Source organism: Desertimonas flava (assembly GCF_003426815.1).
Taxonomy (GTDB): domain Bacteria; phylum Actinomycetota; class Acidimicrobiia; order Acidimicrobiales; family Ilumatobacteraceae; genus Desertimonas; species Desertimonas flava.
Genome location: NZ_QKYK01000005.1, coordinates 57672 through 251816, shown reverse-complemented (window position 1 = coordinate 251816; position 194145 = coordinate 57672). Strand labels below are relative to the sequence as shown.

At 70.1% G+C, this 194145-nt stretch carries 171 protein-coding genes (1 of these 171 cut by a window edge); 94 read left to right on the top strand and 77 right to left on the bottom strand.

What is annotated here, in order from left to right:
• Window positions 1-247 precede the first annotated feature (247 nt).
• The 3 genes from DN771_RS09040 (at window position 248) to DN771_RS09030 (ending at window position 4852) form a co-directional block, all read left to right on the top strand.
• Entirely contained in the window at window positions 248-1951 is a 1704-nt protein-coding gene (locus DN771_RS09040; protein ID WP_116997034.1) for a class I adenylate-forming enzyme family protein, read from the top strand.
• A gap of 185 nt (window positions 1952-2136) precedes the next feature.
• A complete protein-coding gene (locus DN771_RS09035; protein ID WP_116997033.1) occupies window positions 2137-3489 on the top strand; it encodes a hypothetical protein in 1353 nt (450 codons plus the stop codon).
• A gap of 145 nt (window positions 3490-3634) precedes the next feature.
• Window positions 3635-4852 carry an NAD(P)/FAD-dependent oxidoreductase gene (locus tag DN771_RS09030; RefSeq protein ID WP_116997032.1) on the top strand — a complete coding sequence of 406 codons (1218 nt, stop codon included), beginning with the start codon at window positions 3635-3637 and terminating at the stop codon, window positions 4850-4852.
• A gap of 173 nt (window positions 4853-5025) precedes the next feature.
• Here DN771_RS09030 and DN771_RS09025 read toward each other — a convergent pair whose 3' ends face one another.
• The 3 genes from DN771_RS09025 to DN771_RS09015 form a co-directional block, all read right to left on the bottom strand.
• On the bottom strand, window positions 5026-5748 hold the full coding sequence (locus DN771_RS09025) for a hypothetical protein (protein WP_116997031.1): 723 nt from the start codon (window positions 5746-5748) through the stop codon (window positions 5026-5028).
• Between the two features lie 250 nt (window positions 5749-5998).
• The gene (locus DN771_RS09020) at window positions 5999-7429 is read right to left on the bottom strand and encodes a DUF4389 domain-containing protein (protein ID WP_116997030.1); all 1431 of its coding nucleotides are present in this window, start codon (window positions 7427-7429) and stop codon (window positions 5999-6001) included.
• A gap of 36 nt (window positions 7430-7465) precedes the next feature.
• Entirely contained in the window at window positions 7466-8311 is an 846-nt protein-coding gene (locus tag DN771_RS09015; protein ID WP_162941730.1) for a universal stress protein, read from the bottom strand.
• Window positions 8312-8452: 141 nt separating this feature from the next.
• Here DN771_RS09015 and DN771_RS09010 point away from each other — a divergent pair, with 141 nt between their 5' ends.
• Entirely contained in the window at window positions 8453-8845 is a 393-nt protein-coding gene (locus DN771_RS09010; protein WP_116997028.1) for a VOC family protein, read from the top strand.
• Window positions 8846-8920: 75 nt separating this feature from the next.
• On the opposite strand, the gene DN771_RS09005 is transcribed toward DN771_RS09010, so the two are convergent.
• Complete coding sequence (locus tag DN771_RS09005) at window positions 8921-9991, bottom strand: ATP-binding protein (RefSeq protein WP_116997027.1); 1071 nt, start codon at window positions 9989-9991, stop codon at window positions 8921-8923.
• Between the two features lie 240 nt (window positions 9992-10231).
• Here DN771_RS09005 and DN771_RS09000 point away from each other — a divergent pair, with 240 nt between their 5' ends.
• Complete coding sequence (locus DN771_RS09000) at window positions 10232-12370, top strand: copper-translocating P-type ATPase (RefSeq protein WP_116997026.1); 2139 nt, start codon at window positions 10232-10234, stop codon at window positions 12368-12370.
• Window positions 12371-12388: 18 nt separating this feature from the next.
• Here the strand turns inward: DN771_RS09000 and DN771_RS08995 are convergent, their stop codons facing one another.
• Both DN771_RS08995 and DN771_RS08990 read right to left on the bottom strand, forming a co-directional pair.
• A complete protein-coding gene (locus tag DN771_RS08995) occupies window positions 12389-13012 on the bottom strand; it encodes a maltokinase N-terminal cap-like domain-containing protein (protein WP_162941729.1) in 624 nt (207 codons plus the stop codon).
• Window positions 13013-13110: 98 nt separating this feature from the next.
• Complete coding sequence (locus DN771_RS08990) at window positions 13111-13515, bottom strand: hypothetical protein (RefSeq protein WP_116997024.1); 405 nt, start codon at window positions 13513-13515, stop codon at window positions 13111-13113.
• Between the two features lie 236 nt (window positions 13516-13751).
• On the opposite strand from DN771_RS08990, the gene DN771_RS08985 reads away from it, so the two are divergent.
• From DN771_RS08985 to DN771_RS08970, 4 genes are read left to right on the top strand one after another with little or no spacing between them, the layout of a single operon-like run.
• Window positions 13752-17876: an SbcC/MukB-like Walker B domain-containing protein gene (locus tag DN771_RS08985; RefSeq protein WP_116997023.1), complete on the top strand. Its 4125-nt coding sequence runs from the start codon at window positions 13752-13754 to the stop codon at window positions 17874-17876.
• The gene (locus DN771_RS08980; protein ID WP_116997022.1) at window positions 17873-19438 is read left to right on the top strand and encodes a TIGR02677 family protein; all 1566 of its coding nucleotides are present in this window, start codon (window positions 17873-17875) and stop codon (window positions 19436-19438) included. Before DN771_RS08985 ends, DN771_RS08980 begins: the two co-directional genes overlap by 4 nt.
• Window positions 19435-20643 (top strand): DUF2398 family protein, encoded by a 1209-nt coding sequence (locus DN771_RS08975; RefSeq protein ID WP_116997021.1) that lies wholly within the window; start codon window positions 19435-19437, stop codon window positions 20641-20643. The genes DN771_RS08980 and DN771_RS08975 overlap by 4 nt, the downstream gene beginning before the upstream one ends.
• A gap of 4 nt (window positions 20644-20647) precedes the next feature.
• On the top strand, window positions 20648-21850 hold the full coding sequence (locus tag DN771_RS08970; protein ID WP_162941728.1) for a TIGR02679 family protein: 1203 nt from the start codon (window positions 20648-20650) through the stop codon (window positions 21848-21850).
• Between the two features lie 674 nt (window positions 21851-22524).
• On the opposite strand, the gene DN771_RS08965 is transcribed toward DN771_RS08970, so the two are convergent.
• Together DN771_RS08965 and DN771_RS08960 are read right to left on the bottom strand one after the other, a co-directional pair.
• Complete coding sequence (locus DN771_RS08965) at window positions 22525-23775, bottom strand: RNA polymerase sigma factor (protein ID WP_205528493.1); 1251 nt, start codon at window positions 23773-23775, stop codon at window positions 22525-22527.
• Between the two features lie 124 nt (window positions 23776-23899).
• Window positions 23900-24292, bottom strand: a complete 393-nt coding sequence (locus DN771_RS08960) for a YciI family protein (protein ID WP_116997018.1) — start codon at window positions 24290-24292, stop codon at window positions 23900-23902.
• Between the two features lie 294 nt (window positions 24293-24586).
• On the opposite strand from DN771_RS08960, the gene DN771_RS08955 reads away from it, so the two are divergent.
• The 9 genes from DN771_RS08955 (at window position 24587) to DN771_RS08915 (ending at window position 35388) form a co-directional block, all read left to right on the top strand.
• Window positions 24587-26305, top strand: coding sequence for a helix-turn-helix domain-containing protein (locus tag DN771_RS08955; RefSeq protein WP_116997017.1), 1719 nt, complete (start codon window positions 24587-24589; stop codon window positions 26303-26305).
• Between the two features lie 99 nt (window positions 26306-26404).
• Entirely contained in the window at window positions 26405-27208 is an 804-nt protein-coding gene (locus DN771_RS08950) for an alpha/beta fold hydrolase (RefSeq protein WP_116997016.1), read from the top strand.
• Window positions 27205-27714 (top strand): nuclear transport factor 2 family protein, encoded by a 510-nt coding sequence (locus DN771_RS08945; protein ID WP_205528492.1) that lies wholly within the window; start codon window positions 27205-27207, stop codon window positions 27712-27714. The genes DN771_RS08950 and DN771_RS08945 overlap by 4 nt, the downstream gene beginning before the upstream one ends.
• Before the next feature lie 5 nt (window positions 27715-27719).
• Entirely contained in the window at window positions 27720-28796 is a 1077-nt protein-coding gene (locus DN771_RS08940; RefSeq protein ID WP_116997046.1) for an LLM class flavin-dependent oxidoreductase, read from the top strand.
• On the top strand, window positions 28793-29884 hold the full coding sequence (locus DN771_RS08935) for an LLM class flavin-dependent oxidoreductase (RefSeq protein ID WP_116997015.1): 1092 nt from the start codon (window positions 28793-28795) through the stop codon (window positions 29882-29884). The genes DN771_RS08940 and DN771_RS08935 overlap by 4 nt, the downstream gene beginning before the upstream one ends.
• A 92-nt stretch (window positions 29885-29976) precedes the next feature.
• A complete protein-coding gene (locus DN771_RS08930) occupies window positions 29977-31227 on the top strand; it encodes an ABC transporter substrate-binding protein (RefSeq protein ID WP_116997014.1) in 1251 nt (416 codons plus the stop codon).
• A gap of 58 nt (window positions 31228-31285) precedes the next feature.
• Window positions 31286-34114, top strand: a complete 2829-nt coding sequence (locus DN771_RS08925) for a branched-chain amino acid ABC transporter permease/ATP-binding protein (RefSeq protein ID WP_116997013.1) — start codon at window positions 31286-31288, stop codon at window positions 34112-34114.
• A 31-nt stretch (window positions 34115-34145) separates the two neighbouring features.
• Complete coding sequence (locus DN771_RS08920) at window positions 34146-34886, top strand: ABC transporter ATP-binding protein (protein ID WP_116997045.1); 741 nt, start codon at window positions 34146-34148, stop codon at window positions 34884-34886.
• Window positions 34887-34917: 31 nt separating this feature from the next.
• Entirely contained in the window at window positions 34918-35388 is a 471-nt protein-coding gene (locus tag DN771_RS08915; protein WP_116997012.1) for a nuclear transport factor 2 family protein, read from the top strand.
• Window positions 35389-35419: 31 nt separating this feature from the next.
• Here DN771_RS08915 and DN771_RS08910 read toward each other — a convergent pair whose 3' ends face one another.
• From DN771_RS08910 to DN771_RS08850, 13 genes are all read right to left on the bottom strand, one after another.
• Window positions 35420-35887, bottom strand: coding sequence for a nuclear transport factor 2 family protein (locus DN771_RS08910; RefSeq protein WP_116997011.1), 468 nt, complete (start codon window positions 35885-35887; stop codon window positions 35420-35422).
• 3 nt (window positions 35888-35890) lie between these two features.
• Complete coding sequence (locus DN771_RS08905; protein ID WP_116997010.1) at window positions 35891-36646, bottom strand: SDR family NAD(P)-dependent oxidoreductase; 756 nt, start codon at window positions 36644-36646, stop codon at window positions 35891-35893.
• 228 nt (window positions 36647-36874) lie between these two features.
• Window positions 36875-37957: a TetR/AcrR family transcriptional regulator gene (locus DN771_RS08900; protein WP_162941727.1), complete on the bottom strand. Its 1083-nt coding sequence runs from the start codon at window positions 37955-37957 to the stop codon at window positions 36875-36877.
• Window positions 37958-38036: 79 nt separating this feature from the next.
• Window positions 38037-38897 (bottom strand): enoyl-CoA hydratase-related protein, encoded by an 861-nt coding sequence (locus DN771_RS08895; RefSeq protein ID WP_116997008.1) that lies wholly within the window; start codon window positions 38895-38897, stop codon window positions 38037-38039.
• Window positions 38898-38940: 43 nt separating this feature from the next.
• Entirely contained in the window at window positions 38941-40050 is a 1110-nt protein-coding gene (locus DN771_RS08890; protein ID WP_116997007.1) for an acyl-CoA dehydrogenase family protein, read from the bottom strand.
• Window positions 40047-41288, bottom strand: coding sequence for an acyl-CoA dehydrogenase family protein (locus tag DN771_RS08885; RefSeq protein ID WP_116997006.1), 1242 nt, complete (start codon window positions 41286-41288; stop codon window positions 40047-40049). Before DN771_RS08885 ends, DN771_RS08890 begins: the two co-directional genes overlap by 4 nt.
• Window positions 41285-43696, bottom strand: a complete 2412-nt coding sequence (locus DN771_RS08880) for a CaiB/BaiF CoA-transferase family protein (RefSeq protein ID WP_116997005.1) — start codon at window positions 43694-43696, stop codon at window positions 41285-41287. Before DN771_RS08880 ends, DN771_RS08885 begins: the two co-directional genes overlap by 4 nt.
• The gene (locus DN771_RS08875; RefSeq protein WP_116997004.1) at window positions 43693-44559 is read right to left on the bottom strand and encodes an ABC transporter permease; all 867 of its coding nucleotides are present in this window, start codon (window positions 44557-44559) and stop codon (window positions 43693-43695) included. Before DN771_RS08875 ends, DN771_RS08880 begins: the two co-directional genes overlap by 4 nt.
• Before the next feature lies 1 nt (window position 44560).
• Window positions 44561-45613, bottom strand: coding sequence for an ABC transporter permease (locus DN771_RS08870; RefSeq protein WP_116997003.1), 1053 nt, complete (start codon window positions 45611-45613; stop codon window positions 44561-44563).
• The gene (locus DN771_RS08865) at window positions 45613-47223 is read right to left on the bottom strand and encodes an ABC transporter substrate-binding protein (protein ID WP_116997002.1); all 1611 of its coding nucleotides are present in this window, start codon (window positions 47221-47223) and stop codon (window positions 45613-45615) included. The genes DN771_RS08870 and DN771_RS08865 overlap by 1 nt, the downstream gene beginning before the upstream one ends.
• Window positions 47220-48227: an ABC transporter ATP-binding protein gene (locus DN771_RS08860; protein WP_116997001.1), complete on the bottom strand. Its 1008-nt coding sequence runs from the start codon at window positions 48225-48227 to the stop codon at window positions 47220-47222. Before DN771_RS08860 ends, DN771_RS08865 begins: the two co-directional genes overlap by 4 nt.
• Window positions 48224-49240 carry an ABC transporter ATP-binding protein gene (locus DN771_RS08855; protein ID WP_227462295.1) on the bottom strand — a complete coding sequence of 339 codons (1017 nt, stop codon included), beginning with the start codon at window positions 49238-49240 and terminating at the stop codon, window positions 48224-48226. Before DN771_RS08855 ends, DN771_RS08860 begins: the two co-directional genes overlap by 4 nt.
• Before the next feature lie 287 nt (window positions 49241-49527).
• Window positions 49528-50448 carry a DUF389 domain-containing protein gene (locus DN771_RS08850; protein WP_116996999.1) on the bottom strand — a complete coding sequence of 307 codons (921 nt, stop codon included), beginning with the start codon at window positions 50446-50448 and terminating at the stop codon, window positions 49528-49530.
• A gap of 82 nt (window positions 50449-50530) precedes the next feature.
• On the opposite strand from DN771_RS08850, the gene DN771_RS08845 reads away from it, so the two are divergent.
• Complete coding sequence (locus DN771_RS08845) at window positions 50531-53383, top strand: ATP-binding protein (RefSeq protein WP_116996998.1); 2853 nt, start codon at window positions 50531-50533, stop codon at window positions 53381-53383.
• Window positions 53384-53427: 44 nt separating this feature from the next.
• On the opposite strand, the gene DN771_RS08840 is transcribed toward DN771_RS08845, so the two are convergent.
• Window positions 53428-54615: an acyl-CoA dehydrogenase family protein gene (locus DN771_RS08840; RefSeq protein ID WP_205528491.1), complete on the bottom strand. Its 1188-nt coding sequence runs from the start codon at window positions 54613-54615 to the stop codon at window positions 53428-53430.
• On the opposite strand from DN771_RS08840, the gene DN771_RS08835 reads away from it, so the two are divergent.
• Window positions 54614-55495: a PIG-L deacetylase family protein gene (locus DN771_RS08835; RefSeq protein ID WP_205528490.1), complete on the top strand. Its 882-nt coding sequence runs from the start codon at window positions 54614-54616 to the stop codon at window positions 55493-55495. The genes DN771_RS08840 and DN771_RS08835 overlap by 2 nt on opposite strands.
• A gap of 16 nt (window positions 55496-55511) precedes the next feature.
• On the opposite strand, the gene DN771_RS08830 is transcribed toward DN771_RS08835, so the two are convergent.
• The 3 genes from DN771_RS08830 to DN771_RS08820 all read right to left on the bottom strand — a co-directional run bounded on the left by DN771_RS08830 (window position 55512) and on the right by DN771_RS08820 (window position 59455).
• Window positions 55512-55898, bottom strand: coding sequence for a nuclear transport factor 2 family protein (locus tag DN771_RS08830; protein WP_116996996.1), 387 nt, complete (start codon window positions 55896-55898; stop codon window positions 55512-55514).
• A gap of 130 nt (window positions 55899-56028) precedes the next feature.
• A complete protein-coding gene (locus tag DN771_RS08825) occupies window positions 56029-56505 on the bottom strand; it encodes a hypothetical protein (protein ID WP_116996995.1) in 477 nt (158 codons plus the stop codon).
• 118 nt (window positions 56506-56623) lie between these two features.
• Complete coding sequence (locus DN771_RS08820) at window positions 56624-59455, bottom strand: prolyl oligopeptidase family serine peptidase (protein ID WP_116996994.1); 2832 nt, start codon at window positions 59453-59455, stop codon at window positions 56624-56626.
• A 168-nt stretch (window positions 59456-59623) separates the two neighbouring features.
• Here DN771_RS08820 and DN771_RS08815 point away from each other — a divergent pair, with 168 nt between their 5' ends.
• From DN771_RS08815 to DN771_RS08795, 5 genes are read left to right on the top strand one after another with little or no spacing between them, the layout of a single operon-like run.
• Window positions 59624-61180 (top strand): ABC transporter substrate-binding protein, encoded by a 1557-nt coding sequence (locus tag DN771_RS08815; RefSeq protein ID WP_116996993.1) that lies wholly within the window; start codon window positions 59624-59626, stop codon window positions 61178-61180.
• 53 nt (window positions 61181-61233) lie between these two features.
• The gene (locus tag DN771_RS08810) at window positions 61234-62178 is read left to right on the top strand and encodes an ABC transporter permease (protein ID WP_205528489.1); all 945 of its coding nucleotides are present in this window, start codon (window positions 61234-61236) and stop codon (window positions 62176-62178) included.
• Window positions 62175-63110: an ABC transporter permease gene (locus DN771_RS08805; protein WP_116996992.1), complete on the top strand. Its 936-nt coding sequence runs from the start codon at window positions 62175-62177 to the stop codon at window positions 63108-63110. The genes DN771_RS08810 and DN771_RS08805 overlap by 4 nt, the downstream gene beginning before the upstream one ends.
• The gene (locus tag DN771_RS08800; RefSeq protein WP_116996991.1) at window positions 63107-64114 is read left to right on the top strand and encodes an ABC transporter ATP-binding protein; all 1008 of its coding nucleotides are present in this window, start codon (window positions 63107-63109) and stop codon (window positions 64112-64114) included. Before DN771_RS08805 ends, DN771_RS08800 begins: the two co-directional genes overlap by 4 nt.
• Entirely contained in the window at window positions 64111-65109 is a 999-nt protein-coding gene (locus DN771_RS08795) for an ABC transporter ATP-binding protein (RefSeq protein WP_116996990.1), read from the top strand. Before DN771_RS08800 ends, DN771_RS08795 begins: the two co-directional genes overlap by 4 nt.
• Before the next feature lie 23 nt (window positions 65110-65132).
• On the opposite strand, the gene DN771_RS08790 is transcribed toward DN771_RS08795, so the two are convergent.
• The 6 genes from DN771_RS08790 to DN771_RS08765 all read right to left on the bottom strand — a co-directional run bounded on the left by DN771_RS08790 (window position 65133) and on the right by DN771_RS08765 (window position 72078).
• Entirely contained in the window at window positions 65133-66125 is a 993-nt protein-coding gene (locus DN771_RS08790; protein ID WP_116996989.1) for an ABC transporter substrate-binding protein, read from the bottom strand.
• Window positions 66126-66318: 193 nt separating this feature from the next.
• Entirely contained in the window at window positions 66319-67788 is a 1470-nt protein-coding gene (gene gtfA, locus DN771_RS08785; protein ID WP_116996988.1) for a sucrose phosphorylase, read from the bottom strand.
• Window positions 67789-67839: 51 nt separating this feature from the next.
• A complete protein-coding gene (locus tag DN771_RS08780; protein ID WP_116996987.1) occupies window positions 67840-68664 on the bottom strand; it encodes a carbohydrate ABC transporter permease in 825 nt (274 codons plus the stop codon).
• Window positions 68661-69593 (bottom strand): carbohydrate ABC transporter permease, encoded by a 933-nt coding sequence (locus DN771_RS08775; RefSeq protein WP_116996986.1) that lies wholly within the window; start codon window positions 69591-69593, stop codon window positions 68661-68663. Before DN771_RS08775 ends, DN771_RS08780 begins: the two co-directional genes overlap by 4 nt.
• 33 nt (window positions 69594-69626) lie before the next feature.
• Entirely contained in the window at window positions 69627-71009 is a 1383-nt protein-coding gene (locus DN771_RS08770) for an ABC transporter substrate-binding protein (RefSeq protein ID WP_116996985.1), read from the bottom strand.
• A 37-nt stretch (window positions 71010-71046) separates the two neighbouring features.
• Window positions 71047-72078: a LacI family DNA-binding transcriptional regulator gene (locus tag DN771_RS08765; RefSeq protein WP_116996984.1), complete on the bottom strand. Its 1032-nt coding sequence runs from the start codon at window positions 72076-72078 to the stop codon at window positions 71047-71049.
• A gap of 202 nt (window positions 72079-72280) precedes the next feature.
• Between DN771_RS08765 and DN771_RS08760 the strand changes: the two genes are divergently transcribed.
• The 3 genes from DN771_RS08760 (at window position 72281) to DN771_RS08750 (ending at window position 75591) form a co-directional block, all read left to right on the top strand.
• Window positions 72281-73330, top strand: a complete 1050-nt coding sequence (locus tag DN771_RS08760) for a L,D-transpeptidase family protein (protein WP_116996983.1) — start codon at window positions 72281-72283, stop codon at window positions 73328-73330.
• Window positions 73331-73403: 73 nt separating this feature from the next.
• The gene (locus tag DN771_RS08755; RefSeq protein ID WP_193615360.1) at window positions 73404-74804 is read left to right on the top strand and encodes an FAD-binding oxidoreductase; all 1401 of its coding nucleotides are present in this window, start codon (window positions 73404-73406) and stop codon (window positions 74802-74804) included.
• Window positions 74805-75063: 259 nt separating this feature from the next.
• Entirely contained in the window at window positions 75064-75591 is a 528-nt protein-coding gene (locus DN771_RS08750; RefSeq protein ID WP_116996981.1) for a pyridoxamine 5'-phosphate oxidase family protein, read from the top strand.
• Between the two features lie 97 nt (window positions 75592-75688).
• On the opposite strand, the gene DN771_RS08745 is transcribed toward DN771_RS08750, so the two are convergent.
• Complete coding sequence (locus tag DN771_RS08745) at window positions 75689-76318, bottom strand: GNAT family N-acetyltransferase (protein ID WP_205528488.1); 630 nt, start codon at window positions 76316-76318, stop codon at window positions 75689-75691.
• Window positions 76319-76533: 215 nt separating this feature from the next.
• Between DN771_RS08745 and DN771_RS08740 the strand changes: the two genes are divergently transcribed.
• Window positions 76534-77781: an acetyl-CoA C-acetyltransferase gene (locus tag DN771_RS08740; protein WP_116996980.1), complete on the top strand. Its 1248-nt coding sequence runs from the start codon at window positions 76534-76536 to the stop codon at window positions 77779-77781.
• 73 nt (window positions 77782-77854) lie between these two features.
• Complete coding sequence (locus DN771_RS08735; protein ID WP_116996979.1) at window positions 77855-78241, top strand: cupin domain-containing protein; 387 nt, start codon at window positions 77855-77857, stop codon at window positions 78239-78241.
• 25 nt (window positions 78242-78266) lie between these two features.
• Here the strand turns inward: DN771_RS08735 and DN771_RS08730 are convergent, their stop codons facing one another.
• Window positions 78267-79982: a WS/DGAT/MGAT family O-acyltransferase gene (locus DN771_RS08730; protein WP_116997041.1), complete on the bottom strand. Its 1716-nt coding sequence runs from the start codon at window positions 79980-79982 to the stop codon at window positions 78267-78269.
• A gap of 312 nt (window positions 79983-80294) precedes the next feature.
• Between DN771_RS08730 and DN771_RS08725 the strand changes: the two genes are divergently transcribed.
• The 3 genes from DN771_RS08725 to DN771_RS08715 all read left to right on the top strand — a co-directional run bounded on the left by DN771_RS08725 (window position 80295) and on the right by DN771_RS08715 (window position 82706).
• The gene (locus DN771_RS08725) at window positions 80295-81002 is read left to right on the top strand and encodes a hypothetical protein (RefSeq protein ID WP_162941726.1); all 708 of its coding nucleotides are present in this window, start codon (window positions 80295-80297) and stop codon (window positions 81000-81002) included.
• A 143-nt stretch (window positions 81003-81145) separates the two neighbouring features.
• The gene (locus DN771_RS08720; protein WP_162941725.1) at window positions 81146-81892 is read left to right on the top strand and encodes a hypothetical protein; all 747 of its coding nucleotides are present in this window, start codon (window positions 81146-81148) and stop codon (window positions 81890-81892) included.
• Window positions 81879-82706, top strand: a complete 828-nt coding sequence (locus DN771_RS08715) for an SAF domain-containing protein (RefSeq protein ID WP_116996976.1) — start codon at window positions 81879-81881, stop codon at window positions 82704-82706. The genes DN771_RS08720 and DN771_RS08715 overlap by 14 nt, the downstream gene beginning before the upstream one ends.
• Window positions 82707-82800: 94 nt before the next feature.
• On the opposite strand, the gene DN771_RS08710 is transcribed toward DN771_RS08715, so the two are convergent.
• The 10 genes from DN771_RS08710 to DN771_RS08660 all read right to left on the bottom strand — a co-directional run bounded on the left by DN771_RS08710 (window position 82801) and on the right by DN771_RS08660 (window position 92519).
• Window positions 82801-83703, bottom strand: coding sequence for a riboflavin kinase (locus tag DN771_RS08710; RefSeq protein WP_116996975.1), 903 nt, complete (start codon window positions 83701-83703; stop codon window positions 82801-82803).
• A gap of 519 nt (window positions 83704-84222) precedes the next feature.
• Window positions 84223-84411 carry a hypothetical protein gene (locus DN771_RS08700; RefSeq protein WP_116996973.1) on the bottom strand — a complete coding sequence of 63 codons (189 nt, stop codon included), beginning with the start codon at window positions 84409-84411 and terminating at the stop codon, window positions 84223-84225.
• Window positions 84411-85406, bottom strand: coding sequence for an inorganic phosphate transporter (locus tag DN771_RS08695; RefSeq protein ID WP_116996972.1), 996 nt, complete (start codon window positions 85404-85406; stop codon window positions 84411-84413). The genes DN771_RS08700 and DN771_RS08695 overlap by 1 nt, the downstream gene beginning before the upstream one ends.
• Before the next feature lie 10 nt (window positions 85407-85416).
• Complete coding sequence (locus DN771_RS08690; RefSeq protein ID WP_116996971.1) at window positions 85417-86040, bottom strand: DUF47 domain-containing protein; 624 nt, start codon at window positions 86038-86040, stop codon at window positions 85417-85419.
• Between the two features lie 96 nt (window positions 86041-86136).
• Window positions 86137-86880: an enoyl-CoA hydratase/isomerase family protein gene (locus tag DN771_RS08685; RefSeq protein ID WP_116996970.1), complete on the bottom strand. Its 744-nt coding sequence runs from the start codon at window positions 86878-86880 to the stop codon at window positions 86137-86139.
• Window positions 86881-86988: 108 nt separating this feature from the next.
• Window positions 86989-88035, bottom strand: coding sequence for an ABC transporter ATP-binding protein (locus DN771_RS08680; protein ID WP_116996969.1), 1047 nt, complete (start codon window positions 88033-88035; stop codon window positions 86989-86991).
• A complete protein-coding gene (locus tag DN771_RS08675; RefSeq protein ID WP_116996968.1) occupies window positions 88035-89060 on the bottom strand; it encodes an ABC transporter ATP-binding protein in 1026 nt (341 codons plus the stop codon). Before DN771_RS08675 ends, DN771_RS08680 begins: the two co-directional genes overlap by 1 nt.
• Entirely contained in the window at window positions 89057-89965 is a 909-nt protein-coding gene (locus DN771_RS08670; RefSeq protein WP_116996967.1) for an ABC transporter permease, read from the bottom strand. Before DN771_RS08670 ends, DN771_RS08675 begins: the two co-directional genes overlap by 4 nt.
• Window positions 89962-90909, bottom strand: coding sequence for an ABC transporter permease (locus DN771_RS08665; RefSeq protein WP_116996966.1), 948 nt, complete (start codon window positions 90907-90909; stop codon window positions 89962-89964). Before DN771_RS08665 ends, DN771_RS08670 begins: the two co-directional genes overlap by 4 nt.
• 86 nt (window positions 90910-90995) lie before the next feature.
• A complete protein-coding gene (locus tag DN771_RS08660) occupies window positions 90996-92519 on the bottom strand; it encodes an ABC transporter substrate-binding protein (protein ID WP_116996965.1) in 1524 nt (507 codons plus the stop codon).
• A 479-nt stretch (window positions 92520-92998) separates the two neighbouring features.
• Here DN771_RS08660 and DN771_RS08655 point away from each other — a divergent pair, with 479 nt between their 5' ends.
• Window positions 92999-94243 (top strand): CaiB/BaiF CoA transferase family protein, encoded by a 1245-nt coding sequence (locus DN771_RS08655; RefSeq protein ID WP_162941724.1) that lies wholly within the window; start codon window positions 92999-93001, stop codon window positions 94241-94243.
• Window positions 94244-94386: 143 nt separating this feature from the next.
• Complete coding sequence (locus tag DN771_RS08650) at window positions 94387-95136, top strand: FadR/GntR family transcriptional regulator (protein WP_205528487.1); 750 nt, start codon at window positions 94387-94389, stop codon at window positions 95134-95136.
• Between the two features lie 40 nt (window positions 95137-95176).
• Here DN771_RS08650 and DN771_RS08645 read toward each other — a convergent pair whose 3' ends face one another.
• From DN771_RS08645 to DN771_RS08635, 3 genes are all read right to left on the bottom strand, one after another.
• Window positions 95177-96181, bottom strand: coding sequence for an LLM class flavin-dependent oxidoreductase (locus DN771_RS08645; protein ID WP_116996962.1), 1005 nt, complete (start codon window positions 96179-96181; stop codon window positions 95177-95179).
• 1 nt (window position 96182) lies between these two features.
• The gene (locus tag DN771_RS08640; RefSeq protein WP_116996961.1) at window positions 96183-97331 is read right to left on the bottom strand and encodes an amidohydrolase family protein; all 1149 of its coding nucleotides are present in this window, start codon (window positions 97329-97331) and stop codon (window positions 96183-96185) included.
• Between the two features lie 98 nt (window positions 97332-97429).
• Window positions 97430-99856: a CaiB/BaiF CoA transferase family protein gene (locus DN771_RS08635; RefSeq protein ID WP_162941723.1), complete on the bottom strand. Its 2427-nt coding sequence runs from the start codon at window positions 99854-99856 to the stop codon at window positions 97430-97432.
• A 179-nt stretch (window positions 99857-100035) separates the two neighbouring features.
• On the opposite strand from DN771_RS08635, the gene DN771_RS08630 reads away from it, so the two are divergent.
• Window positions 100036-100347, top strand: a complete 312-nt coding sequence (locus tag DN771_RS08630; protein WP_116997040.1) for a hypothetical protein — start codon at window positions 100036-100038, stop codon at window positions 100345-100347.
• 50 nt (window positions 100348-100397) lie between these two features.
• On the opposite strand, the gene DN771_RS08625 is transcribed toward DN771_RS08630, so the two are convergent.
• Complete coding sequence (locus tag DN771_RS08625) at window positions 100398-101924, bottom strand: class I adenylate-forming enzyme family protein (RefSeq protein ID WP_116996959.1); 1527 nt, start codon at window positions 101922-101924, stop codon at window positions 100398-100400.
• 5 nt (window positions 101925-101929) lie between these two features.
• The gene (locus tag DN771_RS29410) at window positions 101930-102136 is read right to left on the bottom strand and encodes a hypothetical protein (protein ID WP_162941722.1); all 207 of its coding nucleotides are present in this window, start codon (window positions 102134-102136) and stop codon (window positions 101930-101932) included.
• Between DN771_RS29410 and DN771_RS08620 the strand changes: the two genes are divergently transcribed.
• From DN771_RS08620 to DN771_RS08495, 27 genes are all read left to right on the top strand, one after another.
• Window positions 102120-103160, top strand: coding sequence for a substrate-binding domain-containing protein (locus DN771_RS08620; protein ID WP_162941721.1), 1041 nt, complete (start codon window positions 102120-102122; stop codon window positions 103158-103160). The genes DN771_RS29410 and DN771_RS08620 overlap by 17 nt on opposite strands.
• Window positions 103157-104869, top strand: a complete 1713-nt coding sequence (locus DN771_RS08615) for an ABC transporter permease (protein WP_116996957.1) — start codon at window positions 103157-103159, stop codon at window positions 104867-104869. Before DN771_RS08620 ends, DN771_RS08615 begins: the two co-directional genes overlap by 4 nt.
• A complete protein-coding gene (locus DN771_RS08610; protein ID WP_116996956.1) occupies window positions 104869-105738 on the top strand; it encodes an LLM class F420-dependent oxidoreductase in 870 nt (289 codons plus the stop codon). Before DN771_RS08615 ends, DN771_RS08610 begins: the two co-directional genes overlap by 1 nt.
• A 24-nt stretch (window positions 105739-105762) precedes the next feature.
• Entirely contained in the window at window positions 105763-108213 is a 2451-nt protein-coding gene (locus DN771_RS08605) for a CaiB/BaiF CoA transferase family protein (RefSeq protein ID WP_116996955.1), read from the top strand.
• Window positions 108214-108259: 46 nt separating this feature from the next.
• Entirely contained in the window at window positions 108260-110623 is a 2364-nt protein-coding gene (locus DN771_RS08600; RefSeq protein ID WP_116996954.1) for a CaiB/BaiF CoA-transferase family protein, read from the top strand.
• Entirely contained in the window at window positions 110616-110771 is a 156-nt protein-coding gene (locus DN771_RS29405) for a hypothetical protein (RefSeq protein WP_162941720.1), read from the top strand. The genes DN771_RS08600 and DN771_RS29405 overlap by 8 nt, the downstream gene beginning before the upstream one ends.
• A gap of 140 nt (window positions 110772-110911) precedes the next feature.
• Window positions 110912-111472: a nuclear transport factor 2 family protein gene (locus tag DN771_RS08595; RefSeq protein WP_191912120.1), complete on the top strand. Its 561-nt coding sequence runs from the start codon at window positions 110912-110914 to the stop codon at window positions 111470-111472.
• Between the two features lie 73 nt (window positions 111473-111545).
• Entirely contained in the window at window positions 111546-112691 is a 1146-nt protein-coding gene (locus DN771_RS08590; RefSeq protein WP_116996952.1) for an ABC transporter substrate-binding protein, read from the top strand.
• Between the two features lie 2 nt (window positions 112692-112693).
• Window positions 112694-113791 carry an ABC transporter substrate-binding protein gene (locus DN771_RS08585; protein ID WP_162941718.1) on the top strand — a complete coding sequence of 366 codons (1098 nt, stop codon included), beginning with the start codon at window positions 112694-112696 and terminating at the stop codon, window positions 113789-113791.
• Between the two features lie 13 nt (window positions 113792-113804).
• A complete protein-coding gene (locus DN771_RS08580) occupies window positions 113805-115562 on the top strand; it encodes an ABC transporter permease (protein WP_116996950.1) in 1758 nt (585 codons plus the stop codon).
• Between the two features lie 25 nt (window positions 115563-115587).
• The gene (locus tag DN771_RS08575) at window positions 115588-116619 is read left to right on the top strand and encodes a TIGR03619 family F420-dependent LLM class oxidoreductase (protein ID WP_116996949.1); all 1032 of its coding nucleotides are present in this window, start codon (window positions 115588-115590) and stop codon (window positions 116617-116619) included.
• Entirely contained in the window at window positions 116616-117764 is a 1149-nt protein-coding gene (locus DN771_RS08570) for a thiolase family protein (protein ID WP_116996948.1), read from the top strand. The genes DN771_RS08575 and DN771_RS08570 overlap by 4 nt, the downstream gene beginning before the upstream one ends.
• A 1-nt stretch (window position 117765) precedes the next feature.
• Entirely contained in the window at window positions 117766-118167 is a 402-nt protein-coding gene (locus tag DN771_RS08565; protein ID WP_116996947.1) for a Zn-ribbon domain-containing OB-fold protein, read from the top strand.
• The gene (locus DN771_RS08560; protein WP_116996946.1) at window positions 118164-118946 is read left to right on the top strand and encodes a FadR/GntR family transcriptional regulator; all 783 of its coding nucleotides are present in this window, start codon (window positions 118164-118166) and stop codon (window positions 118944-118946) included. Before DN771_RS08565 ends, DN771_RS08560 begins: the two co-directional genes overlap by 4 nt.
• Window positions 118947-118988: 42 nt before the next feature.
• On the top strand, window positions 118989-119771 hold the full coding sequence (locus tag DN771_RS08555; protein ID WP_162941717.1) for a FadR/GntR family transcriptional regulator: 783 nt from the start codon (window positions 118989-118991) through the stop codon (window positions 119769-119771).
• 165 nt (window positions 119772-119936) lie between these two features.
• Window positions 119937-120929 carry a DUF222 domain-containing protein gene (locus DN771_RS08550; protein ID WP_116996944.1) on the top strand — a complete coding sequence of 331 codons (993 nt, stop codon included), beginning with the start codon at window positions 119937-119939 and terminating at the stop codon, window positions 120927-120929.
• On the top strand, window positions 120884-121297 hold the full coding sequence (locus DN771_RS08545; protein WP_205528486.1) for a hypothetical protein: 414 nt from the start codon (window positions 120884-120886) through the stop codon (window positions 121295-121297). Before DN771_RS08550 ends, DN771_RS08545 begins: the two co-directional genes overlap by 46 nt.
• A gap of 311 nt (window positions 121298-121608) precedes the next feature.
• Window positions 121609-122670 carry an amidohydrolase family protein gene (locus tag DN771_RS08540; protein ID WP_162941716.1) on the top strand — a complete coding sequence of 354 codons (1062 nt, stop codon included), beginning with the start codon at window positions 121609-121611 and terminating at the stop codon, window positions 122668-122670.
• Window positions 122667-123743 carry an amidohydrolase family protein gene (locus DN771_RS08535; protein ID WP_162941715.1) on the top strand — a complete coding sequence of 359 codons (1077 nt, stop codon included), beginning with the start codon at window positions 122667-122669 and terminating at the stop codon, window positions 123741-123743. Before DN771_RS08540 ends, DN771_RS08535 begins: the two co-directional genes overlap by 4 nt.
• A complete protein-coding gene (locus DN771_RS08530; protein WP_162941714.1) occupies window positions 123727-124086 on the top strand; it encodes a Rieske 2Fe-2S domain-containing protein in 360 nt (119 codons plus the stop codon). Before DN771_RS08535 ends, DN771_RS08530 begins: the two co-directional genes overlap by 17 nt.
• Window positions 124083-124529, top strand: coding sequence for a Zn-ribbon domain-containing OB-fold protein (locus DN771_RS08525; protein WP_116996939.1), 447 nt, complete (start codon window positions 124083-124085; stop codon window positions 124527-124529). The genes DN771_RS08530 and DN771_RS08525 overlap by 4 nt, the downstream gene beginning before the upstream one ends.
• Window positions 124526-125707, top strand: coding sequence for a thiolase family protein (locus tag DN771_RS08520; protein WP_116996938.1), 1182 nt, complete (start codon window positions 124526-124528; stop codon window positions 125705-125707). Before DN771_RS08525 ends, DN771_RS08520 begins: the two co-directional genes overlap by 4 nt.
• Entirely contained in the window at window positions 125704-126666 is a 963-nt protein-coding gene (locus tag DN771_RS08515; protein ID WP_116996937.1) for an LLM class flavin-dependent oxidoreductase, read from the top strand. Before DN771_RS08520 ends, DN771_RS08515 begins: the two co-directional genes overlap by 4 nt.
• Window positions 126663-127940, top strand: a complete 1278-nt coding sequence (locus tag DN771_RS08510; RefSeq protein WP_116996936.1) for a cytochrome P450 — start codon at window positions 126663-126665, stop codon at window positions 127938-127940. The genes DN771_RS08515 and DN771_RS08510 overlap by 4 nt, the downstream gene beginning before the upstream one ends.
• On the top strand, window positions 127940-130267 hold the full coding sequence (locus DN771_RS08505; RefSeq protein ID WP_116996935.1) for a CaiB/BaiF CoA transferase family protein: 2328 nt from the start codon (window positions 127940-127942) through the stop codon (window positions 130265-130267). The genes DN771_RS08510 and DN771_RS08505 overlap by 1 nt, the downstream gene beginning before the upstream one ends.
• A complete protein-coding gene (locus DN771_RS08500) occupies window positions 130264-131217 on the top strand; it encodes an LLM class flavin-dependent oxidoreductase (RefSeq protein WP_162941713.1) in 954 nt (317 codons plus the stop codon). Before DN771_RS08505 ends, DN771_RS08500 begins: the two co-directional genes overlap by 4 nt.
• Window positions 131214-132116: an alpha/beta fold hydrolase gene (locus DN771_RS08495; protein ID WP_116996933.1), complete on the top strand. Its 903-nt coding sequence runs from the start codon at window positions 131214-131216 to the stop codon at window positions 132114-132116. Before DN771_RS08500 ends, DN771_RS08495 begins: the two co-directional genes overlap by 4 nt.
• 5 nt (window positions 132117-132121) lie before the next feature.
• Here the strand turns inward: DN771_RS08495 and DN771_RS08490 are convergent, their stop codons facing one another.
• Window positions 132122-132904, bottom strand: coding sequence for a FadR/GntR family transcriptional regulator (locus DN771_RS08490; protein ID WP_116996932.1), 783 nt, complete (start codon window positions 132902-132904; stop codon window positions 132122-132124).
• Between the two features lie 35 nt (window positions 132905-132939).
• Between DN771_RS08490 and DN771_RS08485 the strand changes: the two genes are divergently transcribed.
• From DN771_RS08485 to DN771_RS08450, 8 genes are all read left to right on the top strand, one after another.
• A complete protein-coding gene (locus DN771_RS08485) occupies window positions 132940-134148 on the top strand; it encodes a thiolase C-terminal domain-containing protein (protein ID WP_116996931.1) in 1209 nt (402 codons plus the stop codon).
• Between the two features lie 4 nt (window positions 134149-134152).
• Window positions 134153-134581 (top strand): Zn-ribbon domain-containing OB-fold protein, encoded by a 429-nt coding sequence (locus tag DN771_RS08480; RefSeq protein WP_116996930.1) that lies wholly within the window; start codon window positions 134153-134155, stop codon window positions 134579-134581.
• 110 nt (window positions 134582-134691) lie between these two features.
• Window positions 134692-135468 (top strand): SDR family NAD(P)-dependent oxidoreductase, encoded by a 777-nt coding sequence (locus DN771_RS08475; RefSeq protein ID WP_116996929.1) that lies wholly within the window; start codon window positions 134692-134694, stop codon window positions 135466-135468.
• 62 nt (window positions 135469-135530) lie between these two features.
• Complete coding sequence (locus DN771_RS08470; RefSeq protein ID WP_116996928.1) at window positions 135531-136823, top strand: acyl-CoA dehydrogenase family protein; 1293 nt, start codon at window positions 135531-135533, stop codon at window positions 136821-136823.
• A gap of 1 nt (window position 136824) precedes the next feature.
• Window positions 136825-137718: a TIGR03619 family F420-dependent LLM class oxidoreductase gene (locus tag DN771_RS08465; RefSeq protein ID WP_116996927.1), complete on the top strand. Its 894-nt coding sequence runs from the start codon at window positions 136825-136827 to the stop codon at window positions 137716-137718.
• 64 nt (window positions 137719-137782) lie between these two features.
• Entirely contained in the window at window positions 137783-138916 is a 1134-nt protein-coding gene (locus DN771_RS08460; RefSeq protein WP_116996926.1) for an ABC transporter ATP-binding protein, read from the top strand.
• Window positions 138916-139854: an SDR family oxidoreductase gene (locus DN771_RS08455; RefSeq protein WP_116996925.1), complete on the top strand. Its 939-nt coding sequence runs from the start codon at window positions 138916-138918 to the stop codon at window positions 139852-139854. The genes DN771_RS08460 and DN771_RS08455 overlap by 1 nt, the downstream gene beginning before the upstream one ends.
• Window positions 139855-139862: 8 nt before the next feature.
• Entirely contained in the window at window positions 139863-141182 is a 1320-nt protein-coding gene (locus DN771_RS08450) for an FAD-dependent oxidoreductase (RefSeq protein WP_162941712.1), read from the top strand.
• 70 nt (window positions 141183-141252) lie between these two features.
• Here DN771_RS08450 and DN771_RS08445 read toward each other — a convergent pair whose 3' ends face one another.
• A complete protein-coding gene (locus DN771_RS08445; RefSeq protein ID WP_116996923.1) occupies window positions 141253-142431 on the bottom strand; it encodes an amidohydrolase family protein in 1179 nt (392 codons plus the stop codon).
• A gap of 100 nt (window positions 142432-142531) precedes the next feature.
• Window positions 142532-143302, bottom strand: coding sequence for a FadR/GntR family transcriptional regulator (locus DN771_RS08440; RefSeq protein WP_116996922.1), 771 nt, complete (start codon window positions 143300-143302; stop codon window positions 142532-142534).
• A 202-nt stretch (window positions 143303-143504) separates the two neighbouring features.
• Here DN771_RS08440 and DN771_RS08435 point away from each other — a divergent pair, with 202 nt between their 5' ends.
• Together DN771_RS08435 and DN771_RS08430 are read left to right on the top strand one after the other, a co-directional pair.
• Entirely contained in the window at window positions 143505-144545 is a 1041-nt protein-coding gene (locus DN771_RS08435) for an ABC transporter substrate-binding protein (RefSeq protein WP_116996921.1), read from the top strand.
• Between the two features lie 27 nt (window positions 144546-144572).
• Complete coding sequence (locus DN771_RS08430) at window positions 144573-145343, top strand: SDR family NAD(P)-dependent oxidoreductase (protein WP_116996920.1); 771 nt, start codon at window positions 144573-144575, stop codon at window positions 145341-145343.
• A 46-nt stretch (window positions 145344-145389) separates the two neighbouring features.
• On the opposite strand, the gene DN771_RS08425 is transcribed toward DN771_RS08430, so the two are convergent.
• From DN771_RS08425 to DN771_RS08410, 4 genes are read right to left on the bottom strand one after another with little or no spacing between them, the layout of a single operon-like run.
• Window positions 145390-146208 carry a nuclear transport factor 2 family protein gene (locus DN771_RS08425; protein WP_116996919.1) on the bottom strand — a complete coding sequence of 273 codons (819 nt, stop codon included), beginning with the start codon at window positions 146206-146208 and terminating at the stop codon, window positions 145390-145392.
• Window positions 146209-146254: 46 nt separating this feature from the next.
• Window positions 146255-147052: an SDR family NAD(P)-dependent oxidoreductase gene (locus DN771_RS08420; protein WP_116996918.1), complete on the bottom strand. Its 798-nt coding sequence runs from the start codon at window positions 147050-147052 to the stop codon at window positions 146255-146257.
• A complete protein-coding gene (locus tag DN771_RS08415; protein WP_116996917.1) occupies window positions 147049-147876 on the bottom strand; it encodes a sugar phosphate isomerase/epimerase family protein in 828 nt (275 codons plus the stop codon). Before DN771_RS08415 ends, DN771_RS08420 begins: the two co-directional genes overlap by 4 nt.
• The gene (locus DN771_RS08410; protein WP_116996916.1) at window positions 147873-148934 is read right to left on the bottom strand and encodes an ABC transporter substrate-binding protein; all 1062 of its coding nucleotides are present in this window, start codon (window positions 148932-148934) and stop codon (window positions 147873-147875) included. Before DN771_RS08410 ends, DN771_RS08415 begins: the two co-directional genes overlap by 4 nt.
• Window positions 148935-149106: 172 nt before the next feature.
• On the opposite strand from DN771_RS08410, the gene DN771_RS29395 reads away from it, so the two are divergent.
• The 3 genes from DN771_RS29395 to DN771_RS08395 all read left to right on the top strand — a co-directional run bounded on the left by DN771_RS29395 (window position 149107) and on the right by DN771_RS08395 (window position 151996).
• Window positions 149107-149442 (top strand): hypothetical protein, encoded by a 336-nt coding sequence (locus DN771_RS29395; protein WP_162941711.1) that lies wholly within the window; start codon window positions 149107-149109, stop codon window positions 149440-149442.
• Window positions 149443-149517: 75 nt separating this feature from the next.
• Window positions 149518-150696, top strand: a complete 1179-nt coding sequence (locus tag DN771_RS08400) for an amidohydrolase family protein (RefSeq protein ID WP_116996915.1) — start codon at window positions 149518-149520, stop codon at window positions 150694-150696.
• Between the two features lie 40 nt (window positions 150697-150736).
• Complete coding sequence (locus DN771_RS08395; protein ID WP_116996914.1) at window positions 150737-151996, top strand: acyl-CoA dehydrogenase family protein; 1260 nt, start codon at window positions 150737-150739, stop codon at window positions 151994-151996.
• A 43-nt stretch (window positions 151997-152039) separates the two neighbouring features.
• Here DN771_RS08395 and DN771_RS08390 read toward each other — a convergent pair whose 3' ends face one another.
• The 3 genes from DN771_RS08390 to DN771_RS08380 are packed head-to-tail and all read right to left on the bottom strand — an operon-like array spanning window position 152040 to window position 154466.
• Window positions 152040-152825, bottom strand: a complete 786-nt coding sequence (locus DN771_RS08390) for a FadR/GntR family transcriptional regulator (protein WP_116996913.1) — start codon at window positions 152823-152825, stop codon at window positions 152040-152042.
• A gap of 52 nt (window positions 152826-152877) precedes the next feature.
• Window positions 152878-153282, bottom strand: coding sequence for a Zn-ribbon domain-containing OB-fold protein (locus DN771_RS08385; RefSeq protein WP_116996912.1), 405 nt, complete (start codon window positions 153280-153282; stop codon window positions 152878-152880).
• Entirely contained in the window at window positions 153279-154466 is a 1188-nt protein-coding gene (locus DN771_RS08380) for a thiolase C-terminal domain-containing protein (protein ID WP_116996911.1), read from the bottom strand. Before DN771_RS08380 ends, DN771_RS08385 begins: the two co-directional genes overlap by 4 nt.
• Before the next feature lie 198 nt (window positions 154467-154664).
• Between DN771_RS08380 and DN771_RS08375 the strand changes: the two genes are divergently transcribed.
• From DN771_RS08375 to DN771_RS08350, 6 genes are all read left to right on the top strand, one after another.
• Window positions 154665-155804 carry an ABC transporter substrate-binding protein gene (locus DN771_RS08375; protein WP_162941710.1) on the top strand — a complete coding sequence of 380 codons (1140 nt, stop codon included), beginning with the start codon at window positions 154665-154667 and terminating at the stop codon, window positions 155802-155804.
• A 204-nt stretch (window positions 155805-156008) separates the two neighbouring features.
• Complete coding sequence (locus tag DN771_RS08370) at window positions 156009-157226, top strand: CaiB/BaiF CoA transferase family protein (RefSeq protein WP_116996909.1); 1218 nt, start codon at window positions 156009-156011, stop codon at window positions 157224-157226.
• A 9-nt stretch (window positions 157227-157235) separates the two neighbouring features.
• Window positions 157236-158960, top strand: coding sequence for a class I adenylate-forming enzyme family protein (locus DN771_RS08365; RefSeq protein ID WP_116996908.1), 1725 nt, complete (start codon window positions 157236-157238; stop codon window positions 158958-158960).
• A gap of 144 nt (window positions 158961-159104) precedes the next feature.
• On the top strand, window positions 159105-159569 hold the full coding sequence (locus DN771_RS08360) for a Zn-ribbon domain-containing OB-fold protein (RefSeq protein WP_116997039.1): 465 nt from the start codon (window positions 159105-159107) through the stop codon (window positions 159567-159569).
• Window positions 159566-160711, top strand: coding sequence for a thiolase family protein (locus DN771_RS08355; protein ID WP_116996907.1), 1146 nt, complete (start codon window positions 159566-159568; stop codon window positions 160709-160711). Before DN771_RS08360 ends, DN771_RS08355 begins: the two co-directional genes overlap by 4 nt.
• A gap of 5 nt (window positions 160712-160716) precedes the next feature.
• The gene (locus DN771_RS08350; RefSeq protein WP_116996906.1) at window positions 160717-161793 is read left to right on the top strand and encodes a phosphotransferase family protein; all 1077 of its coding nucleotides are present in this window, start codon (window positions 160717-160719) and stop codon (window positions 161791-161793) included.
• Between the two features lie 29 nt (window positions 161794-161822).
• Here DN771_RS08350 and DN771_RS08345 read toward each other — a convergent pair whose 3' ends face one another.
• Complete coding sequence (locus tag DN771_RS08345) at window positions 161823-162848, bottom strand: NADP-dependent oxidoreductase (RefSeq protein WP_116996905.1); 1026 nt, start codon at window positions 162846-162848, stop codon at window positions 161823-161825.
• A gap of 203 nt (window positions 162849-163051) precedes the next feature.
• Between DN771_RS08345 and DN771_RS08340 the strand changes: the two genes are divergently transcribed.
• The 4 genes from DN771_RS08340 to DN771_RS08325 are packed head-to-tail and all read left to right on the top strand — an operon-like array spanning window position 163052 to window position 168010.
• Entirely contained in the window at window positions 163052-164287 is a 1236-nt protein-coding gene (locus DN771_RS08340) for a cytochrome P450 (protein WP_162941709.1), read from the top strand.
• Window positions 164284-165162 (top strand): FAD binding domain-containing protein, encoded by an 879-nt coding sequence (locus DN771_RS08335; RefSeq protein ID WP_116996903.1) that lies wholly within the window; start codon window positions 164284-164286, stop codon window positions 165160-165162. Before DN771_RS08340 ends, DN771_RS08335 begins: the two co-directional genes overlap by 4 nt.
• On the top strand, window positions 165159-165689 hold the full coding sequence (locus DN771_RS08330) for a (2Fe-2S)-binding protein (RefSeq protein ID WP_116996902.1): 531 nt from the start codon (window positions 165159-165161) through the stop codon (window positions 165687-165689). Before DN771_RS08335 ends, DN771_RS08330 begins: the two co-directional genes overlap by 4 nt.
• Window positions 165686-168010, top strand: a complete 2325-nt coding sequence (locus DN771_RS08325; protein WP_116996901.1) for a xanthine dehydrogenase family protein molybdopterin-binding subunit — start codon at window positions 165686-165688, stop codon at window positions 168008-168010. The genes DN771_RS08330 and DN771_RS08325 overlap by 4 nt, the downstream gene beginning before the upstream one ends.
• Window positions 168011-168089: 79 nt before the next feature.
• On the opposite strand, the gene DN771_RS08320 is transcribed toward DN771_RS08325, so the two are convergent.
• The 4 genes from DN771_RS08320 to DN771_RS08305 form a co-directional block, all read right to left on the bottom strand.
• Window positions 168090-168542 carry a nuclear transport factor 2 family protein gene (locus tag DN771_RS08320; RefSeq protein ID WP_162941708.1) on the bottom strand — a complete coding sequence of 151 codons (453 nt, stop codon included), beginning with the start codon at window positions 168540-168542 and terminating at the stop codon, window positions 168090-168092.
• On the bottom strand, window positions 168539-169657 hold the full coding sequence (locus tag DN771_RS08315; RefSeq protein ID WP_116996899.1) for a sugar ABC transporter substrate-binding protein: 1119 nt from the start codon (window positions 169655-169657) through the stop codon (window positions 168539-168541). Before DN771_RS08315 ends, DN771_RS08320 begins: the two co-directional genes overlap by 4 nt.
• An 86-nt stretch (window positions 169658-169743) precedes the next feature.
• Window positions 169744-170847 carry an ABC transporter permease gene (locus DN771_RS08310; RefSeq protein ID WP_116996898.1) on the bottom strand — a complete coding sequence of 368 codons (1104 nt, stop codon included), beginning with the start codon at window positions 170845-170847 and terminating at the stop codon, window positions 169744-169746.
• Complete coding sequence (locus tag DN771_RS08305; RefSeq protein ID WP_116996897.1) at window positions 170844-172421, bottom strand: sugar ABC transporter ATP-binding protein; 1578 nt, start codon at window positions 172419-172421, stop codon at window positions 170844-170846. Before DN771_RS08305 ends, DN771_RS08310 begins: the two co-directional genes overlap by 4 nt.
• 195 nt (window positions 172422-172616) lie before the next feature.
• Between DN771_RS08305 and DN771_RS08300 the strand changes: the two genes are divergently transcribed.
• A complete protein-coding gene (locus DN771_RS08300; RefSeq protein ID WP_162941707.1) occupies window positions 172617-173414 on the top strand; it encodes a FadR/GntR family transcriptional regulator in 798 nt (265 codons plus the stop codon).
• A 28-nt stretch (window positions 173415-173442) separates the two neighbouring features.
• On the opposite strand, the gene DN771_RS08295 is transcribed toward DN771_RS08300, so the two are convergent.
• The 5 genes from DN771_RS08295 to DN771_RS08275 form a co-directional block, all read right to left on the bottom strand.
• Window positions 173443-173640, bottom strand: coding sequence for a ferredoxin (locus DN771_RS08295; protein ID WP_116996895.1), 198 nt, complete (start codon window positions 173638-173640; stop codon window positions 173443-173445).
• Entirely contained in the window at window positions 173637-174890 is a 1254-nt protein-coding gene (locus tag DN771_RS08290) for a cytochrome P450 (RefSeq protein WP_116996894.1), read from the bottom strand. Before DN771_RS08290 ends, DN771_RS08295 begins: the two co-directional genes overlap by 4 nt.
• 108 nt (window positions 174891-174998) lie before the next feature.
• On the bottom strand, window positions 174999-176519 hold the full coding sequence (locus tag DN771_RS08285; RefSeq protein WP_116996893.1) for an aldehyde dehydrogenase family protein: 1521 nt from the start codon (window positions 176517-176519) through the stop codon (window positions 174999-175001).
• Window positions 176520-176586: 67 nt separating this feature from the next.
• Window positions 176587-177420, bottom strand: coding sequence for an enoyl-CoA hydratase (locus tag DN771_RS08280; RefSeq protein WP_116996892.1), 834 nt, complete (start codon window positions 177418-177420; stop codon window positions 176587-176589).
• A gap of 81 nt (window positions 177421-177501) precedes the next feature.
• The gene (locus DN771_RS08275; RefSeq protein ID WP_162941706.1) at window positions 177502-178473 is read right to left on the bottom strand and encodes an enoyl-CoA hydratase/isomerase family protein; all 972 of its coding nucleotides are present in this window, start codon (window positions 178471-178473) and stop codon (window positions 177502-177504) included.
• Between the two features lie 40 nt (window positions 178474-178513).
• On the opposite strand from DN771_RS08275, the gene DN771_RS08270 reads away from it, so the two are divergent.
• Both DN771_RS08270 and DN771_RS08265 read left to right on the top strand, forming a co-directional pair.
• Window positions 178514-179779, top strand: coding sequence for a CoA transferase (locus DN771_RS08270; protein WP_162941705.1), 1266 nt, complete (start codon window positions 178514-178516; stop codon window positions 179777-179779).
• Window positions 179776-181182: an amidohydrolase family protein gene (locus tag DN771_RS08265; RefSeq protein WP_116996889.1), complete on the top strand. Its 1407-nt coding sequence runs from the start codon at window positions 179776-179778 to the stop codon at window positions 181180-181182. Before DN771_RS08270 ends, DN771_RS08265 begins: the two co-directional genes overlap by 4 nt.
• A gap of 87 nt (window positions 181183-181269) precedes the next feature.
• On the opposite strand, the gene DN771_RS08260 is transcribed toward DN771_RS08265, so the two are convergent.
• Window positions 181270-182175, bottom strand: a complete 906-nt coding sequence (locus DN771_RS08260; RefSeq protein ID WP_116996888.1) for a hypothetical protein — start codon at window positions 182173-182175, stop codon at window positions 181270-181272.
• A gap of 178 nt (window positions 182176-182353) precedes the next feature.
• On the opposite strand from DN771_RS08260, the gene DN771_RS08255 reads away from it, so the two are divergent.
• Window positions 182354-183691, top strand: a complete 1338-nt coding sequence (locus DN771_RS08255) for an acyl-CoA dehydrogenase family protein (protein ID WP_116996887.1) — start codon at window positions 182354-182356, stop codon at window positions 183689-183691.
• Window positions 183692-183807: 116 nt separating this feature from the next.
• Here DN771_RS08255 and DN771_RS29390 read toward each other — a convergent pair whose 3' ends face one another.
• On the bottom strand, window positions 183808-184179 hold the full coding sequence (locus tag DN771_RS29390) for a pyridoxamine 5'-phosphate oxidase family protein (RefSeq protein WP_162941704.1): 372 nt from the start codon (window positions 184177-184179) through the stop codon (window positions 183808-183810).
• 108 nt (window positions 184180-184287) lie between these two features.
• On the opposite strand from DN771_RS29390, the gene DN771_RS08245 reads away from it, so the two are divergent.
• Window positions 184288-185157: a universal stress protein gene (locus DN771_RS08245; protein ID WP_162941703.1), complete on the top strand. Its 870-nt coding sequence runs from the start codon at window positions 184288-184290 to the stop codon at window positions 185155-185157.
• A 32-nt stretch (window positions 185158-185189) separates the two neighbouring features.
• Here the strand turns inward: DN771_RS08245 and DN771_RS08240 are convergent, their stop codons facing one another.
• On the bottom strand, window positions 185190-186320 hold the full coding sequence (locus DN771_RS08240) for a GAF domain-containing sensor histidine kinase (protein ID WP_205528485.1): 1131 nt from the start codon (window positions 186318-186320) through the stop codon (window positions 185190-185192).
• Window positions 186321-186344: 24 nt separating this feature from the next.
• On the opposite strand from DN771_RS08240, the gene DN771_RS08235 reads away from it, so the two are divergent.
• From DN771_RS08235 to DN771_RS08225, 3 genes are all read left to right on the top strand, one after another.
• Window positions 186345-186995: a response regulator gene (locus DN771_RS08235; RefSeq protein WP_116996885.1), complete on the top strand. Its 651-nt coding sequence runs from the start codon at window positions 186345-186347 to the stop codon at window positions 186993-186995.
• A 129-nt stretch (window positions 186996-187124) separates the two neighbouring features.
• Window positions 187125-187808: a hypothetical protein gene (locus tag DN771_RS08230; RefSeq protein WP_205528484.1), complete on the top strand. Its 684-nt coding sequence runs from the start codon at window positions 187125-187127 to the stop codon at window positions 187806-187808.
• A 448-nt stretch (window positions 187809-188256) separates the two neighbouring features.
• Entirely contained in the window at window positions 188257-189708 is a 1452-nt protein-coding gene (locus DN771_RS08225) for a multicopper oxidase domain-containing protein (RefSeq protein WP_116996884.1), read from the top strand.
• A gap of 28 nt (window positions 189709-189736) precedes the next feature.
• Here DN771_RS08225 and DN771_RS08220 read toward each other — a convergent pair whose 3' ends face one another.
• From DN771_RS08220 to DN771_RS08195, 6 genes are all read right to left on the bottom strand, one after another.
• A complete protein-coding gene (locus tag DN771_RS08220) occupies window positions 189737-190012 on the bottom strand; it encodes a DUF4326 domain-containing protein (protein WP_116996883.1) in 276 nt (91 codons plus the stop codon).
• Window positions 190013-190047: 35 nt separating this feature from the next.
• Window positions 190048-190572 (bottom strand): hypothetical protein, encoded by a 525-nt coding sequence (locus DN771_RS08215; RefSeq protein ID WP_116996882.1) that lies wholly within the window; start codon window positions 190570-190572, stop codon window positions 190048-190050.
• Window positions 190573-190711: 139 nt separating this feature from the next.
• Window positions 190712-191527 carry a serine hydrolase gene (locus DN771_RS08210; protein ID WP_116996881.1) on the bottom strand — a complete coding sequence of 272 codons (816 nt, stop codon included), beginning with the start codon at window positions 191525-191527 and terminating at the stop codon, window positions 190712-190714.
• Entirely contained in the window at window positions 191527-192291 is a 765-nt protein-coding gene (locus tag DN771_RS08205) for a type 1 glutamine amidotransferase (RefSeq protein WP_116996880.1), read from the bottom strand. The genes DN771_RS08210 and DN771_RS08205 overlap by 1 nt, the downstream gene beginning before the upstream one ends.
• A 58-nt stretch (window positions 192292-192349) precedes the next feature.
• The gene (locus tag DN771_RS08200) at window positions 192350-193420 is read right to left on the bottom strand and encodes an ABC transporter ATP-binding protein (protein WP_116996879.1); all 1071 of its coding nucleotides are present in this window, start codon (window positions 193418-193420) and stop codon (window positions 192350-192352) included.
• Window positions 193413-194145, bottom strand: the 3' portion of a protein-coding gene (locus tag DN771_RS08195) for an ABC transporter ATP-binding protein (RefSeq protein ID WP_116996878.1). Its footprint extends 311 nt past the window's final position; the window shows 733 of its 1044 coding nt (coding positions 312-1044); its start codon lies beyond the right edge, outside the window — the gene reads right to left on this strand; the stop codon is at window positions 193413-193415. The genes DN771_RS08200 and DN771_RS08195 overlap by 8 nt, the downstream gene beginning before the upstream one ends.

Sequence of the window (194145 nt, the reverse complement as noted above, 5' to 3'; positions counted from 1 at the left end):
GCCGCCAAGCTCAACCGCCGACCCCGCAAACGCCACGGCTGGAAGACCCCTACCATGATCCTCGACAACCACGTGTTGCAGTGACCACTGGAATCCAGGCAGGCACCATCTGTTACCGCCCGGCGATCGACGGGCCGGTCGGTCGGGCGCTCGGTCCGACCGGTTCCGGCGCCGGTTGCTACGTTCGACTCGACGGGCGGTGTCGCAGCCGCCGCCACATCCGGGGGACGAGGGAGCTGATCGAACCATGCCGACGCGGGCCGAAGCCATCGCCTTGCTGACTTCACCCGGTCAGCCCTTCGCACTCACGGAGATCGACGAGCCGAACCGTCCCGGCGGAAGGTGGCGCGTCTACGAGCATGCCCCGGCGACGATGGCCGACGTGTTGCGCGGCACGGCTGCCCACGGTGACACCGACTACATCGTGTTCGAGGGCGAGCGTCTCACGTACGCCGAGCACCTGAATCTCTGTGCCGGGCTGGCCGGGTACCTGGCCTCGATCGGCGTCGAGGCCGGCGATCGGGTGGCCGTGGGGATGCGCAACTACCCCGAGTTCGCCGTCGGCTTCTGGAGCGCAATGGCCATGGGCGCGGTGTCGGTGCCGCTCAACGCCTGGTGGACCGGACCGGAGATGGTCTACGCCCTGCAGGACTCGGGCGCCAAGGTGCTCTTCCTCGACGACGAGCGTTACCAGCGGCTGGCGCCGCACCTCGACGAGCTCCCCGACGTGATCGCCACGATCGTCTGCCGGTCCCGCGCCGGCCTGCCCGACTCGGTGACCACATGGGAGACGCTGTGTGCGACGTTCCCGGCCGAGACGTCGCTGCCCGACGTGTCGATCGCGCCCGACGATCTGGCGTCGATCATGTACACGTCGGGCACCACCGGGTTCCCGAAGGGGGCGATGCAGTCGCACCGCAACCACATCACCAACATCTTCAACTCCATCCTCAGCGGCGCGGCGGGCGCCATCGCCGCCGGCGTCACCCCCGCGGCCGGCGACGCACCGCCCCGCCAGCAGGCGTTCTTCTCGATGTTCCCGTTCTTCCACATCGGTGGGATGAGCGCGCTGAACCTGGCGCCGGCGACGGGGATGAGGCTGGTGACGCTGTACAAGTGGGACCTCGACAAGGCGATCGACGCGCTGGTCGCCGAGCACGTGACGTCGATGGCCGTCGTGCCGATGCTGTACCGCCAGATCCTCGACTCGGCGCGCGTGCACGAGCTGTCACCCGACGTGCTCGGCGGCATCGCGTCGGGCGGCGCTCCGGTGCCACCCGATCTGATCACCCGCACCGAATCGCAGTTCGACGCCAAGGTCGCGCCGGCCAACGCCTACGGTCTCACCGAGACGACGTCGGGCGTGGTGACGAACGCCGGCGGCGACTACTTCGCCCACCCCGACAGCGTCGGCCGGCCGGTGCCCGGCGCCGACATCCGCATCGTGCGGCCCGACGACGGCGAGGACCAGCCGAACGGCGAGATCGGCGAGATCTGGGTGCACGGCCCCAACGTGGTGAGCGGCTACTGGAACAACGAGGCGGCGACGGCGGCGTCGTTCACCGACGGCTGGTTCCACACCGGCGACCTCGGCTACGTCGGCGACGACGGCTTCGTGTATGTCGTCGACCGCCTGAAGGACGTGGTGATCCGCGGCGGTGAGAACGTCTACTGCGCCGAGGTGGAAGCGGCGCTGTTCCTGCACCCCGACGTGGCCGACGTCGCCGTCATCGGCCTGCCCGACCAGAGCCTCGGCGAGGAGGTGGTCGCCGTCGTCGAACGTCGTGCGGGCAGCGACATCGACGCCGTCGACCTGCAACGGTTCGCCGCCGAGCGCCTGGCCCGCTTCAAGGTGCCGAGCACCGTCGTGTTCCGTGACAAGCCGCTGCCGCGCAACGCCACGGGCAAGATCTTGAAGCGCGACCTGCGCGACGAGCTCGTCGCCAAGTAGCTCCCCGTCCCGCGCAGCACCCATCCGAGTGTTGAACGTCCCACTGGGGGGCGCCCGACACTCGGGCGCGGTTCAACACTCGGATGGGTGAGGGCTGCACGGCGGTTAATCGGGGCCTCCGCCGCAGGGTCACCGGTACCGTCGGGTCGCCCCCCGTTACCGATCCTCGACTGAAGGAGGGGCCGATGCACGGATGTCCCACACGAGCTCGACGCCTCGCCGTCGTCATCGTCTTGGTGGCGGGCGGCGCGGCATTGCCCGCCGTCGGTGTCGGCGCCGGTGACCTCGCCGACCCGTCGGCGACGACGACCACCGTCGGCGTCACCACCACCACGCCTGGTGACGTGGCCGCCGTGACGACGAGCTCAACGACCATCACGACGCCGGCGACGTTGCCCGGCGACGTCGCCGCGGTCACCACGACCCAGCCACCCCCGCCCACCACAGGTGGGCCGCCGACGGTGGGGCCGCCGACGACCCCGACGACTGCGGCCACCGCCGAGGCGGACGTCGCCGTCACCGCGACCGTGCCGCCCGGCGAGCCGGGACGACTCGCCACCAGCGCCACGGTGCCGGTGGGCCCCGACGAGCCGGTGTCGGTCGGCCAGTGGTCGACCGATCCCCACGACTGGTCGCCCGCGGTGCGTGATCTCCTCGTCGCGCAGGGTGTCGACCTCGACGGCCTCGCCACCGCCGGCGCGGCCGGCGACGGTCAGATCGGCGGCTTGCTGTCGAACGAGGGCTGTGCCGTCAACTGCATCACCGCCGGGCTCGCCCACGCGGTCGGGGTCGGTGTCCATCTCGAGGTGACGACCTCGGTGCCGGCGTTCATCCAGATCGAGATCGTCGGTGTCGGTCTGAAGTTCGGGCCACCGAGCGCGCTCGTCTTCGGCGCGACGTGGGCCCACCTCGAGCCCGGCACCACGTACGACGCGATCGCCCGCGCCCACGACGCTCAGGGCAACATGGCGGTCGCGTCGGGTACGTTCACCACGCTCACCCGATCGGCCGAGATCACGTTCACCCCGACCGTGTTCTGGTTCGGCAACGACCCGGCCTTCGATCCGTTCGGCGACCACACCTGGCAGCTCGCCGCCGATGCCTTCCTCGACGGAGAGCACCGGGCGGGCGCGACCGGGGAGACTGCATCCAGCGAGAGCGTGCTGGCGACGGCATCCGCGCTCGGACTGACGCTGGAGACCGGACCGGTGGCCGACTCCGTGATCGAGGTCGCCTACGTGGGGCGCTACGTCTGCGTGGACGGCTGCGGTGACGGGGGCGGCGTCTTCGATCTCGACCAAGCGGTCCCGCTGGGGGTGGATGCCGCCAACGGGTCGGAAGCCGATCACGACTCGGCGGTGTGGTGGGGCACGATCGCCAACGACATCCAGCTCGACGGCTACCCCGACGACGTCACGTCGTGGACCGGGCACCAGTTCACGTTCCCGCTGTCGACGTTCCACGGCGAGCCGGTCGGGCCCGCGGTGTACCTCACCGCCGACGTGACGGTCGAGGTGTCGTACGTGCCGGCCGGCTGACCGACCCATCGCCCATCCGAGTGTTGAACGTCCCACCGGGGGGCGCCCAACACTCGGGCGCGCTTCAACACTCGGATGGGTGGGGGTCGGCGGTGTAACGCGGGTTCGCCGGCGGGGACAGTTCTCCCAGAGAGGGGAGGACGTGATGTCACAGGTCTATGACGCCATCGTGGTGGGGGCGCGTTGCGGGGGTTCGCCGACGGCCATGTTGCTCGCCCGCAAGGGTCACCGGGTACTGCTGGTCGATCGGGCGACGTTCCCGAGCGACACCGTGTCCACGCACGTGATCCACGCACCCGGGATGGCCGCGCTGGCCCGCTGGGGGCTCGACGGGCAGCTCGCCGCAACGGGCTGCCCGCCGATCCGCACCTATCGCTTCGACTTCGGGCCGTTCACGATCAGCGGGCAGCCGCAGGCGATCGACGGCGTGGACGTCGCCTACTGCCCGCGCCGGACGATCCTCGACACGATGCTCGTGCACGCGGCGGCCGACGCCGGCGTCGACGTGCGTGAGGGCTTCTCGGTGGACGAGATCCTCGTTGAGAGCGGCACGGTGGTCGGCGTGCGCGGACACGACGCCGGGGGACAGACGGTCACCGAGCGCGCCACGATGGTGATCGGCGCCGACGGTCGGAACTCGATGGTGGCCAAGGCGGTGACCCCGGAGGAGTACCGCACGAAACCGGCGGTCGGCCCGGCGATGTACTCCTACTGGAGTGGCGTGGGCAGCGCCGGCTTCGACGTGGTGGTCCGTGACGGGTTCGGCATGGCGGCGTTCCCCACCCACGACGACCTGACGCTCGTCATCCTCGGGCTCCAGCCCGACGCCTTCGCCGTTGCCCGGCACGACCCTGACGGCGCGTTGGAGCAGGCGCTGGGCGCGGCCCCGGACTTGGGCGAGCAGGTCCGGTCCGGCAAACGCGAGGAGCGCTTCCGCACGGCGGCCGGACTCAGTGGGTACTTCCGGCGGCCGTTCGGCCCGGGTTGGGCGCTGGTGGGAGACGCCGGCTACCACCTGCACCCGATCACCGCCCAGGGCATCACCGACGCCTTCTTGGACGCCGAACTCCTCGCCGACGCGCTCGACGCCACGTTCGGCGGGCACAGCGCCTTCGACGAGGCGATGGCGGGATACCAGCAGGCACGCGACGATCGGGTGGCGGCGATGTACGAGATGACCTTCGACTTCGCCCAGCTCGCCCCGCCCCCGCCCGAGCTGGCCCAGCTGCTCGGCGCCGTGGCCCGGAGCCAATCGGCGATGGACGACTTCGCCAGCGTGCAGGCCGGCACCCTGCCGATCCCCGAATTCTTCGACCCCGCCAACGTCGGCCGGATCATGGAGGCGGCGGGGGCGGCGCACTGAGCCGCGCCCCGGGAGCGCCGGCGGTGGCCCGCCTCGCCGCCGGCCCCCGGTGCCCCGCCTGTCCACGCGCCCAGAAGCGAGGCTGCGGGCAAGCACCACCCGATCGAGCCCCGGACGCGACGGAGCGGGTCCCTCCGAGGAGGGACCCGCTCCGGGTCTCGACGGGATCGGCGTCAGAGCTTGGCCGTTGCCGGCTTCTCGTCGATGCGCTCGGTCACGAACCCCTCGGGGATCGTGTCGGGGATCACCACGCCCTTCGAGCGGCTCACCCACACCAACCCGGCGCCTGTGGCGATCAGCACCAGACCCAGTCCGGCGAACAGGGCCGCCAGCGCCAGGCCCATCTGCAGCGTGCTGTGGGTCACCGTGCCGACTCCGAGCTCGCCGACCAGACCGTGCACCGTGCCGGTCCACGCCTGCTCCCGAGCGGCCGCCTCGATCGGGTTCGCCCGGTCGAAGTCGGTCCAGTAGCGACCGTCGACGTCGAACTCGTAGGTGCCGGCCGGGAAGACCTCGCCGCTGTCGGTGGTGACGTCTTCGTCGAGCACGACCTCCTGGGTCCCGTGCAGCACGTGATAGCTGATGGTCGCCATCTGGTACATGTACTCGGTCGCCGTGTTCACCAGCGGGTCGTTCGGGTCGAGATCACTCTCGACGACCGGGTACTTCCAGTCGTCCTCGAGCAGTGACATGATCGCCTCGGCCCCGGCGGTCTCTCCACGGTCCGTCAGCTGGCCGTCCTCGTTGTAGCTGAGCGTGACGTTCTGCTGCTCGCTGAACGCCTGCAAGGAGTCGTAGCCGTCCTGGACCTTGGCGTAGGCCACTGCGCCGGCGATGCCGAACCCGAGGCCGGCAACTCCGAGGAAGACACCTACCAGCTGCAAACGCTTGTTCATCTCACACCGATCCCTTCGATCTGGTCCGTGTCGCTCACGAACCTCTTGTTCACCATCGAAGCCAGTTCTCAGCTCATGAGATAGGGACGAAGGGCCCGGCCTCTTCGCCATCGGTCCCGACGTCGCTCGGACGTCGGTCCCAGGGTCGCCGGGACGTCGAACGGGGCGCTCGAGGGCGTGTGCGGCGCCGTCATCACGGCGTGGAGTGTCAGAGGCGCGGCGTGGAGTGTTAGAGGCGCGGCGTGGAGTGTCAGAGACGCGGCGCCGCGGGCCCGGCGGCGTCGGCGCCGCCTTGATCGAGCCGGAACGGCGGGTACTCGTCGGTCATCAAGGCGGCGTAGGCGGCCACGCGATACGTCCAACGGTTGAGACCCATCACCAGATCGAAGATCCCGCGCGGGTAGCGGCCGCGCACGAGCAGCACGACCCCGGCGATGACGACCAGCACGCCGAGCAACCCGAACCCCCCGTTGCGGGCCCACTCGCCCCGCTCGGTGTCGCCCCAGCCGAGCCACCAGCCCGTGCCGAACAACCCGATCACGACGTAATGGGGCAGGGCGAGGAGCCACCACTTCACCAGCACGAGACCGCGTGACAACTGCGCGGGATAGGTGACGGTCAGTTCGGCGGGGTAGTCGGCCGGCTGCAGGCTGAACGGCGGGTAGCGATCGGTGCCCAGCGCGCTGAACGAGTAGAACCCGACGCGCCAGCTCCAGCGCAGCACGCCGACGTTGAAGTCGAACAACGCCCGGGGGTAGCGCCCGGTGAACAGGACGGCGAAGAACACGATGATCGTGCTGACGACGAAAGCGATCCACAAGAACACGAGCACGATGTAATGCGGGATCGCCAGCAGCCACTTGACGAGCCACAGGCCGCGGCTCAGCTCGGCGTCGAGATGGCCGGTGAGCTGCAGCGGGTAGGCCGGCCGGGCGGGCTGCTCGTCGCCGGTCCGCGGCCCCACCGGCGGTGCGAAGGCAGTCACCGGCTCCTCGGTGGCGCGGCTCACACCGCGGCTGCCGGCGACGATCAGCGCGGTCCCGCCGGCCAGCAGGGCCAGGCCGCCGACGAGGAGGCCGATCGCCGCCGGGAGGAACCAGTCGAGCTGGATGCCGACGTCGGTGTCGACGTCCACGCCGCGACTGGCGTCGGCGTTCATCACCACGATCGTCCAGTCGCCGGATTCGACCTCCCACTCGAGGGCGTCGGTGGCGTCGGTCGTCACCGACGCCACCCAGAACGTCTCGTCGCCGGGAGGCGTCGGAGTGCGCTCGCCCGGTGATCGCCGATAGGTGACGCGGTCGGGCGACAAGTCGACGTCGCGGACGCGGTCGTGGCCAACGCCGTCGAGATAGGCGTCGACGTCGTCGCTCGGCCCGATCCCGACGAACACCTCGGCCGGCTCGGCCGCGGCCGCTGCGTCGACCTCGAGACGAACGGTCCCGAGGGCGCCGCGGTCGATCAGCCAGTCACCCGGCCCCGGGTCGCTGTCGAGGTCGATGTGATCCGACGTGATGGCATAGGTGGGTGAGGCGAGACGGAGGTCGCCGGTGGTGAAGAACCCGTCATCACGCTGCGTGGCGTAGCCGACGATCGCCGCCCCGCCACCGACCACCATGGCGAAGCCGGCCAGAGCCAGCACGCTGCCGACGATCATCATCACGATCCGACCGGCTCTCATGGCCGCTCCTTCTCGATGTCCGACCTCCGAGCGCGCTCACGCGTCGACGGTGTCGGTGGTCGTTGCCCCACCGTGCTCGAACAGTAGCTCCGGCGGCCGCATCAACACGACGGGGCAGCGAGCGTGGCGCACGACGTCGGCGGCAACGCTGCCGAGCCGCAGGCGAGCCAGTCCGCCTCGACCGTGGGTGGCCATGACGATCAGCCCGGCGTCGAGGCTCTCGGCGAACTGGGTGATCGCCCGCGCCGGATGGTCGTCGTGCAGCACCTCGAACTCGGTGTCACGCCCCGTCCGAGCCGACAGCTGGTGGGCCGCTCGGGCGACGTAGCCGCTCTCGGACGCATCCCCGGCCACCACCGGTCCCGGCTCGGCGACCGACACCACCCACGGCCTCAAGTGCAGCCCGATGCCCCACGCGCCGGCGAGACCGAGTGCCGTCTCCGAGAGGTCCGAGCCGTCGACGGAGACGAGCAGCTCGCCCTTGGGTTCGGCGGTCACATCGACGTTCGGTCCGACGACGATCAGCGGGCCGGCGGTCAACGAGAGCACGTCGGCCATCACGCTGCCGAGGACCACCTCCGATCGGCCTCGACCGTTGCTCGCGATCACCAACATGGCGCCGTTGACCGACGTGAAGTGGTCGGCGATCGCCTGGGCGGCGCCCTGCGGGCCGTCGAGCACCGTCAGCGTCGGCGGCGATCCGGTCCAGGTGGTGTCCTCCATCTGGCCATCGATCCAGTCCTTGACGGGATCGCCCAGCCTCGACTCGACGTACACCAGCTCGAGGTCGGCCTCGCAGGTCACGGCCAGCCGGTCGCCCACCGAGGTGGCGCGCCACGATGCGTGGCTGCCGTCGACGGGAACGATGATGCGATTGAACATGACGTCCTCCTGATGGGTCCGAATCGCCTCTTGGCTCCAGTGTCGGCCGCCTCCGGTGCTGCGACCAGGGCCGAAGGTCATCGCGCGATGGCGGGTGCGCTGAACGCGATGAGTTGCCGCCGGCAGCGGCGTCACTGACGCATGAGCGATGAGGCGGCCGCGTACCCGCGGCTGACGGCACCAACCGTCCACGCCCCGGACGCCCGCGCGCTGGCGAAGTTCTACGCCGCGCTGACCGGCGGGGTCGTCACCTTCGCCGACGACTACTGGGCCGTGGTCACCGGCCCCAATGGTCGGATCGACGTCCAGACGGTCGCCACGTACACCCCGCCCACGTGGCCCGGCGAGGAGCAGCCGGTCCGCATGCATCTCGACTTCCACGTCAGCGACCTAGAGACCGCCGTCGACCACGCCAGCCGGTGCGGTGCCACCCGGGCGGAATTCCAACCCAACGACGATCACTGCATCGTGATGCTCGATCCCGTCGGGTATCCGTTCTGTCTCAGCAGGTGGGACATGGGCGTGCCGGACTGACCCGACAGCCGTGTCTCCGAGTGTCCGCTGTGGCCGGACATCCGTGACGGGACTCGGGCGGTACCGGATGTCGGCTCAAGCGAGTAGTTCGCCGATGCCCGGGAGACCGAACTCGACGAGTCCATGGCCGGCGGGTCGGATCAGGCCCTGCTTGATCAACCGCGTGCGATACACGTTGGCGTACTGGCTGGAGACGCCGAGGGTCTCGCGGACGTCGGACATGCGGGCCGGATTGCCCGAACGGGTCATGGCGATCAAGAAGTCCCGTTCACGGGGCGCCAACTCGTCGACGACGCGACCGGTGATCGCGTCGACGATCTCGCCGGTCGCCTCGGCGACCGCCGCCACTGCGTCGGCGAGGCGGACGGACCTGCACCGGGTCCGTTCGACGGCGTGGTAGCCGACCAGCTGCAGCATGTACGGGTTGCCCGCGCACGCCGCGACGAGCTGCAGCATCGCCCGGTCGTCGATGGTGATGCCTCCGAGGGCCGCGGTGGCGGCGAGCCCGGCGCGCACGTCGTCGTCATCGATCGCGCCGATCGCCGGATGGTCGCAGCGGGCGAGGAACGTCGGACCACGATCTCCGCCGGTGGGCAATCCGGCGAGGACGATCGCGAACCGCCGGCCGTTGCGCAGCATGTGCTGGGCGGCGTTGCCCACCTCCTTGAGCTCGCTCGATGACGCGTCGTGGATCTCGTCGATGGTGAGGAGCAGACCGTTGACCTCGAGGTCGAGCAGCGAGTCGAGGGCGCCGCGCAACGTCGACGCCGCCGGACGATCGGCGTCGAGCTGGATGCTCGCGCCCGAGCCGAGCACCGAAACGCCGGCGCCGGTGAGGCGCCGTTTGGGGCGCGGTCGCACGTCGTCGCGGAGGGCCAGCACCCGGTCGGTGAGCCGACGGATGAGGCCGGTGCTCGCGGATCCGGCGTCCTCCTGGACGATCACCCAGCCGGCTTGTGCGGCGCGGTCTTGGATGGCGTCGAGCAGGACGGTCTTGCCCGTGCCGCGATGAGCCTCGAGGTGCGTGGCCCACTGCTTGCCGCTGCCGGCGGCGAAGAAGCGGTCGAATGACTCGAGCAGCGCGTCCCGGCCGATCACCAGGCTCGGATGCCGCCCGAATCCCGGTCGGAACGGGTTCTCGATCACGTCGAAATATACCTCACAACTATAACAATCACCTATAACAGCTCTCCATGACAGCTCTTCATTGACAGTCGCTCTCTGCGCGGCCCGGCGGACTACCTCGCCCGCGTCCGACGGTACAGAAGGGGTGTCATGGCCTCGGCCGACGGCCCCACCCGAGAGAAAAGGGTTGCACGCGGTGGGGTACCCCCCTAGGGTATCGAGTGAGGCAGGAGGAACGAAATGACGACTCGGACACGCCCGATGGAGCCACATGCCGGTCATGGCGCGGGCCACGTGAACCACGGTGTCGATCACGGTGTCGATCACGGTGTCGGTCACGGTGACCACGACGCTCACGAGACCCCGACCGCCCATCACGAGCTCGCCGATCCGGCACACGCGGCTCACGGCGGCCATGCCGGCCACGACAAGCACGCCGGGCACGACCCGGCGATGTTCCGCCGGTTGTTCTGGTGGTCGCTGCTGTTGACGATCCCGATCGTCGTGTCGAGCGAGATGGTCATGGACTGGTTCGACTACGAGATCGACGGTGTCGGCTGGGTCGGTCCCGTGCTCGGCACGATCCTGTTCGTCTGGGGCGGACGGCCGTTCCTCACCGGTGCGGTCGCCGAGGTGCGTGACCGGCAACCGGGAATGATGCTGCTGATCGCCATGGCGATCACCGTCGCGTGGACGGCGTCGATGGCGACGACGCTCGACTGGTTCGACATGGAGTTCTGGTGGGAGCTCGCCGCGCTGATCACGATCATGCTGCTCGGGCACTGGCAGGAGATGAAGGCGATCGGTCAGGCGAGAGGTGCCCTCGACGCCCTCGCCGCGCTGTTGCCCGACGACGCCGAACGGATCACGGAGGACGGTTCGGTCGAGAAGGTCGGACTCGACGAACTTCGGGCGGGCGACCGGGTACTGGTCCGTTCCGGCGCCCGCGTCCCGGGCGACGGGCGCATCGTCGAGGGCGAGGCCGAGCTCGACGAGTCGATGGTGACCGGTGAATCACGCCCCGTCGCTAAGGGGCCCGGCGACCGCGTGGTGGCCGGAACCGTGTCGACGGACTCGGCGATCCGCGTCGAGATCGACGCCGTCGGGGCCGACACGGCGCTCGCCGGCATCCAGCGGCTGGTCGCCGACGCCCAGGCGTCGAGCAGCCGGGCTCAGGTGCTGGCCGACCGCTTCGCCGCCGTGCTGTTCTACGTCGCTGCGGCGGCGGCGGTCATCACGTTCGTCACCTGGACCGCGCTCGGCGACGTCGAGCGGGCGATCGAGGCGACGGTGACCGTCTTGGTGATCGCCTGCCCCCACGCCCTCGGATTGGCGATCCCGTTGGTCATCGCCCTGTCGACGGCGATCGCCGCCAAGAACGGCATCCTGGTCAAGGACCGCCTCGCACTCGAGCGCATGCGGACGGTGGACGCCGTGCTGTTCGACAAGACCGGCACGCTCACGAAGGGCAATCACGCCGTCACCGGTGTCGCCGCTGTCGACGGCGACGATGCCCGAGCCGTGGCCATAGCGGCGGCGATCGAAGCCGACAGCGAACACCCGCTGGCCCGGGCGATCGTCGGCCATGCCAACGGGCAGGGCGTCGAGGTGCCGACGGCTCGCGAGTTCCAGTCGCTCACCGGTCGCGGCGTGCGGGCCGTCGTCGACGGCACCGCGTACGCCGTCGGTGGCCCGTCGCTGCTCCGTGAACAGGACCTGACGGTGCCCGACGGGCTGGCCGCCGACGTCGAGGGGTGGACGGGCCGGGGCGCCGCCGTGCTGTATCTCGTGGAGAGCGACCGCATCGTCGCCGCCTTCGCCCTCGAGGACGAGGTGCGCCCGGAGGCCGCCGCCGCCGTCGCCGAGCTGCACCGGATGGGCGTCGACCACGTGGTGATGATCACCGGCGACGCCCGTCAGGTCGCCGAGTCGGTCGCCGCCCAGATCGGCATCGACGAGGTCTTCGCCGAGGTGCTGCCCGAGGACAAGGCCGCCGCCGTCACCGAGCTCCAGCAGCGCCGGCTGCGCGTGGCGATGGTCGGCGACGGCGTCAACGACGCCCCCGCCCTCGCCGGGGCCGACGTCGGGCTCGCCATCGGCGCCGGCACCGACGTGGCAATCGAGTCGGCCGGGGTCGTGCTGGCGTCGTCGGACCCGCGGACGGTCTCGGGCGTCATCCGGCTGTCCAAGGCCGCCTATCGCAAGATGCTGCAGAACCTCACGTGGGCCGCCGGTTACAACGTGATCGCCATCCCACTCGCCGCCGGTGCCCTCGCCTTCGCCGGGATCACCCTGGCCCCGGCCGTCGGCGCGCTGTTGATGAGCGGGTCGACGATCGTGGTGGCCTTGAACGCCCAGCTGCTGCGACGCGTCCGGATCGGGGCCGACGAGGGGCGTTGACGAACCGGCTGCAGGTCCCTATCGCTCGGAGAACGCCGTCAGCACCACCGGATCGTCCTGGCCGTCCCATGAGGCCCGCAGCCCGATCGGCGGCTTGGGACCCGGCACGGGGCGGCGGAACACGTCGAGCTGGAAGCGATCGTTGCGCAGCGTCGCGCCACTCTCGTCGTCGCGCTCGAGTTCGAAGGCGTCGACCGGCACTCGCTCCCGGCCCCAGCCACCGCCGCTGATGCGCACGGTCGACGGCGCCACATACCAGCGTCCCTCGTAGACGGCGAGGCCGAGGGCCTCGCCCTGGCCGGTCATCGAGACGGCGGCGAGCATCGTGACGAACAGCGGGTCGCGCAGGCCGTCATAGATCCAGCGGGTGCCGAGGACCGAGTGCTCCATCTGCGACGCCAGCGCGTCGTCGGCACCCTCGAGCGGCGCCTCGCGGTAGGTCAGCGGCACGGCGTACACCGTGCCACCCGCCGAGACGAGGTGGGTCTCCATGCCGACCTTGCCGTCGGGATCGTCGAAGCGAAAGGCGCCGACGACCTTCACCTCCTCGCCGGCCGGCGGCCCCCACGGCTGGGTCGGCGCCCATGCGGCAATGACCTCGAGCTTGGTGGGAGTGATGGTCGCGTTGTGGAGGATCGCCATGGCCCGACTGTACGGCTCGCCCGCTGACGCCTTCACGCCGGTTCGGCCGACGTACGAGACCGACGGTCGGGGCGCTCGCACCAGCCGAACGAGGGCTCTCACGCGTTGTCGGGGTCCGCAGCGGCGCCACCCCACGCAGTGGTCGGCTCGAGGGCGAGCGCCAGGCTCTGCACGCGCTCGCCGTCGGTCAGCATGAGGTCGAGCATCGTGCGACCGAGACGCTCGTAGGCCGCCTTCAGCGTGTGATATCCCTCGACATCGTCGGCGCACGGCGCGGCCTCCGCGACGTGCGGCCGGATGATCACGTGCAGGATCGCCTCGTCGCCTCGCTCGGGCACAGGCCGACGCGGTCGCCACATGCAGGCCGAGCCGGGGATCAGGGCGTCGATCATGATCCGCACGACCCGGCCGCGTGCATCGACGAGAACGACCGCCTCATCGGTCGCCCCCAACGCGTCGCGGGCTTCGAGTGCGAACATGGCCGCCTCGCCGACGTCTGACACGGAAGGAAGGTCATCGGATCGTCTGCGCCGGGCGCGGCGAGTCGGACGGTGGTTGCGCTGGGGCACGGGAGCCTCCCGAGTAGCTGCAGCCGCGTGGACACGGCCGTTGTACGTTCGGGGGACGTCGGTGACAGGAGTGTAGACCGCTCGGAGGAGAGGTCGCACAGGTCCGTGCCGGGGGCACCGGTCGTCCGCACCCGGTCGTGGTGGACCCGTCGCGCTCTACGATGCCCGGGGTGACCGGGCGATGGCAGCTCAATCGGGCCGGGATCGTCAACGTCTACCAGTACGGCGACGAGACCTTGGAGTTCGCGGGCGGGCGGCTGCTGTTGCGCGGCGTGAATGGCTCGGGCAAGTCGACCGCCATGAACATGCTGCTGCCGTTCCTGATCGACGCCGATGCCCGCCGCATCGACGCCGCTGGGGCGCAGTCGGGAGTCATCAAGTCGTGGATGCTGTCGGGCCGCGACGACCCCCAACCGGTCGGGTATCTGTGGATCGAGTTCGCCCGGCCGAGTGACGAGCCGACACCGGGCGGCACCGACTACTTCGTGTGCGGGTGCGGTATCCGTGCCAACCAGAGCACCGAGCGGGTGACGACGTGGTGGTTCGCAACGGACCGCCGGCCCCACGTCGACCTGGCGTTGGTCGTCGGGCGGGTCCCACTCAGCTCCGACGCACTGCGCGCCGAGCTCGGGTCGCACGCCGTGTTCGCCGAGGACCAACGCGGCGCCTACCGCCAGACCGTGCGCGACCGATTGTTCGGCGGGCGCGACCTCGACCAGCACATCCGTCTCCTGCACATCGTCCGCAGCCCGCGAGTCGGTGATCGGATCGATCTCGACCTGCCCGACTACCTACGCGACGCCCTGCCGCAGCTGTCGGACATCGCACTCGACGACGCCGCCCAACCGCTGGAGGACCTCGAGGAGCACCGCCGCAACGTCAGTGGCCTCACTCGAACGGTCGACAACCTGCGCGCCCTCACCGAGGTCTACCGCTCCTACCTTGCCACCGATCTGCGCCGTCGCGGCGACGATCTCCTCCTGCGATGCGACCGCGTCGAAGCCACCCGGCTGACGGCGCAGCGGCAGCGCCGGCACGCCGACGAGGCCGCACGCGTCGTCGGCGAGATCGACCTCCGCATCGCCGAGCTGGAGTCGAGAACGCTGGTGCTCGCCAACGAGATCGCCACCCTGAAGGAATCACCCGCCTACCAGCGCGGCGCCGAGCTCAACGACCTCCGTCAGCACGTCGAGACGCTGGCCGCCGCAGTCGCCAGGGCAGAGCGCTCGGTCGGCGCCGCGGAGGGGCAGCGGGACCTGGCGGAGGAGCGGGTGCGATCCACAGCGGTTGCCGTGGGCGACGACCAGCGGCGCCTGGGCGACACGCTCGATTCACTGCGGGCCGGCCTGAGGGCCGCCACGATGAACGTGCGGCCGCCCGATCTGCCCGTCATCGCCGCCGCGATCGCCGCCGAGTCAGTCCCGCAGGCGGTCGACGAGCTCGACACCGCACCGGTACGCGCTGGGCTCGGCGGCGTTCAGACCGCTGCCCAGGTGCGCGCCGACGAGATCCGTGACGTCCGCAGCGCGCTCGCCACAGTCGATGCCCGCCGTCGCCAGCTCGAACAGGCCGAACGCGATCAGCTGCAGGCGCGCCAGCAGCTCGAGACGGCCCGCACGTTGGCGATCGGTCGTCGCGCCGAGCTCCAGGCCGCCGTCGCATCCTGGCGTGGAGCGCTCGCCGAGTGGCACGACGGTGCCGCCGCGCTCGATGACGCGCTGGCCGCACGTCTCGATCGTGACGCGGTCGGCAGTGCCGACATCCTCGATCGGCGGGCGACCATTCGCCTCGACTGGGACGACGCGATCACGACCGCCGCCACGTCGTGGTCGGCGCAGCAGGCGACCGTGGAGGCCCGCCGCCGCGACGACGACGCGACCCGTGCCCGCTGGGCGGCCGAGCTCGAGGACCTGCGCTCGCGCACACAGCCCGACCCGCCGGCGCTCGGCTGGCAGCGCGCCGAGCGGCGCCCGACACTCGCCGAGCTGATCGACTTCCACCCCGACCTCGGCGAGGCCGAGCGTGTCGGTCTGGAGGCCGCGCTGGAGGCATCTGGCCTGCTCGGCGCCGAGGTCGACGGCGGGGTCGACGGCGCACCGCTGTCGCTGCGCCTCCAGTCCGGAGAGCTCGTCGCCACGGCCGGATTGCCGGTGGACGCCCCGTTGACGCGGTTGCTGGAGGTGACCGTCGGAGACGACCGCGGCGATCTCGTGGAGCGCGGTGCCATCGAAGCCGTACTGAGCTCGATCTCGACCGACGTGGACGGCGGCGAACCGACGGCTGTCGATGTCGACGGGAGGTTCCGCATCGGGGCCCTCGCCGGCCGTCATCACAAGGAGGTCGCCGAACACATCGGGGCCACGGCCCGCGCGGCCGCCATCGCCCGGCGCATCGCCGACGCCGAAGCCGAACTCGCCGCCGCTGTGGAGCTGGTCGCGGCCCGCGACCGCGAGATCGCCCGGATCGCCGGCATCGTGGCGGCGCTCCACGTGCACCGCCGCAACCTGCCGCCGACGAGGCCTCTCGACGACGCCGAGTCGAAGGAGCTGTCGGCCCTCGACCAGCTGGCGGCCGTCCAGGACCTCGTCGAGGTCGCGGAGGCCGCCGTCGCCGCCGCGGATGATGCCCACGCCGCTGCCGTCGACGAGCTCACTCGGCTGGCCGCGACCCTCCAGCTGCCGTCCGAGGTGGCCCAGCTCGACCACACCGAAGGGGTCGTGCGCCGTGTCGCCGAGAGCTGCCGCGAAGCCCTCGACCGGCTCCGCGCCGTCGAGATCTCCCACCGCGCCTGGACACTGCGCGTCGAGGAGTGGAACGACCGGGTCGCCGCCCTCGCCGACGCCCGGCGCCAGCACGCCGAGCAGGTCGCCGCCCACGAGCCGGTGGCCATGCGGCTGGCGACGCTCGAGGACTCGATCGGCCTGGAGTACGAGCAGATCGTGAAGACCCTCGCCGTGAGTGAGGACGACCTGCGGTCGGCCGGTCAAGCGCTGACGACGGCGCGGACCGACAAGGAGACAGCGCTCGTCGCCCGCACCGCGGCCGAACGCGACGCCGATGACGCCGACGACGCGTTCGCCGCCGCCGGCACCGACTGCGTCGATGCCATCGCCCCGCTCCAGCGGGCGCTCGCGGTGAGCGGCGTGGGCGAGGCGATCTCGCCGGCGGCTACCCGCTCCGACGATCTGGTGGCGGAGGAGACCCTGCTCGGCTCTCCCGGCGACGACGGCGGTGCGCATGTCGGGACCAGCGGCTGGGCGCCTCCCGTCATCGAGCCATCGGCGCAGGGTGCCCGGCAACTCGCCGTCGCCCTCCTCGGAGCGTTGGGAGAGGTGGCCGGCGACGCGATCACCCCCGACGGCATGCGACAGTCGGTGCGCCAACGCCGGGATCAACTCGGCGCCGGGTGGGACGCCGAAGACTCGCAGCCGGACGAGACGATGCCGATCGGCATCTCCGTCAATGGGCCCCTCGGCCGGATGCCGCTCGCCGTCGCCGCGCGCCAATCGGCGCTTCAACTCGCCCAGCAGGCCAGCCTGCTCACCGCCAAGCAGGACCAGGCGCTGCGCAACCTCCTCCAGGGGCTCGTCGCCAAGGAGGTGGCCGACAAGCTGCACGCCTCCAACGAGCTGGTCGCGCTGATGAACCGGCGCCTCGAGAACGTGCGCACGGCCCACGGCATCGGCGCGTCGCTGACGTGGAAGCGACGGAGTGAGCTCGACGGTGAGACCGCCGAGATGATCACGCTGCTCAGCCGTCCGCCCGACCTGCGCACCCAAGATCACGACGCCCAGCTCACCGAGGCGCTGTCCAGACGCATCGCCCAGGCCCGCAGCGACGACCCCGAGCGCCGGTACCGGGAACTGATCGCCGAGGTCCTCGACTACCGCGACTGGTACGAGATGGGCGTCGTGGTGCATCGCAAGGGTCGCACTCCTGAACGGCTCACGCGGCGAACCCCGCTGTCGGAGGGTGAGAAGAAGATCGTGTCGTACCTGCCGCTGTTCGCCGCGGTGGCCGGGTCGTGCGACGCGATCGGCGAGTACGAACCGTCGGCGCCGCGCTTCGTGCTCCTCGACGACGCGTTCGCCAAGGTGTCCGAGGACAACCACGCCCAGCTGTTCGGACTGCTCGTCGACTTCGACCTCGACTTCATCGCGACCAGCGAGCGGCTGTGGGGTACGCACGCCACCGTCCCCGAGCTGGCGATCACCGAGGTGCTCCGCGACGCCTCGCTCGGCGTGATCCTGCTCGAACACGCCCGCTGGAACGGATCGCGGGTCGAGCGACGATGACCGCCGACTCGCTCGTCGGTGCGGTCGACCCACTGGAGGCGGCAGACCGCGGCCGGCGGCTGTTCCGATACCTGCTCGGAGACGAGTGGACCGAGTATCGGGCCATCTTGGCGGTGTTCGCGGGCACGTTCTTCGCCGAGTTCACGCCCGACGACGTGACCGCGGCGTTGGCGCGTGACGGCGTCCCCCTCGACCGGACGGTGGTCGCCGACCGGCTCGAGCGACTCCGCGACTGGGGGAACCTCACGGTCTCATCGTCGGTCGGACAGCCATCGAGCCTCGCCGACTACTACAAGCGCCGCAACCTCTACCTCATCACCCGCGAGGGCCAGGAGGTGTACTCGGTCGTCGAGGGCGTGCTGCGCCACGTCGACGAGGTGCGAGACGTCTCGGCGGGTCGCCTGCGAGCGCTGCTCGACGCGCTCAGCGAGCTCGCCTCCAGCAACATCGCGACGATGAGCGACGAGCGCCTCGGCGACCTCGTGCGCACCGTGTTCGACTCCCACGCGGCGTTCGCCGACGAGATCACCCAGTTCTCGGCGTCGATCAATCAGTGGCAGAGCCGGTACGACTTGAGCGAGGACGAGTTCCGCTTCTTCGCCGAGGTTCTCGTGGGCTACGTCGGCGAGCGGCTCGACGAGATCGAGCGCATCGCCCGTCCGATCGGTAGACAGCTCGCCGCGCTCCATCCCAACGTCGTCACGTTGGTGGGTCGTGTGCAACACGGGCTGGCCGGACGCATCGAGCGTGCCGGTCTGAGCGATGCCATCGCGGTGACGCGAACCCCCGGCAGCGATACCGGCGACTGGGAGCACCTCGCTCTGTGGTTCGTGGCCACGGCGGCCGGGCCGTCGCGGCTCGACCGCCTGAGCCACGACGCCATCGTCGCCATCCGTACGCTCACCCTCAACCTCACCCGCCTGTCACGATTCGGCATGGCCGCGGCATCTCGCCGCTCCGACTTCCTGCGCCTCGCCCATCTCTTCAACGGGGCCGGGCCGGCCGACGTCGCCCGCATCGCCGTGGCAGCGTTCGGCTTGCACCCGTCGCGCCACTTCGGCGCGCTCGCAGATGATGTCGACGATCCCGAGAGCCCGACGACGTCGTGGTGGTCGGCGCCCAAGGCCCGCGTCCCCATCTCGGTGCGGGCACGTGGCGACTCGACCAACCGCGGTCGGCCCAGCCCGCTCGCCGACCGGTCGGCGGCTCACGAGCTGCTCCGGCGGCGGCGCGAGGACGAGCAGCGGGCCCGCGACCGCGTCGACAACGAGCTGCTCACTGCGGGAACCCTCGACGGCGCCGAGCTGTCGTCGCCGGCCCTGCGGCGGCTCCAAGACCTGCTCGGCCGGAGCACCCACGGTGCCTCACTGCAGGCCGACGAGCGCGTCATGCGCGAGCCCGGACTGACCTGCCGGGTGCGCCGCCTGCCCGGCGCGCAGACGACCATCCACACGGTCGACGGCACGCTGACGCTCGTCGGCATCGACGTCGTCATCGAGCCGCCCGACCGCGTCGGTGAACCTGCGGGCGGCGAGCTCGGTCCAGCGGAGCCCGTGCGATGACCGTCGACACGTCGTCCGGCGACCACGTCATCGCGAGGGATGAGCGCAGCGCGTCGCCGCGCGGTGAACAGGATCCGCAGGGAGACATCGAGCGGCGGGCCGCGGCGCGTCACCTGCTCGGCAACCCGCTCACGTGCGAGGAGCACGATCCGGACATCTTCCGCTGGATCCGCCGGCACGAGGCGGAGCTCGGTCGCTGGTTCACGCAACGACTCGGCTACCGACTGCACCTCGACGCCGACACGGCGCGGCTCTACAAGACGGGCGTGGTCCTCGAGCGGCGCCCCCTGCGCACGGCGACGGGCCGGCCGCTCAACTCGCTCGAGCACACGCTGGTCGCCCTCACCCTGGCCGCCACGGCGGCCGGTCCCAGCATCGTCAGCCTGCGCGACCTCGTCGCCCAGGTCCGTTCGGCCGCCGTCGAGGCCGACGTCGCGCTGCCCGGCGACGCCATCGAACAGCGGGCCCACGTCGTGGCCATCAAGTGGATGATCGACCACGGCTTGGCGGCTGAGTTGCACGAGCATGTCGATGCCTACGCCACCGACGAAACGGCCGACGCGGTGCTACGCGTCCGGCCTGACCGCATCGCCCTGCTCCTCGTCCCGGGAACCGCCGGCTCCGCAGACCTCGACGAGTTGCTCAGGCGCTCGGAGCGGCGGAGCGCCACTCGGTCGTGGATGCGGGCGCGGCTCGTCGAGGAGCCCGTCTTGTATCGCACCGACGTCACCGATCAGGAGTGGGGCGAGTTGCGCCGCCGGCTGGGTGAGGAGGAGCGGTCGTTGCAGGAGATGTTCGACCTGGCCCTCGAAGCGCGCGCCGAAGGTGTGGCGATGATCGACGGCGCCAACGCCCTCTCGGACCTGCCCTTCCCCACCACCGGCACGCTCGGTCACGCGGCACTGTTGACGATCGAGCGTCTCGGTGCGATCGCCCGCGAGAGCGAGACCACCGATGACGCCGTGCCCCGCGCGTGGTTCGATGCCGTCATTGCCGACCTCGTGGCCGAGCGAGAGTCACGGTGGCGCAACGACTACGTCGAGCGCCCGGAGAAGCTCTCGCGCCACGTGCTCACGCTCCTCGTCGACCTGCGATTGGCTGAGGCCGGCGTCGACGACGTCCGGCTGCTGCCGGCGGCGGCCCGCTTCCTCGCCGTCGACAAGGACGGCGCGCCGCCCGTGCCGCAACAGGCCGAGTTGTTCTGACGTGATGGTTCCGCCGTCGCTCACGATCGACGATCTGGGCGTGGTCTGGACGACCGTGCGACACCGGCTCGAACAGTCGGGGATCGACAACCGCGGGCGCATCCGCATCGGTCCGGTCTCGCCGGAAGCCCGACGGGTGCTCGCGGCACTGCTCGGCGGACCGGTACGGGCGACGATCAACCTCGCCGTTCTGGAGGCGGCGTTGGTCGAGCTCGGCGTCGGTGCCGACCTCCCGGAGGCGCTGTCGGCGCTCGGTCACCCGGTCTCGCTCGAGCCGGCAGCCCGACGAGCCGCCCGTGCCGAGCAGCGTGACGCCCGCCGTGCGGCGCGTGAGTCGGTCGCGGCCGAGTGGCCCGAACCGTGGGCCGGCGAGTGGATCGACGGCGTGATCCGCTCCGGGGTGCTCAGCGGGCTCGATGCCGACGCCGCGGCCGGGATCGTGCGCACGGTGCGCCGGTTGGTCGATCGCATCGCCGCCGATGCCGACGCCGGCCGCACGTCGTCACGGGTCGACCTCGCCGCGGCCGTGGCCGGGTCATCGCACGCCCTCGATGCCGGTAGCCGGTTGGAGGCGGCGACGACGCGGGCGTTGGCGATGCGCTCGATGGGTGAGGGCTCGGCCGAGGCGTGGGAGCGTGCCGGCGTCCACACCGATCTCGTCTCGGCACCAGCGCTCACCTGGGCGCTGCCCGTTGTCGCGGCATCTGGGCTGCATGCACTGGTGGCGGCCGCCGCCGGCGCCGAGGTGCCGGTGCACCTCTCGCGATTGGCGCTCGCCGCACACCCGGTCGTCGTGCCGGCCGGCACCGATGTGTTGGTCGTCGAGAACCCGCGTCTCGTCGAGGCGGCCGCCCAACGGCGCACCGCGGGCGCAGTGGTGGCGCTCAACGGCAACCCGTCGGCGGCCGTGAGGCTGCTGCTCGAACAGCTCCTGGCCGCGGGCGCCGAGCTTCGATATCACGGTGACTTCGACGCGCCGGGCCTGGCGATCTGCGCCCGCATGCAGCGCATCGGGCTCACGCCGTGGCGAATGGGCGCCGACGACTATCGCTCGGCGGTCGAGGCCGCAGCCGCTGACGGCGTCGACCTGCCGGTGGAGGACCGGCCCGTGCCGCCCACGCCGTGGGATCCGCCGCTTCGCGACGAGTTGGCGTCGCGCGGCCTGATCGTCCACGAGGAGCGTCTCATCGACACCCTGCTCGCGTGAGCCGGCTGGGCCCGGCGGTGGTTGTTCTGCTGGCGCGACAACGCCGTGGCGCAGCTTTTCGGCTCCAGTAGAACGAGGTGGTCGGTGGCGAACCGATCAGGCGGCCCGGTCGTCCCAGACACCATGACTTCGACCACGACGCCCACCCGCTCCCGCCAGCTCGCCGCCAACGCCATCGGCCGCCCGCTGCTCACGATGATCCAGACGATGCTCGCCGGTCCCGGCTCGACCACGCCTTCTGCTGGCGCGAAGGGCCCGTGGCGCAGCCTTTCTGCTCCAGCACAACGATCCCCTCGCTGACGGTTTCGCCACGGACTCGGGGCGACGGTGTTCTGCTGGCGCGAAAGACCCGTGGCGCAGCCTTTCGGCTCCAGCAGAACGAGCGGACATGTTCTGGTGGCGCAGAAAAGCCCTGGCACGGCGTCTCGGCTCCGGCAGAACGGTGAGCCCGGTGGCGGTTCGTTCTGGTGGCGCGAGAAGGCCGTGGCACGGTGTTTCGGCTCCGGCAGAACGACTTGACCGTCGTGGAGACGCCGCGGGTTCGACCAGGTTCTGCTGGCGCGAGCAGACCCTGGAACAGCCTTCTGGCTCCAGCAGAACGACGACGGTGTTCTGGTGGCGCGAGAAGCCCGTTGTCGTGCCTTTCGGCTCCAGCAGAACGGTGAGCTTGGACGTCAGACTGCGGGGCCGGAATGCAGCTGGGCGAGGCGGCGGTTGAGGTAGCGCTGTTCGGGGAGGTTGGCGGTGAGGCGGGAGGCCTGCTCGTAGTGGTGGCGGGCGGCGTCGAGGTCGCCCTCCCGCTCGAGGAGGTGGGCGAGCACGGCATGGGTGCGGTGGTGGTCCGCCATCGCCGGGTGCTCGTCGAGGAGTCGGCGGACGATCGCAACACCCTGATCCGGACCGAGCGCCATGCCGACGGCGACGGCCCGGTTGAGCTCGACCGCCGGCGACGGGGCGACGCGCTGCAGCATGCCGTAGAGCACGCTGATCTGCAGCCAGTCGGTCGCCTCGGCCGACGCCGCGTCGGCGTGCACGGCGGCGATCGACGCCTGCAGCTGGTAGCGACCGACGTGGCCGCCGCCGAGCGTCCGCTCGAGGAGAGCGACGCCCTCGTCGATGGCAGCGCGGTCCCACAGGAAACGGTCCTGCTCGGCCAGCGGCACCAGATCACCGGCGGCATCGGTGCGAGCAGCAGCGCGGGCGTGCGTCAGCAGCATCAGCGCCAGCAGCCCGGCGGCCTCGGCATGGTCGGGCAGCGCCACGTGGAGCATGCGGGTGAGCCGGATCGCCTCCTGGGCGAGCCCGACGCCCACGAGCTCGGCGCCCGCCGTCCGGGTGTGGCCCTCGTTGAACACGAGGTGGCACACGTCGAGCACCGCCGCCACACGCTCGGGGAGCTCGTCGGGGGTGGGTGGGGCGAACGGTTCGCCGCGCAACGTCGAGCGCGCCCGCGAGAGGCGCTGGCCCATCGTCGCGCTGGGCACGAGGTAGGCCATGGCGATCTCGTCGGTGGTCAGGCCGGCGACGCATCGCAGCGTGAGGGCCACCTGCGACGGCCGGCTCAGCGACGGGTGGCAGCAGCGCAGCATCAGCTGGAGAGCGTTGTCGGATGTCGCGTCGGGTGGCTCGGCCAGCGGATCGTCCACTCGCCGGGCCACCGCGTCGGCCGTCTCGCGCCGGCTGCGCGCCGACTCGCTGCGCAACTGGTCGACGAGGCGGCGGCGGGCGACACGGATCAGCCATGCCCGCGGGTCGTCGGGCGAACCGTCACGAGGCCACTGGAGGGCGGCGGCGACCAGCGCCTCCTGGGCCGCGTCCTCGCAGTCGGCGAGATCGTGATGGGTGCGCAGCAGCGCGCCGATGACGTGGGCGGCCTCGCGCCGCCACACGTCGCCGAGCGCCGACACGTTCATCTGATCGGTCATCGCGATGGTCTCGCCCGAAGCGTCCGGCACCCAGGCCCGAGGTGCGGAGGCGTCCGGCCGCGGTAGGGGCACGGACAGCATCCGCCGCGGTGGGGCCTGCGCCCCTGCCGCGGCGCCAGGAACGTCACGCGGCATCGCCTCCTGGCCACATCGCCGGGCGCAGCTCGATGATGTCACCGGGGCTGGCGAACACCCTGGCGATCTCTTCGGCCCGCTCCTGCGACTCGACGTCGATGAGGAAGAATCCGGCGAGGTGCTCCTTGGTCTCCGAGTACGGACCGTCGCTGGCGAGCGGCGCGCCGTCCTCCCAGCGGTAGACGCGGCTGGAGTCGGGATGACCGAGCGCCTCGGCGGTGACCAGCTCGCCGTTGCTGCTCAGCTCGGTGAGCAACGCCTCGAACTCGGCTGCCGAGCGGTCCTTCTCCTCCTGCGGCAGGGCCTGGAACTCGGGCAGGTAGTCGCACGTGGGGTGGCCCCACGGCTGCGGATGCGAATGGATGAGGATGACGTACTTCATGGGGCGACCTCCGGTCAGGATCGAGTATTGCGGCCTGTCCAACAGGGCAGACGTCGGAACGTCGGAGCCGCCGTCTGCCGTTTCGACATCGCGGCGGCGATTTCTGCGTTCGCCAGAAGGGCTCCGGCGTCGAGGCCAGGCAGAGAGCACGAGCTGCCGGCCGAAGCGTGGGCCGTTGTGGAAGTCCACAACGACGCCGACGGTCGCCGCTCGTCGATCATTTTGTAGAGGCGTACAGTCAGGGTAGGGGTCGGCGGCAACTGGGGAGTCCGTCGCGGCCTCCGGGGAGCGGCAATGAACACGATGCCAGCAGTGATGGAGCGCCAGATGGGGGAGTCGGACGAGCTCAGCATCGCTCGCCTCTTCGACCTCGCCCTCGACCTGTTGTGCGTGGCCGGTACCGACGGATACTTCAAGCGCGTCAACGACGCCTTCGAACGGGTCCTCGGCTACAGCAAGGCGGAGCTGATGGCGATCCCCTTCGTCGATTTCGTCCACCCCGAAGACGTCGAGGCCACGCTCCACGCCATCCGCCAGCTCGAGCACGGCGAGGTGGTCACCGACTTCGAGAACCGCTTCTTGTCCAAGGCTGGGGAGTGGCGCTGGCTGGTCTGGCGGTCGATGCCGTCCGACGACGGCCGCTACATCTACGGCTGCGCCCGCGACGTCACCGACGAGCGCCACACGATCGCCGTGGCCGACGAGCGCGGGGCGATCATGGCCCGTCAGAGCAAGGACCTCGAGCGCGTCGGACTCGTCCACCGGACGCTCACCCAGGCCGTCGCCGACGGGGCGACAACCGTGGACGTGCTGCGTCTGGTGGCCGACCTCACGGGCAAACCGACGGCGCTGTTCAGTGCCTCGTTCAACGTGCTGCACTGCGTCGCCCCGAACGGTGCGACCACCACGCCCGCCGACTGGACGATCGAAGGTGCCGCGCCCCGCGTCCGCCGGGCCCTCGCCGATACCGACGGCTCGCGCCCGTCCACCGTCGTGCCGGCGCTGCCCCAGCTCGGCGTCAACGTGCGCCACCTCGTCGGGCGCGTCGTCGCCCGGGGCGAGGACATCGGTTACCTGCTCGTCGCCGAGATCGGCACGCCGCTGTCGTCGTTCGACGCCCAGGTGGTGGAGCACAGCTCGACGGTGCTCAGCCTCGAGCTCGTCTCCAGCCGCCGCCAGCTCGAGGCCGAAGGTCAGGCGCGCGAGGACTTCCTCGCCGATCTGCTCCAGGGCGATCGCGAACCGGCCCGTCTCATCCGCCGCTCCACGAGCTACGGCGTCGACCTCGAGGCGCCGCAGGTGCTGGTGCGGGTGGGATGGGACCCCACGGCCCAGCACCGCATCACCGGCTCGGCCCGGCGGGCGTACTTCGCCACCCGGCTCGGCGAGCAGCTCGGCGACAAGCACATCGTCGCCGCCGGCCTCCCGGGGGCCGACGTGTTCCTCTGCCGGCTCCCCGTCGTCGGCGGGCGCGCCGGCCTCGAGGAGGTGCGTGCCGCCGTCCGTTCGGCCCTCGACAGCTCCGGACTGCGCACCAAGTCGAGCGGGGCGCTGGTGTCGGGTGTGTGCACCGAGGTGTCCGACTACGCCGCCGCGCACCGTGACCTGCGCGTGGCGCTGGAGGCGATGAGTCGCGACGCCGGCAGCTGCACCGTGTCACTGCTCGCCGACATGGGTGTGCTGCGGGCGTTCATGTCGGGCGGCACCGCCGAATCGGCGCGGCGCATCGCCGATCAGCTCCTCGCCCCGCTCGTCGAGCGCGACCGGACCGGCGCCGGGCTGGTGGCCACGCTGCGATCGTTCCTCGACAACAACGCCCACTACCGCAAGACGGCGACGGCGCTCGGGGTGCACGAGAACACGGTGCGCTACCGCCTCAACCAGGTGAAGCAGCTGACCGGTGTCGATCCCGACAACCTCGACTCACTCCTCGACGTGCGGTTCGCCCTGCAGATGCTGGGCGAGGACCGCACCGAGGCCGAGAACGATCGCCTCGGCCTGCCCGCCGATTGACGATTCGCACAACGCGAGGCCAACTCCACCCTGGCGGGGGTGACGGTCCGATGCTCAGACTCGCCATCACTCACCGACGACAGACCTGGGGGTGTCGTGATGGCGACGTTGAACGTCGACGGGGACAAGTCGATCTACTTCGAGCACTACGAGGGCTCGGGCCGGCCGGTCGTGCTCGTGCACGGCTGGGGCATGTCGTGCCGCGTGTGGGACACCACGCTGCCGGCGCTGCTCGCCGCCGGCCACGCGGTGGTGTCGCTCGACCATCGAGCCTGCGGACTGTCGGACAAGGACGTCGGCGACACCACCGTCGCCGGCATCGCCGGCGACGTGGTCGCCCTGGTCGATCACCTCGGGCTCGATCGTCCCGTCCTCAACGGCTGGTCGCTCGGCGGCGCCGTGGTGGCCGAGGCGGCCGGCAAGCTCGGCGACCGCCTCGGTGGGCTCGTCCTCACGTGCGGGGCGACGCCGCGCTACATCCAGGACACGGACTACCCGCACGGCGGGACCGTCGACGACCTCGACGCCACGATCGCCGCCCTGCGAGCCGACCGGGCGACGTTCCTCGCCGGTCTCTCCGCCGGCGTCTGCCATGCCGACGTCGGCCAGGCCGTCGTCGACTGGATGTGGCAGATCTTCATGCAGGCCGGACCACGCGCCGACACGGCGTTGCGGGACCTGGGCAACGTCGATCACCGGGCACTGCTCCCCACGATCGCCGCCCCGGCGCTGGTGGTGGCGGGCACCCACGACGCCATCGTGCCGATCGGCATCTCCAGGGTTGCCGCCGAGTTGTTGCCGAACTCCTCGTTCGCCGAATTCGAATCGAGCGGCCACGCCCCGTTCATCGAGGAGGGCGAGCGCTACCGCACCGAGCTCGTCGGCTTCCTGGGGGCGCTGTGACCGCCCCGCCCACCACGGCGAACGCCGCCACGACCGAGGCCGGCCACTCGAGCGTCGAGGAGCGCCTCGACCGGATGGAGAGCCGCTGGGCGCTGCGGGACCTCGTGTCCAACTACTGCCACGGTGTCGACAAGCACGACATCGATCTGTTCATGTCGATCTGGCACGACGACGCCGTGTGGCGGATCGGACCGCCGTTCGGCGACTTCCACGGCGCCGCCGAGGTCCGCCGGGCCCTCGTCGACGTCATCTGGCCGGCGTGGCGGGAGACCCACCACTGGACGACCAACCTCACGCTCACGTTCGACGGGACCGACGCCGCGGACGGCGTCTGCGACGTCAACTGCAACGGCGCCACGCCCGACGACGTGATGCAGGTGGTGTCGGCCACCTACACCGACCGCTTCGAGCGGCGAGCCGGCCGCTGGGCGATCGCCCGGCGCGACGTCGTCATCCACTACTTCAGCGCGGTGCCGGGCGTCGACCTGGCCCCGCCGGCGGAGTGACGACCGTGGCTGGCGGCGTCCGCTTCGGCCTCTGGTACGACTTCCGCAATCCGGGGCCCGACGCCCCACCGTTCGAGCAGCTCTACCGTGGCGTGCTCGACCAGATCGCCACCGCCGAGCAGCTCGGCATCGACTCGGTGTGGCTCACCGAGCACCACTTCTGCGCCGACGGCTACACCCCGTCGCCGCTGGTGCTCGCCGCGGCCATCGCAGAGCGCACGAACCGGGTGCGCATCGGCACCAACCTGATGTTGCTGCCGCTGCACGACCCCATCCGCCTCGCCGAGGACAGCGCCACGCTCTCGCTGCTGTCGGGCGGGCGCTTCGACCTCGGCGTGGGCCTCGGCTATCGCCAGCTCGAGTTCGACGCCTTCGGCCGCTCGCTGGCCAACCGTCCGAGCCTGCTCGAAGAAGGCGTCGAGGTCATCCGCCGGGCCTGGTCGGGCGAGCCGATCGACTTCGTCGGTCGACGATTCTCCTACGGCGACATCGTCGTCGAGCCGACGCCGACCGACGCGCCGCGCCTCCTCGTCGGCGGCATGGCCGACGTGGCGATCGAGCGTGTCGCCCGCATCGCCGACGGGTTCCTGTCCACGCAGAACGCCCACCACGCCGTGTACCTCGATGCCATCCGCCGCCACCACGGCGACCTCGGCGAGGCGGCCATCTACGCCGGTCAGTGGATCATCATCGCCGACGACCCCGAGCGCGAATGGGCCCGCATCGGCGACCATGCGCTGTATCAGCTCAACGAGTACGTCGCCTGGGGCGCATTCGGTCCGCCCGACCAGGTGCCGCAGTTCCCCGACCGCGACGCCATCGTCGCCGGCGGTGCGTATCAGATCTGGGATCCGGAGACCGCCGTCCGCGAGCTGACCGCGTTGCTGTCGGGCACGCCGGAGATCCGCGACGTGCACTTCTGGGCCCAGCTTCCCGGCGAGCCGGTCGACAGCGGCAGCGTACGCATCGAACTGCTCGCCACCAAGGTCGTCCCGGCCGTGCGCGCCGCCCTCGACGGCGGCGCCAAGACGGCCGGACCGACCGACTCCACCACCGCCCACCAGGAGAGGACATCACCATGAGATTCGGCATGTTCTACGTGCTCGAGTGCCCCGACGGCGACTACCGCCGCGCCTACAAGGAGATGCTCGGCCAGATCGAGTACGCCGAGGAGTTGGGGTTCGATTCGGTCTGGTTGGCCGAGCACCACGGCTCGGCGTACGGCTCGATGCCCTCGCCGGCCGTCGCCGCGGCGTCGATCGCCACGATCACCGAACGCCTGCGCATCGGCATCGCCGTGAGCATCCTGCCGTTCGGCAACCCGGTGCGCATCGCCGAGGACTACGCGATGGTCGATGTCATCAGCAACGGCCGCCTCGACATGGGTGTCGGCCGTGGCTACCAGCCCCGCGAGTTCGCCATGCTCGGCCTCGCCGACACGCAGGAACACAGCCGGGCCATCTTCGCCGAGTCGCTCGACGTCCTCGTCGGGTTGTGGGAGAACGAACGGTTCTCGTACCAGGGCGAGTACTACCAACTCGACGACGTCGGCATCACGCCGCGCCCGGTGCAGACGCCGCGGCCGCCGATCTACGTCGCCGCGATCAGCCCCGAGTCGTTCGCTCTCGTCGAGAAGTACGGGCTCAACATCATGGTCACGCCGACGCTGATGTCGTTGCCCGAGCTCAAGGAGAACGTCATCGAGGCGAAGAAGCGGCTGATCAAGGCGGGCCGTGCTCCCGAGTCGCTCAACTTCCCCATGAACTGGCAGATGCACCTCGCCCCGACGCGCGAGGAGGCCGAGCAGCGCCCGTCCGAGGCGCTCGACTGGTACTTCAACCTGGTGATGGACCTCGTGCCCAAGGGGCCGAACGCGCCGAAGGGCTACGAGTTCATGCGCGACCTCGCCGCCGCGTTCGAAGAGGCCGGTGGTGTGTCCGTGCCCGCCCTCCAGGAGGCCGGGATCATCGTGCTCGACGACCCGGCCGGCACCGCCGCCAAGCTGCGCGAGGTCCGTGACGACATCGGCCAGCAGGAGGTCTTCTGCTGGATGCGCATCGGCGGCCTCGGAGACGACGCCGTTCGCGCCTCGATGAAGCTCTTCGCCGAAGAGGTCATGCCCGAGTTCCAAGGCGGCGATCCCGTCGTCCCCGCCGTCCTCACGGGCTGACGACCCGCGCCCACCGACCCGTCGCGTCGCCGAGCGGCGCGACCAGAACCGAGCACCGGACCCACCGGTGTCGACCACAAGGGGGTACTCACATGTTCACGTCCACGCGCCGCGGGCGGCCAACCGCCCGCCGGCGAGCTCCAGCCGTCGCACTCGTCGCCGCGGCCCTCGCCGCCGCCGTCCCCGGAGTCGTCGCGGCCCGAACGGCCCCGAGCAGCGCCGCGCCGTCGGGTGACCCGATCGTCATCGCCGGCCTCCAGGGCGAGGTCGCCGAGGGCGGCCCCGACTTCGTCAACGGCATGCTCGTCGCCCAGGACGAGATCAACGAGGCCGGCGGCATCGCCGGACGCCCGGTCGAGGTGCGTGTCATCGAGACCGGTGGCACGCCTGAGGGCGCGGCCACGGCGTACAAAGAGGCCGCCGACGACAGCGCCGTGCTCGGCGCCTTCCTCGGCGCCAGTGGTGCCCTCGCCATCCGTGCCCAGTCCGAGACGCTCGGGCTGCCGGTGATCACCGCCAGCGGCAACGACGCCATCGACATCCCCGTCACCAAGTACGTGTTCTCCAACTCGGCGGGTCGCGAGTACGCGACGTCGGCGATCTCGTACGCCGTCAACCAGCTCGGCGCGACGCGCATCGCCGTCATCCACTACGGCACCGACTTCTCGTCGCAGATCGCCGAGGCGACCACGACGCGGTGCGAGGAGCTCGGTTGCGAGATCGTGGCGATCGAAGAGGCCGCCGCCGACGCGCCGGTCGACGCGCTGATCCCGCAGCTGACGAACATGCGCAACGCCGAGCCCGACGTGTACTACCTCGAGGGCCTCAACCCGAGCGTCTTCGCCGCCGCCCGCCAGCTGGGCATCGAGGAGCCGATCGTCAGCGAGCAGTGGCTGGCCGTGCCGGCCCTGCTCGACGCGTGCGGTGCCGACTGCGAGGGCGTCACGTTCGCCATCCACAAGTGCAACGTGCCCGAGCTGTTGCAGGAGACCGACCCGTTGCTGGAGCTCTGCGAGCAGTACCGCGAGCGGTTCATCGCCGACACCGGGTCGTGGGCCGGGTTCAGCATCTACGGGCGGGACGCCGTCTACACGTACGCAGCGGCGATCGAAGCGCTGGTGGAAGCGGGCGAGGACCTGACGAGGGACAACATCGCCGCCCAGATGGAGATGTTCGACGGCAGCCTGCTGACGACCCACGGGGCGATCGAGACGTCGCCCGAGTCGCACCGCCTGACCGGCACCTGGACCGAGGGCTACATCGACGTGATCGTCGAGATCACCGACGGTGCACCATCGCTCGCCCTGGCTCCCGACGCCGATCCGGCCGGCTCCGCTCCGTGACCAGCGGCGGGGCCGACGCCTGACCCACCCTCTCCTCAGCGATGCGGCGAGCGAGTAGATGAACCTCACCGACCTGTCCCAGTTCTTCTTCTCGGGACTGACGATCGGGTGCATCTACGCGCTCGTCGCGCTCGGCTTCGTGGTGATCGCCAACGTCACGCAGGTCTACAACTTCGCCCAGGGCGAGTACGTGATGATCGGCGCGATGATCGTCGCCGCCGGGACCGGCCGGGGCTGGAGCCTCGGCCTGCTCGTCCCCCTCGCCGCCGTGACCGTCGGCGCCGTGGCCTTGGTGCAGGAGCGGGTGACGGTCGCTCCCGTCCGCGACAAGGTGAGCCCGCTCACCATCGTGGTCGGGACGTTGGGCGTGTCCGTCGTGCTGCGTGGCCTCGCCCTGCTGATCTGGAAGGAAGATCCGCTGCGCGCCCCGGCGTTCGTCAACGGGACGTTCGGCATCCTCGGCGCCCGGCTCACCCATCAGTCGTGGATCGTGTGGGCGACCACCGCGGCCAGCCTCGTGCTCGTCACGGTGCTGTTCCGCTCGACCGCCTCGGGCCGGGCGATGCGGGCGTGTGCGATCAACCGCACGGCCCTGCGGCTGCTGGGGGTGAGGCCAGGGCCCATCGCCACCCGGGCGTTCGTGCTCAGCGGCGTGCTCGCCGGCCTGGTGGGCGCCGTCACCGTGCCCATCACGCTGGTGCGCTGGAACAGCGGCCTGTCGATCGGGCTCGTGGCGTTCATCGCCGCGGCGATCGGCCGCTTCAACAGCCCCGGCCGCACGGTGGTCGCCGGGCTCGGCCTCGGCATCGTCGAGTCGATGGCCTCGGGCCTGATCTCGTCCCAGTACCGCTCGGCCTACGTCTACGGCGTGCTCGTCGTCTACCTCCTCGGCGAGGACGCCCTCGGCCACGACGGGCTGCTCAACCGCCTGCGCCGACGCTGGGCGCCGGCATACCGCCACTCCATCGATGTCGGCGCGCGACCCGCCCTGTCGGGCACCGGCGGCAGCACCGCCGCCTCCTCCGTTGCCGCGCCGGCGCGGCGGTCGCTTGCCGGCGCGGCGGTACCGGTCGTCCTCATCGCCGCCGCCGCCCTCGTCCCGGTGCTCGTGCAGAGCTCACGCGGTCGGGACACGGCCGTGTTCGCCGTGCTCAGTGCCATCGCCGCGACCGGCCTCGTGCTCGTCATCGGCCTGGCCAACCAGATCAGCCTCGGGCAGGCGGCGTTCATGCTCATCGGCGGGTACTCGGCGGCGATCCTCACGGCGACCCACGGCTGGAACCTCGTCCTGGCCATCGCCGCCGCCGTGGTGGTGACATCCGCCGGGGCGCTCGTCGTCGGCGCCCTCACGCTGCGACTCACCGGCTTCAACCTCGCCATCGCCACCCTCGGCGTGCATCTGATCCTGCTGGTGTTCGTGCTGCAGTGGAACTTCACCGGCAAGACGCTCGGCGTGACCGGCGTTCCTCCGTTCGAGCTGTTCGGCGTCGAGCTGCGGACCTCGTTCCGCTTCTACTACGTCGCCCTGGTCGCCCTCGCCGTGTGCCTGTGGCTGGCCCGCAACCTGTGGCACTCGCAGATCGGGCGCAACCTGCGGGCCCTCGGCGCCGACGAGGAGGGGGCGCGCAGCCTCGGGATCCGCGCCTTCCGGCTCAAGCTCACCGTGTTCGTCGTCAGCGGTGCGATGGGGGGCCTGGCCGGCGCGCTGTGGGCGATGTTCGTCCGGTTCGCCGCCCCGTCCACGTGGGACGTCGGGCTGACGATCGACCTGGTGACGTACACGATCGTCGGCGGACTGCTCTCGGTCTACGGCGGCGCGGTGGGCGCGGCGGCGGTGAGTGCACTCTTGTACGTGGTCGCCGAGAGCGGCATCGGCGGCGACCGGCAACAGGAGGTCGAGCTGATCCTGTCGGGCCTGCTGCTCGTGCTGTTCGTGCTGCTCTTCCGCGACGGCCTCGTGGTGGCGGTGCGCCGCAGCGTCCAGCGCGCGGGCGACCTGCTCACCGGGGGCAGCGGCGACGCCGAGTCGCCCGTCGGCGTGGCCCCCGTCGTCGCCGCGGCCGTCGAGGCCGTGCCCGCCGCCGGCGCGCAGCGGTCGCCGGGAACGATCGTGCCGCTCGACGAGCCGGTCGTGACGGTGCGCGGCGTCAGCCGCCGGTTCGGTGCCCTGATGGCGGTCGACGACGTCGACATCGAGCTGCTACCGGGGACCGTCACGGCGCTCGTCGGCCCCAACGGCGCCGGCAAGTCGACGATGATCAACGTCATCTCGGGGGTGCTCGCGCCGACGCGTGGCGACGTGTCGATCGCCGGGCGGACCGCGCACGGACGGACGGTCGACGAGATCGCCCGCCTCGGCCTCGGGCGCACGTTCCAGACGCCCAAGACGTTCGGCGGCCTCACCGCCGTGGAGAGCGTGATGCTCGCACGGGATTCACTCAGCCCGCGTGGCGTCGTGACCGCCTCGCTGGCGCTCCCGGCCGGCCGGCGGACCGACGAGGAGTCGAGGCGATCGGCGATGGATTGCCTGGCGATGGTCGGACTCGACCACGCGGCCCACGTCGCCGTGGATGCGCTGCCGGCCGGGCACCAACGGCTCGTCGACGTCGCTCGGGCCCTCGCTCTCGAACCGCACGCCGTGCTGCTCGACGAGCCGGCCGCCGGCCTCGACCACACCGAGACGGCCGAGCTCGGCACGATCATCCGCACCGTCGCGGCCGCCGGCATCGCCGTGCTGCTGGTGGAGCACGACATGCGCCTGGTGATGAAGGTCGCCGACCGGGTGGTGGTGCTCGACCAGGGACGCAAGCTCGCCGACGGCACACCCGCCGATGTCGCCGCCGACCAGCGGGTGCTCGACGCCTATCTCGGCGCGGTCCCGGCATGACGCTCACTCGCGTCGGATGGAGGGACCGTCGATGACCGTCGTCCTGCAGGTGGCCGGGCTCGATGCCGGCTACGGCCAGGTGCCGGTGCTGCGCGACATCTCGCTGAAGGTGGACGAGGGCGAGTTCGTGGCCCTGCTCGGAGCCAATGGTGTGGGCAAGTCGACGCTGCTCAAGTCGATCGCCGGGCTCCTGCGACCGTCGGCCGGAACGATCACGCTCGAGGGCCGTGACATCACCGCCGAGCGGACCGAGACCACCGCCCGCCTCGGCGTGGGGCTGGTGCCCGAGGGCCGGCAGCTGTTCGGTCCGATGTCCGTGCTGGACAACCTGCTCCTCGGCGCGCACACGGCGCGGCGCCGGCGCCAGGACGTCGCCGCCCGGCTCGACCACGTGCTCACGCTGTTCCCCCGTCTGGCCGAGCGGCGGCGTCAACGCGCCGACTCGATGAGCGGCGGCGAGCAGCAGATGCTCGCCATCGGGCGCTGCCTCATGGCCGAGCCGCGGGTCGTGCTCCTCGACGAACCGTCCCTCGGGCTCGCCCCGCTCGTGGTGGAGAACCTGTTCCACACCGTGGCCACGCTGCGCGCCACCAGCGGCACGACGTTCGTCGTGGTCGAGCAGAACGTGTCGATGACGTTGCGCCACGCCGACCGCGCCTACGTTCTCGACCGCGGCCGGGTCGCTCTCAGCGGCACCGCCGACGAGATCGCCGCCTCCCCGGCGATCCGCGAGGCCTACCTCGGCGTGACCGCAGGAGGCATCGCCCCATGACGCAGCATCCACCGACGAGAGGACGACGACGATGACCGTCGAATCGACAGCACTCCAGGACCAGCTCGACATCATGCGCCTCCACCACCGCTACGCCTGGTGCCTCGACCACCGGGACTGGTCGGGGCTGGCCGGTTGCTTCGTCGACGACGCCGTCGTCGACTACGGCACGCTCGGCGGCGACCTGGTGGGCGCGGCGACGGTCGCCGACTTCTGCCGCAGCGTGCTCGAAGGACTCGACGCCAGCCAGCACCTCATCGGCAACACGATGGCCGACGTCGACGGCGACGAGGCGACCGCCACCTGCTACTTCCAGGCCCAGCACGTCTTCGTGAGCGACAACGGCGCCAACACCTACCTCGTCGCCGGCACCTACACCGATCAGCTGCGGCGCGTCTCCGACGGCTGGCGCATCGTGCGGCGAACGTTGACACCGATGTGGCGCGACGGCAACGCCGGCGTGTTCGCCGAAGCCGCCGCTCGCCTCGCCGCGCGCACCTGACGGTTGGTGCCGGGCCCCAACCTTCAGGTGACTACTCGGTGATGCTGTCGGCGCGGTGACGGGACAAGTCGCCGACCAGGTCGGGACGGATGCGGCGCTCGACGAACCCCCACGCCCCGTCGCGACGCTCGAAGCGGTCGGTGTAGAAGCCGGCGAAGATCGGCTGCAGGGGAAAGTCCGGCGACACGCCCTGCAGCACGGTCACATAGCAGGTTCCGGTGGCCGTCCCCGCGTCGCTGTCGCCGTCGAGCTCGAGGTTCGTCGTGAGGTGGCGCGTGTTGGGCCGCCCGCCGTCGTAGCGGATCACGTTCTGCTCGAGCCGCTGGAGGACGGCGTCGCGGCCCCGGTCGCCGCCGGAGGGATCGCCCTCCACGGCCCACACACCGTTGGCGAACAAGCCGGCGAAGCCGTCGAAATCTCCGTCGTCGATGAGCGTGCAGTAGGAGTGGACGAGACTGGTGATGGCCCGGCGGTCGGCGTCGTCGAGATGGGCGCCCATCGGTCAGTAGTTTCCCTTCACGGACCAGCCGCCGTCGACCGGATAGGTCAGGCCGGTGAGGAAGTCGGCATCGGCGGTGCAGAAGAACGTCGCCATGGCGGCGATCTCCTCGGGCTTGCCGAGACGGTTGATGATGTGGGCGCGGGCGTTGGCGGCGCGCATCTCGTCGGTGATGTCAGCGAGGATCGGCGTGTCGATCGTGCCCGGAGCGATGGCGTTGATCAGGATGTTGTCGGGTCCGTACTCGAACGCCGCCTGCTGGGTGAGGGCGATCACGCCGCCCTTGGCCGCCGAGTACGACGCCAGGTTGGGCAGGCCACGCAGGGCGGCGAGCGACGAGATGTTGACGATGCGCCCGCCCCCGTTCGCCTGCATCGTCGGGATGACCGCCCGCATGCCGAGCCACACGCCCTTGAGATCGGTGCCGACGACGTTGTCCCACGCCTCCTCGGTCAGGCCTACCACGGTGTCCGGCGACAGCATGTTCACCACGCCGGCCACGTTGGCGAGGAGATCGACCGTGCCGAACCGCTCGACCGTCGTCTCGACGAGGCGCCTCCAGTCGTCGGCGACCCGCACGTCCATCACGACGGTGATGGCGGTGCCGCCCTTCTCCTCGATCTCCTCGTGGGTGCGGCACTCCTCCTTGATGTCGGCGCACACCACGGTGGCGCCCTCCTCGGCCCACCGGAGCGCCGTCGCTCGACCGATGCCCTGATTGGCTCCGCTGACGATGCCGACCTTGCCGTCCAGACGCATGGTTCCCCCTCGATGTCTCGGCTGCGTCGAGCATCCGGCATTCGAGGCGACACCTCAACCGCGGCGTCGCGCAGCGTTGTGGTCACCTACAACTCGTCCGGGGGCCGAGCGGTCCGAAGCCTCCCGGCGGGCAGTGACCGGACGTAGAGCTCGAGTCGGCGGACCCTGAGCGCGGCGATGTCACGCAGCGTCGGCGACGGCGAGCCAGGCTGTGCGCCTGCGGAGCCGTCAGGAGCAGGTCAGGGCGGCGGTGATGACAGGGACCCAGGACTCGGCGACCGGCTGGGATGCCGGTTGCTTCAGTTCTCGCAGCACCAGACCGTCGCAGACGATGTCGAGCAACGACGGCTCCGGCATCTCGTCGCGCAGGGCCCAGTCGCTCAGGCTCCCGTGACGCACCGCGAAGAGATAGGCCGGGCGGACACGAACGGTGAACTCGGCGAGGGCTCGGGCAAGCGCCTGGGGCTGCGCGTCCCGCGTGGACGACAGCGCAGTCGCGAGAGTTTGCCGGTAGTCGTCGACGATCTCATCGTAGAGGTGGTCGGCAATGGCCGCCTTGTCGGCGAAGTGCACGTACAGTGCCGCGGGCCTGAGGCCGCATTGGGCTGCGAGCTCGCGCATCGTCAGGCCGTCTGGCCCCGCCGATCGAACGAGGCGACGGGCGTGGTCGAGAATCTCCGCTGCCTGCGGGCTGAGCGCCGAGCGTGCTCCGTCCGCCACGACGTCGATCGCTTCCTCGTTTCGGCGGCGCACCAGGAAGTCGGCGAGGCCGGCGAGCTGAAAGCGACAGCACACGTCCTCCATCAGCTTGCGCGGCAGGCCTGACTGGTACCAGATGTTGACGCAGCTGTTGTCGATGCTCATCAGGATGCGGGCAAGCGGGCGGGCGATGTCATCGGCCACGACGAACTCCTGCCGGATGATGTCGGCGACATACGACTCCCACACTGACCAACGCTGGCGGCGCTCTTCGCGGTGCTGGGCACTGTGGATGTTGGCGCGCAGCTGAATGAGGATGTCTCGCCGCTCCTCGATGAACCCGAAGTACGCCGACACCTTCCGGCGGATGCGGTCCTCGAACGTTCCGCCTTCCGACAGGGCCGGGCCGATGCGGTCGTAGACCGCCGAGAACTCACGGGCGAACAGCTCGTTGAGCAGCCCGTCGATTCCACCGAAGTAGCTGTAGGCAAGCGTCCGGCTGACCCCGGCGGCGTTCGCTGCTGACTCGATGGTGAGCGCGTCGAAGCCGTCCTCCAGGATCACCTTGGCCGCAGCGTCGAGCAGCTGCTCCCGCCGAGCCTCGGCGGGCATGCGAACACCGCGTTTCCAACCCGGCTCCAGCGCCTCACCGCCCTTCACGTCGCTCACGGTAGCGACCGGCGAACAAGCGCTACGGCCGACGGTCGTCGAAGAGCTCGGTGGGGAAGTCGTCGTTCTTCGACAGGCTCCACCGCGGCGCTCGACGCTCCTTGAACGAGTTCACACCCTCGGGTGCGTCGGCGTGCTGGCCGGCCCAGCGGAACAGCTTCGATTCCAGTTCCTGGCAGGCCGCGCGATCGGTCTCCTCGAGGAACCTGCGGCCCACCAACTTGGTGATCGCCGCCGAAACCGGTGCGACGTTCTCGGCGATGTCACGGGCGATCTCCAAGGCCGTGTCGAGCACGTCCCCGGCCGGCACCGATCGCGAGACGAGCCCGAGTCGGAACGCCTCGGCGCCGGAGAAGATCCGCCCCGTGAGCAACAGGTCCATCGCCGGGGCGTACCCGATCTGCCGCGGCAGGCTCCACAGGAGGTCAGCGTCAGGGATGACGCCACGGCGATTGAAGACGAAGCCGAGCTTGGCGTCGTCTGCTGCCACCCGGATGTCTGCTCGCATCGCCATCGTGATGCCGGCGCCCACCGCCGCACCGTTGATCGCGGCGATGACAGGTGTGCGGATCTCCGCCGCGCCGCGGCGGGAGTCCGGGTACCGCTCGTCGATCGCCTCCCTCCTCAGCGATCCGTCGAAGGTCTGGCCGGCCGGGAGGAGCCCAGCGCCGGCGCAGAACGCCCGGCCGGCGCCCGTGAGGACGATGGCTCGGACGTCGTCGTCGCGATCCATGCGGTTGAAGGCGTCGTTCATCTCGGCCGACATCAGCCAGTCCCACGCGTTGAGCCGGTCGGGACGGTTGAGTGTGACGATTCCGATCGGGCCATCGACGATGGCGTCGATCGCCTCGTACGCCGGGAGGACGGTTGCGGTGGAGGGCATGGCTGTGCCTTTCGTGTCGGTCGACCGTGGGGTCGACGTGGGGTCAGATGGCGAGCAGGTCGGCGAGGTGGGCGAGCTGGTGCTCGCTCTCTCCGAAATACATCAGGGAGGTCTTGGCGCGCTTGAAGTAGAGGTGAGCGTCGTGCTCCCAGGTGAAGCCGATGCCGCCGTGGATCTGGATCGCGTCGGCGGCGGCTCTGAAGTACGCCTCACCGGCGGCGAACTTGGCGACGGTCGAGACGACGGGGAGTTCCGCTGGATTGTGATCGGCCGCCCATGCGCCGTAACGGGCGGCTGCTCGGGCGCCCTCGATCGCCACGAACGCCTCGGCACATCTGTGCTTGACGGCCTGGAACGACCCGATGGGGCGTCCGAACTGGCGACGTTGATGGCCGTAGGCGACGCTCATGTCGAGACACGCCTGTGCACCGCCCACCATCTCATTGGCGAGCAGCACGGCCGCGACATCGAACGCCTCCGCGATGATCGTGTCGCCGGTCCCCGTCGTGCCGATGGGAGTCGCCTGGGCATCGGTGAACGTGATGTCCGCAGCGCGACGGGTGCCGTCGAGTGTGCGCCTGGGGCGGCGCCCGACGCCCGGAGCGTCGGCATCGACCGCCACGACGCTCGGTCCGTCATCGGTGCTCACGGTGACGAGGAGCAGGTCGGCCACGTCGCCGCCGAGCACCAGGTGCTTCTCGCCGTCGATGCGCCACCCGTCCCCGTCGCCGCGACCGGTGGTCACGACAGGGCGCGGATCCCAGCCGCGTCCGGGCTCGGTCCAGGCAAGGGCGGCGATGGTCGTACCGCTGGCGATGCCCTGCAGGTAGGTTCCGACGGACTCGTCGTCGCTCGCCAGCAGAACCGGGAGAGCGAGCCCGAGCGTGGCGAACAACGGCTCGGGCACGACCGTGCGGCCGGTCTCGTCGAACACGATCGCCAGCTCCTGCCAGCCGGCTCCGGAGCCGCCGAAGCGGTCGGGGACGGCGAGGCCGATCACCCCGAGGTCGTCGGCCAGGCGCCTCCACGTGGTGCGATCGAACGCCGCCCCGTCGGTCGCGGCCCGGCTGTGGGCGAGGCCGAGGTGGTCGTCGACGAACCGCCGGAGGCTGCTGCGGAGCTCGTCGTGTTCTGTCGTCGGCGCGAGGCTCACGGCTGGGGCTCCTTCAGGTCGGCCGGCGCTGGATCGCGGGGCATGCCGAGCACCCGCTCGGCGAGGATGTTCCGCTGGATCTCGGCCGTGCCTCCCCAGATGGTGTGGCTGCGGGTGACCAGGAACGTCTCTTGCCACTCGTCGAGCCGATAGTCGTCCTCGACGTAGAAGGCCTCCGGCCCGACGATGTCGAGAGCGAACTCGGCCATGCGCCGCTGATACTCCGACCAGCGGATCTTGGCACTCGATCCGTTGCCCAGGTTCGCAGCCGGCCGACCCGCGGCGAGGGCGGCGAGCAGCTCGAGGCCTGTGTACCGGATCACCTCGATGTTGGCGAACGCCCACGCCAGCTGATTCCGTACGACCGGGTCGTCGGTGCGTCCCCGCTTGCGGGCGAGCTCCACGAGGTGGTCCCACTCACGGGCGAACGCGACGTGTTGGGTGGTTGCCGATCCGCCGCGCTCGCTGCCCAGCGTGGTCATCGCGACGCGCCAGCCGTCGTGCAGCCCGCCGATGACGTCGTCGAGCGACGCACGACAGTCGTCGAAGAAGGTCTCGGCGAACGAGGCCACACCGGTGATCCGGGTGATCGGGCTGAAGCGGATGCCGTTCGGCTGGCCATCGCGCTCGATCGGCACGAGGACGTACGAGATGCCGCGGTGCTTCGGAGCGGCGGGGTCCGTGCGGCAGAGCACGAAGATCCAGTTGGACTGGTAGTAGCCCGATGTCCAGACCTTCTGGCCGTTGATCACCAGCTCGTCGCCGTCGACCACGCCGGTTGTGCGGAGGCTGGCGAGATCGGAGCCGGCGTCGGGCTCGGAGAAACCCTGGCAGAACACGTGGTCGCCGCTGATGATCGGTGGGAGGATCCGGCGCTTCTGCTCGTCGGTGGCATGGTTGATGACTGCCGGGCCGACAAGGCTCTCGCCCATGCCCCTGGTGAGCCTGGGGACCCCGGCGCGGCCGAACTCCTCGTTCATCACGGCGACCTCGATGCCGCTCAATCCGCGGCCGCCATACTCGGTGGGCCAGGCGACGCACATGTACCCGGCGTCGGCCATCCGTGCCGCCCAGTCAGCGAGACGCCGCGTCAGCTCTGGCGAGGGATCCCGCGGCACGAGAATCCCTCGCAGGTCCTCGGGGGCGTTCTCGTCGAGCCAGTCGCGGATCTCGTGGCGGAAGGCGTCGGCCTGGGCCGTGTACTCGATGGGCGAGGTGCCCGCGGCAGCCGATGTCATCGTCGATCCTCTACGAGTTGGGGGTTGGGGGTCGGGGGCGGCGCGCCGACCGGGACGTCGGCGACCGTGCCGAGGGCGCGCAGCTCGTCGAACCGCTCAGGGGAGATGCCGAGACGGCCGACGAGGATGTCGCGGTTGTGTTCGCCGAACGTCGGCGCCGCCCGCCGGTGGTGGGCCCGCCAGCGACGTCCACGGAAATGCACGTCGCTGTACGAGCGGCGCCCCACCCGAGGATGGTCGAGTGTCACGATCATCCCGGCGATGTGCATCGCTTCGTCGTTGGCGACGTCGCCGCCGCTCAGCACCGGCGCTGCGGGGATTCCTTGCGCCTGCAGTTCGATGGCGGCGGTGGATTTGTCCCGGGTCGCCGTCCACGCCGCGAGGGCGGCGCGGATCGCTTCGGGATCGGTGAAGGCGGGGGCGGATTGGTCGAGCAGGCCGGCGAGCGCCTCGGCGTGCTCGGCGCCGACGGCGATCGCCACCCACTGGTCGTTCCCAAGACACGGGAAGGCGTCGTGCACGAGCCAACCCCGTGCGTGGTTGCCCATCGGCTCGAAGGTGGATCCGGTCGCCAACTGTTCGAGGACGAACTCGCCGATCCAGTTTGCGGCGGCCTCCACTTGGGCCACTTCGATCCGGCAGCCGCGTCCGGTGCGGTGCCGGTAGGCCAGCGCCGTCAGGACAGCGGCCACTCCGTGCAGTCCGCCGGTCGGGTCCATGAACGCCGGTCCGGTGAGCACCGGAGTCTCGGCGTCGTACCCCATCAACGCCGTGATGCCTGCCGCCGGCTCCATCGTCTTGCCCATCCCCTGATGAGCCGAGAGCGGACCCCCTGGGCCGAACGCCGGCATCTCCACCACCGACAACCTCGGGTTGATCGCGTTGAGCCGGTCGAATCCGGCGCCCAGCCGGTCGAGGACCCCGGGTGTGAAGTTCGCCAGGACGATGTCGGCCTGTGCGGCGAGATCGCCGAGCACGTCGGCGCCACCGGGTCGCTTCAGATCCAGGGCCAGCGAGCCCTTGTCGATGTTCTGCGAGCAGAACAGCAATGACCGGTCGTAGGACGGCGATCCCGTCTCGAACTCCGGATAGAAGTGCGGCGCCCCGCCCTGCAGGGGGCCGCGCCACGAGTCCAGATGACTCGGAGCCTCGACCTTGATGACCTCGGCGCCCAGCGCCGCGAGACACCGGCCGGCAAACGGCCCCGCCCACGCCGTCGTGAACTCGAGCACGGTCACGCCCTCCAACGGCAGCGAACCTGCGGCCACGGTCTCGCCCGCCCCAGCGGGCATGTCACTGCGATCGGTTGCCGAGCCGGTGATCAGGACGTCGTCGCCGTGCTCGCCGAGCCGGGGCGCGGCGCGGCGAGCGCCGGTGGCGACGCCCGTGATCTGGAACGGCCGGGCCACGGCCTGCTGTCTCGGTCGGTCGCCCGCAACGTCCACATCGACGAGCACCGACCGGTTCCGCCACTGATCGCTGCCGACAAGCGCAGCGAGCGAGGTCACCGTCTCGGCGCTGATCCTCGATGCCTGGAGGGCGGCGACGAGATCGTCGGCCCTCCACGCCGCCGCCGAACGACCGAGCTCGGCGACGATCTCGTCCCAGCGCGCCAGCCGGTCGGCCTGAGTCGCGAACCGCTCGTCGGTGGCCAGGTCGTCACGGCCGAGCACCCGGCACAGCGGCTCCCAGTTCCGGATCGCGAACAACACCATCCACGCGTCGGCGCAGCGAAGCATGGCGAGGAAGCCTGGGTATCTCGCGCGCGTCTCGCTGGTGCCGTTGAAGCTGTGCTGGCTGACGAGGTTCTGGCCCATCGCCGCCAGCGCCTCGTAGCGCGTGACGTCGATCCGGTCGCCGATGCCGTCGCGGCGTCGCAGGACCAGGGCAGCGAGCACCGAGATGTATGCCGTCGTGCCGGCGGCGTACCCCGCCCGTTCGCCGACCCCGTAGATGGGTTCCCGGCCAGCGGTGCCGGTCGCGTTCATCACCCCGCTCAACGCCTGGTGGATCATCTCGGTGCCGATCCACGATTCGTAGGGGCCGGCGGGGAAGTCGCGCGCCACACACTCGATTGCCGACGGGCGCAGCGGCGGAAGGTCGGTTCGGCCGTCGTGGATCACCACGTCGGCCGCGGCGATCAGCTCAGCGAGACGCGATCGGCCCACCGTCTGTGACTCGTCCACCACGATCGACGCCTTGTTCTGGTTGAGGTGTTCGAACAGGAACGAGTGGCCGACTCCGCGCCGCTCGTCGATCTGGCCCCGAACGCGCATCGAGCATCCACCCGGGGGCTCGACGAGCGCCACCTCCGACCCGTTCAGGGCGAGCAACCGCCCGCAGTACTGGCCGGCGACGCTGTCGCTGAGGTCGACCACGACGAGGTCGCACAGCGGGGTGACGGTCATGACGGCTCCTTGGGGGCGCTCATCCGATCCCGCAGAGCGTCGCCGCAGCGGTACACCGACAGCACGATGAGGCCGAGGAGCACGCCGGCGGGAAGGATCTGCCACGGGTTGACGAGGATCTCTCCATAGGCGTCGGCGAGATCGCTACCCCAGCTAGGGGTCGGGCGCTGCGGGCCGAGACCCAAGAACGCGAGGGCGCCCTGGATCACGAACGCCAGCCCGGTGTAGATGGTGATCTGGATGACGACCGGGCCGAGTGCCAGCGGCAGCACGTGCCGCACGAGCACCGTACCGGTGCGAACACCGGACAGACGGGCGCTCAGCACGAACTCGCGGTTGCGCAGGGCGAGCACTCCGGTGCGCGTGAGCTGCGCGGTGTTCGGCGAGAGCACGAGGCCTACCGAGATCATCGAGGTGACGAGACCGACGCCCAGCGACCCGGTGATCGCCACGGCGAGCACGAGCGTCGGAAACGCCAGTAGCACGTCGGCGACCCGCATCAGGATCGTGCCGGTGCGGCGAGGCCAGAACCCGGCGATCGTGCCCCAGGGGATGCCGAGGATCACGGCGACCGAAATGGCGATGGCCACGCCGCCGAACGCGTTGCGACCGCCCCAGATCAAGCGGCTCACCACGTCTCGCCCGAATCGGTCGGTGCCCAAGATGTGACTCCAGGAGGGACCGGCGTTACGCAGGCCGAGGTTCTGGGCGATCGGGTCGTGCGGCGCGACGAGGGGGGCGAAGATCGCCGCGAGCAGGGCGACGGCGAGGAAGGCGATCGCCACGGTCAGGCCGACGGGCCGCCGTCGGCGCGCCGGACGCGGTTCGGCGATCGTGTCGACAGGCATCGAGATCGCGGTCATGTCAGCGGCTCCTCGTCGCTGGGTCGAGGATGCCGACGACGACGTCGATGATCAGGTTCAGGACCAGCGCGATCAGCACGTAGATCAGGACGATCCCCTGGATGAGCGTGTAGTCGCGCACGGCGATGCCGTTGACCAGGGCGCTGCCCATGCCGGGCAGCACGAAGATCTTCTCGATGATCAGCGTCGAACCGAGCAGGCCGAGGGCGAGGAGGGCGAACACGTTGAGCACCGTCGGCATCGCCGAGCGGAACGCGTAGCGCCACACGATCGTCCGCTCGGGCAACCCCATCGCCCGCGCGGTACGAGTGTGGTCGCTGGCCAACGCGTCGCCCATCGCCGCGCCCACCTGGCGGATCACGATCGCCGACGCACCGAGCACCTTGGGGATCACCGGCAGGATGAGATGGCGAAGGTTCTCGAGCGGTGACTCCGTCAGCCGCGGCGCGCCGAGGCGAGGAAGCCACGCCAGGCCACCGGCGAAGAGATTGATCAGCACCAGGGCGAGGAAGAAGTCGGGCACCGCCAGGCCGAACCCCGAGGCGCTGCGGATGGCGGTCGCCGTCCGGCTGTGGCGCCGCCGGGCGACGAACACACCGACGGGCAGGGCGAACACGAGGGTGCCGATGAGCGCGAGCACCACCAGTTCGGCCGTGATCGGTAGTCCCTGGCCGATCAGCTTGTTCACCGACTGACCTGTCTGGAACGAGTCACCGAGATCGCCGCGGATGACCCGCCCGAGCCACGAGAAGTACTGCACGGCGAGCGGGCGGTCGAGTCCGAGTTGCTTCTCGACGACGGCGATCGCCTCCGGAGTCGCGTCCTCGCCGAGCCGGGCGTGGGCGGGACCACCGGGGATGATCTTCACCAGCAGGAACGTCAGGAAGGTGGCGCCGACGGCCGTCGGAACGAAGAGCAGGACGCGCCGGGCGATGAAGCGGAGCAACGGCGCCCCGGTCCGTCGGCGCGTCGCCGCCGTCTCCGTCTCGGGCGCGGCGGCCGCGGAACCCGAAGGCTCCGCGGCCACACCAGCCGTCGGCGTCGTGGCCAGCATCAGCCGGCGATGCCCAGCGAGTTGTAGTCGGCCTCACCGTTGAGGGCGAACGCCGCCTCGGCTCCGACCACGTTGTCGCTCCAGGCGAGGTTGATCGGGCTGAAGTACAACGGAACGATCGGCAGCTGCTCCTGGTACACCTCGTTCGCCGCACGGATCGCCTCGACGATGTCGGCTTGTTCATAGGCGGCGTTGAGTTGCTCGAGCACCTCATCGCCTCCCTCCACCGGCACGTTCCCTGCGTTGCCGGCCGAGCTCGTGGCCAGCAGCCGGCGGTAGATCGTCAGCCAGTCGGGCCCCGAGTTCATCCCCGTCGAGAAGATGTCGTACTCGTGGTCGTCGTAGAAGCTCTTCGTCGCGTCGGGCAGCGCCTTGGCCTCGAACGTGACCGTGATGCCGACGGCAGCAAGCTGCTCGGAGATGATCACGCCGTTGTCGACGAACGTGCCGCCGTCGAGCGACACTCCGCGCAGCTCGAGCCCATCGGCGTATCCGGCATCGGCGAGGAGTTCACGAGCCTTGTCGGGGTCGAACGGGTAGCGCTCGTCCATGTCGTCGAAGTGGAACGGGTGGCCCGGCGGGTACGGCTGGACCGAGATGGCGTCGGACAGGCCGTTGGTGACGACGTCGGCAAGCGTGGCCCGGTCGATCGCGTAGCTGATGGCCTGGCGCACCCGGACGTCGTCCATCGGGGGGCGTGTCCGGTCGATGTTGAGGTCGGTGACCGAGACGCCGGCGGTGACGAACACCTCGACGTCCGACGACGATTGCAGCGAGGCGATTGCCGTCGAGTCGAGGCGGTAGCCGAAGTCGGCCTGTCCGCCCGTCAGGGCGGCCACCTGGGCAGACGGGTCGGTGATGATCGACACCTGGATGCTGGCCACTGCGGCAGGCCGTGGCCCGGCGTCCTGGTAGCCGTCCCAACGGGCGAGTTCGATCGAGCTGCCGGGGACGAAGTTGACGAAGCGGTACGGCCCGGCGCCGACCGGCTGCGATCCGAACGCCGATCCAGCGGCCTCACGGGCACGGGGTGAGGCGATCATCCCGAGGCGTGACCCCAGCAGGTCGGGCAGGCCGCTCGTCGGCGCGTCGAGCGTGAACACGACCTGGTCGCCGTCTGCGGTGATGGCCGACAGGCCCGGCACGTTCTGGTTACCCAGCTCGATGCACTGGTTGAGGCTCTCCACGACGGTGTCGGCGTTCACCGGCGTGTCATCCTGAAACGTCAGTCCGTCGCGAAGTGTGAGGCGCAGCTCGAGCTTGTCGTCCGACCACGCCCAGTCGGTGGCGATGCCGGGGGACAGCTCACCCGTCTGCTGGTTGGATCGGATCAGTGGTGCGTAGATCGCTCCCATGTACGACAGCTCCGAACCGTTGAGCGTTCCGCACGGGTCGAACTGGTTCGGGGTCGACCCGGCGACGATGCGCAGCGTGGCGTCCGGATCCAGGTCGACGCTCGTCGAGTCCGGGGGTTCTGTCGTCGACGGAGCGTTGCCGGCGGCCGCTCCGTGCGCGGTGACGAGCGTGGCTGCGGCGACGAGCCACGACAGGCGCGCCGCCGATCTGGTCCGTCGAGCGGAGCGGGGTCGATGGTCGGACGATCGGTTCACGGTGACTCCTTGTGCGTTGCAGTGACGAGGACGGGGACGGGTGTGCCGGCGAGTTCGTCGGCGAAGTGGCAGGCGACCGAGTGGTCGGCGGCGCCGCCCGGGCGCAGTTCGGGTGTCTCCTCCGCACAGCGCTGCTGGGCGTGGACACAGCGCGTCCGGAAGCGGCAGCCCGATGGTGGATTGCGGGCGTCGGGGATCTCGCCGGCGGCGAGGAGGCGTTGCTCGCCGGCGCGAGTCCGCCCGACCCGAGGGATCGAGTCGATCAGCAACTTCGTGTATGGGTGCTGCGGTTCGGCGAGCACCGTGCGGGTGTCGCCGACCTCGACCAGGCTGCCGAGGTACATCACCCCGACCCGGTCGGCGAGTCGTGAGATCGACGACATGTCGTGCGAGATGAACACATAGGTGTGCCCGTGCTCACGCTGCAGATCGGCGAGGAGCCTGAGCACACCGGCCTGGAGCGACACGTCGAGCGCAGCGACCGGCTCGTCGCACATGATGAGCGGCGTGCCAGCGGCAACTGCTCGGGCGATGGTGACGCGCTGGCGTTGACCGCCCGACAGCTGTGCCGGACGTCGGTCGGCGAACTCGCCGCCGATCCCGACGTCGGCGAGCAGCGCGCACGCCCGCTCGCGCAGATCTGCCGTGACCCGGCGGCGGCGCCCGGCGAGTGGTTCGGCGACGATCTTCCAGATCGGCATCCGGGGGTTCATCGCCAGCATCGGATCCTGGAAGATCATCTGCACACGACCGTCCCGGCCAGCGGTAGAGGGGGCGGGCTCCGGTGCCCGCTCGCCGCCGCCGATGAGGACGCGGCCGGCAGCTGTCGGGATCAGTCCGGCGATGGCGAGCGCCAGCGTCGATTTGCCCGACCCCGACTCGCCGATGATGCCGAGCGTCGAGCCGGCCTCGACGCGGAGGTCGACGCCGTCGACTGCGGTGACCGAGTCGCGGCCGGTGCCGTACCGCACGACAAGGCCGTCGACGACGAGTGCGGGGTTCACGAGAGCACCCCCCCGAGCTCCAGCTCACCGTCGCGCCGGCAGCGCGTGCGTGAGCCGTCGATGGTGACGGTCATCGGGATGTCGTCGCCGCAGGCCGGTTCGGCGTGCGGGCACCGGGGCGAGAATCGGCACCCGGCCGGCGGTCGGGCCGGGTTGGCCGGAGAGCCACCGATCCCCTCATGCTCGTCCAGGCCACCGACGTCGATGGTCGATGCCTTGAGCAGCGCCCATGGATATGGATGGTGTGGTCGCCGCAACAGACCGTCGACCGAGTCGTCGTCGACGACCTGTCCGCAGTACATCGTGACGATGCGGGAACACACCTCACTGACAAGCCCGAGGTTGTGGCTGATCAACAGCACCGAGATGCCGAGCTCGTCGGCCATGCGCCGGAGCAGGGCGACGATCTGGGCCTGGATGGTGACGTCGAGCGCCGTCGTCGGCTCGTCGGCGATGAGGAGCTCCGGTTCACAGATCAGCGCCATGGCGATCATCACGCGCTGGCACATTCCTCCCGACAGTTCGAAGGTGTACGAGGACAGGGCCCGCCGCGGGTTGGGGAGACCGACGGCACCGAGGAGATCCTCGGCGCGCCGTCGAGCCGCCGGTTTCGAGATGTCGCGATGGGCCCGCAGCACGTCGACCAGTTGCTTGCCGATCGGTCGCGACGGGTGCAGCGAGGCCCGCGGCTCCTGGAAGATCATGCTGACGCGGCTGCCTCGCACCTGCCGGAGTTGTCGGGGGTCCGCGCCGAGCAACTCCATCCCGTTCAGGCGGATGGAGCCGACCGTGCTGGCCTTGTCCGGGAGGAGGCCGAGCACGCTCAATCCGGTCAACGTCTTGCCGGAGCCGGACTCGCCGACGAGGCCGACGATCTCGCCAGTACCGACGGAGAACGAGACACCGGCGAGCAGCTGCGTGCCCGCGATCCCGATGCACAGGTCATCAATCTCCAGCAGCGAGCTCGTCTGCGTAACGTTGTTCCGGATCTGCTCCGATGACGTGGACAGCACGTGGTTCAACCCCCAGGAACCTTGAGAACATCGTTACTCTTGCAGACGGGCTCGGGATCGTCAATACCGATTGTGCTGGAGATACCGTATCCAGAGTCAACGGCCTGGTCTGGACGTGCGTCCAGGAGAGCGATCGATGAGAAAGTGAACTGACGTCCAGCTCGCGGACGACTCGGCTCACGCGGGCCGAAAGGGATCGCGGACTCGTCGTGCGGGCACGCAGAGGTCACCCAACCCGGAGGACCGCATCGACGCCGACAGGAGAGCGCTCTCCGCGGAGCGAGGCGTCAGGAGCGGCTGCCCGTGAGGTGGGCCTGGGCGGCCAGCGTGACGGAGCCGGCGAGGGTGAGTCCGGCGACGTTGATGGCGAGCTGTGCGAGTGCGCCGCCGACCTCCGACCAGGCGCCGTACGCCAGGGCCAGGCCGGCGTTGCCGAGGGCCGGGATGGTGGTGACGGAGACCAGCACACCGATCAGCGCGCCGCTCCGGGCCTCGGTGATCGCCAGCATGCCGATGATGCCGGCGATCAGCGCCACGACGAGGGCGAGGGCGTCGGGGTGGGCGATGAACCCCGTGAGCTCGCGCTCGGTGAGGTCGTAGGAGTCGGGACCGATGCCCAGCAGACGCAGCAGTCCCATCACCGCCAGCGTGCACACCACGGCAGCGGCAAAACCGGCGACGGCGGTGACCGCAGACGAGGCGAGCAACTTCGTGCGGCGACGTACGACCCCGACGCAGATCCCGGCGAGCGGCCCGTAGTCGGGCCCGACGACCATCGCTCCGATCACGAGGATGGCCGAGTCGAGCATGATGCCGATGCCGGCGATGACGGCGGCCGCCGCCATGAACACCACGTACGAAACGCTGAGTGCCGAGTCGTTGCGCACTCGGCTCTCCACCGACTCCCAGATCATGGCGTCGGCGGCCTCCCCTGGGGACTTGGCCTCGGCCGCCGCCGCAGCGTCGGAGATCGCGGTGTCGACGCCGACGACGGTGATCGCCCCGCGTCGGTGAATGTCACGGTCCTGGAGCCACTCGATGACGTCGTTGCCTGCTTCGCGGACGACGTCGCACAGCACGACGAGGCCGTCGGGCTTGGTGGAGGTGCCGGCGTCGGTGGCGAGGTGCACGACTCCGGGATGCTCCCCCAGCCGATCGACGACCTCCTCCCAGCAGTCACGCGGCACGACGAGGCGCAGGTGCAGCACGGGCGCAGCCTGTCACGCCGCCGGGCGACGATGGTGTAATTGGGCGTGCGCGCCAGCGCCGATTCGTGGAGAATCGGCGTCGATGGCCGACGGCGGCACGCTCCACGTCTCGGTCCTCGGCCCCATCGCCGTACGCGACGGGTCGGGGCGCGACCTCACGCCTGCCGGCGCGCTCCAGCGTCGGCTGCTCGCCCTGTTGATCCTCCGCTGCGGCGACGTCGTCCCCGCCGACGTCGCCATCGACACGCTGTGGCCCTCGGCCCCGCCTCGAGATGCCGCGGCGGCCCTGCAGAACCACCTCTTCCGGCTCCGCCGCGCTCTGCCCGACGGCGTCATCCGATCGGTCGGGGCCGGCTACCTCGTCGACCCCACCCGCGTCGAGGTCGACGCCGATCGGCTCGAGGCCGCCCTCGACCAACTCGCCACGCACGCGGCGAGAAGCGAGCTGGCGGCGACGCTGGGTCGTTGGCAGGGGCGGTCGTTCCCCGAGCTCGAGGAGACCGACGCCGGAGTTGAGACCGCGACACGATTCGCCGAGCTGCACGCCCGCGCGCGAGAGGCACTTGCCGCAGCCCGACTCGCGGCCGGCGAGCTCGACGGGCTGGTCAGCGACCTCACGGCGCTGGCGAGCGACGAACCGCTGCGCGAACGCCCACGCGAGTTGCTCATGCGCACGCTCGCCGCCTCGGGTCGGGGCGCCGAGGCGCTGCGCGTCTACGACGACTTCCGCCGGCTACTCGGCGACGAGCTGGGCATCGAGCCGTCGCCGCTGCTCGCCGAGCTGCATCGCGAGCTGCTCGGGGCCCCGCGGCGACCGACCGGCGGTGCGGCCCGAGCCCGCCGACTGCCCACGCCCGTGTCTGCCCTCCTAGGACGGGACGATCTGCTCGACGATCTGCAACAGCTGGCCGACTCGACGCGGGCGATCACACTCGTCGGTCCGGGCGGCGTGGGCAAGACCCGGCTGCTGATCGCTCTCGGGCACCGCCTCGCCGCAGCTCGACCCGAGCGAGCCGTCGTGCTGTGCGAGCTCACCCAGGCCAACGTGGACACGGTCGACGACGTCGTGGCGTCGGCGATGGGCATCGATGGCCGGCCCGGCGTCTCGCCGCTCGATCGGGTCGTCGACGTGGTCCACGAGACCGAGGTCGTGATGCTGCTCGACAACTGCGAGCACGTGCTCGAGCCCTCGGCGACCCTGGTCGAGCGGCTTCTCATCTCCTGTCCCAACGTCCGCCTGGTCATGACGAGCCGCGAGCGGCTGCGGGTGCCGGGCGAGCATGTCCGTGTCGTCCCGACGCTCCTCGACGGCGGTGCCGAGGCGGCCGTGGACCTGTTCGTCGAGCGGGCTCGTGCGGTCCAGCCGGCCTTCTCCGGCTCCGACGACGAACGGGCCCGGGTTGCCCGGATCGTCCGCCGCCTCGACGGCCTGCCGCTCGCCATCGAACTCGCCGCGGCGCGGCTGCACGCTCTCGATCTGGACGAGGTGGCCGCCGGGCTCGACCGCCCGCTGGCCCTGCTGTCGGGCGGGTCTCGCACCTCGCCGCGCCACTCGTCGCTGAACGCGGTCGTCGAGTGGTCCTACGGGCAGCTCGATACCGAGCTGCAAGACGTCTTCGCCGCGCTGTCGGTGTTCGCTCGGCCGTTCTCCGTCGCCGACGCGGCCGCCGTGTTTGACCTCGACCAGGCGCGGGCGACCGACGCCTTGGCGCAGCTCGTCGAGCGCTCGCTGGTGCTGCGCACGCCATCTCGCAACTTCGCCCTGCTCGAGACCCTCCGGGCGTTCGGTGCCGAGCAACTCGTCGCGTCCGAGCGTCAACAGCGCGTCGCCGAGCGGCACGCCCGCTGGATGGTGAATTGGGCCGAGGACGCCGAGCGGCGGCTGCACGAACCGGGTCAACCGGTGATGGACGAGGTCGACGACGCCGTTCCCGAACTGCGCGCAGCCATCGGGTGGCTGCTCGACAATCACCTGACGGTGCACGCCGGGCGCCTCGTCGCCGCCCTCGTCAACTGGGCCCTGCTCCGGCTCCGGCCCGACGTCATGGGCTGGGCGACTCGCGTGATCGCCGCCGACCCCGACGATCGCAGCCCGGTCGCCTCCCAGGTGTGGACGGCGGCCGCCTACCACGCCTGGATGGCGGGTGACATGCGCGGCTCGGCGGAAAGGAGCCGGCGGGCGATCGAACTGGCCGAGCGCGAGCCGGCCGGACTGACCCAGCCGGTCGTCACGATGCGCGGCAACCTCGACCTCTTCGCCGGCCGGCTCGACGAAGCCGCCCGCTGGTACGAGCGGGCGATGGAGGTCTCCGGCGAGGACGACGCGCAGCGCCTGATCGCCGGCGGTGCGCTGCTGCTGGCCCTCGGCTACGCCGGCGATCAGAGTGCCGAACGGGTCTCCGAGTCGCTGCTCGGCGAGATCGATGGCGTCGAGACGGCACCCGCCGCCTATCTGTGGCACTGTGCCGGCGAGGCGGCGATGCCGGTCGACGCCGACCTGGCCAAGGCCCGCTTCCGCCGAGCGGTGGAGATCGCCGAGCGGACCAACGCTTCGTTCGTCCGCGGCTTCGCCGGCGCCTCGCTCGCCTCGATGGAGGCGCGTGACGGTGATGCCCGTGTCGCGGCGGCCGCCTACCGCTGGCTCATCCCGCACTGGCAGCGCTCAGGGCTGCGGTCGACGCAGTGGACCGTGCTGCGATCGGTCGTCGGTCTGCTCGACCGGCTCGGACACCCGCGGGAGGCTGCGCTGCTCGAGGGAGCCGTCCGCTCCACTGCCGACGGCCACCAGATCTTCGGCGCCGACGAAGTGGCGCTGCAGGAAGTGGGCGCCCGTCTCCGGGCGACACTCGGCGACGAGGAGTACGAGGCCGCCCGACGCGAAGGCGGCGAGCTCGACGGCCACGGCGCCGCCGAGCTCGCGCTCCGCTGCCTGTAGCTCGGCGCCGTAACGGATGGTGCCTGGCACCATCCGTTACCGACTCACCAGCGGGGCTGCTCGCGGAGGACGCCGAGGATGCCCTGGCCGATCATCTCGTGGGCGTAGGCATCGTTGCCCGGATGGAAGCCGCCACAGCGGACGTCCCGGTACAGGCGCTCCAGCTCGCTGCCGCGGAACATACCGCCGCCACCGCTGACGTCGAGGGCGATGTCGACGACGCGCTTGGCGGCCTCGACCGCCCGCCACTTCATCGAGAACACCTTCAGCGCCCACGCTTCGCCGTGATCGACGCCCGCCACCCAGTCGTCGACGAACTGCTGCAGCGTGGCGCTCGCCGCATCGAGCTCGAGGTACATCTCGGCCACCTGGTGTTGCACGAACGGGTTGTAGGCGTACGCCCCCCGCTCGATCGCCACGGACTGCTTGCGCCGGGCCCCGTCGGCCGCCAACTCGAGCGCGCGATCGGCGATCCCGAGGTAGACGGCGCCGATCAGCGACAGCGGCCACATCGTCATGGCGATGAGGAACGGGTCCTCGCCGACTCCGGCCGGCGCCACGCAGCCGATGCGATCGTCGGCCACGAACACGCCGTCGAGGATGGTGTCGTGGCTCTGCGTGGGACGCATGCCGAGCGTGTCCCACGTCTCCACGACGGAGACGCCCGGGCTCGTGCGCTCGACGAAGGCGTGGACGATCTGCGGTCCGCCCGGCGCGTCGGGGTCGATGGCGTGGGCGCCGAGCCACCGCCACGCAGGGCCGTTCGACCCGAACTGCTTGCGTCCGGTCAGCCGGTAGCCGCCCTCGACGCGCTCGGCGCGGCAGGTCGACATCAGCACCGGCACGTCGTTGCCCGTCTCGGCGTGCCCGGCGGCGAACACGTCGCCCGCAAGCGCCGACTCGAACATCCAACGCAGCGAGGAATCCCCCCACTGCTCCAGTTGGGCGGCGATGCCGATCCAGTAGGTGTGCATGGTCATCGCCAGGGCCGTGGCCGGGGCGTAGCGGGCGAGGCGACGCTGGCTGGCCGCCATCTCGGCGAGGGTCAGCCCGCCGCCGCCCAGCTCGGCGGGCACGACCGCAGCGAGGTAGCCGACCTCGCGGAGCTCGGCGAGGTCCTCGTGGAAGTACTGGTTGGCGGCATCGAGATCGGCCGCCCGGGAACGGAAGCGCTCGAGCATCTCCTCGGACAGCTCGATGCGAGGACGGTTGGATGTGGTGGTCATGGTCATGGCGGCCACGATCGACCCCACCGCTCTCATCGCACTTTCATCGGCTCTCACGCGGGGCGAGCTGATGAGAGCCGGTGAGAGCGACATGGGAGCGGGGCCGACGACCATCGCCGGCATGACGTATCTCACCCACCCACGTGAACTGGGCACCATCCTCGCCGTCTGGGCCCACCCCGACGACGAGACCTATCTCGCCGGCGGCGTGATGGCGGCCGCCCGTCAAGCCGGCCAGCGCGTCGTGTGCGTCTCGCTCACCGCCGGGGAGCTCGGCACCGACGATCCCGTCCACTGGCCGCCGGGCCGGCTCGGCGAGGTCCGGCGCTGGGAAGCCGCCGCCGCGATGGGTGCCCTCGGCGTGGCCGAGCATCAGGTGCTCGGCTTCCCCGACGGCGGCCTGAGCCGGCACGACGAGATGGCGATGCGGCGGATCGGCTCGCTGATCGACATGGTCGACCCGGACACGATCCTCACGTTCGGTCCCGACGGTGTGACGTTCCATCCCGACCACATCGCCGTCCACCATCTGGTGACGACGGCATGGCAGCGGCGGGCGTGCGCCGCCCGGCTGATGTACACGGCGACGCCGGCCGCATTCCTCGATCGCTATCGCGACCGCCTCGAGTCGTGGGGCATGTACATGACCGACGAACGGCCCGAGGCCGTCGCCGAGACCGACCTCGACGTGCACCTGCGGCTCGACGGCGCGGCGCTCGATCGGAAGATGGCCGCGCTCAGGGCGATGGCCACGCAGACGGCCGGCGTCGTCGATGCCATCGGCCTCGACGTCTACCGGGACTTCGTCTCCGAGGAGGCGTTCGTCGACGCACCGCGGCCGGCTTCGTTCGCCGAACTGGCGACGATGTGGTTCTCGGCGTCGTGAGCCGCACCGGTCGCTGTCACCGTGAGGGTGGTCGTTGCTTGCGGAACGAGTTCTTCCTCGCGATCCGGCCGTCGCGGACCGTGAGGAAGTCGCACCCGAGGACGTCGAGCCTCGAGCCGTCGTCCCGCGTGCCGGTGAGCCGCCACTCCGACACGCCGTAGTCGTCGGCGAGCACGGAGTGGCGACCGCCACCCCAGTGCGCGTCGGGCATCGAGGCGAGCACGCTTGCGAACGCCGAGCGCACGGCGTCGCGGCCCTCGAACCGCTCGCCGTGCACATCGGGTCCGCCGGATGCGTCGAACACGCAGTCGTCGGTGAAGAGCCTCATCAGGCGGTCGAGGTCGTGGGCGTTCCACGCCTCGGTGTGCTCGATGAGCAACTGCTGCAGATCGTCGCGCTCCACGTCAGACCTCCCGGCGAACGAACCCGCCGCGATCGTAGGCCCGTCCCGCCACCACCATCACCGACCGGCCCTTTTGTCCGCGCCACGGTCCGCTGCGGACCAGTGTGCGGACCGAATGAGCGAGCGTCGCCTACGCCTCGCACGCGCCGTCAGTGCCGTCGTCGTGGAGCCACGGCGAGTCGGGATCGAGGGCGAGTGAAAGGCTCTGCACGCGTTCGCCGTCGGTGAGCATGAGGTCGAGCATCCGTCGCCCGGCGTGCTCGTGGGCCGCCTTGAGCCGGCCGAAGGCGATGACGTCGTCGGAGCACGGCTCCTGCTCGAGCACGAGCGGGCGGATGACGACGTGGAGCACGGACTCGCTGCCTCGCGGCCGGGCGCGGCGCCGGGGGACCATCAACCGGCCCGCCCCTGGCACGAGGGGATCGATGACGATGCGCTGGATCCGGCCGGCGTCGTCGACGATGACGATCACCTCGTCGGATGCCCCGACGGCCTCGGGAAGATCGAAGGCGAACATCGCCGCGTCGGCGATGCTGCAGATCGTGGGCAGCTCGTCGCCTGGGCTGCGGCGATCGCGGCGAACCGGGCGGTGGTGACGATGGGACACGGGAGACCTCCCTGGTTGAGGTCGCGGCAGGGCGCGACGTCGAACGGAGGGGGAGGTCGGTGACGCGAGTGTAGGCCGGGTCGCCGGGTCCTGGTGACTGACGGTCGGGTCGACGTGGTCAGGGGGTGGGGAGGTGGCGGTCGACGAAGGCCAGGACCATCTCCATCTCGTCGACGCGTTCGCTCCGCGAGCGGGCTTCGTGGCCGCGATCGAAGGCGCGGTACTCGTGCTGCTTGCCGAGCTCGACGAGGCGGGAGACGTACAGCTCGATCTGGCGGATTGGGCAGCGCGGGTCGCGCAGGCCGGCGGTCACCAGCACGGGGACCTCGACGTCGTCGACGTACGTGAGCGGCGACGCCGCGGCGTAGGCCTCGGGCACATCGGTCGGCGAGCCACCGAAGCGCACGCGATAGCTCGCCCGCAGCTGATCGCTCATGTCCTCGTACACCGCTGCGGTGTCGGCGACCGGCACGATGGCGACACCGAGCGACCACAACCCGGGCTGCTGGCCGAGGGCGAGCAGGGCGAGGTAGCCGCCCCACGAGCGCCCGGCGATGACGATGCGGTCGGGATCGGCCGTGCCGTCGGCGACGAGGGCGTCACGCACGGCGGCGAGGTCCTCCAACTCGGCGCGCCCGGGGCGACCGATGTTGGCGCCGCGCCACTCCGACCCGTAGCCCGTCGAGCCGCGGTAGTTGACCTGCACCGTGGTGTAGCCGCGGGCCACCCATGCGTTGCGCGTCGCCGAGAAGGAGTCGGTGTCGTGGGCGGCCGGCCCGCCGTGGACGAGGAAGACGACCGGTCCCGGCCCGGCCGCTCCGTCGGCCGCGGCGCCGGGCCGGGCGACGAGCACGTGGACCGGACCGTCGGCTCCGCTCACGTTGAGATCGGCGAGGGCCGGAGCGCCATCGAGCCCTGGAAGTTGGGCGGCAGCGGGCTCGGGTCCCGTCGTCAGCACCGCCGGCGGATGGGACGCCGAGGACCACAGGTACTCGACTCGCCCGTCGGGAAGGGCCGAGGCGTCGGCGACGTACCCGGCCGGGGTCTCCAGTCGCTCGAGCGAGCCGTCGCCGAGGTCGAGGCGGTACAGCTCGCTGCGGGCGCGGTGCTGGTGGAGCACCAGCAGGGCGTCGCCCGCGGGATACCACGATGCGGTGATCTCACCCGGGAGGGGGACGTCGATCTCCCGCTGGTCGCCGGTCGTCACGTCCCAGAGCAACGGCCGTGACCGCCCACCCCGCTCGTGCCGGACGAGTAGCTCGTGGGAGCCGTCGACGGGACTGAACGCGACCGGCCACAGACCCAACGTGGGGCCGTCGGTCAGCTCAGCGACGATGCTGGGGGCGCCGTCGCGGTCAACCCGCAGCACGCGGATCGCCGGCTTCAGGGAGTTGCCGTGCTCACTGTGGGAGATGGAGAGCAGCTCCCCATCGGGCGACAGCGGGCCGGCCGTGGCGTACTCCTCGCTGCGGTACACCAGCGACGTCGCGTCGGCCGGGCGCCGCTCCGGACCGAGGTCGATGACGTACACCTCGGACGCCTCGCGATCGGTCCGGCCGATCGCCGCTCGGCGGCCGCCGAACGACAGGCCGGCGGGGGTGCCGGGCGGGATGGCGTCGGACACGGGGGTGGCCGCCCCGCCGGCGAACGGTTGGCGCATCCACACGCCGTGCTCGTCGCCGTGGTCGTCGGCGAACCACCAGACGTCCTCGCCGTCGACGGGGATGTCGGCCATCAGGACCCCGCCAGGGTGGTCGGTCACCGCGTCGTCGCCGACGACGTCACCCTCCACCATGCCCTCCACCGTGTGGACCTGCCGGGAGTCGGACGCGTCGGTGACGGCGACGCCACGATCGGCTCGCCCGGAGGCGCGCCGGGGAAGCGTGGTGGAGATCACGTCGTACCACCGGTGCCACGTCTGGTCGATCGCGCTGACCGTGCTCGGCGGGTGCGACGAGACGTGCTCGGTCCCGGCCGCCGGGGAGACCAGGCCGAGCGGTCCGACGTCGTCGACGATGCGGTCGGCCGCCGCCGACAGGGCGGCGACCACCGGCTCGATCGACGGCACCTTGAGCAGGTCGGGCCACGACTCGACGGCGACCTGGCGCACCGGCCAATCGGGCACGGCCAGGGTGGCCACGTCGTCGCGTCGCACGGCCAGCAGCTCCAATCCCGGCAGCAGAGCGATGCCGACGCCGCGGGCGGCGAGCGCCTGCATGCTGGCGCAGTCGTCGGCCACCATCATCATCTTCGGCACGAAGCCGGCGCGGGCCGCGGCCCGCTCGAGCAGGCCGCTGAACAGGTCGCTGCCGACGAGGAACCGCTCGTCGGCGAACGGGGCGAGCGAGCTGACCGTGGTGGACGCCAGACGGTGCGAACGCGGGACCACGAGGTGGACGTGATCCCACAGCAGCCCGACACTGCTCAACGGCGATCGTCGCAGCGACGACGTGCCGTCGCTGCGGACGTTGGCCGGTATCGATGCCAGTTCCTCGACGGCGTACCGGTAGGTGACGGCGAGATCGGCGTCGCCGCGGACGACCATCGCCGTGGCGTCGAGCGGATCGGCGTGGAGGAGGCGGACGTCGAGGGCCGGCTGGCTAACGGCCACGTCGGCGAGGGCGTCGGCCACCAGTGTGGCCCGCCCGCTCGAGAAGGCGGCGATGCGCAGCACCCCCGAACGCGAGCCGATCACGTGGGCGAGGTCGCGTTCGGCGACGCGGATCGCCGTGAGGATCTGGTCGGCGTGGCGCAGCAGCGACTGGCCCGCCGGGGTGAGGCGGATCGACCGCCCGGCGCGCGCCGTGAGGGGTGCGCCGACGGCCTTCTCGAGGAGCCGCATCTGGTAGCTGAGCGCCGGTTGGGTGTAGCCGAGGCGGCGGGCGGCTGCCGAGTAGGAGCCGGTCCGGGCGATCTCGCGGAACGACCGCAGGTGCTGGGGGTCGAGCACGTGGAGGACCCTAGACCCCTGATGGCGGGCTTGTGATCAGGGTCTCTTATGGGTTCGCGCCGTTCTCTCTATTTGACGTATACATCCCCGCTTCGTACCGTCGCACCAGGACATCACGCAGCGTGGCGTGCCGTGAACCTGCCCCGGCCAGTCTCGAAAGGACCGCCCATGAAGCCCGTTCCGTTCCGTGCGACGCTCGCTGCCGCGATCGGCCTCGTCGCCGTGTTGCCCATCGCCTCCGGAGCGCTCGACGCCTCGGCGCCACCGACCTCCGACGCTCCCGCATCGGGTGGCGTCCTCGTCGCCGCCCAGAGCGCCGAGCCCGAGCGGTTCGACCCCCACATGACGAGCGGCTACGCCAGCTACCAGGTCCTCGAGAACGTGTTCGACACCCTCGTGCAGCCGGGTGACGATCTGACGATGGAACCGGCGCTCGCCACCGAGTGGACCGTGAGCGACGATCAACTCACGTGGACGTTCACGCTCCGCGAGGGCGTGCAGTTCCACAACGGCCGTGAGCTCACCTCGGCCGACGTGGTCTACAGCTTCGAGCGGATCCGCGATCCCGAGGTGGCGTCCGGCGTGGCCTACCGGCTCGACGCCGTCGACACGATCACCGCGCTCGACGACTACACCGTCGAGATCGTCGTCACGGCCCCGACGCCCAACCTGCTCACGCTGCTCGGCGGCTACAAGGGCATGGCGATCGTCGCCGAGGAGAACGTGACCGACGGTTCGATCGACACCGCGCCGATCGGTACGGGACCGTTCGTGTTCGAGTCGTACACCGCCGGCGACGGTGTCGAGCTCGTTCGCAACGACAACTACTGGCGGGCCGACGAGGGCCTGCCGTACCTCGACGGCGTGCGCTTCGTCGCCATCCCCGACCCCACCGTCAAGCTGACCAGCCTGCAGACCGGTGACGTCGACTGGATCGACGGCGTGCCGCCCGCCGAGCTGGAGTCGCTCGAAGGGTCCGACGACGTGGTCGTCGGTCGCGTCGCCGGCTCCGACTACCACTACTTCGCGCTCAACCAGACCCGTCCGCCGTTCGACGACGTGCGGGTGCGCCAAGCGATCGCCACGGCGATCGACCGTGAGGAGATCACCGAGGCGGCCACATTCGGCGCCGCCACGGCCAACCAGACGGCGATCCCCGACGGCAGCTTCTGGTACTACGACTACGCGCCGTACGCGGCCGGCGACATCGAGGCGGCGCAGGCGCTGCTCGACGAGGCCGGCATCACCGACGGGTTCTCGATCGAGTTCCTCGTCACCAGCGACTATCCCGAGACGGTCACCCAGGCCCAGGTCATCGCCGCCCAGCTCGAGCCGCTCGACATCGAGGTGACCATCAACGACGTCGACTTCAGCACGTGGCTCGATCTCGAGGCCCAGGGCGAGTTCGACGCCTTCATGCTGAGCTGGATCGGCAACATCGACCCCGACGAGTTCTACTACTCGCAGCACCACACCGACGGCACGTTCAACTTCCAGGGCTACAGCAACCCGGCGCTCGACGAGCTGCTCGACGCCGCTCGTGTGGAGCCCGACTCCGACGCCCGCAAGGCGCTCTACGACGAGATCGCCACGATCATCGTCGACGACGCCAGCTACATCTACCTGTACAACCCCGACAACATCGACGCCTGGTCGCCCGACGTGTCCGGCTACGAGACACGGGGCGACAACGCCATCCGGTTCGTCGAGACGTCGCTCGGCTGATCATCGTCACCACCGACCCGGCGTGATCCGTCGTCGCGAGGGAGACTGACCCCGTGCTGCGATGGCTTGCCGTCCGGGTCGGCTCGATGCTCGTCGCCATGCTCGGGGTGACGGTGGCCGTGTTCGCGCTCGTCCACCTGATCCCCGGGGATCCGATCCGCAACTCGCTCGGCACCCGGTTCAACCAGGAGATCTACGACCGTAAGCGGGCCGAGAGCGGCCTCGACCAGCCGCTGGTCGAGCAGTTCGTGCGCTGGCTCGGGCGGGCCGTTCGAGGAGACCTCGGTGAGAGCTTCCGCAGCAACCGCACGGTCACCTCGCTGGTCGTCGAGCGCCTGCCGGCCACGCTGTCGCTCGCCTTCGCCGCGCTGGCCATCGCCCTGTTGATCGCCATCCCGGTGGGCATCATCTCGGCGGTCCGCGCCGGCTCCAAGCTCGACTACGCGGCCACCGCCGCCAGCCAGGTCGGCGTGTCGGTGCCCGAGTTCTGGGCGGCGATCATGTACATCCTCCTGTTCGCCCTTACCCTGTCGTGGCTACCGCCGGCGGGCTACGTGTCGCCGTTCGAGAGCCCCCTCGAGTGGGCCCGCCACCTCGTCCTGCCGGCGTTGACCGTGGGCCTCGTGTCGGGATCGATCCTCACGCGCTTCGTGAGATCGGCGGTGCTCGAGGCGCTCAACCAGGACTACGTGCGCACGGCCCAGGCCAAAGGGCTGAGCTCGCGCCAGATCGTCACCGGACACGTGCTGCCCAACGCGGCGATCCCGATCCTCACCGTCGTCGGCCTGCAGCTCGGGTTCATGCTCGGTGGCGTCGTGGTCGTCGAGGTGATCTTCGCCTGGCCGGGCATCGGCCGGCTCGCCCTCACGGCGGTGGAGGACCGCGACTACGCCGTGCTGCAGGGCGCCGTGCTCTATCTGGCGTTCACGTTCCTGCTCGTCAACCTGCTGGTCGACGTGCTCTACGCCATCGCCGACCCCCGCGTGAGGCTGCGATGAGCGAGACGGCCAGCGGGATCGAGGAGCTCGAGGCGTTCGAGGGCGGGGCGCCCGCCGAGCGCCTGCGCAGCCGGCCCGCCGAGGTGTGGTCGGCGGTCGTCGCCAACCGCCTCGCCGTCGTCGGCCTCGTCGTGTTGGGACTGCTCGTCGTGGCGGCGGTGATCGGCCCGACGATCGCACCATTCGGCATCAACGAGCAGAACATCACCAACCGGTTCGCCGGGCCCAGCCGGGATCACTGGTTCGGCACCGACGACCTCGGCCGCGACGTGTTCTCACGGGTGCTCGTGGCGTCGCGCGGTTCCCTCCAAGTCGGCGCCGTCGCCGTGGGGATCGCCCTCGGACTCGGTGTGCCGATCGGGCTCGTCGCGGGCTTCTACGGCGGGCTCGCCGACGGGGCCCTCATGCGGCTGATGGACATCGTCTTCTCGTTCCCGGCGATCCTCCTGGCCATCGCCATCGTGGCCGTCCGCGGGCCCGGCCTGCTCAACGCGATGATCGCCATCGGCATCGTCTACATGCCGATCTTCGCCCGCATCACGCGCGGGTCGGTCATCTCCGTGCGCAACGAGGTGTACGTGCGCGCCGCCCGCTCGCTCGGGGCATCGGGGCCGCGCATCATGCGCCGGCACGTGCTGCCCAACGTCGTCGGCCCGATCATCGTGCAGACGTCGCTGTCGCTCGCCTTCGCCATCCTCTCGGAGGCGGCGCTGTCGTTCCTCGGCCTCGGGGTGCAGCCCCCGCAACCGTCGTGGGGGCGCATGCTGGCCGACGGGCGCGGGTTCATGAAGCAGGCGCCGTGGATCGGCATCTTCCCGGGTCTCGCCATCGTCGCCACGGTGATGGCCTTCAACCTCGTCGGCGACGGGCTGCGCGACGCGCTCGACCCGCGCCAGAAGAGCATCATCGAGTCGAGGGGCCAGCAGGCATGACGGCGGCCGTCGACGCGGACACGACGCCGCTGCTGTCGGTGCGCGACCTGCGCGTCAGGTTCGGCACCAAGCGCGGCGTCGCCCGCGTGGTCAACGGGATCAGCTACGACGTCGCCGCCGGCGAGACGGTGGCCATCGTCGGCGAGTCGGGCAGCGGCAAGAGCGTCGGGGTGATGGCCCTGATGGGGCTCGTCAAGCAGCCGCCGGGACGCGTCGAGGGCTCGGCCCGGTTCGAGGGCGCCGAGCTGATCGGCGCGACGGAGGCCGAGCTACGCATGCGTCGTGGCAACCGCATGGCGATGATCTTCCAGGACCCGATGACGTCGCTGAACCCGGTGCGCAGCATCGGCTACCAGGTCGGCGAGTCGCTCCGGGTGCATCAGGGCCTCTCCAAACGGGCGGCCCTCGATCGGGCCGGCGAGCTGCTCGACCTCGTGGGCATCCCGTCGCCGCGCCAGCGGCTCCGCGAGTATCCGCACCAGTTCTCCGGCGGCATGCGGCAGCGGGTGATGATCGCCATGGGCCTGGCGACCGACCCATCGCTCCTCATCGCCGACGAACCGACCACCGCGCTCGACGTGACCACGCAGGCGCAGATCGTCGAGCTGGTCGGCGACCTCCAAGCCCGACTGGGCATGGCGGTGGTCTGGATCACTCACGACCTCGGCGTCGTCGCCCGCATCGCGCACCGGGTGCTGGTGATGTACGCCGGGCGCATCGTCGAATCGGGGACGGTCGACGACGTGCTCGCCGACCCGCGGCACCCGTACTCGATCGGCCTGCTCGAGTCGCTGCCGAAGCCCGGCGTCGAGCGGCCCGAGCGACTGTTCTCGATCCCCGGGCTGCCGCCCGACCCCGTGCACCTCCCCGCCGGCTGCGCGTTCTGGGAGCGGTGCTCGTTCCGGCTCGACGACGCCGAGCGCGACACCGTGCCCGAGCTGCGGGAGGTCTCGCCCGGCCACGCCGTCGCCTGCCTGTACGACGTGGCGAGGCCGCGATCGTGACGTCGTCGACGCCTGACGCCGGAACGCCCGTCCTCGAGGTGACCGACCTGGAAGTGCACTTCCCCGTGCGTGGGCGAGGCGTGGTGAAAGCGGTGGACGGCGTGTCGTTCTCGCTGCATCGGGGCGAGACGCTCGGCATCGTCGGCGAGAGCGGGTGCGGCAAGTCGACCACCGGACTCGCCCTGTTACGCCTCGTGGAACCCACCGGGGGCAGCGTGCGCGTCGGCGGCGTGGAGCTGACCGGGCTGGACGGCCGGCGGTTGCGGGAGATGCGCCGGCGGGTCGCGATGATCTTCCAGGATCCCTACGCCTCGCTGAACCCGCGCATGACCATCGGCGACATCGTGTCCGAGCCGCTGGAGATCCACGGGCTGCGCACCGGGCGCAGCGAGCGGCGTCGCCGGGTGGAAGAGCTGCTCGCCATGGTCGGGCTCAACCCCGCCTACCGCACCCGCTACGCCCACGAACTGTCGGGCGGCCAGCGCCAACGGGTGGGCATCGCCCGCGCCCTCGCCACCGAACCCGAGATCATCGTCGCCGACGAGCCGATCTCGGCGCTCGACGTGTCGGTCCAGGCGCAGGTCATGAACCTCCTCGAGGACCTGCAGCGCGAGCTCGGTCTCGCCTACGTGTTCATCGCCCACGACCTCGCCGCCGTCCAGCACATCAGCCACCGCGTGGCCGTGATGTACCTCGGGCGCATCGTCGAGACCGCCGATCGCGAGGCGCTGTACGCATCGCCCGCCCACCCGTACACCGAGGCGCTCCTGTCGGCCATCCCGCTCGTCGACCCGGCCGAGGAACGGGAACGGCGCCGCATCATCCTGCGCGGCGACGTGCCCAGCCCGCTGAACACGCCGACCGGGTGCAACTTCGCCAGCCGGTGCCCGAAGGCGTTCGACGACTGCGAGGCGGTGGACCCGCCGCTGTTCGACGCCGGCGAGGGCCACCGCGCCGCGTGCCTGCTGGTCGACTCGGCCCGCGTCGATCCCTGAACGCGAAGTAGGTCGCGGGAGCGTCAGTCAGCCAGCGTCACCAGCACCGTCGTCTCGACCTCGGTGAGCCAGGCTGCGGCGCTGACGTAGTCGTTGACCGACGTGGCGATCCCGAACGCCCGGTCCTCGGCGATGGCCGGGACACTCGCCACGACCGGGCTGGACAGGATGGCGTCCATCCACGGATACATCGAGCCGTCGCCGCCGATGGGGTAGAGGATCACGTCGGCACCGCCGAGGAACTCGCCGGCGCGCTCGAACGAGTACGACTCGTAACCGCTGGCGGGTTCGGTGTCGTCGACGCCGGCCGGCAGGGACACGCCGAGGCCGTCGTAGAGCAGCTCGCCCCACGTGCTCGTGGGGTAGAGCAGCGAGAACTGGCCGTCGGAGTCGCCGATCGTCACGAAGGCCCAGTGGGCGCCGGCGAGCTGGTCGGCATGGTCGGTCACCACCCGGTCCAGCGTGTCCTCGTAGGCCCGACGGCTCTCGTCGACGGCGTCGGTGGTGCCGGTGAAGACGCCGTAGCTGTCGACGATCGCGCGCCAGTCGCCGCGCGCCTCACCGCCGGCGATCGCGGTCGGTGCGATCGCGGCGAGCCGCTCGTACGTCACCTCGTCGATCTCGTAGGCGTCGCCGACGATCAGGTCGGGCTCGAGGGCGGCGATGGCCTCGTAGTTGAGGCTGTCGAAGCTGCCGACCGTTTCGATCCCGTCGACGACCGCCCACTCGTCGTCGGTGAACTGATCCCGCCACGCGGAGTAGTCCTGAACACCGACGGTGGCCACGCCGATGCCGGCGAGCTGCCACGGGGTGTCGTAGCTGACGGCGACGACCCGAGCCGGCTCGATCGGGACCTCGACCTCGCCGTAGAACGTGTCGACGATGTGCGAATCCGGCGTTGCGGCGTGCGCCATCGTTGGAGACTGGGCACCGGCCGCGACGACGTGGGCGGTGGATGACGTCACGGCGAGGGCCATGACGGCGGCGGCAGCGCCGCGGAGGGTACGGAGGTTCACGCTCAGATAGTAAGTACTCCAAACATCTACTGCAAAGTTCCCCGATCATCGCCTCGATGATCGAACGACGTCGTCGTCGTCGGAGGGCTCGGTCCCGGCGGCCAGGCGCGCAGTAACGGTTGGTAACGGTTGGTGCCAGGCACCAACCGTTACGGGGCAGCCGGTGCCCGGAGGCATCCAGCGACGGCGACGATCAGTGGGTGCCGACGTCGATCCGGCCGCTCGCCAGGTCGACGTCGAGCGTGCAGGACGAGGTCCCGTTGGTCCACACCACGTTCAGCCGGCTGCCGCTGTGGCCGAACGTGGCGTCGCCGTCGAAGGCGGGATGGGTGTTGCGCAGCCGGACCAGATCGAGCAGTCGCCGGACCACCGGCCGATCGAGTGCGGTGAGCACCTCGTCGACCGAGAAGTCGTGCCGGTTGACGGACCGGCCGTCGCCGCTGCGCCGGACGGCGTCCTCGTCGTTCGATCCGGCCAGCAAGCCGACGTAGTAGATCTGCGGAACCCCGCGCGCGAAGAGCTGGATCGCGCGAGCGGCGAGGTACCGGTCGTCGTCGTGGTCGAGCGCGGAGTAGTACGAGCAGTTGATCTGATGGACGTCGAGCTCGCCGGGGGCAGTCGTGGAGAGGAGCCGGTTGACGTTGCCACCCCGCGCGACGGATCGCTCGGTGAGGTCGACGAGGCGAGCCGGCTCGAGGACGCCGTCGAGGTCGGGGCGCACGGGGATGCCGTCGTGACAGTCGAGGGTGGTGAACTGCCGGCTCGGCGAACCGTCGAGGTGTGCCGTCAACGCCGAGGCATCGGCACGATGAAGGGCGTCGAGGACGAGCCCGGGCAGCACGAAGTCGTACGTCCAGTACCCGCGCGCCGACAGCCGGCGGTGGGTGTCGTAGCGGTCGTGGACTTCCGGGAGAAGGACCAGCCCGAGACCATCGGCGACATCGGTGATCCAGTCGAGGAAGTGCCAGATCTCGGGCTCGACCATGAAGCAGTTGGTGCCCGCCCGCTTGGTCACGTAGCCGACGGCGTCGAGGCGGACGAGACGTACCCGGTGCGCGGCGAGCATGCGGAGCCATCCGGTGATCAGGGCGCGGGTCGCCGGCGTGTTGACGTCGAGATCGATCTGCTCGGCCCACTCCGACGTCCCGAACGACGTCCACACCTGCTCGACGGCGCCCGTCGCGGTGATCGTGATCGGCGACAGCGGCGAGTCCGGCTTCCGCAGGGCGATCCGGGCGAGATCGTCCGGCGGCGCCACCCCCGCCGGCCAGACCTTGTCGACGGTGATGAACAGGTCGGCCCACTGCGAGCGCCGGCCGTTCCGTTCGAAGTCGGCGAACTGCTCGCTCCGGCGCGAGATGTGGTTGACCATCACGTCGAGCAGCACGTCGTGATGCTCGGCGATCGCCTCGATGTCCCGCCAGGTGCCGAACGCCGGCTCGATGCGCTCGTACGTCACGGGAGCGAAGCCACGATCGCCGGTGGACGGGAACGGCGGCAACACGTGCACGCCGCGGAACAGCCCCGCCAGCGGGCCGTCGAGGAGGCGATTGACCGCGGCGAGGTCGCCACCGAGCGAGTCGGGGTAGGTCAACAGCTGCGGGCGGGCCGGGACGCTCGCCCTCGTGGACCCGGCGGGACGGGTCGATGGGTCGGTGGGCACGGGGGATCTCTTCGAGTGGGAGTGAAAGTCGGAGTCGTGCTCGGAGAGCGGTCAGCCCTTGACCGAGCCTTGGAGCAGGGCGGCGATGATGTGGCGCTGGAACAGGAGGAACACGATCAGGGTGGGCAGGAGGATCAGAATGGTGCCGGCACAGAGGAGTGGGATGTCGGTCGCGTAGTGCCCCTGGAAGGCGCCGAGCGCGCCTGCCATCGTGCGTTGCTCGGGGTCCTCGACGAGCACGAGGGCGAGCAGGAACTGGTTCCACGTCCAGATCGACAGCAAGATGGCCAATGAGGCGATCGGCGGCCGCGCCAGCGGCACGTGGATGCGCCAGAACACGCTCCACGTTCCGGCGCCGTCGACCTCGGCGGCCTCGGTGATCTCGGCCGGCATGGTGGCGAAGTGGGCTCGCATCCAGAAGACCGAGAACGGCATGAAGAGGCCGATGAGCGGCAGCGAGATGGCAAGGCGAGTGTTCAAGATGCCGAGGTCGTCGGCGAGGAAGTACAACGGCGTGATGATTCCCTCGAACGGCAGCGTCAGGCCGAGCACGAACAGGAGGAGGAGCCAGCGGGCACCGGGGATCTCGAGCAGGCCGATGGCGAAGCCCGCCATCGTCGAGATGACCAGGGCGATCGGCACGACGGTGATCACGATCAGGCTGCTCGACTTCAAGAGTGTGGTCATGTTGGCGACGTCGAAGGCCTCGGCGAAGTTGCCCCACTGCGGATCGCTCGGCCACTCCAGACCCGTCGGTAGCGAGCCGGACGGCTGGAGTGCCGTCGTGAAGATGCTGATGAAGGGCAGGACGGTGAACACCATCAGGGCGGCGAGGAACGTCCGCCCGGCGATCGTCTCGCCGCGTGACGCCGTCATCGGGCACCGCGCCGCGTCAGGCGTTGGATCGGCAGGATGATGACGAGGACCAACAGCATCACGATCACGGCGAGGGCCGACGCCAGGCCGACCTGTCGCTCGAGGAAGGCGAGGATGTAGATCTGGATGCCCGGCACGGCGGTCGCATTGCCCGGCCCGCCACCCGTCGACACGTACACGATGTCGAAGGCCGCCAGCGCGGCGATCATCGTGACGGTGAGGCAGACCCCGATCTCGTACCTCAACCCCGGCAGGGTGATGGCGCGCAGTTCGGCCCACCAGCCGGCTCCGTCGATGCGGGCCGCTTCGTAGAGCGTGACGTCGATCTTGCTCATGCCGGTGAGCAGCAGCACCGTGCAGAACCCGAGCAGCACCCACACACCAATCATGCCGACGGCGGGCAGCGCCCAGTCGAAGTCGCCGAGCCAGGCACGCGTCAGCCCGTCGAGGCCGACCGCGTCGAGCAGCTGGTTGACCAGACCCGACAGCGAGAGCAGCCAGCCCCAGATGATCCCCGCCGCCACCAGCGGGATCACCTGGGGCAGGAACAAGACCGTCCGGGCGATCGTGCCCAGTCGTCCTCGGGCGACCCGGTGGATGATGTTGGCGGCGAGCACTCCGAGCGTGACCGGTACGAGGCTGAAGAACACGACCAGCCGGAGCGAGTTGGTGACCGTCCCGACGAGGTCCGGATCCCGCAGCACCGTGCGGTAGTTGCCGAGACCCACCCACGTCGCTGGTCCGACGCCGTCCCATCGGTACAGCGAGTAGCGGATCGTCTGCGTCAGCGGTGTGAGGACGAAGAGCCCGTAGACGGCGAGCGCCGGGACGACGAACAGCCAACCGATGAGTGACTTGCGGCGGCCGCCGGGGCGGCCGCGGGTCGAGCGCGACGTCGATCGCGCTCGACCGTTGGTCCGAAGTGTCATTCCTGGACGCCGTCCGCCCCGGCCCGCCGGCGCTTACAGCTCGGCGAGCTCGCGCTCGTACTCCGCCTGCACCGTCTCGAGCAGCCCGGCCGCATCCTGGCGGCCGCCGATGAGCTCCTGCAGCGCCGGTGTCCAACCCTGGGCGAAGATCGCACCGGTGGCGTTGGCGATGAAGTCCATCGCCCCGTTCGCCTCGGCCACGCGCTGACCGGCGGCGAGGGTCTCGTTGGTCACCGACGCCGCTCCCGCGGCGGGCACCTCGAGATCGGTCGGCCCACCGGGGTTGGATCCTCCGACGTCGACGTTGATCTGGCGGGCCGCCTCGTTCGTCGCCACCCAGTTGAGGAAGAAGGCCGCACAGTCCTGGTTCTCGGCGCCGGCCCCGATGCCATAGGTCAACGGTGCCGACATCGCCGCCACAGGAGCGCCCTCCTCGAGCGGTGGGAAGAGGAAGAAGCCGACGTTGCCGGCCATCTCGCCGTCGTAGCTCGCGTTCTCCCAGTCCCCGTTGAAGATGAACACGCCCTCACCGCCTCGGAACCGTGCGTTGGCGTCGGTGTACTGCAGGGCGTTGGCGTCCTCGGGGAAGTACCCGCTCTCGACCCACCCCTGCAGGTGCTCGGCCGCCTCGAGGTTGGACGGCGTGTCGATGGTGGCCGACGGCTTCTGGAAGATCCAGTCGTTGATCGGCTCGGGTGGGCCGTAGGCGGCCATCAGCTGTTGCAGCGGGAACGCCAGGCCGCCGCCGCTCGCCGTGGCGTTCCAGACCATGATCGGCAGCTCGCCGGCTTCGCTGGCCGCAGCCAGCAGCTCGTCGAACTCGGCGACGGTGGCCGGCGGCTCGGTCATGCCGATCGCGGCGGCCTTCTCCTTGTTGTAGAAGACCCCCGTCAGGCTGTAGTTGAGGCCCATCGCGTACAGCGAGCCCGAGCCCCGCGTCCCGTCCTCGGCGACACGGTTCTGGGCCAACTGGGCGGCGGGCCACTCGTCCCAGCCGAACGCCGAGGCGTAGTCGTCGAGGTTGAGCAACAGATCGTCCCGAACGAGCGAGACCATCGACGGCAGACGGATGAGGTCGGGCGGGTTGTCTCCCGCGAGCAGTCGCGGTGTCGCGTTCATCAGATTGGTGAACTGATCCTGGCTGATGTCCCAGGTGACGTTCGGATACTGCGCGGTGAACTCGTCGGCGAGTTCGAACGGCAGGTCGAAGCCGGTCTCGAAATAGGCCCGCAGCTCGACGGGCTCGGTTCCGCAGCTCGGCGCACCGGCGTCGGTCGCTGCCGAGCCCGATGCCGAGTCCGGTGGTGCCGAGGCGTTCACCCCGGACGCCGCGACCGCCGTCGCGATCGCCACGGTGCCCGCAACGATCACCCGCCCCCGGGTCCCGGAGCGGCTCCCCCAATGCCTTCTCTTCATGACGTTTCCTCCTTGTTCTGATGAGGCCCAATAGCGATCAGCGTCGACCGCCGGCCGGCGGTCCCGTCGTGGAGCGGACGACCAGCTCCGGCTGCAGGCGGACCACGGCCGGGGGGTCGGACCGCCCGGCCATCTCGGCGAGCAGGAGCTCGGCGCCCCGCCGGCCGGACTCGACGAGGTGCTGGCGAATCGTGGTCAAGCCGACGTAGTCGGCGGCCTCGACATCGTCGTAGCCGATGACGGAGAGATCTTCGGGCACGCTGAGCCCGGCGTCGCGGGCGGCGGCGAGGACACCCAGGGCCTGCGTGTCGCTCGCCGCGAAGATGGCGGTGGGCCGATCTGGTCCGCTGAGCATCTCCAGCGCCAGGTCTCGAGCCTCGTAGCGTCCGTGCTCGCCATGCCGCACCCGTGGCTCGGGCAGGGCGATTCCGGCGTCGGCGAGCGCCTGCCGCATGCCGGCGGTGCGATCACGGCTCGACGTGAAGCCGAACGGATCCTCGGTGGCGTCGGTGATGACGCCGATCTGGCGGTGGCCGAGATCGACGAGGTGACGTGCGGCGAGGGCGCCCCCGTCCCTGTCGTCTCCGACGACGCGTGGCGAGACCGCGACCGCCGCGACGTGGACATCGACGAAGACCACCGGAATCGCAGGGTGATCGAGCGCCCAGGGCACGGTGTCGGGCGGGGGCAGCGAGACGACGAGCAGGCCGTCGTGGCGCCGACGGTCGACGAGGGTTTCGAAGAAGTGGTCCCGTTTGTGGACCGACTCCACGTTGTAGACGACGAGGTCGAGCTCACCCTCGCCGATCGTGCTCTCGATGCCGCGGAGGCGTTCGACGGCCTGGGAGCGGGTGAGGTACGACATCACCACCCCGACCGTCATCGTCCGGCCGAGGCTGAGGCGCCGGGCCGCCGGGCTCGGTGTGAAGGCGAGGTCGGCGGCGACGGCGCGGATGCGTTCCGCCGTCGCCACGTTGACGATCTGTTGCCCGTTCAGGGCGCGCGAGACGGTCGTGACGCTGACGCCGGCTTGACGGGCGACGTCGCGGATGGTGACCGACTTCTTCACAGCTCCCCGTTCTGTGGCCTGAAACCGGTTTCATGCAACCGGTTTCAGGAACAGTACCACCCCTCGTCGCGGCGTCAAGGGCCGGCGAGGACGCCGCCGCGACGACCGACGAGGTCGGCATCGCCGTCGGGATCGCCCGTCAGGACCACGGCCGTGATGGGGCGACCCCACTTCGGCCGAATCCCGTACTACCTTCCCGTCGATGCTGCGACGTCGGGTGGCGATGATGCTCGGTGGAACGGCGGTGCTGCTCGGCGCCGTCACGATCGGTTCGGCCGCCTCGGCCGCGCCGCCGCCCCCGGACCCATCGGCTCCGGAGGCCACCGAGCCGCCGCCGACGCCGTTCGTGCATCCGGGAGACGTGTTCAACCCCGATTGCGTCATCGAGATCCAAGAGGGTGACTCGTTGAGCATCATCGCCGAGGCCATGCCGGACACGGCCGTGACGTACGACGACCTCGCCGAGGAGAACGGCATCGACGATCCCGACGCCATCAACTCGGGTGCCTACCTCGACATCTGTGTCGGCAACCAGGTCGACGACATCGACGGTGGCGACCGCAGCGAGGATGCGACCGTGGACATCGTGGACGAGCAGATCGCCGCCCAGCAGCGCCAGATCAACGCCCTGTTCGCCGGCCTCGGCATCGACGAGCTGCTCGTCGACGGCATCTCCGGGCGCATCACCCAGCGCAGCCTGTGCGCGTTCCGCTCGGCGTTCGGCCTGCCGGTCAGCCGCGCCGACATGGTGCCGGGGAGCGCCGAGGAGCAGCTGCTGATGTCGGTCTCCAGCCTGCCGCTGCAGACGGGGGCGCCGGAGCGGTGGGTGCTCGTCGACAAGACGTGCCAGGTGATGTTCGCCGGCCAGGGCGACCGCATCGTGCACCTGTGGGCGGTGTCCACCGGCGAAGCCGGCTACGAGACCCGCGACCAGAACGGCTCGGACGCCTTCCGCTTCGACCCGGCGGTGGACAACGACGGGTGGCACAACAGCTCGACGTACCCCGCCGCCGTCGACAACCCGCTCAACGGCAACATGTACAAGCCGGTGTACTTCGACCGTGGCCAGGCGATCCATGGGTCGTACAACGTGCCCACCGAACCGCTCAGCAAGGGCTGCGTCCGGCTCCTCGTCGAGGATCACGACGCCTTCCTCGCCTGGATCGGTCTCGGCGGTCACACCCGCACCATCTGGGACGACGACGAGATCAACCTCGTCGTCAACGTCCGCGGCGAGTACGCCGCCGGGTAACAGATGGTGCCTGGCACCATCTGTTACCGCACCCTCCTCGCTCGCCATCCGGGCTGCGGGCCATCATGGAGGCGTGCCGCACGCCTCATTGCTCGACGACCTGGCCGGCATCGTCGGCGGCGAGCACGTGCTCACCGACGCCGACCTGCGGGCCGGCTACGAGACCGACTGGACCCGCCGGTACCACGGCGAGGCCCTCGCCGTCGTCCGTCCCGGCGACGCCGAGCAGACCGCCGCCGTGCTGGCGCGCTGCGCCGCCGACGGCGTGCCGGTCGTTCCCCAGGGCGGCAACACGGGCATGGTCGGCGCATCCGTGCCCCGGGGGAACGGCATGGTGGTGTTGTCGATGCGCCGGCTCGACCACGTCGGCGAGGTGAACGCCGCCGGCGGCCAGGTGTCACTGGGCGCCGGCGTCACGATCGCCCGCTGGCGCGAGGTCGCCCGGGCGGCCGGGCTCGACTCGCCCGTCGACTTCGGCGCGCGCGACTCGGCGACCGTCGGCGGCGCCACCGCCACCAACGCCGGCGGCTCGAGGGTCGTTCGCTTCGGCACGATGCGCTCGCAGGTGATGGGTGTGGTCGCCGCGCTGTCCACCGGGGCGACGGTCGGGTCGCTCGCCGGCCTGCCCAAAGAGACCGTCGGCCTGCACTGGCCGTCGCTGCTGGCCGGGAGCGAGGGCACGCTCGGCGTGATCACCGCTGTGCGCCTGCGTCTGGTCCCGTGGTACCGCCAACACGCCGCCGCACTCGTCGCCCTTCCACTCCCCGTCGCCGTCGAGCTGCTGAGCGTCGCGCGCAGGCAGCTGCCCCACCTCGACGCCGCCGAGTTGCTGATGGCCGACGCGATGGACGTCGCCGCTGCCCACCTCGGACGCACCCCGCCGGTGCACGCCGATCAGGCCGCCGGCGTCGACACGTTCGTTCTGCTCGAGTGTGCCGATCACGACGACCCGACGGCGGAGCTCGCCGAGGCGCTCGCCGCGGTCGGGGGCATCGCCGACTCGGCGATGGCGTCGGACCCAGCCGGCATCGCCCGTCTCGTCGAGTTCCGCGACCGAATGGCCGAATCGATCTCCACGCTCGGTGTGCCCCTCAAGCTCGATGTGGCCACCCAGCCGGGTCGCCTGCCGGAGCTGATCGCCCTGGCCGAGCGCGCCGCATCGTCTCGAGGCTGCCACCTGGTCCCGTTCGGCCACCTCGCCGAGGGCAACGTCCACGTCAACCTCCTGGGCGAACCGCTCGGCCCCGGCCGCTACGCGCCGGTCGATCCCGCCCTTGCCGATGGACTCGCCGAGGAGATCCTCACCGGCGTCGCCGGCCTCGGCGGCACGATCTCGGCCGAGCACGGTGTCGGCATCGCCAAGGCGAAGTGGCTGCCCTTGGTGCGTCGCGCCGACGAGCTGGCGGCCGCCGCCGCCGTGAAGGCGGCGCTCGACCCGAGCGGCATCCTCAACCCGGGCGTCCTCACCCCGTAGCGGCAGCCGGTACCCCGCCGCGATGAGCCTGGGCCGCGGTATGTGCGGGTGTGGCTCATCGCTCGGGGCGAGATCGGCAGCCGGTGATGCCGGACGCCCTCCACCGGTCAACTCGTGAACTTGCCAGCAGGCGGCCGCGAGTCCTGCGAGCGGGGCCGGAGAGCGAGAATGGTGAGGGACGGGTGTCGATTCCGGGGGCGGGGTTCGTCGATGTGTCGAGCGGGGACGTCGCCCCGTTCATCGAACGAAAGGAACGACGATGACGAACCCCCAGCCCACCGCCACGATCAACCTCGACCAGTACGGCGACACGCCGCTGTCGTGGGACTCCGTCGCCCAGCGACTCGACACCGTCGCCGACGCCGGCCAGGACGTCTTCACCGTGCTCGGCACCGTGCGCCCCGACGGCACACCGCACGCGGCACCCGTCGGCGCGCTGTGGATCGACGGCTCCTGGTACGTGGTGACTGGCGCCGACACCCAGAAGGGCCGCAACCTGGCGGCGAACCCGGCCTGCACCCTGACCGCTCGCCTGTCGGGCATCGACGTCGTGTTCACCGGCCGAGCCGAGCGCGTCACCGACGCCGGCGAGCTGGAGCGCGTGGCCGGCGTCTACCGAGCGCAGGGTTGGCCGGCGGAGGTGTCCGGTGACGCCTTCACGGCGCCGTTCACCGCGCCGAGCGGCGGCCCGCCGCCGTGGAACCTCTACCGCGTGGCCACCAAACAGGCGGTCGGCGTCGGTTCGGCCGAGGACGTCAACGGCGCCACGAAGTGGACGTTCGCCTGACGCCGGCACCGGCCGCCACGCGAAGTGCGAGTGGACACCGCGGTTACCTGCGCCGTCCGCTCACACTTGCCGGCCGATCAGCGCCGGCGCCGGCCGATCAGCGGAAGTCGACGCGCATCACGCGACGGCGTACCGTCGGGCTGGTCACCTGGGTGAGGCCGGCGGCGGCGAACACCTGCGGGGTGCCGACGCTGGCCTCGTCCCACGTGATCTTCCCGTCTCCTTTGGCCACGATCGGATAGCCCTCGAGCGCCACGGCGCCTCTGGCCCGGGCGAACTCGACGGCGGCCGCGGCGAGCTCGTACATGAGCCCCTCGCCGCGGTAGCCGGCGCGGGTGACGAAGCAGACGACCGACCACACCGTGCCGTCGTTCTTGTCCTCGTTGCGGTCCTTCCACGCCACGGTGCTGCCGAGCAGACGCCGATACGTGGTGCGAGGGGCAACGGCGACCCAGCCGACCGGCTCGTCGCCGAGGAACGCCACGAGTCCTGCCGTGGACGACGCAGCGGGATCGTCCACGTGCGCCTGCTCGCGCAGCAGGGCGGCGCGCTCCTCGACGGGCATGTGCCACCACTCGCCGTCGCCCAGCACCTGCCGTTGGCACTGGCAGCGCGACGCGCCGCCCCGCGTGCCGAACACCGCCTGGATGTCGTCCCACGTCGCTTCGTTCGCCGGGCGGAAGGTGAGTGCGGACGCCTCGCCGTCGGTGGGCCGCTCGTTCCTCACGCCGGCCATGCTCGCGCGGATCGCCGAGGTGTGAGCCGAGGAGGCGGATCCCCGCGCCGGCAGCTCACAGTTCGCGGCGATGAGGCGTGACGAACGCCCACCATGGGCTCGGGCGGCCGACTCTGGGTGCCGGCCGGGCGATCGGTACATTCGGCGCGATCGTCCCCTCTGCTCGGGACGGCACGCCGCCCATCCTGTACGGAGGAATCCCGCCCATGTCCGAAGCCTTCATCATCGACGCCTGCCGCACGCCCCGCGGGATCGGCAAGGTGGGCAAGGGTGCCCTCGCCGACATCCATCCCCAGCAGCTCGGCGCCACCGTGCTGGCCGCCATCCGCGACCGCAACGATCTCGACACCGCCGAGGTCGACGACGTCCTCTTCGGCACGTCGATGCAGGTCGGCCCCCAGGGTGGCGACCTCGCCCGCATGGCGCTGCTCGACGCCGGCTACGACACCAAGGCGTCGGGCGTCACGCTCGACCGCTTCTGCGGCTCGGGCATCACCACCACCAACCTCGCCGCGGCATCGGTGATGTCCGGCCTCGAGGACGTCGTCATCGCCGGTGGTTGCGAGATGATGTCGCGCCACCCGGCCCTCGGGGAGATCCAGCTGCCGCTGCGCGGCCCACTGATGGACGCCGGCAACCTGCGGCTCCGTGCTCGCCATCCCCAGACCCATCAAGGCGTCGCGGCCGACGCCATCGCCACGATCGAGGGCATCCCGCGCGAGGCGCTCGACGAGCTGGCGTACGTCTCGCAGCAGCGGGCGGCGACGGCCATCGCCGAGGGGCGCTTCGACAAGAGCCTCGTGCCCGTGTACCGCGAGGACGGCACGCTGGCGCTCGACCGTGAGGAGTTCCCCCGGCCGCAGACCACGCTCGAGGGTCTCGCCCAGCTGGCGCCGTCGTTCGCCGCCATGGCCGACTTCCCGCTCGACGACCAGGGCACGACGCTGCGCTCGATGGTGCTCGCCCGCTACCCGGACGTGGAGATCAACCACGTCCACCACGCCGGCAACAGCTCGGGCGTCGTCGACGGTGCTGCGGCCGTCCTCATCGCCAGCGGCGAGGCCGCCGAGGCGCGCGGCTGGACCCCGCGGGCTCGCGTCGTCGCCGCCGTGAACATGGGCGACGACCCGACGTTGATGCTCAACGCTCCCGTGCCGGCGGCCAAGAAAGCGCTGTCGCGGGCGGGATTGACCGTCGACGACATCGACCTCTGGGAGATCAACGAGGCGTTCTCGGTCGTCGCCGAGAAGTTCATCCGCGACCTCGACCTCGACCGCTCGAAGGTGAACGTCAACGGCGGCGCGATGGCGCTCGGCCACCCGATCGCGGCGACGGGCGCGATGCTCATCGGCACCGTGCTCGACGAGCTCGAGCGGACGGGCGGCCGTTACGGCCTGGTGACGATGTGCGCGGCCGGCGGCATGGCCCCGGCGATCATCCTCGAGCGCGTCTGACGATCGATCGACCCACGGTGCACGGGTCATTCGTCCGCGTGCCGGATCGCCACGGCGCTGGCAGAGTTGGCGGATGGCCGACGTGATCAATCTCGAACAAGCCCTGGCAGCGTTCACCGAGCGCTGGAGCCCGCGGATCGTGGCCCGGGTGAACGACTACGACGTGCGCATCGCCCACGTCGAGGGCGAGCACCTCTGGCACAATCACACGGACACCGACGAGTTCTTCCTCGTGCTCGACGGGCGCTTCGACATCGCCCTGCGCGAGAGCGACGGCAGCGAGCGCAGCGTGTCGCTCGGGCGCGGTGACGTGTTCGTCGTGCCCAAGGGCCAGTACCACCGACCGTCGTCCCCGGGCGCGTCGATCCTGATGTTCGAACCGACCGGCACGTCGTCGACCGGCGACGAAACGGACATCCCCGACCACGTCGACAGCACCACCGGCCACGCCCTCGCCTGACGCTGACGCCGTCGGGCGTCGTCGGTCAGGCCCCGGCCGCCGGCTTCTTGGCAGCGGTCGGCGCCCGCTTCGTAGCTGTCTGTTTCGTAGCCGCCGGCTTCGTGGCCGGCAGCTTCTTCGCCGCGGCCGGTCGCTTGACGCCGTCCGCACGCGGGGACGGCGCCGTGCGCTGCTCGGTCGTCGGCGCCGATCGCTGATGGCGAGCTCGACCGTCGGCCTGGCGGGCGGCGATCACGTCGCGCATCGCACCGCGGCGCGGCTCGGGCTGCTCGGGCGCGGCGGCCCGCTCGGCGCCTGACGCCTCGAAGAGCCGATCGATCTCGGCGATGTGGAAGTCGGCCAGATCCCACACGTCGGGGACCAGGTCGCGATCGGCGATGAAGCCGAAGCCGAGCCGGTCCATGTAGCTCTGGACCGTGATGTTGAGGCCCTGACCGTCGGTCACGATCGACACGGGAAACTGGTGCAGCATCTGGGCGCCCTGGAAGTAGAGCGGCTCGCGCGGGCCGGGCACGTTGGAGATCACCAGGTTGACGGGCATGTTCACCCGGTCGGCGAGCTTGAGCTGGGACGCCAGGCGGACCGCTGCCGTGGAGAGCACCGGCGGCGAGAACTGCGTGATGTCGATCAAGGCCTCGGCGGGTACCAACTCCATCTGCCGTTTTGCCACCACCATCGCCTCGTGACAGCGGGCGATGCGCTCGATGGGGTCGTCGACGTTGGTCGGCAGGTCGGCGATGATGCCCGACACCCGGTTGGTCCACGGGTCGGACTCGTTGCCGGTGCGGATCGACACCGGCACCATCGCCCGCAGCGGCTTGTCGGGGAGGGCGTCGTGGGCGAGGAGGTACGAGCGCAGGCCGCCGGCGCAGATGGCCATGACGATGTCGTTGACGGTTCCGCCCGTCACCTGCTTCAGCCGCTTGATGTTGTCGAGCGACGTCGTGCGCAGGGCGAAGCGGCGGTGCGGGGTGATCGTGCGGTTCCACGGTGTCGGCGGAGCGGGGGTGACCGGGAGGCTGACGCGAGGACGATGATCGGCTCCCCGTCCGGCGGCCCGGCGCAAGAGGTCGGACGCCGTGGCCGCCACCCCCGACACGTCGGAGACCCCCAACGCCTGGGCGGCCGTGCGCACCAGCCGGAGTTGCGTGCGCGCCGCCTTGATGGGGTTGCGGGCGAGGTTCGCCGCCGTCAGCCGCAGCAGCTCGGCCGGCGTGGGGATGGCCTCGGGCTCCCAGTCCGGGCTCGGCTCGGGCGGCGGGACATGGGGATCGGCCGACAGGATCATCTCGAGCATCAGCTGGCCGGCGGCGCCGTCGATCGTGGCGTGGTGGTACTTGGTGAGCAGCCCCCACGACCCGTCGGCGAGCCCTTCGATGACGTACACCTCCCACAGTGGCCGGCTGCGGTCCATCGCCCGTCCGACGATGCGCGCCACCTGATCGGCGAGCTGGTCGACCAGCCCCGGCTTGGGGATGTTGAGCGCCCGGATGTGGAAGTCGAGATCGAAGTTGGGATCGAAGATCCAGTAGGGATGATCGAGGCCGAGCGGCACCTCGACGAGCCGCCGGCGCATCGGCTCGATCCGCCCGACCAGCGACGCGTACATGTCGTGCACGGCGGCGAAGGGGTCGAAGTCGGGCGTCGGACGATCGAAGAGCATCAGACCCGTGACGTGTCCGAACGTGTTCGGCGTCTCCATGTAGAGGAAGGTCGCGTCGAGGCCGGTGAGCTGCTTCATCGCCATCCTCCGAGCGGGCAGGCGCCTGTCGCGCGTGCTGTGGGTGTCGTGGTGTGCGCAGTGCGGATCACGAGGGCTGCCTCGGCATTCCATTTCCCCCTTGTCGTGCCGCTCACTCTGCCACGCCCGGAGCCCGCGAGCGTCCGGAGCGGCCCGCATCGGGGAACGCAGCGGCGCTCCGAGGTTTCTTTGCCGTTTCCCGATTGTCGTCGCGCTCTGGGAGGGCATGACTGACTGGTACGGTTCCGGCACCGAGCAGACGCGGCGGCAGATGAACGGAGGGTGCCGATGACGTCGCTGAGATCGATCGGGGTGGCGACGATCACGGTGAGCGCGGCTGCGCTCGCACTGACTGCGGCGACCGTCGTGCCGGTCGGTGCGACCTCGGAGCCACCGTCGTCGACCGCGACCACCACCACACCGCCGCCGACGGTCCCGCCGTTCACCGCCGGCCCGACCACGTCGACGACGACGGTGGTGACGGCGCCCGGCCAGACCACGACGACCGTCGCCCCATCGCCGGCTGCGGGACTGCTGGTTCTCCCCGACGAACCGCTCGGCCCCGAAGCGATGGAGGTCGTCAACGCCCTCTATGAGGCGCGGGAGCTTCTCGTGGTGGCCCAGATGGATCCCGATGCCCCGGGCCTTGACCAAGACCTCGATGCGGCTTATGCGCGCAGTGGTCAGGCACGGGGTCTCATGGAGGCGCTTCGCGAGGAACTCCGCGAGGGCGGACTACGTGTCTACCCGAATCCGAACTCGCAATGGAGTCTGAAGATCGAGTCCGTCGAATTCTTCCACGAGCCGTATCAGCGGAGTCAAATAGTCGCCTGTTATGTCGACACACTTGTGCTGTACGAACCTGGCGGTGGCCCGGACGGATCAGATGTGATCGTCAATGACGAGCCGGTTGCGACCCTGGCGGAGTTCACGTTGATCCCTGAGGAGGGGCGCTGGCAGCTGTGGCACAACCGCCGAATCTCTGAGGAGCTGATGGGAGCAACGCGGTGCGCCGGATGATCCCGGTCGCGCTGCTGGCCATGGCGCTTGTGAGATCGGTTCCGGCCGCCGCTGCGGGAACGTCCTCCACCGGAGATTCTGACGAGAGTCCCTCCGCGGCACCGCCAGCTCCGGCGGCGCCGGAGGTGCCGGCAGGGGCGACGGTGCAGGGGGACACGGTCAATGTGTACGCGGAGGACGTGGTGGTGCGGACGGATCACGTGGCGTCGGGGTCGGCGGGAGCGACATCGCCGCCGTGTACGTACTCGCCGGTGCCGCACAGCGAGTACGACGTCGTCGACGGGGAGGCCGTCACGTCGTATCGCGATCACGCCACGGGCGAGTACGTCGACAGCCCGGGCCCCGGCGTCGAGCAGTACATGATCGTCAACTGCGGCGGAGACGTCGCCCTGCGCTGGGTGCCACCACCGGAGGCCATCGATCCGCAGGCGTTGATCAACACGGCGGTGAGCCGTGTCCGCGCCGTGGTCCCGGCGCCGGCGGTCGACATCAGTCCACCCCCCGACGTCGGCGCGCCGGCGAACTTCGGGCTGTGGCTGGCGGTCGACGATCCCGGTCAGATCAACGTCGTCGCCCAAGCGGGCTCGGTGTGGGCCGGCGCGACCGCCCGCTTCCAGAGCATCCGCTGGGACATGGGCAACGGCGACGTGGTGGAGTGCGACGGCCTCGGCACGCCCATCGTCGATCCCGACACCGATGAGCAGGGTCCGTGCGGGTACACCTACCGCCGCAGTGCCGACATCGGTGTGCGGCAGGTGACCGTCACGGGCATCTGGTCGGTCGAGCTGGTCACGTCGTTCAGCGGTCCGGCGATGCTCGACCCGGCAACCTCGCAGCGGACGTTCGACTACGAGGTCTTCGAGATCCAGGCGGTCGGTGAGCCCGGCTGACGAGATCATCCGCGCTCCGTCGTCGCCGCGGTTGCGGATCCGGCCGCCAGTCCGGCCGTGGCGCCTCGTCGTCGGGCTGATCTTGGTGGTCGGCGGGGTGCTGTCGTGCTGGGCCCTGATGGCCCGAGCGTCCGAGCGACACGACGTGTTGATCGTGCGCGGCGAGGTCGCCGCGGGCGACGTGGTCACTGCTGAACATCTCAGCGTCGTCGCCGTCGGAAGCGGCGACGAGATCCCCACGATCGCCGCCGGTCGGCTCGACGAGGTCGTGGGCCACTATGCCCGCTATCGCCTCGCCGCCGGGGCCTTGCTCGTCGACGACAACCTCCAGTCCGGCCCACTCGTCACGCCCGGCCGGGCCTTGGTGTCGGTCGTCGCCGATGGAGGCGACGTGCCCGCCGAGGTCGCCGTCGGTGACGGCGTCGTGCTCGTCCTCGTCGACACGCAGTCGTGCGGATCGTCCTCGGCGGTGTCGATCGTCGATGCCACGGTCACATCGGCTCCCCACCGCGCGCCGGGCTCGTCGGCCGGTGGGTCGGGGGCGGTCGCGGTGTCGCTCGAGGTGGACGACGACGCCGTCGCCGCCGTCGCGCTGTCCGACCGCGTGGTCATCGCCCGGCCCAACTCGCCGGAGGCCGAGGCGGCCGCCGCGAGGGCAGCGGGAGCGAGCACCGACTGCGACGAGGCCGTCCCCGTGACGTGGCCCGGCGCCGCCGACTCCGGCGCGGCTGATGATCCGTCCGTCCAGCAACCGGTGCCCACGGGCGTCACGCCGATGGATCCCGCCGACGTCCTCGTCGAGGCCGACCCATAGACCCATCCGAGTGTGGAATGCCGGGCGTCCGGACATTCAGCACTCGGGCGCGGTTCAACACTCGGGTGGGTTGGGGTGGGGGGGAGCGGGGTGGTCAGGCGTCGGCGTCGCTCGACGGGGCGATGGCCCGGGCGTCGGCGACGTCGGCGGTGAGCTGCTCCGTCAGGGCGTCGAGGCTGCCGAAGCGCTGCTCGTCACGGAGCCGCCGGGCGAACTCGAGCGTGATCGGCTCGCCGTAGATGTCGTCGTCGAAGTCGAGGAGATGGGCCTCCACCACGCGGACGCCGTCGGACTCCACCGTCGGCCGCACGCCGACGTTGACCGCGGCGTCGAACCGGCGTCCGTCGGCGAGCGTCGCTGCGGCGGCATAGACGCCGTTGGCCGGGACGAGCCGCAGGGGATGCGGGGCGAGGTTGGCGGTCGGGAACCCGATGGTGCGCCCGAGCTGCTGGCCGTGCACGACGGTGCCGTTGAGGGTGTACCGCTCGCCGCGGAGGCGCCGGGCCGCCTCGACGTCGCCCTGCCGCAACGCGGCACGCACCCGGGAGCTGGTGATCGGCCCGTCGGCGTCCTCGACCCGTGGCACCTCGAGGGCGTCGACGCCGCGTCGACGCAGGGCGGCCACCAGGTCGGGGTAGCGCGCATCGCCCGTGGCGCCGGGGGGAGGGGCGCACGCCGTCATCACCACCGCAGGCGAGCACGTGCCCTGGATCGCCTTGGCGAGCTCGTCGGCGTCGACGTCGGTGCCCGACACCTGCAGCACGCGGCACGCCGTCACGCCGTTGCGGACCAGGAAGCGGGCACGATCCTCGGGACTCGTGAGCGCGTCGGGCCGATCGGCCACATCGAGGGCGATACCGACCACCGGCCGCTCGAGCCGGGCGGCCACCACCACGGCACTCTCGACGAGCCGCCGGTGGCCGAGATGACCACCGTCGAACTCTCCGAGCACGGCCACGGGTTGCACGCGCATCTGGAACGACGGGTGAGCGGTCATCCGCGGTGACCCAGTTCGAGCTGGCCCTGTTCGAGCTGTCGGCGCTCCACGGCTCTCCTGTCTATCGCAGGCAGGATATTCCCGACAACTCAGGTCGGGTTTCGGCTCGATGAATCGTCTCGCCTCGATTCCGGTGTCGATCTCGCTCGAGCCCGCCGCATCGAGCGCCTTCACGGCGGCGCTTCTTCGACCAGCCCGAGGACGTGACGGCCGAGATCGAGAGGTCCGGTCTCCGCACGTCCGTGGCTGGGAGCGTGTCGGGCCGAGCTGACGACCACCATCGCGTCGACGACGACCAGCGGCGCTCTCCCGACAACGTGCCTGCCGGGGTAGCCGGCCGGACCCGCCCGCCTGGGGGAAGCGGACGGGTCGACAGCCTGGTGGGTCACGTCATCTTGTTCCGCCGTCTCGATGCTGCGACCTTGCGATACTGAGACGGCCGACGCGCCCGAAAGGTTGATATGACGCTGGTCACGGGCGCATCACGGGCATCGAACGGGACCGAGGACGGGGCGCCCGTCAGGGCGTAGAGCTGTCGGCCTGATGGCGACCGTTCCGGCTGTGCCGGTCGGCCCACGACGCCGCGGCGAGGACCACGTAGAGCCCGGCGAGACCGATGGGCACCCAGCGCTCGTCGGCGTCCGTGACCGGAGCGAGCAGCCCGCTCACGACGGCGGCGAGCAGGAAGAAGGCGGCGCGGCGATCCATCAGTTGAAGAGTCCCACGATGCCGTAGGTGGCCGTGGCGATGAGCCAGGCCCCCGGGATGGTGAGGACCCACGCCCACACGACCCGTCCGGCGACGCCCCAGCGCACGGCGGACAGGCGGCGGCTGGCGCCGACCCCGACGATGGCGCCGGTGATGGTGTGCGTCGTCGACACGGGGATGCCGGCGTGCGAGGTGAAGAACAGCGTGACGGCGGCGGCTCCCTCGGCGGCCACGCCGCCGACCGGCTGGAGGCGGGTGATGCGCGATCCCATCGTCTTGACGATGCGCCAGCCGCCGCTCAGCGTGCCGAGACCGATGGCCGTGTGGGCGCTGAGCACCACCCAGAGGGGCACGTCGGACCCGACGGGGAGGTGTCCGCTGCCGATCAGGACGGCGAGGATGACGCCCATCGTCTTCTGCGCGTCGTTGCCGCCGTGGCCGAGACTGAACGCCGCGGCCGACAGCAACTGGCCGCGTCGGAACACGCGGTTGAGCCGATCGACGTTTCGGTACCGGTGGACGGCCCACATGATCACCACCATCAACGTCATGCCGAGGGCCAGGCCGATCAGCGGCGACAGGATGATGAAGACGCCGATCCGTCGAAGTCCGCTGGAGACGAGCACGTCGAAGCCGCCCTTGGCGACCGCGGCGCCGGCGATGCCGCCGACGAGGGCGTGCGACGAACTGGTCGGCAGGCCGAGGTAGAACGTGATCAGGTTCCAGCCGATCGCCCCGATGAGGCCGGCGAAGACGACGCCGATCGAGAGCACCTCGGGATCGACGACGCCGGTGGCGATCGTCGCCGCCACGACGGTGCCGAACACGAGGAAGGCGGCGAAGTTGAAGAACGCCGCCCAGATGACCGCCATCCGGGGCGACAGCACCCGCGTCGACACGACGGTGGCGATGCTGTTGGCCGCATCGTGGAAGCCGTTGACGAAGTCGAAGGCCAGCGCGATGGCGATGACGACGATGACCGAGAACAGCTCCATGGACGAGTGGTCAGGCGTGTTTGAGCGCGATCGCCTCGACGACGTCGGAGATGTCCTCCATCGTGTCCAAAGCGTGCTCCATGGCCTCGACGACGTCCTTCCAGTACATGGTGACGCGGGCCTTGAAGTCGTCGGCATAGAGCCGGCGAAGGGCGCGGCGATAGATGTCGTCGCCTTCCGACTCGAGGCGATCCACGGCGTCGAGGTGAGGTTGCAGCCCGCGCATCGACTCGAGGCCGGCAATCATCTTCACCACCTCGTCGGCCATGCTGACGAGCACATCGGCCTGCTCGCTGAGCTCGGGCATCACCACCGGGTCGTGGTGGCCGAGATCGAGTCGGTAGGCGACTTCGAGCATGTCGTCGACCACGTCGTCCAGCTCTTCGGCGAGAGCGTGGATGTCCTCGCGGTCGAACGGCGTGACGAAGGAGGTGTTCAGCCGGCGCATCAGGTCGCGGGTGAGCTCGTCGCCGCGCCGCTCGCACACCACGATCTCGTCGATCGAGCCGGTCCCGGCCGGGCCGGTCCGACCGATCACGTCACGGAGTTGTCGCCCGCAATCGGCGACGTTGGCGGCGGCGGAGTTGAACAGTTCGAAGAACCGATCGTCAGTGGGAAGGAGTCGGAACCGCACTGGCCCGGCAACCTATCTCGCCCCGGGGCCGACCGAACGCGCGGAGCGCTGGCTACACGTCACCGGGCCATGGCGAGTCGATCGCCGGTCTCGCCGCTACCGGAACGCGGCGACGCGTTCGTTGCTGTCGGGGATCGGGAACACGCTGTCGGCCTCGAGCGCCAGTCCAGACGTCAGGTCGAGGTGGTTGGCGTAGAGCTGCTTGTAGGCGGCGAGTGAGCCGGCGCTGTTGGCGGCGATCTGGGCGGCGACCTCGGCGACCCTGTCGGAGAGATGCTCGGCCGGGACGTGCTCGACGGCGAGTCCCCATTCGGCGGCTTGAGCGCCGGTGAACGTGGACGCCGTATACGACAGCATGCGGGCCCGCGTGATACCAACCGCACGGGGGAGGCGCTGGCTCATGCCCCACGTGGGACGCAGCCCGAACTTGGCGTGGGTGTCGCCGAGCTTGGCCTCGGTCGCCACGATGACGAGGTCGCAGGCGAGGGCGAGCTCCAGCGCCCCGGTGAAGCAGAACCCGTTGACCGCGGCGATCACGACGCGCGGGGACGTCGTGATGCGCTCGATCGCGGCCCGCGCCGGGATGTCGAGGACGTCGCCGACGGCACCGTCGACCAGCTGGCGATCGCCGAGCGCCTTGAGGTCGACTCCCGCGCTGAACGCCCGGCCGGCGCCGGTGAGCACGATGACCCGGACGGTCGGATGCTCGTCGAACGCCGCGACGGCGTCCCCCAGCTGCACGAGCATCTCGGCGGTGATCGCATTGAGCGCCTCCGCTCGATCGAGCGTGATCGTCGCGACGGCGCCGTCGACGGATGTACGGACAACGGCATCAGTCATGGCCGTGGACCGTATCCGCACAGGAGCGATCGGCCGCGGCTCGGATCGGTCCCGCGCCCGGGGGAGCGATCGGGACCGCTCCGTGACGTCGAGGGTGGAATCTCGACATCAGACCTCCACCGAATGGGGAGCCCTCTCGAGACCGGCAACCTCACGATCCTCGACCGCCCAGGGCAGCTGGCGGCCGGTCCCGTGCAGGTGGCACCGCACGGTCCCGCCGGCCGTCGTCGTCCGCGGCGGCTCGGTCTCGGCGCACGGTTCGAAGGCGAACGGGCACCGGGGATGGAACCGGCAACCGGTCGGGGGATCGGCGGGGTTGGGCACGTCACCCGACAACACGATGCGGCGCCGGGCGCGTTGGCGGGCCGGCGAAGGCACGGGCACGGCCGAGAGCAGCGCCAGTGTGTACGGGTGTGACGGTGTGGAGAACAGATCCCGTGACCGGCCCTCCTCGACCACCTGACCGCAGTACATCACGAGCGTCCGTTCGGCGATGCGCCGCACCACGGCCAGGTCGTGGGCGATGAACAGGATGGCGACCCCGGTCTCGTCGCGTAGCTTCTTCAACAGCTGGACGATCTGTCGCTGCGTCGACACGTCGAGGGCCGAGACCGCCTCGTCGCACACGATGAGCTGCGGCCGCGGAGCGAGTGCCCTGGCGATCGCCACGCGCTGGCGCTGACCGCCCGAGAACTCGGCCGGGTAGCGGTCGATGTGCGCCTCGTCGAGGCCGACCTGTTCGAGCAGCTCGACGGATCGGGCTCGAACCGCGGCCTTCGACCTCTTCTTGCCGTCGATGGCGATGGCCTCGGCGAGCAGGCCGCCCACGGTCATCGCAGGATCGAGCGAGGAGTAGGGATCCTGGAAGACCATCTGGGCATGGCGCCGGTGGGTCCGCAGCTCGCGGTCCTTGGTGTGCGTGATGTCCCGCCCCAACAGGACGATGCGGCCGTCTCCGGTGCTGGGGATCAGCCGCAGCACGGCCCGGGCCGTCGTCGACTTGCCCGAGCCCGACTCGCCGACCAGACCGACGATCTCGCCCGGGGCGATCTGCAGCGAGACGCGGTCGACGACAGTGACCTTGCTCGGGCGCCAGCCCGAGCCCCGGACGCTGAACGCCACGCTCAGGTCGGTGACTTCCAGGACCGCGTCCATCACGTCCGCCCCACGAGGCTGAGCTCGTCGGCACGCACGCAGCGGACGGACCGGGACGCGTGGGACGACATGACGACCGGGTTGTCGACGCACGCGCTCACGGCATCGGGGCAGCGCGGCGCGAAGCGGCATCCGAACGGGAACGCGTCGGGTGGCGGAGGAGCGCCGGGTAGTAGGTCGTGGTCGGCCTCGTCCAAGTCGTCTTCGAGCGAGGGCACGGCGTGGAGCAGTGCCGACGTGTACGGGTGGCGCGGATGCTCGAAGAGGTCGTCGACGTCGGCGTGCTCGATCACCTGACCGGCGTACATCACCGTCACCTTGTCGGCCACCTCGGCGACCACGCCGAAGTCGTGGGTGATGAACATGACCGCCGTCTCGTGATCCCGCGTGAGCCGGTGGAGGAGTTCGATGATCTGGGCCTGGATCGTCACGTCGAGCGCGGTGGTCGGCTCGTCGGCGATCAGGACGGCGGGCTCACAAGCGAGGGCCACGGCGATCATGACACGTTGGCGCATCCCACCCGAGAACTCGTGGGGGTAGGAGCCGTAACGGCGGTCGGGCTGCGGGATCCCGACCTCGGCGAGGAGCTCGATCGCTCGCTGCCGGGCGGCCTTCCGGGAACTGCCGAGGTGGTAGCGGACCGATTCGGCGATCTGGTCGCCCACCGTGAAGGCGGGGTTGAGGCTGGTCATCGGCTCCTGGAACACCATGGCGATCTCCCGGCCCTGCACCCTGCGGAGGTCGCGCTCGGACAGGGTGACGAGGTCACGGCCCTTGAGCAGGATCCGACCGGTGCTCACCCGGGCCGTGCGCCGGGGGAGCAGCCCCATGATCGCCAGCGCCGTGACGCTCTTGCCGCTGCCGGATTCACCCACGACGGCGTGCACCTCCCCGGCGCGGAGCGACAGGTCGACGTCGTCGACGACCGTGATCGTCCCGCCCCGGACGGCGAACTGGACGCTGAGATGTTCGACGGCGAGCAACGCCTCGGTTGCAGCGGTCGTGTCGGTGATCGCCTCGGTCATCGCCCGACCTTCTTCCGGGCCTCTCGGCCCACGCTGTCCTTGATGCCGTCGCCGAGGAGGTTCAGGCACACGACGGTGACGACGATGCACAGCCCGGGCCAGACGATCAGCAACGGCGAGTTGGTCGTGAAGCGGATCGAGCCCGACAGCATCGTGCCCCACGACGACTCCGGTGGGATGGCGCCGAGGCCGACGAAACTCAGGCCGGCCTCGACGATCATCGCCATCCCAGCGAGGATCGTCACGGTCACGATGAGGGGCGACAGGATGTGGGGCACGACGTGGCGGCGCAGGATCGTCGCCCGGCCGAGGCCCATGCTCCGGGCGGCCTCGACGAACGTCTCCTCGCGGACGCCGAGCGTGGCGTCGCGGGTCATGCGGGCGATCCGCGGGGCGAACACGATGCCGACGGCGATCATCGCGTTCGTCAGGCCGGGGCCGAGCCCGGCGACCACGGCGATGGCCAGGATGATCGGTGGGAACGCCATGATCGCCTCGATGATGCGCATGACGATCCAGTCGATCTTGCCGCCGAGGTAGCCGGCGAGCAGTCCCGGCAGGAAGCCGAGGGCGACCCCCACGCCGACCGCCTGGGCCGACGCGACGAGTGAGATGCGGGCGCCGTACATCAGGCGGCTGAGAACGTCACGGCCGAGGTTGTCGGTGCCGAGCAGGTGCCCCGGCGTGCCGGCGGGCTTCAGCACGAGCCGAAGGTTCTGGGCATTCGGGGAGTGCGGCGCGAGCACGCCCGCGAACGCGGCGATCAGCACGATCACGAAGAGCACGGCCGCGGCCGCCACCGCCACGCGCTGTTCGAGGAAGCGCCGGATGAACGACCGGTGCGCCGAGCGGGCCAGGCGGGCGCTGCGGGCGGCGACGACGACGTCGGCGTCGATGGTGGTCATGACATCGTGACCTTCGGGTTGAGGTACATCTGGACGAGGTCGACGGCGAGGTTGACGAGGATGGCCGAGAGCGTGGTGACGAGAACGATGCCCTGGATCAGCGGGATGTCCCGGGCGCTGACGGCCTCGATGGCCGACGTGCCGAGCCCGGCGATGCCGAACACCCGCTCCACGATGACGGTGCCGCCGAGCAACACCGTCGCCTGGAGGCCGATCGTGGTCACCACCGGTGAGGCGGCGTTCTTGAGCGCGTGCTTGCCGACGACGAGGCGGCGCGGGAGGCCCTTCATGCGGGCGGTGCGGACGTAGTCGAGCTCGAGGGTCTGGGCGAGTGACGCGCGCGTCTGGCGGCTGATCTCGGCGGCGGTCGCGCAGCCGAGGGCGACGGCGGGCAGAACGAGGTGGCGGATGAACTCGCCGAAGTTCTCGGTGGGCCCGACGTAGCCGGTGGCCGGGAACCAGCCGAGATTGACGGCGAACACCGTGACGAGCAGGAGACCGAGCCAGAAGTTCGGCATCGCGACTCCGAACGAGGCGGCGACGATGGCGGCCCGGTCGCGGACGCTCCTCACCTTGGTGCCGGCGATCACGCCGAGCGTGGTGCCGAGCACGATCCCGACGATCATGCCGGAGATCCCGAGCGACAGGCTGACGGGCGCCCGGTTCCAGATCACGTTCCAGACGGACCGGCCGGTCGTGAGGGACGTCCCGAGGTCGCCACGGAAGAGGTCGCCGAGCCAGCTGGTGAACTGCACGATGAACGAACGGTCGAGCCCGAGCTCACGACGGATTCGTGCGATGTCCTCCACCGAGGCCCCGTCGCCGGCGATCGTGGCTGCGGCGTCACCGGGCACGAGGTAGGTGATGCTGAAGATCATCAGGGCGACGAGCAAGAGCATCGGCACCATGGCGATCAACCGGCGGGCGATCGTCCTCGATTTCATGTTGGGTCCTTTCGTCGCGGGCGGACATCGGGCTCAGCGGGTGACCGTCGCCGGCCCCGAGCGTTCGGGGCCGGCGACGGCAGGGATCACTCGGCTGCCCGGCCCATCCCCCGGAGCTGGGGAACGCCGAAGACGTTGCCCTGGAAGCCGGTGATGTCGGCGTTGGCGATCACCGGGCGCTGCGGGTGGGAGATCACCACGACCAGCGACTCGTCGTCGACCGCCTGGGCCAGCTCCTGGAAGATCGGCACACGTGCCTCCTGGTCGGCCTCGGCCTCGGCGGCGTCCATCAGCTCGGCGACCGCCCCGGGGGCGTCGCCAGGGAACCAGATCGAGTCGGGCCCGAAGAAGGCGTTGAACGTGATCCACGGGTCGGCCGATCCGGGGTAGAAGTTCATGTAGAGGTCCCAGTCGCCGTCGGCGAGTGCCTCGGGCGTCTGGGCCGAGTCGACGTTGCGGATCTCGACGTTGATGCCGGCCTCGCCGAGCATGGCCTGGATCGCCTCCTGGTAGCCGACGATCGTCGGGATCGCCGAGCCGAGGAACACCAGGGTCTCGCCGGCGAGGCCCGACGACTCGGCCAGCGACCGGGCTTCTTCGATGTCGTACGCCGGCGTGATGTCGGCGTTGGCGCGGGCATCGTCCGCCGGGATCACCTGGCTCGACGCCACCCCGAAGCCGAAGTCGAGGCCTTCGACGAGCGCCTCGCGGTCGATGGCGAGCGAGATGGCCTGTCGGGCGTCGGCGGACTCGAGCGCCGGACGCGTCGTGTTGAGGTTGATCGCCCACATGTTGTCGGTGGACTTGGCGAGCACCTGCATGCCGGCGCTCTCGGCGTCCTCGATCAGGTTGGGGTCCATGTTGGCGGCGTCGGCGTCGCCCGACTTCATCTGGTTGAGTCGCTGGCCGGCGTCGGGCTGGGTGATGATGCGCAACTCCGCCGCCGACGCTTGCTCGGGCTGCCAGGCGTCTTCGAACCGCTCGTACACGATCTCGACGCCGAGGTCGGCCGACACGAGCCGGTACGGGCCGGTGCCGACCATCGTGGTGGCCAGGTCGCTCTCGAACGCGGCGGGGCTGACCATCATGCCGGGGAACGTCGTCAGCACCGGAACGATCACGCCCTGGCCGCCGGTCAGGTTGATCCGCACCGTCGAGGCATCGACGACCTCGACCGACTCGACGTTGTCGAGGAGCGACTTCTGGGTGCCGCCGTCGACCGTCAGCTGGCGATCGAGGTTGGCCTTCACCGCCTCGGCGTCGAACGGCGTCCCGTCGTGGAACACGACGCCCTCACGGAGCGTGATGACGAGGTCGTCGCCGTCGAACTCCCACTCGGTGGCCAGGCCGGGATCGATCGTGCCTGCCTCGGTACGCACCATCAAGGTGTCGTAGACGGGACGGAGGAAGGCGAGCGATGTCCAGTTGGCCTTGGCGGGATCGAACGTCCCGCCGGGGATGGCGTAGCTGAAGGTGACGGTGGCGTCGGGGTCGGAGGCTCGGTCGTCCGCTCCGGCGCTGGCTGTCGTCGCCGCGCCGCATGTCAGTGCGACGGCGGCCAGCGCCCCGACGATCTTCCGGGCGCGTGCCCGGTGCCTGTTCGTTCTCATGGATGCTCCCCCTGTGGTCTCGGGATGAATGGGATGTCAACTGATGGTGCGGCTCTAGTGGTCTGGGTGCCGCGCTCTTCGTCCGGTCCCTGGTCGGGAACGAACCGAAGTTCTGATCGACGCCGTCCGAGCCGAACCGTCCGGCAACGCGGATGCCTGCGCGGTCGATGTCGTGCTCGGGAAGTCGCGGCGCCGAGGTCCGGCCGATGGCGCCGAGGGATGCCGGCGCCGGCGGCGAGATGTGGTTGCTGATCGGTGGCGACTCGCCCACCCCCGGCTGCCGTATCGGCCATCGAACCCCCCTCGACTCGCCACTCAAGTAGCCCATTAATTTAGCGGATTGCACCGTCACGGGTCAAGGGTGCAAATTCCGTTAGCGAATATAGCTGATACGTCTGAACCCGTGCTACGGTGCCCGACTGTCCACCCGGGGCGTCGCCGTGCAGGCGGGGGGGTGGACCCGAACTGGAGGTATGGCCGTGACCGCTCTCTTGCGTGGTGTCAAGGTCGTCGAGGCCGCGGTGCTGCTCGTCGGCGACTACCTGGGAATGCTCCTCGGCGACGAGGGCGCCGACGTGATCAAGCTCGAGCAGCCGGGAACCGGCGACTATCTCCGCAAGATCCTCGGACAGTTCGCTCCGGACTGGTCGCCGCTGCACGTGATGGCGAATCGCAACAAACGGAGCCTCACGCTGGATCCCCGTGGTGAGGAGGGGCGGGAAGTGTTCCGCCGCCTCATCGAGTCCGTCGACGTCTTCGTCACGGGGCACGTCGGCGACGTGCCGGCGAAGCTCGGCATGGACTACGACACGGTACGGGCGATCAATCCGCGGATCGTGTACTGCCAGGCCACAGGATTCGGCGCCGAGGGGCCGTACTCGAGCGTGCCGACTCACGGTGCGATGATGGAAGCCCTGGGTGGCGCGCCGACGCTCGCGCCGGACGAATCCGGACGCGTCCGGGAGACCGCTCCGGGCCTTCCGGCCAGCGGCGTGATCCTCGGGCCGCTGTACGGTGCGTTCGCCGTGGCGGCGGCCCTCCATCAGCGGGAACGGACCGGTGAGGGAGCGTTCATCGACATCAGCTGCTCCGATGCCGTCGTCGCCGCGGCCTGGCCGAAGGCGACGGGCCTGCTCAACGAGGCGAAGCTCCAGCCCAGCGAGGATGTCGCGCTGTTCCCGAAGGGCGGCATCGCCCAGGCGGCGAAGTACACCTACTACCAGACCAAGGACGAGCGCTACGTCCTGTTCTGCTGCATCGAGAAGAAGTTCTGGGACAACTTCTGCGACGTCGCCGGTCGCCCGGACCTCCGCCCGTGGCACTCCGACGTGACCGTCGTCGACTACGGCGAGGACGACCTCGAGCTCATCGAGGTGCTGCAGGAGGTGTTCCACACGAAGACGCTCGCCGAGTGGATGGAGCTCTTCGCCACCCACGACATCCCGGCCGGACCGGCGTTGCCCATCTCCCAGGTGGCCGACGACCCACATCTGCGCGCCAGGGGCATCATCGTCGACGCGCCCCATCCGGTGGTCGGCGACGTCAAGATGGTCGGCAATCCGATCCGCACCCGCGGCGAGGCGTTCCGGGTGGAACGGCCGGCCCCGGCGCTCGGCGAGCACGTCGACGAGATCCTCGCTGAGTTGGGGTTCGACGGTCCGACCATCGAGCGCCTCCGAGCGAACGGCGTGCTCGAGCGGCGCGCCGCCGGCTCCGCCGCCTGACTCCAGTCGCTGACGGAAATGATCTCACCGATTACCCTCTCCGCTGTGCTCAGTGCGGAACGGCCACTCGCGCTCGGAGAGAGCCGGCGATCTCCGGCAGGTGTCATCACCTGCCCCACCGATCGACGGCGGGGCTCGACCCGGTGAGCCAGCCGGTCCGTGTCCCCAAGGCGGCGTCCCTGGTCGCCGCCAGCCTCCGCCGCCGCATCGTCCTCGGTGATCTCGCCGAAGGCGATGCGCTGCCCAACGAAACCGAGTTGATGACCTTCTACGAGGTGTCACGGCCCACGCTGCGCGAAGCCCTGCGGATTCTGGAGACGGAGTCGCTGATCTCGGTGAAGCGGGGGGCGCGCGGCGGGGCGCGCGTCGCCGTCCCCGACGCCTCGGTCACCGCCCGGCACGCCGCGCTGGTGCTGCGGATGCAGGGCACCACGCTGGAAGATCTCTTCGTCGCCCGGCTGATCATCGAACCGGCCGCGGTCCGTCTGCTCGCCGAGCGGGTGAAGGGTGATCCGGCCGTGCTCGAGCCGCTGCGCCAGCTGCACGCCGACATGGCCGTGGCAACCGACCGCGCACAGTACGCCGCGCTCGCGGCGCGGTTCCACGAGCAGGTCATCGAGCTCGCCGGCAATCGGACGCTCGCCCTTGTCGGCATGATCCTCATCGAGATCGTCGAACCGCACAACCGGGCGACGTTCAACGCGATCGACGACGGAGCAGCGGTCGTGGAGCACGCTCAGGGTGATCACGACAAGCTGCTCAAGGCGCTGTCCAAGGGTGACGGCAACGCGGCCGCGAGGATCTGGGAGAAGCACATGCGGGGGGCGGCCGAGCGAGCGCTGGACGCCCTGGGCGGCGACTCCCGCGTCGACCTGATCGAGTCGAACGGCTGACCGCTGCCTGACCGGCGATCAGCGCCGGCGTACCGTCGCGTCAGTTCGCGAGGGGAGGGCGTAGGCCCAGTCCGACGAGGCGGGGCAGCACGTCTGATTCGAAGAGCCGCAGGCTCCGCCACGTGAGTTCCGGGTCCACGGCGCCCATGAGTGGCTGGAACGTGAGCTCGGCGTCGTTGCCCAGCCGGGTGGCCAGGTCGACGCACTCGTCGGGCGTGACGACGGCGAACTTGTCGCTGGCTTTGAGTTCGTCGAGCGAGGTGACCGGCGGGTACGGCGTCGAGCCGGATCCCCGCTCCTTGGCCCACTCGGCGTTGGAGTTCGACGTGTACATCACGTGCGGTGCCAGGGCCGGCCAGTCACGGTCGGGATCATCGGTGACGAAGAGGAACAGCGGGCCGCGCCCGCCCGGCGGCGGCGGAACGGGAAGGCCGAGGCGGCGGCGCTCGGCCTGGTAGATCTCGAGCAGGCCGGGACCGGCGGGGAAGTAGTTGTCTCCCCACTTCGCCGCCCGGTAGGCCGACGCCTCGGTCGAGCCGCCGATGTACAAGGGCGGGCGGGGCTTCTGGACCGGCGTCGGGCGCACCACCACGGTCTGGCCACGGAAGTCGAACGGCTCGCCCGTCCAGGCCTTCTCGAAGACCTCGATGATCTCCTCGAGCAGTTTGACCCGCTGGCTCTGCTTGACGCCCATCATCGTGTACTCGTGAGGGCGGTACCCGATGCCGAGCGTCATCTCGATACGGCCCCCGCTCAGGAGGTCCAGCACCGCCAGGTCCTCGGCAAGGCGCAGCGGGTGGTGGAGCACGGCGATGAGCGCGGAGAAATGGATGCGCATCGACGTCGTGCGGGCGGCGATGGCCGAGGCCTGGACGATGGGGGACGGGCAGTAGCCGTCATCGGCACCGTGATGCTCGGCGAGGTAGACGGTCTCGAACCCGAGGCCGTCGGCCCATTCGCACATGTCGACGGACGTGGGGTAGAGCACGCTCGGAGGGACCCCGATCGAGGGTGCCCGCATGTCGAAGCGGAGGGCGAGCCTCATGTCAGGCCGGCACCGTCGCCAGGGCCGGATCGGCCATCTTCCACCCGAAGACCCGCTCGGCGTTGCCGTGGGTGATCGCCTCGATCTCCTCAGGTGAGCATCCGGCTTCGTCGAAGACCTCCTGGGCGGACCGCTGACTCTCGGGCCACACCGTGTCGGTGTGCGGGTAGTCGCACTCCCACATGATCTTGTCGACGCCGATGTCGTCGCGGTACTTGAGGCAGATCGGTTCCTCGATCATGCAGAGGTACATGTTCTGGCGGAAGATCTCCGAGGGCAGCACGTCGTCGAAGCCGCTGTAGGACTTGTGGCGGAGCCACATGCGGTCGGCCCGTTCGAGGGCGTTGGGCAGCCAGCCGATGCCTCCCTCGGAGAACACGAACTTGAGCTTGGGGAAGAGCCGGCACACGGGGCTCATCATCAGATTGACCGACGACTGCATCGAGCCGACCTGGAGGAGTGAATAGCTGAGCGCGGAGGGCGCATCGGGCGACGGAACGGGGATCTGACCGCTGGTGCCGATGTGTAGGCAGAGGGTGAGATCGCGCTCCTCGGTCGCCCGCCAGATCGGATTCCAGTAAGGGTCCCAGTACGAGGGCAGCCCGACGGGGACGCCGTTCTCCGGAAACGAGATCGCGACAGCGCCGTTGTCGGCGCAGCGGTGGATCTCGCGCGCCGCTGCTGCTGGATCCCACAGCGGCAGGATCACGGTCGGAACGAACAAGCCGCGCGGTCCGGAAGGACACCACTCCTCGATGACGAAGTCGTTGTACGCGCGTACACAGGCGGCGGCGAGTTCCTTGTCCTGAAACGTGAGGAAGAGCGTGCCGGCGAACTTCGGCAGGGTCGGGAAGAGCACCGACGCGAGGATGCCGTCGGCGAGCATGTCCTCGGCTCGCCGCTTGGGGTCGTAGCAGGCGGCGCGCATCTCGTCGAAGCGGATCGGGTCGGGGTTGAGCTGGTCGCGCGGCCGGCCGACGACGGCGTTGAGACCCATCGTCTCGCCGCGTGTGTTCTCGTACACCCAGAACTCGCGTCCGTCCTCCGCGATGACGTGCGGCGCCACCGCCTTGTACTTCGATGGCACGCGGTCCTGCCAGACGTCGGCGTGCTCGATGATGTGGTCGTCGGCGCTGAAGAGCCGGAGCATGTCAGTCCCCCTCCGTGTGAGTCCCCTCGGACCGGGCGGCCCGATCAGCGATCGTACGTGGCGCCGCTGGCGTGAATCAAGTGTCGTACTATAATGATCTAGCGAATTGGGCCGAGGGGGGACGGACCGTCACCCGGCGCGCCTATGCGCACCGCGCCCGTCGAGTCGAGACGGTCGATCTCCGACGCGTCGAGGCCGAGCTCGGCGAGCACATCCCGGGTGTGCTCGCCGAGCATCGGGGCGCGGCTGCGGTCCGGCCGCCCGTGCACCTCGGTGTGCACGACGTGGGCGACCACCGCGATCGGTCCATGAACCGGATGCTCGTGGTGGGCGGTGCGCATGGACTGTCGCATCTCGGGGTCGTGGAACAGTCCGTCCGCGAGCCACGACGTCTCGGCGACGAGCTCGGAGGGCACGCCCGACTCAGCGAGGACGTCGTGCCACTCGGCGGCGAGGCGCTCGGTGAAGCGATACGCCAACGCCGAACCCAATGGCCCCGCCACCGGCGCGTCGGAACGGATGGCCCCGTCCGGGAGGCGGGCGAGCTCATCGGCAGGCAGCACCGTTGCGGCGAGGGCCCGGACCTGGTCGTCCAGCACGCACGTGACGCAGATCCACTCGTCCAGGCATTGGTAGATGCGGTAACCGGCCGACCATCCGAGCAGTTCGCCGTCGAGGCGGGGGATCACACTGTGGTACTCGCCGGCTCGCTTGAAGTACTCGGACGTGGTGAGCACGGACGAGTGGAGCTGAGGGCCTTCCACCACCTGCGAGCGACCTGTGCGCTCCCGGTGGATCAGTCCGAGCAGGACCGCCGATCCACCCACCAATCCGTTGTAGTAGTCCTCGTTGCCGAATGTGCCGTGCGGGCGGTTCCCCACTCCCGCGCCGATGGCGAACGTGCCGACGAATCCCGAGAGCAGCGGAGCGAAGCTCTGCAGCATCGACTTCGGGCCGGACGACCCGTAGCCAGGGGCGTAGTGGTACACGGCCTGGGGGTTGATCGCCTGCACGCTGGCGGCATCGATGCCCAGTCGCTCCGCGGCGCCGGGCCGCAGATTGTGTTGGACGACATCCGCCCACCGGATCAGCAGCTCGACGAGTCGACCGGCGTCCGGATGCTTGAGGTCGGCCGCGATCGCTCGCTTGCCGCGATTCGCCCCCTCGAACATCTCCGGGAGCGGCCGCATCGGATCGCCGTCGACCCCCTCGACCTTGATCACCTCGGCACCGAGATCGGAGAGCAGGCGGTCGCCGTACGGGGCGGCGAAGAACGTCGCGAACTCGAGGATCCGCACGCCGTGCAACGGCGTCGGCAGGTCCACGCCGTCGATGGTCGGCTCGAGGCCAGGCGCGATCCATCCGTCCCGGCGCAACGCCGCGCCGTCGGCGTCGGTGACGGGGGCCGGTGAGGTCACGTGCCCGGGGGTTTCCGACAGCAGAATGGCCGGGCCGACCACTTCGATGGGCCCGAGGTCGGGGTCGTCGAGGGCCACGACGATTCCGGCGTGGCGGATCTGATCGTCGTCGAGTGCCTCACCGGGCTCGCCGACGGGTAGCGCGGCGACCTGGTTGGCCCACAGACGCTCGAGCCACTCCTCGCGAGGACGCGACCGCATGATGTCGGGAAGCTTCGTCGCCAGCACGTCCAGGTCGCGGTCGGTCAGCAAGCTGGACATCTGCACGCTGCCTTCCGTCTTGGAGACCTCGCCGTCGAGGCCGAAGACCTCCATCGCTCGGTCGAAGGCTCCGGCGGCACCGGTGTGCACCTGGATCAGCCGGCCGTCGGAGCACTCGAACATGCGGAGGAGCAAGCGCTTGTGGCCGAAGCGAAGGTCACCCGTCGAGCTCTTCTCGTCGATCGACTTGGCGAGGGCGGGGGCGTCCCAGTTCATCGTGTAGAGGGCCAGCGCACCGTCGAGGAGTGAGACGTCGACGTGCTCGCCGGCACCGCCGACGATGCGTGCCCGAACGGCGGCCAGTGTCCCGATCGACGCGAGGAATGCCGTGGCGTAGTCGATGCCGGGGTGTCCGAGGAAGATCGGCCCCTCGCGAGCGCCCGCCCACTCCGACATCACTCCCAGCCGGGCGGCCACTGCGGCGTCGAAGCCGAGGTCGTCGCGCCTCGACCCACTCTGGCCATAGGCAGAGATCGAGGTGTAGACGACATCGGCGTTGACGCCTGCGACGTCGGCGTACCCGAGGCCGATCAAGGCCAGTGCGCCCGGCCGCCGGTCCTCGAGCACCACGTCGGCCGTCGCGGCAAGGCCGGCGACCACGTCCCGGTCGGCGGTCGCGGCGAGGTCGGCGGCCATCGAGCGCTTTCCCCGGTTCCAGAGGCTGTGTCCGCCGGACCGGCGCAAGGGCGTGCCCCTCGGGCTCTCGACCATCACCACTTCGGCGCCGTAGTCGGCGAGCATCATCGAGACCAGGGCGCCGGGCATGCCCCGCGTGAGGTCGAGCACCCGTATCCCTTCGAGCGGGCGCCCGTTCGCGGTGCTGTCCTCGTCCGCTGTACTCGCCACCGATGTCCCCCTGGGTCATGAATCAGAACAATTCGATAGCTAATATAGCGTATCCGCCTCGAGGTGACCGGGACGGACCGACCCCGCGGGCGGGCTACCCAGTACCGTGGTGTTCGATCCGGGCGGGCGTCTCGCGCGCCCACCCATCACAATCCATCTCTCTCACGAGGAGCGTGTCGATGTCCGTTCAGCTCAAGCCGGGGGCCCGGATCTACAGCACCGTCGATGCGGGCGAGTTCATCACGGTCAAGGCCCCGGCCGATCCGGTCGACGTGACGATCGGTGGCGCTGCCGTGGGGCTGGCCCCAGCTGACGGCTCGGCCGGCGAGCCGGCCGTCGGGCACGACGGTGGAGCGGCGATCGGCAAGCGCTACACCGACGCCGACGGCACGCTGGAACTGCTGTGCACCAAGGCCGGAGTGGGTGTGCCGGCGCTCGGGGGTGTGGTGTTGGAGCTGAAGGGCGCCAAGCCTCTCCCGGCGTCCGACTGACCCGACACCGTCGGCGTCACCGTTGCCCGCAGGCGAGATGCGTCTGGGGCTCAGGCGCTCGTCGCTGTGGTGGCCTGCTCGGTGAGTTCGCTCCGCAGTACCCGCCGCAGGAGCTTGCCGGTCTCGTTGTAGGGCAGCTCGGTGCGGAACTCGACGAACTCGGGCGACTTGGTGGAGCGCAGCTGCTCGCGAACGAATGCCTGCAGTTCCGCCGCGTCCGGGCGCGGAGTGCCGGGCACGATGACCGCGGCGATCGTCTCCCCCCATTCGGTGGACGGCACGCCGAAGACCGCGACGTCGTCGACCCCCGGGTGGGTTCGCAGGACGTCCTCGATCTCTCCGGGGGAGATGTTCTCGCCGCCGCGGACGATCACGTCGTCGAGCCGTCCGTGAACGTACAGATAACCGGCCTCGTCCAGCAGGCCGCTGTCGTTGGTGGGGAACCAACCATCGGTGGCCCGCGACTCGCGGCCGAGGTACTCGCCCGACACCTGATCGCCGCGGACCCAGATCTCACCCTGCTGGCCGGCGGGCACCGGCTCGCCGGACTCGTCGCGGATCGACACTTCGATCGCTGGGCTCGGTCTCCCGACGGAACCGAGACGGGCGCGCACCGCCGGATCGCTGGATGCCAGCGCTTCGCGGTGGTCGTCGGGGGTGAGGACGGCGATCGTCGAACTGGTCTCGGTGAGCCCGTAGGCATTCACGAAATCCACATCGGGCAGTGTGGCCACGGCCCGTTCGATCACGTCGACGGGCATGCGGCCGCCGCCGTAGGACAAGTGCCGCAACGTGGGGATGCCGCCACGCCCGGCGGCGATCCTGTTGTCCAACTCGTCGAGCACGCGGCCGAGCATCGTCGGCACGACCATTGCGTGAGTGACGGATTGCTCGGCGATCGCGTCGAGCCAGCCCGCGGGCGTGAAGTTGGCGAGGTAGGCGATGCGGCGGCCCGTGAACGACGAGGACACGATGGCCGAGATCCCCGCGATGTGGTACGGCGGCACGCTGACGAGCCCGGCCTCGTCGGGGTCGGCGCCGCCGAACTCGAGTGTGGTGAACACGTACGAAGCGAGGTGGCTGTGACGGAGCACGGCGGCCTTCGGTTCGCCGGTGGTGCCCGACGTGAACAGCAACACCCCGATCGCGTCGGGGTCGGGGACGGCATCGAACTCGCCGCCGTCACCGCGCTCGGCGATCGAGAGCAGCTCGGATGTCGGCACGATCGTCAGCCCGTCGACGCCGGACAACCGGTCGACGATGTCGTCGTCGACGACGGCGATCGCCGGCGCCGCCCGCTCGGCGATACGGCGCAGCTCGGGGTCGGTGAGGCGGTAGTTGAGCGGAGTGAACGCGGCGCCAGCGAGGGCGCTGGCGAACAGCGTGTAGGGCACGGCGCGGGAGTTGAGCCCGAGGAACACCACCCGTTCGGGCGGTGTCGCCTCGCTCCATGCGCGGGCGAGCGACCTCGCGCCGTCACGGAGTTGGGCAAAGGTGGTCGCGCCCGACGAATCGGTGACCGCGACCCGGTCACCCATGGCGTCGGCCGACATGTCGAGCAGGACGGAAAGGTGCATGCGACTCAGAGTCTGGCCGACGCGTGGACCGCTTGACCAGCCCCGGCCACCGCCGTGACCGGGAGCGCCAGGACGGCGTCCAGCGGAATCCGTTGGATGATGGTCATCAGGCCTTGACCGGCGTCACACCGACTGGTAAACATCCTGATGAATTCGAGATCTGAGGGGGATTCGATCATGGTTCGTTCTGCACGCATGAAGATGTCATTCATCGCCGGCGTCCTCATGGTGGCGTCGACGGCCGTCGCCGCCGGCGGTCACGTCGGGGCTGGCACCGATGCCAGCGGCGGGGCGGGGACCGACACCACTGGCGCAGACTGGGATGCCGTCGTGGCGGCGGCCAACGAAGAGGGCTCGGTCACGCTCTACACGGCGCAGGGCCTGGATCAAGCGAACAACCTCAAGGAAGCGTTCGAGGCCGAGTATCCGGACATCACGCTGGAGATCGTTCGGGACATCTCGTCCAACCTGATCCCCAAGATCGAGGCCGAGCGTCAGACCGGCCGCGGGATCGCCGACGTGTACGTGTCCGCCGACACGGTCTGGTGGGAGACGAACGCCGCCGACGGGACCATCATCCCGATCATCGGGCCGTCTTTCGACGACCCCGACTACGACCCGGCCCTGATCCACGCCGACACCTACTTCGAGGCGTCGGCGGTCGTGTTCGGGTTCGGGTGGAACACCGACGACGTCCCGGACGGGCTCACCTCGATGACCGACGTCATCAACCCCGAGTTCGAGGGCAAGATCGGCGTCGTCGAACCGTCACTGGAGGCACTCGTCGACTTCTGGAAGTACCTCGAAGAGCAGTACGGAGAGGACTTCGTCACCGATCTCGCCGACCTGAACCCGCGCGTCTATCCAGGCGCCGGACCGCTGCGGGAGGCACTCGCCTCCGGGGAGATCTCGGTCAGCACCTACAACTCCCCGATGCCCGACCTCGAGGCCCAGGGAGCGCCGGTGGCATGGGAGATCCCCGAGACGGCCTGGGGCGCGCGCTTCTACGGTGGCATCATCGACTCCGCACCGCACCCCAACGCGGCCCAGGTCCTCTCCGACTTCATCGTCTCGAGGCCGGGGCAGGAGTCGCTGGTCTTCAACGAGTCGGTGGCCGTGCTCCCCGACGTTGCGGGCACCGGTGCCGAGATCGCCGACATCCGCATCGCGCCGGAGTACACGGCCGAGGAGATCACCGAGTACCAGGAGTACTGGCGGGATCTCTTCCAGTCATGACGGCGGCGACGGTGAGGGTGGGCGCGCCGCGTCGCGGCGCGCGCCTGTCGTGGCCATCGTGGGTGTCGCGGCTCGCCCTGCCACTCCTGTTCACGGCCGCGCTGGTCTTCCTCGTCGTCATGCCGCTGTGGCGGATCCAGGCCGTGGCGCTGGAGAACGACGCCCAGGGCTACCGCACGGCGTTCGGCGCATCGACGTTCGGCGAGACGCTCCGCCGGACGATCCTGCTCGCCCTCGGTTCGCTGGTGATCGGCATGGTGCTCGGCACGGGCCTCGCCTGGGCGGCGACGAGGGTGTCGCACCGGTGGCGCATCCTGGCCACCATCCCGATCGTCCCGATCGTGGTGCCTGCCGTGGCCAACATCACCGGCTGGGTCTTCATGCTGTCGCCAGGGCCCGGCTACCTCAACGCCGTCCTGCGCAAGCTGCCGTGGTGGAGCGATCTGCGATCGGGCCCGGTCGACATCTACACGCTGCCGTGGATCGTCATCCTCACCGGACTCGGTCTCACGGCGTTCGTCTACCTCTTCGTGAGCGCCGGGCTGCGCAACGTCAACGGCGAGCTGATCGAAGCCGCGGTGGCGAGCGGTTCGTCGAGCACGGCAGCGTTCTTCCGGATCACGCTGCCCCTGTTGCGTCCCGTGCTCGTCTACGGCGGTGGCGTGGCCCTGCTGCTCGGGCTCGGCCAGTTCACCGCGCCGCTGTTGCTCGGTCGCAATGCCGGGATCAACGTACTCACCACCGACATCTACCGATCTGTCTCACAGAGCCCCATCGACTACTCCGCGGCCGCCGCCATCGGTTCACCGTTGATCGTCATCGGACTGTGCGTCGTGGTCGTCCAGCGCATCTCGCTCGGTGATCAGCGCCGTTTCATCACGCACGGCGGCAAGTCGTTCCGCACCCAGGCGCGCCCGTCCAAGCTGGCGGCCGCCGCCCTGATCACGTACGGGGCGCTGGCCACGCTGCTGCCCGTGGGCGCCCTCGTCATCGTCGCCCTCTCCCCGTTCTGGAGCGAGACGATCCAATGGAGCGAGATGACGCTCGACAACTTCCGGAGGATCTTCGAGGAGGGGCAGGTCGTCGACGCCATCCGGACGAGCCTCGTGGTGTCCCTGGTCGCGGTGGCGATCGCCCTCCCCGTGGGATTCATCGCGTCGTCGCTGCTGCTCCGGTCGAAGATCCCGCGTTGGCACCGCACGATCCTCGATCTCATCGTCGCCCTTCCGCTCGGGATCCCCGCCGTCGTCTTCGGCGCGGCCTTCCTCCTGCACTACACGCGCGAGCCGCTCGTGCTCTACGGGAGCCGCTGGGTGGTGATCCTCGTGTACCTCACCCTGATGCTCCCGTTCACCACGCGGATGCAGATGTCGGGAATGGTGGCCCTGGGCGACGCGTACATCGAGGCGTCGCGCGTCAGCGGCGCAAGCGCGATGAGGACCAACGTGAAGATCCTGCTGCCGCTGATGCGGGGAACGCTCGGCGGGGCCGCCGCCCTGATGTTCGTGCTGCTGACCCACGAGTTCACGGCGTCGTTGCTCGTTCGGTCCTCGACCATGCAGACGATGGGGACGTCGCTCTACGACTTCTGGTCGAACGGCTTCTACCCGGAGGTCGCCGCGATCGCCCTCGTCATGACGGCTGTGACGCTCGTCGGTGTCGTCGCCGCCGTGATGATCGGCGGCAGTGACGCGCTGACCAAGCTCTGATGGAGGCGCCGTCAGGCCGGCGGGTCGAGTTCGGGCTCACCGTCTTCAGCACCGACGAATCGGCAGACCCGAGCCAGCTGGCGATCGCCGCCGAGCAAGCCGGATTCGCCCTCTTGCTGTTTCCGGATCACACGCACATCCCCGTCGAGAGGCGGTCACCGTATCCCGGCGGCGGCGAGATGCCGGCGTTCTACCGCCGCACCCACGACCCGCTCGTCGCCTGCAGCTGGGCCCTCGCCGCCACCCGGCAGTTGCGCGTCGGCATCGGGGTCTGCCTCGTGCCGGCCCGCGATCCGATCATCTTGGCCAAGCAGGTCGCCAGCGTCGATCACCTGTCGGGTGGGCGCTTCGTGCTCGGCGTCGGTGCCGGGTGGAACGCCGAGGAGATCGCCGACCACGGCGTGGAACCGGCACGCCGGTGGGATGTGATGCGCGAGCGGGTTCTCGCGATGCAGGCCATCTGGGCCGGCGACGAGGCCGAGTTCCACGGTGCCCATGTCGACTTCGGCCCGATGTGGTCGTGGCCGAAGCCGGCCCAACGGCCCCGGCCGACGATCATGGTCGGTGGTCACGGCGACGGCGTGATCGACCGTGTCGTCGAGTACGGCGACGAGTGGCTGGTGATGCCGTCGCCGGGCCGGCCGGCGTTGCGCGACCGGATCCGGCTGCTCCACGAGCGGGCGAGTGCGGCCGGGCGGCGCCGGCCGGCGGTCTCGTGCCAGCTGTACGGCGCGATCCGCTCCGAGTTGGTCGACAAGTTGGCGGACAGTGGGGTCGGGCGAATCGACCTCTCGGTCGCCCACGGCAGTGCCGAGCAGATGATCGACGAGATCGGTCGGCTCGGGGAGACGATCGCGGCGCTCGGCTGAGCGGCTGCGGGAACGGAGCGATCCATGAACGGCATCCTCGACGGCGTACGCGTCCTCGACCTCAGTCGCGGCACGTCCGGGCCGATGACGGCGATGCTGCTGTCCGATCACGGTGCCGACGTGGTGCGCGTCGAGCAGCCTGGGGGGGACGGCTTCGAGCACTGGCCCGGCTACGCGGTGTGGAACCGGGGCAAGCGCCGGGTGACCCTGGATCTGAGAACGATGTCGGGTCGCGACGACCTGCTCGCCATGGCCGCCGATGCCGACGTCCTTCTCGAGACGTACCGGCCAGGGGTGACGTCGCGTCTCGGCATCGACTTCGACACGGTTCATGCCGTCAACGACAGCCTCGTCTACGCCACGGTCACCGGCTACGGCAGCGACACTCCCGATGCGATGCGTCCCGGCATCGACTGGCTCGTCAGCGCGCGCTGCGGGCTGCAATGGGACCAGGGCGGCTGGTACGGGACCCGCGCCGACCACATCCTCGGCACCGATCTGGCCGACCCGGGCTTCGAGGTGCCGGACGGGGCTGTCCAGACCGCCGGGCGCGACGGACCGATCTTCCTCGCCATGCCGTGGACGAGCATCGGCGCGACGTTCCTCACGGTCACCGCAATCAGCGCAGGACTCTTCGTTCGTGAGCGGACTGGGCGCGGCCAGCACGTCGAGACGTCGCTCGTGCAAGCGGCGATCATGGCCAACGCGATGGGCTGGCAACGCCCGGAGCGGATGCACCCGAGCTACCGCCTGTGGTACTTCGACAAGCGAGCGCCCAAGGGCATCTTCCGGGCCGGTGACGGCAAGTGGTTGCACCAGTTCGCGCCGATCGACCACGACTTCATCCGGGCCAACGCAGCGGGGGCCGAGCCCGCCACGTCGACGTCAGGCCCCGGGGCCGTTCGTCCCCAGGTCGGCGGCGCCGGGACGTACGAGGAGAGCGTCCGGTTTCAGGCGCTCGCCCACCCCGAGACCGCCCGGGCGATCGCCACGCGCGGTCGCGACGAGTGGATCGACATCTTCTGGTCGGCCGGCCGTGCCGCGCAACCGATCCTGTCGGCGGAGGAAGGCCTGCTCGACGCGCCGCTCGAGAAGGAGGGCGTGATCGTCGAGCTCGACGACCCCGAGCTCGGACCGATCCGTCAGGTGGGTCACGTGTACGGGTTCGACGGCATCGACAGCCCGGCGATCCGTCCGCGGCGCCTCGAGACCGTGACCACCGCCGATGTGGTGTCGTCGTGGCCCGCACGCGAAAGGCACACCGAGCCAACGGCGGCGTTGCCCTCGGCGCCGTTGGAAGGCGTGGTCGTCCTCGACTTCGGATTGGCGATCGCCGGCCCGTACGGCGCTCAGGTGCTCGCCGATCTCGGCGCCACCGTGATCAAGGTGACGCCCATCGACTTCGACCTCACCGACGCGATCTACGTCGGCTCCAGCCATGGCAAGCTCGGCGTGGCGATCGATCTCAAGGATCCGCGTGGACTGGAGGTGGCTCGACGATTGATCGCCACCGCCGACGTGGTCCACCACAACATGCGCACGGGTGCCGCCGAACGCCTGAAGATCGGCTACGAACAGGCGCGGGCGATCCGGCCGGACATCGTGTACTGCCACACTCGCGGGTTCGAGCGAGATGGTCCCCGTACCTCACTGCCGGGCAACGACCAGATGGGTCAGGCGCTCAGCGGTACCGAGTACGAGGCCGGTGGGACGCACCACGGCGGGGCGCCGATCTGGGGGATGCTCGGCTTCGGCGACACGGCCAACGGGATCCTCTCGGCGAACGCCGTCATCCAAGCACTGCGTCATCGCGACCGGACCGGTGAGGGCGGGTTCGTGCACACCTCGATCCTCAACGTCTCGATGCTCTTCAACAGTTACACCTACGCCCGCCCGGACGGATCCGGCCCGGACCGACGGCGCGTCGACGCGTTGCAATACGGGTTCTCCGCCATCCAGCGCCTGTACGAGACGGCCGAGGGATGGCTGTGTGTGTTCGCCCGCGACGATCAGGAGTGGGCGGCGCTCGCCGGTGCGCTCGGGCGGGCCGAGCTCGGTGCCGACCCTCGGTTCGCGTCCGCGGCGGGCCGTGCATCGAACGACGCCGAGCTCGCCGCGGCGTTGGAGGCGGCGTTCAGGGAGCGCTCGGCCGCGGAGTGGTTCGGGCGTCTCGACGATGCCGGCGTGCCCTGCGAGGTGGCGTCCTCGACGTTCGCCCGCGAGACCTTCGACGACCCCGAGATGTACCGGCGCGGATGGGTGATCGCCAACGATCACGAGCACCTGGGCCGGGTGGAACAGGTGGGGATGCCGTTCTCGTTCTCGGCGACGTCTGCGCAGAACCGGGCCGGCTCGCCGGTCACCGGCCAGCACAGCCGAGCGGTGCTGGCCGGCATCGGCTACTCCCCGACGGAGATCGACGAACTGGTCGCGGCCGGTGTCGTGGCTGTGGCGGACACGGTGGCCGACGTCTGACCGGCGCTTGACCAGTCCGCCGCAAATCTCGTAATCTTCTAAACAAATGAACGAGATGGGTGACATGATCGGGCCGCTCGACGGGGTGACCGTCTTCGACACGACACGCGACGTCCAGGGGGCCATCACGTCGATGCTCTTCGCCGACTACGGGGCGCGCGTCGTGAAGCTCGAACCCCGTGGCCCACGCGATGAACCACAGTGGGCCGCGGTCGCCCGCCGGGCGTGGGACCGCAACAAGCTGAGCATCCACCTCGACCCGTCGACGGAGGACGGTGTCGCCACGCTGCGGCGCGTGCTCCCTCTGGCCGACGTGCTGATCACGTCGGCGCACGGTCCCGATGCGCGGCGTCCGGGGCTCGACGACGAGACGCTGGCGGCCGAGTTCCCCAAGGTGGTGCGCTGCGTGCTGAGCGGATACGGGACCGATGGGCCGCACGCCGATCGGCCGGCGATCGAGTCGCTCGTCGCCGCCCGCTGGGGGATGATGGGTGAGCAGCGCGGACATCGTCCCGGCCCGAAGTTCCTCGGCCATCCCAACGTCCTGTACGGCACGGGGCTGCTCGCCGCCATCGGCAGCCTGGCTGCGCTCCACGCTCGCCGCAGCAGCGGGCTCGGCCAGCGCGTCGATGTCTCACTGCTCGACTCGGTCCTCGCGCAGAGTCCGATGAACTGGTGGTGGAACGAGACCGGGGCGTCCTACCTCGCTCGTTCGGGAACCGACGAGGGATTCGGCCGGAGTCGCATCCTGCTCGGGCTCTTCCAGGGTTCCGACGACGAGTACCTGATGCTCCACTCTGGTGGGGAGGGCGGCTTCAAACGTGTGATGGATCTCTTCGGGCTGGGCGACGGCATCGCCACCGTGGTCGGACAGGCCGAGATGGGGGTGCCGCTCGACGATGGTGAGTTGGAACTCGTCGGCCGCGTTCCCGAGGTGTTGCGCACGCGTCCGCGCGACGAGTGGGTCGAGCTGCTCCACGCCGCCGACATCGCCGCCGTGGCCGTCCACCGCCCGGGTGAGCCGCTGTTCGACGACCAGGTGGAGTTCGCCGGCCTGTGCGTGGAGATCGACGACCCCGATCTGGGGCGGCTCCGGCAGGTCGGCCCGCCGATCCGGTTCACGGGAGTCGGCGCCGTCCCGTCCGCGCCGGCGCCCGCTCCCGGGGCCGACGATCAACGTCTCGGTGCGCTCGAGGCCGAAGCAGCTGCGGTCATGACCCCTCTCGCGGCCACGGAGCCGCCGTCGCCGGACGGTCCGCTGGCCGGGATCAAGGTCGTCGACTTCGCCAGCTTCTTCGCCACCGCCTACGGATCGAAGATCCTGTCCGACCTCGGCGCGGATGTCATCAAGATCGAGCCGCTCGCCGGCGACCCGATGCGACCCCTCCCCGATCCCTTCGAGGCGTCGCAGCGCGGCAAGCGCAGCCTCTGCATCGACCTCAAGTCACCCGTCGGGAGGCGGGTCGCCCACGAGCTCGTGCGGCGTGCCGATGTCGTCATGCACAACCTCCGTCCGGGGAAGGCGGAACGGCTCGGACTCGGCGCCGACGAGTTGCGTGCCATCAACCCCGGACTCATCTACTGCTACCTGCCCGGGTGGGGTTCGAAAGGCCCCAAGGCCCACCTCAAGAGCTTCGCCCCGCTGCTGTCCGGGTTCTGCGGGCTCCTCTACGAGGGAGCCGGTGCTGGCAACCCGCCCGTGCGAGGGGTGATGGGCAACGAGGACTACTACAACGGCTTCCTCGGTGCCCTGGGCGTGGTCCTCGCCCTCCGGCAACGGGATCGCACCGGCACGGGGATGTATCTCGAGAGCCCGCAGCTCCATTCGGCCCTGTTCGCGACCACCCATGAGTTCGTCGACGCCGATGGACAGCTCGTTCCGGGCATCCAGCTCGACAGCACCCAGACCGGATTCTCCGCGACGTACCGGATCTACGAGGTCTCCGACGGCTGGGTCGCCGTCGCCTGCGTGACCGACGCGCACCGCCGGGCACTCGCCGTGGTGGCCGGTCTCGATGCCGGCGAGCTCGACGACGAGAAGGCCGCCGTGCTCCTCCAGGAGCGGTTCGCTGCGGAGGCGAGCGATGCGCTGCTGGCGCGCCTCGAGGCCGAGGGCGTGCCGTGCGAACGCGTGGTCGAGTCGCCCTACATGCCTGACTTCCTGTGGGACGAGTGGGGTGTGGAGAGTGGCCGCATCTTCGAGCAGCACCATGCCCAGCACGGCTGGATCCGCGAGGTCGGCACGACCATCCACCTGTCGGCGCAGCCCGCTCGCAACAAGGGGCCGGGCCCACTGCTCGGTGAGCACACGAGAGAGATCCTCGGCGAGGTCGGGCTCACCGACGACGAGATCGACGAGCTGGTCGGCACGGTGGTGAAGGTGGCCGATCGAGGAGGAGACGATGTCTGAGATCGAGAACAACCAGGTCGGCAAGCGCTATCGCTGCGAGCAGTGCGGCCTCGGCGTGATGTGTGCCAAGGCCGGACCCGGCCGGTTCACCTGCCATCACCGGCCGATGGTCATGGTCAGCACCAAGCCGTTGCCGTCGACGGACTGAGAGAGAGGGGGCACGGAGATGGACGAGACGGATCCCGAGGCCACGGAGCGCAAAGGGCCGGAGAAGGTCGGAACGCGACTGCGTTGCGCCGAGTGCGGCTCGGAGTTGATCGTCGTCACCGCCGGCGAGAGTCTCCTGTCGTGCTGCGGTCGCGCCCTGGTGCCGGTCCAGCCGCCCAGCCGATGAACGCCTCACCGCAAGCGCTGGCGGATCGGTTGGAGATCACCGACATCCTCGTGCGCTACGGCGAGGGGCTCGACCGACGCGATCTCGACGCAGTGCGGGGCTGCTTCACCGCCGACGTGCGCGCGGAGTACGCCGGAGTGGTGCTGGCACCGGGCGTCGACGCGCTGATCGATCACGTGTCGGTCGTGTCGACGTTCGCCGGATCGATGCACCTCGTCGGCAACGTCGTCGCCGACGTGGATGGCGAGACACCGCGGAGCACGTGTCGGTGCGTCGCCTACGTGCTGCGCGACACCGGCGAGGGGGTCCGCATGTTCATGCGCGGCCTCACCTATCAGGACCGGTGGGCGCGGACGCCGGCCGGCCTCCGCATCGACCGCAGGCGGCACATCCCGGAGTGGTCGGTGGAGGCGCCGGTCGAGCTGTTCACGGCGTCGCACCGTGTTGCCGGTCCCGGCGCGAAATCATTGTATTCATCTGAAGAAATCATTGACTCGTCGATTCGACGGTCGTAACGTCCATCGCGGTAACAGGCGCTCGACGGCCGATTGGGTCGCATCAGCGAAGCACCTCGTCCCAGGGGGAAACATGACATCACGCACAGTTCGTACGCCGCTCGTCGCGGGTATCGCCGGGGCGTTCGCGCTCGCGGCGTTCACCGGGGCCAGCGGCTCATCCGCGGCGACGGAGCCCGACGAATCCGCCGGAACCGAGGCCGTCGAATCGTCCGACGGTCCGGTCGGGAGCGACGCCGGGACGCCGACCTCCGAAGGTGGCGCCGCCGGTGCCGGCGTGTCGCAAGAGGAGTGGCAGGGCATCGTCGATGCCGCCAACGAGGAGGGATCGGTCACCGTGTACTCGGTGATGCTTCCGAACCAGAACGAGGCCCTGGAGGCCGGCTTCGAGGAGACGTACCCCGACATCGACATGGAGGTCGTGCGGATCACCGGCGGCGACATGGAGGCTCGTCTCGACGCCGAGCGGGAGACGAACGCCGAGGGTGCCGACGTCGGCGCCCACATCAACTACCAGTGGGTCGTGGACGCGGCCGCAGCGGGCGACCTCGTCGAGATGGTCGGCCCTGAGGCGCGCGGTCCGGACTGGGAGGGCACACCATGGAACGTCGACGGGCTCTACCAGTACTCGGCCTTCCAGATCCTCGGCATCGGATGCAACACCGATCTCGTCGAGACGTGCCCGACCTCGTACGCCGACGTCCTCGACCCCGAGTACGACGGTCTGATCGGAGCGGTCGAACCCGGCCACCAGGTCCTGATGGACTTCTGGGTGTTCCTCGCCGACCAGCTCGGTGAGGACGGCATGGAGGCGCTCCGCGATCTGAACCCCGTGTTTTACGCCTCGGCCGTGCCGGCTCAGCAAGGCCTGGCTGCCGGCGAGACCGCCATCACGACCTACGCCACCGCTCAGCTGCAGGACGATGCCGACGCGGGGGCGCCGGTCGAGTTCGTCGTCCCGACGCCCGCCTGGTCGCCGCCGATCCTGTCGTACATCGTCGGATGGGCCAAGCATCCCAACGCGGCCCAGCTCGTTCTCGACTACATGGCCAGCCGTGAGGGCCAGACAGCGATCGCCATCAACGGCGCCAGTGCCCTGCCGGACATCGAGGGAACCCTCGCCGACATCGACGACATCCAGCCGCTCGACGTCGAGCAGAACACCGCCGAGTGGGCGGCACCACTGCAGGACGAGTGGCGAGACTTCTTCGGTCGCTGATGATGAACCGCACCCTTCGCACCCGCCGACGGCGGCCACAGATCCTCGCGGTGGCGACGTCCACCCTTGCCGCCGCCCTCGCCGCGGGCGCCTCAGCATCGGCCGGCTCCGAGCCGCCGGCCGACACGGCGTCGGAGAGCTCGCCCTCCGGCAGCGCCGGCGCCTCGGAGGAGGAGTGGCAGGGCATCGTCGATGCCGCCAACGAGGAGGGATCGGTCACCGTGTACTCGGTGATGCTCCCGAACCAGAACGAGGCCCTCGAGGCCGGCTTCGAGGAGACCTACCCCGACATCGACATGGAAGTGATCCGGGTTCTCGGTGAGATGGACTCGAAGCTCGACGCCGAGCGGGAGACGAACGCCGAGGGCGCGGACGTCGGCGCTCACGTCAACTACCAGTGGGTGATCGACGCGGCCGAGAGCGGCGATCTGACCGAGATGGTGGGCCCAGAAGCTCGCGGTCCGAACTGGGAGGGGACACCGTGGAACGTCGACGGGCTGTACCAGTACTCGGCGTTCCAACTCCTCGGGATCGGATGCAACACCGATCTCGCCGAGACCTGCCCCACCTCGTACGAGGAGACGCTGTCACCGGAGTTCGAAGACCTGATCGGTGTCGTCGATCCCGGTTCGCCGGTGGTGACGAACTTCGCGGTCTTCCTCCAGGAGCAGCTCGGGGAAGCGGGAATGGAGGAGCTCCGGGACCTGTCGCCGGTGTTCTACGACACGGCCGTGCCGGCCCAGCAGGGGTTGGCCGCGGGGGAGGTGGCGATCACGCTCTACGCGACGGCGCAGCTCCGCGCCGACGCCGACGCCGGCGCTCCGGTCGAGTTCATCGTGCCGACGCCAGCATGGTCGCCCCCGGTCCTGTCGTACATCCTCGGATGGGCGCAACATCCCAACGCCGCCCAGCTCGTGCTCGACTACATGGCGACGCCGGAGGGCCAGGCGGCGATCGCCATCAACGGTGCCAGCGCGCTTCCCGGTATCGAGGGCACGCTCGCGGACATCGAAGACGTGCAGCCGGTCGACATCTCGCTGGTGACGGCGGAGTGGGCGGCTCCCCATCAGGCCGAGTGGCAGGACTTCTTCGGTCGTTGACCGGACGGCTGCGATGAGCACCGACGCCCTGAGCCCGAACCGCCCGGTCCCGACGCCGGGCATCCCGGGCCGCCTGTTCGGCCGACGCGGTCTGCTGACCAGCAGCACGCGCTCCGGCCGGCGGGCGGGCAACGTGCTCATCCTGCTGTTCCTCGTCCCGGTCGGCTACCTGGTGCTGACACCTCTGATCCGGCTGCAGCAACTGGCACTCGAGGACGGTGCACGGGGCTACGACGCGGCGGCCGACGTCCGCAACCTGGGCAAGGTCCTCCTGACGACGGTGGGCCTCGCCGTCGGCTCGCTCGTCATCGCGCTCGTGCTCGGCACGGCGCTCGCGTGGTTCAGCTCGCGGCTGCCGCGACGCTGGCAGTGGATGGGCGTGCTCCCGATCCTGCCGATCGTGATGCCCGCCGTCGCCTTCGTCACGGGATGGGCATTCCTCCTCTCGCCACGGGCCGGCTACATCAACCACGTCCTGCGGCGGCTGCCCTGGTGGAGCGACCTGCGATCAGGCCCCGTCGACGTCTACACGCCTACATGGATCATCATCCTCACCGGGTTCGGGCTCACCTCGTTCATCTACGTCTTCATGCGCGCCGGGATGAGGCGGCTCAGCTACGAGCTGACGGAGGCAGCCTTCGTCAGCGGAGCGACGTCGCGCCGGGCGTTCTTCACCGTGGTCCTGCCGCTGTTGCGGCCCTCGTTCGTGTACGGCGGCTCGATCGCCTTGCTGCTGGGCCTCGGGCAGTTCACCGGGCCGTTGCTGCTCGGTCAGGCCCATAACGTCCGGGTGCTGACGACCGAGATCTATCGGTTCACGTCGGAATCGCCCATCGACCACGGCGTCGCCGCCGCGCTGGCGTCGCCGCTGCTCGTCGTCGGCCTCGTCGTGGTGCTCGTGCAGCGGATGCTGCTGTCGAACCAGGACCGCTTCGTGACCGATGTCGGCAAGGGGTCCGGCACCGAGGTGCGCACGTCGAGAACCGCACCCGTGTGGCTCGGTCTGTACGGCCTCCTCGCCGTGGTCCTGCCGTTCCTGGCCATCGTGTTCGTGTCGCTCTCCAAGTACTGGCGCGGCTCGCTCGACTTCTCGGGGATGTCCTTGGACAACTTCCGGGTCATCCGCGACACGCCCGTCGCCATGCAGTCGATCCGCACCAGCCTGGTGGCCGCCACCGGTGGCGTGCTCATCAGCCTGCCCGTCGGTTACCTCGCCGCCGAGATCATCTACCGCAAGCGCGGTGGCCGGGTCACTCGGACCGTCACCGACTTCCTCGTCAACCTGCCCCTCGGCATTCCGGGGGTCGTCTTCGGTGCCGGGTTCCTGTTCACCTACACGAGGGAGCCATTCGTCCTGTACGGCAAGACGATCGTCATCATCCTCGTCTACGTGACGTTGATGCTGCCGTTCACCACCCGGATGCAGCTCGCCGCCCGCTACGGGCTCGGGGACTCGTTCGAGGCCGCGGCCCGTGTCTCCGGCGCCGGTGCGATCCGGACCCACCTGACCATCGTCATCCCGATGATCCGGGGGTCGCTGTCGGGCGCAGCCGCCTTGATGTTCGTGCTGCTGTCGCACGAGTTCGCCGCGTCGTTGCTCGTCAAGTCGACGCGCACGCACCTGATGGGAACCGCGCTCTACGACTTCTGGGTCAGCAGCTCGTACACGGTCACGGCGGCGATGGCCGTGGTGATGTGCATCGTCACGACGATCGGCGTCGGCGTGGCCGTGAGATTCGGTGGCGGCACCCAGACGCTGGACAAGCTGTGACTCGGGGTGCGCCGCCACCGTGGTGATGGACATCGGGGTACGTGTGCCCTGCTATCGGGGGTGGTGCCGGCGCAGCGAGGCCGAGTCGATCGCCGTGCAGGCCGAGGAGACCGGGTTCGCGTCGTTGTGGGTCCAGGACCACCTCGTCGCCCCCGTCGGCACGCCGGACGCGACCTCGGTGCGCGGGCTCAGCACGTGGATGAGTGACGGACCGGCGTCTGCGCCGCCGCCGGCCAAGACGATCGCCGAGTACTACGCGGGTGACGACTGGTGGATCGACCCGTACGCGATGTGGGGGTTCCTCGCCGGCATCACCCGCCGCGTGAGGCTCGCCAGCGACATCCTGGTGATCCCCTACCGCCACCCGGTGGTACAGGCCAAGCTCATCGGGTCGCTCGACGTGCTGTCGGGCGGGCGGATGATCATCGGTACCGGCTCGGGGCACGTACCGGCCGAGGCCGAGGCGCTCGACGTCGACTTCGCGGCGCGGGCCCGTCTGCACGACGAATACCTGCGGATCATCGTGGCGATGCTGTCGAACGAGGAGGTCGCCTTCGACGGCGAGTTCCACCGCTTCGGGCCCTTGCGGACGATGATCCGCCCGGTGCAGCAACCGCACCCACCGATCTGGGTGGGCGGCAACGGGCGCCGGGCGATCCGCCGTGCGGTCGAGCTCGGCCAGGGCTGGCTGCCCTCCGTCGTGGAACCCGACGCCCTGGCGCGCGGGATCGACGAGCTGCACCGACTGGCCGAGGAGCACGGTCGATCCGACGTCCCGACGATCGCCGTGTCGATGCCGAGCCTGATCCGGCTCGCCGACCCCGCCGCGCCGCCGAGCCGACGCCCACCCCTCACAGCCGAACAGACCGTCGGCGTGCTCCAGCGCTACGCCGACCTCGGGGTGGCCCACGTGTCGCTCGCCTTTCCCACGCCCAGCGCCGCCGTGTACCTGCGCCAGATGGAGCTGTTCGCCGAACAGGTCCTGCCGGCGTTCACGCGGCCTTCCGTCGTGCCGGTCGACCCGGCCGCACACGAATCCACGAGGAGCTCCCCATGACCATCGCCATCGTCGGCGTCGGCGAGACCGACTACACGTTCCGCGACGAGCGGCCGGTCGGCACGATGGTGCTCGACGCCGTGCACCGGGCACTCGCCGATGCCGGGCTCCGACCCGAGGACGTCGACGGCTTCGTGAGCGAGTCGTACTCCACGGTCCGCAGCGCTCCGGTGGACGAGATCTCCCAACGCCTCGGGGTGAAGGACCGCACGTTCAGCGCCCAGATGTCGCTCGCCGGTTCGGGCATCGTGGGCGCTCCCCAGCTCGCCCGGCTGGCGATCGAGGCCGGACTCGCGTCGACGGTGGTGGCGTACTACGGCATCAACCTCAGCCAGGGCGTCGGCGGCCCGTACGCGTTTCACGCCCATGACGCCTCGAAGGTCGCCTTCGAGATGCCGTTCGGGTACTACGGCCAACCCGTCTACTTCGCCGCCATCGCCGAGCGTTATCGCCACGAGTACGGTCTCCGGCCCGAGGAGTTGGGGGCGATCGCCACGTCGACCCGCCAGCACGCGATGCGCACGCCGAACGCGCTGAAGCGCGATCCGCTGACGATCGACGACTACCTCGGCGACACGATGATCGCCGACCCGTTGCGGAAGCTGGACTGCTGCCTCGTCAACGACGGCGCGATCGCTTACGTCATGACGAGCCTCGAGCGGGCGCGGGATCTCGCCAAGCCCCCGGTCGTCGTGTCGGGGGTGGGCTTCGGCGCGAAGAACGTCACGCAGGCGCAGTACTTCACCCAGAGCGCCGATCTGCTCACTTCGGCGGCGTCGATCTCAGCACCCCGCGCCTACGCCGACGCCGGGCTCGGGCCGTCCGACGTGGACTTCGCCGAGATCTACGACTGCTTCACGATCTCGATGCTGATCCAGATGGAGGACGCCGGGCTGGCGCCGAAGGGCCAGGGTGCCGCGTTCGCGGCGACCGGCGCGATCGCTCCGGGAGGCTCGATGCCGGTGAACACTCACGGCGGGTTGCTGTCGCAGTCGTACCTCGTCGGGGGCAACCACGTGGTCGAGGCCGTACGACAGCTCCGTCACGAGCGGGGCGAGGCCCAGGTCCCCGGGGCGGAGGTCGGGCTCGTCGCCGGACTCGGTTCGATGGACCACTCAACGCTCGTGCTCACGAAGGACCGCTGACATGCCCCTGCCCGTCTTCCACAACCCACCCGAGAACCACGTCGGCACCAGCTTCTGGGAGGGAGTCGACGCCGGCGAGCTCCGTCTCGCGAGGTGCTCGTCGTGCCAGCGGTGGCAGTGGTACCCCGACGATGTCGGCCCGTGCTGCCCCGGTGCGACCTACGAGTGGACCGCCGTCGCCGGCACGGGCACCGTCCACACGTTCACGACCGTGCGCCGATCGTTCCTTCCCGGAGCGAGCACTGCTCCCTACACGGTCGGGCTCGTCGAGCTCGACGGCGTCGACGGGGTGAGGCTGGTCTCGAACCTCGATGCCGACGTCGAGTGGTCGATCGGCGATCGAGTGACGGTGCGCTTCGATGAGGTCGATGGTCGAGCCCATCCGGTATTCGTACCGGCGTGAGCGAGGAACGAGCGATCGCCGAGTCCGAGTTGCCCTCGCGGCCCCTTCGCGTTCCCAAGACGGCCGACCTGGTGGCCGCCAATCTGCGCCGTCAGATCATTCGCGGCGACCTCGTCGCCGATGAGCCGCTCCCCGCCGAGTCGGCCTTGATGCAGCACTACAACGTGTCGCGGCCCACGCTCCGGGAGGCCTTGCGCATCCTCGAACACGAGGAGCTGATCGTCGTCAAGCGGGGCGCGCACGGCGGCGCGCGCGTCACCCCGCCCGACGCGGTCGCCGCGACGCGGTCGGCCGCGCACCTCCTGCAGTACCGGGGCACGACGTTGTCGGATGTGTTCGAGGCTCGCGCCATCATCGAACCGGCCGCGGTCCGCCTGCTCGCCGACCGCCCCAGCCCCGACGCCATCGCGATGCTCGAGGACGCGCACGCGCTCGAGTGTTCGCTTCGGGATGACTGGGACCGCTACAACGTCGCTTCGGCGGCGTTCCACGCCCGGGTGGTCGAGGCGTGCGGCAACCAGACGCTCGTGCTGGTCAACGAGTTCCTCCTGGCGATCGTCCGTCATCACCACCGGGCGATGTTCCGCCGGAGTGAAGACCAGTTCGAGGGTCTCGTCTCGTCGGCCATCGACGAGCACCGTCGCCTGCTCGACCTGCTGCGCGACGGGGACGCCGAGGGCGCGGAGGCGATGTGGCGCGGTCACATCGACGGTGCCGCCGTCGCGGCGATGCGATGGTTGGGGGAGCGCAAGGTGATCGAGCTGTTCGAGGAGGAATGACCGATCCCCATGCGGGACGGTCGGTCGTATCATGATGGGACGGTGAACCTGTCGAGCACCCCACGACGGCAGAGCGGATCGGGCGAGGTTCGCCTTCCGAAGGTCGCCGAGCTCGTGGCTGCCGAGATACGCCATCGCATCCTCAGCGGCGACGTCACTGCCGGCGATCCGCTCCCGAACGAGAGTGAGCTGATCACCCAGTTCAGCGTCTCACGCCCGACGTTGCGCGAGGCGCTCCGCTTGCTCGAGGCCGACGGCCTCATCGAGGTGAAGCGTGGCGTGGGGGGTGGACCCCGGGTCCGCGTGCCCGATGTCAGCGTCACGGCGCGTCACGCCGGTCTCCTGCTGCAGATGCACGGAGCGACGCTGGAGGACCTCATCGGCGCCCGCATGGTGCTCGAGCCGGCCGCGGTGCGCGAGCTCGCCAGGAGGGCCTCGAAGTCGGACGTCAAGGCGTTGCGGGCCGCGCACCAGATGGAGTTGGACGCCGGCGACGACTTCGATGCCAACGCCCATCACGCCACCCACTTCCACGGGCTGATCGTGAGCCTGCTCGGAAACCAGACGCTGTCGCTGCTCAACGACCTCCTGAGTGGCATCCAGGACATGCAGAATCGCACGGTGGTCGACCGCCTCCCCGAGGACGAGGCGCGCAGTGTGGTGACCCGAGCTCGGAGCGACCACGCCCGTCTGATCGACCTCATCGAACAAGGCGACGCCGCGGGTGCGGAGGAGGCGTGGACGCAGCATCTGCGCAACACTGCCCGGCTCACCAGGCGCACGTTCGGCCGGGCGCGCCTGATCGATGTGCGAGGCATCGGCTGACGACCTGACGGTCGCCGCCCGGCTGGCCGGCGAACCAGAACCCGCACCAGTACTGGCAGCAGATTCGCTTCGTATCGTTCTAACTTGCGCTGTCAGTCGTAAGATCGTTCGATAAATATCAGAACACCTGTTGCATATCTGAGTTATCTCCGCTATGGTCTGGAGATGGCACCTGGCGACCGCCCCGATCTCGACCGGCTCACTGACGCCGTCGACGCGCTCGGCGCCGCCTTCGCCAACCTCGCCGTCGAGACGTTCTCCACCGAGGTTCTGAAGAACTGCAGCCTGCAGGTATCGCGAGCCGCCAACATGGTCGACGGCATCCGGGCCGACCTGGCCCGCAAAGAGCGCGCCCTGCGCCCACCCGCCGGCGCCGTCGCTCCCCCCGCCGGGCGATCACTCGACCCCAAAGGCCATCGTCCAGGTAGACAACAAGAACGAGATTCCGAGCGATCGGATCTCTTCGACGAACTCCCCGACCTCGGCGACGCCACCCGCCGCGGCGACCTGTCCGGCGCGTACGCCGACGCCGTCAACCTGGCACTCGCCCGACTCTCCGCGATCGAGCGCGCGGCGTTCTACACGCGCTCTCGCGAGGCGCTGACCCAGAAAGCGTTGACCACCGACCTGCACGGATTCCGCGTTCACGTCCGCGAGCTCGTCGACGACTTCGACCGAGCCCGCCAGCTCGAAAGATTCCAACAACAACGCGCCAGCCGCCGCGGCAGCACCTGGACGGACCACGCCACCGGCATGACGAACCTGTTCGCCACGTTCGACCCGGAGACCGGCGCACGCGTCAAGCGCGCCATCGACCACGAGATCGACCGGCTCTACCGCGCCAAACGCGACGACCCCAACGACACCCGGTCCCATCAGCAAGTTGTCGCCGATGCCATCGGCAACCTCATCACCGGCGCACGAGCCACCAACGAGCGCAGCACCGACCTCGTCGTCCTCATCGACCTCTACACCCTGGTCACCGACGACAGCCCGACGGGCGACAGCTCCACCTGCACCAGCCCGGCCGACGCCGGCGCTGACATGCCACCGCCGTCAAGGCCCGGGCGCTGCTGCGAACCTCTGACGGCACACCCCTTCCCGTCGAAACCGTGCGTCGTCTCGCCTGCGACGCCGGCATCATCCCGGCCGTGCTGAACTCACGAGGCGTCGTGCTCGACCTCGGACGCTCCCGGCGTCTCGCCTCCAGCGAACAACGACAAGCGCTCCGCACGATGTACTCCACTTGTGCCTTCAACGACTGCGGCACAGCGTTCGACCGGTGCGAGATCCACCACGCCGACCCGTTCGGGCCACCCACCAACGGCGCCACGGACATCGCCAAGCTCATCCTCGCCTGCCAGCACCACCACCACCGCATCCACGACCAGCATCTACGTCTCTCGGTCGATCCCGTCACCCGCACTCTCACCGTCACCCACCCCGACGGCCACACCGAGATCCACCCCTTCCTCGACCGGCGACGAACCAGCGCCGACCCCGGCACCCTCCGCCCCACGGCATAGCCCGCCGGTCCCACGGGCACCCCGACAACGCCCGGCCGCGCCCTTGCGCACCCCTACAGTCCGATTCTCGCGAGCGCCCTGCCGACGAACTCGATCATGATCGCCAAGTCCAAGAAGGCCGCCGCCCGGCTTGCCGGGAAATAGCTAAAGGGTTAGCATGGATTTCACTGGCGGGAGGGGCCCGGCAGCACGAAGGGGATGCCATGACGCTCTCTGCGGTCTCAGCCGACTCACATGTCAACGAACCACCGGACCTGTTCGTCAAGCGCCTGCCGAGCAGTCTCCGTGACCGCGGCCCCAGGTGCATCGACATGCCCAATGGAGGCCAGGCCTGGGTGTTCGAGGACGTCGCCGATCCGATGCCCCTCGGGATGACTGCGGTCAACTTCCGGGCGCAGAAGCGGTTCGATCGGGCGGCGTACAAGGAGAAGTTCCTCGAGTACCGCGACGGGGTCCAGCGGGGCGTGCGCTACGACGACATCCTGCCCGGGTCGTTCGATCCGGTCGCCCGGCTCGCCGAGCAGGACGAGGACCACGTCGACGCCGAAATCCTCTATGCCAGTCCGAACGTGTGGGCGGGGGTCAAGGCCGGACGGGATCCGGCATTGCGGTTGGCGTGCTTCCAGGCCTACAACGACTGGATCGCCGAGTTCACCGCCGTCGCCCCCGAACGCAACGTCGGCGTCGGCCTGATCCCCAACACGGGGATCGACGATGCGATCGCCGAGCTCAGGCGATGCATCAGCGAACTCGGCCTGCGATCGGTCGCCATCGAGAGCTACCCCAACGGCTCTGCGTCGTCGTCGGCGCCCGACGACGACCGGTTCTGGGCAACCGCTGTCGAGCTCGATACACCCGTGGCGTTGCACGCCACGTTCACGTTCCCCCCGGACTCGACGATGCTGTTCGCCAAGGGCGACGCCAGGCTCGGGATCGAGGCGGCGAAGGGCAGCTACGAGCGGGTGTTGGAGACGTTGATCCTCGACGGCGTGTTCGATCGCTTCCCGACGCTCCGGTTCGTCGGTGCCGAGGTCAACTGCGGCTGGCTCCCGTACTGGTTGGAGCAGTTCGACCACAGCTTCCGGCGCCACGGCAAGGGGCTCGGCATCGAGCTCGAACTGCTGCCGAGCGAGTACTTCCGGCGCAACTCGGTGATCACGTTCATCGTGGACCAGTTCGGGGTGGACAGCCGGCACCTGATCGGCGTCGACAACATGATGTGGTGCAGCGACTTCCCGCACTCGGTGAGCAACTGGCCGATCGACGTCGAGATCGCCCATGCCCAACTCGTCGACGCCGGGACGGCCGAGCGCGAGCGGATCATGTGGCGCACGTGCGCCGAGCTGTACCGCCTCGATGGGGGTCGGGAGTGAGGCAGCAACGCGTCGATCTCTGGTCCGCGGCGTCGTTCGCGACCGCACCGGCCGCGCTGGTCGCCGACCACCTCACACCCGGCGCGCCACGCCACCTCGCTCCGCGGCTGGTCGTGCGGCTCACCGGCGGCACCGGCGGCGAGGGTGAGGCCGCCGAACTGCTCTCCACGGTCGACGGGCGACACCGCGCCCAGGACCTCGACGGACTGTCCGGGGAGGTGCTGCTCCCGGATCCGGCGCTGCTCGATGCCCTGCTGGCGACCGAGGACGAGGGCCGCCACCGAGCCGGCGTGGCCGAGTACAACAGCTGGGTCGCCGGCTTCCAGGCGGCGAGCCCCGATCGTGTGGTCGCGGTTGCCCAGATCCCCACCACTGGCCTCGGCGATGCACTCGACGCGCTCGCGGCTGCCCAGGAGGCCGGTCTGCGGGCGGTCTCGCTGTCACAGCCGCCTGCGGGCGCCGGCTCGTCGCCCCTCGACGGCGAGGACTTCTGGCGGCTCGCCGGAGAGCGTACGGTCGTCGTGCTCGGCCCGACGTACGGCGGCACCTCCTTCGCGGCCCGGGCGACACCGACGGTGGCGGCCGGGCGGCCCTCGCCGCACGTCGGGATGCTCACCAGGCTCGCCCTCACCGGCATCTGGGACGAGATCCCCGACCTCCGGTTGGTGATCGCGGGTGTCGACGCCGGCTGGATCCCTTACGTGCTGGAGTCGGCCGACACGAACTACATGCGCACGAGCGCCAGTCGCCCGGTCAACCTACGACGACCGGACGCGCTGCCCAGCGACTACGTCCGCCGCCACGTGTTCGCCACGTTCGGCACCGACCGCGTCGCCGCACTGAGCACCCGCTATCTCGGGCCCCACCATCTGCTCTGGTCGGCCGCCGTCCCGACGGTGTTCTCGCAGTGGCCCAACGACGAGGAGCAGGCGGCGGGTGTGACCGCCGGGCTCCCGACGGAGCAGCGGCGGCAACTCCTCGGCGCCAACTGCCGTCGCGTGTTCCGCCTCGACGGGGCCGAGGCGTTCGCCGAGGAGGAGCTCGCGGATTTCGATCGTGCCGAACTCGTCTGAGCCGGCGTCGTGTGGCGCGGCCGGCCGCACCGACGAGTGGACCGTCGTCGCCCGCAGCGACGACGTGGATCCGGGACCCATCGCCCGTTCCGTCGGCGGACGGCCGATCGTCGTCTGGCGAACCGCCGCGGGTCGGCTGTCTGCGCTCGCCGACTCCTGCCCCCACCAGGGGAATCCGCTCTCCGACGGCACGGTGGCCGGCCACGAGCTCCTGTGCCGGTACCACGGCTGGTCGGTGGCGTCCGACGGCTGGTGCGAGCGTGCCGCGGGTGGGACCCGGGCCTACGCGGTCCGCGAGGTCGGAGGCGACGTCTGTGTGCGCGACCCCATGGGCGATCGATGAGCGACGACGAACTCGAAGCACTCGTGTCACGTTCGGACGGGTGGGTGATCGACCATGACAACAAGGAGTTCTACGCCGGCCTCGCCGCGGAGAGGCTCCTGGTGGATCGCTGCCGATCCTGCGGCCGCTGGCAGCATCCCCCGAAGCCGATCTGCCCGGCGTGCTGGTCGACCGACATCGGGGCCGAGGAGGTTGCGGGGCGCGGCACGGTGCGACTGTGGACCGTGTACCGAGTGTTCGACCCCGTGCTCGGCGGCGTCGATCCCGCCGGGGCGCGAATCGTGACCGTCGACCTCGACGAGCAGGTGGGGCTGCGGCTGACCTCGAAGTTCATCGGCTCGCGCGACCCGGCCGTCGGCGACCGGGTGACGACCAGGTTCGTCGATCGGGCCGGGAGCCCGTTCCCGGTGTTCGTCCTCGACGACGGGGCCGAGGCGACGTGAGCCGGTACCCGATCCAGGACCAGATCGCCATCGTCGGGGTGGGGTCCACCGGATACCGGCGAAGCCGGCCCGACCGATCGCTCTTGTCGTTCGTTGCCGAAGCCGCCACGCAGGCGATCATCGACTCGGGTCTCAGCCGGGAGGACATCGGCGGTGTCTGTGGCGTGGCGCCCTACGTGCCTGGCTGGTTCGGGGTGAACCCGCAGACGCTGACGGGCACCCTCGGCCTCCCCGAAGTCCACTACCAGAGTTTCGAGCTCCCGCCGATCGGACACGTCCTGTCCAACGCGATGCACGCGGTCTTCGCCGGCGCCTGCGACGCCGCGCTCGTGTACAACGGCATCTACCGGTCGGCCGCGCTCTCGCGTTCTGCCGCGGCCGACCCCGTCCGGCGCCAGATCGGGCCGCCCGACGATGCCGGGTTCGGCCTGATGGCGCGGGTCGACTTCGCAGCGTACGGGCAGCACTACTTCGAGACGTCTGGCGCAACCCGCGAACACCTCGGCCTGATCGCGATCAACGGCCGCACCGGCGCTCTCCACAACGACCTCGCGGTGATGGACGCCCCGCTGACGATGGAGCAGTACCTCGCCGGTCGGATGATCCGCGATCCGTTGTGTATCTACGACTGCGACGTCCCGGTCGACGGAGCGGATGCGTTCGTGCTGACCACCGCGGAGCGGGCCCGGGACCTTCCCGGTCCGGCCGTGTTGATCCACGCCGCGACCGTCGCCAACGCAGGCACCCGCGCCGTACCCGGCCAACCCGCGCTCGTCTCGTCCGGACAGCATGTCGCGGCCGCATCGCTTCGCGAGCGCAGCGACCTGTGGATCGACGACATGGACGTGTACTTCCCGTACGACGGGTTCAGCGTGATCACGCTGGCGGCGATCGAGGCGATGGGCTTCGCCCCGGCCGGCGCCGCACCGGAGCTCCTCGAGGACTGGTGGTCCGACGCCGAGCAGCGGCTCCTCGTCGGTGGCCGCGTGCCGGTCAATCCGCACGGCGGTGCACTCTCGGAGGGCGGGACGCAGGGTTCGGGGCACGTGCGCGAAGCGGTGCTCCAGCTCCGCGGCCACGCCGGCGCCCGCCAGGTGCCAGGTGCACGGACGGCGATCCTCAATCCCGGCGGGATGTTCCACAACCCGCAGGGATTCGTGTTCCGGAGCGACGCGTGAACGGTGTCGAGATCGGGGCCATGTACATGGGAGGGGCGGACTCCGGTGTCAAGGAGTTCGGGATCGCCGCAGAGGCCGCCGGATTCGACTCGGTGTGGACCGGCGACCATCTCGCTCACTACATCGACGGCATCGCCGGCCTGGGCATCCTCGCCGGCTGCACGGAACGGGTCACGATCGGCAGCAACGTGCTCGTGGTGCCCTTTCGCCGCCCGGCGGTGATCGCCAAAGCACTTCTCACCGTCGCTCAGTCCGCCGGGCGGCGCGTGGTGATGGGAGTCGGCCCCGGCGGCGACGTCCCGATCGAGTTCGCCATGGCGGGCGCCGACCACTCGACCCGCGGTCGCTACACCGACGAAGCCCTCGACGTGATCGCCGGCCTCTGGAGCGGCCGGCCGTTCTCCTACGCGGGGGAGTGGAACAACTTCGGCGACGTGGTCATGGAGCCGGTTGCAGGGGCGCGGCCCGACGTCTGGATCGGCGGTCGTTCCGCCGCGGCGCTGCGGCGAGCCGTGCTCCGTGGCCGCGGCTACAACCCGTACCTCGTCTCGCCCGACCAGGTCGCCGCCCGCTATCGCGAGCTGCGTACCGTCGCGACCGAGGTCGGCGTGGACCTCGGACGCGGCTTCGACTTCGCCGCCACCACCTTCTACGTGCCGGGCGCCGACGCCGAGGACGCGCTGCAGCGTGGTTACGGTCGCGTCGGATTCAGCGGCGTGTCCGAGCAGCACTTCCGCCGGGCCTACATCCTGGGTGACGTCGAGGACCTGCGCCGCGGCATCGACGCCTATCTCGCCGCCGGGGTCCGCCACCTCGTCGTGGGCTGCGCCCCCGGGGCGCCAAGGCAGCTCGACGCCTTCGTCGGCGCGTTCACAGAGATCCTCGACGAGGTCCGCGGGACGCTGGGGACTCCGACCGTCACGAACGCACCGACCGAGGGAACGAGGAGCCGCCCATGAACGATGCCATCGACGAGGTGCGCCCGCCCGAGGTGCCCGACAACGTCGCCGGTCTGCGCACGATCGACAGCTACCACCTCGTCTCGGAGGTGCTGCGGTCCCCGCGGTTCGGCAACGGGCGTCCCGACCTGCCCCGGATGCGCGGCACGCTGCCCGTCATCGACGGCGACGAGCACCGTGAGCGCCGGCGTCGCCAAGCCGTCCTGTTCACGCCGGCCGCGATCGAGGCCTACGAGCGCGACATCCTGCGACGCCAGCTCGACCGCTTCTCGGCCGAGTGCCGCGGCTCGGTCGCCCGAGGCGACATCGTCGCCGCCGACCTCGTCGAGCTCGGCCTGTCGTGGCTCACTCAGGTGGCCGCCCGGATCGCCGGGATCGACGGGGTCCACGACGACGCGTCGGCGGCTCGGCTGCGGGACCTGACCGAGGGGCGTGTCGCCGAGTACGCCAAGGTCGACGACGACGAGCGGCGACGGATCGACGAGGACGACATCGCCCGCCGAGCGGTCTTCGCGACGGAGTTCTTCGCACCGTCACTCGCCCGCCGCCGACAGATGGTCGCCGACGTCGCGTCCGGACGCGCCAGCCCCGACTCGCTGCCGCGTGACGTGTTGACGCTCCTCGTCGACGGTGCCGGTCCGGCCTGGGACGAGGAGCTCGCCCTGCGCGAGGTGCTCGTCTACCTGGCTGGTTCGATCCGCACGACCGCACGCAGCCTGGTCCACCTGACCGCTCATCTCGCAGCATGGTTCGCCGACCATCCCGCCGATCTCGAGCGACGGACGGACCCGGCGTTCGTCCGGGCTGCGGCCGAAGAGACCCTGCGGCTGCATCCGGTGCTTCCGGTACTGCTGCGCAAGGCATCCGAGCGCGTCGAGCTGAGCGACGGGTCGGTCGTCGCCGAGGGCGAGCGGTTGGCGCTGCTGTTCGGCGCCGCCAACCGCGATCCCGCGGTCTTCGGGCCGACGCGCAACGTCTTCGACCCCTACCGAGACGTGAGCCACGCATCGGTGCCCGGCTACGGACTCGCGTTCGCGGCCGGTCCGCACACGTGCATCGGGCGCAGGTTGGCGATGGGATCAGCGGACCCCGACGGTGGCGCCATGGGATCGCTGGTCGCCATGGGACTCCGGTTGCAGGCGATGGGTGCCCGCCCTGATCCCGACGCCGCCCCGGTGTACGACGAGAGCACCTTCTACGACGAGTACGCGCGCTTCCCGGTGCTGGTGGATCCCTGGCAGGACGCGGCCGTCGCGATGGAGGGTGCCGGCTGATGCCCGGTCCCCTCGAGGGCACGGTGGTCGTCGACGCCTCGTGGGGCATGCCGGGTCAGGTCGGCACGGCGCTGCTCGCCGACTACGGCGCGCGGGTGATCAAGGTGGAGCGCCCCGGCGCGACCGGTCTGCCCCAGCACCGGGCCGTGTTCGATCGCAGCAAGTGGAGCATCGTCCTCGACGCCGGCGACCCCGGCGACCGGCGACAGATTCGTGAGCTGATCGCCCGGGCCGATGTGTTCGTCGAGTCCTTCGGCGCGGGGCGGGCGGAGCGATACGGCCTCGGTCACGAGGAGTTGCGAGCGGCCGATCCCGACCTCATCGTGTGCTCGATCACCGGGTACGGGCGGCACGGGCCCTGGCGGGACCGACCCGGCTACGACGCACTCGTAGCCGCTCGTCTCGGGCTCCATCACGAAGTCGATGGGCCGGAGCCGGGACCGCACTTCCACGGGCATCCGGCCATCGCCTACGCGACTGGCTTCCTCGCCGCGATCGGAACCCTCGCCGCCATCCGGGCGAGACGGATCACGGGCGCAGGACAGCTGGTCGACGTGTCGCTGCTCGACGGCGCGCTCGTTCAGACCCCCATGACGTGGTGGTGGAGTGAGCGGGGGCTGTCGTTCATCCGGCGCGACGCGTCGGGCGCCGCCGGCTTCGGGAACAGCAGGATCATCACCGACAGCTTCTTGTGCTCGGACGGCGAGTACGTGATGATGCACTCAGGCGGTGAGGGCGGCTTCAAGCGGAGCATGGAGATCCTCGGACTCGGCGATCGCGTCCGCACGATCGAGGGACAGCCGGAGATGTCGGTCCCGCTGGACGACGACGAGACCGAGGTGGCCCGGGTGCTCGCGCCGCGAGTCTTCGCGACGAGGACCCGGGCGGAGTGGATCGAGCGATTCGCTGCCGCCGATCTGGCAGTGAAACCCGTGCTGCGGCCGGCGGAAGTACTCGACGACGACCAGGTGCGCCACGCCGGTATGACCGTGGAGGTGGAGGATCCGGTGCTGGGGCGGATGCGCCAGACCAGCCCGGTCATCGTGTTCGCCGAGTCCCCGGCTCCGCGACCGGTGCCGGCGCCGCTTCCCGACGCCAACCGGTCCGACGTCGAGTCCGTGCGCTCGGCCTGGCGTGATCGGTCGGCGGCGCAACGGCCCTCCGGGGAGCTCTCGGGTGCGCTCGACGGGGTCCGGGTGCTCGATCTGAGCTCGTTTTTCGCCACCGGCTACGGCGCCAAGCTGCTGTCGGACCTCGGCGCCGACGTGATCAAGATCGAACAGCCCGCCGGTGATCAGTTGCGACCGTTCCCGGATCCGTTCGAGGCCTGCAATCGCGGCAAGCGCAGCCTGGCCATCGATCTGCGCACACCCGCCGGGCTCGGGGTGCTGCGCCGCCTCGTCGCCACGTCCGACGTCGTGATGCACAACCTCCGGCCGGGCAAGGCCGAGAAGCTGGGCGTCGGGTACGAGCAGCTCGCTGCGGTGAACCCCGACCTGGTGTACGCCTATCTCCCCGGGTTCGGGTCGAGCGGGCCGCGCCGGGACGAGAAGAGCTTCGAGCCCCTGCTCTCTGGCTTCACCGGCGTCCTCTACCAAGCTGCGGGTGAGGGCCGGCCGCCGATCCGCAAGGCGTTCGGCAACGCCGACTACTACAACGGTCTGCTCGGCGCGACGGCGGTGCTGCTGGCCCTCGAGCACCGCGCCCGAACCGGTGTCGCCCAGTACGTCGAGAGCCCGCATCTGCACTCCAGCCTGTTCGTGATGAGCGAGAACGTGACCACCGCCGACGGCACTCCGCTCCGTCCGGACCTGGTGCTCGACGAGCACCAGCGGGGCTGGGCCCCCACCTACCGGCTCTACCGGACGGCCGACGGTTGGATCTGCCTCGCCGCCGTCGGGTCCGGCTCGATCGGCCGGCTGCGTGCCACGTTCGGCTGCGACGCCTCGATCGGCGCGGCCGACCTCGGCGCGGTGCTCGAGCGCGAGATCGCCGGCATGAGCACGGCCGAGGCGACCGCGCGACTGGAAGCGGCCGGGGTCGCGTGTGAGGCGGTCGCGCCGACCAGCTACCTCCCCGAGCTCTTCTTCGAACCGTGGGCGCTCGAGTCGGAGCGAGTGTTCGCTCAGGAACATCCCGCCCACGGTCCCATACGCGAGGTCGGACTGGTGACCCACCTCGGTGGCACCCCTGGCCGCAACCGCGGTCCCAACGCGCTCCTCGGAGCGCACACGCGACAGATCCTCGGTGAGCTCGGGTGTTCGGCGACCGAGATCGACGACCTCGTCGCGACCGGAGTGTGCCTGGACGCCGGGGGGTTGGAGTGAGCCGCCCGTTCGCGTCCGGCTCGGTCTCGCTGGGACTGCACCCCGACACGGCGAGACCCGCGGACGATCAGCTGCGGGTGCTCGTCGGCCAGGCGCGCGCGGCCGAAGCGGCCGGGTTCGACGGCGTCACGCTGAGCGAGCACCACGCCAACTTCACCAGCTACCTTCCCCAACCATTGCTCGTGGCGGGATGGTTGCTGGACGCCACGACCACGATCTGGGCGGCCCCGACGCCGCTGCTGCTCGGCCTGCGCAGCGCCGTCCTCGTGGCCGAGGAGCTCTGCTGGACCGCCGCGCGCCACCCGGGCCGGGTGGCCCTCGCCGTGGCGTCGGGCTATGCGGCCTCCGATCTCGAGCTCGTTGGTGTCGACCCGGGGCAGCGGACCGAACGGTTCCGTGAGCAGCAGGCGCTGCTGATGGAGGTCCTCGGAGGCCGCCACGCGGCGAGCGCCGACGCGGCGATCCGGGCGTGGCGCGCCGATCCCGGCCCGGTGCTCAGCGCGACGAACAGCCGGTCCGCCGTCCGCCTGGCCGCCACGCTCGGGATGGGGATCGTGTACCCGGGCGGGGAGGACCCCGACCGGCTCGGTGGTCTCACGGCGGCCTACCGGGAGGCGGGCGGCACAGGACCCGTCGTGTGGATTCGAGGCTTCTGGATCGGTCAGCCGCCGCAGACCGAGGAGGCGGCCGCCCTGGCCGCGACGTATCGCCAACGCTCACCGGTCGGCACACGGCAGACGCAGGGGTTCCACACCCCGATGCTCAGCGGCTCGCCCGACGAGATCGCGGAACGTGCACGCGACCACATCGCCCGGGCGGGGATCGACACCGTCAACATGCGGCTGCACGTCGCCGGGGCCGGGACGGCCGCCGTCGACGAGCAGATCGAGCGCGCCGGGAGCGAGCTCCTGCCGGTACTTCGCGAGCTGACCGGAGGGCGTTCCCGATGACGGCGACGCCACCGCCGACGGGAGTACCCGGCGAGTTCGACATGATGGCTCAGGCGGCCGGCCGCCTCGGGCTCGCCGAGCTCCCGCCGGTCGAGCGGGTGAGCTTCCGGGGCGCGCGGGTCTCGCTCAGCGCCCTGCGGTGGGGCCGCGGCGACCCTCGTGTCGTGCTCCTCCACGGGGGTGGTCAGAACGCCCACACGTGGGACGGGGTCCTGTTCCGGCTCGGTGCCGACGCGCTCGCCGTCGACCTCCCGGGCCACGGGCGCTCGGGCTGGTACGACCACCCCCCGTACCTCCCGAGCGACCACGCAGCCGACCTGGCGCCGGTGCTCGAGGAGGTGCGCCCCGACCTCGTCGTCGGCATGTCGATGGGCGGACTGGCCATCATCGCCATGGCCGGTCTGCGCCCCGACCTGTTGGCGCGGGTGATCCTCGTGGACGTGTCGCCGGGGTCGACCCCGGACCGGAGCACGCACATCACCACGTTCACCGATCGGACCGTTTTCGACTCACTCGACGAGATGGTGCGCCACACGCGCACATTCCGCGTCGGGCCCGACGAGGAGTCCCTGCGGCGCAGCGTGCTCTACAACGCCCGACCCCTCGGCGACGGTCGGTGGACATGGCGGGGGGACCGGCGCCCGCCGCCCTCGGGCGGTGACCGGATGGCGCCGATCTTCGCCGATCTCCCGCGCTACTGGGACGACGTCGCCCGCCTCACGTGCCCGACGATGGTCGTGCTCGGCGAACGGTCACCGATCGTGCACGCGGAGGACGTCGCCCGCTACCGCACGTTGGTGCCCGGCATCACGGTCGTCACGGTGCCCGGCGCCGGCCACAACGTCCAGGGCGACGCCCCGGACGAGCTCGCCGGATTGATCGCCGGGTTCGCTGCGTGAGCGCGTCATCGCCACTCGATCGGGCGGGCGAGGCGCGCCGGCCAGTGCTCGCGGTAGTAGTCGAGCTGGGCCCGGAAGTGCCGCTCGGTGAGGGTCCGCGCCCTGCCCTCGTCCCCGGCGATGATCGCGCGGGCGAGCTGGCCGTGCTCGGCGGCGACCGCGGCGTGCATGTGCACCGGCTCCATCGATGCGAGCACGTGCGTGCGAACGATGTGGGCCAGCGCGTTCGTGAGGAGGACGAGCACGCGGTTCGGGCAGACACTCGCCACGCTGGGATGGAAGGCGAGGATGTGGGCTCGCTGGGGTGCACCGTCGGCCTGCCCGGCCTCGTCGGTGAACGGTCTCAGCGTGCGTTCGACGAGCCGGCGGTCCGGGTTCGTGGCCGCCTCCGCCGTCACCTCGCACTCGAGCTCGAGGTGCGCGATGAACATCTCTTCGTACGACGTGCCGTCGAGGTGGAAGTACAGCGTTGCGGTCCGGGCGAGATGGGCCGGATCGGAGGCGCCGACCGTGGGTCCGCCGCCACGACCCGGACGCAGGACGATGAGACCCTGCGCCTCGAGGATCCGCAGTGCCTCGCGGAGCGACGCCCTGCTGACCTCGTAGTTGCGCACCATGTCCGCTTCGAGCGGCAGCCGATCGCCTTCGACCATGCCGCGGTCGACGATGTCCTTGACGATCCGCATCGCCACGACCTCGGACGTCTTGCGGACCCGGCGCGCCGCGTCCTGGGCCGGCTCCGATCCGTTGCGTGCGGTCCCGATGGCGGGCGTGTCTCGAAGCGGCACGTCGAGCAGTCTCTCACGAGCCGAGGAGGAATCACATGACGCTCGCTACCCCACCGACGGCATACGACCATCGCGACCGGTGCGCGATCGCCGGAATCGGCGCCACCGAGTTCACCAAGGACTCCGGTGTGTCCGAGCTGTCGCTCGCCACGGCCGCGACGCTCGATGCGCTCGCCGATGCCGGCTTGTCGACCGCCGACGTCGACGGCATCGTGCGATGCGACTCCGATCTCGTGTCGTACACCGACCTCGCCGAGTCCTTGGGCCTCGAGAACCTCGCCTACACCTCCACGGTCGGTCCGGGAGGGATCGCCCCGGCCGGCATGGTGGCCCAGGCGGTCGGGGCGATCCTCAGCGGTCAGGCGACGACCGTCGTCGTGTTCCGGTCGTTGAACGGGCGCTCGGGCCGGCGCTTCGGCGCCGGCACACCGGCATCGAGCCAGGCGCGCGTGGGTGGCCAGCAGACCTGGGACGAGTTCTTCCTGCCATGGGGGCTCGTCACTCCGGGCCAGTTCTTCGCCCTGATCGCCCAGCGCCACATGACCGAGTACGGGACGACCCACGAACAGCTGGGCCGCATCGCCGTCGCCTGCCGTGAGCGGGCCAACGCCAATCCGTCTGCTCAGATGCACGACCGCGTGATGACGATGGGCGATTACCTCGACGCGCCGATGATCGCCGAGCCGCTCCGGCTCTTCGACTTCTGTCTCGAGACCGACGGGGCCAACGCGCTGGTCGTCACGACCGCCGAGCGGGCCCGCGACCTCCGCCAGCCTCCGGCGCTCATCCGTGCGGTGGCCCAAGGGGTCAGCCAGGGCGGTCAGGGCGGGATGATGTGGCCGGTGCTCGTCCGTGACAGTGCCCTGCACATGGCCTCGCGGCAGGTCGCCGGCCGGTTGTACGAACGGGCGGGCCTCGGGCCCGACGACGTGGACGTCGCCCAGTTCTACGACTGCTTCACGATCACCGCGCTCGTGCAGTTCGAGGACTACGGATTCTGTTCCGCCGGAGAAGGCGGCCCGTTCGCCGAGAGCGGGGCGATCGATCTCGGCGGCCGGTTGCCGATCAACACGTCTGGTGGCCACTTGTCGGAGGGCTACATCCACGGCATGAACCACATCGTCGAGGGGGTCCGCCAGATCCGCGGCACGTCGCATTCCCAGGTGCCCGGGGCCGAGGTCAGCCTCGTCACCTCGGCCCCGCCGATCGCCGCCAGTGCCCTGCTGCTCACGAAGGATCGCTGAACCGATGAACTCGCCCACCGCATTCCGGATCCTCCCCGTCGACGACGACCGGGACACCGGGGGATTCTTCCGGGCGGCCCAGGAGCGCCGCCTCGTCGTCAAGGCCTGCCGGGCGTGCGGTACGTCGCTCCATCTTCCCCGCGCCTACTGCTACCACTGCGGCAGCTGGGACACCGACTGGCGCGACGTCGACGGCGGCGCCACGCTCTACGGCTGGACGGTGGTCACCCGCCAGTTCCACCCGGCCTATCCGTCGCCGTACACCGTGGTCCTCGTCGATCTCGACGGCGCGCCCGGGGTCCGGCTCGTCGGTCACATCGCCGGGCGTCCGGATCTGCGGGCCGGCCAGCCGATGGAGTTGTGGTGGGACGAGATCGACACGGCCGACGGTCCGCCGATGCTCCTGCCCAACTGGCGTCCGGTCGCATCGTGACCAGGACTGTCTGATCACATTCATCATGAGGATCTCTTGACCAGGCCGCCGTCGGCAAGTACCGTGCCAGCCAGGTCCGAGTCGCGTCAGCAAGGGGAGACGACCAAGGGATGAACATCGATCTGGCGGGAAAGGTCGCGCTCGTCACCGGTGGCAGCCGAGGCCTCGGCCGTGAGATGGTGCTGGCCTTGGCCGGCGCCGGCGCCGACGTCGTCATCTCGAGCCGCAAGCTCGATGCCTGTGAGGAACTGGCCGCGATCGTCGAGGACAAGACCGGTCGGAGAGCGCTCGCGATCGCCGCGCACATGGGACGTTGGGACGATGTCGATCGTCTCGCCGCCGAGTCCTTGGCGGCGTTCGGTCACGTCGACGTGTTGATCAACAACGCCGGTATGGCGCCGCTGTACCCGCGGCTGAGTGCGGTCACCGAGGACCTGTTCGACAAGGTCATCGGCGTCAACCTCAAGGGCCCGTTCCGGCTCGGCGCCCTCGTCGGCGAGCAGATGCAGGCCGCCGGCGGCGGAGCGATCATCAACATCAGCAGCATCGGGGCCGACCATCCCACGATGACGGATCTTCCCTACGCAGCCGCCAAAGCCGGGCTCAACAGCCTGACGAGGGGCTTCGCCGTGTCGTTCGGTCCGACCGTGCGATCCAACGGGATCATGGTCGGACCGTTCCTCACCGACATCTCCAAGGCCTGGGACGTCGAGAGCTTCGAAGCCCACGCTCGCCGCCGGTTCCCGCTGCAGCGACTCGGACGGCCGAGCGAGATCGTGGGCACCGCCCTGTACCTCGCATCGGACGAGTCGAGCTTCACGACCGGCGCCGTGATCACCGTGGACGGAGGCGTCTCCGTCTCGTCGCCCTTCCCGATCAAGGACTGACGGTCCTCCGCCGTCACGTCCACCGACACATCACCACGACCCACCACGGGAGAACGTTCGCAATGAGCTGGGACTTCGAGACCGACGACGCCTACCAGAAGGAGCTCGACTGGGTCGAGGACTTCGTGCAGCAGGAGGTGCTGCCCGTCGACAAGGTGGTCCGCCACGCCTGGGACATGAGCGACCCCGTTCGCAACGCCCTCGTGCCGCCGCTGCAACAGCGGGTGCGCGAGAGAGGCCTGTGGGCCTGTCACCTCGGTCCGCACCTCGGCGGCCAGGGCTACGGCCAGGTCAAGCTCGCCCTGCTGAACGAGATCCTCGGGCGCAGCCACAGCGGTCCGATCGTGTTCGGCTGCCATGCTCCCGACTCGGGCAATGGCGAGATCCTCGCGCACTACGGCACGCCCGAGTTGAAGGAGCGGTACCTGGAACCGCTGCTGCGTCAAGAGATCGTGTCGGCGTACTCGATGACCGAGCCTCGCGGGGGATCGGACCCGACCGGCTTCACCACGTCGGCGGTGCTCGATGGTGACGAGTGGGTCATCAACGGCGAGAAGTGGTTCTCGTCGCATGCCAACTTCGCCTCCTTCCTCATCCTGCTCGCCGTGACCGATCCCGACGAGGCACGCCACCGGCGCCTGTCGATGTTCGTGGTGCCGGCGGACACTCCGGGCATCGAGATCGTCCGCAACGTCGGGATCTACGGTCACGAGGAGGACCGGGGCACGCACAGCTACGTGCGCTACCACGACGTACGCATCCCCAGGGACCATCTGCTGGGAGGGCGCGGCGACGGCTTCATCGTCGCCCAGACCCGTCTCGGAGGAGGGCGCATCCACCACGCGATGCGAACGGTCGGGCTGGTCCGCCAGGCTCTCGACCAGATGTGCGAACGCGTGCTGTCGCGATCCACACAGGGAGAACTGCTCGCTCGCAAGCAGTTGGTGCAGGCGATGATCGCCGACTCGTGGATCGAGCTGCAGCAGTTCCGCCTCCTCGTCCTCAACACCGCGTGGAAGATCGATCGCTACAACGACTACCAGCGGGTGCGGGCCGACATCTCGGCCGTCAAGGCGGCGATGCCGAAGGTGCTGCACGACGTGGCGTCACGAGCGCTGCAGCTGCACGGATCGCTCGGCGTGTCCCACGAGATGCCGTTCGCCTCGATGGTGTTGGAATCGTTCCACATGGGCCTGGCCGACGGCGCGACGGAGGTGCACAAGGTGACGCTCGCCCGCGAGCTGCTGAAGTCCTACTCGGGAACCGACGACCTCTTCCCGACCCAGCACCTGCCCCGGCTGCGCGCCGAGGCCGAAGCCCGGTTCGCCGACGTCCTCGCTGCTGTCGGGCGCTGAGATGGACGTCGGGCTCTCGGTCTACGACATCCGGGCCGCGGAGTTCGTGGCCCTCGTCCAGGCGGCCGAGGAGGCGGGGTTCGCGACCGTCTGGCTCGGCGAACACGTCGTGCTGCCGGTGGACTACCGGACCGAGCACCCGACGAGCGGGACCAGCACCAACGAGTCACATCGCGCCAAGATCATCGACCCGGCCACCGAGTTGCTCGACCCGCTCATCGCGCTGGGCGCGGCGGCGGCGGTCACGTCCCGCATCAAGCTGGCGACGGGGATCTTCATCCTCCCCCTCCGCCACCCGCTCGCCGTCGCGCGCATGACGCTCACGCTCCAGGGTGTGGCATCGGGTCGGTTCATGCTCGGTGTCGGTTCGGGATGGTTGGAGGAGGAGTTCGACGCGCTCGGCGTACCGTTCGCCGAGCGCGGGAGCCGCTTCGACGAGTCGCTCGCCGTGCTCCGTGCCGCCTGGTCGGGCGGTGAGCTGGTCGGCGCCGGCCCCCACTACCGTTTCGACACCGTGCTGGCGACCAGCGACGCCGTCCGCGTCCCGCTCGTCCTCGGAGGCAACACCGAGCGGGCGCTACGCCGGGCCGCCCGGATCGCGGATGGCTGGTTCAGCTCGGGCAACCCGACGTTCGAGGAGGCCGGCCGCCTTCGCGACCGCCTTCGCGCTCACTGTGAGGAGGTCGGTCGCGACCATCCACTCCCGCTCTACGTTCGCATGGCCGGGTGCGACCCCGCCGACCTCGAGCGGTACGCGGACCACGACTACGAACACGTGACGGTGTGGGCCAATCAGCTCTGGCCGGCCGACGGCGATCTCGCCACGAAGCGCCAGCGGTTCTTGGACGCAGCCGGCGTCCTCCTCGGCGATTTGACATCCGGGGTAATTCGTTAGATGATAGTCATCTGTACTTGGGGGTCTGCAATGCGGTCGGATATCGGGGAGTGAGGGAGGCGTCATGTCGCGAGTCGAGATCGAGGGGCTGACAAAGCGATTCGAAGGAAAACCGCCGACGATCGCCGTCGACGACCTGAGCCTGGAGATCGAGCAGGGCGAGTTCCTCGTGCTGCTGGGCCCGAGCGGTTGCGGCAAGACCACGACGCTGCGCTGCCTGGCCGGTCTGGAGTCGGCGAACGAGGGCGTCTTGACGTTCGGCGGGGAGAAGGTGTTCGACAGTTCGTCGAAGCTCAACCTCTCGCCGGACAAGCGGAGCATCGGCATGGTCTTCCAGTCCTATGCGCTCTGGCCGCACATGACCGTGCGCAAGAACATCGCCTACCCGCTCAAGGCTCGCAAGATGCGTCAAGGGATCTCGGCCGGGTGGGTCGAGGAGATGGCCGACGTCGTCGACTGCGGCGAGCTGCTCGACCGCTATCCCGGTCAGCTGAGCGGCGGACAGCAGCAGCGCGTCGCTCTGGCTCGCGGGCTCGTCGCCCGCCCCGACCTGGTGCTCTTCGACGAGCCGCTCAGCAACCTCGACGCCCGCCTGCGCGAGCAGGTGCGCAACGAACTGGCGGAGCTCCACAACCGGTTGGACTTCACCGCCGTGTACGTCACGCACGACCAGAGTGAGGCGCTCGCTCTGGGTGACCGCCTGGCGATCATGCGCAAGGGTCGCATCGAGCAACTGGGCACACCGCGCGAGGTCTTCGCGTCGCCGGCCTCCGAGTACGTCGCAGGATTCATCGGGATGGGCAACCGCTTCGAGATGATCGAGCGCGACGGCGAGTGGTGGTTGGCCGGCGGCAAGGTCACCGGCCGGCTCCCCGCAGGCAGAAATCAGGTGGTGCTCCGGCTGCGCAGCGATGACCTCGACGTGCGACCCGCCGGCACGGTGGCGGCCGAGCACGAGGTCGGCTTCGATGCCGAGGTCGTCGTCGTCTCCTTCGGTGGACGGCACGTCGACGTCGTGCTCAAGATCGGCGAGTCCCGCATCGATGCCCAGATCACGTCGCCACCGGCCGACCTCGCTCCGGGCGACCGGGTGCTGGCGGTCTTCGACCCGTCCAAGGCGGCGATGTACGACGAGGACGGTGCGCTCGTCGCCAGGGGAGCGGAACGCCCCGCCGCGATCGCGGCGAGCGCCGGCTGATGGCCGCCGCCACCGCGTCGACGGTCACGGTCCTCTGCGCGAGTGGCCGGCCGGGGCTGGCCCAGGTCCGCCGGCTGGTGGCGGACGGCCACCGCGTGCGGGCGGTCACCCGGCAGACGACACTCCACGAGACGCTGCGCGACGTCGACGTCGTCGCCGCCGACCTCAACGACCCCGGCTCGCTCGTCGCCGCCTGTCGCGGCGCCGACGTCGTGTTCTACACGGCCCCCGCATTCGCCGAGCGATCCCGGCGGGTCGAGCACATCACCAACGTCGGGCGTGCCGTGGTCGACGCCGGTGTGGGGCGGCTGGTGTACAACACCACCTCGTGGTTCCCCGATCGCCCGATCGGGGTGCCCAGCATGGATCAGGGCTACGAGATGTCCCAGGCGGTCAAGTCCACGGGCGCACCGATCACCATCATCCGGCCGTCGCTGTTCATGGACAACCTGCTGACGAAATGGGTCAAGCCGTACCTCCTCGAGCACGGGGAGTTCTCGTATCCCCATGCCGAGACGCTGGACGTGAGCTGGATCTGTCTCGACGATGTCGCCGCGTGGATGATCGAGACGATGAGCCGCAACGACTGTGAGGGCGTCACCCTCGATGTCGGCGGACCCGAGACGCTCCGCCCGACCGACGTCGCCGAGCTGCTCAGCGAGCGCCTCGGCCGCCCGATCGTGTATCGCCGCATCACGCCGCGCGAGTTCGGCGAGCGCATGTACGAGCTGTTCCGCGACGTGTCCGGACTCGACCGGGAGACGTACGTGTCGAACCTCGAGAAGCACTACCTCTTCAAGAACGAGGCCAACCCGTTCCTCGTCCCGATGGACGACATGACCGCCCGATTCGACGTCCGCCCGACACCGATGCGGGAGTGGCTGGCCGCTCAGGACTGGACCACGTCGGACGAGGCGATCGGATCGGTCTCGGGCTGACCGACACGATGGGGACCAACTCGACGGACGACCGAGGGCTCGACCTCGTCGTCATCGGTTCGGGGATGGCCGGGATGACAGCGGCCGCCGCCGTCGCTGAACGCGGTGGCCGCGTCGCCGTGGTCGAGAAGGCTCCGGAGATCGGCGGCTCCTCGGCGATGTCGGGCGGATGGGTGTGGACCGCCCCGGAGCCCGCTGTGCTGATCGAGGAGTCGCCGCATGCCGACCCGGGCCTGATCCGCTCACTCTGCGACGAGTACCCCCGACTGATGGCGTGGATCATGGCATCGGGCGCCCCGGTCGGCGACGAGGCCGTCGTCCTCGACTACGGGCGAGGCCGGCCGGTCGGCATGTCCGAGTATCTCGACTGGTGCCGGTCGGCGGTGGAGCGGGCAGGGGGAACGGTGCGTACGCGCGCCCAGATGTACTCACTGGTCGTGGAGCGCAGTCGCGTCGCCGGTGCCGCGGTCTACCACGGGGGCGAGGAGGTGGAGATCCGCGCCCCGTGGACGCTGCTGGCGTCGGGCGGCTTCCAGGCCGACGCGCAGCTGCTCGCCGCCCACGTGCACCCCAACGCGCCGAGCATGCTGCTGCGGTCGAACCGGGCCAGCGAGGGCGACGGGCTCCGGGCTGCGCTGGCCGCCGGTGCCGCCACGTCGCCCGCCATGGACGGGTTCTACGGTCACCTCATCAGCTGGCCCACCGACGTGTGGGTCCCTGGCGTGTACACCCTGCTCTCGCAGTATCACAGCCACCGTGCCGCGCTCGTCAACATCGACGGCGAGGTCTTCGAGCCGCCGTTCCCGAGCGACCACTACAACGCGCAGTGGACCGTGCGTCAGCCCTCGGGTCGCGCGGTGATGGTGTTCGACCAGCTGCTGTACGACGACCAGGCGTCGCCGATCGCCGGCGGCGAGCGCCCGAACTCCTTCGAGGTGGCGGCGTCGCACGGCGCGCACGCGGCCCGGGCCGACTCGCTCGCCGAGCTCGGGCGGGCGGTGAGCGAGTGGGGGTTCGCCACCGAGGATCTTCCGGCCACGCTCGCTTCGTTCAACGCCCGCGCCACACCGCCCAAGCAGTCGGTCGCCGTCGCGCCGTTCTACGCCCTCGAGGTGCGAGCCGCGATCACCTTCACCCACGGTGGGGTCCGCATCGACGACGCAGCCCGGGCCCTCGATGCCGCAGGGCGGGCCTTGCCGGGGCTGCTCGCCGCCGGGGCGGACGCCGGAGGGGTCCACGCCGGCGGGTACGGCGGAGGGCTGGCGACGGCCGGCGTCTTCGGCCTGCGCGCGGCCGACACCGTGCTCGCCTCACTCGATCGGGCTTGACCCAGCGGTCGGCACACGGCCAGGGACGGCGGAGCAACGGGGGCTCGATCCGCCGTCCCCGGTCGCGATCTCAGGGGAGCTTGTAGAGGCGCGCCGCGTTGTCGTGGAGGATCTTGCGCAGGACGTCCTCGGACGTGCCGGCGAAGGTCTGCTCCAGGTAGTCGTCGGGTCGCATCGCGCCCGACGCCGGGCCCGGCGACATGCTCGTCGGGTGAGGGAAGTCGGTCTCGTACAGGATGTTGTCCGGCCCGAGGATGTCGAGCGCGGCCTTGGCCGTCGCATCCTCGAACCAGAAGCACCCGTAGATCTGACGCTGGAAGAACTCGCTCGGCAGCAGCTCGTACTCCGGATGCTCGAGATGGACACCGCAGTTCTTCCACTGCCAGTCGAGCGCCGAGAGTGCGAAGGGGATCCAGCCGATCCCGCTCTCGACCGACACGAAGTCGAGCGACGGGAAGCGGTGGCACACCCCGCCGCAGATGAGCTGGGCGATCGTGCGAGCGTTCCCCATGAAGAACGACACGCCCATCGACGCGTAGTTGGCGTGCTTGCCGTTGTCGGGGTGACCGTTGTAGGCGAGCAGACCGTTGTCGCCGGTGGCGATGTGGAAGTTCACCGGGAGCTCGCGCTCCTGACAGGCGGCCCACATGGGGTCCCAATGCCGCTCGTCGAGGCCGGGCAGGCCGAAGGCCATCGGGTTCTGCGTGAAGATCACCCCGCGATGACCCATCTCGGCGCAACGTTCGATCTCGGTCAACGTGGCGCCGAGATCCCAGAAGGGGAGGGACGAGACGGGAACGAAGCGGTCCGGTGCCGCGCTGCTCCAGTCGGTCTGCCAGTCGTTGTACGCGCGGACGATGTCCACCTGGAGCTCGCTGTCGCGAAGGCCCATGACCCGCCCGGCGTTGAACAGCCCGACGTTCGGATAGAGGATTTGCGCCTCGATGCCGTACTCGTCCATGCGGGCCAGGCGAGCGGTCGCGTCCCACGTCGCCGGATCGGCGTCGTCGAGTCGTCGAGGATGATGCGGTGGGTACTCGTGATAGCCGGCCATCGCGGACCCGGCTGCGGCCCCGAGCCGTTCCCCTCCCAGGAACCAGGCGTCCTCCTCCGCGGCATCGTCCCAGCGCACCTGGGGAGCCTGGTCACCCCACTTGGAGGCCAGCCTCGATGTCCAGAGGTCGTACGGCTCGATGACGTGCGTGTCGACGTCGATGATCGGGATCTCGTTGATCGCCGTTGCCCCCATCACCCCTCCTCGTGTCGTGACGCGCCGAGCAGCGTCGCGGATAATTCATCATAAGATTATCCTGATCTCGGCGGAGGGGCAAGGGGTGTCGAACGCGCGGTCACGGCCGCTCGACGATCTCCTCCAGTCGGGTCGGCCAGTGCGTCGCGAGGTAGTCGTGCTGGCGGGCGTAGTGCTCGGCCATCAATCGCTTGGCGAGCCGCGCCCGGCCGGCGCAGATCGCCCGGGCGATCGCCCGGTGATCGTCGAGGATCTCCTGCCGGAGCTCGACGGGGTCCATGTGCGCGGTCACGTGGGAGGTGACGATCCCGCTCGTCGAGCGGGCGAGGAGCGCGAGGACGCCGTTGCGCGCCAAGGCGGCGACGGCGTCGTGGAAGCCGGACGCGAGCCGCCGGTAGTCGCGATCGTCGGTCTTGATGTCGGTCGTCAGGTACGGGGCGAGCGCAGCCCGCTTCGCCTCCCTGTCGGGATTGCGGGCGGCGCCCTCGGCGAGAAGCGGTTCGAGGACCTTCTGCGTCGCGGTGAGGTCGCCGTAGGACATGCCCCCCATGTGGAGGAAGAGCGTGGCGGTGCGAGCGAAGTTCCGGTGGTCGGCGGATCCGACGGTGGCTCCGCCGCCCGGGCCGGGTTTGAGCGAGATCAGGCCCTGCACCTCGAGCAGGCGGATCGCTTCTCGGAGCGACGCCCGGCTGACGCCGTACTCGCGCATCATCTCGGCCTCGGTCGGGAGGCGGTCGCCGCTCTTCAGGCCACGATCGACCATCGCTCGGACGAGCAGCATCATCACGGCCTCGGACGTCTTGACGCCACGTCGGGTCGTTGCCGGCGGCCACGGTGCTTCCGCCGATCGGCGGTCATCTCTCTCTGCCATCCCATCGGATGATGTCGGCTGGTCCGCCAATCGAACGCTCCTTGGCTGCGGACAGCGGACGGTATCACGGGCCGCTCGCGCTCGTGCTGGACGGCCGCGGCACACTTCACGCTTGACAAAGACGAAATCGGCAGATGATTCTTATCATTCAGCGGAGGCGCCCCACGTGGCGTCACGACCAGAACAGTTGGGGGATTCCGTCATGAAGCACGCACGCAGGTCGAAGGCCGGACGCATCGCCGCGGCACTGGCCGCCTCGATGGCCGTCGCGATCGGGGCCACCGTTCGCCCGGTCTCCGCCACGAGCGGATCGACCGAGTGGGACGAGATCATTGCGGCCGCCGAGGACGAGGGCAAGGTCACGATCTACTCGAGCCAGGGCGTCCCCGAGCTCGGCGAGCTGGAATCGCGGTTCGAGGAGGCGTACGACATCGATCTCGTCGTGGTCCGCGGGCTCCCACAGGACCTCGTGCCGCGCATCGAGGTCGAACGGCAGACCGGGCGGGGCGAGGCCGACGTCTACGTCAGCGCCGACCAGCGCTGGGTCGTCCAGGCCGACACCGACGGCTACTACGTCGATCATGCCGGTCCGGCCTTCGAGAACCCTGACTACGACCAGGAGACGGGGACACCCAACGGCACGTACTTCAAGTCGAACGCGGTGATCTTCGGCTTCGGCTGGAACACCGACGAGGTGCCCGATGGCCTCACGGGCTACGCCGATCTCCTCGACCCGTCGCTCGCAGACGGCCGGGTCGGCGTGGTCGAAGCGGCCAACGAGACACTGGTCGACTTCTACGTCTACCTCGAGGAGGAGATGGGGGAGGAGTACGTCGCCGATCTGGCTGCCCAGAACCCGCGGATCTACCCCGGCGCCGCTGCGATCAACGAGGCGCTGGCCTCGAACGAGATCGCCGCGGCCGTCTACACCGGTGCCAGCCTGCGTGACACGCAGGCCGAGGGCGCCCCGGTCGACTTCGCCTATCCCGAGACGATCTTCGGCGCCAACTTCTGGGGAGGGGTCCTGTCATCCGCGCCGAACCCGAACGCCGCTCAGGTGCTGGCCGACTTCATGGTGACGCAGTCGGGGCAGGAGGCCCTGGCTCGCAACGGCGCGTCGGTCCTGCCAGGTGTCGGAGGAACCGAAACCGAGATCGAGAACGTTCGCCAGCAGGATCTCGATCAGCTGACGCCCGACTTCGTGACCGAGTACATCGCGGAGTGGCGCGAGCTGTTCCAATAGCAGAGCTTCGAGACGAGAGGAAGTCGTATGACGGAGTCAGAGCGACCGTTCGACGGCCAGTGGGCGGTCGTGACCGGGGGGAGCAAGGGCATCGGCCGGGCGATCGCCGAACGTTTCGTCCGTGGGGGGGCGAGCGTCGTGGTCGTCGCGCGCGGGAGGGAGCCCCTCGACGAGGCCGCTGGAGCACTGCGCTCGGTGGCGGCGGCGGGCCAAGACGTCGTCCCGGTCGTCGCCGACATGGGCAGCAGAGCATCGATCGACGAGCTGTTCGACGTCATCGATGCTCGGGTGCCCCACCTGAACATCTTCGTCGCCAACGCCGGGACGGGCTGGGTGACGCCGTTCCTCGAGTTGACGGCGAAGGAGTTCGACGACGTGGTGGCGTTGAACTTCACCGGCGCCATCTACGGCTGTCAGCGGGCCGGTCAGGCGATGGTGCGTTCCTCCCAGCCCAACCAGGCGATCCTCGCCGTGTCGTCGATCCGTGCCCTCGGTGCTCGGCCCGGCCGTCTGGTGTATGCCGCGACGAAGGCCGGGCTCAACATGGCGATCAGGGTTGCCGCGACGGAGCTGGCGCCGCACGGGATCCGCGTCAACGGGCTTTCACCGGGGATCACCGAGACCCCGCTGACCGCGACCAATCCCGACGCCTTCGCCGAGGCCGTCGCCAATGTGCCGCTCGGGCGCGCCGGTCTCCCCAGCGACCTGGGGGCCGCGGCGGCCTTCCTCTGCTCGCCCGAAGCCGCCTTCATCACTGGGGCCAACCTGGTGGTCGACGGCGGCGAGTCACTGCACTGAGCGGGTGGGCCGCCGCCCCCCGACGGCCGGGCGCGCCGGTCGGGTCTCAGCGGCGGCCGACTCCGGGTTGGGTGTACCACGACGCGTAGCGCCGGATCAGCCCCGCCTCGTCGAGGGTTGCCTGGGAGACGAACGAACCCAGCAACGCCCCGGCGTCGTCGTTGACGATGCCCTCCAACAACAGGTGCGGGCCGCGCTGCGCGTGGAAGACGATCCGATGGTCGATGCGTTGCGCGCCGCGACGATGAAACGCCGCCGTCAGCTCCGCCCGCCCGCGGAACTCGGCTCGTCCGGGGCCGCCGACGGTCGGATCCTTGTAGGGCGGATGGGAATAGAGCGTGTCCAGGCTGAAGCATCCGGCGGCATCCTCGAACCGGCTGTCGTCGAGGGCGTGGAAGTACTCGTGGATCTTGTCGATGGCCACACCCGGCTCCGCGGCGGATGGATTGGCCACCGCCGGCTGCGGGTGCACGACGGGTGATGCGTAGGCGAGGTAGCGGCCGATGGTGCCGTCGCCGGCCAGCTGCAGCGATGCTGCGAACGACGCCTGGGCCTCCCCGGAGTGCCGGTCCAGCAGCAGGCCTTCCAGGGCGACGCTCTGGCCCTCGACGGTGCAGAGAACGATGGTGTGGACATGGGGACGCTCAGCCCGCTGGTCCAGGTGCGACGCGATCTCGCTGCGCCCGTTGCACACCGAGCGCGGATCGGTCTCGATGCCGTCGGGCGGCGGCACGGCGTACGTCGCGTCGTCGCTGAAACAGGCGGCGGCGTCACCGGCTCGCCCGGCGTCGATCGCGTCGTAGTACGCAGCCAGCTCGGCGGGGAGCGGGTCGCCGAGCTCCACCCTGGTGGTCGGTGTGGTCATTCGTGCACCTTTCGTGATGTCGGTACGGAGTCGTACGAGGGCCCGGTCACTGGATCACCATGCCGCCGTTGACGTTCATCGTCTCGCCGACGATGTAGCTGGCGTCGTCGCTGAGGAGATACGAGTACGCCGCGGCGAGCTCGTCGGGATCGGCGCTCCGGCCGATCGGCGTGCCCGCCACCAGCCGCTCACCGTCGGGGGTCCGGCCGAACATCGGTGTGGCCGTCGCTCCCGGAGCGATCGTGTTCACGCGGATGCCGAACGGCGCGACCTCGCGCGCCACCGACTGCGTGAGGATGCGGACGCCGCCCTTCGACGCCGCGTAGTGGGCGACGCCGGCGTTGCCCGACATTCCTGCGGTGGATGCAGTGGTGACGATGGCGCCGCGCCGGCGGGGGATCATCACCCGGAGCGTGGCGCGCACGACGTAGAACGTGCCGTCGAGGTTCACGCGCAGGACGCGATCCCACTGCTCGTCGGTCAGGTCGACGAGGCCGCGGAATCCCCGCTCGCCGTCACCTCGCTCGACGGCGCGGCGGTGTTCGGCGAGCCGTTCCTTGAGCGCGCGGTCCGCGTCGATGCCGGCCACGTGGGCGAGCAGGTCCACGGGTCCGAGCTGTTGCTCGACTGCTGCCACGGCGGCATCGACGGAACCAGGGTCGGCCACGTCGGCGACGACCGCGATGCTGCCACCGGCGTCGGCGACGGTCGCCCGGGCGGCGTCGCCGTCCACGTCGAGCGCGGCGACGAGCGCACCGTCGGCCGTCAGCCGGCGGGCGACCGCGGCCCCGATGCCCGAGCCCGCGCCGGTGACGACGGCGACCCGACCGCCGAAGCGACTCACGGCGCGACCACCGCTGCGGCCACCGACGCGAGGGCGCTGTACAACAGCCTGGACACGGTCGTCGGGTCGGATGCGCGGATCTCGTCGGAGAGCACCTCGGCCGCGAGCGGGCCGGCGTAACCGACCGACATGACGGCCTCGAGGTACCGGGCGATCGGAAGGTCGCCGGCGCCGGGCGCCAGCCGCCGGTGGCGGCTCTCGTGCACGAGGTCGTCGCCGGTGGGCGGCGGGCCGATGGCGTCGGCGACCTGGACGAGAGCGATCTGGCCCGCTTCGAGGGCGGCCACCGCCTCGGGTGTGGCCCCGGCACGAGCACACTGGTACGTGTCGACGAGGACGCCCGCTCGATCCCATCCGAGCTCGTCGCAGACTGCGACGGCCTCGTCGAGGGTCCGCAGCCCCATGTAGCCGCCGAACTCGACGGCGAGACGCGCGCCCGTGGGGGCGATGACGTCCAGGCCGGCACCGAATCCGTCGACCACGGCTGCGTGTCCGACCGGGTGGGCCACCGCGCCGACACAGCAGGCGGCACCGACCGCATCGACGACAGCAGCCAGCCGTCGGGCTACGGCGACCGGGTCGGTGTCGGGACGCAATGACAGGGCGACGACGTCGGTCGCGCGGAGGTCAGCCGACTCGAACAAGCGCGCCAACGACGTCAGCGAGCCGCCACCGTCGACGTATCCGTCGACCGTGGCGAGATCGAGCCCGATGTGGGAGAAGCCGGCGTCGGCGCTGGCCCGGATGATGGCCGGAAGGTCAGGACGGCCGCCGAACGACGGCGACCAGTGGATGGTGTGAGCAGCGGGGGCCGGATCCCTCATCGCCCGAAGATGTCCGACCAGCGGGCGATGTACTCCTCGGCCCACTCCGGCGTGCGGGTGATGTCGACGACCTGCACGTCGTCGATGTCGACCAGCGCACTCTCGATGCCATCGAGAGGACTGGCTCCGTTGATGGACAGCGCTTCCTGCCCGGCGGGGGAGGCGATGAAATCGGCGAGCACCTGGGCGGCGTTCGGCCGGTGGGCCCACGACGGCAGGTAGACCAGGTTGGCCGACGTCCAGGCCGGACTGGGCACGAAGAACTCCACCGGAGCGCCGGCCGCCTTGTCGGCCTCGAGCTGGGCGCTGGCGTAGCCGGTCACGCTGATCTCGCCCGCACCCAGGCCCTGCATCAACGGCACCCCTGAGGCGTAGAAGACGGGGTCCAGCTCGGCGAGCTGGCGCAACCCGTCCTCGCCACCGAGTTGCTCCTCGGCGAAGCTCCAGAAGTCGGCGATGACGGGGCTCGCCGGCTCGGTGAAGCCGATCATGCCGGCGTACTCCGGGTTCAACAGATCCGACCACTCCTGGGGAGGTTCGCCCTCGAGGAGATCGGTGTTCCAGCCGAAGCCGAGCACCTGGGTGGTCCCCACCAGGTAGTTCCGCTCGGCATCGAGCCACGGCGTCCCGACCCACGCGGCGACGTTCGGGCCGACCTCGATCGGCGCCAGGTCGCCGGCGGCCTCGGCGTCGAGGACCCAGGGGTAGTTGACGCCGAACGAGATGTCGGCGCCGTCGACTCCGGTCTCGCGCTCGCTGTCGAGCTTGGCGTCGATCTCGCTCGTGACCCGCACGATCTCCAGATCGATCTCCGGGTACTCCTGTTCGAACGCCGCTTCGAGCCGCTCGTTCTGTTCCGGGAAGTTCACGGCGTACAGCACCACCTTGCCCTCGCCCACGGCGGCGTCGACGATGGACTCCCACTCCGGGGTGACGTCGGCGCTGCCTGCGGGGGGATCGGTGGAGGCCGCCGCGCCCCCGACGAGGCTCGACGACGAGGCGAGCGACAGTGCGGTGACCGCGCCCGCGATGACGACCGACGACGACCTGACACGCATTTCAACCCCCAAGGTCTCAAGATTCCCTAAAGGATTATCATGGATTAGCGACAAGAGCAATCAGCGGCCTGACCCCAAGCCGACCCGGAGGCTTCGGTCCGGCGTCGAGCCGTTCCATCAGCGGTTGCCAGATTCATCATGATCATTTATGGTGGAGTCGAAGGAGGGGCCGATGGAGCTTGCCGTTGGGACGCGGCTGCGAAGTGCAGTGTGCGAGACACAGATCATGGTGGTGCGGGCGCCGGCCGGTGTCGACGTGGATCTGCGCTGCGGGGGCGTCGCGATGCTCCCGTTCGATGCCGCGGCCCCGTCTGCCCCGGCCCCGTCTGCCCCGGCCTCGCCGGCCGGCGCCGGACGAACGGGGTCGGGAACGCTGATCGGCAAGCGCTACAGCGATCGAGAGCTCGGGCTCGAGGTGCTGTGCGTCAAGGCGGGCGAGGGGGACCTGTCGGTGGGTGACACGGTCCTCGGCCTGCAGGATGCCAAGTCGCTGCCGTCGTCGGACTGACGAAGGCGCCCGCGGGTTGACATCGAGCGGCATCTCCGAGTAAATCTCATAATGAATTTGTCCGAAGGGGGATCGATGCAACCGTCAGACGTCGACCAGTACAAGGTGATCGACACCGACACCCACGTGATCGAGCCGTACGACCTGTGGACGTCGCGCCTCTCCGTCGAGAGATGGGGCGACAAGGTCCCCCACGTGCGGTGGGACGAGGCGCTCCAGGAGGACGCGTGGTTCTTCGGTGAGAAGCGCGTCGGCGCGGCGGCCGGTGCCGCCCAGGCCGGCTGGAACCAGTTCCCGCCGCAACACCCGCCGCGGCTCGGTGACGTCGACCCGGCGACGTGGAACGCCGAGGAACGCCTCCGCATCATGGACAAGTACGGCATCTGGTCGGCCGTCCTCTATCCCAACGTTGCCGGGTTCGGCGCCGGCAAGATGCTGACGATCGGCGATCACGAGCTGATGCTCGCCTGCGTGCGGGCGTACAACGACTTCCTGGCCGAGTACTGCGCCATCGACCCGCGCCGGTTCGTGCCGATCATGGCCTTGCCGTTCTGGGATCTCGAGGCGACGGAGGCCGAGATCGAGCGCGCCCTCGCCCTCGGGCACAAGGGCGTGATCATGACGGGCGAGCCGGGTTTCTGGAACATGCCCAAGCTCGCTGATCCGCATTGGGATCGGCTGTGGGCGACCTGCCAGGCCAACGGCCTGTCGGTCAACTTCCACATCGGATCGGGCGACATGTCGATCTTCGACCGTGCCTATGACGGCGCCGGGGAGCACGCCAACTACGCCGGCTTCGGCGTCCAGTTCGGGGTGGCCAACGTCAGTGTCGTCGCCAACCTCATCACGGGCGGCGTGTGCCACCGCTTCCCCGATCTGAAGTTCGTGTCGGTCGAGAGTGGGGTCGGTTGGCTGCCGTTCGCGCTCGAGCACCTCGACTGGCAATGGAAGAACTGCGGGGTTCCGCAAGAGCACCCCGAGTACGACCTGCTGCCCAGCGAGTACTTCCTGCGGCAGATGTACGGCTGCTTCTGGTTCGAGGGGCCGACGGTCAAGGCGGCGATCGAGCAGTTCGGCTCGGACTGGATCCTCTACGAGAGCGACTTCCCGCACCCGACGAGCATGGCGCCGGGCCCGGCGAGCTCCGCCGTCGAGCCGCGTGAGTACATCGCCAAGGAGCTCGGCGACATCCCCGAGCCCCATCTCAGGAAGATCCTCCACGACAACGCCGCCGCCCTGTACCACCTCGACTGACCGCAGCCCCCGCCCGCCCCCGACGACAACGATCTGAGTGATGGACGACCCCCGCGACCTCGACCGCTTCCTCGCCGAAGCTCGCGCCTGGCTGGACGAGCACGCCGAGCCCCTTCCGGACTCCTCGACCGATGAGTTGGTGTGGGGGAAGGGCGATTTCAGCGTGTCGGTGTTCCACGCCCTCAGCGAGGACGACGAGCGGGCCCTGATCAACCGCGCCCAGGCGTGGACCCAAGCCAAGTCGGAACGGGGCTATCACGCCATCTCGTGGCCGGCCGAGTTCGGCGGCCTCGATCTCCCGCCCGAGTTCAACCGGGCGTTCGCCGCGCTCGAGCGCCGCTACGTCCGACCCACCGGCCACGAGGCCCACAGCGTGACGACGCGCCTGGTCGCGCCCACGGTCCGCCTGTTCGGCAACGACGATCAACGCCGTGACGTGCTTCCCGACCTGCTCGCGGCGAGGTCGATCTGCTGCCAGCTCTTCTCCGAGCCGGGTGCCGGCTCCGACCTCGCCAGCCTCGGCTGCCGAGCCGATCGCGACGGCGACGAGTGGGTGATCAACGGCCAGAAGGTCTGGAGCTCGGGTGCCCAGTTCGCGCAATGGGGCGAGCTGATCGCCAGGAGCGATCCCGACGTCGTCAAGCATCGGGGCATGACGGCGTTCCTCATCCCGATGAACCTCGACGGCATCGAGATCCGGCCGATCAAGCAGATGAGCGGCGGTTCCTCGTTCAACGAGGTGTTCTTCAACGACGTCCGGGTTCCCGACACGATGCGCCTCGGCCCGGTCGGCGAGGGCTGGAAGGTCGCCCTGACCACCCTCGGCTTCGAGCGCGACCACTCCGACGGCTCGGGCAGCGCCCGGGTCGGTGGCTCCTGGCGCCAGCTGCTGGCGACGGCCCGTGCGTGCGGCGTGACGGGGGATCCGGTGCACCGTCAGCGGCTCGCCACCGCCTACACACACCACCGCGTGGAAGAGCTCGTCAATCGGCGGGCGGCCGCGGTTCGCAGGTCGGGGGGAGTGCCCGGACCGGAGGGTTCGCTCGGCAAACTCCTCTGGACCAACGGCATGGCCCTGTTCTCGGACATCGTGTCCGAGATCCTCGGGCCGTCGCTGGTGGCCGACACCGGCGAGTGGGGAACCTACGCCTGGGGCGAGCACCTGCTCGGTGCGCCGGGCTACCGGATCGCCGGTGGCTCCGACGAGGTCCAGCGCAACATCCTCGGCGAGCGCGTGCTCGGCCTGCCGTCCGAGCCGCGTGTCGACAAGGACGTGTCGTGGCGCGAGGTGCCGCGCTGACGACGCGTCGACCGTGGGGAACCGACCGCGCCATGGGCGCCGGTCAACGCCACTCGATGTAGTCGTCTTGCGGCCCGATCTCGGCCTCGTAGAACGAGACGATCTCGCGGACGTGCCGCTCCATGAGGGTCCTCGCCTTGGAGGCATGCCCGGCCGCGACCGCGGCGGCGATCGCCTCGTGACCGCTCTCGATGATCGTGCCGGCCGCCCGCGGGTCGGCGTGGCTGAGAATGTGGTGCGTGACGATCTGCCCGATCGCCATCAGGGAGAGCTGCATGACCTTGTTCCGCGCCAGCGTGCCCAGCGCCTCGTGGAACGAGGAGTGGTCGTCGACGAACTGCATCAGCGGCTCGTCGACCGCAGGGTGATGACCGCGGAATCGAGCCATGGTTGTTCGTACCAGCTCGCGGTCGGGGTTCCGTGCGGCCAGGTCGGCGATGTACACCTCGGCGGTGACCCACGCCTCGAACAGCTCGCGATAGGTCGCCCCTGCGAGGTGGTAGTAGAGGGTCGAGACCCGACCGAGATGGGCTGGATCGACGGCGCCGACGACCGGACCGCCGCCGGGGCCACGGCGGATGGTGATCAGGCCCTGCACTTCCAAAAGCCGCAGGCCCTCGCGCAGCGACTCGCGGCTGACCCCGTACTCGGCCAGCATCGCCGTTTCGTGGGGGAGGTTGTCCCCCGGTTCGAGCCCGGCGGTGACGATGTGGCGCACGATGTCGCGCGCAACGCTCTCGGACGTCTTGAGCGGCCGCCGCGACGTTCCCGTCGCGATCGCGAGCGAACCCTGTCGTTGCGGCGCGGCCGTGCGTGCTTTCCGTGCCATCCGGGCGACGTTATCCCGGGTGCCCGGGCTCGTTCGGGAAATGCGTCGGTGGTCAGGCGAGGCGCCAGCGAGGTACGACGGTGTCGCCGTCGACAGTGTCGACGCGGTCGAACCACGCCTCGACGGGCTGCCCGATCGACACGTCGGGGGAACCGTCGAGGTGACCGACGAACCGCGCGGCGGGTTCGTCGTCGAGCTGGACGAGGAGAATCGTGTAGGGGACCGGGTAGGCCGGATGCACCTGGTGCTCCACGACCGACCACGAGTAGACGGTCCCGGTCCCGGCCACCGTCTCCCAGCGGCCGTCCCAGCTGCCGCACCGCTTGCAGTACGCGCGCGGCAGGTGGAGCAGCGCATCGCAACCGTTGCAGCGCCGCACGGCCAGCTCGCCTCGCCGGGCGGCCTCGAAGAACCCTCCGGTGTCGAGGTCGCCGTCGACCGGGACCAGCCCTGTCACCGGTCGCTCCGGAGGATCAGGGCGCTCCCGGGCGGCAGCGGGGTCGAGGTGACGAGGCAGGTCTCGGCGCCGTCCACCTGCGACGTCGACGAGCCGCGGATCTGCCGAACCCCCTCCACGACGTGATTCATCCCGTGGATGTATCCCTCGGACATGTGACCTCCACCGGTGTTGATGGGGATGGACCCACCGAGATCGATGTCGCCGCCGGCGACGAACGGACCGCCCTCCCCCTTCTCGCAGAACCCGTAGTCCTCGAGCTGCATCAGGACCGTGATCGAGAAGCAGTCGTAGAACTGTCCGACGTCGATGTCGCCGGGGCCGAGTCCGGCGCGCCGGAACAGCAGCTCGCCGACGTTCTTCGCCGGCAGTTCGGTGATGGAGTCCCTCATCAGCACGGGGAACTGGATCCCGGGTTGGGGATCGGGAATCCCGGCCTGAGCGACCGCACGGATCACGGCAGGTGGCTGGCGGAGATCGCGGGCCCGTTCGATGCTCGTGACGACGACTGCGCACGCGCCGTCGGTTTCGAGGCAGAAGTCGTACAGGCGCAGCGGGCTGGCGATCACACGCGAGGCGAGGTAGTCGTCGAGCGTGAGCGTGCGGTCGTGCATCTGGGCGCGGGGATTGGCATTCGCTCGCTTGCGGCAGGTGAGGGCGACGTGGGCGAGCTGTTCGGAGGTCGTGCCGAACTCGGCGAAGTGGCGTTGCGCCATCAGGGCGAAGATCTGGCCGGGCGTGAGCAGCCCCGACGGGGCGAAGAACTCGTCGTAGGTGCCGGCTCCGCCCACCCGTGCCTCGGTCTGGGACGAACGGCCGTAGCGCCGGCCTGAGCGCCCGTTGAGCTCGCGGAACACCAGCACCGTCGTCGCCTGTCCGGACAGGATCGCCGCCACCGCCTGGCCGACCATTGCGCACGGTGCCACGCCGCCGGGCCCGACCTGTGACCAGAACGTGAGGTTGTCGATTCCGAGGCAGTCGGCGAGGTCGTTGTGCAGCACGGTGTCGGCGTCGCACCGGACGATCCCGTCGACGTCGGCAGCCGTGAGACCGGCGTCATCGAGCGCGGCGAGGGCCGCCTGCGCAGCGAGGGACAGATCGCTCCGTCCCGAATCCCGGCTGAAGTCGGTCGCGCCGATGCCCACGATGGCGCATCGGTCGCGGTGGTCGTACACGTCGGTCACAGGTGGTACCCCCGTCTGGCGTGGAGCCCGATCGGCCCCCCGGCGACACCCGGACGATACGACTCGGGTCCTCCCCGAGTCAATATTTCATCATGATCATTTCTGGCCATCGATTTGACCAGATTCCTCCTGATGATTATCCTTCAATCGAGTTCAGACCGGCGCGCTGACGCGCGCCGCACTTTCCAAGGGGGGACGATGAGGATTCGGGGTCACGGAAGAATGCTGCTGTCGGCGGCGGTCGCGGTGGGCCTGGCGGTCGCCGCGGCGGGGTCGGTCGCGGCGGGTTCGGAGGCCGACGAGGCCGACGAGGGCGACGACACCACGCCGGCCGGGACTGTTGTCGGCGGCACCGACGAATCCTCGGCGCCCGCCGTCGACGAAGCCTGCATCGCCGACGGGCTCGAGGCTCTGGTCGCTGCGGCGCAGGAGGAGGGTGAGCTCACCGTCTACTCGAGCCAGGGTCTCGACAATCTCAACCGGTTGGCCGAGCTCTTCGAGGCCGAGTACGACGACATCGACGTCGAGATCGTCCGCGACGTCGACGCGACGGCGATCGCTCGCGTCGAGGCCGAACAGGAGACCGGTCGGCACGCCGCCGACCTCATGGTGTCCGCAGCGCCGGCGTGGGTGGCCGAGAAGGGCGCCGAGGGGTGGTTCGCCGAGCCGACGGGTCCGCAGTTCACCTGTGAGTCGGACTACGACACCGAGGCCTACGTCCACGACGACGGCGTGTTCGAGGTCAGCTCGGTCGTCTTCACGTTCGCGTGGAACACCGACCACTACCCCGACGGGCTCACCGACTACCCCGACCTGCTCGATCCGGAACTCGCCGGAGGCAGGATCGGCGTCGTGGACCCGTCCATCTCGCCGGTTCTGGCCGACTACTACGCGTGGCTCGACGAGACCTACGGTGACACGTTCGTCGCCGACTTGGCCGAGCAGGAGCCGCGGATCTACACGAGTGGCGGTGCGATGCAGGAAGCGCTGATCGCCGGAGAGATCATCGCCGGCTCGTACATCGCTCCGGTGCCGTCGTTCGTGGAGGCGATCGACGACGGGGCGCCGGTCGACTTCGCCATTCCCGATGCGCTCTGGGGTGCGAAGTTCTTCGGCACGATCATCGCCGACGCCCCCAACCCGAACGCGGCGCAGCTGTTCGCCAACTTCATGGTGACGATGGCGGGGCAGGAGCCGATCCACTCCGGCGGGGCCGTCATCGCCGATGTTCCTGGTGCGCTCGCCACCAATGAGCAGGTGCGGGACGTGGACCTCGAGGGGCAGCAGCCCGAGGCGCTGAGTGCTTTCATCGAGGAGTGGGACGCGCTGTTCCGTTGAGCCGCCGAGGGGGCGGTCGCACCGCCGCCTCCTCCGCGCCTCGTCGGTTCGGCCGACCGCGATGACCGGCCGCCACCCTCAGGGTTGCGGAGCATGACGGCCGACGGGCGACCGCGCACGTTGACACCGGCGGCGTCGCCCTGCAATGTTCATCATGATCTTTAGGGAGTCGACACCCGGTCGGGTGGGAGGAAGGTACGACCAATGACGAAGCCGCTCGAGGGGATCCGGGTGATCGAACTGGCCACCTACGTCTTCGTCCCGGCAGCTGCCGCGATCCTCGGCGACTGGGGGGCGGACGTCATCAAGGTCGAACATCCGTCGTACGGTGACCCGGGCCGCAACACCGCGGCCTGGGGAGTCCCCAACAAGGTGGAAGGTGTTGCCCACCTGTGGGAGGCGGTCAACCGGGGGAAGCGCGCGGTGGGGATCGACATCTCCGACGACGAGGGGCGAGAGGTGCTGATGCGCCTCATCGACGGCGCTGACGTGTTCATGACGAACCTGCTGCCGCCGGCGCGCCGGAAGCTGGGCATCGAGCCCGCCGACGTCCTGAAGCGCAATCCCCGCATCGTGTACGGGCGGGGGAGCGCCAACGGACCGCGCGGGGCGGATGCCGACAAGGGCGGCTTCGACGGCATCACGTACTGGGGGCGGTCGGGCGCGGCCCTCGGGGTCACACCGGCCGATCGTGAGTTCCCACTCTCGATGCCCGGTCCGGGATTCGGTGATCTGCAGACCGGGACGGCGTTGGCGGGGGCGATCGGAACTGCACTCTTCCATCGGGAACGTACCGGCCGCGGTGAGGTGGTCGACGTGTCGCTGCTGTCGGCGGGGCTCTGGGCGATGGGCATGACGGTGTCAGGGACCAGCGTGCTCGGAGTCGATCAGCTCCCGCCCCAACGGCACGACACCACGCCGAACCCGCTCACCAACGTGTACCGGACCAAGGACGACCACTACATCGCCCTGGGGTTCTTGCAGGCCGACCGGTACTGGCCCGACTTCTGCATCGTGGTCGACAAGCTCGAGTGGTTGTCCGATGTCCGCTTCATCGACGCCGAGGCACGCAAGGTCAACTCAGCGGCCTGCATCGAGTTGCTCGACGCGCTCTTCTCCGAGCACACCCTCGACGAGTGGCGCGACCTGTTGTCGCGGCAGTCCGGCCAGTGGGACGTGTTGCTCGGTGCCGGCGAGACGCATCGTGACGAGCAGATCGTCGCCAACCGGTTCGTCCAGCGCATCGAGCACGAGGGCAACGGCATGATCAATCTCGTGCCGGCGCCGGCCCAGTTCGGCGAGGAGGTCGCCACGCTCGGGACGGCACCGGGTCTCGGTGAGCACACCGACGAAGTGTTGGCCGAGTTGGGCTACGACGCGGCGACCGTCGAACGGTTGCGCGCCGGCAACGCGGTGGGCTGATCACCCTCCATGGAACGCCCGCACGAACCGGCAGCCGCGGCCGGCTCCTCGCCGTTCGACGGTGAGTACGGTGCCCTGCACGCCGAGTTGACGGCCACGGGCGGTCCCTTCGAGATGATGACCGTCGCCGTCGGGGGACGGGACGTCCGGACGTGGAAACACGCCCCGACGAACTTGCGTGATCTGCTCGAGGCCAGCCGTCGGCACGGCGAGCGGGAATACCTCGTCGACAGCCAGCGGCGGATCTCCTTCGCCGATCACCTCGACCTCGTTGCTGCCTTCGCGCTCGAGATGCGCGACACGTTCGGCGTCGGCGACGGAGATCGTGTCGCCGTCGCCATGCGCAACCGAAGCGAGTGGGTGGTCGCCTTCTGGGCGATTGCTGCACTCGGTGCGGTCGCCGTACCGCTCAACAGCTGGTGGTCGGGACCGGAGTTGGCGTTCGGCGTCCACGACTCAGGCGCAGCCCTGGTCGTGTGCGACACCGAGCGCGCGGCGCGGCTCCGTGCCGCCGCTTGCGACGTGCAACTCGTCGTCGTCGACGACAGCGCCGGGGAGGTCCCGGACGGGACACGGCGTTTCCGGGACTGGCCGGTCCGGCCCGGCGTCGAGCTGCCACCGGCGACGGTGCACCCCGACTCCGACGCGACCATCCTCTACACGTCCGGGACGACAGGTCGCCCGAAGGGCGCGATCGCCACACACCGGAACATCTGCAGCAGTGTGACGAGTCTGGCGTTCACGTCGGCACGGGACAGTCGCCGGGCTGGGCGGCAGGTCGCCGGCGCGATCGGCCCGGCCCGCCTCCTGGTGGGGGTTCCGCTGTTCCACGTCACCGGTCTCTACGGCCTGATCGTCGGCAGCCTGGCCGCTGGGTCGGCGCTCGTGCTCATGCCCAAGTGGGACGCCGGCGCCGCGCTCGAGTTGATCGAGCGCGAGCGGATCACCGCGTTCAGCGGCGTCCCGGCGATGACCAGGCAGCTCGTCGACCATCCCGACGTCGCCACACGCGAGCTCTCCAGTCTGGTGTCGCTGACCTACGGGGGTGCAGCAGCCGCACCCGAACTGGCCCGGCGGGTGCGCCGAGCCCTCCCGCAACGAACGCTGCGCAACGGCTGGGGGCTCACCGAGACGTGCACCGTCGTCACGATGATCTCCGGCGCCGATTACGCGAACCGGCCGGACAGCGTCGGGGTGCCGATCCCGGTGTGCGACGTGGCGACCGTCGACGACGAGGGTCACCAGCTTCCGCCCGGCTCGACCGGTGAGCTCGTCGTCAGGGGGCCGAACGTGGTGCGTGGCTATTGGAACCTGCCGGAGGCCACCGCGAGCGCGTTCGCCGACGGATGGTTCCGCACAGGTGACATCGGCCGGGTCGATGCCGGGGGGTTCGTGACCATTCTCGACCGGGCCAAGGACCTGATCATCCGCGGCGGTGAGAACGTGTCGTCCGCCGAGGTCGAGGCGGCGATGTTCGAGCATCCTGCAGTCGACGAGGTGGCGGCCATACCGGTTCCCCACGACGTGCTCGGCGAGGAGGTGGGTGTCGTCGTCCGCCTCCGGGACGGAGCCGATGTCGACGTCGACGGCCTGCGAGCCCACGCCGCGTCGCAGCTGGCCGCGTTCAAGGTGCCGGTCCACGTCTGGATCGTCGACGAGCCGTTGCCGAGGAGTCCCCAGGGCAAGGTGCTCAAGCGTGAGCTGCGGGCGATCCTGGGAGGAAGCGCACGATGACGATTCGAGGTCACTCGGTGGCCGTATTTATAATGATGATTTGTCCGTCGGTGGAGGCCCCCACGGGGGTACCGGCCACCTGCCACGGGGGGCACGCAGCGTCAGGATGTCGAGCGGGCCTGTGGCCCTGAACGGAGGGCGATGATGACAGTGACAATCGATGGGACCGGCAGTCGCTTCGTCGACGAGGCGCTCTTCGTCGCCGATCCGGCCGGCGGGTGGGCGCTGCGGGGGTCGCGGTGTGACTCCTGCGGGACCGTTTCGTTCCCCGCACAGCAGTCGTGCCCCAAGTGCACCGGCAGTGCGGTCAGCGAGATCGCCTTGCCCACTCGGGGCACCCTCTGGGCCTACACGATCCAGGGGTTCCCGCCGAAGACCCCGTATCTCAACGCCGATGAACGACCGTTCCGGCCCTACGCCGTCGGGTACGTGAACCTCGGCGACGAGATCCTCGTCGAGTCGCGGCTCATCGCCGATGATGTCGACTCCCTCGAGGTCGGCGACGCCCTGCAGCTGGTCTTGGAGCCGATCCGCACTGGCGACGACGGTGCGGTCTACACGTTCGCGTTCGCGCCCAGCACGGGCCCCGAGACGGAGGTGACGTCATGACCGAGGTAGCGATCGTCGGCGTGGGGATCCATCCCTTCGGCCGTCACGACGGCGTGTCGGGGCGGGAGCAGGGCGCACACGCGGCCCGCCAGGCCCTTGCCCACGCCGGCATCGGCTGGGGGGGCGTGCAGTTCGCCTTCGGGGGGAGCGCCGCAGCCGGCAACGCCGACGCCCTGGTGGCCGACCTCGGCCTGACCGGGATCGAGTTCGTCAACGTCATCAACGGCTGCGCCACGGGCGGCAGCAGCCTGGCGATGGCCGATCGCGCCATCCGATCTGGTGACTACGACGTGGGGATCGCCATCGGATTCGACAAGCACCCGCCGGGAGCATTCAACGCCGACCCTGCGTCCTACGGGCTCGGCGAGTGGTACGGCGAGACCGGCCTGATGCTGACCACGCAGTTCTTCGGCATCAAGGCCCAGCGCTACCTGCACGACCACGACATCGACCCGGCCGTCCTGTCGGCGATCGCGGCCAAGGCGTACCGCAACGGGGCGCTCAACCCGAACGCGTGGCGGCGCCGCCCGATGAGCGTCGAGGAGATCGAGTCGTCGGACATGCTGAGCAAGCCGCTGACGAAGTACATGTTCTGCTCGCCCGCCGAAGGCGCCGTCGCCCTCGTGCTGTGCCGGGCCGAGCTGGCGTCACGCTTCACCGATCGGCCCGTGTACCTGAAGTCGTGCGTGATGCGCTCGCGCGCCTACGGCACGTTCGAGGTGTTCTCTCCCTCGCTGTCGCCCGACCGGACCGATGGGCCCACGGTGCAAGCGGCCAGGGAGGCGTTCGAGCAGGCCGGCGTCGAGCCATCCGACGTCGATGTCGCCCAGGTGCAGGACACCGAGGCAGGCGCTGAGCTGATGCACATGGCCGAGACGGGCCTCTGCGAGCATGGCGAGCAGGTCGACCTCATCATGTCGGGGGCGACGGAGATCAACGGCCGGCTGCCGATCAACACCGACGGAGGTTGCATCGCCAACGGCGAACCGATCGGAGCATCAGGGCTGCGGCAGGTGCACGAAATCGTGGTGCAGTTGCGGGGCGAGGCCGGCGATCGGCAGGTGCCCAACGATCCACAGGTAGGGTTCACGCACGTCTACGGTGCCCCCGGCATCAGCGCCTGCACCGTGCTGGCCCGGTAGTCCCGATGGAGACCTGGCAGAACCACGTACCGCCCGAGGTCGCCCCGGTCCGGCCGGGGGAGGAGCTCGATTGGGACCGTCTCGACGCCTACGTGCGGTCGCACCTCGAGGTCGACGGCGACCTCGACGTGATGCAGTTCCCGAACGGCTCGGCCAACCTGACCTACCTCCTCCGGTACGGCGAGCAGAGCTTCGTCCTCCGCCGGCCCCCGTTCGGGGTGATCGCACCGGGAGCCCATGACATGAAGCGGGAGTTCCGCGTCCTGTCGCGCCTCTGGCAAGAGTACGACCGGGCACCACGTGCGTTCTTGTTCTGCGACGATCACGGTGTCGTCGGCAGTGACTTCGTCGTGTCGGAGTACCGACGCGGTGAGGTGATCTGGGCGGTGCTCCCGCCCAGCTTCGCCGCCATCGACGATGCGGCGTATCGCATCGGCCTGGCGACGGTGGACGCCTTGGCGGACCTCCACAACGTCGACCCGGCCCGGTGTGATCTGGCCGACCTCGGGCGACCGGACGGGTACATGGCGCGCCAACTCGCCGGCTGGCGCAAGCGGTGGGATCTCGTGGCCACCGAGGACTTCGACGCGATCATGTCGCCGGCAGCCGACGAGCTCGAGCGGCGGGCGCCGACGTCGCCGCCCCCGGCGATCCTCCACAACGACTTCAAGATCGACAACTGCCAGTTCGTGCCGGGTCGGCCCGACCGCGTCAGTTCGGTGTTCGACTGGGACATGGCCACGCTGGGCGACCCCCTGGCCGATCTCGGCACGCTCCTCAACTACTGGCCTGACCCGTCCGACACCCCTGACGACCGTGCCCTTCACGTTCCCGGTCTCGAGTCGATGGGACTACCGGACCGCAGTGCGGTGGTGGCGCGCTACGCCGACCGGGTGCACTTCGATGTCGGTGACGTGGCGTGGTACGAGGCGTTCGCGTGCTGGCGGACATGTGTGATCCTGCAGCAGCTCCACCAGCGCTACGTCCGCGGCGAGAGCACCGACGAACGGATGGCGTCACGCGGTGACAACATCCCGATGCTGGCGCGCCGGGCCGCGCGCCTCCTCGCAGCCCGCTCCTGAGACCGGAGTTCCGACGCCGGGCGCGAGCGTCAGCCGGGATCGGCGACGTGGAGGAGCTGCTTGCCCAGGTTCTTGCCCTCGAACAGCCGGCGGATTCCCTCCGGCGCGTGCTCCAGGCCGTCCAACACGTCGTACTCCACCCGGATGCTCCCGTCCGCCACCCAGTCGAGCAGCCGCTGGCGGGCCTCGGTGTAGCGATCGCTGTGGTCCGAGACCAAGAAGCCCTCCATGCGCGAGCGGCGCGTGGTGAGCAGCTGGTAGTAGTGGATGCCGACCTCGGGCCGCTCGGGCCGGTAGCCCGTCGAGATCGAACCGCACAGTGCGATGCGGGCACCGACCGCGATGTTGAACAGCGCAGCGTCCAGAAGCGAGCCGCCGACGTTGTCGAACACGACGTTCAATCCCTCCGGCGCCGCGGAGCGGATCGCCCTGCGCACCTCGGGGTCGTGGTGGTCGAGGCAGTCGTCGAGCCCGGCGACCTCGCGCACCCAGTCCCGCTTCTCCGGACTCCCGGCCGTGCCGATCACCCGTCCCGCGCCGAGTGCTCTGGCGATCTGGGCGGCGACCGATCCGGTCGCCCCGGCGGCGGCCGTCACGAGCACCACGTCGCCGGCCTCGGGGCGGCCGACCTCGGTCATTCCGAAGTACGCGGTCAGACCGGTCAGCCCGGCCACACTCAGCATCAGCCGCGGATCGGAGATGCCGTCGGGCACGCGCTCGATGCCGGTGTCGCCGCCGTCGAGCAGGGCGTAGTCCTGCCAGCCGAGGTCGCCGTGGACGAGAGAACCGACGGCGTGGTCGGGATGCCGTGAGTCGACGACCTGGCCGATACCCCACGCGCGCATCACCTCACCGATGCCCACGGGCGGTGTGTACGAACGGATGTCGTTCAACCAGCCGCGCATTGCCGGTTCGAAACCGAGCCACAGGGTGCGGACCAGGATCTGACCGTCGCCAGGTTGGGGCACTGCGGTGCGCGCCATCTCGAAGCACTCGTCGGTCACCACCCCGAGCGGACGCTCACGAAGCAGCAGCTGTCGGTTCTCGTCGGACATTGAATAACCCCTTTCGGCAGATTCATCATAATGATTCCGGGACAGGAAGGAGAAGTCCGGCGCGGCGTCGATGATCGACCGGAGTATTCTTGATGAGGATTCTTGACACTGCTCCCGAGAGCGTGATTCGATCGGTGGACAGACCGAACCGAAGGTCCCGGCGTCGCTGTCCGCGCTCGGCGCTGTCGTATGAGGGGGTTCACGTGGACGCATCGACCGGCGCAGCCGACGTCACCGAGACCGACGAGAACCAGGAGAGTCCCGCGTCGCTGTTCGTCGATCTCAACGAGACGGCACCAGCGCTGACCCACTGGCGGACCATCGACGAGCTGCGCGAGCAGCATCGCTACTTCTTCAACACCGAGGCGCAGGGGTACTGGGTCCTCACGCGCTACGACGACATCCGCGAGGCCTTCCAGTCGCCTGAGCTGTTCTCGAACCACTCCATCGTCGCGACGAACCCCGACCCCGCCTACCGGTTCTTGCCCTCGTTCTCGGACCCGCCGATCCACATGGACTACCGGCGACCCATGAACCCGTGGTTCTCACCGGCCTCGGTGCAGCGTCTCGAACCGCGCCTTCGCGAGCTGGCCGCGGCCGAGGTGGCCCGCGTGGCCGACGACGGATCGTGCGACTACATGGCGGCCTTCGGCGATCGGTTTCCGGTCGCCGGCTTCCTCGCCTCGATGGGCCTACCGATGGACGACGCCGAGTTCTTCGTCTCGATCGCCCACCGGATGTCGGGCAACGCCGGCGGGGGTGACGAAGCCGCAGCCGCGATGACCGCGGCCTGGGGGGAGTTGGCCGCGTACTGGGAGGACATGCTGGCCGATCGTCGCCGCCGGCCGCTCGATCCGTCCCTGGACTTCGTGACGATGATGAGCACGGCGCCGCTCGGTGACGCTCCCATGCCGGATGCGGACATCATCGACATCCTGGTCACGCTCACGCTCGGCAGTCTCGACACGCTGAAGAGCCAGCTGGGCTGGCAGATGTGGCACCTCGCCACAACGCCTGCCGACCGCTCCCGACTGGTCGGCGAGCCGGCGCTGATCCCCAGTGCCGTCGAGGAGTTCCTCCGGGTCTTCCCGATCGTCTCGATGGCGCGCAAGGTGACACGGGATGTGAACTTCAAGGGCTGCCCGATGCACAAGGACGACATGGTCCTGCTGAGCATCCAGTCGGCCACTCGCGACCCCAGGGTCTTCCCCGACGCCGATCAGGTGCGGATCGACCGCAGCCCGAACCGGCACATCGCCTTCGGCGCGAGCGAGCACCGCTGCCTGGGCTCGCACCTCGCCCGTGTCGAGTTGCGCCTGGCGCTCGAGGAATGGCTCAAGGTGATCCCGGAGTTCGAGGTGGACCAGGACGAGCCGTTGCTCGCCCGCGGCGGACAGGTGTCGCTGATCTCGCTGCCGCTGGTCTGGCGGCGGTCGTGAAGCCACCCCCGTTCCGGTACCACGCGCCGCGACGACTCGACGAGCTGTTGCAGACGATCGCCGCCGTGGGTGACGGGGGCAAGATCCTTGCCGGTGGTCAGAGCCTGGTCCCGATGCTCAACCTGCGGCTGGCCCGTTTCGACGATCTCGTCGACCTCGGCCGGGTGGACGAGCTGTGCGGTGTGCAACGCCACCCCGACCGGCTCACGGTGGGTGCCGGGACACGTGATGCGGCGATCGAAACCGACCCCCGCGTCGCGGACGCGGTGCCGCTGCTGACGCTCGTGACGCCGTACATCGGTCACTTCCAGATCCGCAACCGCGGCACCGTCGGCGGTTCGATCGCCCACGCCGACCCGTCGGCCGAGTACCCGGCCGTCGCCCGGGTACTCGACGCCACGATGACGGTGGCGTCGGCCTCCGGGCGGCGGACGATCGCCGCCGCCGACTTCTTCACCGGGTTCTGGTCCACCAGCATGGAGGCCGACGAGGTGCTCGTGTCCGTCGACTTCCCGGTGTGGTCGGGCCGCTCCGGGTTCGGCGTCGCCGAGTTCGCCCGGCGCCACGGCGACTTCGCCATCGCCGGCGCCGTCGCTGCCGTCGAACTGGATGCCGACGCCGCGATCGTGCGCTGCGCACTCGGCCTCTTCGGCGTCAGCGACATCCCCGTCCGGCTCGATGCCGTCGAGCGGACGCTGATCGGCAGGTCGGCCGCGAGCGTCGACGCGACCGCCCTCGGCGACGATGCGCTGGCGTCCGTCGAGGACGTCACCGACGACTCCCAGGTCCCCGCGTCCTATCGCGCCCGGGTTGCCGCCGCGATGATGGCCGACGCCTGGACCATGGCACTGCGCAACGCCGAGGAGGAACGATGAGATCATCCGCCGACACCGCGGTCCGCGTGACCATGACCGTCAACGGGTCGCAACGGGGCATCGACGTGGATCCTCGCACGCTGCTCGCCGATGCCCTGCGCGAGGAGCTCGGACTCACGGGAACCCACCTGGGCTGCGAGCACGGCGTGTGCGGGGCGTGCACGGTGCTCGTCGACGGCGAGGCGGTACGCGCCTGCCTGATGTTCGCCGTCCAGGCCGAGGGCGCGGCCGTGACGACGATCGAGGGCGTCGCGCCGGCTCCGGGCGAGCTCTCGGACGTCCAGCAGGCGATGCACGAGTGCCACGGTCTCCAGTGCGGCTTCTGCACGCCGGGCTTCGTGGTCTCGATCCACGCCCTGCTCGAGCGCCATCCCGACCCCGACGACGCCCAGATCCGTGACGGTCTGTCGGGCAACCTGTGCCGGTGCACCGGGTACCAGGGCATCGTCCGGGCCGTCCAACTCGTCGCCAGCCGCCGGAACGCGAGAGCGGCGGGCGGCGGCGCACCGAGCGGGGTGACGGCATGAGCAGCGGCCCGGCCGGGAACCGCTTCGTCGGCCAGCGCGTCCAGCGTCGCGAGGACGCGCGGTTGCTGACCGGACACGGCACGTACGTCGACGACGTGTCCGTCGCCGGCATGTTGCACGTCGCGTTCGTCCGCAGCGACGTGGCGGCCGGCACGATCGTGCGGCTCGACACCGACGCAGCCCGCGAGCTGCCCGGCGTCGTCGGTGTCTTCAGCGGCGCCGACATCAACCATCTCGTCGCCGAGTCCTGGGTGGACTTCGAAGGTGGCGACCAGGGCCGCCCGTTCCGGATGATGGCCGAGGGCGACGTGCGCTTCGCCGGTGAGCCGCTCGTCATGGTGGTGGCCGAGAGCCGGTACGTCGCCGAGGACGCCTGCGAACTCGTCGAGGTCGAGATCGATCCGATCGACGCCGTCGTCGGTGTCGACGCCGCACTCGCGGCAGGGGCGCGCCCCGTCCATCCGGACCGGGCCGACAACGTGGCGGGCCAGATCCCGGCGGCTCCTGACCCCGAGCTCGACCGCATCTTCGAGGACGCGGAGCGGGTGGTCACCGAGACGTTCCACCAGCACCGCTACCTCTGCGTCCCGATGGAGTGCCGGGGCATCGTCTCGCAGTACGACGCGTTCCGCAACGAACTCGTGGTCCACACCTCCACCCAGGGAGCGCACGGCGTCCGTGGCTTCCTGTCGCGGGCGCTGCAGCTTCCCGAGAACCGCGTCCGCGTCGTCATGGGTGACGTCGGCGGCGGCTTCGGTCAGAAGATGTTCATGCTTCCCGACGAGCTGGCGGTCGTGATCGCCGGGAAGCTTCTCGGCCGGCCGGTCAAGTGGATCGAGGACCGGCGCGAGAACCTGCTGGCGGGCCAGCACGCCCGCAACGACTCGATGACCGTGAGCGTGGCGCTCGACGCCGACGCTCGCATCCTCGGAGTGAGAGCCGACCTGGTGGAGGACGTCGGCGCCTTCCCCGCCGCCGGCTCGAGCGCCATCGGGTTCGTCGGGCTGCTCTTCGCCGGGCCGTACCGGATCCCCAAGGTCGCTTTCAGCGCGACGGCCGCCTACTCCAACACCTGCGGGCGTTGCTCGTACCGGGGACCGTGGATGATGGAGACCGTCATCCGTGAGCAGATGATGGACCACGTCGCCCGCGAGCTCGGCATCGACCCGCTCGAGCTGCGCCGCCGCAACGTCGTGCGCGACATCGACCTGCCGTACACGACGGCGGCCGGGCTGGTGTACGACCGGGTGTCGATCGCCGCCTCCCTCGAGCAGGCGGTGAGCATGATCGGCTACGACGAGATCCGGGCCGAGCAGGCCAGGGCGCGTGCCGAGGGCCGCTGCGTCGGCGTCGGACTCGGGCTCTACGTCGAGCCGTCGGGTCTCGCCGTCGGCAACATGGCGAGCGAGGGCGCCGTCGTCAGCATCGGCGTCAACGGTCAGGTCCAGGCACTGATGAGCAGTGGCAACCACGGCCAGAGCCTGGAGACGACGATCGCCCAGGTCGTCGCCGACCGGCTCGGCGTCTCGGTCGACGACGTCACCGTCGTCCAGGGCGACACGGCGTCGGCGCCGTTCGGCCCGGGCACCGGCGGCAGCCGGAGCGCGGTGATCCTGAGCGGCGCGGCCGACCTGGCGGCCGACCGGGTGCGTGCCAAGGTCGTCGAGATCGCCGCTCACCACCTCGAAGCCGCTGCCGACGACCTCGTGGTCGACGCCGGAGCGGTCTCGGTGGCGGGCACGCCGACGAGGTCAGTCTCCATCGCCGAGGTCGCCCGGATGGCCTACCTCAACCCGGCCGCCCTGCCGGCCGGCCTCGAGATGGGACTGGAGGAGAAGGCGCGCTACAGCCCCGACGCCCCGTTCACGTTCTCCAACTCGTGCCACGCCTGCCTCGCCGAGGTCGATCCGCGGACCGGCGAGGTCCGGCTGCTGCGATACGTGGTGAGCGAGGACTGCGGCGTGATGATCAATCCCGACATCGTCGAGGGCCAGATCGCCGGCGGCGTCGTCCAGGGGATCGGCGGCGTGCTGTACGAGCACATGGTCTACGACGACGACGGCAACCCGCTGAGCACGACGTTCGTCGACTACCTGCTGCCCACCGCCGCCGAGGTTCCGGTGATCGAGTACGGGCACATCGAGACACCGGCCGCCACCAACCCGGGCGGCTACAAGGGGATGGGCGAGGGTGGGGCGATCGGCGCCCCGCCGGCGGTCATCAATGCCGTCGCCGACGCGGTCGCCCATCTCGGTGCCCGCCTGACGCGCCAGCCGCTCACCCCGATGGCCATCCATCTCGCGATGGCCGACTCGCGGTAGCGACGCGACACGGCCGGTCCGGTGAACCGCGGAGCGGCTCGCCGGACCGGCCGTGTCCTCCCGACTCCCGACGTCGTCGTCAGGATGGTGGCTCGACGGTCGACGAGTCGACCCAGCCCACCTCCATGTACTTGTCGGCGATCTTCCACACGCCGTCCACCTTGCGAACCGTGTCGTGATACCGGGCGACGATCTTCACGCACGTGTTCGGCGCGTCGGCCTTCGTCTGATGCGACGTGTGATAGGTCAGCGTCTTGGCCTCGGTGTCACTCACGAAGTCGACGTGGTACACGTTCAGGTAGTGGTGCTGCCACGTCACGTCGGCGGTCTTCGAGTCGATCCACGCGAGCAGGTTGTCGGCTCCGTCCACCACCTCGTCGCCGTAGCGCCCGTGGATGTCCTCGCAGAACAACGACCGCAACGTGACGTAGTCCTTCGTGTCGATCGTCGACGCGTACCGCAGCAGGAGGTCGACGATGGCCTGTCGCTCGAGGAGCTGGGCGATCGCCGTGTCGGTGTCCGTCGGGCTCACTCGACTCCCCACAGGGCCTTCCACTGGTCCTCGTAGCCTTCGACGCCGGCGTAGTCCTCGGCGGGCGAGGGGACGTTGTCCGGGGTGTAGATCGGTCGCATCGGAACCGCCTCGGAGACCGACACGTCCATCCCGAGGTCGTAGCGAGCCATCCCGTCCACCATCTGCCACGCGGCCGACACGCGCGGCAGCGTCATCCAGGCATCGGTGGTTCCGTCGATCAACGACTGGATCTGGTCGACGTTGGGCACACCGCCAAGGATCCGGGCATCGGTGTCGATGCCGGCGGCCTCGATCGACTCGGGCAGGCCGAGGGCCATATCGCCGATGGCGAGGTAGATGTCCGTCGTCTCCGGGTGGGTCTGGAGGTACGACACGATCTGACCAGACAGCGCACCCGAGGCCATGTCCGAGATCGTGCCCTCCAGCGTCTCGTACTCACAGGCGCCACAGTTCTCGTCGAGGTGGGTGGTGAGGACTTCTTCGGCATAGGCGAGGATCGTGAAGTCGGGGACGTTGACGATGAGGATGTCGGCCTCGCCCCCCGACTCGGCGATCATGAAGTCGCCGAGGCGCTCGGCGTTGTCGGCCGTGAGGTCGAGCCCGCCGACCACGCCGACGATCCCCGTCTCGGGATCGGACACGTTCTCGCCGAACATCGCGAAGACCGGGATCTCGGCTGCCTTCGCCGCGGCCAGCGCCTGCTCGATGGCTGACACCGGTTGTCCGGAGATGGCGATGTAGTCGGCACCGGCGTCCACGGCCTGCTGCATGGCCGCATTGGGTCCTTGCGGATCGGCCGGGTCGTACGTGATGGTGGTGAGGTCCCAGCCGAGGGCTGCCGTCGCAGCCTCGAACCCGCCGGTGATCGGCAGGATCGACTGGATGTTGCCCTCCAGCCAGTACACCTTGCGCCCGGGCTCGGGCACCGCGTCGAGCGGCTCGGTGACGGGGATCTCGGTCACCGGCTCGAGGTACGGCGCCACCCGCTCGGCGGCGGCCTCGGCGTCGGCCGCCGGATCACCGGACGGTTCGGAACCAGCCGAGGCAGTTCCGGCTGCGGCGAAGCCGGCGGCGAGGAGGCCCGCCGCGGCCATGGACACGTATCGCTTCATGGATCTCTCCCTTGGTGCCGGTGGATCGCCGGCGGTTTGTCTGTCCCGGAAGGTTCCGGGCGTGGTGGTACCCACGCCGTGACGGGTCACGGCGTGGGCTGGGGGGACCGTTCGGCCGCGTCGGCCGACGTGATCGTGGCGGCCGGTCCGGCGTCGGGCCCGGTGGCGGTCGGTTCCGGCTCGGCGCGCTGGGCCGGGCGCAGCCTGGGAATCGCCTTGCGGCTCGCCAGCGACACGGCGACGAGCAGGGCGAGACCGTTGAAGACCGGAGTGATCCAGTAGACGCCGCTCTCGAACGCGAGCTGCAGGCCCTTCACGCCGAAGGCCAGCGTGTACACGGCGATGAGGGTGCCCCACACGTTGGCGCGGTTCTTGAACTGCGTCGAGCCGAAGAACACGGCTGCGAAGGCGGGGAACAGCAGGGGCGGGCCGAACGTGTTGGAGAACGATCCGACCTTGGCGCCGTACACGACCCCGGCGAAGCCGGCGACCGTGGCCGACGCGACGAGCGATCCCCACACGATGCGGTCGGTGCGCACACCGGCCAGGCGGGCCGCTTCGGGGTTGGCACCGGTGGCCTGGAGATGCCGCCCGAGCGGGGTGCACTCGATGACATACCAGATGACGAGCGCCAACGCGACGAGGTAGAAGACGACGATCGGGATCCCGAACGGCTGGCGCCGCCCGAAGCTGAGATACCCGCTCGAGAAGACCCCGACGATCTGGCGGTTGCTGGAGATGTAGAGCGTGGCGGCGGTGAGCACCTGGCTCATGCCGAGCGTGGCGATGAACGAGTTGACGCGCAGCTTGACCACGATCAGGCCGGACACGAAGCCGACGGCCGCGCACGCCAGGAGGGACAGCAGGACGGCGATGATCGGGTTGACGCCGGTCTCGGCCTGGAACCAGCTGACGATGACGAGGCCGAAGGCGAGCATCGCCCCCACGGACAGGTCGAACGTGCCGGCGATGAGCGGCACGAGGACGGCGAGTCCGAGGATGCCGATCACGACCTGGTCCCCGAGGACCAGCTTGAACGTGGAGTGCGTGAGGAACGTCTCGGGGATCCACAGGCTGAAGATGACGAAGATCAGCGCGAACAGGTAGAGGACGCTCGCCTTGCCGAGGCCGGGAAGCGACGGCAGCCGGCGCCTCGACGGCGCCTCGACGGCGGTGACGACGGTGGTCATTGGAGGGCTCCTTGTCGGGCGGCGGGCCGTTGCAGGGTCGAGTCGGGAAGGAGCTGGATCTCTTCGATCCGCTCGGCGGTCACGTCGGTCCCCTGGAGCTCGGCGACGACCGCGCCGCGGTGCAGCACGAGGACCCGTGAGCACAGCCGCTCGAGCTCGGCGCTGTCGGACGAGCACACGATCGTCGCCGTGCCGCGATCGGTGGCCAGGTCGACGATGCGGTAGATGTCGGCCTTCGAGCCCACGTCGACGCCCTGGGTCGGTTCGTCGAGCACGAGGACCTTGGGGGAGCACCGGAACCAGCGGGCCATCACGACCTTTTGCTGATTGCCTCCCGATAGTTCGCCGACCACGATGTCGCTGCGCGCCGGCTTGATGTCGAGCTCCTCGATCCAGACCTTGGCGTGGGCCTGCTCGTCGCCACTCTGGAGCCGGCCCCGCGACCAGAACGGGGAGAGGTCGGAGATCGTCAGGTTGTTCCGCACCGATTCCATGCGGAACAGCGCGTCGTTGCCGCGGTCCGCCGGCACGTAGCAGAGCCCGGCGTCGATCGCCTTGTGCGGAGCCATCGGCGCAACGATGGTGTCGTTCACGGTCAGCTCGCCAACCCGCGGTAGGCGCCCGCCGAGCAGCGAGGCGAGCTCGTCGCGCCCTGAACCGGTCAGTCCGGCGACCCCGAGCACCTCGCCTGGCGCGACGTCGAGGTCGATGGGGAGCAGGTCGGCGCCGCCCACTCCGCGGGCGACGAGCACCGGCTTGGCACCCGCCGGACCGCTGGTGACGCGCGTGTTGGCCGCCGCATCGGCGACGAGCTCGCGACCGAGCATGAGGTTGGCGAGCCGTTCGTGGCTGACGCCGTCGGTCGCGGTGGTGGTCACCTTGCGGCCGTCGCGCAGGACGGTGACGACGTCGGCGATGCCGAGCACCTCGTCGAGGTAGTGCGAGATGAACAGGATCGCGGTACCCCGCTCGGCGATGCGGCGCAGGGCGCGGAACAGCCGCTGGACCTCGGGACCCGGCAAAGCGGCCGTCGCCTCGTCGAGGACGAGAAGGGGGAATGTGGCCGCCTCGTCGGCGCCGTCGAGCGCCCGGGCGACGGCGACGGCGGTGCGCTCGGACTCGGCGAGATCGGCCACCACCGCTGCGGGGTCGATGTCGTAGCCGAGCTCCCTCAGCGCCGCTCCGGCAGCGATGCGGTCGTCGCGCCGCCTCAGCGGGGTCAGCCGCCGCTGCGCCTGCATCATCTTGAAGTTGTCCGACACCGTCATCGATTCGACGAGGCCGAGGTCCTGGTGGACGAACCGCAGCCCAGCGGCGAGGGCGGCTGGAGCCGAGCCCAGCTCGAACTCGACCCCGTCGACCGTCGCCGTCGCGCCGGCGTCGGGTGCGTGGTACCCGGCGACGACCTTGACGACCGTCGACTTGCCGGACCCGTTCTGGCCCACGAGGGCGTGGATCTCACCGGCCGCGACGGTCAGGTCGACGTCGTCGAGCGCCCGCTGCCCGGGGAATGTCTTGCTCAACCCGATGATCTGCAAGGCGGGAGCCCGTTTGACCGCCGCATTGTCGTTCATGGATGACGGACCCCCGTACGTCAGTGGCAGTTCACTTGATGGAGATCGGGGCGATCTCACCACTCCTCGGTCTGTCTCGCGGGGCGAAACCCGATCGGAGCCTTCTGCCTCGGCCAGAGTGTATTCATCATGATAAAGAGATGTCAACCGGATCATCATGATGAACTAAGGTCGCTATCGGTAGGGAGGAGCACCGTGTCCAGAGCGCAGCATCCGGAGGTCGGGACCGACGCTCAGGGGAGCGAGGCGAGGCGGGTCAACGCGCCGGGCCTTCCGCGCACGGTGTGGAAGACGAGCGAGGTGGTCGCCTTCGCGATCGTCAAGAGCATCGTCGGCAGCGGCCTCCGGAGCGGTGATCGCCTGCCTCTCGAGGGGGAGATGCTCGAGCACTACCAGGTGAGCCGCGAGTCGCTGCGCGAGGCGCTCCGTCTGCTCGAGGCCCAGGGGATCGTGACCATCCGGCGCGGCCCGCAGGGCGGGCCGATGGTGGGCGAGGCGCAGTCGGCCAACCTCGCCAGGACCATGACGCTGTACTTCCAGCTCGCCGGAGCGACCTACGACGAGCTGCTCGACGCGTGGCACACGCTCGAGCCCGTCGCCGCCGAACTGGCGGCTCGCCACCCCGATCGCGCCGCGGTCATCTCGGCGCTCGACACCCACACCCACGAGTTCCACGACGGCGGCGAGCGGGCCGCCTACACCGCCCACTCGAACACGCTGCACTTCGACGTCAACGACCTGGCCGGCAACCGCGTGCTCGGCCTGATCCTCGGCGCCGTCGGCGACATCATCCGAACCCATGTTCTTCTCCAGATCGACCCGTTCCAGATCCGCGGCCTGATCGACGACGACCATGAGGCGATCGCCGAAGCGATCATCGACGGCGACGGTCCCGCCGCACGGGATGCGATGGCTGCGCACATCGCCCATCTCCTCCCCATCTACCGTGACCATTGGGAGGGCGACCTCGACGGCCCCATCGAGTGGAAGTGAGCGGGCGGGCAGCCGCCCGCCAGGCACGTCAGTCCTGCACGGTGATGGCGCCCTCCGGGCAGCTGAGCGCGGCCTCGCGGGCCTCGCCCTCCAGGCCGGACGGGACGTCGAGCGGGGCGCCTCGTTCGGTCACGAATCCCTCGTCGTCGTAGGTGAGCAGCGTCGGCGCGAGCGTGTAACAGCGCCCGTGGCCGGTGCAGACATCGGCGTCGATGAACAGCTTCATGGTTCGTCCCCCTCGGCGGGTGTCCAGTGGAGTGGAAGGGAGATCAGCGTCAGCTGACCGCCGCGCTCTCTGAGCTCGGCCCCCTCGTCGATCTCGTAGTGCGGGATGGCGGCGTGCCACGCCTCGACGGCGACGATCATCTCGCGCCGGGCGAGGTGGGCGCCGAGGCAGCGGTGTGGGCCGCCGGCGAAGCCGAAGTGGTGGTTCCCCTTGCGGTCGAGCCGGAACTCGTCGGGCGACTCGTAGTGGCGCGGATCCCGGTTGGCGGCGGCGACGAGGCCCATCACCATGTCGCCGGCGCGCACCGGGCACCCGTGGAACTCGGCGTCCTTGGTCGCCTTCCGGGCGTCGGCGATCGTGATCGAGTGGAGGCGGAGCGACTCCTCCACGCACGCAGGGATCAGCGAGGGATCGTCGACGATCTGCTGGCGCACGTCGGGCCGCTCGGCGAGGAACTGGAAGAGGTAGCCGAGCTGGCCGCGTGTCGTGTCGAGTCCGGCGAGGACGAGCACGGTGCACATGTCGAGCAGCACGGTGTCCGAGAGCGGCTCGCCATCGACCTCGGACTCGAGCAGGTGCTGGATGAGGTCGGTCTCGGGGTCGGCAGGCGTCTCGCGCCGTTGGGCGAGGAGATCGACGAAGTAGCCGCGTATCCCCTCGAGGGCCGCCACCATGCCGCCGACCTTGTCCTCGGCTCCGTTGAGGCCGAGGAAGAAGTCCTCCACCCACGGGACGAGCAGGTCGGCATCGGCCGGGGGCAGCCCGATGACGGTCAGGAAGACCTCGGTCGGGAAGCGGATGGCGAAGTCGGCGACGAAGTCACACCGGCCCGACGGTGCGATCTGCGAGATCAGCCGTTCGGCGATCTCTCGCGCCGGTCCCTCGGCCCGGCCGACAGCTCCCGGCGAGAACTTCGGATTGAGCAGCTGGCGGTACTTGATGTGCTCGGGCGGGTCGATCTGCGTCGGCACGAACCGATACGGAGGGTTGGGCTCCCACGCGGTGAACGACTCGCTGGAGAAGAGGTCGGTCCGCTGGTAGAGGTCCTTGACCGCGTCGTGGCGGGTGACGACCCAGTACCCCTGCGCGTGGTCGTTGAAGAAGGCGGGGGTCTCCTCGCGCAGCTCGCCTGTCGCGGCCCAGTAGTGCCCGGCGGCCACGTCGTCGAAGACCGTGAAGTGCTTGACGGGGCACGTGCCGACATCCCGCCGGCCGCCGCCTGGCTCGTCGTCGAGTCGTTCATCGAGCATGTGGAGCCCCCTCCGCTGTGTCGTCCCCAGCCGTATCCCGGCCGCAAGCGACGCTAGTTCCTCATGAGGAACTGCGCAAGCCGGCCGTCGTGGTGGAGACCGGTGACGTCACGGCTCGGCGCCGATGCGAGTCCAGACGCTCTTGGTCTGTAGGAAGTCGTCAAGGGACTCGGCGCCGAGGTTGCGGCCGTGTCCGGACTGCTTCACTCCGCCGTAGGGGACCGACGGATAGACGGCCTGGTAGGTGTTGACCCACACCGTGCCGGCCTTCAGACGACGAGGCACGCGATGGGCCCGGGACACGTCCTGCGTCCACACCCCGGCCGCCAGCCCGAACTCCGAGTCGTTGGCGACGCGGACCGCGTCGTCCTCGGAGTCGAACGGGATCACCGACATGACAGGGCCGAAGATCTCCTCGCGGGCGATCCGCATCGAGTTGTCGACCCCGGCGAAGATGGTCGGCTCGTGGAAGTAGCCGGCGTCGCCGATGCGCGACCCGCCGAGGACGAGCTCGGCTCCTTCGTCGCGGCCGATCGTCACGTAGCCGGCGACGCGATCGAGCTGATCCGCCGAGATCAGTGGGCCGATCTGGGCCGTCGGGTCGAACGCGTTGCCGATGGTCAGGCCCTTGGAACGATCGATGATCCGCTCCAGCAAGCGGTCGTGGACGGAGCGCTGGACGAGGACGCGCGACCCGGCCGTGCACACCTGCCCCGAGTTGCCCCAGACAGCGGCAGCGGTGGCGTCGGCTGCTGCGTCCAGGTCGGCATCTTCGAACACGATGTGGGCACTCTTGCCGCCGAGCTCGAGCGAGACGCGCTTCACCCTCGCCGCGGCCGCGGCTTGGATCCGTCGACCGGTGTCGACCGAGCCGGTGAACGCGATCGTGTCGACGTCGGGGTGGGCGACGAGGCCGGCGCCGGCGACATCGCCCGTCCCCTGCAGGACGTTGAAGACCCCCGGTGGAATGCCCGCTTCGAGCGCCAGCTCGGCGAGGCGGACGGCGGTGATCGGCGTCTGCTCGGCGGGCTTGAGGATCACGCTGTTGCCGGCCGCGAGAGCGGCGGCGACGGCCACGACGACGGCGCTGGGGCCGTTCCACGGCATGATCAGCCCGACCACACCGACCGGTTCGCGGGTCGCTCGCACCACGATGTCGCCCGGGGTTGCCGGGATCGAACCCTGGAGCTTCGTCGGCCAGCCGCTGTAGTAGTCGACGCCGTCGACGGCGAACTTGGCGATGAATCCGGAGTAGACCCTCAGGATGCCGCCGTCGATGACGTCGAGCTCGGCGAGCTCCTCGGCATGGACGGCGATGAGGCGCGAGAGCTCACGGAGGCGGCGTTCCTTGTCGAGCGGGTCGAGGAACTGCCATCGGCCGTCCTCGAACGCCTGGCGGGCCGATGCGATCGCTGCCTCGACCTCGGAAGGGCCGGCGACGGCCATCGACGCGACGGCCCGACCGGTCGACGGGTCGTACACAGGGAGCGTGCCCGACGATCCTGGTCCGACGACGACGCCGTCGATCACGTGACCGATGGTCATCGTGCGCAAGCGGTGTGCCGTCGCCTCGGAGATCGGATAGGCGGAAAGGTCGACGGTGGTGTGGCGGTCGTCCGTCTGGGTCATGTTGAGCTCCTCGAGTCGGTCGTCCGGCGCGCGCCGGTTGCCTCGATGAGGTTATCATCATGAGGAATTACTGGCGGTCGCCTGGATCAACCGGGACGCCGAAGCGGATCCGGTTGTGCGCGTGGGCCAGGTGCTGCAGCGAGAAGGCCGCCCTCAGTGCATTCCACTGACCTTGGGCCTCGAGTGTCTGGTTGACGCTCTCCTTGGCGAGCTTGAGGGCGAATCCCGGCCGGGTCGCGATGCGTGCGGCGAGGTCCAGCGTGAACCGGTGGAGCTCGGCTCGCGGCACCACATGGTTCACCATGCCGAGTCGCAGTGCGTCGTCGGCACCGATGAAGTCGCCGGTGAAGAGGAGCTCCTTGGCGCGACGGGCGCCGAACTCCCACGGATGGGCGAAGTACTCGACACCGTTGACGCCCATGGCGACCACGGGATCGGAGAACTGGGCGTCGTCGGCCGCGATGATGATGTCGGCGATCCACAGGAGCATCAGGCCACCGGCGATCGTCTTGCCCTGGGCGGCGGCGATCACGGGCTTCGGTATGTTCCGCCACCGCCAGCACATCTGGAAGTACACCTCCTCCTCCCACGCCATGTGCCCCTCTTGGCCCTCGCGGGAGAACCCACCGCTGGTCGAGACGAGATCGAACTCTCGCTGCGACTCCTGGTCCCGGAGGTCGTGGCCACTGGAGAAGTGGGGCCCGTCGGCCTGCAGCACGATCACCTTGACGTCGGTGCGTCGTGACGCGTCGTCGAAGCAGGCGTTCAGCTCGTAGGTCATCCGCTTGTTCTGCGCATTGCGGGACTCGGGGCGATCGAGCGTCACGACGGCAACCCCGGTGTCGCCCGGATCGTGCAGTTCGTAGCGAAGGGTCTGCAGATCGTCGAGGCTCACAGGCATGCGTCGATGATGGCCTGACCGCCCGGTCGCGGCCGAGTTCAGGCGCCACCATCCGCTCCGGACGCGTCGCGGATCGGCGACTCAGGTGAGCTCGTCCACGAGTCCCCAGTCGAGCGCGGTCTCGGCGTCGATCTCGCGACCCGTGAGGGCGAGCGCGGCGGTGCGTTGACGGCCGCAGCGGCGGGTGAGGCTGACCGTGCCTCCGGCGCCGGGGATGAGTCCGAGCGCGATCTCCGGCAGGGCGATGCGTGTCGCCCGGTGGGCGACCACTCGTCGGGCGAACGCGGCCATCTCGATGCCGCCGCCGAACGCCGCGCCGTGCAGGTACGCCGTGACGTTGCCGAGGCGGGCGATCTGGCGGGCCGGGCTACGGGCCAGGCGGACGAGGTGTGCCTCGACCGGATCGCTGCGGCTGCCGAACTCGGCGAGGTCCCCACCACTGCAGAACGAGGGGCCGCGACCATCGAGCCGCACCGTCTCGATGGTCGGATCGGCGATCGCGACGGCCAGCGCGGCCGACAGCTCGTCTCGCAGGTGGGCGTCGATCGCGTTGTGGCGCTCTGGGCGGTTCAGCGTGATGGCGAGCTCGGTGCCCGAGCGGTCGGTGAGCACGACTGGCGCACTCGACGGGCCGAGGGTGGTCGTCGTTGCGGCGCGCCACGCGGCGAACTCCGGACCGCCCTGCAGGAGCGAGTAGGCCGTCGACTCGAGCGCCAGCCCGGTGTCGAGATCGCACTGTTCGACCGCCCGGAGGAGGACGGCCAACGTCACCGCGGCGAGTGGGTGGGTCGTCACGCTCCGGACGAGCTGGTCGACGTCCGACTCGCCGACGACCACGTCCGCCTCAGCGGGGCCGACTCCTCCGAGACGGTCGCCGATCCATGCGACCACCACGGGCAGGCTCCCCGGCGGGGGAAGAGTCGAGGTTCCGGGACCGGCCGGCCGGACGACGACGAGCGAGACTGCATCGGTGCCGGCGAGGACTTCATCGACGAAGGGCGATCGGATGAACTGCCGGTAGCCGGTCGGGTCGAGCTCGTGGTGGGCGATCACAGAATCGTACGGGGTTGCCTCGGCGAGCAATGATGGCGGCGTGCCGAGGTGGTTGGATCCTCCATGGCGCGCCGGCCCGGAGCGACGCGACGTCGACACCACCGACCTCTGGGCGGCGTCAGGAGCGCAGTGGCTGACCGATCCGGCCGTCGGTGTTCCGGTACGGCTGGTGCGGACCACTCTGGACCTCGTGGAGTACCTCGACCGGCGTGGTGCGGCGCTGGCCGACGAGTACCCGGCCCGCGGTGTGGGAATCCTGGCATCCCGGGCCGATGCTCTGCAGATCGGTCCGGCGGCCGGGCTGACGAGCTGTGGCGGGGCGACGAGATTCGTCCGCTCGCGGGATGGCTGGCTGGCGGTCTCGCTCGCCCGGGAGGAGGATCGCGCCAGCGTGCCGGCCTGGCTCGCAAGCCCGGTCGAGGATCCTGCGAACCCCTGGGCCGACGTCGCCGCGGCAGCCGAGCATCGCGACGCCGGCGAGCTGGTCGAACGCGCAGCCCTGCTCGGCATTCCGTGTTCACGCGTCGGGGAGGTGGCGGGTCGCCGGGGGGTGCTGCTCCATCCGGCCGGATCGGCGACGGCCCGGCCGCTCGCCGGGATGACGGTGGTGAACCTCGGGTCGCTCTGGGCCGCGCCGCTCGCTGGTGATCTCCTCGCCCGGCTCGGCGCCCGCGTCGTCAAGGTTGAGAGCACGACCCGCCCGGACGGCGCTCGGGCGACGGCAGGCTTCTACGACCTGCTCAACCGACGCTCCCAATCGGTGGCGCTGCCCCTCGCGGCATCCGCCGGTCGCGCTCGCCTCGCCGCACTGCTCGCTCGCGCCGACGTCGTCATCGAGGGGTCCCGGCCCCGCGCGCTGCGCCAGATGGGAATCGACGCGCCGGCTCTGCTGGCGGCGGGACCGAGGATCTGGGTGTCGATCACGTCACACGGTCGCGCCGAGCCTGCGGCCCTGCGTGTCGGATTCGGCGACGACACCGCCGCCGCCGGCGGGCTCGTCGGCTGGACGTCTGCCCGCGCCGATCGGGAGCCGCGGTTCGTCGGTGACGCCGTCGCCGATCCCCTGACCGGGCTGACGACGGCGGCGACCGTCGCCCACCTCGCAGCCACCGGCGGTCGCTGGCTCGTCGACGTCGCCCTTGCCAGGGTCGCGGCAGAGGCTCGTGAGCCTGCCGGCCGCCCGTGGCCCGCCGCCAGGAGTGATCCGGCACGCCCGCCGACGCTCGTTGCCGGGTCCCATGGGAACGCCGGATGTCTCGGTCGTGACACCGCTGCCGTCCTCGAGTCGATGGGGATCGACACATGACCGCGACGTTCGCCATCGTCGACGCGTTGGTGGAGGGCCGCGTGTCCCACGTCCTCTGGCGGGACGGCACGGTGGTCCATGTCGGCGCCGGACACGGGCGCCAGCGCGTCGCCGCCCTCGCGGCCGACGCCGTCGTCGATGCTGCGGGTGGAGAGCTCATTCCCGGGCTCCACGATCACCACGTCCACCTCGCGGCGCTGGCGGCCGCGCGCGCGTCCGTGCCCGTCGGCCCTCCCGACGTGATCGACCGGCACGGCTTCACCGAGGCCCTGCGTCAAGCGGCGGCCGGTCGCCCGGGCTGGATCCGCGGGTTCGGCTACCACGAATCGGTTGCCGGCCACCTCGATGCGGACCTGCTCGACCGTCTGGCCGGAGGGGATGTCCCGATCCGTGTGCAGCACCGAAGCGGCCAGATGTGGGTGCTCAACACGGCCGCGATGGCGACAACCGGAGTCGGCGCCCTCGAACACGCCGGCGTCGAACGCGACGCCGGCGGACGGCCCACCGGGCGGCTCTTCGGGCTCGACGCCTGGTTGCGCGATCGTGTTGCCCGAACGCCGATCGACATCGCCGCCGTGGGGCGCGAGCTCGCGGGGTATGGCGTGACCGGGGTCACCGACATGACGCCGTCTGCCGCCGGCGACGATCTCACCGCCCTGGCGCCGGCGGCCGATCCCGGCTTCCCCGTGCGAGTGACGATCACCGGCGGTCCGGACCTCCCCGACGATGTCCTGCCAGCCGTGCCGCGCGGCCCGGTGAAGATCCTTCCCACCGAGCACCAGGCGCCCGACCTCGATGATCTCGCGGCCCGCATCGTTGCCGGTCACGCGCGCGGCCGCCCGGTCGCGATCCACTGTGTGACCCGCGTCGGCCTCGTCGTCGCACTCGCCGCGTGGAGAGTCGCGGGGGTGCACCCCGGTGATCGCATCGAGCACGGCGCGGTGATCCCGCCTGAACTGTTCGGTGACATCCGCGACGCCGGACTGCTCGTGGTGACGCAGCCGAACCTTGTGGCCGAGCGTGGCGACGAGTACCTGACCGACGTGGAGCCCGCGGACCTGCCCGACCTGTGGCGCCTGCGCTCGCTGCTCGACGCCGGCATCGCCGTTGCCGGAGGCACCGATCCGCCGTTCGGTCACCCCGACCCGTGGCGGGCCATCGCCGCCGCGTCCGCTCGCCGGACGAGACGGGGGAACCTCCTCGGTCCCGGCGAACGGGTGACTGCTCGCCGCGCCCTGGACCTCTTCCTCGGTACGGCCGACCATCCGACGCGGCTCCGGCGCATCGCGTCGGGGGAACGCACCGACCTCTGCCTCCTCGACGCGCCGCTCGACGACATGCTCGAGAATCCCTCGTCGGCGGCGGTGCGCCGGACATTCGGGGCCGATCTCGTTCGTGCCTGACGTCGCGGTCTGCGGACGGCTCGACCGCAGCCTCGGGGATCGACGAGATCGAACTGCTGCGCCGGCCCGACTCGCCGCTGACGGCTGCTACTGAGCCTTCGGGTAGCCCGCGAACGAGTCCTTGAAGACGCCGGAATGGAGCAACACCTCGGCGACGGGATCGCCTCCGGTCGCCCGTGCGATCGAGGTCCGCGTCCAGTACGACTCGGTGCGGCGGCTCTGGCCGAGGCCGACCACCTCGCGGCTCAGCGCATAGGGCTCGCCGACGAACAGCGGCGTGCCGAGCAGCCGGACCTCGAGGTCGAGGAACAGGCCGAGGACGGGTCCGCGGACCGGCCAGCCGAATCCTGACTTCGACGCCAGGACGCTGATCATCTCGAACGGCAGGATCGCCCGTCCCCACGGGTTGTCGGCGGCCCCGTCCGAGTACCACGGTGACGCCTCGGTGATGCGGGCGAGCTTGTCGTCCAGCGAGAACGGATAGCCCGACCCGTTCGGCGTGGACCGGTCGACCGAGACGATCTCGGTGTCGCTGCGCATGCCGACGTGCAGGCGGTCGACGATGTGGAGATCGCCGGGATCACCGAACGCCGCCAGCCGTTCGGTGAGCGCGCTCGGGGGATGGTCGGGACCGACCGATGCGGTGCCCGTGAGCACGGGCGTGCCGTCGGTCTTGTGAGCTTCGACCGTCGCCGAGTCGACCCCGGTGGTCGTGAGCGACGCCTGGACCTGCTCGCCCTCCACCACCATCGTGCGGAAGTGGCAGCTGATGCAGCCGTGCTCGAACCACCGTCGTCCCCACAGGCGGAACGCCAGGGGGTCGAACTGGCTGAAATGGGTGGGCGCCTCGATCGGAGCGCCCGTGAGTCCCAGCGACGCCGCCGTGTCCCCGTCGTGGATGCTGCTGTGGCCGTCGACCTCCTGTTCTTCCAGCATCTGCGCCGGTGAGCGCCACGGTCCGGTCAGCGTGATCTCGGTGGTTGCGAACGTCACGGGCGCGACCCTATGGGGCGCCGGCCGTCGCCGACGCAGCGGACATGACGTCGAAGTCACTTTTTCGCCGCCGGACTCGGCATCGGAGCGAGCGGTCCGCCAGACTTGCGGAGCGCCGCGGGCTGGCTGTCCGTCGCCTCATGATCTGAACCCGCGCCGTCGTCCAAGGAGGACCCTGATGACCGCCCTGCCGTCCACGCCCGAGATGTACGACCTCCGGATGTCCGAGGGCGTCCGACCGCTCTACGACAAGGTGAAGGCCTTCATCGCCGACGTCATCGAGCCGGCGACGAACGAGTTCCACCGCCTCGGGGTGGGTCGCGCCGAGCACTGGGGATATGGCGAGGGGCAGCTCGAGCTGCTCGACTCGCTGAAGGCCAAGGCGAAGGAGGCCGGCCTCTGGAACTTCTTCCTCCCCGACGCCGAGACGGGCGAGGGCTTGTCCAACCTCGACTACGCGTACATCGCCGTCGAGCTGGGCAAGAACCCGATCGCCTCCGAGGTGATGAACTGCGCCGCCCCCGACACCGGCAACATGGAGGTGCTCGAGCGCGTCGGCACGCCGGAACAGAAGGACAAGTGGCTCAAGCCGCTGCTCAACGGCGAGATCCGCTCGGCCTACGCGATGACCGAGCCCGACGTCCCGTCGTCGGACGCCAAGGCGATCGCCTGCCGCGCGGTCCGCGACGGCGACGAATGGGTGATCACCGGTGAGAAGTACTACATCTCCGGCGCCGGCGACCCCCGCTGCAAGATCATGATCGCCATGGTCCTCACCGACCCCGACGCCGCGCCCTACCAGCGCCAGTCGCAGATCCTCGTGCCGATGGACGCTCCCGGCGTGGAGATCATCGCGCCGATGCACGTGTTCGGCGAGGACGATGCTCCCCACGGACACATGCACCTGCGGTTCAACGACGTGCGCGTGCCCTACTCCAACGTCCTGTTGGGCGAGGGTCGCGGCTTCGAGATCAGCCAGGTGCGCCTCGGCCCCGGCCGCATCCACCACTGCATGCGTTCGATCGGCGCCGCCGAGCGGGCGCTCGGTCTGATGGCCCAGCGCGGCCTGTCACGTGAGGCGTTCGGCAAGCCGATCGCCCACCTCGGCAAGAACGTCGAGACGATCGCCAAGGCCCGCATCGAGATCGAGTCGATGCGCCGCATGGTGCTCACCGCCGCCAAGGCGATGGACACGCTCGGCAACGCCGAGGCCCGGGTGTGGGTGTCGGCCGTCAAGGCGATGGTGCCCATTCGCGTCTGCCAGATCATCGACGAGGCGATCCAGATCCACGGCGCCACCGGCGTGTCGGAGTGGACACCGCTCGCCCGCCTCTACGCCTCCCAGCGCACGCTGCGCCTCGCCGACGGCCCCGACGAGGTGCACTGGCACGTCGTCGGCCGGTCCGAGCTCACCAGCTGGGAAGAGCCCGCCAAGGGCTACGACCCGAAGTCGGCGTACTACGCGGCCATCGCCGCCGGCGGCAACGCAGAGAACGGCATCTTCGCCGGTCCCTGACCCGGGCTCGCTCGACCGAGCAGTCGCGGATCGCCGTCGGCAACGGTGACGATCCGTGACACACTCGTCCGTCCCGGTGGTCGGGCCCAGCCGGGAGGTGCCAGCGGAGCGACGGACTACGACGCCGGGCCGTCGACGCTGCAACCGGTGATCGAGGCGGTGTCGAGCACGCCCACCACGGTCCCGTCAGCGTGCCACTCGGCACCGCGCAGCGGGCCGGTGACGGCGACGCTCCACGCGATCGACGTCTCCGGATCGGTGACGTCCGCCTGGAGGCACACGATGTGGCCGCCGGAAGCGGCCGCGGTCAGGATGCCGGTGCACGCGTCGATGACGATCTGCACGCCGTCCAGCCGGTAGCGCACGGGGACGATCACCGGAAGGGCCTGGTTCGACAGTGCGACACGGGCGCGATCGGTCGTCGCCAACAAGGCGAGACACGCCCGACGGTCGAGCTCGCGGATTCCGGCGGCCCCGTCACACGTCACGTCTGCATGGTCGGCTGCGATCACCGACGCGGCCAGGGCCGAATGTCCCGACAGGCGTGGACCGTCGCCCCTACGGACCGACGCGTTCTGCCCGGCATCGTCGTGGTCATGGAACGCATCGTCGTCGGAGTCGACGAGTCGCCGTCCGCCCTGACGGCGATCCGTTGGGCCGTTCGAGAATGCCGCCACAGGGGTGGGCGGCTCTCGGCGGTCATGGCCTGGACCTATCTCGGCCAGCACCACGGCACCGGCGACGATGTGTTCCGCCCCGAGTACGGCGAGCGTGACGCGGCAGCGGCGCTCGACGAGATCCTCGCCCAGGTCGACCTCGACGGGGTGGAGGTCGAACGACAGGTGGTGTGCGGGCTCCCGGTCCCCACGCTCCTCGAGGCGTCGGCCGACGCCGATCTGCTCGTGGTGGGGGCGCGGGGCATGGGCGGCTTTCGCGGGCTGCTGCTCGGCTCGGTGAGCCAGCAGTGTGCGCACCACACGACCGTGCCATTGGCCATCGTCCGTCACGATTCCTGGGTGGCCCAGGCCGGCGACGACGGCGAGATCGTCGTCGGTGTCGATGGCTCGAAGCCGTCGCAGCTCGCCCTGGAATGGGCGCTCGCCGAGGCCGCGGCCCGCGGGACGCGGCTGGTCGCCGTGCACGCCCATCGGCCGGTGCTCCTCCCCGAGGCCGCGGCGTTCGGACCGCACGGTGACGTGCTCGACCTGGCGGCCGAAGGTGAAGCGATGGTGCGCGGCGCCCTCACTGACGCCGGCGCCGACGAGCTCGGCGTGGCGATCGACGTGCGCGTGGTCTCCGGGTCCGCTGCGGCGGCCCTTCTCGACGCCGCCGCGGACACGGCGTCGATGGTCGTGGTCGGATCGCGCGGGCGCGGCGGGTTCCGCGGCGTGCTGCTCGGATCCGTCAGTCAGCAGGTGGTGCACCACGCACCGTGCGTCGCCATCGTCGTCCCCGGACCGCGCTGACCGGCTGCTGACCGGCTGGTCCAGTCGGGTGGTCAGCGCAGGGGTGCCGCCCACTCGACGACGGTGCCCCGATCGGCGCCCGGCGAGTGTCGGAACGTGCCGCCGACCGACGCGGCACGTTCGGCGAGATTCGTCAGGCCGCTCCGCCGTCCGGCGTCGGGTCCGATGCCGATCCCGTCGTCGGTCACCGTCAGGCGCACGACCGAGCCGTCGACCGTGAGGGCCACGTCCACGTGACTGGCGCGGGCGTGCCGGGCGACGTTGGACAGCGACTCGCGGAGGCTGAACACCAGGTGCACCGCCACCTCGTCGGGAACCGAGCTGTCGATCGGCCCGCTGAAGCGGCAGACCGGGTCGAAGCCGAGGGCGGCGGCGGCCTCGTTGCACACACCGACGATGTCGGCCCGCAGGCTCGCCGTCGGCACACGGCTCCGTCCCAGCTCGAAGATCGTGTTGCGGACGTGCTGAATCGTCACGTCGAGGTCGTCGACCACCCTCGACAGGCGCTCTTGTACCACGGGCTGGCTGGACATCTGCGCCGTCGCTTGCAGCGACAGCCCTGCGGCGAAGACCCGCTGGATGACGTCGTCGTGGAGGTCCCGGGCGATGCGCTCCCGCTCCTCGGTGAGCGTCGCGGACTGGAGCTGTTGATGCAGCCGGGCGCTGTCGATGGCGAGACCGGCCGCCGCGGCGAGGCCGACGACCAGCTCCTCGTCGGCGTCGGTGAAGACTCCGCCGCCGACCTTGTCGGTCAGGTAGAGGTTGCCGAAGACCTGGTCGTGCAGGAGGATCGGCACCCCGAGGAACGACGTCATCGGCGGATGGTGGGGCGGGAAGCCGTAGCTGTCGGGATGGGCGGTGAGATCGGGAAGGCGCAGCGGGCGAGGCTCGACGATCAGCAGGCCGAGGATCCCGTGCCCCTCGGGATAGCTGCCGATCTTCCGGACGCCTTCGTCGTCGATCCCGACGGTGACGAACTCGGCGAGCCGCGAGCGACCCTCGTCGAGCACGCCGAGCGCGCCGTAGGTGGCGTCGACGAGCTCGGTGGCCGTCTCGATGATGCGGCGCAGGATGACCGGGAGGCTCAGATCGGACCCGACGGACATCACCGCGTCGAGCAGCCGCCGCAGTTGTTCGGGTCCGGCGTGCGCGTAGCTCGTCACCGCCGCGATGATACGGTCAACCACGTGATCAGGGTCTTTCTCCTCGACGATCACGAGGTGGTGCGCCGGGGTGTGCGCGACCTGCTGGAAGCCGCCGGCGACCTGGAGGTGGTCGGCGAGGCCGGCACCGCCGAGGAGGCGCTGCGTCGCGTTCCGGCCACGAGGCCCGATGTCGCCGTGCTCGACGTGCGGCTCCCCGACGGCAGCGGCGTCGACGTCTGCCGGGACCTCCGGGCGGCGAACCCCGACCTCCACTGCCTGATGCTGACGTCGTTCAACGAGGACGAGGCACTCCTCGACGCCATCGTCGCGGGCGCGTCCGGCTACGTGCTCAAGGAGGTTCGCGGCGGCGATCTCGTCGACAGCGTACGGCGTGTGGCGAGGGGCGAGACCCTGCTCGATCCACTGGCCACGGCCCGGGTGATCGAGCGGCTGCGCAACCCGCCGGTCACCGAGGACCCCTTGGTCGCGCTCAGCCCGCAGGAGCGCCGCATCCTGCTGCTGCTGGCCGACGGGTTGACCAACCGCCAGATCGCCGACGAGATGTTCCTCGCCGAGAAGACGGTGAAGAACTACGTGTCGAACCTGCTGGCGAAATTGGGCATGGACCGGCGCACCCAAGCGGCCGTGTACGCGGCGCGCCTCGTCGACCGCCGGCGCGACGGGTCGCCCTGACGTCGGCGGCGGTTGCCGCGCCGGTCGCCGACCGGGACCAACGGCTTGCCCGTCGGGACCAAAGGCCGTATCGCCACGCCTCGGCCTTCCGTACGGTCAACGGTGACATCGTCCGAGAAAGGCGTCCCGATGACCACCCCGATCACTCCGACAACCCCGAGCCCGAGCCCGACCGCGTTCGGCTCGGACACTCAGCCGACCGCACCGGTGGTGGCCATCCGGCGCCGGACCGTCGACACCGTGCTCATCGCCCTCGGCGCCGTCGCTGCCGTCGTGTTCGGCGTGGCCGGCGGCTTGCTCACCTGGGGCGCGAACTTCGCTGACGACTACGTGGGACGTGAGCTCGGGGCCCAACAGGTGTTCTTCCCCGACGAAGCGGCGCTCGTCGACGAGGGTCGCGAGGATCTGGTGAAGTTCGCCGGCGAACAGGTCACAACGGGTGACGAGGCCGAGGCCTACGCCAGCTACATCGACGGGCACCTGCAGGGCATCGCCGATGGTGCCACCTACGCCGAGCTCGGCGCCGTGCAGGGCGAGGCCCGGGCCGCCGTCACGGCGGCGACCGAAGAGGGAGCGAGCGAGGACGAGATCGCCGAGCTGCAGGCCACCGTCGACGAGATCACGAGCCAGCGCGACACGCTCTTCCGTGGTGAGACCCTGCGTGGGCTGCTGCTGTCCACCTACGCCTGGTCGACGATCGGCACCATCGCCGGCATCGCCGCGATCGTCGCTTTCGTCGCCGCCGGCCTGATGGCCGTGCTGGTGGTCGCCGGCCTGGTGCACCTGCGCCGAGCCCATCGCCCCACCAGCTGACCCCCTGTCCTGGTGGGACGGACACGGGCGACCCCGCGCGGGGGCCGCCCGTGTCGTTTTCGGCACCCGCTCCGGGATCTGGGGCTCGATCGTGCCATTCGGTGGTCTGGGGCGGGATCGTGACGAAAACCGTCACGATCCAGCCCCCGAAACGTCCCCACGAGCCGCACTCCAGCCTCAGGAGCAGACCATCGTGCCGCAGCACAGCGAACAGACCTGTGCCTGACCCACGGCTCCGACATGAACGCCCGGAAACGCGACCGGTCCGGGATCTGGGGCTCGATCGTGACGGCTGTCACCGATCGAGTCTTGGGTCTCGTGCTGGCGCGATCTGGCCCGGTTCCCGGTGCTTCGGCGTGATCGCCTGGAGAAGGGGGCCGAAAGTCCCAAACAATCGGGACCGTCGTCCGTGTCGACCGGGACCGGCGAACCCGTTGGATGATCGACCATGGACGTGATCACCCCCCCGCCCCCGATCGACGACCCGGAGGAGCGGATCTCCCGGCTCGAAGGCGAGGTCGAGCGATACCGCATCAGCCGTGATGGTTGGACGCTCGGAGTGCTCGGCGTCGCCGTGCTCGTGCTGTTCGCCAGCATCATCGGCATCGGCCTGGCCCTCCGGAAGTCCGACGGTGGTGGCGGAGGGGCCGCCGCCGACCGGCCGGTGATCTCGGCCGACCTCAGCGAGTTCTCCATCGCCCTGTCCGCCGCCCAGATCGGTGTCGGCGGTTCGATCGAGATCACCAACAGCGGCTCGATGGAACACAACCTCGGCATCGAGGGCACCGACCTGCTGAGCGAGAACATCCCCTCCGGCGGGACGGCGACGCTCGACATCTCCGATCTCGAGCCGGGCACCTACACCGTCTACTGCGAGATCCCCGGCCACGCCGGCTCGGGGATGACCGCCACGCTCGTCGTCGGCGACGACGCCGCGGCGGCCGCCGGTGCCGCCGATCACTCGGACCACGCGATGATGACCGAGGAGGAGGCGGCCGCGATGGACCAGCGCATGATCGACTCCGTGCTGGAGTTCCCGGCCGAGACCGAGGGACGCGGCAACCAGGTGCTCGAGCCGACGATCCTGGCCGACGGCACCAAGCACTTCGAGCTGACCGCCTCGCTCGTCGACTGGGAGGTCGCACCCGGACAGATCGTCGAGGCGTGGGCCTACAACGGCATGGTGCCCGGGCCGCGGATCAACGTCGACGTCGGCGACACCGTCGAGGTGGAGATCACCAACGAGCTGCCCCTCGGCACCGACATCCACTGGCACGGCATCGACGTCCCCAACGAGATGGACGGCGTGGCGCCGCTCACCCAGGACCTCGTCGAGCCGGGCGAGACCTTCACCTACCGCTACACCACGACCGAGGCGGGGATCGGCATGTACCACGCCCACGCCCACGGCCACACGGCGGTGCCCAACGGCCTGTTCGGCACGATGTACGTCGGCGAACTGCCGTCGGTGGCCGGCACGACGATCTCTGGCATCGAGGTCCCAGCGGACATGGAGATCGCCCTCGACTTCCCGATGGTGGTCAACGACGCCGGGGCGATCGGCCTGACGCTCAACGGCAAGAGCTTCCCGGCGACCGAGCCGGTGGTCGTCGACGAGGGCGACTGGGTGCGGGTGACGTACTACAACGAGGGTCTCCAGGTGCACCCGATGCACCTGCACGGCTTCGAGCAGCTGGTGGTCGCCAAGGACGGCGAGCCGCTCGACGCTCCGTACGCCGCCGACACGATCCTCGTGTCGCCCGGTGAGCGCTACACCGTGCTCTTCCACGCCGAGCTGCCCGGCACCTGGGTGTGGCACTGCCACATCCTCAACCACGTCGAGTCCGACGACGGCATGTTCGGCATGGTGACGGCGCTGATCGTCAATCCGGCGGAGTAATCGGGGGGTGTGAGGTGGCGAACGCCGGTCAGGCGTTCGCCACCTCGATGAGGACGTCTGCGTGGCAGGGACCGTCGAGCGGGCAGTAGCACGCCAGGTCCTTGCCACGCAGTTCGCGTCTCACGTCCTCGACGGTGACGGCGAGGCGGCCGGCGAGCAGATCGTCGCGGTAGCGACGCACCGCTTCGGGTCGCCCGAGGCTGATCGGGTGCGGGTTGCCCCATCTGGTGGGACGGCTCACCACGACCGTGCCCTCGGGCAGGTGGGCCCCCTTGCGCCGGGAGCGTTGATGTCGCTGCGGCATGCGCCCAGTGTCCCAGACGCCGGGCCGGGCGTCGATCAGGCCGACCGCTGCTCGGCCGCCCGCAGCTTCTCGACGGTGACCCTGACGGCCTCGTCGAAGCGGTGCTCGGCGGCGTGGCCGGGACACAACGTGCGCTGGCGCGGCATGCACCGGACGGGTCGACCGGGCTCGCCGCAGCGCTCGCATCGCGTCATCGACTCGCCGGCGGCCTCGCGCAGCAGGCGGCGCACACCGGGCTCGTCGTCGATGGACGTGACGACACGGAGCTCCGCCCAGAGCGCGGCGGCCGTCGTGATCGCGAACGCGGGATCGATCGCTGCCAGGTTCGTCACGAGCTCACGTGCGATCGGGTCCCAGCCGGCGTCGAAGTGCACCAAGCGGTCGGTGCCGAGCGCCATGCGTCGCAGCAGGAAGCGGACCGAGGCCCGGCGGGGATCGAACCGCTGCGACGGGGGGAGGAGCTGCAGCCCTGGTTCGACGGGTGACCCGTCGAACCACAGCGACGTCAGGGCCGGGGGCACCGGTCGGTCGGGGACGGGGGACAGGTGGGGAGCCTTCATGCTCGCGGCTCGCTTTCGTTCGGAGGGACGCAGGGCATGGACGCCGATTCGTCATCCGGCCGGGACGCGACAGGTGACGTGAGCTCAGTATGAACGTCCCCTGTCACACTCGAGGTCGCCGGCGGCCGGCGACCCGTCATCAGGACGAGTGGAGGTGCACGGCGAGGTCGCCGAGCGCGCGGATCGTCTCCTCGGCGGCCGGCGGCTCGTAGCCGCGGGTGCAGACGGCGACGACGAGGGCACCGGGTCCCGGCTCACCGACGAACGCGACATCATGGCGGATCCCGTCGACCCAGCCCGACTTCGAGCCGAAGGGCACGCCGTCGGGAACGTGCGCCGTGAGGAGGCGGTCCTCCTGGCGGACCAGGAGGCCGAGCATCCACGCCGTGCGTTCGGGGTCGGCGAGCTCGCCGAGCACGAGCGCCGACATCAGCCGGGCGAGATCGTCGGCCGTCGTCAACCGCGTGGCGCCCTGGGCGACGGCGGCGAAATCGGAGTACATGCTGTCGAAGCTGCTCGACGTCGCGCCGGCATCGGCGAGGGCGGCGCCGACGGCGGGCAGGCCGACCACCTCGGTGACCATGTTGGTGGCCTCGTTGGAGGACACGACGATCATGCGCTCGACGGTGGCGGCGAACGACATCGGCGTGCCCGGCGGCGGCATCCCCTCGTCGATGTCGTCGGGGACGATCCGGTAGCTCGGCGCGCCGGGCACGAGCGATGTGAACGTGTCCGTGCTGACGAGCGGCGTGTCGAGCGAGACGGCCCCCGACTGCAACGCGCGCGCCGCAGCGGCGAGGACGGCGAGCTTCACCGTGGAGGCGGCGTAGAACGGCTCGTCGCCCGAGCGCGCGGCGAGCACCTCACCTGATGCCCGCCGAATGCAGAACGCGACGGTCGGCACGCCGTCGCTGTAGGCCGCCGGGCCGATCGACGCGGTGCCCGTGGCACCCATCAGCGGCGGCGTTCCCGCACGACGGCGGCGAACGCGCCGACGAGGGCCCGTGCCTGGCGGGTGTTGGCCTCGGCGTGGGCCATGGCGTCGGCGAGGAGCTGCGACCGGTCGAAGCCGTCGGTCATAAGCTGGGCGACGTCCCACTCGGCGATGCGTTCGGCGGGCGCCTCGGGATGGAACTGCACGCCCCACGCCGACCGGCCGAGGCGGAAGGCCTCGACGTCGCACGCTGCCGAGGTCCCGAGGTGCACGGCGTCGGCCGGTAGCCGGGTGATCGAGTCCTTGTGGTTCTGCATCATGCGCAGCCCTCCGTCGGGATCGTCGCCGGCGTCGCCACCGGATCCGGCGAGCTCGGCGAGCCCGGCGAACAACTCGTCGTCGGCTGCGGCCGCCAACAGGTCGACACGGCAGAACCCCTTCTCGGTCTCGCCCGACTGCGCCGTCACCTCACCGCCGCCGACGAGGGCGAGCAGCTGGGCGCCGAGGCAGATGCCGAGCACCGGGACGCCGGCCTCGACCGCCTCACCGACGATCGCCCGCTCGCGGGGCAGGAAGGGTGCCCGCTCGTCGTCGTCGGGCATGAAGCCGCCCCCCAGCAGCACCAGGCCGTCGGCCTGGTCACCGACATCGGCGAGGCGCCCGGGCAGGTCGTCACCGGCCACGATCACGGCGTCGATCTGTTCGTCGACGAGCCAACCCGGCAGGCGACCGGGACCGCTGCCCGGCGAGTTCTGCACGATGACGACCCGGGCTCGACCGCTCACGCCGACACCGTACCGTCGCGAAGTGCGAGCCGGGAGTGCGGAAGTCCGCGCCGCGAGCTCACAGTTCGTCGGCCCCGGCCGGGGTCATGCGGGACACGAAGTGGCAGGCGCCGGTGTGACCCGTCCCGGCTCCGGCGACGAGCGGTGGCGCCTCCGTGGCGCAGGGCGACGGCACCCCGTCGACGGCCGGCTCACCTTCGGCGACGAGACGTCTGGCCAGCCAGCAACGTGTGTGGAAGCGACACCCCGACGGCACGTCCGCCGGAGACGGAAGGTCGCCCTCGAGGACGATCTCCGGGCTGGCGAGGCGGGCCGCCGGGTCGGGGATGGGCACGGCCGACATCAACGCCCGCGTGTACGGGTGGGCGGGGCGGTCGTACACGTCGGCGGCGACGCCGTGTTCGACGATGCTGCCGAGGTACATCACGGCTACCTCGTCGGCGATGTGGCGGACCACGGCGAGGTCGTGGGCGATGAACAGGTACGAGAGGCCGAGCTCGTCCTGGAGGTCCTCGAGCAGGTTGATCACCTGGCCCTGCACCGACACGTCGAGCGCCGACACCGGTTCGTCGCACACCAGCACCTCGGGCTTCACGGCGAGTGCCCTGGCGATGCCGATCCGCTGGCGCTGACCGCCCGAGAACTGGTGGGGGTAGCGGTTCACGTGATCGGGGTCGAGACCCACGAGGTCGAGCAGCTCGCGCACTGCCCGCTCGCGGCCGCCCGCCGGAACGGCGTCGGGGTGGATGCGGTAGGGCTCGGCGACGATGTCTCCCACGGTCATGCGCGGGTTGAGCGACGTGTACGGGTCCTGGAACACCATCTGCACCCGCCGCCGCAGTGCCCTGCGCTCGGCGCGCGACCCGCGGGTGCCGAGGAGGTCGGTGATGTCGGTGCCGTCGAGCAGGACGCGTCCGGCCGTCGGGCGCTCGACCCCGACCAGCATCCGGGCAAGCGTCGACTTGCCCGAGCCCGACTCGCCGACCAGGCCCAGCGTCCGGCCGCGGTGCAGCGTCAGCGAGACGTCGTCGACCGCTCGCACCTCGCCGATCGTTCGGCGCAGCACCACGCCCCGGCGCACGGGGAACACCTTGCCGAGATGGCGCACCTCGAGGATCGGGTCACTCATCGGCGGCCCCCGCCTCGTCGACGCGGCCGGCCGCGACGCTCATCACCTCGCGGGCGACGTGGCAACGGCTCGTGCGGTATCCGGGCAGGAGCACGACCGGCGGATCGTCGGTGGCGCAGACGTCGATCGCGGCGTCGCAGCGCGGTTGGAACGGGCAGCCGGTCGTGATCTCGCCGGGGCGCGGTGGGCGGCCGGGGATGACCGCGAGTCGCCTGCGCCCGCGGTCCGGCTCGCCTGCCTGGCCGCCGAGGCTCGGCACGGCGCGCAGCAACGCCCGGGTGTACGGGTGCCCGGGCGCGGCGAACATGTCGCCCGCCGTGGCCTGTTCGACGGCGCGGCCGGCGTACATCACCGTCACGTCGTCGGCGACGGTGGCCACCACACCGAGGTCGTGCGTGATCAGCACCAGGCCCATCTGTCGCTCGGCCTGGATCTCGGCGAGCAGGCGGAGGATCTGGGCCTGCACGGTCACGTCGAGGGCCGTGGTCGGCTCGTCGGCGATGAGCACCTCGGGGTCCATGGCGAGGGCGGCGGCGATCATCACCCGTTGGCGCATGCCGCCGGAGAACTGGTGTGGGTGGTCACGGATGCGGTCGACGGCGCGGGGCACCTTCACGAGATCGAGCAGCTCGATGGCGCGGCGGCGGGCGTCGGCGCGGCTGAGACCGCGCCGCACGCGCAACGACTCGGTGAGCTGATAGCCGACGGTGTGGACCGGGTTGAGC

Excerpts from the sequence above, each read along its gene's own strand:
- DN771_RS08280 (WP_116996892.1), bottom strand. The coding sequence starts at position 177,420 with ATGCCTGTGAGCCTCGACGATCTGCAGACCCTTCGCTACGAACTGCAC.
- DN771_RS08680 (WP_116996969.1), bottom strand. The coding sequence starts at position 88,035 with ATGGACGCGGTCCTGGAAGTCACCGACCTGAGCGTGGCGTTCAGCGTC.
- DN771_RS08645 (WP_116996962.1), bottom strand. The coding sequence starts at position 96,181 with ATGAGGCTCGCCCTCCGCTTCGACATGCGGGCACCCTCGATCGGGGTC.
- DN771_RS08925 (WP_116997013.1), top strand. The coding sequence starts at position 31,286 with ATGAACCTCACCGACCTGTCCCAGTTCTTCTTCTCGGGACTGACGATC.
- DN771_RS08400 (WP_116996915.1), top strand. The coding sequence starts at position 149,518 with ATGCAACCGTCAGACGTCGACCAGTACAAGGTGATCGACACCGACACC.
- DN771_RS08485 (WP_116996931.1), top strand. The coding sequence starts at position 132,940 with ATGACGCTCGCTACCCCACCGACGGCATACGACCATCGCGACCGGTGC.
- DN771_RS08675 (WP_116996968.1), bottom strand. The coding sequence starts at position 89,060 with ATGACCGAGGCGATCACCGACACGACCGCTGCAACCGAGGCGTTGCTC.
- DN771_RS08730 (WP_116997041.1), bottom strand. The coding sequence starts at position 79,982 with ATGAAGCAGCTCACCGGCCTCGACGCGACCTTCCTCTACATGGAGACG.
- DN771_RS08670 (WP_116996967.1), bottom strand. The coding sequence starts at position 89,965 with ATGACCACCATCGACGCCGACGTCGTCGTCGCCGCCCGCAGCGCCCGC.
- DN771_RS08735 (WP_116996979.1), top strand. The coding sequence starts at position 77,855 with ATGGCCGACGTGATCAATCTCGAACAAGCCCTGGCAGCGTTCACCGAG.
- DN771_RS08285 (WP_116996893.1), bottom strand. The coding sequence starts at position 176,519 with ATGACCCAGACGGACGACCGCCACACCACCGTCGACCTTTCCGCCTAT.
- DN771_RS08600 (WP_116996954.1), top strand. The coding sequence starts at position 108,260 with ATGAACGAGATGGGTGACATGATCGGGCCGCTCGACGGGGTGACCGTC.
- DN771_RS08470 (WP_116996928.1), top strand. The coding sequence starts at position 135,531 with ATGAGCTGGGACTTCGAGACCGACGACGCCTACCAGAAGGAGCTCGAC.
- DN771_RS08685 (WP_116996970.1), bottom strand. The coding sequence starts at position 86,880 with ATGACTGATGCCGTTGTCCGTACATCCGTCGACGGCGCCGTCGCGACG.
- DN771_RS29395 (WP_162941711.1), top strand. The coding sequence starts at position 149,107 with ATGGAGCTTGCCGTTGGGACGCGGCTGCGAAGTGCAGTGTGCGAGACA.
- DN771_RS08770 (WP_116996985.1), bottom strand. The coding sequence starts at position 71,009 with ATGAAGAGAAGGCATTGGGGGAGCCGCTCCGGGACCCGGGGGCGGGTG.
- DN771_RS08505 (WP_116996935.1), top strand. The coding sequence starts at position 127,940 with ATGCCCGGTCCCCTCGAGGGCACGGTGGTCGTCGACGCCTCGTGGGGC.
- DN771_RS08310 (WP_116996898.1), bottom strand. The coding sequence starts at position 170,847 with ATGACCACCGTCGTCACCGCCGTCGAGGCGCCGTCGAGGCGCCGGCTG.
- DN771_RS08445 (WP_116996923.1), bottom strand. The coding sequence starts at position 142,431 with ATGGGGGCAACGGCGATCAACGAGATCCCGATCATCGACGTCGACACG.
- DN771_RS08620 (WP_162941721.1), top strand. The coding sequence starts at position 102,120 with ATGAAGATGTCATTCATCGCCGGCGTCCTCATGGTGGCGTCGACGGCC.
- DN771_RS08465 (WP_116996927.1), top strand. The coding sequence starts at position 136,825 with ATGGACGTCGGGCTCTCGGTCTACGACATCCGGGCCGCGGAGTTCGTG.
- DN771_RS08435 (WP_116996921.1), top strand. The coding sequence starts at position 143,505 with ATGAAGCACGCACGCAGGTCGAAGGCCGGACGCATCGCCGCGGCACTG.
- DN771_RS08845 (WP_116996998.1), top strand. The coding sequence starts at position 50,531 with ATGGCCGACGGCGGCACGCTCCACGTCTCGGTCCTCGGCCCCATCGCC.
- DN771_RS08540 (WP_162941716.1), top strand. The coding sequence starts at position 121,609 with ATGCCCAATGGAGGCCAGGCCTGGGTGTTCGAGGACGTCGCCGATCCG.
- DN771_RS08835 (WP_205528490.1), top strand. The coding sequence starts at position 54,614 with ATGGCGGCCACGATCGACCCCACCGCTCTCATCGCACTTTCATCGGCT.
- DN771_RS08630 (WP_116997040.1), top strand. The coding sequence starts at position 100,036 with ATGTCCGTTCAGCTCAAGCCGGGGGCCCGGATCTACAGCACCGTCGAT.
- DN771_RS08885 (WP_116997006.1), bottom strand. The coding sequence starts at position 41,288 with ATGACATCGGCTGCCGCGGGCACCTCGCCCATCGAGTACACGGCCCAG.
- DN771_RS08575 (WP_116996949.1), top strand. The coding sequence starts at position 115,588 with ATGGACATCGGGGTACGTGTGCCCTGCTATCGGGGGTGGTGCCGGCGC.
- DN771_RS08750 (WP_116996981.1), top strand. The coding sequence starts at position 75,064 with ATGACGAACCCCCAGCCCACCGCCACGATCAACCTCGACCAGTACGGC.
- DN771_RS08475 (WP_116996929.1), top strand. The coding sequence starts at position 134,692 with ATGAACATCGATCTGGCGGGAAAGGTCGCGCTCGTCACCGGTGGCAGC.
- DN771_RS08805 (WP_116996992.1), top strand. The coding sequence starts at position 62,175 with ATGAGCGAGACGGCCAGCGGGATCGAGGAGCTCGAGGCGTTCGAGGGC.
- DN771_RS08215 (WP_116996882.1), bottom strand. The coding sequence starts at position 190,572 with ATGAAGGCTCCCCACCTGTCCCCCGTCCCCGACCGACCGGTGCCCCCG.
- DN771_RS08455 (WP_116996925.1), top strand. The coding sequence starts at position 138,916 with ATGGCCGCCGCCACCGCGTCGACGGTCACGGTCCTCTGCGCGAGTGGC.
- DN771_RS08665 (WP_116996966.1), bottom strand. The coding sequence starts at position 90,909 with ATGAAATCGAGGACGATCGCCCGCCGGTTGATCGCCATGGTGCCGATG.
- DN771_RS08425 (WP_116996919.1), bottom strand. The coding sequence starts at position 146,208 with ATGACCACACCGACCACCAGGGTGGAGCTCGGCGACCCGCTCCCCGCC.
- DN771_RS08345 (WP_116996905.1), bottom strand. The coding sequence starts at position 162,848 with ATGTCCGACGAGAACCGACAGCTGCTGCTTCGTGAGCGTCCGCTCGGG.
- DN771_RS08360 (WP_116997039.1), top strand. The coding sequence starts at position 159,105 with ATGACAGTGACAATCGATGGGACCGGCAGTCGCTTCGTCGACGAGGCG.
- DN771_RS08450 (WP_162941712.1), top strand. The coding sequence starts at position 139,863 with ATGGGGACCAACTCGACGGACGACCGAGGGCTCGACCTCGTCGTCATC.
- DN771_RS08625 (WP_116996959.1), bottom strand. The coding sequence starts at position 101,924 with ATGCACCTTTCCGTCCTGCTCGACATGTCGGCCGACGCCATGGGTGAC.
- DN771_RS08330 (WP_116996902.1), top strand. The coding sequence starts at position 165,159 with ATGAGATCATCCGCCGACACCGCGGTCCGCGTGACCATGACCGTCAAC.
- DN771_RS08920 (WP_116997045.1), top strand. The coding sequence starts at position 34,146 with ATGACCGTCGTCCTGCAGGTGGCCGGGCTCGATGCCGGCTACGGCCAG.
- DN771_RS08255 (WP_116996887.1), top strand. The coding sequence starts at position 182,354 with ATGACCGCCCTGCCGTCCACGCCCGAGATGTACGACCTCCGGATGTCC.
- DN771_RS08935 (WP_116997015.1), top strand. The coding sequence starts at position 28,793 with ATGAGATTCGGCATGTTCTACGTGCTCGAGTGCCCCGACGGCGACTAC.
- DN771_RS08395 (WP_116996914.1), top strand. The coding sequence starts at position 150,737 with ATGGACGACCCCCGCGACCTCGACCGCTTCCTCGCCGAAGCTCGCGCC.
- DN771_RS09035 (WP_116997033.1), top strand. The coding sequence starts at position 2,137 with ATGCACGGATGTCCCACACGAGCTCGACGCCTCGCCGTCGTCATCGTC.
- DN771_RS08495 (WP_116996933.1), top strand. The coding sequence starts at position 131,214 with ATGACGGCGACGCCACCGCCGACGGGAGTACCCGGCGAGTTCGACATG.
- DN771_RS08640 (WP_116996961.1), bottom strand. The coding sequence starts at position 97,331 with ATGCTCCGGCTCTTCAGCGCCGACGACCACATCATCGAGCACGCCGAC.
- DN771_RS08480 (WP_116996930.1), top strand. The coding sequence starts at position 134,153 with ATGAACTCGCCCACCGCATTCCGGATCCTCCCCGTCGACGACGACCGG.
- DN771_RS08290 (WP_116996894.1), bottom strand. The coding sequence starts at position 174,890 with ATGCTCGATGAACGACTCGACGACGAGCCAGGCGGCGGCCGGCGGGAT.
- DN771_RS08950 (WP_116997016.1), top strand. The coding sequence starts at position 26,405 with ATGGCGACGTTGAACGTCGACGGGGACAAGTCGATCTACTTCGAGCAC.
- DN771_RS08315 (WP_116996899.1), bottom strand. The coding sequence starts at position 169,657 with ATGAAGCGATACGTGTCCATGGCCGCGGCGGGCCTCCTCGCCGCCGGC.
- DN771_RS08605 (WP_116996955.1), top strand. The coding sequence starts at position 105,763 with ATGAACGGCATCCTCGACGGCGTACGCGTCCTCGACCTCAGTCGCGGC.
- DN771_RS08965 (WP_205528493.1), bottom strand. The coding sequence starts at position 23,775 with ATGACCGATCAGATGAACGTGTCGGCGCTCGGCGACGTGTGGCGGCGC.
- DN771_RS08550 (WP_116996944.1), top strand. The coding sequence starts at position 119,937 with ATGGCACCTGGCGACCGCCCCGATCTCGACCGGCTCACTGACGCCGTC.
- DN771_RS09010 (WP_116997028.1), top strand. The coding sequence starts at position 8,453 with ATGAGCGATGAGGCGGCCGCGTACCCGCGGCTGACGGCACCAACCGTC.
- DN771_RS08740 (WP_116996980.1), top strand. The coding sequence starts at position 76,534 with ATGTCCGAAGCCTTCATCATCGACGCCTGCCGCACGCCCCGCGGGATC.
- DN771_RS09000 (WP_116997026.1), top strand. The coding sequence starts at position 10,232 with ATGGAGCCACATGCCGGTCATGGCGCGGGCCACGTGAACCACGGTGTC.
- DN771_RS08840 (WP_205528491.1), bottom strand. The coding sequence starts at position 54,615 with ATGACCATGACCACCACATCCAACCGTCCTCGCATCGAGCTGTCCGAG.
- DN771_RS08245 (WP_162941703.1), top strand. The coding sequence starts at position 184,288 with ATGGAACGCATCGTCGTCGGAGTCGACGAGTCGCCGTCCGCCCTGACG.
- DN771_RS29405 (WP_162941720.1), top strand. The coding sequence starts at position 110,616 with ATGTCTGAGATCGAGAACAACCAGGTCGGCAAGCGCTATCGCTGCGAG.
- DN771_RS08265 (WP_116996889.1), top strand. The coding sequence starts at position 179,776 with ATGACCGCGACGTTCGCCATCGTCGACGCGTTGGTGGAGGGCCGCGTG.
- DN771_RS08960 (WP_116997018.1), bottom strand. The coding sequence starts at position 24,292 with ATGAAGTACGTCATCCTCATCCATTCGCATCCGCAGCCGTGGGGCCAC.
- DN771_RS08210 (WP_116996881.1), bottom strand. The coding sequence starts at position 191,527 with ATGGGTGCCACGGGCACCGCGTCGATCGGCCCGGCGGCCTACAGCGAC.
- DN771_RS08350 (WP_116996906.1), top strand. The coding sequence starts at position 160,717 with ATGGAGACCTGGCAGAACCACGTACCGCCCGAGGTCGCCCCGGTCCGG.
- DN771_RS08695 (WP_116996972.1), bottom strand. The coding sequence starts at position 85,406 with ATGGAGCTGTTCTCGGTCATCGTCGTCATCGCCATCGCGCTGGCCTTC.
- DN771_RS08700 (WP_116996973.1), bottom strand. The coding sequence starts at position 84,411 with ATGGATCGCCGCGCCGCCTTCTTCCTGCTCGCCGCCGTCGTGAGCGGG.
- DN771_RS08365 (WP_116996908.1), top strand. The coding sequence starts at position 157,236 with ATGGAACGCCCGCACGAACCGGCAGCCGCGGCCGGCTCCTCGCCGTTC.
- DN771_RS08585 (WP_162941718.1), top strand. The coding sequence starts at position 112,694 with ATGAACCGCACCCTTCGCACCCGCCGACGGCGGCCACAGATCCTCGCG.
- DN771_RS08590 (WP_116996952.1), top strand. The coding sequence starts at position 111,546 with ATGACATCACGCACAGTTCGTACGCCGCTCGTCGCGGGTATCGCCGGG.
- DN771_RS08200 (WP_116996879.1), bottom strand. The coding sequence starts at position 193,420 with ATGAGTGACCCGATCCTCGAGGTGCGCCATCTCGGCAAGGTGTTCCCC.
- DN771_RS08355 (WP_116996907.1), top strand. The coding sequence starts at position 159,566 with ATGACCGAGGTAGCGATCGTCGGCGTGGGGATCCATCCCTTCGGCCGT.
- DN771_RS08815 (WP_116996993.1), top strand. The coding sequence starts at position 59,624 with ATGAAGCCCGTTCCGTTCCGTGCGACGCTCGCTGCCGCGATCGGCCTC.
- DN771_RS08930 (WP_116997014.1), top strand. The coding sequence starts at position 29,977 with ATGTTCACGTCCACGCGCCGCGGGCGGCCAACCGCCCGCCGGCGAGCT.
- DN771_RS08375 (WP_162941710.1), top strand. The coding sequence starts at position 154,665 with ATGAGGATTCGGGGTCACGGAAGAATGCTGCTGTCGGCGGCGGTCGCG.
- DN771_RS08325 (WP_116996901.1), top strand. The coding sequence starts at position 165,686 with ATGAGCAGCGGCCCGGCCGGGAACCGCTTCGTCGGCCAGCGCGTCCAG.
- DN771_RS08230 (WP_205528484.1), top strand. The coding sequence starts at position 187,125 with ATGACCACCCCGATCACTCCGACAACCCCGAGCCCGAGCCCGACCGCG.
- DN771_RS08410 (WP_116996916.1), bottom strand. The coding sequence starts at position 148,934 with ATGCGTGTCAGGTCGTCGTCGGTCGTCATCGCGGGCGCGGTCACCGCA.
- DN771_RS08460 (WP_116996926.1), top strand. The coding sequence starts at position 137,783 with ATGTCGCGAGTCGAGATCGAGGGGCTGACAAAGCGATTCGAAGGAAAA.
- DN771_RS08970 (WP_162941728.1), top strand. The coding sequence starts at position 20,648 with ATGGTTCCGCCGTCGCTCACGATCGACGATCTGGGCGTGGTCTGGACG.
- DN771_RS08580 (WP_116996950.1), top strand. The coding sequence starts at position 113,805 with ATGAGCACCGACGCCCTGAGCCCGAACCGCCCGGTCCCGACGCCGGGC.
- DN771_RS08510 (WP_116996936.1), top strand. The coding sequence starts at position 126,663 with ATGAACGATGCCATCGACGAGGTGCGCCCGCCCGAGGTGCCCGACAAC.
- DN771_RS08615 (WP_116996957.1), top strand. The coding sequence starts at position 103,157 with ATGACGGCGGCGACGGTGAGGGTGGGCGCGCCGCGTCGCGGCGCGCGC.
- DN771_RS08525 (WP_116996939.1), top strand. The coding sequence starts at position 124,083 with ATGAGCGACGACGAACTCGAAGCACTCGTGTCACGTTCGGACGGGTGG.
- DN771_RS29410 (WP_162941722.1), bottom strand. The coding sequence starts at position 102,136 with ATGAATGACATCTTCATGCGTGCAGAACGAACCATGATCGAATCCCCC.
- DN771_RS08800 (WP_116996991.1), top strand. The coding sequence starts at position 63,107 with ATGACGGCGGCCGTCGACGCGGACACGACGCCGCTGCTGTCGGTGCGC.
- DN771_RS08390 (WP_116996913.1), bottom strand. The coding sequence starts at position 152,825 with ATGGCACGGAAAGCACGCACGGCCGCGCCGCAACGACAGGGTTCGCTC.
- DN771_RS08760 (WP_116996983.1), top strand. The coding sequence starts at position 72,281 with ATGCTGCGACGTCGGGTGGCGATGATGCTCGGTGGAACGGCGGTGCTG.
- DN771_RS08305 (WP_116996897.1), bottom strand. The coding sequence starts at position 172,421 with ATGAACGACAATGCGGCGGTCAAACGGGCTCCCGCCTTGCAGATCATC.
- DN771_RS08570 (WP_116996948.1), top strand. The coding sequence starts at position 116,616 with ATGACCATCGCCATCGTCGGCGTCGGCGAGACCGACTACACGTTCCGC.
- DN771_RS08995 (WP_162941729.1), bottom strand. The coding sequence starts at position 13,012 with ATGGCGATCCTCCACAACGCGACCATCACTCCCACCAAGCTCGAGGTC.
- DN771_RS09030 (WP_116997032.1), top strand. The coding sequence starts at position 3,635 with ATGTCACAGGTCTATGACGCCATCGTGGTGGGGGCGCGTTGCGGGGGT.
- DN771_RS08370 (WP_116996909.1), top strand. The coding sequence starts at position 156,009 with ATGACGAAGCCGCTCGAGGGGATCCGGGTGATCGAACTGGCCACCTAC.
- DN771_RS08880 (WP_116997005.1), bottom strand. The coding sequence starts at position 43,696 with ATGACCGTCACCCCGCTGTGCGACCTCGTCGTGGTCGACCTCAGCGAC.
- DN771_RS09040 (WP_116997034.1), top strand. The coding sequence starts at position 248 with ATGCCGACGCGGGCCGAAGCCATCGCCTTGCTGACTTCACCCGGTCAG.
- DN771_RS08440 (WP_116996922.1), bottom strand. The coding sequence starts at position 143,302 with ATGGCAGAGAGAGATGACCGCCGATCGGCGGAAGCACCGTGGCCGCCG.
- DN771_RS08870 (WP_116997003.1), bottom strand. The coding sequence starts at position 45,613 with ATGCTGGCCACGACGCCGACGGCTGGTGTGGCCGCGGAGCCTTCGGGT.
- DN771_RS08430 (WP_116996920.1), top strand. The coding sequence starts at position 144,573 with ATGACGGAGTCAGAGCGACCGTTCGACGGCCAGTGGGCGGTCGTGACC.
- DN771_RS08660 (WP_116996965.1), bottom strand. The coding sequence starts at position 92,519 with ATGAGAACGAACAGGCACCGGGCACGCGCCCGGAAGATCGTCGGGGCG.
- DN771_RS08905 (WP_116997010.1), bottom strand. The coding sequence starts at position 36,646 with ATGCGTCTGGACGGCAAGGTCGGCATCGTCAGCGGAGCCAATCAGGGC.
- DN771_RS08610 (WP_116996956.1), top strand. The coding sequence starts at position 104,869 with ATGGAGGCGCCGTCAGGCCGGCGGGTCGAGTTCGGGCTCACCGTCTTC.
- DN771_RS08775 (WP_116996986.1), bottom strand. The coding sequence starts at position 69,593 with ATGACACTTCGGACCAACGGTCGAGCGCGATCGACGTCGCGCTCGACC.
- DN771_RS08565 (WP_116996947.1), top strand. The coding sequence starts at position 117,766 with ATGCCCCTGCCCGTCTTCCACAACCCACCCGAGAACCACGTCGGCACC.
- DN771_RS08955 (WP_116997017.1), top strand. The coding sequence starts at position 24,587 with ATGAACACGATGCCAGCAGTGATGGAGCGCCAGATGGGGGAGTCGGAC.
- DN771_RS08295 (WP_116996895.1), bottom strand. The coding sequence starts at position 173,640 with ATGAAGCTGTTCATCGACGCCGATGTCTGCACCGGCCACGGGCGCTGT.
- DN771_RS08895 (WP_116997008.1), bottom strand. The coding sequence starts at position 38,897 with ATGCCCTCCACCGCAACCGTCCTCCCGGCGTACGAGGCGATCGACGCC.
- DN771_RS08875 (WP_116997004.1), bottom strand. The coding sequence starts at position 44,559 with ATGACCGCGATCTCGATGCCTGTCGACACGATCGCCGAACCGCGTCCG.
- DN771_RS09025 (WP_116997031.1), bottom strand. The coding sequence starts at position 5,748 with ATGAACAAGCGTTTGCAGCTGGTAGGTGTCTTCCTCGGAGTTGCCGGC.
- DN771_RS08910 (WP_116997011.1), bottom strand. The coding sequence starts at position 35,887 with ATGGGCGCCCATCTCGACGACGCCGACCGCCGGGCCATCACCAGTCTC.
- DN771_RS08900 (WP_162941727.1), bottom strand. The coding sequence starts at position 37,957 with ATGCCCGCCGAGGCTCGGCGGGAGCAGCTGCTCGACGCTGCGGCCAAG.
- DN771_RS08980 (WP_116997022.1), top strand. The coding sequence starts at position 17,873 with ATGACCGCCGACTCGCTCGTCGGTGCGGTCGACCCACTGGAGGCGGCA.
- DN771_RS08225 (WP_116996884.1), top strand. The coding sequence starts at position 188,257 with ATGGACGTGATCACCCCCCCGCCCCCGATCGACGACCCGGAGGAGCGG.
- DN771_RS08780 (WP_116996987.1), bottom strand. The coding sequence starts at position 68,664 with ATGACGGCGTCACGCGGCGAGACGATCGCCGGGCGGACGTTCCTCGCC.
- DN771_RS09015 (WP_162941730.1), bottom strand. The coding sequence starts at position 8,311 with ATGTTCAATCGCATCATCGTTCCCGTCGACGGCAGCCACGCATCGTGG.
- DN771_RS09020 (WP_116997030.1), bottom strand. The coding sequence starts at position 7,429 with ATGAGAGCCGGTCGGATCGTGATGATGATCGTCGGCAGCGTGCTGGCT.
- DN771_RS08975 (WP_116997021.1), top strand. The coding sequence starts at position 19,435 with ATGACCGTCGACACGTCGTCCGGCGACCACGTCATCGCGAGGGATGAG.
- DN771_RS08415 (WP_116996917.1), bottom strand. The coding sequence starts at position 147,876 with ATGAGGGATCCGGCCCCCGCTGCTCACACCATCCACTGGTCGCCGTCG.
- DN771_RS08710 (WP_116996975.1), bottom strand. The coding sequence starts at position 83,703 with ATGACCGCTCACCCGTCGTTCCAGATGCGCGTGCAACCCGTGGCCGTG.
- DN771_RS08220 (WP_116996883.1), bottom strand. The coding sequence starts at position 190,012 with ATGCCGCAGCGACATCAACGCTCCCGGCGCAAGGGGGCCCACCTGCCC.
- DN771_RS08915 (WP_116997012.1), top strand. The coding sequence starts at position 34,918 with ATGACCGTCGAATCGACAGCACTCCAGGACCAGCTCGACATCATGCGC.